Origin of the sequence: Xenorhabdus cabanillasii, from assembly GCF_003386665.1 — a bacterium.
Taxonomy (GTDB): domain Bacteria; phylum Pseudomonadota; class Gammaproteobacteria; order Enterobacterales; family Enterobacteriaceae; genus Xenorhabdus; species Xenorhabdus cabanillasii.
Window position 1 is genome coordinate 3,802,157 of sequence record NZ_QTUB01000001.1, and the last position, 230,686, is coordinate 4,032,842.

Sequence of the window (230,686 nt, forward strand, 5' to 3'; positions counted from 1 at the left end):
CAATATTAAGTCGTATAGAAAGAGATTAATATCAACTTTTATTTTTAACAAAGACAGTGGAATAAAACGGATAAAAAGTGGCAGTTTTAATCAGGTCGGAGCAGGAACCAAAAAAAATACTTTTGATTTCAGAATAATCCCCAGATTATTTAAAGAAGCGCCTGAAGAGATGGAATCAGATGATTTATTTAAGTTAATATTCTTTATAGCCGATCGCGTTTTTCAGTATGAAACAATTTCTCAATTTAAGGTTATCACCCATTATACTTTAATAGATTGCTTTACCGATGATGGGATAGAAACCTCTAATTCACCGGAGGGAATCCATCAGGATGGAGTGGATTATATCGTATCCGCTTTAGTTCTGGAGCGAGTTAATATTTCAGGTGGCGACAGTAAAATCTATATTGGTGATAAAAATAATCACATTCTGACCACTCAGCTACAGAGTGGGCAAGGAATATTTCAGCCAGATAAAGGCACTGATTTGTGGCACGAAGTCACCCCAATAAAATTGATAGATCCTAAAAAGAGAGGTTATCGCTCTACTATTGGTTTTTGACATTGATCTTAGGTATAGCACTACCAATAAGTTCTAATTCATGGCCAAAGCAGGGTTAAAGCCAGAGTAAAACTATCCCATCATATTTCGATAATCACCGAAGTGGCCACAAAACCTGCAAGATATCATGGCGTTTTCTATCCTTCAGAGGAACAATAATGTTAGCTGTCATATTTGAAGTCGAAATCGCAGAAAACCAAAGTGAACGTTACTTTGATGCCGCAGCCACACTCAGGCCACTATTAGATCCCATTCCGGGTTTTATTTCCGTAGAACGTTTCCAAAGCCTCAACAATAAGAATAAATATCTCTCATTATCATATTGGAATAATGAAGAATCCATTAAACAGTGGCGAAATACTTACCAACACCGGGAAGCACAAACGTTAGGGCACAACAGTATATTTGCAGATTATCGATTAAGCGTTACAGCCATTATTCGTCATTATGGAATGCATGAACGGGAGGAAATACTAAAAGAAGATTAAAAAATATTTTGGTTGTTATCTATTGGGAGATAAATTCCCGTCATCTCCCAATAAATAACCATTTTTAGGTAATTAGACTTATTAAAGGACATATCAGAGACTAGTCGCGAACGAACAACCCATTAATCGACCAAAGAACATCCAATACCAATATCCCATTGAAAATCCTGCAACCAGTACATAACTGATCGATTTTAATTTACACAGTGAAAATGCTTTGATGCCTTTCACTGCAAATACCAACATAAATGGCAATAGAAAAAAAAAGACATAATGGTGCTGTCAATATTCTGTCATCATTGATGACAAAAGAACTGACCACATCACAAATGGTATTGATCCCTTCTTCCCCGATCGTCCACTCAAAATCAACTGTTGACAAACATCCTATCAATATAGTACTGAACAAAATAAAGGTGATACAGGCGAGTATATTTATAATTTTCATGCTCATTTATTTTTCTCATCTGTTTATAAGGCATAAGACGAGATTTAATCCTTTCTTAAGCTCATTAAATTAAATCTGAAACGTTTATATCAAAAAACTTAATACGGCATTCTCTCGGCCTGCTAAAGATCAGATCTTGATCACAAGATAAAATAATATGATGAATAGAAAAACCAGGATTTGTCAGAGGCGAAAAATTCAATACACCCTAAGAGGTATAATAAAATTCAGACTACTAATAACAATGCGTTATAAAAACAGCAGAGGGAAGGAGTAAGCCCTTATCTATTTAATTAGCAAACAGATAAGAGCCAAGAGCCTGAAAGTCACAAGCTCACATTAGACTTAATTATCGATACATTTCAAACAGAGACATTCCTTTTAAGTCTGTAAACGCTTTAAAAGAAGCCTGCAAAGCAGCCTGTTGTTGGTAATAGCTGGAAATAGTCTCAGTCCAATCCATATCGACCAATTCCCCAGAGCGAACTTTATTGGCAATACTACGTTCACTACCCAAAGAATCCAGTTTCTCCAATTCCTGAAGCTGTAAACCAAGTACGGCTTCCACAGAAGATAAGTTATTCAGGCTGTTACGGATCCCACGGTTAGCTTTATTCATCAGCTCCATAGCTTCGTTTTTCTGTTCTTCAGTCGCCGAACTGTATGGCGTTCTCAATGCTTTGATTGCCATATCAATGGTGGCAAAAACATCAGATTCACTCGAACTGCCATCAGGTTCCTTAATCGGGCTGGATGTCCCTGATAACAAGACCTGCTGCCCGGTATGAGCAATCACCATTGTGCGGTTATCATCCACTTTCTGGGTGATTTCTTGGTGACCTCCGACGTAACTGACTTTACCATCTTTATCAGCTATAAAAGGAGGCTTATCTGTTTTAAAACCAGCAAAAATATAACGGCCATTACCATCAGTTTTATTGCCGAGGTTCAACAGCTCTTGTTTAAGACCTTCCAATTGCTGCGCATAGGATTCACGATCCTGAGCACTCTGTTCATCCGCAGCCGCAACTAAAGTCTCAAACACGTTAGTTACCACTTTAACGGCATTAGAAGTAATGCTCAGCTGGGATGACATGGCATTTTTTGGCAAAAATGCGGGCAGTCATAAACTGATGGTTTTTCGATTCAGACTGAGAAACTATGATGTTTTGTGATGCAGCCAAAGGATCATCAGATGGATTCATTACCCGGCGACCGCTGGACAGTTGTTCACCATATTTCATCCATTTGGATTGAGCGTCAAAAATCCCATTCATTTTTTGGCTGTATAATAGATTCGTACTTACACGCACAATATCATTTCCTTTTTGTTATCAGCGAATGTTCAAAATAGCATCGAACAAAGTTGTCGCCGTCTGGATCACACGGGCGTTTGCCAGATAGTACTGCTGCATACGTTGCAGTTCGCCGTATTCTTCGTCCATATTAACGCCGGAAATTGATTCACGGATCGATTTCAGTTTATCAACAATGTGGCCTTGTGTTTCGACGCTGATATTTGCGCTATTGGCTTTGCTGCCCACTGTACTTACCAGTGAGGCGTATGCTCCGGCAAGGGAAGCCTTGCCATCCACCAAACGTTTATCCTGTAATTCAAGGAATTTCTTCGCGTTGCGGTTATCACTTGGGCCAGCATCTTTGGTTCCCGCCGTTGCCAATTGAGATGAATCCTTGAGATTCACTTCCAACGTTGCCACGACGTTACTGACTGTTTTCAGCGTGTATTTATCGTGATCCTGTATGTTAGTAGCATCAATTTCTACTTTCAGCCCATCGAATTCCAGCGTATTGCCGTTTTTGGTCACAGCAACCATTTCGCGATCAGAAAAACGCTGTACTTTCCAATCTCCACCTTCATATTTAAGAGTGTAATCACTGGCTTTCACTTTAGTGGTATCGGTGTACTCCACCTTGATGTCAGCCGTACCTTTGTTATCACTGTTAGAAACAACATCTGGTTTGGTGAAGCTGAAGAAATCAATGCCCGGTTTACCTTTCAGGTCAAAGCCACCATGTTGTACCAGGTTAAATTGGTCAGCCATGACCAGTGCCAGTTGGTTCAGTTCATTGCGGGTTGAATCGACAACTTCGCTGCGCACACGCAATGCACCGCCCAACTTGCCGCCTGAAATGAAACGCTCATCAATTTCTCTCGTACCCACTGTGCCATTGTTATAACCCAGAGTAATACGGCTACTGTCAGTACTCGATGGAATAGCTTCCATCTGGTAGAATTTACTCCCCGATACCAGTGACATACCGCCACCGAATGAGACGTTATAAACCTTGCTATCCTGCTGAGTGACATCCACTTCCACCAGCTCATTTAATTTACTGACTGCCAAATCACGTTTATCCAGCAATGCCAGCGGTTCACCTGTACCAACACCACGCATCCGGGTGATTTCATTGTTCAGTTTGGCAATTTCTTCTGCGTATTTATTGATCTCTTTGACATTCTGCTCAATCTGAGAATTGATACTGCTATCAACCTGACGCAAAAATTCATCCGACTCTTTGAATCGGCTGATTAAACCTTCTGCTTTACCTAAAACAGTCGTTCTTGCTGTGCTGTCTTCTGCATTGCTTTCAACCGTCCCCAGACTTTTGAAAAAGTCTTCAATAGAGTTTGACAGACTGGTGTCTTTATCTGCCAACAAGTTGTTGATTTTGGTCATCTGCTCGTTATAAGCCTTTAAAGCAGACTGTTTGGTTTGCGCAGAACTGTATTGCTGATTGATAAACTCGCTATATTCACGGTTAATGGTAGTCACCGTCACACCGTTACCCACAAAACCAGCGGGTGACATAGTTCCATTATTTTGTGTCATTACGGTGGTCTGTCGGTTGTAGCCTTCGCTTCTGGAGTTGGCAATGTTATTACTCACTACACTCATTGCCACCTGTGCGGCATTAATACCACTCATGGCAGTATTCATAAGACTGTTGGACATGTGTAGATCCTTTTACGTTTTCGTTATGCCTCCATCACAGGAGGTCAACTGCTGTCGTTATCGGTATATACCCAATGGATTTCAAGAGGCAACTTGAAAGACGAAGGGGATAAATTATCTGTAAAAGTTATCGGCAGGATATTCTGATCCTTGAACAAAAATGATTTGGGCTGTCCGGTCAGAACAGGTTATCAAAATCATCGTGATAGGCTTTTACCATCTGATTGCCGCTACTCTTTAATTGCCGGATCAGTGATACCAGTTTCTCGGCATAACCGGGGTCTGTGGCATACCCTGCATCTTGCAAGGAGTATGCTCCCTGCTCTGCGGTCGTTGACCGGGCGACTTTGGCATAGCGCGGGTTTTCCGCCAGCAATTTGACGTAATCCGTGACGGCGTCCAGATAAGAGTCATAAACCCGGAAACTGTCACGTATTGTCTTCGGTTCACCATCAATGTATTCGGTTGTCGTGATCTGGGTGACAGGCCCTTGCCAGCTCTTGCCTGCTTTGATGCCAAACAGGTTATGACTCGGCTTACCTTCTTCGGTCAGAATTTCCCGTTGCCCCCAACCAGATTCCAGCGCTGCTTGTGCAATGATCAATAAATGGGGAATACCACTTTGCTGACTGGCTATCTGCGCAGGCACGGAAAGCATAGAAACAAAGCTGGCACTGTTGATTGGCAAAGACCTGGTCATTGGCAGAGTTTTCGACTGTGCTGCACGATTAGGCGATTTATCAGGCATTGTCCGGCGTAGAAACTGTTCCAAAGCCTGTTTTGGCAGAGTATGCAGGATTTCATTATCCAATGGCATCGGCACAGTTCCGGCCAGTTCACTGGGAACGCTAATATTGGGAACGGTATTGGGAATAGCATTGGAAAACTGTTTGACGATCATATCGGCAAATCCCAGTCCTTTTTGAGAAAGATCTTGGGCAATCTGCTGATCGTACATTGAAGTATAAAAACGCGTCTGGTCACTACTCAATATGCCATCCTGTGGCAACGAGGAACGCATACTTTTCAGCATAATCTGAACAAATACACCTTCCAGTTGTTGGGCTACCTGCCGTAGCCCCTGTTGTGGCTCCTGTGACAATTTGGCTTTCAGCGAATGGAGTGAATTCACATCGTAAGCAACATTCGGCATCGTCAGAAAATCATTCATCAGATAATCTCCAACTTCGCCCGCAAGCAACCTGCACTTTCCATCGCCTGCAAAATAGACATCAAGTCTGTCGGTGTTGCGCCTAAAACATTCAACGCACGAATAACCTGAGTCAGGTTTGCACTGGCATTAACTTTCTGTAGCACACCTCCCTGCTCCTGAATACCAACCCCGGTATTGCGGGCCACAACAGTATTTCCCCCTGCCAGTGGTGTATTCGGCTGATTGACTACCGTCTGACGTTCAACAATCACAGACAGGCTGCCATGAGCAATCGCACAGCTATCCAACGTGACATTGCGGTTCATCACCAACGATCCTGTACGGGAATTGAAAATCACTTTGGCATCGCCGGCATCGACACGAATATTCAGGTTCTGAACCTGTGACAGAAATTTCACCTGTTCGCTGTTCTCTATCGGCAAACGTAACTGTACCGTGCGGGAATCCAGCGCTGTAGCTGTGCCGACACCTTTCAGGCGGTTGACAGCATCACTGATTTGCTGAGCCAGATTAAAATCATCTTCATTCAATTGCAGATTCAGAGTTCCTTTCTGACCAAATTTCGTTGGCAACTCACGCTCAATAACAGCACCATTGGAAATTCGTCCGCCTGCAAGCTGATTGATTTTAAGGCTGTTGCCACCTGCACTGACTCCCGCGCCACCGACCAGAATATTGCCCTGTGCCAGTGCATATACCTGATTATCGACACCTTTCAGTGGCGTCATCAGCAATGTACCGCCACGCAGACTCTTGGCATTACCCAATGAGGAAACGACCACATCAATGTTTTGCCCTGAACGCGCAAATGGTGGCAGCTTGGCTGTCACCATAACGGCAGCAACATTCTTAAGCTGCATATTTGTGCCGGGCGGCACCGTGATCCCCAACTGTGACAACATATTACTTAAACTTTGGGTGGTGAAAGGCGTTTGCATGGTCTGGTCACCCGTGCCATCCAGCCCGACCACTAAACCGTAACCAATCAGTGCGTTATCCCTGACACCCTCAATGGTCGTTAAATCACGAATGCGCTCAGCAAAAGCGCTGGTCGGTGCAAACGTGTTGAACAGTACCAGCAAAAACGTAAAAAGGCTGGCGACTAATTTTTTCATCCTGACCATCCTCTTTTAAAACGGTGAGATATTCATAAAGAAACGCTGTAACCACCCCATGTGCTGCGCTTCATTGATATAACCATCGCCAACATATTCAATGCGGGCATCTGCAACCTGATTGGAGCTGACTGTATTGGTGCCGGTGATGGTGCGCGGGTTCACAACGCCGGAGAAGCGGATAAACTCCGTTCCCTGATTGATAGCAATCTGTTTTTCCCCGACAACATGCAGGTTACCGTTTGCCAACAATTGATCCACGGTCACAGTAATTGTGCCCCTGAAAGTATTGTTCGCATTTGCCCCGCCTTTACCACCAAACTCATTACTACCTTCCATGCCCAAATCAGTTTTACCACCACCGATCAATCCCTGTAAAAAACGGGGAGTCAGGGCAGCAGCGAAACTGGTTTTACCATTACGACTGGCATTCGCTGAGGAGTTTTTGCTGGCACTGACATTTTCTTGCAGGATAATCGTCAGCGTATCGCCGATATTACGTGGACGACGGTCTTCAAACAGTGGCTGATAACCGTAATAGACTGGCTGGACAGTCTGAAAAATAGAACCATTCGGCGCTGGGGCAGGTGCTTCGGCGGGTTTGGCAGTTGTCACCCCTTTCACCAGTGGTTTGTGCGGCATATAAGCACATCCCCCCAATGTCAGTACCGACATTGCGATTACCACCACAGTTCTGCTGATATGCCGCTGATCCCCCCGGTTTTTCCGTAAACCGGCAGAGCTATGAGCTACATGTTTTTCAGCCTGTCTTTCAGCGTAGCTTTCAGCAACGGGCATTGTATCCATCTTCGATGCTCTTAAGTTTATCGTAGAAATCGTGGGGAATTTATTCCCCACTGATTAATGATTCGGTTATAACTGAGTCAATTTTTGCAGCATCTGATCAGAAGTCGATACTGCTTTACTGTTAATTTCGTAGGCTCGTTGAACCTGAATCATATTGACCAGTTCTTCCGCCACATTGACGTTAGAGGTTTCAACATAACCCTGGTAGAGCAATCCGGCACCATTAATGCCCGGTGCATTTTCTACCGGAACACCGGAACTGTTGGTTTCCAGATACAGGTTCTCACCGACGCTTTCCAGACCGCTCTCATTGATAAAGGTAGTCAGCGTCAGTTGTCCAACCGGCTGTGGTGTGCTTTGCCCCTGTACGTTTACGCTGACGATTCCATCACGGGCAATACTGATTTTAGTGGCATTGTCCGGAATGATGATGGCAGGCACGACCTGAAAACCGCCGGCTGTCACCAACTGACCATTTTGATCCTTCTGGAATGAACCATCGCGGGTATAACCCGTAGTGCCATCAGGCATCTGGATCTGGAAGAAACCCTGTCCCTTGATTGCCACGTCCATACTGGTGGCCTGCGTCAGGTTACCCTGACTGTGCAGTCGTTCAGTCGCTACCGGACGAACCCCCGTACCAATCTGTAAACCGGATGGCAGGTTAGTCTGTTCAGACGACATCGCACCGGGCTGGCGTTCAGTTTGATAAAGTAAATCTTCAAACACCGCACGCTGACGTTTAAAACCATTAGTACTGACGTTTGCCAGGTTGTTGGCAATAACATCCATATTTGTTTGCTGGGCATCCAGCCCAGTCTTGGCAATCCATAAAGATCGGATCATGAATTTATCTCCCCCGATTAGCTCATAGCGAGAAGCTGGTTCGCCCGCTGAGCGTTTTCATCGGAACTGTGTATGACTTTCATCTGCATCTCAAAACGACGCGCATTGGCGATCATGTTCACCATGCTTTCCACTGGATTCACATTGCTGCCTTCCAGTACACCCGGCATGATTTTCACTTCAGTGCTCGCCGCCAGTTCATCACCTTGTTGTTCCCGCGCCTGTGGGGTTAAATGGAACAAGCCATCATCACCGCGCACTACTTGACCCGCTTCCGGTTTGACAATTTTCAGTTTGCCAATCTGCCCCAATAAAGTGGGAGGATCGCTGGCAATCAGGGCAGAAATGGCACCATCTGCTGCAATGGTCAGTTCAGCCTGTGGTGGAACATCAATTGGTCCGTTTTCGCCCATCAACATACGCCCCTGTACCATCAGTTGCCCTTCTGGTGAAATCTGGATGCTGCCGTTGCGGGTGTAGGCTTCCGTCCCGTCTTCAAGCTGTACAGCCAGATAGCCACCTTGCCCGACAGCGACATCCAATGGACGAGCGGTGTAATTCATTGGTCCCTGACGGCTATCCATACCGGGGGTAGAGGCAACAACCAAAGTACGGGTTGGCAGGGTTTCACCTTCAATTGGCACAGCACGCAATGCAGCAAGCTGGGCTTTAAAGCCCGGCGTTGAAGCGTTAGCCAGATTGTTAGCAGTAACGGCCTGATGCTCCAGTGTCTGGCGTGCGGCTCCCATAGCGGTATATATAACGTGATCCATAAAGCTATCCGCCTGAGCTTAATTAACGCATACTAACCAAAGTTTGCAGGATTTGATCCTGAGTCTTGATGGTTTGGGCGTTGGATTGATAGTTACGCTGAGCGACGATCATATTGACCAGTTCCTGGCTCATATCCACGTTAGACGCTTCCAGCGCACCGCTGATCAGCTTGCCGAAGTTACCGGAACCCGCAGTACCCACGACCGGGCTGCCGGATGCCCCCGTCTCTACCCAAACGTTATCGCCTTGTGATGCCAGCCCTTCAGGGTTAGAGAAATTAGCCAGAACAACCTGTCCCAGAACCTGAGTCTGCTGGTTAGAATAGAGACCATAAATTTTACCATCAGAATCAACACGGTAATTGGTGAAGCTGCCTGCTGCATAACCGTCTTGCTGTTGGTCGGAAACAGAGTCCTGTTGAATGCTCTGTTGCTTGCTTTTGTTAAAATCGATATTGATCGCTGTAGCATTAGAGCCGTTCAGCGCCGGCATATTAAAATCAAAGGCGTTGCCATTGCCTCTAATACGTCCGTTATTATCAAATTCCACATCACCCAGTTTTTGAGCAGGAGAACCTGCTACAGAAGTATCCTGAGCATGAATTTCCCATTTGTTATCTTGATTCTTCACGAAGAAAATATTGATGTTATGCTCATTACCCAGACTATCGTATACAGAGATACCAGAATTGTAGTTAAAGCTGTCTTTTTTAGATGGATCAAATGGGTTAGCGGTTGTATCGACCTTTTTATGCATCGAATTCAGGTTCGCCGTTATAGTAACCTCCGTTGTCGCTTTCGCATCCAGCATATCTGTTGCGATCGCAATAGGTCCCGGTTCGGCACCACGTTGAATTTCAGGCCCATTTGGACCTTGTACTGCCGGATACCCTGTTAGTTTCATACCCTGCATATTGATCAGGTTACGGTCTGAATCCATTTTGAACTGACCATTACGGGAATAAAAAATATTACCGTTAGAATCCAACATGCGGAAAAAACCGCCTTGTGTGATTGCCATATCCAACTGACGGTTGGTTGTAGTCGTTGAGCCATCTTTAAGGTTCTGAACCATGCCAGAAACCTTAACCCCCAAACCGACTTCTGAACCACTGAATACATCTGCAAACGCGGCTGAACTCGATTTAAAACCGAATGTTGCTGAGTTCGAGATATTATTACCGATTACGTCCAGGTTACTTGCTGCGGCATTCAAGCCACTGACTGCCTGTGAAAAAGCCATATGTCCTCCGTTTTGCTAAAGAATCTGACGAACTTTATCCATGGTTACCGTACCCGCCAGCCCTAAATCTAATTTAGTGCCGTCCTCACCCCGCATAACACCGTTTACCACGGCATATGTCAGCGGAAGTGTCACTAACGCTTGATCCTGATAGCTTGCAGAAACAGTGAAGTTATATGCACCGTCTGCAATATCCTTGCCATCCGCGTCTTTGCCATCCCATACGAGACTATGAACACCCGTATTTAACTTACCGATATCCAATTCCCGGACTAGCACACCATTCTTATCCTGGATGGTTACTTTGACGCTGTCGGCAGGACGGGTCAGTTCAAAGCCAAATGGCGTTGTACTGATTTTTTTCTCTTCATTGGAACCGACTAAAATTTTATCGCCGGGGATCATGACCTTACGACCTATCAACAGGGTCGTTTGCATTGCCTGATTGCCTTCCATCTGTCCGACAATAACACCCAGAGATTTATTAAGTTTTTCAATGCCTTCAACAGTACCAAGCTGTGCAAATTGTGTCGCCATTTCGTTGTTTGACATTGGGTTGGTTGGGTCTTGGTTTCTGAGCTGTGCAACCAGTAAATTCAAGAAATTATCTTTGATCTCGCCACTTTTTTGCGGCTGTTTTTTGGTGACACTGGCTAATTCATCAACGGTTGAATTAGCCAGAGAATCATTGATTGAAGCGGTAACTGCCATAATGGAATTCCTGTTACTGACCCAGAGTCAGGGTTTTCAGCATGATGGACTTAGTGGTATTGAGAACTTCAATATTTGCCTGATAACTGCGGGAAGCAGAGATGGTATTGACCATTTCCCCGACAACATCCACGTTTGGCATACGCACATAACCTTTTTCATCCGCCAGCGGGTTGCCCGGCTGATATTCAAGACGGAAAGGTGTGGGATCATCCACCACTTCACTGACGCGCACACCGCCGATCTCCTGCCCTGCTGGTGCAGCAACACGAAATACGACCTGTTTGGCACGATAAGGCTCGCCATCCGGCCCAACGATACTATCGGCATTCGCCATATTGCTGGCACTGACATTCAGCCGCTGAGACTGAGCAGAAAGCGCGGAGCCGGCAATATCAAAAATACTGAGTAGAGACATTCCCATTATCCTTGTGACTGTAGAACTGACATCATGCTTTTGATCTGAGCATCCGTCATGGTAAGTTCAGCCTGATATTTCAGACTGTTATCTGCGAAATTGCTGCGTTCCATATCCATGTCAACGGTATTTCCATCCATAGCCGTCTGGTGAGGCACCCGGTATAACAGATCCATCTCCAGACGTTTCTGAGGCTGAATGGGAATATGTCGATTGGAAGTCAGAGTCAGCCCAATTCCATTTCCCGTCACACGACCATGCTCCATCACCTTCTTCAATTGGGCGGCAAAATCGATATCGCGGGCCTGATAGCCAGGGGTATCCGCATTGGCAATGTTCGCCGACAGAATTTCCTGCCGCTGGTTGCGGAGTACCAGGGCTTCTTGTCGAAAATGAAAGGCGGTATCTAATTTATCGAGCATATTCCTCCCTCGCCTGTTTTATAGCCGGCTTTATAGGCCAGTTTAGGGTAAGTCCCGCAGGACCAAGCCCCGTAACGCATTAAGAGCGCTAACAGCATAAACTCAGAAGAAAAAGCCGATTCGAAGAATAGACACAAATTGATTTGCTATTTATCCCATTAACTAATAATCAAGCGCGTTACACTATTAACATCCAGCAGATACTGAATATTTTTGGAATCATGGTTTACCTCACTAGTGTTAGGTAATAGAGAGTAAGGTAAGAGTAAGAGAGATAAAAATGATTAAAATGCCTGCGTTAAAATTTATCGTATCCCTTGCCTTTTTTCTTAACCTGTTTTTTGGTGGTTCTTTGGCATGGGGGAACGATTTGCCCCGTTCAATCAATGATTATTTCAAGCAGATTCACCACGATACGAACTATAAAGTTTCCGTAGACATCAAAACACCGGAACAACAATGGCCAACATGTGAATCTCCTGAAATACATCCACCAATGGGCAATAAAAATTGGGGAAATATTTCGCTGCCGGTTAACTGTGGTCAGCAACGTCGTTTTATGCAAATCTACGTCAGTGTTACCGGCCCATATTTAGTTTCAAGTCGTGCAATTCAACGTAATTCAGTACTGAGAGAAAAAGATTTTCAGGTCAAAACAGGCGCTTTAGACAAACTGCCAAACGACATCATTCATAACAAAAAGGTTACACTTAATGGTATTGCCATTCGTAACATATCCGCCGGGCAATTCATCACACGTAATATGCTCCGGCGTCCGTGGGTGATTAAAACCGGACAAAATGTTGTTGTCATCCTGGATGGACAAAATTTCCGGGTACGTTATGAAGGAAAAGCAATTAACAATGCTGCAAGTTTTGATAATATCCGTGTCCGCTTGGTTTCCGGTCAAGTTATTACCGGAGAAGCTCAGGAAAATGGTAGTGTAAAAATGATGTTATGAATGGCTAAAGTTTTATGTTTCTACGCCGATATAACCATCAGACCATGATTTACAGGCATGCCAGCGGTATATCGCCTGCTACCTCTACTCAATAGAGTATAAGACAAATAAATAATGCCTGATTAAAGGATTACGATTATGAGTATTGAACGCACTCAACCTCTACTGGCTATTGCTGCTTTACAGCAACGCAATGCCAATGAAAGTGCCCAGAGCACTCGCAGGACTGTGGCTGTTGCAGAAAAAAGCGCCGATACGCAAGTTAGACTGAGTGAGGCGCAGAAAAAACTGGTTCAGCCAAGTAGTCAAGACATTAATATTCAGAAAGTGCAACAACTGAAAGAAGCTATTGCAAAGGGAACTCTGACCATGGACAGCGGTAAAATTGCTGATGCCCTGCTCAGAGAAGCCCTTGAAAACTGATTACTTAAAACTTATTACCTTAATAACAAGGAATATAAGAAATAAACCAGCAAAATCATAAAGGCCATAAATGGAAGAACTTCAACTCTTGCTTGAGCAACAAAGTGCACACTTACATTCGCTTTCGACAACGATGGCAGAAGAACAACGTATCCTGAGCGAAGGCTTTATTGAAGCGAATCATTTACATCGTGTCACAGAACAAAAAACATTTTTGCTTTCGGCACTCGATCATGCGGAAAGAAAGCGTCAGCAATTAAATGAAACGCTGAAAGTGAATGCACCTTATGCTGACCATGAAATATTGGCTGTGTTGTGGGATCAAATCAGTCAGTCGGTTGAACGTATCCGTGATTTAAATGCGCATAATGGATTTTTGCTGGATCAACATATTGAATTAAATAGTCAGGCAATTGCTTTTTTTAAAAAGCCATCACAGCCCTTCTTTTTATGGTGCTGATGGTCAGGCCCGACATAATTCTGCACTATCGGGTCATAAGATCAGTGTTTGATTTTTAGTATTACCACAAAACATATAAAATAAACAAACCTCTTAGAATATAAATTTATTTAAGAGGTTTGCTTTGTATGATTTTCTCATGCCTATGTTGGAATTGGAAAAATTAATTATAGTTTCTGAAATGATAAATATTTTTCAATGAATTGTTTATTAATACCTTATTGGTGGTTTTATATTTGCTATCAAATTCGGGTCTAAATACAGAAACAAGACTGACTCTATCCTTGCAATAAAAATTACTATACATAAGATTGATTGAAATTTGAATAGTTGAATGTTTCATTTCCGTCGAATCATAATTAAATAGTCCACCTCCAACGTTAGGATCAAAAATGAATAACTCTCCGCCACTCCAGACAATAATTACTGCATGGTTAATCGGTATATAGTTACCAGTGGCTTCTGCCTTTTGACGCTCTTCTGCGTTTCTATAATAGATATTTTTCTTATTACGATCATCTTCATCATATAAATAAACATAGGCCAGAGCAAAACCAGAATTTCCCAAATCATAAATGCTTTTTTTGGTGTTAATAATTTTGATTCACATTCGTATAAATTTGTCAAAATATATAAAGAAATACCAGCGCATCTACCAGGACCTCTGGGCATCCAATAATTCTGATCAAACTCAAAAAACTCTTTGAAAAAACCCGGCATATTTTTTCTCATTTCTTTTTTTCTGGCGCATTTAAGACCTCCTGCAATAACCTATTGACTCCATAACTATTTTTCCATTAATTTATTTATTACTATTGAAAGAATAAATATCTTTCAATGTGTTATTTAATATATCTTTATTTTGAGCTTTCTTTTTCTAATCAAAACAGGGGATTAATATAGACATACTCCTGATTTTAGCGCAAATGGGCAAAAATGAGGTAGAGAGCTCCCGATCGGGGGCCCATTGAATGACGACATCACTGTTTTGTATGTTCTCTTGCCAGTCTTCTTAAGACAACGAGGTTTGTCCGCGGATTAAGACACTTGCCAGGCAAGTGTCTTTGTTGTTATTTGGTTTTTTTAAACTTTAGTTTTATTCGCTGAATACAGTCGTAAATATTATCGCATTAACGAGAAGACTTTAATTCACTAAGCGATTTTAAATAGTAAGGCTTTCCGGGATTATACAACGGCCCCATATCAATAGTTTCACGGTTAGATTTAGCAACATATCCCATTCCTTCTCTGGCTGCATTCGCTAACAGCCCGCAATCCTGATCACCGGACCAGGAAAAGATCCCTCCTAATTGATGTTCACTGACGTATTCTCCTTTTTGTTTCACCGTACGCGGTGTATCCAATGAAATAAAATGCCCCTGCTTTTCACTGAACAGAAAATCGGCATCCGCGTTGGTATCCGTCATCAATACAAATCCATTCTTTCCGGTACTGAGTGTGTGTTCATTATCCAGGTAATTATTGACGATATCGAAAAATTCCGGTGCCCCCTTCTCCATTGTTCCTAACGCATCCGCGGGCATATCGTACTGGCGTGTTTCAAGATTGGCACCCTTCCCTGCACGTCCATAGTTGGCATAACCTAAGTTAATCATGTTCAAGGGAATGCCCAGTTCTTGATGCAGATAATTAATCGCGGCCTCGGCGGAAAGATCATATTCTCCGTTGGGATCGGGATCATTGGGGGAATAAAGATTAGTCTGGTGACCAATATAACTCGCCCATCCTGTACCAAAAAAGTCGTAACTCATCAGGAAGATATTATCCAATCCATTTTTCACTAGTTCAGCAATATTGGATTTCTCCAATTTCGCTTTTACCCCGCTACAGGCAATGGAAATTTCCTTACTGCCTATACCAAACCGATTATCCAGTGCTGCCCGTAACTCTTTAACCAAAAGGGCATAGTTTTTACCATCATCTTCACTAACGTGGTTGTGTTCATCCCCCGCAGCCCCCGGATATTCCCAGTCAATATCCACACAACTGAACATCGGGAAACGCTCAAAAAAATCGACAACGCTACCGATGAAAACACCACGCTGATTTTCATCAGCCGCCATCACAGAAAAGTAACTCGACAGACTCCAGCCACCAATACTGAATGCCAGTTCCAGTTTATGGCCAGCCGCACGTGCGCGCTTTTGAAGCTCCCGTAATCCCCCCAACAAACCAGCCGCTTTACTCTGGTTATAATAGGGCAGAAACGTTCCTGGATTAATTGCCGTGTTCTGAGTTGATTCTGGCAATCCCACGTTACGTGCTGTTCCCAAATCACCGTAAGGATCCAGTGGCACAATATGACCTTCACTGATTTTCTGGTCAGTCTGGGAATTCCAGCCAGCCCACACTTCGTTCACTTTGTCTTTCTTGACACCAACATCACCACAAAGCCCCAGGAAACTGAAAATCAATTTGTCATAAATGGTTGGATCAATGGTCGCTAAATCAAATCCCCTGCCCCATTGGTTTGGATCTTTATTCTCTTCATCATCTTTATCAAGACGAACATCATATTGGGACCAATCTGTAATATAAGCAGAAAGTTTGGGCTTTGTTAGATCACTTTCATACTGGTTATACATGGGTTTACAGACACGGGTGGCGGTATAAGATAAATATGAGCCTGAGCCATCAGGTTTGTATCCCACTTGTTGGTAACTGTCTTGCGTATATTCATCAAATTGCAGAATAGGGAATGGAATATTTTCTGTTGGCAATACCGTGCCATCCGTTGGATTGCCATGCTGTTTAATTTCATCTGCCGTTGCTGCACGTACATATTTCCAGGCATTATGCGGTGAACTTTCTTTGCCGGATTGACCGGGAACATGCCAGCGTTCAACCCAATAAGTGTTGGTATAAACGTTACCATCAAAAATGACATTATAAACTTGCCCGCCTTCCTGCTGGTTCCAGGCAGTTAATGGTTCACCAATAGCATCACTGATATCGGACATTGCTTTTGATGATGTATAAGTGTATTTGTTTGCCATTGAGAAACTCCAATCGTTTTTCCTGTTCAGCCTCCTTTTCAGAAGGCTGGTTCATCATGAAATCATCTGTAACAAGCCAAGACCATGCGGTTATGAGTCCACCGTTTTTGATTCTGCCAGTAGTTTCTGGACAGCTTTGCCAAACGCAGAAGAACCTGCTTTAGCCGTGTATCTGACGTGCAGAATGACATCGGTCAAGCTGTCAAGATTTTGTGTCCGGTTAGTGAAGGCGAATGTCCAGCTTGATTCGACGCCAGATCCTTCAAATGGTAAGAAACGTTCATCATCAAAATTCAGTGTGAACATTCCGCTGTCATTCATTCCACTGGACAAAGAGATCTGCTGGTTAGGATGGATGCTACGTACCCAATAGGGAGAATCAGCATTAAGGCCATTTTTCAGTACCTTTTCCATGACCTGAACATCGGCTTTTACCATGCGGGCATTGACGCCCAACGATAACTGCGCACAAATATCTTCATAAGGTCCCACCAGCATAGGAAGGGAAACTGAAACAGATTTAATTCGACGATGAGAAAGGTTGGGATAATCCTTTGCAAAATCGGCTTCTTGCAAGTTGAAAGTGATTGCTGAATGTTGTTTCAGCGTCTCCAGGTCCTTATCCCACATCTCTTTGCGGAGTTCTTTCAGTGAGATAGTTTTAGTAATTTCTTGCAAACGTGAATTCTGTTCAATGTAGGTACGTTCCATTCTCTGCAATGCCAATTTCAGAGTTTCACCAGACATCAGCCCCTGATAAAAATCATTCCAGCTGCTGCCTTCAATAAAGGTCTGCTCTGAATCCAGTTCATACTGCAATGAGGCTTCCGCAGAAAGACACAGTGATGAAACTGCATCATAAGCTTGCAGATATAAGTTTGACAGTTGGCTTATCATCCATGTGTACAGGCTTTCATTAGTAAAACGACTGGAGAAATAATCCAACAATTCCAATGATTTTTGTTGTTCAGCTTCAATCTGTGCCAGCCGTTTAGTCGCGGCCTCCATTTGCAGGTTTTGCACATTAATTTGTTGATCAATGGAATTCACTTCCCATTCTGCCTGTTTGTACTGTATTTCCCACTCTTGACGGCGACGGCGATATGATTCTGACACACTCAAACTGTCAGCTTTGATACTGTCAGATTGATGTTTGATCATAATGATTTCAGCTGCGGCATTTAATGCAGCCCCCCAGCGCGATCCTCCTACCGCCAACCCATAAATGTTGGGCAACATATCCAATGCCGCTGCACCGGTACGCAATGTTTGAGCGGCCAGTAAAGAAGAAGCTGATTGGGCTTGAAGTTCAATTACCTGTTGTTCTGTTGGTGAAATATTTTCGTCATGCAGAGATTTGAAATGTTCATATCTATCCTGTGCGGCTTTCTTACTGATTTGCAACGCTTCCAGGCTAGCCTGATTAATATTGATTTCCTGCTGTTGCAGATCTATTGAAAAACGGTACAGATCGCTGTTCTGGAGCATTTGGTATTTTTCAAAGCTCAGGCTTTCCTTACGTTCCAGCAGACTCAACAGGGTGCTGCCGAACTGGATCAATGTATCAACCCCACCTTTGGCACGTGCCAGCATTGGTTCAAAACGGTAATTGGGAGGATTGAAATTCATTCGGCTGGCATTACGTGCTGTCACTACACGTTGGTAACGCAGATTCATCAGGCCCCGTGGAGAGATTTTTTCATCATACAACGCCATGTTAATCTCTTTACCATCCAACGTAAGGTTATGCCGCAAGTTATAAATCCGGTTTTCAAGGCGATCCCAAAGTGCGGTCAGATCGTTGTTGATCGGTTTCATAAACAGATCATTGTCAATGGCACGGATGGTGTTATCGTGAACAACCGGAATGTGCGGCAATGGCTGACTTTGCATCTCCAATTGGCGTAGTTCACTGTTATCGTATCGGTAAAGCGCATCTTCCAATGTCAGCGGCTGCCAGTAGCTGGCTAATTGCACATCAGGGCGTCGGCCAAGCAGCGAACTGGCCGTGGCATAACTCAGACGGGCAATGGTTCTTGCCGTAGGCTGTAGTTTTCGATACTCCATATCACCCTGATCTATCAGGTTTCTGACCAGGAAACAGAAAATCGCCTTGCGATAGTGGATCGGTTCGCCAGAAGCAATGGCATCAGGATCACTGGGCTGCATCAAACTGTAAGTCTCTTTGGGATCATCAAGCAATGGACGACTGTTCCAGTAACGCGGTTTTCCCTGTTTCAATGCAGGTTCATCTTCATTTTCATAAGGATCAAACAGATATTTAATCCAACGACTGGCTTCTTCAAAACGCTGTTCGACATTAAATCGCCATGCCACCAGAAACGGCATATGGAAGAACAATTCCCAGAAATAGATACCGTTCGCTCCTTCCAGATCAATCGGTACTGAACCGCCGCCAGAGATGGATTCTTCATGCAGGTTTTGGGTTTCCCAACTCAGTACCAGTTCCAGCTTTTTGCTTGCTTTACTGATGAGTTCTCTGGCAAACAACGTATTTAAGCGGATCTGTTTACCGGAATACCAAACGGGTTTTGACTGATTATCAGGGAATTGCAGATATTGAGTCTGTTTGCTCTGTTTGATCTGGAATTTTTCCCGCAATAATTTACCGACACTTAGTGTGATCTTAATTCTGCCACCAATATCGTCACCCTCTTCTTTCGGCAGGCTGAAACCAGTAACAACAATGATATCTTTCAGGTCATCACTGCTACACCGTTTCACGCGGGTACTCAGCTTAATTTCATTCTTTTGAAAATCTTCCTCTGTCAGTACACTGTAATCAAGCCAGCATCGGGCACCATTTTTGTCTTCCAGCCAAATGCAATACAAAATATTTTTACTTTTGCTGAAATCGTATTTGTAGGTGGAAGTAGAGGTCAGATACATATCCAGTGTATCTTCCACATAATCTACACTAAGATTGAAATCTTCCTTATTACCCAGTTTGCCCTCAAATGTCGTTTTTCCCTCAATTGGCCATTTTCTATTGATATTAACGGGATAGAGGATGAGCTGATTGAACTCTTCCATTCCCCCATTATCGGGTTCACGGAAGAAAAACCAAACCAGCTTATTACCATAATCATCCTGGTCAGAGAGATGCGTTGTTGAAGGAGGAAGATCTGAAGAAGCCATCAGCATATTGTCACAGATGTAGCTGAATACTTCGTCATAATCATAGGACTTCCCATTTCCATCTTTACCCTGAAGACGGGTAAAGGCCACCAATGCCAAACGCTCTTCTTTTCCTGTCCGGTCAAGTACAGCGATCATTTTATCCATAGCATGATCCAGTACTTCTCCGCGAACTGTTGTGCCGCTGCTCCAAGTACCATCAAACCCCAGATGCGCTATATTGAGCTTGGTTCGGTAGCGAATTATTGTGCTCTCTTTATCATCTTTCTCTTCTGAAACCTCAAACCAGCCAATATAGAGGCGATTGTTCATGATCACCGGACGAACAATACCGTTGCGGGCATTTTCCAATGGCACACTGATGGGTTTCCACTCACTCCAGGCTGTGGGATACAGCTCATTGGTCGCAGTGTTGCGCTGTATCATATCCAGTGAGCGCCAGAAGTAACGATAAGGTTGGGTCCGGGTTCTGGCAATGAAATAGGTTTTATCATTAGCAACGTCTATGCCATTTTCATAACCGGAAAGGACTTCCAGATTACTCACTTCTTCAAACTGATTCAGATAACCAAGGACTGCTTTTTGTGCCGCATCATCGGTCAGTTTTCCCTGATTTAATGTACTTTCCAGTTGAAAGAAAAACTCCGTTTTTGTCAGGCGCAGAGTCGGATCAACATAAATTTCGGGATATAGCCTGAGTTGCTGGTTGGCTGACCAATAACCATAACGGTTGGCAAACTCCTGCCAATCGGCGATCTCTTCCTGAGTCATGGCAAGGCCCGGCTCCAAATTGAGCATAATGCGATTAATATACTGTTGTACCGATTGAGTAACATAAGACAAACGTGAAGTGGTCACTTTTGAAGAAACTTGTGTATCCAACAAAAGATAATCATAAAGATCATCAACGTTCTTGATTTTCTCACGATCACGCTGGAAATCCGCTCCTTTAGGAACAATTTGCCCAAGATAATAATCGACCAGAGCATCACGCAAATCTTCTTGTAATTTTGCTTCAATGGAATTAGACATTCTCAATATCTCCTTGCGCTTTTAAGGCCGCCATAACCGCTTCACCAACGCTCTGGTAGAGGTTGAAATCAGTGCTGATTGTTAATTCGCTGGTATCCCATAAGGTTTTCACTGACAGGTTTGTATTGGTTGCAAGTTGCTGCAACCTGCGTAACCAGTCGATATGGAGTAGATTTTGTGCCTGTGGAGGAGTTAATGCTCGCAAAGTACAAGCCAGATAGATTTCATTGGCATCCCATCCCAGAATATCTGCAAGGATATCTGCACATGTTTCACTGTGATCATCAATGCCATTTCTGGTTGTTTTTCTATCGGATTGTGACTGACTGGAATGATCCTCATTCGCATAAGTGAAATAATCATACAACTTGTCTTCGTTCTGATTGGCGCTGTTCACCAAATCTTGATAACGAGTCAAAGAATATATTTCATCCAATGACAATGAGTTTGAGGTTTTGTTATTTAACACACCAAGCCATGCTGGTTTTGTCAGGAGCAGTAACAACAAGTTTTTATTAATTTTTAGTGTGTTGATGATTTGAGTATAGATAAGCAGGCTGTAGGTTAAATCGGTAAATTGGCTACTGAGATCCGCTGCGGTTTCCGGTACTCCCGCCAGGATCATATTCAAAACTTGATAAACATTACTGCCTAACCAGCGAAGCTGTAAAGGAACCAGGCCCTTTTCCACGCCATATTCCGCTGCAATCGCACTGGATAGCAGATTATCCTGTGCATTTTTGGCCTGAATCAAAAGCTGGACCACGATATTAATGGCATTATCCGAAACCGCTTCCTCTTCAGCAAACAATGCCTTGACCTTCTCCCTGATTTGATTTTCCTCTGTTTTGTTCCACTCTGGTGGAATATCTAATACCAACCCTTGCTGATTAAGTAGCCCATGTTCCCCTGTCAGTAATGCCCACCAGTCGATTCCAGCCAGCTCTGGACGGATAAAAGCCGACGATGATAAAAGTACGTTTTCAGATAACCCGGCAGCAATACCTTTAAAGAAAGTGACCATGCTATCAGTAGGTACAACAGGCAATACTGTTTTACCCAGTATCAGGGAAAATTTTGCCGCCGTCATTTTGCTTTTCACCAGCCAGGCACTCATAATCTCCATTTTCATGATGAAGATAAGAAGACTGTTCTGTTCCGCACTACTGGCAGAAGTATTAGTCAGAGGGAAAACAGGCGGCTTAGCCAGATAACCGTGGTCATTCGTCAGAATATCAGCAAGAATCAATCCATCTTCTGTGGAAAGACCAAAGGTGCGAGGAATACTCACTAAACGGTAGAGGCTTGAGACAACATCAAGATTACGTTTTAATTTTCCAGGCATCGCAGACTGTATTGGCGTATGCACATTTTCAACAAGCGGGGCGATCAGTTGGAACGTCACAGAAGAAATGCCCAACCCTGCACAAAGTTGTTTGATCGTTTTGGCATCATCTCCTTGAGTTGCCATATAATTGAATTCTGTATTATCCAGTACTAACGGCTGATCAAACAGTTTTGTCTGATTAAAGAGCTGGTCAAAGAATGGCACGTTATCGTTGATTGAAAATGGTGTTACCTGATATAGCCAACTGGCAAACATTTCCGCTGTCACTTTGTATTGAACGTTCAGATGCCGGAATAGACCTAATGATTTCAATACATTATCCGTAATTCTCATATCCAGATTATTGGTTTCAGCTTTTATGCCAGAAGCCAGCAAGAGATCAAGCTGATGATAAGGCAAATCAAACCAACGCTGTAAACGGATAAAACGATTTAATCTGTCATAACGGAATTGTGATACTGCCTTGATTTCACGCCCATCATCTGTTCGGATAATTTCCAGCGCATCACGTTGCCCGGCATTAATATAAACACCACCATAATGATAAGGTGCGGGAAAAGTCACCGAAGTTTGTTCACTACTGAAAATCGTGTTAGAGAAGTGAACATTCGGGGAAACAATTGGCCGATATTTGCCACTGCTAAACAGATTTTCAAGTTCAGTAACTTTGCTATTAGTTTGATCACCAAAAACAGTCAATTGCTTGAGCTGGACACTTTGCCCTTCTGACAGGCCATAATTGTTTTCAAAAAAATTATTGGCTTGTGGTGATAATTCGGAGGATGGTGTACCAGACTTAGCAATCGCTAACTGATAGCTCATAGCCCGAAATACGACGCCATCTATTTGATCGACAACTTGTCCAATTTGTTGATTATTTTCTGCTGGAATAGCGGCGTAAATGGTCATATTGGCAAAATATGGCCCTTCATCCAGATTACCGATGTCAGGGTTATCACTTTCCAGATAGGTCAGTTTTAGCTGTCGGCTGAAAGGTGGAGAGTTATCAAACGGCACCATTCTTGCCTTGATACGGTAGTAAGTTAAAACGTTTTCTGCCCGCAGTTTAATTGTGATGGTTTTACCGGCCTGATTTTTACAGGTGATGGAAAGGGTGTCATAAGCATTGGGAGAATTTTCAACTAATTTCGTTGGCCCGTTTATACCTTCCTCTTGAGCAACAATATAAGCGTGTCGTGAAATATCTTTTTCAGGCACCAGCTCGGTAGTACTGCCACTGTAGTAAGACTTCATCAATTGGTCACGTGACAGTAAATTTTCAGAAAAATGAGCAGGTTCAGTTAATATCTCAATTTGTTCATTGCTCAATTGTGTATAGGCCAGCAAAATCTGATGGTTTTTTGCAGTTCCTGTACTCCACGGAAATTGTGTATCTGCTTGCTGGATCACGGCACCTAATTCGGTGTTATTTTCTGCCAATCCTCTATTGATTTGTTGAGTGGCTAAATTATAGGGCAACGTAAAGGGGAAGCGGGTTTCTCCCAACACCTGATTAACGGGTTTAGTGGCTTCTCCTGTCTGGTCAATATATTTTCTGGCACTTTCAGACAACACATTATTCACGATAGTCAGGGCACGCACCTCTTTATAAAGTGCCTCACTGTCCAACATCAGCTGTGAGATATCTTCCCGTCTTGTTGCCAGTACTCTTGCCTGATTAGTACCATCGACTTCGATTTGCTGAACAAATTTATAAAGATCAAGTAAGTAATTCGCTGGACTATCAAGGGATTCAATGGCATCTGGCTGACAAAAATTATCCCACGGTTCTGGGAACAGGCTGCTATAGTCAGGTAGTTTTCCAACTTGTCCGCCAGCATTCTGATACTCTGCGCCTGAAATTCGGAATGGTGCTTTTTCCCTATCATGTTGCCTGAGTGAATTTTGCCGATAATGCTGAACCAATTGGTTAGCCATACTCACAGCTCTGTCAAAGATAATCTCAGCATAACCGGTCAATGACTCATTATGACGTTTAATAAAACGCTGCTTTGACACACTGACAATATCGAAAATAGAGTGATAGCCTAAATTTTTAAGTGCATCAGCCAATGAAAATGTCGTGGATGAATATTCTTCTTGTGGAGATGTGATTTTTTTTGTTGGTGCTAAATTAGATAAAGGTATTTCTGCCGCCGCCGTTAATAATGGTGAAACTTTTTTCATATTCTGCGGCCCGTCAGAATAATCATGGTTCTTACTCATTTTTATTATCCCATTTCAGTGATTCGGTGCTAACTCAGCAAACAGTTATCAATTAAATAACCATCTGAAGATGATATTGAGAATTAAACACAATCCTTGCATTGTGGCTCCTTGGGTTTATCGTAAGAAGGGAGATTATCGTCATCAAAATAAAATGGTGACATATCAATAACCTGATCCTTAACTTTACGTCCCAAACCTTCGTGAGCTGCGTTGGTTAATAAGCCATTATCCTGATCACCAGACCAAATAAATAAGCCACCTAATCCTTTTTCTTTGACATAACGGGCTTTTTCTCTGACAGAGCGTGGCGTGTCCAATGACATAAAGACTTGCAGCTTTTCGTTATAAAGGTAATCTGCCTGTGCTATTTCATCGTGGATAATTTCATAGCCATTACGGCCTATGCCATTTTCGAAATCAACATAGTTATAAATAACGTCTGTCCACTCAATAACTGCGGATTCGAAACTGCCTACAACATTACCGCTTCCGGTATAAGTGCCTTGCAGTGGACTTTGACTGCTAATAACTGCACCTTTCGCATTACGTGTATAACCCGAATAACCGATAAAAATCTTTTCCTTATCAATGCCAAGTTTAATTAAATGCTGGACAGCATCATCAACGGAATATTTGGAATACGTATCGTCTTTATTACGATACAGGTTGGTATGGTGAGAAAGTTGACCATCACCTAAAGTGAAAAAGTCATAAGTCATCAAATTAATGCCTGTAACTCCAGCGGCCATTAATTCAGGAATATGGGCATCATCAATTTTTTCCGGATCGCCGGAAGCCGCAATACTAATTCCATTTAAATTAGAAATATTGGCAGCCTTTATTTCTTCAATCAGTTTTTTATAATAAATATAATCATCTTTATCAAACTGATTTCCCATTCCCGCAGATCCGGGATATTCCCAGTCAATATCGATATGATTGAACATCGGGAAACGATTGAATAGATCTTTCAGCCCCTCAACAAACTGTTTACGGTGAGTATCATCGCGGCAGATATCATAAAAAGCGCCACTCATTGACCACCCACCAATACTGACGGAAATTTCCAGATTGGGATCAGCTTTTTTCAGTTCACGAAAGCCACCGAGTAATCCTTTGGCTTTGTCCTGGTCATATATTGTTGGATATGGATCGAAAGCACCACTTTCAAAACCGCAGTTAAAGTACGCACTGACATCTGCCCACGGGTCAACTGGGATCGGCCAACCCATGTATTTTTCGAGGGCACTATTCTTATCTGAACCAAATCCCCAGCTTACCGCAGCCGATAAAATAGTATCCCCTTTTGGCCCCTTATCACCAATGATGCCAGCAAAGCTGAATATCAATTTCTTAAAAGGACTACCATTGGTTGCATCACCTTTAATGCGAGTTAAATCAGCACCACGACCGCCCTGATTTTTTAATACCTCCTCTGAAGGCGATGCTTCTACCGCTCTGCCATCGTATTGTGCCCAATCAGTAAAATAACACGCGATACTGAAATCATCGTTATCTTCATAAGTATTAAACACTGTCTTGGCCATACGAGTAGAAGTGTAGGTCAAGATATCCGTGCTCTCGGCGGGATCATAATTGTTAAGTTTATAAGTTTTTTGCGTTGCCTCTTTACCATAACCTTTAAGAGCACCTTCATGTTGATATCCAGGATCAACACCATACACGAGATTACTTTCTGTATTCTTTTCAGTTTTATCCATTTTATACCTCATTATTATTACATTGCTGCTAATAAACAGAAGATCCTTTATATAATTTGAATATTAAAATTTGAATATTAAAAATAGTTAACCTGAATCCAGATTAAGAATATTCTTTGCTAAAAATAGGCTTATCAACCGTACTACAAATGAAATATGCCTGTCTAGTTTTCAAATTTAATATCATTATTAACATTAAATTATTTTTATAATATTTAAGACCTATTTCATTAGATTCTCAATTTTCTTATCGGATAATAGGAAGTAAATTATATTTAATAACATATCCCCACCCAGAAGTGGCTCTATCTCAAGATGAATTATTATTTTTGTATGTACTATATAAATATTGAAGAGATATATTTAAAAAATAATCAGGCCAGACATTATTTATCAAACACTAATAACAGGATATGTCCGAATTAGCAATTTCATAAAGAGAGAATTAAAATTCTGTTTTGAGTCAGTTCCAGATGAAATGAGAAAACAACTGCAATGGCAGGAGCCAGAAGATTGATTATTTCTATAATAATAAGGTGATCACCGTAGTGATCACCTTATATTTGTTATTATGCCGAAGACTTGACGGCCAGCGCTATCTTGTGCCCCCAATCGTCGCCGTCATTCTTATCTGACGGTTATCGGTAATTTCAAGATTGGAAAGCACAACCAATCGGGGCAGTACACGACGCAGAAAACGAGACAGCAACGGACGCAGTGCGTGGTTAACCAACAACACTGGTGGTGCACCGAGCATTTCCTGACGCTCCAGTGCTTCTGCCGCCTGATGTTCCAGACTTTCAGCCAGTCCCGGCTCCAGTCCACCACCGCCCTGCAATGCCTGGAGCAGAATACGTTCAAGGTTTGCATCTAAGCCAATCACTTTAATTTCATCCGCACCGGGGAACCATTGTTGAGCAATCGCCCGCCCAAGAGCAATACGGATAACGGCAGTCAGTTCATAAGGGTCAGTTTGTACCGGTGCATGTTCAGCCAGTGTTTCAATAATGGTGCGCATGTCACGGATCGGTACTTGCTCCGCCAACAGGTTTTGCAGAACTTTATGTAACGTGGTCAAGCTGACGACATCAGGAATAAAGTCTTCTGTCAGTTTCGGCATTTCCTGACTGACGCGCTCAAACAGTTGCTGTGCTTCCTGTCTGCCAAATAGTTCACTGGAATGCTGTGACAACAAATGGTTCAGATGAGTTGCCACAACAGTACTCGCCGCTACGACAGTATAACCCTGTACCTGTGCCTGTTCCCTTAAACTGTCATCAATCCAGACAGCCGGCAGTCCAAAAGCCGGATCTTTGGTCAGGTCCCCCTGCAATTCACCTACCGCACCGCCCGGATTAATCGCCAGCCAGCGTCCCGGATGAGCTTCACCGCGGCCAATCTCTACTCCTTTCATCATGATACGGTAGCTGGCTGGTGCTAATTCAAGATTGTCACGGATATGAACAACGGGAGGTAAATAGCCCACTTCTTGCGCAAACTTTTTACGGATACCACTAATACGCCCAAGCAGTTCACCATTCTGGCGGAAATCTACCATCGGAATTAACCGATAACCGACTTCCATACCCAGTGGATCTTCCAGTTGCACATCAGACCATGAAGCTTCTGCGGTTTGCTGTTGCTCTTCTGCCACTTTCATCTCTTTGTGTTGTACCGTAAATGGATCTTTATCCCTGCGAAGCAGGAAGTACCCTACTCCCGCCAATGCCGCGGTAAACAACAGGAAAACAAAGTTAGGCATTCCCGGCACTAAACCAAGCAAACCCAATACACCGGCACTCAACATCATAACTTTGGGGTTGTTGAAAAGCTGAGTCACCATTTGCTGGCCGACATCTTCATCGGTTGCTACACGGGTCACGATAACACCCGCTGCCGTAGAGATAATCAGCGCAGGCAACTGAGCAACCAGACCATCACCGATGGTCAGCAATGTATAGGCTTCTGCCGCATCATTCAAACTCAACCCATGTTGGGCAACACCGACAATCAAACCTCCAACGATGTTGATCACCAGGATCATCAACCCGGCAATGGCATCGCCACGCACGAATTTACTCGCACCATCCATCGAGCCGTAGAAGTCGGCTTCTTGTGTGACTTCTGCGCGCCGTTTCTTGGCTTCATCTTCGCCTATCAAGCCGGCATTCAAATCGGCATCAATTGCCATCTGTTTCCCAGGCATCCCATCCAGTACAAAACGTGCACCGACTTCAGCGATACGTCCTGCACCTTTGGTGATCACCATAAAGTTAATCAGGATCAAGATAACAAAGACAACGATACCAATGGCAAAATTACCCCCGACAAGGAAGTGACCGAAAGCTTCTACGACTTGTCCTGCCGCTGCCGTTCCTGTATGCCCTTCCATCAGAATGATACGTGTGGATGCGACATTCAGTGATAAACGCAGCAATGTTGAAAACAGCAAAATCGTCGGAAAAGCCGCAAAATCCAGCGTCCGACGTGTAAACATCGCCACCAGCAAAACCATGATGGAAAGTGCGATATTAAATGTGAACAGTAAATCAAGCAGGAATGGTGGTAGCGGCAGTACCATCATCGACAAGATCATGAGGATGAGTACAGGCCCCGCAAGCATTTGCCACTGGGAGCCTTTTATATTCCCCGGTAAACGGAACAATGAGGCCAGATTAGCCATGACGATTATTCTCTCCAGCAAAATCCAGTGCTGGCGGCACTGGCAGATTTTCAGGTGTTTTTGGTTTCAGGCCACCTTCCCGTTTCCAACGTTTCAATTGGTAAACCCAGGCAAGCACTTCAGCAACGGCAGCATAGAGTGCCGCCGGAATAAAGCCACCCACTTCAGCATGACGAAACAACGCTCGCGCTAATGGAGGGGCTTCCAGTAGTGGAATGCGATTTTCCGCACCAATCTCTTTAATACGCAAAGCAATGAGTCCCGCTCCTTTCGCCAATACTTTAGGCGCACTCATTTTTTTACTGTCATACTGTAAAGCAACGGCATAATGGGTCGGGTTAGTGATAATAACATCCGCTTTTGGCACATCCGCCATCATCCGCTTACGTGCAGCCGCACGCTGTTGTTGGCGAATTCGCGCCTTTACGTGTGGGTCTCCTTCTTGTTCCTTAAATTCATCCTTGATCTCCTGACGGGTCATTTTCAATTTTTTCAGATGGCTGCGGATCTGATAAAACACATCAAACGCCACCATCGGTATTAACATAAACAAGACAACGTAGCCTGCAAAAATCAACATCAGCATGGCATCATTCAATGCTACCAAAGGTGTTTGGATAGTCAGATTCAGCATGGCAGGCCAATTCGCCCAGATAAACAGAGCGGCTCCCCCTCCTACCATTGATGCTTTCAAGATGGCCTTGAACAGTTCCGCCAATGCGTTCATGGAGAAGATTTTCTTCAGACCAGCAACCGGGTCCAGTTTGGCCAGATCAAATTTGATGGATTTTGAGCTGAATATCAGTCCTCCCATCAATGTCGGCGCACTCAAAGCAATCAGGATCAGGCCGACAAACACAGGTAACAGTGCCCAGACTGCCTGTTTTAATAAGCGACCAACCTGCTGTACCATCTGCTTATCATTACTGACCATGTTATGGTCAAAGTTGAATCCTTCGAATACCATCAATGAAAGTTCGTGAGTGATCGATTGTCCGCTCATCCAGAGCAGACTGACGCCTCCTGCTAACATCAGGATAGAAGTGAGTTCCTTTGAACGTGCTATCTGCCCCTCTTTACGCGCTTTTTCCCGTTTATGGGGCGTGGGTTCTTCGGTTTTTTCGAGATCGCTATCTTCAGCCACGGCTTTCCTTGATGAGCATTCGTTATTGCATGCAGGAAATTAGCCCCTTACAAATCTCAGCAAAGGACAAATAAAATTGTGCTAAGCATGACAAAAGTCAGGAAATTCAATGGCAAGAACACTGCAAAATTTGCAGGGGTATTTGCGGCATTATATCCGATGGGTTTCAAGATGCCGCAATTTGAAAAACAACGGGTATATAATATTTATGCCTTACTGGAAATATAACGCCGCCCCCATATCAGAATGATGGCCAATACTGTTAGTGGCAGGCCGTGGAAGATAATGATAACGCTGGATGGCGTCAACCAGACGTAAAAAGGGGCAACCAACAACATACCTATTCCAAAACCCGTCATCTGTAATAGAGTCAGCAAACTAAAAATGGGCAGTCGCAGGCTTTCCGGTTCACTTTGCGCACGGGATATCAGACTAACTTCTGCAATTCCATCACCAATTCCTGCCCATACTGCAAACAACAATAACCAAAGCTGGCTGGTTTGCTGGAAGGTAAGGATAAAGCCCGTTGACATTAATGCAACGCCGAGGAAAAACAATTTTTCCATTTTCAAGATGTCGCGATTGCGTAACAGGTAACTGGTCAGGCGTGCACCACTGAATTTTCCTATCGCCCATGTCGCCAGTAACAACCCCATTACAGCACTGGCATTATCAGGGTTCAGTAGCTTAGAAATAATGGGAAAACCGACATTATGGGCAGCGCTGCCCAGTGTATCCGCCAGACTCAGAAGCAACATCCCGGCCAGTACAGGTGCTCCGCGTAATCCGAGACGCAATTCTCGCCATTCGTTCCCCAATGCCCGCGATCCCTGCTGTTCAGGCGCAGTGAGAAAACGCAGTGGCATAATCAATATTGCGGCCAACAGATAAGTGATGATATTAACGATAAAAACCATCTCATAGCCACGACTGGCGACCAACAGACCGGATACCAAACTGCCGAGCACTGCGCCTGTAGCAGCGACCGACGTCAGCCAGGAATTTGTTGATATACGTTGTGAGGCATGTACCCAATGCGGAAGTTGACTGTTCAACCCAATCGCAAACATTGAGTTGCCCAAACCGATACCGAAAGCAATGATCGGTAAGATCAGTAACTGCTGTGAAACCGGGAATATCAATAATAAGGACAGCAGCATGACTCGCAATAAATCGAAACAGACCAAAGGCCATCGCCCTGTATATCGCCGGAAAAACGGCGTACCGATTAAGCTGGCAATAACTCCACCCGCAACACGACAAGCAAGAAAAATACTGACATGTATTACGCTATTACTGAGCAGGTAAACGTAAGTGGATAACGCTACCATATTCAGAAATGCGCCAAAATCGGATATAAATCTTGCGCTAACGATAAATAAGGCATTACGACCAGACCAACGCAAATCCAGTCTATTTTCCTGACTTGACATTATTATTAGCTCTCTTATTGTTCAGGAAGTTGCCGGAAAGTCACTAGCAATAGATCCCGAAATGCCGCAGTTGCAGGAGATACTTGTCGAACATGGCTGGCTCGATGATAAAGTTGTTTATCATTGATTGTGAGCGTTTCAAGAAATTGTTGCATTGCTGTTTGCAATAAAGGTGGGGCTTCATTCTCTGTTAAGTGAACTTCAGAAATAACAGGTGCAATATTATGGCTCTGAATAAAGTGCATAAAGATCCAATCCTGTCCATCCTGATGAATACCAGAAGTTGTCGGGCTCTCTTTGCCGGAAAAAGCTTTTACCCGGAACTGGTGGATATCAATCGAATAGCGACAACCTTTCGTTAAACGCTCACCTAAGATGGCAATATCTGTAGCAAGAATATGTTGCATGATGGGGTGAGTAATAAAAGTTTCCTCCGAATAACTCAGTTGATTGGCGCCTTTTTTATATTCAATATCATAGGTTACTGGTGATTGATATTCACTATTCCGATTAAGTTGAAGTGGGTTTTCTGTGTCTGGGTGATAACAATAGCGTAGAATACGTCTTTCCCGATGAGTGTAATTTTTGAAATTCTGATCTAATACCAAATTATCCCACTGATTTTTAAATGTATGAGCTTCTTCTTCCTGATATGAAATCAGTTCACTGAAATGTGGAATATGGCAATAATGATTATTCATTAAACGTGCCGAAATCTCTGCAATTCGCATAGAGTAACACCCTTATGAAAGTGGAATAACGATCGGTTTTACATTCTCTATCATTTCGTTGTGTAGTGTATGAGCATGGGAGGCATCATTAACTTTTGCCCAGCACCTGAACAGGTAATGTTCTTCTGTTTCCGCATTGATGTCGTAACCAGCGGGTTGAGACAAGCATTCAATAACATGTGGATTATTTTTGATGTATTCAATATTTTTTATGCCCAGAAAATGACCGCTATTTTCAGGATACATGACTATCATAGAGTAATGCTGTTTGGCAGTTGCAGCCTGCTTTTGCCCTTGTATGATCTGCGTATCAATATCTTTTTCTTGCAAAAGAATAGAGAGATAAAGCTGATAAGGATCTAACCCGGCAAGATCACGAAATGCGGAGTTCACAAACAAGCCACCAAGACGTGGATTAATCTCAATGACCACCGGGCCATCCGCAGTCATACGAAATTCAAGATGAGCAATGGCATGATTCAATCCGACTGCTTGTATACAAGCGATAGCATAATTTCTGATTTGTTCTTGTTCTGAAGCGGTAAATGAAACCGGAGGAGCAATGAGCAGATTTTCTAATACCGTATTATCTTTTTCTGTCAGAATAAGTTTTTCATTTATTAATACCGGATGGACAGTATCCTGGGTAATTGCACATTCGACAGTACCTTCAATACCCTGGATATATTCTTCCAGTAACATACTTTGCCCCGGCTGGTTAAGGTATTTTGTGCCTTCAGGAGTAGAATATGTTTGAGTATTTCCAAGAAAATCCACTGAGGCTGAGTGCTTATAGTAAGCTGTGAATGTTTGGTAATGAGCTTGCAATTCAAACCAGTTATAACACTTTTTAATAAAAGCTGAGCTTGCCCCAAAAGGCGGTTTTGCCATCACCGGATAACCAATTCTATTGGCTTGCTTATATAACTCCTTTTCACTGTTACATAGTGCATGGCGTATTGTTCTAATTCCATGCTTTTGTAGTGCCTGACGCATAAGGAATTTGTTGTTGCAGGTAGCAATGGAAGCGGGGGAAGTATAAAGTAATCCAATTTTTTGACATATTTCGGCAACAATACAACCCATTTGTCCGCTGGCAGAAGCATGCCCTGCGTGACAAAAAATAGCACACAAATTATAAGACTGCTGCAAACGGGTAACGCAGTCTTGCAAAGATTCAAACGATAATGATTCCAATAAGAAAACTTCATCACTATCAGTAAAAAGCCGTTCTGTATTCTGGCGTCTTTTATGCGCTACAGTCAGACAAAACAATCCCATCTTTTTTGCTGCAACAAAGTGAGGTTCCCGATAGGTATAACGTGCTACCTCAGCTTCATCAACATCAACAAACAAAATTGCATTAGGTTTCATTTGATATCCTTGAAATACAATAAATAGGATTAATTATCTAACCATTCACATTGCTCATTTTTCCAGTTAATAAAACGGTAATAGCGTTGACTACCACGCGTTTCGAAATATGGTATTTCATCAGGATCAATAAACAGTGGTACGGTAAATTTTCCCTGCATATGTGGCAGAACATATTCCGGCAAGGCAATATTCGAAACCCGACGTTTGAGTTTTTTCATAATAGTAATGGCGTCATTAATCGAGGCTTTATATTCTGAAGATCCCGGCGAGAAAGGCATAAAATGATAGAGATAGTAAGGTTTCACTCCCATACGATAGAGCCCGATAAACAACTTGTGGAGTGTTGCTTCATCATCATTAATTCCACGCAAGAAAGGCATATTGGAAAAAACAATCGGTACAACACGTTGGATACGACGTACAGCAGACCGGAATTCTTCACTTAACTCCAATGGGTGGCAAACATGCACACCAAAGGCATTAACACCGTATCTTTCCAAAATTTCTATCAAAGTATCGGTAATACGGTAAGGATTGAATGTAAGAACACGGGAATGAATACGGATCAACAAATCATCCCTGATTTCTCTGATTGCAGCGAGTGACTCAGCTAACTTGTTATCCGTCAGCATGAGGGGGTCACCGCCACTCAGGATAACTTCTTCGATTGAAGGTGTATTTCTAATATATTCAAGAGATTGTTGGAAAGAATTACGGCCTGCATTGGATTTATTTGAATCAACTTTTAATGTCCGCAATGCTTCAAAGCAGAATTGACAGTAGGAGTTACAGGCATTGACCATACGTAAAATGACGCGGTTATCATATTTATGCTGGCAAATGGGCGTCTTCATATCATCATTAAGTTCCCAGTTTTCTGATTCACTATCATAACCATTCAGCTCTTCTTCACTCCAGAATGGTACAACCTGCCGCCAGAGCGGATTTGCCGTGATATCCTCAGATTGGTTGGTTGCTAAGATTCGCCGCAGATAGTAAGGCGTAATCTGCATCTTTTGTCCCTGTAAATTTTGTTGGATGCGCTGAGTTATCTCTTCACTCCATCCACCACAAACAGAACGTAAAGTAGCTTCATCACGTACAGCATTTTTTTGCTGCCAACGCCAATCAGCCCAACTTTCAGTAGAATCAGCCAGAATCTGCTGTAAATGAGGTACTACATTGCTGGTATTCATTGCCGGTCCTTATAGTTATTATTTTACTAATAATATATACCTCCTCATAAATAGCATGTCCCCATATCCCAGTCCGTGCGTTCAGGCTGATAACGCTCTGCTTGAGACATGGAAACTATTCCAATTTATATTGGCTTAATAATTATTAATCTGTTTTCATTGCGGTTTTAATCTCAACACTACTTGCCTTCATCTCAATGCTAACCGCATTAACATCATGGATATGGTCTTTCGTCAGGCGGTACACAACCGGACTTAACAGCGCAATCGCAATTAAGTTAGGGATAGCCATCATGGCATTGAGTGTATCTGCCAGTAACCAGACAAAATTCAGTGATTGAGTTGCGCCAATCGGTAACGCAATGATCCAGATAATACGGAAAGGAATAATGGCTTTTGCCCCCAGTAAGTACTGAATACATTTTTCACCGAGAAGGCTTGAGTTACAGTCACCAATTGCTATAGCATAGAAAAACGCCCACGCGCAGATGGTACAATCCGTTACCGCTGTACTGTTGGGGCTAAATCTGGCGGTAAATATATTTACAGAGAGAATCGCACATTCGGGAAGCAATCTCATGCTAAAACATGGGGTGCTATGCGGGCGGCTGAACTAGAACGAAATGGGGTCTCCACGCAGAATGATACCGAGGATTTAACAGTTGGTGATCTGCTGCATAAATATCTCAATGATCCAGACCTAGGTGGAAAAGCAGGAAAAACTAAAAAATATGTGCTGAATATGCTCTTAGATAGTGACTTGTCAAAACTAACACTTTCTGAGTTATCAGTTAGCCATATTATCGAATATTGCAAGCAAAGACGTTCTACTGGTATTACCCCTTCAACCATTAATCATGATGTCAGCTACTTAACGTCAGTGTTAAAATCAGCCAAGCCAATCTACAACATAGATTATGTATCGAACCCTGCGTATGAAGCGCGCCCTTTATTAATTCAGATGGGATGATATAGACCCCAAACAAAGATCTGTCATCGTGAGAGACAGAAAGGACCCAAGGAAGAAGGCAGGTAATCATATGTCAGTTCCTTTGTTAGGTGATGCCTGGGAAATTGTTCAGCGTCAACCAAAGAAAAGTGAGTTAATATTTCCTTATAATCCTAAAAGTGTATCGGCTGAATTCCAAATAGTCCGTAATGACTTGGGTATCCAAGATCTCCGCTATCACGACCTACGCAGAGAAGGCGCGAGCCGCTTATTCGAGGCTGGCTTCTCAATTGAGGAGGTGGCACAGGTTACTGGTCATCGCTCACTAAATGTATTATGGCAGGTATACACAGAATTGTACCCACAATCACTACACGAAAAATTCAATAAGCTTATGCAGCAGAAGAAAGAGTGAATTACAAAGGGCAGATTCTACCCTTTACTTTGCGGGATAATTTTTACCTACACAAACTTTGCAGGCTCTTAGTGCAGGCCTTGGATTCGGAATGTTCCAAGATCACGCACGGCACACACCTCCACGATGTCAGCATCAACACGAAGAGCTTGTTTGATATTCATTGAGATTACCTCAATCGGCCTACCGCCAGCTTCACCAGAAGGTTTTACGAAACTTTCGTAAAACTCAGTTAGTGACCAACAAAAAATCCCCGCGATGGGCTATTTTTTTACTACTGGTTCATTACTCCTGCTTAAGGAGGGGTAGTTCTTAAGTGACTGTAATTCATCGTAAAGCACATTTGCCTTACGTTAACTTGCTGATTTACTTCATGATTCAAAAATCCGATCATCTTATGACCAGACTGCATATTTGCAGTGTGCTTATGTTCCAGCCCATGAAATAACCCATTGATTCTTCCGAGGTCCTCACTTTGGCTCGGTACTCAGCCCGATTTTCGGCTCAGTTCCAATCGGCGGAATTTTTCGCTGGAGAATCTACCTATTTAGCCGGGATCGCCAATCTGACGGTCAGCGGAGAAATCAATGAGATAACTCATTGTTTTTTTTCCGAGGCCGTCACTTTGACCATCCCGACTATATGATTTTTATTAATTATAACGAATCGCGAGAATTCCGGTTCTCTGGCGGAAATAAGGGATATCAGGGGTTGGAAAGAGGGGGAAGTAAGCCAATACTTAAGCCACATAGATAAGGGGGCTTTTCGATTTATAAGCTGTTTTGCATATTCAGGTTCAGGTTCAGAAGCAACTTCTTCAAGATAATCACTTACCTGAGCCTCAAGTTTGCTAATTGCTTCATCAAAGGAGCCATTATGACGCAACAATATGATTTCGAAAAAATTTTTGAGTTACTTGATAAAATGGAGTTGTGTGTAAATAAAGTTAGACATCTAAATCATCAATTAAATAAAGGCCTTAATACAATCCCTAAAGCTGCCTAATTTAAAATCAATGCTCTTGCAATAAAGCCCTCCCCGCGAGGGCTTTTATATCAATAACTCCCCACCCCGCTCACAATTCCCCACAAGTGTAAAAATTTATTCCCTTATTAATCAAATAATTATAATAAAAACAAGAAAAAACAAATTTGCTTGTTTGTCAAATACAACTTTTCTTGTGAAAATTAGGGATTAGACACAGGAGTACATATGTCAATTTCAGAGCGCGTCAGAAATCGCAGAAATGAGCTAAACCTAACCCAAGTGGAGTTAGCCGCTCTCGCTGGCGTTAAACAGCAATCAATTCAGCAACTGGAAAGTGGCGCAACAAAGAGGCCACGGTTTTTGCTCGAATTATCTCAGGCTTTGAAATGCTCATTAGAATGGTTGCAAAATGGAACAGGAGAACCTAACCCGGAGTCCCAGCGGCCTAAGGTTATCCAGCCGTCTAACACTGAACCTTCTGCAAGCTATAGAAAACTGACCAAAGAACAAGAGGAGCTGCTGGATCTATTTGATAGTTTACCCGCAAAGGAAGCGGCTCGATTTTTGCGCGAATTGAAAGCAAAATCAGCGCATTTTGCTGTAATTTTCGCCGAGATGCTGGCGAAACATGGCAACAAAGCAAGTTAGCAGAAGAATTTTCATCTGTAAATCATTACGTTACAAAATGTTATTCTGATCATATTTTTTAATATAGGCCGCATCTAGCGGCCTCCGGTTCTGTATCACAGATCAGACTATTTCCAATCGGAAGGTTGGTAAAAGTAATTTAGTATCATACGCGTGCAATTTAGAGCGCAAATGTTGAATTTTATGTTTGTTACTAGAATTGCGAGATTGCATGTCGCATATAATGAGGAGCAATATGTGGTGAAACAAGATGATGAGATAAAACCGGAACATAAGGAGCTAACGGAACAAGAGCCGCTTTTCAGTCTTGAAATTATTGAACTTAGGCCTGTTCTTGGCAATACAGCTCATTTAAAAAACACCGCTATTGCCTCCGATGGTTTGGAGTATGCCATCAAAGGGATTAGTGACGGCGAAAATTCGTTTGTGAAAAATGTTCCATATCCAAAACAAGTTCCAGCATCGGAGTGGTTTTGCTCAAAATTAGCGGAAATAAGTGGTATTCCAACTCCAACTTGCAGAGTGCTTTTTTACCCTGATAACAATGAATATTTTTTTGGTTCACAATATGATTTAGCCTCATTACCAACCGCAATCGATCAAGCAAACATAGTACAATCTTTAATGTCGGATGATCCGCTATTAAGACGGCAATTTTGGGCAATCTATGCATTTGATCAATTTGTCTATAATGTAGACAGACATGTTAATAACTATCTGTACTCAACGAACCGAGATGGGCATTTCATATGTAAAGCCTTTGATTTCAGTCTTTCTTCTTTGGTTATGGGTTGGCCAAATAAATATAACGACATGCTCATACCTAACGGAATGAACACCACTAATGTATGGTCCGCAATAAAAAACTTGACATCATTTGATAAATCATGTAAAGACTACGCTCTAAAAGTTTTAGGCTATATAGATAAGATAGAAGTTGAATCAGTTGATAATATTTTTAGTCAAATGCCAGAAAGCTGGATAAATCCACTGCAAAAAGAAGCGCTTATATCATGGTGGGGTGGAAGCGGAAAGAAAAAACGAGTGAATTCTGTTAGAAACGAGGTGTTAAAATGACAAAATATAGTTATAGCGTTATCCGGTTAACACCAAATCCCGTGAGATCTGAGTCAGTCAATGTTGGTTTGGTTATCATTACCCCTGACGGTCCCGATGTCCGTACTATTAACTCGTTTTCAAAAATAAAAGCCATCACTAATAATTATAAGCCCGAAGATCTATCAAATCTAAGCGAACAACTGGAAACGATTCTTTATAGTAAACTTCCCCTTGAGCAAGCCATAAGTCTTTACCAGGGCGCCATATCTTTATCCCAGCCCGGCTGGTTTGTTGCAAATGATGAAAATGAATATAACAAAAAATTAGATGAAATTAATAAGCTGTTTATAACTCCAGAAAGGGCAACTAGAACTACGCCAATAACCCAGAAACGGATTTTAACCGAACTAAAAGAGCAGTTCGATAAGGCGGGAATTTTAGGGAAAAACATAAGTGATATATCTCACCATAAAGTAGTAACTAAATACCCATTATCAGAAAATGAAGGCTTGTATGCAGAGCTTTTATTGAAAAATGGAGCTTATCATCTCACTGAAACGCTGGATTTTAGAAGCCCCAACCATAAGCAAAAGATGGGAGATTCAGCACTAAAAGCGGTAACAATGGATAAAGCCAGAACTGTATGGCCTAATGCGGTAAATACGTTTCTTGTCTATGCTGCTGATATTGAGCATGAAAAGCTTTACCATAGCCAATTATTGTTAATAGATAACTATGCTGACAAGATGTTTAATATATTGAGTAAGCAAGATATGGCTAATTATTTTGAGCATATGTTTACTGCTGCAAGTCAAAATATGAAATTAAACTAACCCTTCAGCCCTCCCTTCGAGGGCTTTTTTATGCCTGTCACACCCACTATCAGAGGCTATCGCCCCTGTCCTTACTTCGGCGTGGATATCGGGGGCGGTGGAACAGTCTACCCGGTTGAGTAACACACAGTATTTTTTCCACTCTGTCAGTGCTGCCAATTCTCCGTCCGTGGCTATTTTCAAATCGACGGCATATTGCAGCGGGGCAATAGCGTTTGCAACCTGTGACATTCGGTATTGTTTTTCCCGCTCCGCCCGCTGCTGTAACTCCGCCGGTGTAGGTGGCGGATTCGCAATCGCCAGCGCCTCAGCCTCGGAAATGGGCGTTAAACCTGATTTTACCCGATTAACATTCTCATACGCATAAATTTGTCGTGTTTTTTCATCAACGTAATATTTCATCTCAACTCCAGCCAATCTAATATTCCCCTTTCGTTTCAATCCGGTATGTTGATTCAGGTGGCACAATAAACGTGACACAACCGGGTTGATCATCCGTATTTGTTGCATTCATACGGATAATTTTATGGCTATCCACATAAACCTCACGCGAAACATAATTTTGATTGAGGAAAACAATGCTAACGCATATCGGTTTATTCGTTGCATTCGTGTATGCCACACCAATTTGTCGCGAATTTTTGACGTTTTCCCAGCTGGTTTTGTCCGAAAATCCCCAGATTATCCTGGGCATCACGGATTGTTTTCGCGCCAGTACCCCCAGAGCCTATCGGTATCATCCCGTCTATCAACGTGCCATTTTTATCAAAGCGTCACAAAAACTTATTTTTTGGCCGGTTATACGCAAACGCCTCACCAGTGTCGTACAATGATAATATACAGTCCCCTGTGCTCATCGTCGCCTCTCCGGGCACCACTTCAACTTCCAGTGAAGTCCAGCCCAGTCAAACAATTCGCATCAAATCCAGCAAAATCAACCTTCTTACCTATCTCAACGTCCAGTTTCGTCTGTTGCAATCAAGATGCAGCGAAGGGCATAATTCGGTGCACTTACCGTTCGATTAAAGGAATGCCCTTAATAATGAAACTAAACGCACGACAAATCGAAACTGCAAAACCCAAAGAAAAAACCTACAAACTCGCCGATGGCGGCGGTTTCTATTTAGAAGTCTCGTCACGCGGTTCAAAATACTGGCGCATGAAAGTATTACCGCCCGACCGATAAGAAAGAAGACCGTCTGGCGTTTATCCGGCGGTATCGCTAGCCGATGCCCGCGCTAAACGCGATGAAGCCAAAAAGCTGATGGCGCAAGGCATCGATCCCAAAGCCGGGAAAAAAGGCACTGCCTCCCCATCGAACATCACACATACCTTTGGACACATCGCCCGTGAATGGCACGCCAGTAACAAACGCTGGAGTGAGCGCCATCGCCAAACCGTACTGCGCAGCCTTGAGCAGTATATTTTTCCGCAGATTGGCAAGCTCGACATTACCACACTAAGAACCAGCCAGCTTTTAGCTCCCATCAAAGCTATTGATGATGAAGGTAAACACAACATCGCCCAGCGATTGCAACTTCAGGAACTGCTGTTTGAACTCACAGAACAACAGCATCGTTTGAAAACGCTGAATAAACGCCTTGAGCAGCTCAATGCCCAGTATGAAGATATTCGCCGTCTACTATCACTGCCCGGCATTGGACCATTGGGGGCTTCTGCATTGATGGTCGCGTTAGGTAATAGCCAAGCATTTGAGAATGGTCGTCATTTTGCCAGCTACCTAGGGTGAGTGCCAAAAGAGCACAGTAGCGGTGGTAAAGTCAGGTTGATGGGAATAACGAAGCGTGGGGCTCCGTATTTGCGCGGAATACTCATTCATGGCGCTCGCTCAGTCATATACAGTCTCAGAAAACTGCCTGATGAACGATGTAACGGGTTACAACACTGGTTAAAAGGTGTGATAGCCCGGAGTGGGCTGAATAAGGCGGCTGTCGCGTTGGCAAATAAGAATGCGAGGATCGCCTGGGCATTAATCAATCAACAATCGGAATATATTCCCCGGTAAGCAGAATATCCTGAACATAACCATACGGTAATAGATGTGCGTAACGTGATGTACTGACAGGTCGTACCGGCTCACTGTGAACCTGGTAGAATACGTAGTCAATTAAGACTGTGATCATGATGAGGGCAGTGAGTGCGGATTTTCATCAGGACTCTTTAGAAGCCGAATATATGTTTGCGACTACTTTTGTCAGAAAAAATTAGTCATCAACTTGATTTTGGTCGGTGTCCATATAGGTATTCATGGGCAAATCTGCTGCCTGCCTGTGGTATTGACGTTCCGGCAAAAGGTAAACATGGCGCTTGCCCTATTTGCGGTGGTACTGACCGTTTTCACTTTATTGATGATCACCATCACGGTAACTGGCATTGTCGCCAGTGTGACACCCCCAACTACGGTGATGGGCTGGATTTGGTAGCAAGAACCCAAAAGATTTCGATTACTGAGGCGGCGAAAATCATTGCCAATTCACTGGCATTGCCTCTGCCTGAACCCAAGCCCGCCAAAGAAAACCTGTACCCAATACAACCCATTGCCGACAGAGTGGCGGCACTGATGGCGCAAACTGTTGCCGGGCAATCACCCTATCTGACTGCAAAGGGGCTGCACTGCCCTAATCAGCGGCTGCTGTCCGATAAATCAACCGTGTTAGTACTGACAACACTGGACAATAAAGTCACAGGGGCACAGATCATCAAACTGAATGGGGAGAAAAAATTGCTCACCGGCAGTCAGAAGAAAGACGCGTTTATTGCTCTGTCAGCACCGGGAAATCATCCCGATACGGTGATCATTACCGAAGGTTACGCCACAGCACTCACGGTGAACCAACTCTGCAAAGGGACTATTCTGGCCGCTCTGGATGCGGGTAATTTATCCTCCGTTGCTCAATCAGTCAGGGAACGCTGGCCGGACACGAAAATCATTATTGCCGCAGATAATGACTGGCATCATTCCGCTGAGTTGGATGGGAACAGTAAACCGAAAGCGAATACCGGCAAAAGTTCGGCAGAAAAAGCCGCTCTTGCAGTTAATGGCTGGGTCACATTGCCACCGACAGAGCATAAAGCCGACTGGGATGATTATCGCCAGCAATACGGTATTGAAGCAGCAAAGCAGACATTCAGTAACGGGTTGTATCAGGCAGGGAAACCAATGAACCATCATGCAATAGAAAACCATTGTTATGACAATGTCGAAAGCATTTATCCAAAGCGCAAAACAAAGTTACCGCTGTCAGTGGGTTCGGCAGGATTTGATGCTCAGTTAGACTACGTGGTTAAAGGTATTATTCCGGCGCATTCCCTGTGCAGCATTTACGGCGCGAGCGGATCATATAAGAGTTTTCTGGCGGGAGCTTGGGGCTGTCATATTGCCACGGGTAAAGTGTGGGCAGGTAAACAGGTTGCTCAGGGTTCCGTGCTGTATGTTGTTGGTGAAGGTGGGATCGGCGTGCCACGGCGCATCAAAGCATGGGAAATCGTTAATGGTCAGGCTGTTGAAAATATGTATCTGATCAATACGCCAGTCTTTCCGGCCTCGCCCGCCGGAGTGCATGAACTAGTGATTGCTGCCCAACAGGTTGAATCTGAAACAGGTCAGCCGGTACGCCTGATTATTCTGGATACCCTCGCCCGCTGTTTTGGCGGAGCTGATGAGAATGACTCCAAAGATATGGGTGCGTTCGTCCGGGGCTGTGACGAGCTGAAAGCCAAAACCGGGGCAAGCATTCTGGTTGTTCACCATTCCGGCAAAGACGAAAGCAAAGGTGCAAGGGGTTCCAGTGCGTTTCGGGCTGCGCTGGATGTTGAATACCGGATCAACCGGGAGGGGAAAAAAGGCGGTGCGCTGGTTATCACCTGCACCAAAATGAAAGATGCCGAAGAACCTGAAACCCAAGCCTATGACCTGCGCGTAGTGGAACTCTTTACCGATAAAGACGGTGAGGATATTACGTCACTAGCTCTGATTGACAGGCTGCGCGATCCGGTTGAAGAGGAAGAGATCGGACTCATCGCCAATAAAACCGATAACCACACGGCATTGTGGCAGTGTATACGTTCACGCACTGCCCTGAAAGAATCCTGTTCCATTGCTCTTGTGCGTGATGATTTAAAGGCTATGGGGGTAAATGTGAAGAATTTCAGCCGCTGGTTAACCAAGTTAGAGCATGACGGGCTGATTACCCGGAAACGGGCAGGAACTGACCCTTGTTAACCAGAACAATGAAGATTAAAAAGTGAGTCAGAAAGTGAGGTGCTGTGAGGAAATGGAATTTGCACCTCACCGTATTCCTCACTTTTCTCGCCTATATACGTAAAAAGTGAGGAATACAAAAGATATTGATTTTTAAGGATAGATAAATCTCAATTCCTCACCTGTTTTTGCAGTGAGGAAAATAAAAAATGAGGAGAAAAATGAGGAACAGGTGAGGCGTTAATCTCTTTGCTGGCAGGAATTTTTTTCAGATCTCCGTGTAACCGGGTTAATGTATTAGCCCGGTTACACGGAGAAGACAAGCGCAGCGCGTCAGTGATACCCTAAAAATTAGCGTCTAACTATCAAGAGAAAAACTCAAAGTGGTCGTTTACCACTCTCCGTAAGGGTACTTTTTCCCTTTTATAAAGTTTTTGATACGTTCAGAATATTCACCATAACCATCAGGATGGTTTGTTTTGTCCCGGCAAATCGTCATGTTATCACCGTAAACCGATTCACCCGTGGCCACTAAGATATTATCACCATTGTTTTTATCATAGCCCCGTAACCAAGCCTTGGCAGTTCCGCCGGGGGCTAATCCGATAAAAATTCTATCTCGATAGAATATACGATCTTTAACTAAGTGCCCAGCAGAAGGCTCACGCATCAGTTGTCTTACATCTGGTGTGAATTTAAACAGTGTTTGATAGGATTTTTTATCAATCACTGAATCCCAACAAACTGTCAATGATAGGGGCAAGGCTTCACCATGGTTTTTAATAACATCGGATACTCCTCCAACACGTTTATTCCAGGTGTTTACACTTCTATAATCTGAATTAGCACCATCATTCATAAATTTTTGTACAATATAATTATCTTCATCCAAAAACTGGACAAAACTAATACTGGCGGGGAAATATTCTGGGGTAATAATTTGAAATCTCCATTTATCATAAGGCAGCGGTTCACTATTGCGTACAATGGGTTTGTAAGTCACTACCCGCTTTCCGGACGGATAAGAGTGAGAAGCGGTTAATCCCAATATCATGCCTGAGCAAAGTAACAACGCTAATGTTTTTTTGTTTCTCATTCTGAAATATCCTTGCCATTATTATCAAAAATAGTTCTACGCCAATTACTATTAGGACGATTCGCATAAGCAATTTCCGCCGGAAAAATATCCCCTTGCATTTTATTATCTTTTGTTTTTGTATTTTTCCAGTTTGCTGAAAAGTGAGTATATTTAGCCCCTATCAATGTCAGTTCTTCCTGAGTAAAATGCTCAGGTTTCTGCCCCTACCAGAGTACAGTTTAGATTTTTATTTTAAATAAGGAGAAAAATAAAAGTGGGCTAATTTTCCATGATAATCAAATCCGCCAACAAAATTGGCGGATTGTAATTAATTATCTGCTCATAAAAAACAAGCTCTCTTTGACGGTCAGTTCATATCAACTATTTCCAAATACAATCATCTAATTTTTCATCATACACATCTTCAATTTCTACAAAGTCAACTCGTCTACCTTTTTTATTTTTATATATTAAACCAGAGTAGAATGTTCCTTGTGAAAGAACCGTATAAGTTCCATTGGCTTCCCCTTTAATCATCTCATTCCATACCGTTGTATCAATAGATGGCCTAGTTTCGCTTAATATTATATCATCTTTAACAAAAACAATCGGTATAGCACTATCAGATTTCTCATACTTAACATAACCAAGATAGGCCTTATCTTTTTTTGAATATAGAGTGACATATTTTATATTTATCGGCCTTTTGCCTTTATCCGTATAACAAGTAACTGAAATAGATAATTCGGACGCAAAAACATTGGAAGACAATATGATAAATATCAAAAAAATAATTTTTTTAACCATTTTAATTTCCTCTTCTTTCTCTGTTTTCCCTTTCTACGTTTTCTCTTATTCTATCTTCTCTACCTTCCTCTCGCCTCAGTGCTGCGATTCGCCTGTTTATATAATTGGGAACATCACGTTTTCTTATTCCGTATATGTTTTTATCCAACTGGTTAGTTGGAAAAGGATTTGCAGTGAGTAATTCCAATGCTCTTTCATAGCCACTCAAAGCCTTATCTCTGTTTTTGACAGGTCCCCTTTGTGCTGTATCAGGATCATGCCAGAGTCCCCATGCAAAAGAATTAATTTTGTTATCATAGATAGAACTGCTAAATAGTTTGTCATAATGGTGAGACTCTTATATTTCTCATTGCTTTCCAAGCCATTAACGAAGCCCTTTTCAAAAAAATTTTCACATTACGAATAAGCTGCCACATAAATTGGCAACAATGATTGCGTGTCACCGTTTCATGAAGTGATTGCCATAACCGTTCTATTTTGTTTAACCAAGGCGAGTAGACCGGAAGAAAGAGAAGCGTCACAGTGGGATTATTCGACAGCCATTCTCTGACCTTTTTACTTTTATGGATACCGTAATTATCTAAAATCACGCTCAGCGTTTCTGCATCACGATATGCGCGTTTCAATGCTTCTAACATTTTGATAAATAAATCTGAGTTTTTCCTCGTGTAACCCGTAGATACGACCTTTCTTGTTTGGGCATCAAGGCAACCGGCAAAATAATATTTTTGATTTTGACCCGGTGTCACAATCCGTTTCTGCTGACCTTTAAAGTACCAGTCAGCGCCAATTTTAGGGTTAAAATCAATATCCACTTCATCTTCATAAACAACGGGGTGTTTCTCTGAAGCCCGTGAAAGTGCCTCAACAATACGCGCCATTTTTTCGTCATATTCGGGATCCGGTTGTTTTAATGTCGGTGCCGCCCGCCGCCAGACAATGCCTTGTTTGCAGAAGTAACGGTAAAGTGTGCTGATGGAAAGTGCAATATGCAGATATTTTCTGAGTAAAAACACAAAAAATGCAAGACTCCAACGAGAACCGATATAGCCAAACTGTTGGGGAGCGTGCTCTAAAAAATAATAGAAGAGAGGCAGATAACGGGCTAAATGCCACTGAATATGACGCCCCGCGGGTAAGCTCTGCAAGCCGGCCCATCCTTGTTCTCTAAACTTTTTCAGCCAACGCCAAACGGAAGATTCGGCGCAGCAAAGTATCCCAGCGACTTGAGGAACAGAATGTGTTTTGCACAGTAGAAGTATCCCCATGATCCGGCGTGCATAATTTTTATCAGGTGTTTTTTGAACGATTTTTTTCATCTGCCGCCGTTCATTTCGGGAAGTGGGTGGTATGATAAGCATAACTCGATCCTTTTTTCTGTGATTTTGCGTTTTGGGAACAAAAATTTCGCAAATTTAGGATCGAGTTTCTTTGAGACTCCTGCCATTTTGAAAAGCTATTTAGTAAATTCGAATATTTCATCTTCTAACAATTGATTAAGATGGTCAGCTTTCAATACCCTGATTGCTGTTCTTAGTTTATTTAACCTATCAGTATAACCTGTGAATCCCCCATTGATAATAGCAGTCACTTTGTTAAAATCGTCACGCCTAGCAGAGTTAAAAGCTCTGGCATGTATTTTATAAAACCAAAATGCTGATTTCACACTATGTGGTGAAGACAATAACTTATCCCGATCTTCAGCAGAGGAAGTTACGTCTTCATTAATGTAATTGCCGTACTCTACATAGTTAGTTCTGAATGTTAGTTGTATGAATCCTCGACCATACCAAGGGTTATATGCTTTTCTTTCTCCTCCATCTTCTTTCAAGGTTCGTAACCCTCCACTTTCATGGCATACCTGTGCAAAAAAATGAGCCTTACCTCTGCATGTAGTAATACCAAAATCCTTAAATCCATCATTAAATGCATTTAAATTGGCTTCAAGTACTGATTGTTGTGCTAGGGGTGCTATCTCTTGTAGTTCAGCTAAAGTAATGTCTCTATCACATGCACATCCATGAATCACCCTCATTTCCAGCACATGCCGTCGCTTGAGTTGGTGGGTTGACAATCCCTGTAAGGTCGAGCCACGGAAATGTTCTGAGTTCTGTAATTCCTGCTCTTGCCACCCGCTAATTGTAGGATACCCATCACTAAGCATACCCAATGTGGTGTATTGATATCCATGCCCGTCCAATATAGCCGTTGGCTTAACATGGGAATTGGCTTCGCCGGTTTGCTGACGAGGTGTCCGTTTGACAATTTCATCCGCCAGTGGTTGTGCTGGTATGGATAAGATGACTGGCATTGGTGGAAGGTCTTCTTCGCGTAATAAACCCTTTCCATCCGTTGTCCCCGTCCGCTCAATACTTGGATTCAGTCGGCTTTTCAATTTATAAGGTATCCCCGCCAGCGGTTCTCCCTGCTCATCCACAAGCTGAAATTCAACCCACTGTTTCAATATATTTGGGCAATTAATGCAATCCGTTTGTTCTAACTGACTCATTCTTTTCTTCCTAAATTAATCTTAAATTTCCTTGCTAAACGCAACCTGCGGGTTATCGGCAATAAAGCGTTCAGCGGTAAGTTTGTTCAAGTTCTGTTTTTCATCTCTCGCCTGCTTCAGCCACACCACAAGACTGTTTTGCAATTGTCCTTCTGGTTCATCCAGTTTCAGCGCCAATTCGGGGTTTTCCTCCCAAAGCTGACAACTTAAGGAGTAGGCCAGATTCTTGAGGGCGGTATCGGTTGAGTAACGGGCTTCAATCAGGTGATCACCCAGCACAAATAAATTTTCTGTTAATACCTGAGGACAGTTTTCCGGCCGGTAATAGCAATACGGTTCGGGCGTATCGATCATCAGTTCATTAACCGGAGTTAAGAGTTCACGCCAGTCACCGGGCTGTAGAGCTGGCAGCAGGGGCGTGAAAACACGGTTATCCATCAGACGCAAAACCACCACTTGCCCACGCAGTAAAACCTGCTGATGTAAACGCCAGTGTTCTAACTGAAATGACCACGGTAACGTACTGCGATAGCCCCAACCCCAACTGGCATCGCTGAATGCGTGTTGATCCAGCAGTAAAGCCAGTTCCGACAGGCAATTGGCTTTGGGTTGAATCAGCCACGGGCTTTGTTCCAGCATGGCTTTCATTGGTGTACCGCTGTAGAGCGGAAATGCCTGCTCTGTCCAGCCGTTGAGGTAAAAGAGCTGGACGGGGTTCGGTTTCGCCAGACTGTTGACCAGAAAATAACACTCTCCTTTGTCCTGATGTGACAGCCAGTTTTTCCAATTGCTCGATTCCATCATTCTTCTTCTGCTCCCGTGATAACCCAGTTTTCCTCTTGCTGGGGTCGGTTCCGGCTGGGGGCGAAATGACCCCCTAATAGGTACTGCGAGACACCTGAAACGCCTCACATAATTCCCTGACGGGCCATCGGGGGCTCAACCGTGTGATTAACGCATAGCATGCCTGCGTATCTCGCTCATCAACACGGCCGCCTGCTTTAGGATTTCTTTTTCCATTTCGAGGCGTTTGACCTGTTTGGCTAAGGTCTGTATCTGCTGCTGTTCGGGCGTGAGTGCCCGGCCGACAGGGGTGACACCCTGCTTTTCGGCCCGGTATTGGCGCACCCATTTTCCCAGGGTACTGGTATTGATCCCCAGTGAACGGGCGACATCGATAATCCGCAGTTGATGGAGAACAACCTGTTGAACGGCTTCCAGCTTAAATTCTGCGGAATAATGGTGTTTGGTGGGATTGAGTTTCATTGTCATACCTCATCGTGAGCGTCATAAACTTAACAGGATTTTGAGGTGTATGGATTTAGTATACCTCTACAATGTCCACCGGGTTGATAAAGCCAGAACATCACTTACCCCCCTATTGTGATGCTCTTCAGTTGCTAGGGAGCAGGTATACTGAAACGACGGTATACATTCTCCTATAATTTATTGGTTTTATGTTCAAGGTGTTTGTTCGTATACAGAGTACTGAAGACAGCTTTCAAGCTTGGACGCTATTGCTAATATCTGATGCTCGTTCCAATGTTTGCCGACGATTTGAATGCCAATTGGCATTCCAGTCTCTGGGCACTTGCTCACTGGGATGACGATTGCAGGTGATCCCGACAAGCTAAAAGGAAAAACAAATGAGTAATTGTCAATGTTATCCATAGATGTGCCATTTTTGAAAGCGACATCTGGGTACACTGGCGACACCAATATATCCACTTGATTAAACATAAGGTTGAGTTGATGTCTGAACGTATCCCTCATAATCATCGCGTTTTTGATTTCACTCGCCGTCATCTCAATTTGTTCACTTTGTTGCAAAATAGACGCAATCTCAGGAGTAAATTCCGTTTTACCCATTTGCTGATATAGATTTCGCCAACCTCGGCTGCTATCTCCCCCCAAAACAAATAGCTTCCATATCACCTCACAGGCTTCTCTGACGAGCGGTGGTGTAATTGTCTGAACCAAACTGACCTGTTTAGATAGAATGTCTTCGACAACTTGCACTGCATTTTCCACAGCGGGGACTAACTCTACGCTAGTGTTCTCACCGCGCCAAACACCAACCTTTAACCCTCGAATGCTACAATTACGGTAATCTTGATAGGCAACAGATACGGTATCTGGGTCTTGGCCATCAGCTCCATGTAAGTGATTTGCTAGCAGGTCCACATCATCCACATAGCGTCCCATCACCGCGAATGACGATGTTAGGTGAAATAGCCCTGAGCGTTCTTTTGGAAATTGTCCCGTGAGAGGAACACGACCTTGGGTCAACTTAAAGCCACATACGCCATTGAAGTGTGCAGGTATTCGAACACTCCCGCAGGCATCGGAAGCTATCCCACCCGGACTCATTCCGCTAGCAATAGCCACCGCTTCTCCCCCACTGCTTCCGCCACAAGAGCGAGACAGGTTATGAGGATTAAGTGTTCGTCCGTGCAACAAGTTATAAGTATCAAAAGACATACACATTTCTGACACATTGGTAAGGCCAAATGGTATAGCACCCTTAGCTTTTAAGCGCCTTAATACTGTCGCATCTTTAGTGCTCTTTTCACCATATAATTCTTTGACCCCCCGACTAGGGTGCAATCCAGCCACATGCATAGCATCTTTTACTGTGATCGGAATACCATGCAAAGCACCAAGTGATTCTCCCTGGATAATACAGCTGTCGGCACTTTCGGCTGAGTTTAAAAGATCTTGTAGTGATGACATCTCAACAATAGCGTTTAATGTCGGGTTGTATTTATCATATCGCTTAAGGTAGTGTTCTAATATGCTGGTACTCTTCAATAATCCTTTTTTCTGATAATCAACCATTTCGCGAATGGACATCGTGTCAATATTTAGCATCATTAAGACCTTTTTATCAGCGGTAGTGGGAGTTTGTACATGTTTTTAGTAAACAGGGAGACAGCTAAAACTTTCAGTTTGGAAAGTTGAGAAATTTCTTCTAAAGCCTCTGATGTAAATTGCAGAACTTCATCAATGATTTCGTCCGATACGATCAATGGTGGATAAAATCTTAGCACCGGAGAAATTGCTTTTTCATTCATTGAGTGTCCTGCATGAACCCCTTTTGAAGATAAAGCTTTTGAAAGTAATGTCTCGTATTTGGCGCCCCTTAGGCGCAACCCCGTCATAAGACCCACTCCCGGGACATCCTGAATAATATCAGGATACTTCACTGCCAGCTTCATTAACCCATAGCGCAGACGATTACCTTTAATGCATGAAGTTGCTACCAGATTCTGTTGTTCAATAACTTCTATAGCTGCCAATGCTGTGGCGCAACCAAGAGGATGACCTCCCGTACTACTAAAGAAGGAATCGCTTGGTTGATGTTTATTGAGTATTTCACTTGCATACATAACACATGCGAAAGAAGTAAAACCTCCAGTTAACCCTTTAGAAAGAATCAAGATATCCGGTGTAATGTTTCCGTACTCAACAGCAAACATTTTTCCGCACCTGCCAAATGCCGTTTGGATTTCGTCTGCTACTAGGATTGTATTGGTTTGGGTACATAACTGACGAACGTCTTCAAGGTAGCCAAGCGGGGGCATTTTTAGATGTGCACCACCCAATATTGGTTCCAAATACACAGCACAAGCACCATCCCCAATCGCATTTCTCATTGCTGCTACATCACCGTATGGAACTTTGACCACTTGATAAGACAATTTACCAAAACTCTTCTCATGTTGAGACTGCCCAAGAAGGCTCATGGCAGCAAGAGTTTTACCATGGTAAGCACCTTCTACGATCACAATGCGCTTACGATTCGTGTATGCTTTCAGTACATAACGCAATGATTGTTCAACAGCCTCTGCCCCTGAAAGCATATAGCTGACTTTTCCCCAGTTACCAGGCGCAATGTTGCACAACTTTTCGCTAAGCTTTCTTTGTGGAACGTTCGGTTGGCCCTCAACAGACCACGCAGATTTATCAATTTGTTCAATAAAAGCTTTACGAACCTTAGGGTGAGAATGGCCGACCACAAAAACACCGTAGCTACAAGCGAAGTCAATGTAGCGCCTATCGTTTGTATCAAAGACCTCACAACCCGATGCGCGATCTTCAACTTGGGTATCGGCAAGGTGATAAAGCTTGGCAGCAGAAGGTACCCAGTGACGTTCACATATCTCAATTAACTGATTTCGTTCAAATGTTTTCGTTGTCATCAAACATTCCCTTTATAATTGATAAAGCACTTTTTAGGTCAAGAGGGTCAGAGTTCAACATTGGGTACAAAGTCAAAATATTTCCATTCGGCTTTTTTACCAATACACCCTTTTGTTTTAATTTCTCCACTAGAGTTAAAGACTCTACATGGTGCGGTATACGGACATTCACAATTGAACCAGTCACGCTGGCCACATAAGGCTGGAGATATTCGGCTATTTGATTACCTAGCTTAGAAAAATGCTTATGAGCCTGTTTATCTTGTACATAATCTAATGTGCTAAGTCCCGCAATGCTAGCGAGTGGGTTACCTCCCGTCGTACTTCCATGTTTGGCTGGCGAAGACGTACCATAAATAAGATTGGCATTGTCCAATGAAGTGATATAACAACCTAGTGGAACTAGGTTGCCACCGATCGGACCACCTAACACTACAATGTCAGGTACTATAATAGACTCATCAAAACCGAATAACTGACCTGTTACTCCCATGCAAAATTCGTTAACATTACATATCAGTGGCACTTTGAGTTGACGAGATATATCTTTTAGAGCAATCAGTTGCTTTGTTGATAATGGTTTTAGCTCTCCTGTTTCATCAAGAAACAAAGGGGAATAACAGATAGCCAGACAGTCAACACCTTGGTCAAGAAAAGACAAAGGATTATTCCTATCTATCTCGAGCAAATTAAGATTAAAAAATCCTTTGGTAGAGTCGAACTCTGCACGATTGCTCAGGCATCGCCCAAAAAATAAAGAGCCGAATTGGCAACCGGATACGTATGCGATAACAGTTGAACTAGGGTTGAGAGCTTTACACAGTTTCAGAGCACCTTCAAAAGCCTCATCTCCACTACTACAAACATAAGTATTTGATAAGTTAGTCGGCAGGAGCAAAGATAAAGAGTGGCAGAATTTAAGTAATGGCTCGGACATTAACACTCTATTAGACAACCCCATTTTCATTGCTTTATCTTTAACTCTTTCAGCAATTTCTTTTATTGAATAGCCTATCCCCCCAGTGGCTAAATCAAATAGAGTCTGACCATTTTCCAAAACAACGTTGGCCCCTGAAGCAGATTGGACAGAATATTGTTCAGTTTTAATCATTTTTTTCACCTATACGTAACTTAAAGCATTAAAAATTTTTCTACGCTCATCTATGATCTTATATCGACCATGCATTACTCTTCGGTTATCAATTAAAACAAAATCATTGTCATCCCAATCAATTGGGATCGTATTTAGCTCTGTTATTTTTGAGATCTCATCTAATATTTCACTAGGTATTGGTTGTTCTGTTCCGGCTATTGTAATCCTTGGTTTTTCATAGTTGAATGAAGGTCCTAATATGCTATTTGCAAATGCCAATTTATTATTAACTAATGATGACTGTAGAGCACTAACAGTAAACTGATAAAATATTGAATTATCTTCATTTAAGGTGAGTTTAATATTCTCAGTTTCACTCACTATTTCATTTAAGTGTTCAAACGTTGCAGAGTTAATATCGTTTAGTTCGGGTATGTAGTGACAAACAAGTTTCTTCCATTTCTCTTCAGGTACATTACGTGAATAACAAATATCCTTTTCAAGGAAAAATGTTTTTGCCTTGGATGAGAGTTGTTCATAAACAGCAACTCCATCACAAATTGTTGTTTGCGAGCCGATAGGGGGAGCCTCTTGACAATAAAACCAACATAGATCAGGCCAAAATGGAGAATTCCCGTTTTCACAATGTAAGCCTACTGCATCAGTGCCAGCATCAACCAATTGTGCTGCACCGCTTTCAATCGTTCGAGCTGGATCCATACTTAGTTTTGAGCTATTATTTCGAACAAATTTAGCAAACTCCAAAACATCTTTTGCACCCTTTTCAAATAATATAACTCCATTAAGAGATAACTTTTTTAATAAAATATCTTTGTTCAGGATCGATAATTCAGAGTTGGGGATTTTTGTTACTGATGTTGATTTATTCATTTCTGTTTCCTTTAGACGTTTTTAAAAATTGTTTTTTTGATAAAACTTTTTAATTTCTTCCCTCTTGGGTCTACCTGTTACCGTAAATAAACTGTCGAGTGTTGGGTTATTTTTGTTCACAATCCAAAGTTGCTCTGGTCTTTCTACATCTGAATATTCTTTATCCATCCAATCTTCTATTTCTTCACGTTTAAATTTAGAGGGATCTACTTTTAAAAGAATTACCATTCCTTTTTTGTCATCTAAAAACAATGTGGAAGATATCACACCTTTTCTATTTTGAACTTCTGACTCAATTTTTTCAGGGTAAACGTTTCTGCCATTTGGTAGACAAATTATGTTTTTCTTTCTTCCAGAAACATATAGATAGTTCTCTTCATCTAAATAGCCAATATCACCAGTATTTAGCCACCCATCTTCGTCAACATAACATACCGAGGGATCATAGCCAGAGTATCCTGAGAATAGCGATGAGCTGCGGATTTCAATGCTATTCTCATCAGCAATTCTGACTTCGACATGAGGTAATGGCCTACCTACACTACCCAATCGATTGAACTGTGGAGTATTGACACTAACTACTGATGCATTCTCACTGAGACCATAGCCCTGATAAGCATCAATACCCAATGACCGTAATTGTTCGAGAGTACGCACGTCAACACGCGCACCACCACAAGTAATGTGAGGTACAAACTTTAAATATTGGTAGAGTGTTTCATCACCTTGTTCAACTGCATTTAATAGTGCCTCTATTACAACAGGTGGCACCGTCATTGCAGTTGGCTTAACCTCTTTAATCCAGTTCAGTATTTCTGTTATATCGCATTTATTTTCACCTATTAACGGCATGTTTTTTGGAAGAAAGTTGACAGTGCCTCCATGAATAAAAGGAAGATAAATTGCTGTCATTTGTTCTAACAATAAACTTAAAGGTACTAATGATAAGTACTCTTTTTGGCTTTCTTTTGGAATCGCCGAGGATAAATTTTTAAAAGTTTCTATTATTGCCTCTTGTTTAAGTTTCACTCCTTTAGGAGTACTAGTTGTCCCAGAAGTATGAATAACTTTACATATTTCTGCTCCTCCTTCGTTAGTTAAATCGAGCAATATTTTGTTTTCTAGGGCTGAGAAGAATGCATCGTCAAGTAAAATGCTTTTTTCTTTATTTATCTGAATCCCCCATTTTTTATCTAGCGTTTCTTCACCAGTTTTATCGAATATAAATAGATCACATTTAGATGCTAAATGATGAGCTTGAGCGTATGAAAATGCGTGAGGTAACGGCAAGCTAATTAGACCTGTAAATAAACAACTTAAATCTGCAATAATCCAATCCGTGCTATTACGACAAATAATTCCAACTGTTATATTTTTATTTCCTTTGATTTTTTCTATCTTACTCAGTAATTCACATTGTAATTTTGCTGCTCTTTTTTCTATGTCATGATATGTCAGAGACAATGGACTTGAGTGATTAAGAGATGTATATTCTCGTGCAGCAATTTTATTCTTATATTTTTTAATCGAATCCATTAAATATGTATTTAAGTTTTTCATGCTGCTTTCTCTATTTTAAAATAATCGTTGTTGTAATCAAAGTTTATATTCATTGAGAGTGCTTTAAACATATTTATGTGATCTTCTAAAAAAAATCACCCCTGTCACCGGATTAGACTCATAGTAAGTGCCCCAGTCACTGTTATTTTCATTAAGACATTCTTTATTTGCACTACAAATGGCGTCAAATTTTATTCCACATTTACTCAGTAGCTTAACAACAGTTTGTGTGATTGTACAAAGTAGTACATTCGCTCCAGCACAATAAGCTATAAATGGTATCAGTGTTGTAAACTTAACGCTGACATTTCTATTATTTGATATTAACCCACCAATCTCTGCTATTTTTTCTGGTTTATACTCTCTACCCCAAATATCATTTATAGTTTCCTCTATGCTTTTATTAAGATATTGTTCAGAGAAAAGAGGTTCTTGGCTTTTGAAACTGATACCAGCACATGAAACGACTTTGCTATTATTGTTGAGTTCCTGCGATGCTACCATGTAATAATCTGGATTAGGGTTTATATATGCATTGTAAAAACTAGCGTATTTTTCCTCCATTGCTTTTTTGCCTTACAGGCTAAATCATTATTGCTTCTTATTATTCTAATATTCATCATTCATTTCCTTTTCTAGTTGTTTAATTAGATTTTTCTTATCTGTCTTGCCAACGCTGGTTTTAGGTAATTTATCAACAATAACTATTAAGTCTGGAATTGCGAATTTTGAAATTTTTCCTTGCTCAGTTAACTCAATGAAATGTTTGTTGACTCTATTTTTTATTTCATCGTGTGGTGTGCTATCCTGAGGAACAACGAATGCAATTGGTCGTTCTCCCCATCTTTCGTTTGGCCAAGCAATAAAAGCAGCTTCACGAATTGACTCTATATCAAGTGCCCTATTCTCCAGCTCATTTGGTGATAACCACTCTCCACCAGATTTGATTAAGTCTTTCTTTCTATCTGTTATTACTAAACTTCCATTTTCATGGATATAACCAATATCGCCGGTATGAAGCCTTCCGTTTTTCCAAAGCTTTTTTGTGTTATCATTGTCTTTAAAATAATTAGGTGTCAGCCAAGGGGCTACCACTGTAATTTCTCCGACAAGTTGCTGCTCATCATTCAAATCTGTGTCAGAATCAATTTCAATATTGACAAAAGGAATAGGCTCACCTGCATGACAACGAAAATCCGGCAAGATTCCTTGCTTCATTTTATTGACAGCAATAACAGGGCCTGTTTCTGACATGCCGTACCCAGACCAAACATCAATACCATGGGATAAAGCTCTATTCAACAAAGGTGGATTTAGTGAAGCTCCGCCAACTAATACTTTTAAATTAGAAAGATCAACATGTTCTAGTTCGGCTTCATCTAGAACCATACACAACAATGTTGGTACGCTATGAGTAAATGTGACACCTTCAGCGGCAATTAATTTACAAATACTTTTAGCACAATACTTTCCAGTATAAACCTGCTTCAAACCCATCATAGTTGCTACATAAGGAAGCCCCCATGCATGAACATGGAACATTGGTGTAAGTGGTAAATAGACATCCTCATTGTGTAACCGTTGTCCACATTTATTGCTTCCTAAGCTACAGCTCAAAGCGAGAGTGTGAAGCACTAGCTGACGGTGAGTAAAAAAAAACCCTTTTGGCAGCCCTGTAGTACCACTTGTATAAAACAACGTAGCAACACTATCTTCATCGATATCAGGGAAGGAGAAATCTTTATCTTCGGAAGTAATAAGAGATTCATATTGATCATCATGCGGATTATTGTCATCACATATAATGTAATTCAATACTATTGGAAGCATTCCTTTATCATTTTTTATTTCTTCTTCAAAGTCTGAATTGACAAATAGGTGTTTCGCCTCGCAATGATTAAGTGTGTATATTTTTTGATCTTTTGACAATCGAATATTACATGTCATTAGAGTAGCGCCTATCATGGGTACAGCAAAATACATTTCTAAGTATCTATTACTATCCCAATCAGCAATAGCAACAACATCTCCTTTTTTTACGCCCATTTTCACTAATGAAGATGAAAGATTTTTTACTCTATCTCTTAACTGAGAGTAAGTATATCTGGTGATATCTTTATAAACAATAATGCTGTTTTCATGTCTTTTCACACTATTATTGAAAAGATTATTTATGCTCATTTTATATTAATCTTTCATTTGGTTTTCTCCATTATTTTATTTATCGACCTATTTTGGCAAATTAAAAAATAAAACTAGACATCGAATATTTAAATACAATGAACAACCCCGCCGCAAGCAGCGGGGTATCAAAACCAATAGTCAACTACAGGGTAGTTCGCCCCAAGGGGCGGGGAATATAACCCTCAGAGATTAAATTTTATTTCTCTGCTTTTTTTGAAATTAAAAATTAAAATAAGGTATCGAAAAATTAAATACAAAAAAATTGTGATATGATGTTTAATATTTTTGGTTTTAATAAAAAGGAAAACCTCATGTTGAAAAAAAAATCAAATAAAAGTGATGTATTGATACTTTTATCTCTTATCTTAATAGGCTTAAACCTAAGACCGTCTATGGCTGCAATTGGGCCAATACTGAGTGCAATAAGAGCAGACATACCCTTATCTTTTACTATGGTATCGTTGCTGACTATGTTACCTGTTTTCTCTATGGGCCTGGCTATGTTTGTCGGAATCCGTCTTGGAAATAAGGTGGGAGAGAATCGTTTAATTGCTTACTCGTTACTACTTATAGCAGGTGCAACAAGCTATCGTTACTACGCGCAAGATCCAGTTAATTTATTATTTACAGCGATTATTGCTGGAATGGGAATAGCATTAATTCAAGCTCTAGTACCAAAGATTATTAAAAGTAGATTCTCTCATTCCATTGAGCTCTTCATGGGTGTCTATGTGACTGCAATTATGGGAGGAGCAGCCTTGGCTGCTTCAGCATCACCATATCTGGCAGAATGCAGCAATAACTGGCGCTTTGCTCTGTCTATTTGGGGGGGGCTGGCTATTTTAGCTCTCGTCTCTTGGTTTATTGTCAAAAAATACCTTGGGAACTCCAAGAAAGGTTTTAGCAATAAATCAACTTTTACGTTTCATAAAAACCCAAGAGCTTGGTTATTGGGTGTATTCTTTGGTTTGGGTACCTCAGCTTATACTTGTGTTCTCGCTTGGTTACCACCGTATTATTTTGATCTTGGTTGGCAAAATAAAGAGTCTGGGTTTATTCTAGCCTTTTTGACCTCTGTAGAAGTAGTTTCAGGTATAGTCATTCCCGCCATTGCAAGTCGTAACAAGGACAGACGAATTATTTTAATCTTTTTATTATCATGTATTATCGTTGGTTTCAGCGGATTAATTGCACAACCAGAGCAATATGCGTTGTTGTGGGCAAGCTTCCTTGGTTTGGGAATTGGCGGCCTATTTCCTATGAGCTTAATTGTCACTATAGATCATATTGAAGATCCTGAGCAGGCAGGCAAATTGACAGCATTCGTGCAGGGCATCGGTTACATGATCGCTGCAATGTCTCCCCTAGTTGCAGGCTATATTAAAGACAGCTCCTCTAGCTTTACAACAGCATGGCTAATACTAGCTGTTATAGCAGGCTTGATGATATTTATGGTTCAAAGATTCAAGCCTACTGATTATGAAATTCATTTTCAAAAAGTCACAGCTTAAGAAGCATTCACTTCTTGACAAGCTTTGATAATTTGTTTTCTTAACCAGATATTTGCCGGGTTATTTGAGGACAATGGACTCCAAATCATATCTAATTCAAACCCCGGCAATTTTTGGTGAACTTCACGAGTATGCAGAGACATATGCTGTGACACAACCTTTTTGTATATTTTTTTTGGCAGCATCACCATCATTTCAGATGAGGTTAGCATTCTCAGAGCTGAATAGTAACCGTTTGCTTTTATAGAAATAGATCTCTGGGTGTCATGTTTCTTCAACCAGTTATCGACCATACAATTGTTAGTTAACCAAGGTGAAGGAAAAATTTGTTTTAACTTAGAAAGCTCTTCAATGGATAGAGGTTGGTGAGTTCTACTCGGACCATCAAATACAGCAACTAACTGATCGCTAAGTATGGATTGATGACAGAGATTGTGAGGGTAGTGACTTTGCTTTACGACGATACCAAAATCAATTTTTTGTTCATAGATCATACTAAATGGTACCTTGTTTTCTGGGCGAATAACTTCAAACCTAATTTTTAATTCTTCTTGGAGGATTTTTTTGAACAATATAGGTATAATCAGCATTTCAAAGTATTCAGGTGAAAATATGGTAAATACCGTCTCGGTATTTTGAGGAGAAAATTCTTTTTTTTCGATGCCACACGCCGAAATTTTTCTGAGTATATCTTCGATACTTTCAATGAGAACAATTGATTTATTAGTTGGCTGCATTCCTGATCTTAAGTTAACAAAAAGATCATCGTCAAAGGCTGTGCGCAGACGATTCAGACTATAACTAACCGTTGATTGACTAAGAGACAATATTTCTGATACTTCAGTAACACTTCGGTAGATATATAAATTATAGAAGACTTCTAAAGACTGAAAGTCCAACTTTCTTAATTTTTGTCGAAGAGCAATTTTTCTATCCATAATCCAGAGACTCCATAAAAAAAATAGAATCGAATAATACAAACCAACTGTAATCAGTTACATAAAAACTTATTGATATTGAAATTGTGAATATAAAAATTCTACTCATATCACATAACCAAGGTCATACATCCAATAGTTAGCAATTTCGCCGTAACCCTCTCTGTCAGCATAGCTGTCACCCCCATTAACAACACGGAGACCATAAAAATCTGTGGGGCACTTATGCAGCAATCTTTTCTGTCCAAGAATGCTCCGTTTCGTCACCTAATTTTATGCCCGGATACCAATGCTCAAATTGGGTTTTCAAATCATCATTAAGTACGGCTGTGCGGGTCTGGAGTAAGTAATGCGCACCTTGCTGGCTCCATTGCATCTGCTGCTTTTTCACCATCCGTTTGGCAATCACTTCATTGATCGTCGATTCAACAAATGAAGAGGAAATGGGTTCACCATAGCGGTACATTTCACCATAATTCGGGATCATCATGCTGTTATTTTCAATGTAGGTGTACATTGCATCGATATGTTTTGATAAGGATTTCTTATTATCATAATGCGAGATGTCCTCATCACACATCTCAGCACAATCCTCTGGCTGTTCTAATGCCTTAATCACATTGCCATGCCAGAGATACCATTTTGTACTGGTTAAAGCGTCCAATAATTCTGCACCGAGTTCAGGGGTGTTTTTCGATACCCCTCTGGCATATTGTTTGAGTACTGTCAGACGCATCGTGATATGAAACCAATCCTGTACGTGCTGCGATTCGGGGTACAAGTTAAATTGCAGATCCCTGAGATTATCGGCACCATCCGATAAGAAAGTAATTTGTTGATTCGCCTGCATACCTTGTGAAGATAACTGGGCGATGAGTTTTCTTCTGGGGTGATTTTCAAGACATTGCACAAAACCAAAGCGTTTGGTTGGAGCATTAGCCGCGAATGATTTTCCGACGATGATTTCAAAATGGTGTTTTCTGTCGTCCCGGTTTCTGACGTAGCCTCCATCAATACCCACCGTCATCGGTTTTCCCGGTTTGGGTAATTTTTCCCATTCTCTGGGATCGCCAGGGAGAAAATCCGGCAATCCGTCTAATTCGGCCTCTTGTCTTTGGGCGATCTGACAGAGATGATTTCTGACTGTGGAGGCATTACAGCGTTCCCCCACCGGCAGAATATCTTTGAGCAGATTGGCGGTCAATCCATAAGACATCAGTGACGCCCACCGGGTTTCTATATACCTGAGTTCCGGGTGAGTATGCGAATCACACCAGTGATTGAGCAAGCTAGCGGTTTGGGCTGAATGTTTCTCACACGCACACCGGTAAACCCGAAATCCCTCTACCGGGATAATGCCAAACAAGGTTCGGTACTGGATGGTTTGCTTGCCTTTTATCCGGCGATTTCGTTGACAGCAAGGACAAGCACGATGTTCATCCAAATATTCAGCTGCCTGTTTCTGGATCACTGATTGCTGGATAGTGTTCAAAAGTAATTTAGATTCAGACAGGGAGAGTCCAAGGTCATTGGGGGCGTCGGACTGTTTTTCTATCGTGAATAGTTTCTCCGTATGATGATGGCCTGATTTATCGACCACCGCTAGTTGGATTATGCTGTCCTCCCGGGGTTATGGCTACTGTATACCCCCGTTTTTTAGCTGGTGACGCAATTTATAATACGTAGAAACACCTAATCCCACGTTATAGCAGGCCAGCTTTAACTTGATACCTTTCTCTCTTAATGCGGCATAACCGATCGAGGGAGTGAACAACTATCGTGTCGCCGGTTCTGACCTGTTGAAGCATATCCTGAAACTGTGGCCGGTTGATGTTTTTCGCACTGGCCTGTTCGATATAGATTTTGTCAATTTTAATACCGGACGCAGACAGTGCCTCTTTCTGGCGATCAACATGCTGGTCAACCGAACTGACCCGAATGTAGGCATAATGCATATCACCCTCAAAAGTCTTTAAACCTGATAAAGATTTGTAGAATACTCTATAAAATTGACTTTCCCGAGGTTTATAGAGGATTATTTCCTCGTTTTTAGCATGGATGAAAAGGTATACCTTTATGGATACCGATCATCCTATCGGCTACAGCCCTATCACAATAGGTTCCAGTTCCGGTGAATCAAGGTTGAGCCGACTCAATTGGCGGTTAACCTTTTTGCGGTTAAATCTGACGGCATCAAGTTCATCAATTAATGGACGGATATCTCCGATCGTTGCTGTTTCATCGGCATTAACGATGGCTTCCAGTAACGCCAGTGTTTTCTCACATTCATCAGCTAACGTTGCCCCCGGCATTCTATTTCCGGCCAAACAAAAGGGAAATTTCAGGTTAGCATTGTCAAGAATGGTCTCAATACGGATATCGTGAAGCCAGTTCTCGAAAAAGTTGTATTCGTAAGTAAATCGATCTCCGGCATCAAACTCAAAGTCATCGAGCGTGATTTTGTAAGGGTTATCAGAAAAAGCAATTCCGCCAGAATAGGAAATGCCGTAATTTTTACCATAAATACGGAATTGATGCAGGTGATCATCCTGCCATCCCTGCGCGATCTGAATGATATAGTGAAAAGCCGCTAAAGAAGTCTCGCCTGATAGCCGAAATCGGCGCCAGACCATAGGGCTGACACCGCGAAGAGCCACTTTAACGATATAGGCTTTCATGGTGAGCTGCCTGCTAAAAACCTGCCAATTCGTTCATCCTATCACCAGCTTAACGGAGTGCCCCAAGGTTTTTTATGGTCTCCTTGCTGTGCGAGGATGGCACAAGGTGGTTTAGCCGAAAATTCGGTTACAGGAAGTGCTTCCGCCATCGGGAGTTGCCCTACTTGTGCGAGTGGCGCTACGCCCTCCGGCAGTTGCAGTGAAACTCCACGCCCGCTGCCCGCGGAACCCTGCCCGACATTAATCATGGAAGACAAAATACCGCCCGGCGTGACTTTCAGAAAACTGCCGCCCACTTTCAGGGTGATTTCTGCCGCCGCTTCCAGTACCACTTTGCCACCGCTTTTCAGGTGGATTTCCTGCCCGCTGTCAATCACGGTCGCATCGCCGGTCTGGATATGCTGGCTGCCTGCAATCCGATGAGACACATCGCCTTCGGTGGTGATTTTGCGCGAACCGGCCACCTGATGATGGTCATCGGCGAGTATCTCGTGATAACGGTTGTTATCGATACGTTGTTTCTGGTCGTGTTTGATATGCCAGAGGGCATCGTTTTCAATATGAGCGGTCAAATCTTTCTGGCCGTGGAGATAAATTTCCTCGCTGTCTTTAGCATCTTCAAAGCGCAGTTCGTTAAAGCCCTTACCCTTGTGGGTTTTGGTTTTAAAGGTGGTACGGGTTTTCTGCGCCGGTAAATCCAGCGGTGGGCGGTTAAGGCCGTTGTAAACACAGCCGGTGACTATCGGACGGTCAATATCCCCATTGAGGTAAGAGATAATCACTTCCTGACCGATACGCGGGATGGCCATAAAACCGAAGCCGTTGCCGTTCCAGCCCTGTGCGACACGAACCCAACAGGACGCGCCATCATCGGGCAGGTCATAACGGTTCCAGTGAAAATGAACTTTAATCGCGCCCTCTTTATTAACGAAAATCTCTTCCCCTTCCGGTCCGACCACCATCGCCGTTTCATCGCCATCAGCCAGCGGTTTGTAGTGGAAAGGCGGACGCCAGTCGGCAAGGCCATCGATAAAATTGAAATGGTTGCTGAGCGTGGTGCCTTCCCCGCTGTTATCGCCCAGTGCCTGCGGGCAGCGCCCGTGATGGCTGATACCGACCACCTGCCAGCGGGCATTCAGCGGGGCGTGCGGGTGACTTTTGATCTCGAAAATTTTGCCCGGCATCAGTTTGATGCAGTTACTGTTACCGCTACCGGTTTTTTTCTGGTTATCCAGTGCTTCATGGCGGTATTTGAGAAACGGCTTGGCGACGGCATCTTTCTGAAAACGCCCGTAACTTTCAAAGACGGTATAGGGGGTTTTGCTGCCAAAGTCGCGGAAACCTTCGCTGCTCTGCATATGGGAGAGGTGATAACGCGGGTTCTCCGGGTTAAAATCTTTATGAAAACTGCGTTGCGGACTCATTCCCACACCCAGCCGTACCTGATAAATCGTATCTGTCCCGTGTGCGGTTTCCGGCTGGGGCTGGTAAAGCAGCGGAAGCCCTGCTGTCATCCCCAGATGGCTGTCACTAAAAAACAACGTTTCATCCTCAAACCAGAAACTGATCCCTTCTTCCGCCGCCAGACGGCTGAAAAACCCATAGTCAGATTCCCGTTTCTGGGTCACATATTCCCTGTCCTGATGCGGATCGTAGAGCTTCGAATCGGCACGGACTTTATGCTTTTTCAACAGACTATTCAGGATGGCAGGCACATTTTGCTGATGGAAAATCCGGCTGTCCTGATTGAGCGTCAGACGCCAGAGCGCAGGCCGAACCGTCACGGTATAAAGGGTTTTATTGCCATCGGTACCCACCCAGTCAGCGTGGGAAACAATGCCGGTGATTTTGCGTTGCAGCGTTGCGCCATTAAACACCTGCAACACTGCTTCCTGCATCAATAGTGTGGTCAGATCGATTTCCGGCTTCGGCCGAAAAGGGTTTTCAGGCAGGGACTGAACCAGTGTCAGGTTGAGGGTAAACAGTTCAGATAACCCTTCCTGAAGGGAAAACTCACCTATGGCAAAGGTGGATTCAGGCAGTCCCGCTATCTGAAGTGTAAAGCGTAATCCGCTTTTGGCCGCCGTCAGCCCGTTCATTATACTCATCCTATTTTGCTCCTTGTCATAATTGTTGAACAGTTACATCTCCATGCGTGCCCCATAAACTTCTTTGAATTCCCACAGAATTTTCTGATTCGGGGTAGATACATCCAGCTTAACGAAGGTGGACTGGCTGACAAAACAGGCCATCGCCTCATGGATTAACCGACAGAAGCGGTACATCTCCCACGGATTAGCGTAACAATCGGGGTTCAGAGTCAGTGACAGCAGACGCCCACGGACAGGACAGCCCAGCTTCATCCGGTCGGTCAGGCTCTCTTCCACCTGCATAATGCCGTCGATTTGCTGCTGAATATGGCGGCTCAGGGGCGGTTAAATTCGGTATAATGGTTAAACAGACGAAGAAAATGCCGCATCCCTTCTGTGGTAAACAACAAAATGGGTGGGCTGGCAAGGCAGGAAAGCAACGGCCAGCCGGAGTTATCCTGTAACATCGGCGGGGAATCCGTGGTCACTGGCATAATTATTGTGCACGCTGAGATGCGAAGGTGAACCCTCCTGCATCACACTGATGCTGCCTTGCGCCAGTGTCATTGCGGGTTCATGGTAGCCGGTGAAATTGCAGGCGACCGCGAGTTCAGGCAGGTTGCGAGCCGATTTACCTGTCAGGTCAAAAAAATGCAACCGGTGTTGAATGCGATCCAGCAAATCACGCTCGGTGCGAAGCTGGTAGTAGAAATAATCCGGCTCTTCCCCGGCCAGCAGTTCCGCTGCGGGCGTAAACTGTTCTATCGGCAGATAGCGGTAAGGCATGCCCCGTTGGGCGTCATCATCGGGTTGTTGCACCACCTGAACGTCATGCAACCGGAACAATTTTACCGAATCCCCCAGCGGCAAGGGATAACAGTGATTTTCGGCACCCAGCAGGACAGGTGGGCTGAGCCGTTTTTCCAGATGAATGGCCGGCACACAGCACAGCATAAAGGCATCACCGACACCATCCAGCGGCAGTTCGCCTTCAAAACGCAAAATCAGTTCAAACGTGCCGTCCGCATTGAGCGGAATTTCCTTGCGATCACGACTGATATCCAGCGTAACAAAATTATACAGGTGCGGCAGCGCATAATATTCAACCAGTGTTTGCAGGCCGGTATAGGTGCTCTTTTTCATCGGCAGGATAGGCTTATCCAGCAGGTCATGCCAGCCATAAGGAAAACAGCTCAGCTTACGTTATTCTCCCTGTGCTCTGACGCTCATCTCACAGATATGCTGGTCAAGCCACAGGCTGAGCTGTGCTGCCTGTTCAGTATCCGTGCCGAGGAAAAAAGAGAGCGCTCCGCATTTCCAGACGGGTGAAGGACTTCCCGTCTGACAAAGGGTCAGGATAATTTCACTGTGGGTGCCGGTTTTTTTCACCGTGCGATCCCGCACCACTAAAGGTTCAATATGTAGCGGGCGGCAGGTTTTGAACGTGAGTAATTGTCCCTCCGCCTGCGCAGAAACAGCCGTGTTTCTGGGAATATCAGCAGCGCCCTGATGTTCACCATCGGTAGGGAAAAACTGCATGACCGTAGCAGGCGGGACAGAGCACAACATTAACGGCCAGATACGGGACAGAATACCGTGGGTAATTTCGGGGAAATCATCCTCCAGTTTATCCCGTAAGCGGGCAATCAGTAACGCAAACGCTTCGAAAAGACGTTGAATATCGGGATCATGGGCCGTTGCCAGAAAGTCCGTTAAATGGGGGGATTCTTTTGCCACACGCTGTGCCAGCTCCCGCAGATAGGCGCGTTCTTGCAGGTACAGCGATTCCTTGTTGTTCTTCATTGAATTTCACTTACATTTTTACCCGTCAGGTATCGGAATAGTGCTGAATTAATAGAAGATGTTAGGTCTATAATTGTACACATTCATCAGTGAAATTAATTAACCAATTAAATCCAATTTTTGTCTGGTTTTGGTGGAATATCGGCCTGTCGGCGGAATTTGCACGGGAATTCAGGAAAAAATAAGGATGGCAAAATAGCCAAGTTTGACTCCATCCGGCCTGACCGTTAATATCTTTTTCTACAACAATGATCCATCGCCTGTCAAGATCGCCTTCGGGTGGCGAAATAACACTCCCGTAGCCTGCAAGGGAGAGCAAATATTGCGGTACATCTGCGCACCTTTGGAAGCAGATATCGCTGGACAACAACCTTCCGTCCGGCGATGAAAGTTATCCGGTTTCTTGATTTACCGGCTTATCACTCACACAGAGCAGTATCCCTGTCACGTTTATCATTACAATTTAACCCTGCACGATCTTAATCCACGTTTTGATTAACACACGGATAAACGTCCCGAAAACTGCGCGGCGTCACTTGCGTTTAAGCGGAGCGATTACCAAGTGACGCCGCTAAGCGGCCAACGTCCAGAGCACAACCAGACTGGCTTTTCGACCGATTTGAACTTTGTATTACTGGGTGACAGCGCTTTCACAGACATTTTTTCATCTCGCACCGACTTATTTAGTTTATTTTTCACCCTCTGCCTTGCAACAGGCCAATGCAGTAAAAAAGGAGAAATCACACCACGTCACGATTAATGAGGCGTTCATCCTGACTAAGATCAGGCACTGAACGGGGAGTACACCATCGCCGTGCTGAGCACGTAGCGAACTCCTGCAAAAACTCAACACAACCCTCGCCCTGCTACACATTATCTGACGCACCACGGAACGGTGAACCTAACCGACACGCAGGGAATGTTTCGAAATGAGTAAAATAAGTCTGAAAAACACAGGGGAAATACGGATAGCGAAGCGATCACGAACGAGAATAAATAACAAAGATTGATTTAGCCGTCCGTATTCTCCCCTGAGTTTGTGCAATAACGGAGGACAGGACTCACTGCGCCTTTACCTACAAAAGAGTTTAACTCTCAGTTTGGTCGCGCAGGGGTTCAAATGAGTTTGAAGTACACAGGTACTGTGCTAAGCAGGTTTATAGCCGTTCAACTTAGCAGTTCGGTTATTGAGTTAGATAAAACAATCGGTTAAAGTATTCCCGCCATTAGCAAAATCTAATGGTCAAGGTTTAGCAGCCTTGTGTTCACTGACACTGGTAGGATGTTTCTGCCAGTGCGCCTGCGCTCACCTTTTCAATGGTGGTTCAGGCAGGGGAGGCTTCGGCCTCGCTGGTGTGAACCCAGTCTGCTAACCCTGCCTTGAATCACCACCATCAATGATGAATTAATGGAAGGGGTAGCAGGAATGATTGAAATAAAGAAAGACTGGCATCAGGCCGACATTATCGCCGCATTACGTAAACGTGGTACAACCTTAGCGGCTGTTTCCCGTGAAGCGGGGCTGAGTTCTTCTACACTGGCAAACGTATTAAATCGTCCGTGGCCGAAAGGTGAATGGATCATTGCAGATTATCTTGGCATCCATCCCTCAGAGATCTGGCCCAGCCGTTATTTCGATCCTTATAGCGGAGAATTATTAGAAAGGAAAATCCGCGCTAAGCCACAGGAATAACCCGCTTTAATTTGTGATCGACTTCGTAAAAATGATAAATTTTAATATAAAGCCCTGAGCGTGAAATGGTCGCCAAATTTGACCATTTTTAACTCTCACGGCTTTTTTGCTTTAAGATGATGGAAAAGCACACAATGAGCAATATAAATAAGTTAAATCAGTTAGATAGGAAAACTAAAGGAAGCAAAAAAATTTGGGGGCATTAAAAGGGGCATAAACGGAAGATAAGAAAATAGACTTTTTGTATTCAACGAGTTATAATGATTTTCGATTCCGCCTCCGGCAGTCGAGGCAAACCGCGTCCCATCGGCGTAATTACCCACAGGTTGTGCGCCGATATCCCACACATTTAAATTTACATCGTCGGCTAATGATTTGCCGTTAACTTGTCGGAACCGCATTTTGGGCCTGCTCCACGGTTTTCTCTAACCCGATATTTCTCACAAACGCCGCTTTATCCGGAATATCCGCCCCGTTCTGCGCTTTGTCGAGGCGGCGGCTGGCGTTGTCGTTGGCATTCGTGGCTAATTTCTGACTGGCGGCCAGTGAACTGGATTGGCCAAAACTGTCAGTCAGTTTAGCCTGAGAGTCAGAGAGCATTTTGCCTATTGCCTCTGACAACTGGGCGTCATTGGACTTATCCAGCTTTATGCCGGCTTTCAGTAACACGTTAATAATTTCCCGCTGCACGGTGTTAAACCACGCTGATTCTAAGATAGTCGGCGGGATACCCGCGGCGACGTTACCATTGGTGTATTCACCGCGACTGTCCGCGGTGTTCGTAATATCACCGATTTTTTGCATAATGAGTCCTCACTCAATCAAGGTGATGAAAATAAAATTGAATTGAAATTAATAAGGGCTACTGGCTGTAACCGAACTGAAGGATCGTGTGAGACGGGCTTATCCGCTGAAACTGGCACTCGAGTTTTTTATTGCCCCATGAACGCAACGGATCACCGCAATAACTGCCGCCGGCCACCGCGTAATTTATCGTGGTGGCCGGGGCACTAATGCGCCAGACAAACGGCCAGTCACCACCGTTCAGTGCATCACCACACGCTGACATACCTGCTCTGGCCTGCCGGAATTCCGTGACAGTAATGTGAAATCCCAGTTCTGCCGCCAGCCCAATAAAATAGGCTTTGGACTGACCGCCTGTGCGTAATAGCTTTGCGACCACGGATTTTTGCCGCAATGAAATACTGTCAATTTCCCCAATCGCACAGTCATCCGGCAACCCCAGCGATTTTTCCCATTCTGGTAACATGATCGTTGCGGTTGCCGGGAAGCTGCCTTCCAGTAATAAATGCGCATCCTGATCACTGCGATGATAGCTCCGGGCAAGCGCCCGAATGACCTTACTGATAGCCGACTCCGGCCGCCGTGTCCACGCCATCCCGGTGGGTAACAGGCCATTTAATGCCGTGGTATAATCCGCCACACTGTACTGTTTCATGTGTATTTCACCTCCCCCCTTACCGGCAAATGACCAACCGGTAAGGTAATATTGTCTGTCGGTGAGGTGATCACAAATCCTGCTGTGCCCGGCACATCCGCAATGGTATATTGCAGTGCTGAAATTAAGATACGCCCTGAACCATCCGGGTTACCGTTTTCAAACAGCACGTTATCAATTGCCTCATTAATACGCGCCGTCACATCAGTGCTGATATGAGAAAGGCCGTGGAGGGTAAAATCCAGCCGGTACTTTATCGGCGATAACACCCAGACTAAAGCCGTGACCGGTTGTAAGGTATACAGGGTGTTGGCCACACGCAGCTGATCCCCGGCGGCATGGACGGCATACGGTTCATGGGAAGATACGCCATCTGCACCGACAGGAAAACCGTCCTGCGCATTGTTATCACACATAATATAAACCCCCACTGTACCAGCCCCTGCTGCTCTGGGTCTGACCCAGACCCGGGTGATGCCCGGCACGGATAGCGCCCATTGCTTATAATCGTCACTGGCGCCGCCCTGGGGTGTGCCCTGATAGGCCAGCAGCATACGGGAACGAAAATCCGCTTCGTTCTCAATATCCGCCCCGCCGGTAATGGGTGCAATCGCTGTCCCTTCAACATCCACGCCCGCCAGACTCTGATCCAGTGTTAATACCGTACCCGATGGCGCATTGCCGGCTGCCCCGCCTCCCGAATCATCTTCTGTGGCTTCCGGCAAGCGAGCTGTCAGCCGGGCATCGCCCCGCCCGTCAGTATTAATGTGAGTCTCAGTCAGTGTCTGGTACTGATACCCATCTCCCCGGTTTAGTCTTGTCCCGGCAGGGATAATCGCGCCCGCCACCCCTGTAAACTGATACTGTGTACAGTGCGCGCCCGTCGCGGGTTTGCGAAAAATCTTCTTTAACGCCGCCCAGCCGGATAACCATTCATCGGTGGCAGTAAACGGGGTGGTTTGCCGGGCGATATAGTCAAGGTAACCGTAATGCAGGTGCGCCATACCGGCGTCCATATCAGCCAGTACGCCCATATTGGAAAAGCGCAATAACGGGCCGGTTTGCTGTAATTCTGACTGTAAGTAACGGCGGTTCTGCGCCCGGAGTTCAGTGAGTGTTTTTCGTTTAAAGGGCATTTTCTCGCTCCCAGACCCAAAAAAAGCGTAAATCCTCGTTATCCCGCCCCGGACGCTGATAACGGATTATCATGTTCAGCCGGTTGGGCCAGACAATTTGTGTGCGGATATCAATTGCGGCGGCCACCCCATCGTCCAGCATCCATTGCAGTGCTTCACGGGCATAATCCTCAGCCGCCAGCGCCACGGCGGTGGTTAATTTCTGCCGGTGTAACAACCACAGCCGGGAACCAATGAGATAGTCTGCACGACTGTCACCCCACCAGCCGCGACGGTCAGTACCGTCAATGTCATCGTCAGGCCGCGCCTGCCTGTCCGTAAACAAACTGATAATGATAGCGGTTTGCAGATCATGCCCGGTCACTAAATCCCCGTGCCCCACCAGCCAGTCCGCATGAATATTTTTGACATCCCACCAGGAAGTAATATCACTCATTTGACGGTTTCTCCTGTTATCTGACTGGTGACCGTTGCACCGCCCGATTTCACACCGGATACCGGATGGGTGTGACGGTTGTAGGCCTCACGCAACTGTTTCAGGGTCGTGGTATTAGCATTGCAGTTGTCAATAACATCACCGGTCACTTTCAACACCGGCGTATTCAATAGCACCTCGGTGGACGCATTGACGGTCACTTTTGACGCATTATTTACGGTGACCGGTTGCCCTTTTGCTTCGACGGTGATCCCCGATGCGGTCAGCAGAATATGCAGCCCCCACTGGTTATACACCACCACTTCCCCGGCATTCAGCCCTGTGTACCGGTACTGTTGATGGTTGCTGCCAATCACCACCGCGTTAGAGCGGTCACCGCCCAAAAACGCCAGTACAACATCGGTGTCGGCGGGTAACCCGGAAGAAAACCCAAACTCAGCCATCCGATGGGTGTTGTCCCGGACTTCCATCGCTGTTTGATACTGCACCTGCTGAATAACCCCTTTATCATGACAGGAAGTTACCCGGCCCAAACCGAGCATCATCATGGCGCGCCGGTATAAGTTTTTAACGTCCATAATCACGAAGCTCCATTATTGAGGTATAGAATTCAAAGGGCTGCACCGCGAACGCGGCCGGCGGCATTAACGTGAGTTCCGCCCGTGTGCCCTCGTCTTTATTGCGGACATAGGATACTTCTGATAACAGCCATTGCTCAGACGCCAGACCGAACACGGGTAAATGGATCGGTATCAGGGTATTGGGTGTCCATAAGGTGCCGCTGACATCCCGCCAGCTGTCAACCAACACCTTGAGCACCTTAGAGCGTCCGTAACGGCGGTTCATTTCCCAGTCAATCGCCTCTTGCTGACGCCCCCGGGTATGCAGGGTACTTTCGATAATGGTGACATAATTGCGGTAGCGCATTTTAGCGGCTTCCGGATCTCTGGCTTCCGCAATTTTGACTGCCTGATAACCCTGCCCGGCGGATAACTCACTTAAGCCACTGACATTCATTGACAGGCCAGTATATTCTGAGAAGCGCTCATTCATGGCGGACTGGTAATCTGCCTGTTCAATGTTTTTCCCCTGTGCCACCCCACTGGCGGCTACCTTGTCACTGACGCGGGTCAAAAATAAATTGCCGTCCGGGGTGTCGTAATACAGCAGAGCCGACCAGCGGGTAATACGGTCAATCACTTCCTGTGAAGATTCACCCCAGTTCAGGGTAAACTGTGGTACAGACTTCATACCGGTCACATCGGAAGTCACCTCAATGCCGTACCACTGCGCCAGTTTCCGGGCAATCTGCAACGGTGTGGCCCGGCTAATCACGTTCTGCGGCCATTTCGCTGAACAATCAACCAAATCCTGACATTTACCGCGGCCGGTGACCCGTATCTGGTGAATACTTTTGTTAATGGATGAATGCCAGATATCGATATATCCCGTCATCACCGGATCGTTTCCCAGCAGCACCTGACAGGGCTGGCCCGCTTCCACCTGTTGTTTCTCATCGCTGCCGGGGTAATAGTCCATCAGCATCAGTTCAAAATCGGACGGCAACCGTTCAATGCCACGTGTTACACGCACACTGTCCCAGCCGTAAATGGCCTTACCGCCAATCACTAATGACAATTCATCGTTTTTTTTCATTGTCTCAGCGCCTTAAATCGGAGCGGCATAAACGCCGGATGACGGGGGTTACTCGCCTGTATCAGTTCATCACTGCGTCCGGCCTCAGCCCCTTTCAGTACTGCACTGGTTATAAACTCATCCCGCAACGCCATCAGGGACTGATAAATCTCATCCATGCTTAAATCCCCCGCCATCACTAATGCCGTATCCAGTGCATGACACACCCTTTTCTGTAAATCATGGGCTTCCTGATTGTTGGCCGGGGTAAACTCACTGGCAGCCTGTGCCATTGCACCCGCCGACAACACCACCAGCAACAATACGGTCATTTCAGTCACCTTCCGGTCAACTGTGCCTTGCTGATAGCGGGTATTCTGAAAAGCAGCAAGATGTTCAAAGATAGCCACTTTCTCATCAGTACTGCCGGCGGCCTGACTAATCGCCATCACCACACTGCCGGCGGCCTCGCTGAAGACTTCCACGGTCGGGGCAAGGCTCAGGGCATCAAGGCTACGGGTAATGGCCTGACGGCTCATCACCACCTCGGCGGTGGTTTTCTTCACTATCTCAGCATCATTGCGGCTTCTGTCATCCCGTGACCGGAGCCCCGTGGCCCCTGATACGGTGCCGCCAATTTTCCCGCGCTGATAACGGCCATAACGCTCACTGCCGAAAGTGGTCTTTAACATATCACTGAGGTTGGTCACTTCATCCACCGAACGGGTCACCATACCCACCCATTGACTGGCGGTTTGTTTGATGATCCGCATCCCCTGTACTACAGAGCGGATTTCCCCCCTCACCATTGAAACATAACTTGCCAGTGCAGTGGTGTAGGTTTGCAGCCAGTTTTTCTTCACTTCAGCGGCGGATTGGGTGCTGTTGGTGACCGCAAAGACTTTCAGGCCGGATTCAATCACCGTTAACGTGAACTCAAACACCCGGCCTAAATCCTCAATCCAGGCAGTATCACGGTAAGGATACTCATGAACAGCCTGACGGCGGCCGAAGACACTTTCCCCGGATATCACGGCAAACGGCACCCCGCGAAAGGAAGCCGGGTGCAGATGCTCAGCCCATTGCCATGACGAATCACTGCCGCCCAATAATGAGGACAGGGCATCTTTAATGAATGCCATACGCACTCCTCTTACATTTGGACATAAAAAAACCGCAATTAAGCGGCTGTAGATATGAAAAACCCGCCGAAGCGGGTTAATTACATAGAAAGCGCCTTTAAGACATGAAGCGGATCTTTCTCTATCGCCTTTAACAAGGCTTTTGCTGGCCCCGTTGGTTCTCTTCTTCCCTGCTCCCAATTACGTAATGTTCCAACGTTAACAGAGATTAATTTAGCAAAACCCGCCTGACTTAAGCCGGTTGCCTGGCGAATGTTTTTTACCTTCACTGCCTCAATAGTCGTTTCACGAGAGGCAGCGCGTTCGCCATTCATGATTTCGTTCATCTGCGTCATGCTTTCAGTCAGTCTGGAAAATAATTTACTATCCATTGTTACCACCCCTCATTTAATGCTCTCAGGACTTTCTTTTCTGACTCGCTCAGATCATCTTTAATGCCTTTTTTATAAATCAGAAGCAGTCGTATATGTGAAACATCTACTTTGTGATAATAAATGACGCGTACACCGCCACGCTTACCTTTACCTCTGGATGACCACCTAACTTTACGTAAGCCTCCGGTGTGCTGGATAACATCACCCGCAGCGGGATTATCTGCAAGATATTGTTGAAACTCGCGATATTCATCATCACTTAGCAGCTCTTTACAGTCTTCGGTGAATATAGAGGTCTCAATGAATATCATGTTTAAGTACGCCATTGGTGTATGTATACAATGATAATAGCACCATTATTACATAAGTCAATGGCGTATATATGAGGGATTTGGATAGTAAAAAGCCCCGTGATGGGGCTTTTTTTAGTGATTTAATTCACATTTGGTATAATTTTTGTGTATTTCTCGATATTTTTTTCGCTAAATTTTATAGTCTTTTCATTTAGAGAGCCTTTAACATAGCCAGGAGTACCTTTCTCACTTCTTATGAAATCAATCGCCTCATAGCATCTATGCTTGTTGTTACATATTTTTTCAAACTTGCTCTCATATAATTTATACACAAATGCAATTTCTGATCCTAAATAATATGAGACTTTTACATCGTTTGTTTTAAAATCTTCACGAATTTTATTGAATAACATGTTGTATACATTATTAACGTGATCCTCCTTGAAAATACAATTGCTTGTCACAACAAAATTAGCATTACTCTTACTGCTAAAAATATTACATCTAACTGAGATCTTATCCCCTTTGCTCATTTGTAACATTTTTTATCTGGCTTATCAAAAATAGATAAAATATAGCCTTCGTTATCACCTACAAATGCTCCTAATACAAAAACAACCCCTTCATTCAAAACCTCTATAGAATTAATTTTTCCTCTCATATTTATTCTTTCTTCTTTATATTTATTTACTACTAATTTATTACTAGAAGCAAGATTATATAAAGAATCAGCTATCTTTTCATCATAATAATATGGATACCTAGAATTCCAATGTGAATGTCCATCCCCCATAACAGATTTTGCTTCTTCATGAAGATATTCTTTAGAAAAATTTAAAAATGACTCCTTATTTTTTGGTATCAAACTTTTATCCAAATACACATCTTTTGCATACAAATTAAAAGACAAAAATAGAAGTAAAAAGAATGATCAAATCATATTAATATCCTTGTAACCAACCCTATTTATCATATCAATTCTACTAACTCAAGTATACCTCATAGAAACTGCCCCAGTTTTTGACTGGAGGCTTAGAGCTGCCTCTTACAAAAAAGAAGTGTTAATATCAATGAGAGGATAGCCTTAATTAAGCGCCATAATGGGCTGTTACAGTGGAGATAAGAACAGGATAATAAACAAATTAGTGCTATCCTTTATCTTATACAGCTTAATTACTTGAGGTACAGCACAATGAATTTAATAAAAGCCGCACTCCTTATGATTGTCACTGCAATAACTTTACCTTCTGTAGTAGCAGAGAACAAAAAATATGAGTCGATGCTTAATGTTAGTGATAATTACTACATGGATATTAATAATGGGAAAATATTCGGTATCTACTATGCACCCAAACTAATCGATAAAGACGACAAACCTTGGATGGGATGCTCTAACCCTTTTACAAGAAATGTCACTGTTATCTCTACCTCACCAGATGAAAGAACTATAGATACTTTCAAAGTAAAAGATAGCGAGGGTGACTATGAAACATATGATATTTCATCAATTTACAAAGATATTCCGAACTATGCACGCGGTTATATACGATATTTAATCAAGCAAGACGCTAAAATTAAACTCACCTCTCGCGTCTGTGGTAGTGGTGCTTTCCCTACCTTTGTAGCAGCGGAGAGGTGATTATCTAACTCATGGATACTGCATCGAGGTTGTGACTTTCCCTGTGGTTTTTCTTGGAATCTTTGCCGTTCTCCGGTCTTGTTATCGACTAAGGCTATTTCGACCAGAAAAGGTTTATTACCGATAGCATCCCTGACTGCCTTCGCAATGTTCGCGGCGATAACTTCCTCATATTCGCTTTCTTTCTTCTGGCCGTAGAGTGAGGGGAATGGAAATTGCTGTTCTTGCCTGTTGCGGCTGTTTTCGGTGATGGCGGCACCATCTATCATATGCTGCTTAACGAGAGGGACATAATTACGTGTTTCTCTTGGCATATTCGCCATGCCGTTTTCCTGTAGCTTTCCGATCCCCCCGTTATAGGCTGCCAACATACCCTCCGTGCTGCCGGTTTTCCCACGCAACCAATGAATGCAGGTATCGGGCGGCTGCATCTGCCGATTTATACGGGTTGAGGACATCATTACCTACCAGCCCCCACTCTTTGGCTGTACGGGGCATAAACTGCTCCTGCAAATCCCCCTTGTGCTGCAACAGGAGTGAAAGCGGATTTGATAATCAAGGCAAACGCATCTGGAATAGCACTCACATTGAGCCCTAAAACGACCATACCTGCACCCAGATAACCTACAGTCATAACCGGCACCAGTTTACCTGCAACATCAGAAATCCGTTTGATACCTCCAATCAATACCGCACCAACCAGAAAAACCAGTGCCGCCGCAGTTATGGTTTTATCAACACCAAAGCTACTTTGCAGTACTTCAGAAACTGAGTTGGCTTGTACCGTATTACCAATGCCAAAGCCGGCGATACTTCCGAAGAAAGCAAATAATGTTCCAAGCCATACCCATTTTTTCCCCAATCCATTTTTAATATAGTACATGGGGCCACCAACATAGTTACCGTTCTTATCTGTTTCACGGTAACGTACTGCCAGCACAGCTTCGGAATATTTAGTTGCCATTCCCACTAATGCAGTCATCCACATCCAGAACAGTGCACCCGGCCCACCCATAACAATCGCCGTTGCGACCCCTGCTATATTCCCTGTACCTATTGTTGCGGACAAGGCGGTCATTAATGCATTAAAAGGGGAAATTTGCCCTTCACTATGTTGTGTATTTTTTTGAAAGAGTAACTTGAACCCTGTCCCTAACTTACGTATCGGTAAGAAAGACAGGCGGATCTGCATGAAAATACCTATACCCAGAAGACCAATCAGCATTGGTACTCCCCATACAACCCCGTTTATTGCACCTAACCATTGTGTGATCAGTTCCATATATACCCTCGGAATTATACTTAACAAGCTAGTAACAAAAATGTTTCAATTAAATAAAAGATTATTTTGAGGAAATAAGCGAGAACTAATCAGGAATTATTGGTAAGAAAACTTAATACTGTGAGTGTGATCACCGGCTCAAGTCATATCTTAATAATTTTGTTTATAGCAAATCTTCATACATCACAAAATCAAAGATAAAAAGCCATTAGGTAAATTATTATCGTGTGATCTGGCAAATTTTGGGTTTTTTATAACAAAAAAATGGGTATTATTCCCTGACAAATAGTTTCTTATGTAATTAAAGGATTATCCGTGGCAAGAATTGGTTATATCCGAGTGTCAACAAACGACCAAAATAGTGATTTACAAAGAAATGCATTGATCAGCATTAACTGCGAAATGATTTTTGAAGATAAAATCAGTGGGAAAACCGCCAATCGTCCGGGATTAAAACGTGCATTAAAGCACCTCAAATCTGGTGATACACTCGTTGTCTGGAAGCTGGATCGCCTGGGTCGCAGCGTAAAAAATCTGGTGACACTCATTTCAGAACTACACGATCGAGGCATTCATTTTCAAAGTCTGACTGACAGTATCGATACCAGCACAGCGATGGGAAGGTTTTTCTTTCATGTAATGAGTGCATTAGCGGAAATGGAACGTGAGTTGATTGTTGAAAGAACTAACGCAGGTTTAGCCGCAGCACGGGAACAGGGGAGAATTGGCGGGCGTCCTGTCAGGTTTACCGAAGAAGACCAGCAACAAGCCGCCAGATTGCTGAATAAAGGCCACACCAGAAAACAACTCTCAATTATTTATAATGTGTCGCTGTCAACTATTTATAAATATTTGCCTGCGAATTTAACGGTTAACCTTATCTCTCCAGAGTAAAACGCTGTTCCCAATTACCTATTTTTGCAAAAAATCTTTGATAACGTTTACCCATTCTGTTGGGTTTTCTATCTGTACCGCATGACCACTCTTCACTTCCGTGTACAGACTGTTTTTTATACTTCTATGAACTTCACGTGCCAGATAGGGCGGGATGAGTGTATCGTGACTTAACCCAATAATTAATGTGTCTTTATTTATCCGGGAAAGGTAATTTTTGATGTTTATCGATAATCCTAAAGCTATCCGCCTGTTCGCCCCTTTTTCTGACGGTCTGGCACAAATTTGACGGAGCGTTTCCTGCTCCAATGATGAAATAAATTCAGGACTGAGAACATGGGAAAGCCCAAAAGCAGTTGCTGAGGCTCGATCGCTGTTTTCCAATTTTAACCAGGTCGTAAATATCAACTGGAAATAGGGATCATTATTTGTAGCCCACGGTGCAGTCAATACCAGACGATTCACCAACTGAGGATAAGTCGCTGCAACCACTGCGGCAACAACTGCTCCTAAAGATACTCCCACTAAATCAACAGGGGTATCACTACTGTCATTAATGGCTGCCGCTACCTGTTCCACAAGATACTCGACAGTCAGTGTCTCTGATGACAACCTGGAATTCCCACATCCCGCATAATCAGGAATAATAACTGTCCGATCACCATTAAATGCGGTTTTTATCCCTCCAAAGCTACTATTGCCACTGCTATTTGTACCATGGAGAAACATCACCGGATTTTGGTGGCTTTCCTGATTTTCATGAAAGTCTTTACGGTAGGAAACAAATGAATCTGCCAGATGAATAACTTTTTCAATCGACTGCACTGTGTTTTCCTTTTATAGGCTCTGAATAATGATATCGATTTATACATCAAATCAACCAGTAACACTGTGCTCTAACCGAAAGTCCGGCATTTCTGCATATTGGAAACATTGAAAATAACGTTTGGGCAGCCGCCTGACTCGCCCAAACATCAAACTTATTTAAGAATAAATGTTGTTCGTTAAAGTATTATTACTCGTTATCAAAAACCTAAACTATCCAGTAAATCATCAACCTGCTCCTGGTTGGCAATGACGCCAATCCCATTCTGGTTGACCTGAGGGCCATTAAGAAGACTTTCGTTCTCTTTTTTAGTTTTGGCCGCCTGATCAGAAGGCATATTTTCCATTAATACCATGACCAGTTGTTTTTCCAGTTCCTGAATGACTTCCATCATCCGTTTAATTACCTGCCCGGTGAGATCCTGAAAGTCTTGGGCCATCATGATCTCAAGCAATTGGGTATTGGTAAATGCAGCATGTTCTGGTACGAGGTTAAGATAATTTCTCGTGTCAGTTACCAGAGTGCGCGCATCAGCCAGTTCTAAATTAGTCGGGTTCGCAAACCACTCATCCCAACGTTGAGTTAAGGATCTTGCAGAGGTTTCCAATTCATTCTGGCGAGGCTGAGCTACTTCAACGCAGTTCAGCACTCTTTCAGCCGCCTGTGCAGTCATCTGGACAACGTAATTCAATCGTTCCCTCGCATCAGGGATCGCCTCAGCCGCCTGAGCAATGGTTCGATCCAATCCCAGTTCACGCAGACTATCACGCAGCATCCTTGTTAACTGCCCGATACGACTGATTATTTCACTGGTTGTAACAGCTTCATCTCTCGGCATGACTGGATTTTCACTCATTTTGTCTCCTTAAAGCCCCAATTTTTCAAATATTTTATTGAGCTTTTCTTCCAAAATCGCCGCAGTAAATGGTTTCACAACATAACCACTGGCTCCGGCTTGTGCTGCTGCAATGATGTTTTCTTTTTTTGCTTCTGCCGTCACCATCAAAACTGGCAAAGCAGCCAATTTTTCGTCACTGCGAATTGTTTTCAACAATTCGAGACCATCAATGTTAGGCATATTCCAGTCAGAAATAACAAAATCAAATTCGGCTGCACGAAGCTTTGCCAGCGCTTCTGCTCCATCCAGTGCCTCATCAACATTGTTAAAGCCTAATTCTTTCAGCAAATTACGTACAATTCGACGCATGGTTGAAAAGTCATCAACCACCAGAAATCTTAGATCCTTATTTGCCATAAAAACTCCTTGAAATTTTATTCATCCAACAACACCGTGCTGTAAAAGTTAACTACAATATTCCCTTTATCTTTCAAGGCACGGCCTTGCTGACTGTGCTGCAACTTGAAATATATCAGGTATAACAACGACTAAATCCGAATCGATTGCCCGGTACTGATTTTAGCCAGCATAGTTTTACTCAGCTTTTGCAGATCCATCACTTCATCGACAGCACCCAACTGGATCGCGGCCCGCGGCATACCAAAGACCACACAACTCGATTCACTTTGTGCTAATGTGTAGGCACCCGCTTGTTTCATTTCCAATAAACCCGCTGCACCATCACTGCCCATACCCGTTAAAATGACGCCCACCGCGTTACGCCCTGCATATTTAGCAACAGAACGAAACAGAACATCAACAGAAGGACGGTGACGATTAACCGGTGGAGTACTGCTGGTCATAATTTGGTAGTTAGCTCCGCTACGGCACAGTTCCATATGGCGATCTCCCGGTGCGATATAGGCATGTCCCGGTAAGACACGTTCACCATCTTCTGCTTCTTTGACAGTGATCTGGCTCAATTTATTTAGCCGTTCTGCAAATGAGCGGGTAAAACCGGATGGCATGTGCTGTGTAATAAGTAACGCCGGGCTGGTAACAGGTAAAGGTTGCAGCAAATTCTTGATTGCCTCAGTTCCTCCGGTTGAAGCCCCAACCGCGATCAATTTCTCACTGGACAAAAGTGGCTTAAAATTCAGCGGAGCCACAATTTCTTGTGTTGGTCTTACTGTGCTGATTTTTGCCTGTGCCGCCGCCCGGATTTTTTCCGCAATCAGTTCACTATAGGCCAGCATGCCTTCACGAATACCTAATTGTGGCTTGGTCACAAAGTCTACAGCACCCAATTCCAGTGCTTTCAATGTAATTTCCGAACCTTTTGCCGTCAGAGACGAAACCATTACAACAGGCATAGGTCGCAAACGCATTAATTTATCAAGAAAATCAATACCATCCATCCGAGGCATCTCAACATCCAATGTCAATACCTGCGGGTTATATTTTTTGATTAAATCGCGGGCAACATACGGATCAGGCGCACAGTCCACCACTTCCATGTCTGGGTGGCTATTGATTATTTCCCGCATGATTTGACGCATCAGCGCCGAATCATCCACACAAAGAACTGTTATTTTATTCATGATCCCTCCTTGCCCGGCCTACACCGTAAACGGTCTGTCCTTGCAAGTAGAACTCTCGGCTAATTTGAGTGACGTTTTCGGAATGCCCTGCAAAGAGCAGACCATCCGGTTTTAAGAAATTAACAAAGCGGCGCAAAATTCTTTCCTGCGTTTTTTTATCAAAATAAATCATGACATTACGACAAAAAATTGCATCAAATTTACCTTCCAGTGCCCACTCAGAATCAAGTAAATTCAGGTGCTGAAAGCTAACCAGCTCAGTAAGCACCGGGCGAACTCTGGCGTACCCTTCAAAATAACCAACACCTTTGAAAAAATATTTTTTCTTTTGGCTTTCACTCAGATGCTGTAATTCATCCAATCGATAAACACCCTGGCGGGCTTTTTCCAATACCTGGGTATCAATATCGCTGCCAATGATTTTTATCCGGTTTGAGCAGTGCCCCAATACATCACACGATCTGCCACACAAGGTGTCATACAGTGTCATTGCAATGGAATACGGCTCTTCTCCCGTTGATGCTGCCGCGCTCCAGACACGGTAAATTCCCCCATTTTTTCTGCTGGCGTGTGCCGCCAGAATAGGAAAATGATGGGCTTCCCTGAAAAATGCAGTGAGATTGGTCGTTAATGCATTGATAAATAATTCCCATTCCTTGCTATAACTATCCTGTTCCAGAATCGACAGATATTGACCAAAATCATTGAGCCCCAGAACACGCAAGCGCCTGACCAGGCGGTTATAAACCATCTCACGTTTATTTTTTGCCAATACAATGCCAGCCCGTTGGTAAATAAACTGGCAGATGCGCTGAAATTGCGCATCCGACAATGTATGCCGCTGAAACATAAAGTTCAGCGGTGCAGTAGCTTCAGCATCTGAAGCTGTTAAATTGAATTTCATCTGACCTCAGCGTACTTGATTTACAACATACTCATCGGTCATTTTTGATGCAGGATATACCTGATGGTCATGATCATGCTCATGTTCCAAACCTGTCGGTAATTCAAATTGAGCAACCGTTTTCACCAATATATCTGCCTTATCTTCAAGCGCAGATGCAGCAGCAGCAGACTGTTCCACCAATGCCGCATTTTGCTGTGTGACTTGATCCATCTGACTGACAGCCTGGGCTATCTGATGAATACCCCGGCTTTGTTCATCGGAAGCCGCAGCAATTTCAGCCATCAGATCAGTAACTTGATTTACTGATTTGACCAATTCATCCATTGTTCGTCCGGCATTATTCACCAGATCAGAGCCTTGATTAACTCGATGGACGGATTCATCGATCAACATTTTGATTTCTTTTGCGGCGTCAGCGCTGCGTTGCGCCAGATCACGAACTTCTCCGGCCACCACAGAAAATCCTCGGCCCTGCTCACCAGCACGGGCGGCCTCAACCGCTGCATTCAAGGCCAGAATGTTGGTCTGGAAGGCGATACCATCAATCACGCTGATAATCGCACTGATTTTCTTCGAGCTATTGGCAATTTCGTCCATCGTCGCAACAACACTGCTGGTCTGTTCACCGCCTTTCATTGCTGTTTGAGAAGCCGCTACCGCAAGTGCGCTGGCCTGACGTGCATGTTCTGCGTTCTGCTTAACAGTAACCGTTAACTGTTCCATACTGGCCGCAGTTTCTTCCAGTGATGCTGCCTGTTCCTCTGTACGTGAGGATAAATCAGTATTACCTTGCGTGATTTCCTGAATACCTGCATACATCTGGTTGGTATTATCCCGCACCGACGAAATGGATTTGATCAGTGAATTCTGCATATCACGCAGTTTTCTGAATATGTTACCAATTTCGTCATTGGTGGTGACTGCCACTTCTTTATTTAACCGCCCTTCAGCCACATCCTGAAAACAAGCTCTCATATTTGCAAAAGGTTTGAGAAGGTTACGTTTCAGCCACCAGTGAGCTGACAGAGAAACAACAAACACCATCAGGATAGAGCCAAAGAACATGGCAATGGAGACTTTATAATAAAATGCGCCATCAGAGACCGCTTTACTGATATGAGCACCGAGATAATGCATATAGTTATTGTATGCAACCTCTAATTTACTCTGATAACTTTCTGTTGGTTGATCGAGGAATTCCTGAAAGTGCCCTTCATAAAGGAAGGTTTTTAATTCCTTCAATGCATTAATGTATTCCTGGTATGAATGCTCAACAGCCGACAATAATTCGGCTCCATTGTCACTCTGCTCTATCAGAGGTAATGCACTAAAACGTGCGAAGCTCCTTTCGGCTTCATTTAGTGAACTTTTGAGCAATGCTTCCATTTCATCTATCTGCTCTCTCGGTTGCCCGACTTTATGAGCAATCGCGATCTTATTCAAGGTGTTACGCGTTTGCAGCAACGCCGCCCAACTCAATCCAAGGGTATCTCTCCGTTGAGTTCCCAAATCAATTCTTTCTATATATGACTGGTCTGTATAAATTATCCCCAAAGATAAGCCACTGGAAATAATCTGCATAACACAAAACATCATCAGTAATAGATACAAACTGGTTGATATGCGAAACCTGCCTAACATGTAATCACCTCGTTTAACGGCTGCATGATGCAGCCGTAGTTATCGCTATTATTTTTTTAGAATGTTTCCCAATTAGATGGGTCTTCCACATCGCTGCTTTTTTTCAGCACAGGAGGATTTGTTTTATTAGCTGGAGGAGTCGACGATTTTATCGTCGGTAAAACTTCATGTTTTCTTTTCTCAGGCTGCTTCCTTTCTGCCTGCTCCGGTAACTGAAATAATGATACTGCTTTGGTCAAGATCATGGCCTGCTCTTCCAGTGCTGCTGCTGCGGCCGCAGACTGTTCAACCAATGATGCATTCTGTTGTGTGACCCTGTCCATTTCAGAGATAGCGACACCGACTTGTGTAATTCCCCGACTTTGTTCATCAGAAGCCGATGCTATTTCTCCCATGATGTCAGTCACACGGGTAACAGAATCGACAATTTGGTTCATTGTTTCACCAGCACTTTCCACCAGCACAGAGCCGGTATCAGTACGGCTGACGGAGTCTTCAATCAGTGATTTGATCTCTTTCGCTGCTTCTGCACTGCGCTGTGCCAGATTGCGGACTTCACCGGCAACCACCGCAAAACCTCGGCCGTGTTCACCAGCACGAGCAGCTTCTACCGCAGCATTAAGAGCCAGAATATTAGTCTGGAAAGCGATGGCATCAATAACACCGGTGATATCTGAAATTTTGCGTGAACTATCAGCAATTTCGTGCATAGTCTGCACTACATTTGCTACTACTTTGCCACCCTGACGGGCGATATCAGAGGCGTTATCAGCCAGATTACTGGCCTGTCGAGCGTTGTCAGCATTTTGTTTTACCGTTGCTGTCAACTGTTCCATGCTGGCCGCAGTTTCTTCCAATGAAGCCACTTGCTGCTCAGTACGGGCAGAGAGATCGTTGTTACCCGCAGCGATTTCGCTGGTGCCGGTATAGATGGTTTCAGTACTGTGATGCACACTTCTGACGGTATGGATCAGCTCGTCTTGCATATTTTTCAGACCAACCGCCAACACTCCCATTTCATTGTTGCCAGAGACATCAACAGTTTTAGTCAAATCACCTTTCGAGAAAGCTTTAATGGCATCTAACAGTTTGTTCAGTGGATCGATCAATGAGTTACGCAAACCAACCCAACTTGCTGCCATGACGGCAATCAGCAATACAAATACAAAAATCAGACTAATGACGATATTGTGGTAGGCGGTATCAGCTTCATCTGACAACTGCTGATACAGTTTTTCATTTTGATCCAGGTAAAAGGCGTATTCAGCATCAAATGCGTTCTGATACGTAGTGGTTGGCTGAGCAAAAAATTCTTTAAACTGTTTCTTTGCCAGCAACGCATCTAGTTCTTTCAGTGCATTGAGATAGTCATGGTGGGTTTGTCTTAAACTCTGCATACGCTCTGGCTCGCGTATAACTATGCTTGGCAATTGCTCAAATTGCTGGAAACGACGCTCTGCACGCGCTAAGTTGACCTTAGCTTCTGCTAAAATATCCTCAATTTTGTAATCGCCCTCTCCACCATGCTCTTTCATGATATAGAAGATACCAATACGATTCAGGTTATTACGGGCTTGTAGCAGGTTGATCCAACTCTCATCCAATAATTTCTGACGCTGCCGCATTTCATCTAATGTATCAAAGGCTTTGGTATCATTCTTTAATGCCTTAAAGAACAGTCCCCCTGAGACAAATTGCAGAGCACCAAATAATATGATGACCGAGATAAGTCCCGTCACTATTTTCATCCGGTTAAACATGACTTCCCTTGTGTAATAAATTGCTATGCCTGTGTTATCGGCATCCTTAAAGGGAACTTTACGTGTGATACAAAAAATTAAGTTTTTACTGTGTATTTTTGATCTACAACAAACCGGGCTGCTTTTTCACGCTGCTATTTTTGCCCTGCCGACTTCCTGTTTTTCACCACTTTCTTTTGCCTTTTGCATACTTCTACTTTGCACCAGCCTCTTAGCAAAAAGAGCGAGAATTACGGCAGCCCTGAAATATCAATCTCTGGCGACAGAATCCACTAATGCCATTTCCTCGCTGTTGAGCAATTTTTCAATGTCTACCAGGATCAGCATACGCTCTTCAATGGAGCCAAGCCCGGTCAGATATTCAGTTGACAAGGTGACGGCGAATTCTGGCGCAGGACAAATTTGCTCTTCTTTCAGAGACAACACATCAGATACACCATCAACCACGATCCCTACTATGCGATTAAGCAGATTCAAAATAATGACCACAGTGTTATCGTTGTAAGTGACATTTTCTTGTGAAAATTTGATCCGCAGGTCAATAATGGGAACAATCACTCCACGCAGATTAGTTATACCTTTTATAAAAGCTGGAGTGTTGGCAATCCGGGTAACTTGATCATAACCACGTATCTCTTGTACCTTCAGGATTTCAATTCCATACTCTTCGTCACCCAAGGTGAAAACCAGATATTCCTTTCCGGCTGTTTCCCCCGATAATTTACTAAATTCGTCTATGGCTGGCATGATGTTACCTTTTACTGTGACTTAAAATTGGGCCTAACTTAGATGATTATTTTTTATTCGCAAGTTCAGCCTTACGCACGGCTAACTGCTCATGATTAAGTTTCTGCAAAGCAGGAATATCAATAATTAAGGCAACACTGCCATCCCCCATAATAGTGGCAGCCGAAATGCCCGGTACTTTGCGGTAATTACTTTCAATATTTTTAACAACAACCTGATGCTGTCCTACCAGTTTATCTACCAACAGTGCGTAACGACGCCCCGCACTTTGTACGATCACAACAATACCTTTCGTTGGATCCGTTTCTGTATTTGGAATGTCAAATATCCGGTACAGTTCAAGCAATGGCAGATATTCACCACGTACCTGCAATAGTTTTTCATCTCCCGCTAATGGATAAATATCTTCTTTTTGTGGCTGTAAGGAGCTGACAACAGCACTCAACGGTAAAATGAAGACTTCATCGTTAACTTTGACAGACATACCATCTAATATTGCTAATGTCAGCGGCAGCAAAATACGAATGACTGTCCCCTTCCCTTCCTGGAAGTTGATCTGGATCTGTCCTCCCATATCCTGAATGTTACGTTTAACCACATCCATCCCCACTCCACGGCCGGAAACATCTGTGACCACTTCCGCGGTAGAAAACCCGGGAGCAAAAATCAACATAGCAACTTCTTCATTACTTATGTTTTCACTCACCGTCAGCCCCTGAGACTGAGCTTTGGCTAAGATCTTCTCTCGATTCAGCCCCGCACCATCATCAATAACTTCAATACAGATATTGCCGCCCTGATGCTCCGCTGCAAGAGTCAAATTACCTGTTTCCGGTTTACCTGCGGCAAGACGTTTTTCCGGGATTTCGATACCGTGGTCAAGACTATTGCGAACTAAGTGCGTAAGCGGATCGATAATTCGCTCAATCAAACTCTTATCCAGCTCTGTCGAACTGCCGATTAATGTCAGTTCTACTTTTTTATTCAATTTTCCTGCCAAATCCCGCACTAAACGGGGATAACGGCTGAAAACATATTCCATCGGCATCATGCGGATCGACATGACAGACTCTTGTAAATCACGAGAGTTTCGCTGCAATTGAGCCATACAACTTAACAGTTCACTGTGTTTTGTCGGCTCTAAAGCATCACAGTGCTGCGCCAGCATAGATTGAGTGATCACCAGCTCACCTACCAGATTGATGAGTTGATCCACTTTCTCAACAGCCACACGAATGCTGGAAGATTCCACACGTTGACGTGGTGATCCTGCTACCGGACGAGGTGCCGGACGGCCAACTTCATGTAGATCTGCTTTTTTCTTCGCGTTATTTGCATTATTCGCATTAGCATTCGCATTAGCAGACTGTGGTATATCTACAGTGTCAGATACCACATTATTTATGACGGTATTTGTCGTTGTAGCATCAGATGATGTCGTATTTTCTTCAGTTTTTGCTTCTGTCGGTTGGGGATCCGATACAGGCAAAAAAGTTATCTGCTCAGGTTCAACCACAAAACACAATACCGCAGTAATATCATCTTCTGTTGCAGATGTAATTAATGAAGCCTCAAGGCTATCTGTGGTTTGTTCAACGTCATAAACTTCTCCAAGATGCCCTAGTTCATCTTTCATCAAGGCAACTTCACGCTCTTTCAGCCCAGATAAATGAACACGGATCCTGCCCTGATCTATTGCCACAGCCGGAGAGATTTTTTCTTCCAATTGCTCAGGTTGATCTGTTGTTACTGCGTGTGCTTCCTCCTCTTCCTGACTTTCTGTCTCATGTTGGATAATCTCTTCCATTACAGGCTCAGCTTCAGATATTGCAGTAAAAACTTCCATATTTCGCTGTTCTTCCCGCGGCTGATCTTCCTGTAGCTCTAATGCAAGCTGACGCAATGTCTCGCAGATATAATTGAATGTATCTTCATCTGGCTCCTGAGAACTTTTATAGGCATCCAATTGTTGCTGCATAATATCTTTCGCTTCTAAAAACAGGTTGATAATGTCAGTTGTCAGGCGTATTTCATCACGTCTGGCACTATCCAGCAGATTCTCCAATACATGCGTGGTTTGTTGTAGCTTGGTAAAACCAAATGTCGCAGCGCCCCCCTTAATGGAATGGGCGCTGCGAAAGATGGCATTTAGCTGTTCATGATCAGGTTCATCGGCATTAAGCAACAATAAATGCTGCTCCATATCCGCCAATAGTTCATCTGCTTCATCAAAAAAAGTCTGATAAAACGCGGTAATATCCATCGTTACTTACTCTGTCACCTTATTAGTATCACTTGCCGATTCCACTTTTGGCTGTCCGGGCTGGTTTTCCGGTATCGTGATTTCATTGGATTGTCCGGTGGGTTGCTGAGAAGATGTTCCCTCATCCGAATCCATTCTGATGACTTCTTGTATATCCATACTACTGCTAGCAGTCATGGCATTACCGCCACTGTTTTCCTGCTCAATCCGTTTTTCTGCTTCCTTATTCAAAACAATAATGCTGATACGGCGATTAACAGGAGCATCGGGAGCAATACCTTTCTGCATATTGACGGTAGATGCCATGCCAACAACCCGCAGGACTTTGGATTCATCCAAACCACCAATTAGCAACTCTCGTCTTGATGCATTTGCACGGTCTGAAGAGAGTTCCCAGTTACTGTAACCACGTTGGCCATTGATATATTGCAAATTATCAGTGTGCCCAGACAGGCTGATCTTATTTGGAATACTATTCAGGATCGGCGCAATTGCCCGCAAAATATCGCTCATATAGTTTTCAACTTTCGCACTACCAATCATGAACATCGGGCGATTTTCCCTGTCGATGATCTGAATGCGCAAACCTTCATCCATCATGTCAATCAATAAGTGCGGACGCAGTTCTTTGAGACGAGGATCAGTGATAATCAGTTGATCAAGTTGTTGACGCAACCGACCCAAACGACGGGTTTCCTCACTAGTTTCAGCCTGCTTGTTCTGACGGAAAACTTCTCCATCCTGCTGAAAAACGTCATCCCCTCCCCCAGGGATCGGGTTTGTATTATCACTACTCTGTTTCCCCTTATTGATTGCAACCTGCAAAGGGGTACGGAAATACTCTGCAATGCTGGTCAATTCCTGTGGGCTGGCGATAGATACCAGCCACATAACCAGAAAGAAAGCCATCATTGCAGTCATGAAGTCGGCATACGCAATTTTCCATGAGCCGCCATTATGACTATGACCATGCTTTTTGCGCTTTTTTATTCTGATAACAGAAACATTATTCGCTCTCATAATTAGTCTTCAGCTTCTTGTTGTACAGGAGCCTTAACCCTACGAACATGCTCTTCAAGTTCTGTAAATGAAGGACGATCTGTGAGAAATAATGTTTTACGACCAAATTCAACCGCAATTTGTGGAGCATAACCATTCATGCTGGAAAGCAGGGTAACTTTAATACATTGCATCATTTTTACCTGCTCACTACTGCGCTGACGCAACAAAGTCGCCAGAGGCGAAACAAAACCGTAAGCCAGTAAGATCCCGAGAAATGTTCCTACCATTGCGTGAGCAATCAATACTCCGAGTTCTCCTGCTGGCCGATCTGCCGAACCTAACGCATGAACTACCCCCATCACGGCCGCAACAATCCCGAATGCCGGCAATGAATCTCCCACCATTGTCAGACTGGTTGCAGGAACTTCACTTTCCTGTTCATAAGTTTCAATTTCTTCATCCATCAGGGCTTCGATTTCATGTGGATTCATATTACCGCTGATGATCAAGCGCATATAATCCGTAATGAAGTTCATCAGATAAGGATCTTTTAGTAAGCGGGGATACTGTGTGAAGATATCACTCTGTTGCGGATTCTCAATATCACGCTCCAGAGCCAAAAGCCCATGCTGGCGGGATTTGGATAGCAAACGAAACTGTAAGGCCATCAGATCCATGTACATCGCTTTATTGTATTTTGATCTACGCAATACTTTTGGTAAAACACGCAATGTAGCCTTTATCGCCTTGCCATTGTTGCCCACGATAAAAGCACCAATACCCGCACCTGTAATAATCAAAAATTCCGCTGGCTGATAAAGTGCACCCATGTGACCACCGACAAGCAGATAGCCACCAATTACCGCACCAAAAACGATGATATATCCTAAAAGTACTAACACGCGATATCCTTTAGCTAAGTTGGTGAGCAGATGGGATTTGAACAGGGCAAATTAGTAAATGAGGAAGAGGACGGCTGTAGATTACAGGCCAGAGTAACCAAAACCTGTAATCTAGTTTTCACTTTCCCATTTAAATTCACATAGCTTGCTGAGCAAATCCATCCAGCAGTTGTGAATTAGTATCGGCAGGTTGCGTGGAAAGTTTACGTTTTTTTACTGCTCTTGAAGGCGGCTGGCAAAGACTACAAACAAAACTATTTACCGGTTGGTGAGCATGTGTGATAAAAGTCCCACCACAACAGCGACACTCGGTTGGCTGCAACATCCCACTATCGACAAAACGAATGAGAGTCCAGGCTCTGGTTAGAGCCAAAACTGGCCCATCTTCACTCGTCGGAGGGCATTGCTCAAGATATAATCTATAAGCCTTTACTACAGCTTCAACACCAGCACAATGTCCACTTTTCAACAGGAAGCGGTAAGCATTGTAGAACATGGAAGAATGAATATTCTGTTCCCAAGTCATAAACCAATCCGTCGAAAAGGGGAGCATCCCTTTAGGCGGAGGGCTTCCCCGCAATTCTTTATACAGCCTGATCAACCTTCCCCGGCTTAATTGCGTTTCACTTTCAAGCATCTGCAACCGTGCGCCTAAAGTGATGAGCTCCATTGCCAACTGAATATCTTTAGCTTCCTGGACAATACTTTTCTCAACCATCTTTATGCTCTTTTCTTGATTGAAGTGTCATCCTGAGTGGATAACTGTTGAAAAAGATGGGTAGATAGCAAGATACCTGTATGAATTTGTTGCAAATCATCCACCCGTGATTCCTTCGTCAACTGCTGTACAGTTTCGTGATCTTCAAACCGAAAATGGCAAATCAGTTGGTTTGTTTCAGCTAATTTTACTAACTGAGGCAATGTCAGCTCGGCCAACGTATCAGCCATAGATTCACTAATACCTAAACGGAACATCGCAGACGCTTTCTCATGGTTAATTAGCCGTTGTGCTAAAAGCAAATACGATAAATTTATGTCATAAATATGTTTGAGCAATTCAACCGTACTCATTTCTATATATCCCGTCCGATTACATGAAAAAATCAATTAAGTGATCAAAGAATCACTCACGACAAAATTACCAGTAGCATGAGATTCAATAATCTCCGACATAACTGAAATATACATCTTTAGCCAGAGCAGTAACTGTCCTTTGTATTACTCTTGGGATCGCCCAATTTCTAAAATATTTCGGTAATGGATTGTAAAAGTATTATTGCGTCATCTGGATAATGAACTTGCCACAATTGATTAAGAATATTCTTAATACTAATTAACTTTACTCCTGAATCAGCAATTTATTCAACGGAGAATATATGTCATTTTAAATACTATGTGACATACATCACAAAACTACTTTTTTTATTATGATTCTAGCTCATTAACTATTCAAGCAAAAGAAAACAAAAAATAGCCCATAATTAATAAGTTAAATTATTTAAATAAAAATATTAGAGACCATTTTTTGTTTTATACGATCTATTAAACTTATAAATTCAAAATAACGATAAAAAATCCTTTCTTTAGCTAAATTATCAAAATATTATTAAAAATTGTTTCCTGATAATGTGGGTAAGTACTCATCTTCTACTATTAGTTGCTTTGGATCATAGTTATGCCAAATTTATTAATCATATGTGAATACTAGTTATTGAAAAGATACCACTCTGATCATTTTTAATTTACGATTGTACTATTTTTACACAGCGACCGAGGTGACATCGACATTACTTAGAATACAAGTATCACACAGATCACAAAAATAAGATAAAATACAGTATGATGTTGAAATAAAAAAACATCTGCATCTTTACCCCAGAGCCATCGTAATCGTCAAGTCTCCGATACCCCAACAAATCCTACCACAGGACAATACCAGCACCACTTTACCAAGTTATCACAATCAATAAATTTTATTTATCAAAAATAATGCGCAGAATGATAGCCTCTGACATTATTTCAACAAAAACCTCATTGGCGGTTATTTACAGCCACTGAGCACTTCACAAGCCAAAAACATAAGAAAAAATTATAATACACATCCTCCATGACCTTGCAAATGTTAAGAATAATCGATGTTTATGATACTCATCTGACTAGTTTACAAACTGACATATAAAGTACAAAATAACCTATTATCCTAAAATTAATTTCCTTAAATAGGATAAATTTAGAAACAAAATCATTCCAAAATGCAAATTAACCAATAAATTATTATACAACGCAAAACTAAATTTAAAAAGTAATTTACAGTTTAAATAGAATGCGGAAAAATAATGGATGGAATAAAAACAAATAGTGCCTTTTTATTCTTAATTTGAAATATAAATAATAACAAATCATGTAATAAAATAATTCAAATAAAAAAAATAGCATACAAAAATAATTCTATTACTCCGTTAATTTTATCATTATTATGATAGCAGGTTCGCAGTTAAAGAATAACATCAATACCTATTCAAAATATCTGACAAAAATCATTAATGGCCAGAGTTATTGATATAAAATTTGCGATGGCTATTTTCTTAATCAAGATAGAATAAGATATTAATTAATGAAAATTTTTCACAATTATTCATCAATACTATAAATATAAAATCGTTTTGTCACATGAATGACAATACAGTAGCTTATCGGCCTCCTCAATTAACCAAGGAAAATATTCCCAAAGTAACAATTTTAATCCTTATGAAAGTAGTAAATGATGATCATGATATGTAACCACCTGATACCATTTTATAATGTCATCAATAATACAGGTAAAACGACGGTACTTTATACAATCAGTTTTTTTTACATAACATATGTACACCTGATTTTTGTGATAACATCTCTTCCACTACTTTCCAGATTCGAATACGGCTTAATGTTATATACTATTAGTTCAGATAAATGCCACATAAAATATGTTGTAATATAGAAAATAAAAAATAGAAAATGTCAGAGCATAAAATGCCCGATATTTTTCACATCCTATTTACGAGGTTTTCTCAAAAACGTTTTCCATTTTACCCCACTACAAAGACTTACTGTGAAATATCGTACATTAGGTTTTGTACAAGTTAATAAATGGTTAACACAGATAAAAATAGAATAAATGCACAGATAACCAGTACAGAAAATACATTTCAAAATTCGATCTGACTGTCATATTTAAATACCACATAATATTTCCAAACGTTTTCCTTATCTTTTTACGCCTTCTTCTAATGCCATCTGATTTTTATCAAGCAAAATGATATCTGCAAATTCTTTGCGATACCCATCCAAATATCCACACAAATACTCCAACATACTGCAATATAGGTACATCATTTATTCCATCATCAGGAAGATCTATTGCATGCTTATTATTTTGTAGTGCCTTTAAAGTGCATGATTTTTGCCGAAGGATTAAGTTACAAAAACAGATCTTAATTCCACTTATTTTGAAAGGTTTTCATCACCCATACATTCAATATCAAGGCAACTAAGAATATTCTCAGTATCTAACTCCATATCATGACAAACTTTAGCTATAATGACAGAATTATCTCCGGCAAACACCTTAACCAAAATACTAACTCTTTTTAGTTAGTAACAGAAAATAGATGTTTCACTTCATCAAGATTTAATTCACGTATTGCTAAGATTAACTCCCTGAAACCTTGTTCGTTATGGTAGCTAACCAATTACATAATGATTGTTACAACTTTCTTCAGTGACAGGAATAAGCGACTCCTTTTTCTACACATGGCAGCAAACAGATCACATCCTTTCTGCTGCACCTTTGAGAATCAATCGGTAGTTTTTCTGTGGTTCCTACACAAAAATTGACAACCTCCAACTAACATAACTAAAAGATAACTCATCAATTTTTCTATAGCCGTGAAGAAAACAGAGCTCTACTTTCTTTGACTTCTATATCCCATAATTACCTGATCCTTCAGTTTATTATCCCACCTTGATAAAAACTATTTATCCCGCTCCAATGAACTGTTGAACTGTTGAACTGTTGAACTGTTGAACTGTTGAACTGTTGAACTGTTGAACTGTTGAACTATGATAAATTCTTTTCTGAAATGATTAATTAGTTTTTGTGACGGTGCTCTCAATCATATACGCTATGTTCAATTTCCCATCATAGTGGTTACCTCTTCTTTGTTAATAGAGAAGAATTTATGAAGTTTTTGGTGTTGCCTAACTGAGAATAATGTTCATTATCACTAATGAAAGTATTAATAATTAATACCATTCTATATTATTAATATAATGACGTTATTTCATAGGCAACACCTTATTCATACTAAGAAAAGAAAGGGAATCGTCCACATAAGCTCCTTATAAAATAAGGATATTACTTATATAAAATTATTCTAAGCAGGTAACTCGGCAGCAATTTTCCAGTTAACTGAGCTAACGCTTTTTTCTAAACTCACTCGGCAAACAATCGATTCGATCTCTTTTTGCTTCGCGGGTGTTGCCAATATTTCTGCACACACTTCAAGTCTATTTGGTTGGAGGGTATCAGTACTACTTAATGATTGTAGCCGAATGTTTAATCCATTAATTGCTTGCAGGATCAGCGTCCTGATTAAGATTTCATCACTAACATCACAGATAATTTGGATTTTATAACGCTGCTCTAAATCTAAGGCTAGCTGTTGAGGCTGAGCATTAATTCTCTGAGCCGCTTCTCTCAACAAAATATTTGCGGATAGAATTATTGCAGTTGCAATACTCGCTGACCAATATTGCCCTAACCCACACAAAACCCCAATACCTGCCGAGCACCATAAAGTTGCCGCTGTATTTAAGCCACGGATATTCATTCCTTCTCTCATGATCACACCAGCACCAAGAAAACCAATACCGGATACAATCTGTGCAGCAATACGTCCGGGGCTATCAGTCGAAGTTGATATTGAACAAAGAATAAAAACCGCAGCGCCAGTAGCAACTAAGGCATTGGTTCTCAATCCTGCCATGCGTTGACGCCACTGACGTTCTGCACCAATTAATGCCCCGAAACACATAGCGGATAGTAAATGAATAGCAATAGATGTTAAAAGCATGACACTCTCCCATGATATGAAAATGGGTAAATATATTCCTTTTACCTGCCAGGTTACTTATTCATTGACTTAGCTCATTTACCAACCGCTCATTTACAGCCTCTGCTATGCAACCCAAAATCTATTAGGTATAGGATCCAGCTTGATTCAAGATTTTTATAGCTGAGTACTTATTGGCTTCGAGATTTCAGATAATTTCAAGCCTGCAATTAAAATGATCTTACGCTGTGCAGGTACGATCTCTAATCGCTATCCATTTTTTTGTATTGAGCTAAAGTTCAACGGGTAGCCTAAAGAAATAATTTCTTTATTTTGTACAATAGGAACAGGACCGAATATAAAAATTCGATCTGGTTATTGATATGTTCCCGGAGGGAATAAGGAATGAGTATAAAGTTGCATTATAGATACCCCGACATATCTATTGATACTATATTTAAGGATTAAAAATAGCAGCTCTACAGCATTGCGTGATTTTTCGGGAGAGTACAACTCGTGGAATTTAAGTAGTACCGCACACCATTTCAGGTAAGCAGTAAATTGAATGTAAATGAACAGCTTACCGGATTATTTTTTATTAAACCTAAAACTTTGACTATTCAATTATCAGCCCTCCGATAGAATTTGGCCGGGAGTATAAACAGGTAAAATTGATAAGTAAAGACTTCAATTAATAAATGAACTTAAAAAAATGTTCTCTTTACCGCCTGTTCAATAAAAAAATTACCTTATTTTATAATATATCGATGTTATTTTTTTATTAAAAATCATTCTATAAACAAAAAGCCCGCCAAGGCATTTTAGCATGGCGAGCTTAATAAGGCATGAAGGCTAAATTAGATAGCAGTTACGTTTGCTGCTGCTGGGCCTTTGGCACCATCTTCAATGGTGAATTCTACGTTCTGGCCTTCAGCCAGAGTTTTGAAACCGTTACCTTGAATGGCAGAGAAGTGAACGAATACGTCTTTGCTACCATCGGTTGGAGTAATGAAACCAAAACCTTTGGACTCGTTGAACCACTTCACTTGACCTGTCATTTTCATGTGACTTTCCTATATATCAAAAAAAACTCGCCACCTCGGGCATGTGTTGGCCAGTATCAGCTATTACTTATGGAGGCACTAAGAAGGAAACGGTCTACAAAGGCTACTTAGGATAGCACTTTTACACATAACGCATTAACTCAAGATGTCGTACATAAAGTAGGTCTGTTTATCAGGCCAGACGCATTAACGCATGACCGCACAGGAATAGCAACCTTTTTATGTATTATTGATCTAAAAAAATTTTTTACGCTCAATATTAGAACAGAATAACCGAATAAATAGATGAACTTATGATTTTATTTGATTTATTCAACTTTTATCTTAAGAAGAAATTCTCATGTTCTTTTCGGACAATAACAATTTTGCAAATAAAAAAAAGTAATTGCTATACAGATGGATGCTCTGAGCATGATAACCTTAAAAAGGTTAACACTTTTAATTCGATAACAGATTTCTACAATAATCGGACTAGTATTATGGATATCATCAAACAGATATTGATTCAGGATCTTGAGCGGATCAATCTCGCAGAGCATCGAGATGGTAAGGTACACTTTAATAGCATCTTTATTCACCAGCATCCATACCTGTTTTTGGCGATGATCGTTGCTTATGCTTTCCTCGCTGTATTGATGTGGTATGCCCCCTATTTTGGCGTTTGGTCACTTATCCTATTTACCATGCTTTTTTTCGCCATGGCGGCTGTTCTGCTGTTCGATATCAAACCAGTTTATCATTTTGAAGACATTGACGTATTAGATTTACGCGTCTGCTACAACGGTGAGTGGTTCGTTGATGAAAAAGTATCTCAGGATGCTGTCAACACAATACTTGCTCATCCAAATGTATCCCACGAAATAAAGAATGAAATCAAACGAATCATCAGGCGAAAAGACGGAATTTGTTTTTATGATGTATTTATGATTGCGTGTTCAGAACAATCGCCCTATTTTCAACCTCCTAAGGTTGAACAAAAATATGTAATTTCAGCAAAGTAGCATATTCATAGCACAATACGCTCATATGATGAGCAAACAATGAAAAAATAGAATTTTTGCGTTGACACTCCCTGAGTTCATCGTTAATATTCGCCCCGTTCTCAGGAACACAGCAATTCCTCCATAGTTCAGTCGGTAGAACGGCGGACTGTTAATCCGTATGTCACTGGTTCGAGTCCAGTTGGAGGAGCCAAATTCTAAGAAGCCCGATTTTAGCTCTGCTAGTCGGGCTTTTTGCTATTTATCCCCTTTGTGGGTTATCTCTAACTCTAACGAATAGTTTTCTATCTTGCTCAGATACGTTTTCTATCGCCACCCTGAGCACTACTTAACCACTTGAATTTATTTTCTATTTTTTCGCTTTACAACACCTCTGTATTCCCCTATTATTCGCTTCGTTCTCAGGAACACAGCAATTCCTCCATAGTTCAGTCGGTAGAACGGCGGACTGTTAATCCGTATGTCACTGGTTCGAGTCCAGTTGGAGGAGCCAGGTTCTAAAAAGCCCGATTTTAGCTCTGCTAGTCGGGCTTTTTACCATTTATCACTTGTACTAATGCTAATAACCACATCTACCTTACCCAGACACATTTTTCACCAACTATCCAATCATCACTTATATTCCTATTGTACGGATAAAGGGTTGACGATGTTTTTTGCTAAAATCTTTCCTGTTGGTTTTATCTATCATTTTCTCTGCGATCTCATTTCAGAGAATACAACGAGATCTTTAATCTCATGTACAAGGTATAAAAAATTATAGTATTGGTGATATTTCATCACAAAAAATGATAAAACATCATCACATTGAATAACCATCAACCATTTAAACTTATTTTTCATTATTTCTGCTTTACAACCCTTCTCCATTCACCTATTATTCGCCTCGTTCTCAGGAACACAGCAATTCCTCCATAGTTCAGTCGGTAGAACGGCGGACTGTTAATCCGTATGTCACTGGTTCGAGTCCAGTTGGAGGAGCCAGATTCTAAAAAGCCCGATTTTAGCTCTGCTAGTTGGGCTTTTTGCTTTCCAATTATCATGTTCACCACTTATACCCTATTTATCAATTTTATTTTTAAAAAATTCCGGTTATTTTCCTGAAAACAACACGAAAAAGCTGAAAAAAAGCGCATAAAGTACATATTAACAACAGATAATCCGTTATTATGATTTTCTTCTTTGACAAATAGAAAGAGAGCCGTTAATATTCGCCCCGTCTTGAAGGAGTTCCTCCATAGTTCAGTCGGTAGAACGGCGGACTGTTAATCCGTATGTCACTGGTTCGAGTCCAGTTGGAGGAGCCAACTTCAATTCATCCTCGTTTTATTACTCCTATTTTTCCTTTTTTGATACGACTAATTTCCTCTGAATACCCTGACTTATATGAAATTAAGGATTTAATTCTGCAAAAAATGTAGAGTTTTATCATTTAATAATAGCTATTTAACTATTTTCTCTTTATCATCTTCCTCCGGCTTAAGGAATGCTGAATCAGCATCCGTCATTTTTCATCTATATTCTGGAGCCGGTTCCATGACTACTGAATCTTATACTATTAAAATCCGCCGCCCTGACGACTGGCATGTTCATTTTCGCGATGGTGATTTATTGAAAACCATTGTCCCTCATACCAGCCGCTTTTTTGGCCGAGCTATTGTCATGCCCAACCTTGTTCCTCCTATAATAGATATTGCCAGAGCCAGAGCCTATAAAAAGCGGATCATGGCAGCCATTCCGTCAGAGCATCCATTCGAACCACTGATGACATGCTATCTCACGGATTCAACAGATAGCTCACAAATTGAAATCGGTTATAAAGAGGGCATTTTCACAGCCTGTAAGCTTTACCCCGCAAATGCAACAACCAATTCCAGCCATGGTGTTTCTGACGTACAAAAAATCTATCCTTTATTGGAAACTATGGAAAAGTTGGGCATGCCTCTATTAATTCATGGTGAAGTTACCGCAGCCCATATTGATATTTTTGATCGGGAAGCCCGCTTCATTGAACAAGTGATGGAACCTTTACGTAAACAATTTCCTGATCTGAAAGTTGTTTTTGAGCATATTACGACTAAAGAAGCTGCCGAATACGTTCTTGAAAGCAACGATAAATTAGGAGCGACACTCACACCACAACACTTGATGTTTAACCGTAATCATATGTTGGTCGGTGGTATCCGCCCTCACCTCTATTGCCTGCCTGTATTAAAACGCAATATTCATCAAGAAGCGTTACGTTCAGCCGTCGCCAGTGGTTGTGACCGTTTCTTCTTAGGAACAGACTCTGCCCCTCATTTGTTGCATCGTAAAGAATCTTCCTGTGGTTGTGCAGGTGTCTTCAATGCGCCTACTGCCTTGGCTGCCTACGCCACTGTTTTTGAAGAAATGGATGCAATGAATCACTTTGAAGCATTCTGCTCTCTGAATGGCCCGAAATTTTATGGTTTACCCGTTAATGAAGGATTTATTGAGCTTATACGCAAGCCTGCACCAGTTACCGAATATATCGAACATGCTGGTGAAAAACTGATTCCATTCCTGGCTGGAGAAGATGCAGGATGGGAAGTAACAGTAATTCATTCTTAAGCACGTTTAAGTCATAGAAGTTTTAGTTTCTTATTATCAGATAAAATGACCAACATCTGGTTTCTGCAACTGGTTGTAGTATTAGACTGATAAAAAGGTTTATACTGCAACTGCTCATCCTTAGATGAGTTCCGCGGCTCTTAGTCAATTATATCAATCAAGATGCTGTAGTCTGATTAGGAGGTTATATGGGACAAAAAAATGAAATAATCCAAACCCATCCAGTTGTAGGTTGGGACATCAGTATCGTAGATACCTACGACGCCATGATGATTCGTCTTCATTACTTATCCTCCCAAGATCAAGCCACAGATAATGTTAGTATTGACAAAACATTGTGGTTGACGACAGGGGTTGCAAAACAACTGATCCTAATCTTGCAGGCTGGAATCGAGAAGATTGAATCATCGGAATACACTCAACTTGACTATACGAAACATTAACAACCAACTCGAAAATGCAAACACATCTGGACACTCAATACACTGAGTGTCCAATCTGAGTATCAAAACAAATATCAGCCGACAAAATCATTCATATAGTTTATTATTCTGTACAATACTGTATCATTCAACTATGCTCGTTCGCTTGATTTTAAAGTATCAAGCGACCTAATTCATTTAATGATAACCGCTATAGAACAAGGATGTTCAGTTAATGAAATTATTAATCATTGATGAGTGTCATTATACACGCCTTGGGATCATTGAATTTCTAAAAGAAAATACAGATATCCTTTCAACAGAGGCTCATTCAATTCAGGGGGCGATAAATATTCTGTCGATATTTTCTCCTGATATTGTCCTGATGAATCTGACACATTATGGTCATCACAGTTCATATTGTGAACAAATGAAGCTATTTATTTCATTGGTTCGTGATACCCGTATATATATCTATCTTGATAAACCATATCCATGGATAGGAAATCATATCCAGTTGACTAATAAAGATTTTATCTTACCCAAAAGGAATCTGTGCTTGTTGTTAGCACGGCTGAAAGAGTTGGCATCCCATGATATTCAACGTTATTTTGCCAATTTTAATATAAAAAGTTCTATTTTTAGTCAACAAGAAAACAGGATCATCTATTATTGGATGCTGGAAACAGATACCTATAAAATTGCCAAAATACTCAATATAAGTAGCAGTACAGTTTATTCACATAAACGGCATATCATAGAAAAAATAGGAGTAACCAACAAAATAAGTACTCAAGATAAATTAATTGCAAATCGGTTACCATAACCGCCCAATAACGTATTTAATTCATTCTCCATTGTCTCCTGAGTCCAAGTGATGAAACGTCGCCAGTGGTACTTGGCCTGCTTCCAGACGATTTCAATCAGATTCAGCTCTGGGCTGTAGGCGGGAAGGTAAAATAAAAACAGGTTGTGTTCGTATAACCAGCGCTTTTGAATTTCTGCCTCTATCCCATGGTGAATAGGCGCATTATCTAACACGACAAATGTCAGGCGATCGTCCCCCTGTTGGGCGACCTGCTCTAAAAAATCAATCACGTTAGCCCGCGTTGTACTGCCTGACACCGTCTGGTAAAACAGACTGTTGTCCGTGTAATTTAAGGCGCCCAGAACTGACCGGCTGACATGCTCTTTCGGTTCAGTTTCATGGGGTTTACCTCGTGGACTCCAACCGTATTGCACCGGCGGAGACGCAGCAAAACCGGCTTCATCAAAATAGACCAGACGGTAGTGGCCTGACCGGGCTCCAGCCCTAATTTTACTCAGCAAGGCGAATTTGTGAGCAAATTCCGTTTCGTCGCGTTTTTTTAAGCGACAGGCGGGTGCGTTTATAGGTGAGTCCCTGCTTTTTCAGGGTATTCGCCAGCGTTTCAAGCGTACAGGGCAAGAGACCATGCCTGGCCTCAACGCACCGGACTATCCGGGCCAACGTCAGGGACTCTGCGCTGGCGGCTTCGACCGCCGTGGCAATCATTTCAGGCGTCATGGCCGGATACCGTCCTCCGACATGGCCGCCTAATAATCCCGCGATACCGAAATCATGCCATGCGTGAACCCAATTATAGATAACCCGGACACTGCATCCTATTTCAGCAGCAATCTGGGGCGGTTTTATTCCTCTGTCCAGCATGAGCAAACCCGTCCCTCGCGTACGGATGTCCCGATGCTGATGATTCAAGGCAAGTTGTTGTAACGTGATCCGTTCAGGCTCAGAAAGGACTATATTTGATTTCATGAGTGGAAGCTATCAGTCAGGTTATCGTATTGCCTATTATAATAAAATGCAGATAGTTTATCTGATCAACTTAGAGCTACTTTTCGTTTATAATATTTTTAAATATATCTGCTAACACCGCAAAAATAACTAAGTTGGCGTAATAATACTTAAATTATTACGCCAATTTTTGTATCTGTTTGCGAGGCAGATACTTAAGATAAATTTATTACTTATTGGATTGCAATGAGGTGATATTTAGACCGTCATTCAACCGATATCGGGATTTATTAAAAATCTTAGCCCCATTTTCTCTTCCTGCCCTGCGAGCACGTTGCTCATCTTCAGGGAGTGACATCTCTTCCTGACAAACATCGCTACAACATCCCTCAAACCGCTCTGCACAAGATGGACATTGAATGAACAGCAAATGGCATCCATCATTTTTACAGTTAGTGTGGCTATCACAAATTGCACCACACTGATGACAATGAGCGATAACGTCTTCAGAAATACGCTCTCCCATACGTTCATCAAAAACAAAATTTTTACCAATAAAGCGAACAGGTAAGCCTTGCTCTTTCGCTTTGCGGGCATACTCAATAACACCACCTTCTACATGGTAAACGTGGTTAAAACCATTGTGGAGCATGTAGGCACTCGCTTTTTCACAACGGATCCCGCCAGTACAATACATAACGATATTTTTATCTTTATCATCTTTCAACATCTCTACTGCCATCGGCAATTGCTCACGAAATGTATCTGATGGGATCTCAATTGCATTTTCAAAATGCCCAACTTCATATTCATAATGGTTACGCATATCGACAAACACAGTATCAGGATCATCCAGCATTTGATTGACCTGAGCGGCTTTCAGATATTCACCCGTTTTTGATGGATTAAAAGTTTCATCATCAATACCATCAGCAACAATGCGTTCACGCACTTTCATACGTAATACCCAAAATGATTTGCCATCATCTTCCAGCGCAATATTGAGTCGCAGGTTATACAAAGCAGGATCAGTGACATCCAATAATGCTTTCAGGGCATCGACATTTTTGGAAGGTATGCTGATTTGCGCATTAATACCCTCTCTGGCGATATAAACCCGCCCGAAGACTGATAACTCAGTAAATTTTTGATATAAGTTATCGCGAAAAACCTGTGGTTCAGAAATAGTAAAATACTTATAAAAAGAGATAGTTGTGCGTGGCTCTATTTCAGCCAACATGCGCTCTTTCAGCTCTTTATTAGAAATACGGTTATGTAACACTGGCATGGTGTTCAAAATACCCTTATAGTTTGTTGATATTTATACATTTATGTCTGTCTGTGTCCACAAAGTGTCTACACTAGATCATTATCGACAATTTTAACCAGAAACCCCACGCATTACACTTGGGGTTTTTATTCCCTGCAATATTACTTTTTTCTGTGACCCAGATCTATCAATCCCTGTTCTGAATCGGCTTAATCCCCGAACCAGCTTACTTATCACAGTATTACCTTGAGCAATTTCTACCGGAATAAAACAATCATTTGAATATGATGCTGAAGAACATCATAATCATACCCTAACACAGCATAGTCAGGGCATGGGGCAGCTTCTACTTGTTACCAGTTGATTAATCATTTAGTGCCCCGGTATTTCGATATTCCACTAAAAAGTGTCACAATACCCCCGTATTATTCTTAAGACCTTATAAAATAGTTTTTTTATAGTTAGATTATTATCTTTAATACACTGAAAACACATGATACAAGCACCCTCTTTTCGTCGTTCACTTTTACATCCCCGATACTGGCTGACTTGGCTAGGTATCGGCATACTCTATCTACTGGTCTTACTTCCTTACCCCGTGATTTACTGGATAGGAACCCGGCTTGGTCGGTTATCACAGCGTTTTTTAAAAAAACGGGCCAAAATTGCTGAACGCAATCTGGCTCTCTGTTTCCCTAATATGCCACCGGAGGAACGGAATAAATGGCTGGTCAAAAACTTTGAATCTGTTGGTATGGGGTTATTTGAAACCGGTATGGCTTGGTTCTGGCCTGACTGGAGGATTAAACGCTGGTTCAAAATTACAGGACGAGAGAACATCCAAAAAATACAAGCCACAGGTCAGGGGATCATCGTGATTGGGATCCATTTTCTGACACTGGAGTTGGGAGCCCGTATTTTTGGTATGCTCAATCCGGGCATCGGGGTTTATCGCCCGAATGATAATCCGGTTATAGATTGGCTACAAACATGGGGACGTTTACGTTCCAACAAATACATGTTGGACAGAAAAGATGTCAAGGGAATGATCCGTTGCCTGAAAAATGGTGAAATCGTTTGGTACGCACCAGATCATGATTATGGCCCACGTAAAAGTGTATTCGCCCCGTTATTTGCTGTTGAACATGCCGCAACAACAACCGGAACTTCAATTCTGGTTAGATTATCCAATCCAGCTTTATTACCCTTTACCCCACGCAGATTACCTGATGGAAAAGGTTATGAACTGATTATTCAACCCGCTGTAGAAAATTTCCCTGAAAAAGATGAAGTCGAAGCGGCAACCTTCATGAATAAGGTGATAGAACGGGAAATTATGCAAGCTCCAGAGCAATACATGTGGTTACACCGCCGTTTTAAAACACGCCCTAAAGATATGCCGTCTTTATATAGCGATAATATTCATTAGTTAGTCATCATTAGCAAGCTCTCAGGCAGCCATTTTTATGTGGCTGCCTGATTTTTGGCAGATGAAAGTTATCTATTAAATCATAAAATAACCATCACTATCCCCCACAAGAGTCGGCGATCTCCATCTCGGAATAGAGATTCCCTCGTTCTTTCTCCAATTTCTGTCTGGTTTCACGATAACATTTACGTCGGTGTGAACGGGTCATTTCGTTCATAAAATGCCTTCCATCGACCTGGTAAGGAAACCCCAGTTTTTTGTTATTCCAGTCATAAGAAAGCCCGATAGGGCTGTTGTATTGGGGGGGCAATCCGTTCAGAATCTGCCTTTCTTTGCCATAATTCCAACCAGACGAAAACTCGGTATATGTTTTCGAATCACGCTTTTGGCTGTACTCCCTCAACTCTTCTTCTCGTTTCTCAGCCAGAGCATTATCTTGAGCTAACTTATTAACGTCCCAATAATTGGCGCCCAGTTCTTCCCTTTTTTTCAGATATTCTCCTGAAGGTTTGCTATCAGCGGGTATATCACTTTTGTAGCTGAAGTCGTACGCCAATGCCTGAGAACAGCCAATTACCGTAAGAAAAAACAGGCTATAGCTCCCTTTTATTTTCATAAATCCCCTAATGTAACTATTGCAAGAAATTATTATTTAATAACCATTATCTCCTTAGATCAACTACCAGTGATAGGTAGTTCCTGAGCCAAAAAAAATACCCCTTTACAAACAATAGTAATTTCAACATGCTAGGTCACATTTTTTAAAAGTAAGGTGAGTTTTTGATGCGTTCATACCCTATTTATCATGTCGATGCTTTTACAGAAAAAAACTTCTCCGGTAATCCCGCTGCTGTTGTCTTACTGGACGAATGGTTATCAGATGAAACATTAATTGCGATCGCTGCTGAGATCAACCTCCCAGAAACTGCTTTTTTAGTTGGCGATCACCTACGCTGGTTTACTCCCAGAGTGGAAGTAAATTTATGTGGGCATGCAACACTGGCAACAGCTTTTGTTCTCGTTGAACAGTATTCTTATCAAAATAATCCAATTACATTCAAAACCCGTTCTGGAGAACTTCGTGTCATCCATCAGGATGGTGTTTTTACGTTAGATTTTCCTGCCGCTGATTACCAAGAAGAGAAAACACTTCTTCCCATCATACAAGAAGCTTTAGGACAAGATATCAGTGAGGTATTTGTTTCCCATGACCGTTATATCTGTGTACTGGATTCTGCCGATCAAGTTCTTCATGCTCAACCACATTTTGATAAAATAGCCGCTCTTCCGCTACCGGGGCTTGCCATTACTGCCCCCGGCGATTTATCTGCGGACTTTGTTTCGCGCTATTTTTCTCCTGCAAAAGGCATTAATGAAGATCCTGTCACGGGTTCAACCCATTGTGTTCTGGCTCCTTTCTGGGGAACAAGGCTCAATAAGTCGGTACTTCGTGCCCATCAGTTATCAGACAGGGGCGGAGATATATTATGCGAAATACAAGGAAAACGTGTTTATCTGACAGGAAAAGCAAAATTATTTTCTTATGGAAAAATAGTTTATTAAATCAATCAGTTTCTTATTTTCTTCTCAGCGAGAGCGAATACCACGGAGAGATGAAACTCTATTTCGTAAACATGGGAGGTTATCAAAAAGATTCTCTGGCAGAAGCACATGAGTTCGGATTTTTCATTGCCCGTACTGTAGAAGATGCGAAAGAAAAAGCTAAAAATATTTGCTTACTGGTTATGGTCAACTACATAAAGATAACCTAAAAGATGTTGATGACTGCCTGCTTTTGGGACAAGTCAGCGGCTACCATGTTCATCTGACTGGAAACCCTTACGGTCAGCCAGATAAACCAGAATGGCAAGGATATCGCCCTATCGGGATCTGATGAAAAATAGTCAGCAGAACAATTCAGTTTCTGCTGACTATCAATCAGAACATACAACTCCCCAAACTCACTAATTTTACTTTCAATTATCGACCAGCAAATCTGAATTAATTTCTGCAATAGACTTTGCTCCCGTCAATGTCATTGCAACCCGCATTTCTTTATCAATCAGATCCAATAAATCAGAAACTCCTGCTTCTCCGGCTGCTGCCAATGCATAAGCAAAAGCGCGCCCCAATAAAACACTGTCAGCACCCAATGCGATCATTCGTACTACATCCAATCCGGTACGAATACCGGAGTCAGTCAGAATAGTGATGTCATTTTTGACAGCATCCGCAATAGCCGGTAAAGCTCTGGCGGTTGAAAGAACGCCATCAAGCTGACGCCCTCCGTGATTAGAAACCACAATACCATCCGCGCCAAAACGAACAGCATCCTTAGCATCATCAGGATCGAGGATACCTTTAATAATCATTGGCCCTTTCCAGAAATCGCGGATCCACTCTAAATCTTTCCACGATATGGATGGATCAAAATTGCTTCCCAGCCAACCAATATAATCCCCCAATTTGGTAGGTATACCGCGATATTTAGATATGTTACCGAGATCATGGGGTTTACCCATCAAGCCAACATCCCATGCCCACTGTGGGTGGGTTATCACCTGCAAAAAACGCCGTATAGAAGCATTCGGGCCACTCATACCTGAATGTGCATCACGATAACGAGCACCGGGTACAGGCATATCAACAGTAAATACCAGATTTTTAACGCCGGCTGCCTCTGCTCTTTCCAGGACATTACGCATAAAGCCACGATCTTTCAGTACATAAAGCTGGAACCATATTGGACGCTCGGTTGCAGAAGCAACTTCTTCAATCGGGCATACTGACAACGTCGATAACGTAAATGGAATACCCTTTTTAGCAGCAGCCCGTGCAGCCTTTACTTCCCCACGACGAGCGTACATCCCACTTAATCCAACGGGAGCCAATGCCACAGGCATTGTCATTTTTTCCCCAAATAAACTGGTTTCCAGATTCAGTTCAGACATATCTTTTAGTACACGCTGACGCAGTTCAATGTGAGATAAGTCTTCAGTATTGCGTTTAAGGGTATGCTCTGCATAAGCTCCACCGTCAATATAGTGGAACAGGAAAGGGGGTAACTTAGCCTGTGCAGCAGCCCGATAATCAGTTGAAGCGGAAATAATCATGATCTATACCTCTATCCAAAATGGAGTGGGCGGCAATAGTATTGTTCTGGTTAATCATATTGCCCATGACTAATACATCAAACAACGCAATAAGGAGCTTAAAAATACATAAACTTGTTTCACAAAACATTTTTTTATCTGATGATAATTCAGGTGAAACAACAAAAGGCTAGTGATCTAAAGAGAGATATAGTGAGCAAATATCACCCACTATATTAAAAACCTATGCTAAAAACATGACCAAGAGCTGAGTTCTTGATATTTATCTTGATACGATAGTTTTCAGTGCATCATAAACAGGGAGCAAACGGGTAAAACCTTCTCTATCAAGAAAATGGCCTGCATTTTCAATATTAATGATTTCAGTTTGCAACGAATTGGCAAGGGCATGGGATGATTGAGGAGAAACAATTTCATCATTGGAAGAGATAATGGAAATACGGTGTTTTGTCACTTCACGCAAGAGGACATAATTCAATGTATGGAGAGTGAAACTTGCTAACTCTGGCAAGGTGCACTGCGTGGAATCAAATCCTGAAACCAAAATATATCCACCAATTTGGTCAGTTGTGGAGCATATTGCCTCTAAATACCGAAGTAAGGTCACACAACCAAGACTGTGGCCGATAAAAATTGTGTTACCGTCCGCTCTGGGGACAACTTCGGTCAATTTTTTGGCCCATGCTTCAGGTTTAGGTGATAACGAATCCGGCAGTTCTGGCACAATCACGTCTGCTCCTTGTTCAGTCAGCACTTCTTTTAACCAGGGAAACCAGTGTGATAAAGGTGAAGCAGTATAACCATGAACAATGATAACTTTCTTACCAGAAAACCGATCAGAATTCCTTGCTGTTAACTGTGTCATTTATCTTATCCTAGTGAGTAACAATTTCAGTTTATAGAAAGAAACTAATAGCAGAGAATTTTCTCACATAGTCATATGTTGTTTCCAACATATATCCTATTTTTTTAATTTTTCACGCACAGTCATCAGAGAAAAACCTAACAAATTAAATTATTTACATGTTAATGGTTATGAATACTGGAGTTATCCTCTGCCATTCCAATTCCCCAAATCCGATCAACAGGACTAGCTTCTACTAATACTTTATCACCTGTCTGCAATAAAAATCTTTCCATTGCCAGGTTTTGAGGAAAAATATAAATTACGCAATATCTTAATATACAATAATGAAAATAAGGAATAATAGAATCACCTCGTGAAAAAATTCATATTAAAATTATTATTGGTATTACGAGATCACTTAGCACCTAATTTTCTTCCTATAACAAATACTGCTGCCAATCCAATTAAATCAATTGTAATTAGTGTTCCTGCAAACACCATTTCACCTCTGAGTGCAAAAAGCGTAGCGATAATCAGAATAAACATTGCAATAGAAAACCCCATCCATTGCCCTCTTCTGTCCTTTTTTATCATGCCATCCAGTGCCAGCTTTTGATTATCATACTGAAATTTTTGCTCTTTTTCTCTGAATAATAATATTCTTTCTGTGCTGCCAGAAAGAATGGACTCATAGTCTTTCAAGACATCAGGAGGAGGAAGAGGCCCCAAACAATCAGAACCAATTTTATTTTTTAAACCTTGTTCATTGTCCAAAATTCTTTGGTAATCGTTTGCGGGCATAATATCTAAAATACTCCCCATTGCACTAATATAATGACGAAAGTGGTACTCCATATTTTCTCCGAGACAATATACACAAAATACATAAGAATAAAATCAACGAAATAATTAAAACTAATCAGTAATTGATACTGCCTAATTCCGCTTAATATTCTTTTTCTTCGCTATACAATCTGTTTTTGGCTGGGAAATGGCCGACACTCTTCCGCTTTATAGCTGCCATCCTCCTGACGAATCAAAAATATTTTACGGCCAGCCCGTAATGCTTTACTGATAGCAGTTTGATGAACACCAACCAGACTTGCTGTTTTGGCCTGACCATTCTGTTTCACATATTCTGATAATGGTATTTTTTCCATACTTTCCTCCTGTATTTCTCAAATAATATCCAAAGTATTAAATATTTCAATATTTTTAGTATTTATCATTTTAATAGCATTGGTATTAAAATGCATGCATGAAAAAGAAACTTACAACAGAACAACTCGCAGATGCCAAACGTTTGAAAGACATATTTGAGTCAAAGAAAAAACAGTTAGGCATCTCTCAGGAAAAATTCGCGGACGAGCTTGGCAAGAGTCAGGGGGCTATTTCACACTATCTTAACGGCACAAATGCCCTTAATTTGGAGATAGCAGCCGATTTCGCCAACAAATTAGGAGTTACAATTAATGATTTCAGTCCATCACTAAACAAACAAGCAAGGAAACTGCTCACCGCAGTCTATGGCGATAATATGACTTTGGTTGAAGATGTAACTTCTTACAGGCAATACCCATTACTCAACTGGGCTGATGCTGGAAATTGGTGTGAAGAACCTATATCGCTATACCATAAAAATAATATTAAACAGTACGACACTTCTGTTGAATGTTCATACCGTGCTTTTTGGCTGGAAGTAAAAGACGATTCAATGAATTCACCAAATGGCTTGAGCATACCGCAAGGAATGATTATTTTGGTTGATCCGGAAGTAAAACCTATCACCAACAATTTGGTCGTCGCAAAGCTTGAAGGGGAAAAGAAACTGACTTTCAAACAATTGATTACGGAAGGGTATGATACTTATCTTAAGCCACTGAATCCCCAATATAATATGATACCGCTCAGTGATAAAATTCATATTCTGGGTGTGGTAGTGGAGGCCAAAGTAGCTCGGTTGCCATAAAAAAACTACCAGCCAGCAAATCTACTATACCTTTTATGATATTTCTTAGGAGCTGGCTGGATATTTGTAATAAGTTACAAATATCCAATAGAATAATAAATAGACTTTTAATAGAGACTATGTGACCGGGGTGAGTGAACGCAGCCAGCAAAGAAGCAACTTGAAATACGAAGAATAAAGGTAGATATGAACAAAATCATTGCTATTACAGGCATATGCGGATCTTATCGTTGATGGGAAAAAACTGTAGAAAATCAGGTCATAGAGGTTTTAGTCCACTTAAAAACAAACCCGTTTAAAAGCTGACAATTAATATGATTTGCTTTATGATTTTTTAAGTGACCGCCTAAACGGTCACATTTAATAAAATGGCAATTACGCAAAACTGCAAGATACGCTGTCAAAAATGTTTTTCAACGATCTGTAGATTTTTTATCCTTTTTTATCCGTTTTTTTAACTCCTGAGCGTACTCATCTAAATTCCGCAAATCGCATTTTGTTTTTTTTATATACATTTCAGCTTCACCCTTGCTATACCCCTGCAATTCACTAATCGTTCTGAAAGGAATATTTTTTATCTTTTGCATTATCTCTTCCATTCCCTTTTCCGAATACTTAGGGCACCCATAATACCAATATTCTCCATTAGTCATAACTGGTAAAGATGGAAACAGCAACACTACAAAAACGAATAAATGACGATATTTCATATTACTACCTTATTTTAAATTAACCAGACTTAACCCCTATCTCTTCAGATTATTCTATTTGCTATCCTGAGCCTGAATGAACTCAATCAAAACACAAAATGAACACATATTTTGGATAGGACATTAATAAATATAACTGACTTATCAAAAAATGCAGGAAAACCCAGGAAAGAAAACCTGGAGTATTTCAACAGCACTCGTGGCACCATCCGCAGAATCATTCCCCAGACCATCCCTAAAGAGTGCATTATGCCGGAAGTCAGTTAAACAGATGCTTTAAAAGATTTATTATGAGGCACTTTTACTTAATCATCACAGGAATAGTAATCTCCACAAAATATATCATAGACGTTTTATATTTGTTTACTCTCTCATATTGATCCGAAAGTTAACCAATATAAAAAATCATATCTGATTCATCTCTGATGTATTAATATATAACAGTAAAAATACTTTCAGTAATTATTAAATTTATACTAAATAATATATCTCTCTGATAAATAAAATATTTTGGCCTTTAGCTAAGGATAAAAAACATGAAAGGTGATACTTTATATGACCCTATTGCACATCTTTACGAGAGCTTTTCAGATACAGCAGCCCATATCAAAGTAAAAATCAGAACCATCTTCAATCTGGCAGGGGATATACAAGGGAAATCTGTGTTAGATTTAGCCTGTGGATATGGTCTCTTTAGTCGAGAATACAGGAATCGGGGCGCTTCAAAAGTCATCGGAATCGATATATCAAATAACATGATAGCAATTGCGAAAAGTAAATCACAACAATACGGTGACGATATCGAATTTCACGTAAGAGATGTCTGCAAGATGGAGTCATTTGGCAAATTTGATATAGTCAATGCGGCCTGGTTATTTTGCCATGCAGAATCTATTGAAGACCTTGAAACTATGTTCCGTGTTATTGCCGCTCATCTCAAGCCTTCCGGTAAATTGATTGCTTATACCGTTGAACCTGATTATCGATTAGAAAAAGGGAATTATGAAAATTATTGTATAAAAATTCTGAGTGAAGATCCTGTGAAAGATACAACTCTCCTGAGATGTGAATTTCTTACCACACCACCCAGCCCTTGTACTGCGTATCGTTGGAGTCGTGAACAATATCAAGCAGCGATCCAAAAGGCGGGATTCAAACAATTTATATGGCAAAAGCCAATGCTGTCAAAAAGCGATATTGAGAATTGTCCCCCGGGTTTTTGGGATGATTATCAACGAAACTGCCTTGATACAGCTCTTGTTTGTCAGTTTTGACAAGATAATCCCCCGTGATCCGGGGGATTATCCTTAAACCTATTATAGGCATCTGCTATCTCCCGCAGCCCACCATTTCCCTGCTGGTGCTTTGACAAGACGCTGGTAATCTAATCTTTCTCATCAATTTCATACCTTCATCGACCGAATCCGCATTAATATAATGCTGTCTCAATTCGAGCGGATGGAATATATCTCTGTAGGATTAATATCCGATAGCTATATATTGCACTTGTGAATATGACCAGCGTCCAGCTGAGTCGTGAACAACAATTAAAAACTCTTCTTTTGATCTAATTTCAACAGATATGCCTTGACCCCACGCATCTCCTTTAACATAACTACCAGTTACAATAAAGCACTTATTTTTAAATGGAATTGGAAATCTTCGCAAGTCCGCTGAGTTTATTCCACCGTTTACAACCCCCCATTGAATAATTAGTCCACTGGGGAGCTTCTGATAGCCAGATTCATCAAGTTTTGATTCAAAACTATTCATATCCGGTATCTGGTTTGCTCCATTTCCTACAGCTCTATAAACCAATTCTGATAAACCAAGATTCCTCACAAATTCTGCTTTATCAGGAACATCTGCCCCATTCCGCTTTTTTTTCCAAATAGAGATTAGAATTATTGTTGAGGGCGTTTTGATTGGCGATACTGGCTAGATCATATGCCGCTTTCACTGCCTTTGATGTTGCCGCGGTCACTTCACTATCACTATCGACCTCATTACTTAGAGTAACAAACCCTCTGTCTGTCAATGTTGCATAAGGGTGATTACGGCTCCGGGCGTGCTCTTCGATTGCGTCTTGCACATATTCGCGAGTTGCAACAATTACGCCGTTATTTTCTAATGCTTTGGTTTCAGGCTTTTTATCTGGAGTGCTCATATTTATTTCCTCATGTATTAACAACATAGATTGCTAATTAAACCAAAGGAGTTTATTGAAAATACCTTTGGCAATATGAGGCGGTGGAATACTTCTCCGCCTGTGAACATCAATAAAATAGATTCATCAATACTGGAAAGTACAACTTGACTAAATTATGTTGATTAATATTTTGTAAGTTGCATGTTTTGACGGCAGGATGGCATAAAATAATAAATTGGGAATCAATAGAATTTATATGATGACTGATAAAGCCTGGTGTGATAAAAATGATTTTTTCATCTTTGATTGATATTTTTTATTTAAGCCAGATAATTGAATAAAATAAGAGGATATTGAGTTTATTTCATTATTAGTTGTATTATAACAGTGCCTTATCTCCGATTTTCCACCGATGAATTCATTGAACCATCACAAATCATTATTCATAAACTGAACCCACAAAAAGTTGTGGGTCAAATATCAAGCCATCTCAATCAACTGTTGATTTTTGAGTGTCACTTATCAGTGTAGTTTACTTATACTAAAACAGACAGGTAAATAACCCATATGATATAGAAATTATCATTTCAATACTCTATTCACGGTAAAAAATTAACTAACTAAAAATATTTAAACGATATTTTTGGTGGTTTCATCAAAAGGATAAATGATATGAAAATTATATCTTGCATAATTCTAGCACTATTATCTTTTTTATTAATACCTTCACTCTTTGCTGTTGAAAAGAATGATAATATAGAGAAAAAGCCCGTTTTCTCTGCTGAATATAATATGGAATTAAAGAATTCCTCTTTTTCTGAAAACAGCCTGATGATGGTTAAAAGAAGCACTGAATGCATGTATGATAGTGGCGAGGATCAAATAAATATTGCGCCCGGCAACCAGCAAAGTGCTTATTTAAAGGACAATGATAACTTATTTAGTGGTTGCACTCGTGAAACCAAGTCAGTTGAATGGAGCGTTTATGGTGGTTCTATAAGTTGCACTTTGAGTTTTGAGCATGGATACGATTCAGGTTGGTATACGGTGATTAAAGGGTGCCCGAATATTGTTAAGAGCGCCATTTGTAATGGAGATTCCAACTGTAATCAAATTAGAGTTTACGGAGGAGAACCGAATATAGATATAAATATAGAATTCCTTGTTCGGTGAATCTGGTAACTTCCGCGTCCTATACAAAAAGGTGAGATTTATCACCTTTTAATTCTTTAATATTTCTTATTTCCGTAAGAAAACCAGAATAACAATAAGTAACATCATCCTATCTCAACAATAGAACCGGAACTTATCTCTCCTGTGGCGAGATGATTACTGATAAAAGGGCCATTGAATTCACCTAAATTATTATTGTCAATCTATACAAAACACATCATGTTTAGAAACCTTGCTAATCTCATTATGCTATTAATATGATTTCAATCCGTGACCTTATAACTCTACAACCAATAAAGCGAGGTCAGTACGCTAAACGTTCCGACCTTGTGAAAAGGTTGCGACACATTTCGTCGGGAGTTATTGAGATAATGCTTAGTCTCTCTATGAGGATACATAGATTGATAAGCTCAATCTGCGCTTCCATTATTTCGAGGTAATAACGTGAAAGCAACATTACTTAGTTCGTAAAGCATCTATAGCAGATACAGGCATTTCGATAACCGTTTTAACGCTTTTATCTATTTTCTCAATAATTCCTGTTCTAGGGCCATTGATCCATTCATCGCTTTTATAAAATCTATCCTGTACAGCCGATAGTTCGTTCATATCTTTAAACGCACGGACAAGGTAGTAAAAGTCTTCGTTATGCAATGAATTGCCAAAGCTAACAACATCAATTCCCTGAACATGGTGTAGTGGAACGCTGACAGTAGTCATAATTTCATGAAATCGTTTGCCAGTTCCTTTTTTTAATTCGTACTGGAGTATTTCTATAATCTTGTTATCCATGCGTTCACCTTACTGGTTATTATTCTTAAATAATAGCAGGTTACTATTCTTAGCATAATAAAAAATACAGAAAAAATGGCAACAATAGAGAGTTATTGGGTCATGCTTCCAATGATTAGATATTGTGATAAACTCCCTGCTTTTTATTGTGGGTGAGATATGGCTAAAGTTAATGTGGTTTGTCGTTACTGTCATAAAACAGAAGCGGTTAAAGGGCATGGAAAAGGGCGTACTGGTCACCTCCGCTATCACTGTTATGCCTGCCGTAAAACCTTCCAACTGAACTATACCTATCAAGCCTGTCAGCCCGGTATGAAAGAGCGAATTATTGATATGGCAATGAATAACTCCGGTGTCAGGGACACGGCGCGGGTTCTGAAAGTCGGCATTAACACGGTCATTCGCACATTAAAAAGCTCACGCCAAGAAATGTAACCACACTGTCGCTGACGGGCAGTGAGATTCAGATTGTCTGTGAAATAGACGAACAATGGTCATTTGTCGGTAATAAGAAAAATCAGCGCTGGTTCTGGTATGCCTGGTAACCGAATAGAAAGCAGAGAGTGGCGCATGTGTTTGGGGAGCGCAGCAGGAAGACGTTGAAAAAACTGCGGGCACTTCTGTCCCCTTTCAGCATCCGGTTCTACTGTACAGATGATTATGCCGTTTACGATTGTCTTCCTGAGGAAAAACATCTCACGGGAAAGAAATTTACCCAACGTATCGAGAGAACTCATCTCACTCTTCGTATCCGGATAAAACGGCTGAATCGAAAAACGATAGGTTATTCCAAATCTGAAGAAATACACGATAAAGTGATAGGAACTTTTTTTCAAAAGCACTCATCATATCAACTCGATATCCTGCCGACTACCTGTCTTTGCGCTTTTCATACCATTCACGAGTAATTTTCTCGAAAGTATTCTCTGACATAATAATACTTTCTCGTTTCTGTCTTTTTCTATCCTCAGAAGGGTTGATGCCATCGGCAACCATTGAACGATATTCAGCAGTTCGCCTTCTCGCCTCAGCCAAAGACACCTCTGGGTAAGTACCTAAAGAAATCATCTTTTGCTTACCCTCAAAACGGTAACGGAATCGCCAGCCCCTAGAACCGTTCGGCTCCACCAATAACCAAAGCCCATTTTCATCAAACAACGTATAAGACTTTGCTTCTGGCTTGGACTTCTTAATTACCACGTCTGTTGGCTTCATCATTTCACCCATGTGTATAGGAAGATGTGTATAGGAAAAACTATACACAATTTCATGTCACTTTCAGGAGATGTTAGGAGACTTAGGATTATAGCTATTTATTGATTTTACTGGTAAAAGTAGACTTTAAGAGGGAGGAGAGATTCGAGCAAGAAATATAATTAATTGATTTATTTAAAATAAATTAATAATAAAAATAAACCTATACACACCACTATACACAGAAAAATTTAGTGAATGAAAATGAACAGTTGAGTAAAAAACATCAGTTTTGTTCGACTCCTTCTTTTTCCGCTAACTCAGGAGTCGAACACAGATACACTGATCAAATATACAGCCACAACCACTATAGGAAAACTACTCGCATTTTACACACGGAACCACCCCGTATCTAGCAACCTTCAGCTTCCACTGATATGAATGGTTGGGATTTCAACCATCAAAAGGGATTGAGGAAATCCCAATACCCACTTTACAAACGAACCAAATTTGGATCTCAATAATTTTAAAGGTTTTCACTATGACAGCTTAAACCCAAGCCCTCCCACTGTGGTGATTTTCACCATAGTTGGCTAACCCTTTGATTTTTCCGAGGCCGTCACTTTGACCACCCTCTCATGATTTCCGTGATGGTTGATTTACATGCTGGACAAAAGGAATAAACTTATTGATTTTATTATTTTTATTGGTCGACAACCCCTTGTCATTACCTGTGAGCTTTTCCTCGACAACAGGACTCCTTAAACTCAAGGAGTCTCTATAGTTAATCGCCTTCAACGTCTCATCCATATTATTTTGTATGTATTGTATGTACGTATCATGCATACAATACATACATGAAGTTCTTCTGCTGTTTTTAATCTGGTGAGCGGTAAACGGAGAAGGTCACACCACAAGTGGCGGATAGACAGCTCTACAGAGGCTAAAAGGGCTTTCAAATCCCAATTAGTGCGATCAACCAAAAATTCATCAAAATTAGTGTTGCAAAAACTGGGTGACCATAGATTTCCTTTGGTGAGAAAGATGCCTACTATAGCAACTGACCGCCTTTCTCAGAAATTGCACTTATTATGCGAATCCAAGAAATAATGAAATTTCTATTTTCCTTTCATGCATTATATAAAATGGAATTGAGTATTTATCTTCACCTTCTACTATGTAAGTAGTATAAATATATTCTCAGATATTCCATATTCTACAAATTTCCAATATTTACATCACCCTATTTATCTCTTATTTACTAAAACGAAAGGATAATAAGCATTAAAATTAACACTGTTTACATATAAAAAACACATAATCGAGGTGTAAAATGAGTATATCAATTACGACAATTCAATATCATAATGCAAATAATTTTTATCATACAAATGCAATGGCAACATACGAGATAAATAACAAGAAATTTATTTTTGGACAATCCAAAACCCAAAATAATTGGCATTTCATTCAAGAAATATTACCAGACGGTAGATTGGGTAACGAAACTGAACACAGTAGCTGGCCAATTTATTACGATTATGTAACCGTTCTAGAGGATGGTAATAAAAAATATCTCTGTTGTATCAATACTAGCAGTGCAGATATCCAGCTCCTGGAATTAATTCCGGATGGCAAAACAAAACTAGTATTAGCCGATAAATATTCTCAAGATAGTTTTGAAACCTTTGTTCCCTATATGATTAATGGAGTTCTCTTTGCTTACCGTCAGAATGAATCTTCGAAACGTTGGGAAATTGTAAAACTTGAGCAAAAAAAATGAATTATAATGGATTAGTTAATAAATGAATCCGATACTATCTAAGCCGTAACACCTATTATTGTAGGTGTTACCATCCCCCCAATCCACCCCACTACCCGCTAATCTCCTCTATTGGATATTTATTGAATGAAGATAGGGGCTATCGCCCCTGTCCTTACTTCGGCGGTTCCGGCCAGTGGATATCGGGGGCGGTGGAACAGTCTACGCGGTTGAGTAGGACCCGGTATTTGCGCCATGCCGTTAAGGTGGATTTCTCGGCCTCGGTGGCCATCCCTAAATCAACGGCATCCTGACAGATATCAATTTTCTCGGTGGCCGCCCGCAATAACTGCCGTTTTTCATATTCCGCCTGTTGGATTTCATACTCCTGTTGTGCCGCAATATCTGTGACCCATTGTTTCCCATCCCAGTTATCAAACACCGTTCCAGGCACTAAATCCGTATACCCTTCCGGCATAATAACCTCCTCACACCGGAGGGATTGTCGTGTGGTGATGCTGTAAACGATTTTTCCCCGATGATCCGGCAGCAACTGCCATTGACCGTCTATCAGGCAAGGCCAGTAACCTTCACGGGTTGGAGGTTCGATTCGGATAGCATTATCCGGCGCGTAAGAGCCGGGTGAGGCCTCCGTGATGAAGGTGAACGGACGATAGGATTTGGTTTCATCAAAATAATAATTTTTCATCTTTATACTCCCAGAAAGATAGCTGGCGTCATGCCAATATGGATGGGGGCGGTTTCGGCTCCGCCTGTCGTGCCCTCAAGCTGGATTTTCCCCGGAGAACGTTTACTTACAGAGCGGAACCATGCCACAGCCACATCACCTTCATAGTTAACAATCCGTTTACCATCGACATTGCTCACCACATCAGGATGAGCATGAGCACAAAATGTATCCGGGACAATTTGACCCGGTGAAGTTGACGGGCGCAGGAATAGCCCCCGGCCTTCCGAATAAAAATTGGGCAGGTTTATGTGTCCACTGCTGATGGTGATCCTGAAATCCGATTTATAATTGCCAGATAATTGTATTAATGCTTTGCCGATGGCAGAGGTGATGAGATGCTTATCCCCATTACAATGATACCAGCCAGCAGGCAATTCATTTGGGCGGAACGGGAATAACCGGATTTCACCCTGAATATGATAACGCTGGTCAAAGTTACTGTAGTCACTAGGGATGATTTGACGGTTAAAATGAAAAACATCCGTGACACGTAATGTCGCATCCGACGTGTCATTTTTAAAATACAGTGGCCCATCACCCGCCCGCCCACAGAAAAACTGGCGAGTACCATTTGTATCAAACGCGGTCAGATAGGGGGTGTCTGCTTCAATGGTTACCCGTTGACAAATTACCTCACCCGAAATTACCCCGCCCGTTTTGGGATAAGCGCCCACATTGCTCACAAACGCCGCTTTATCCGGGATATCCGCCCCGTTCTGCGCTTTGTCGAGGCGGTGGCTGGCGTTGTCGTTGGCATTCGTGGCATGTTGGTTTGCAGCGTTGGCTAATCTTCTCACCTCATTTAATGCAGGATTTGTAGCATAGTCACCTTTAATCCTGTTTGGTGTTCAGGGCGTCAGTGACTGCATTCTGGCTCATCACCTGTAATTTACCGCTACCGACCGACTGGACCACATCTGACCGATTGAGTTTTTTATTTAGCTCATCCCAAAGCTGAGTAGTACTCACCAGTTTCCATACTGAGTTAAATTTATCTGCTGACTCAGTGTTAAAGTTGATTTTGTTGTTATCAGCTAAGCTCTGAAATTCTTTTGTTTCATCATCCGATTGTAAGATTGCACCTTTAGGATATCCGCCAATCGAATCAGCATATTCCTGAGAATATTTAAATTTCCCGCCTTTGGACAAATGCACAATATTATCTGAAATCTGGTTCAGAATACCGTTAAAGTCTCTGCCGCTGGGTGGTAGTCCTCCGGCCGCAACGGGCATCATGGTAACCAGTGGAAATCCAGTATTCCATGTCGCTTTTTGGCTCGGTAAATCTGATTTATAGTCAGCGGGTATTTCGTCTCGTTGTCCGTTTTTGGCAAACGGTGTTGGTATTAAATTTGGGTTTTTCATTATTCACCTGTTATGCAAGTGCAGCCTGATCGAATGGTTGAAATCCTGTGCCGTAGAATCCGAAAAACTCTCCTAGTGGCAACTCTGTAATAGATATTTTAACCCCTGATGGGCGAGGTAATATTTGACGATTATAAATTAAATTTTTTTCAAATTCAGATAATCTATATTCAAACACATATCTGGCGGTCATATGTCCGGTTATTAAATAATATGCCCTCCCTCTTATAAAACAGGATGACAAAAACCTATTAATATGATGGGCTGTTGCGTGTAGGATATTTGAAAACGCCTTCATCAATATCACTTCTCTGAATGTAGAATCATCCATCATATACGATGATTCTGAGTTATTACCTCCATAAAATGGCGATTGGTCAAATGGGGTATATTTTTTTGTTTCTTTAAATCCGAAATAATCAATATTCGGATCGGGTATCGATAAATCTCGGCTAATGCCAACTATCCGCCCCCAGATATCTAATCCAAATCCTCTCGCTGTGAGTATATTGACCGCCATCTGATAAAATTCATTAATATTCTCTCGCGGGTCTATGGATTCGTTAACGGAGTTGAGAATGGTACAAATAGCGGGACTGTTGGCATATTGACTAAGTAGCGTTTCTTGAATATTTTCCATTATTCTATCCTTATATCATCTATGGAAAGAACCGAAAATTCGTCAATGCCAAAATCCAGATAATTAGCTGCAACGCCGTTTTTTCTTGCTAACTGAATCGAAATCAACCGCTCTTTAGTTGATTGAGCTGTCACGTAAATATAATCACTGGCGATTAACTTTTTAGCTATTCGCCCTTTTCCTCGTCCTGTCCCGAACTCATCCAGAATGGATTTTTTAATAGCCTCTTTATCCTGATGAGTTAGCCGCAACTTATCCCCAAATGTGATAACAAACTCAATCGGAATATGAGTCGGCCTGATGAATTTAATGTCATAGGTTGGCGGCAGATAGGGGAAATTAACTGTGTCCTGATATTTGACGGCAGTATTCCCGACAAATGAGCACCCTGTCCCGGCCTTAATGAATATCTGTTGGGCTATCTCGTTGTCATCACCACCCACCACTGAAACCGCGATAGAATTCCTGGTAATTTGATAGTTTGTCGTACCAACGCTAACCGTTTTGTCGGACGGATTATCAACCACATAGCAATCAACGACATTTTTGATATTGGAGATTGCGCCATAGGTAGCAGCATTGGTGTTTTTGGCATTAACCGCGACCGACTCCTGTCGCCTCAGTTCGAACTCCTGCCGTGATTCCTCGCCCCGGCCAACGATAGCTGCTGTTTTATTGACAGCCGAATCAATACCATTGACGTTTTTAATTACGCGATTAATCGTCCCCGCCGAGGCTGTTACTCGACCAACAACATCACAGTGAACGTTGACTGTAGCCAGTCCATCATCGCCAATCCTCGCCTCTATTTGGGTACTCCATGTTTTACCCGAATCATCAGCCACCTGAAACCCAACCGGAATAACAGTATTCGCCAGTCCGTTAATCATGACCTCGGCGACTGATTTTGTCGCCCGTTTACGTTGCAGGAAATAAATGTAGGCGAGCGCATCTTGCATCATGCCATCAGCATAACGAGGGTCGAAACTGTTCAATAGATTGATAAAAACATGACGCTCATCGGTAATAATCGCTGTCAGTGTCGTGACGAGCTGCCCTTGCGGTGTGTTCATATCCGTATTGAGATTATCACCAAAGCAGCCACGCATAACCTGCCACAGACCATCAATAACCTCCTGAGTCGATGGCGTTAATATCCCCTGTGGCGTGATTTGTATTTTGGGTATCATAGTTCTATTGCCCCCTCCCGTCCGTCAATGTCGGTGAATTTAATCCGACCTCTCACAATCCGGTCATTTGCCGTACTCAGTTCCACTGTGGCCGAAACAACGCCATCAACCGATAGCGCAGCATCCTCCAGGTATTTACGATACATCGCCAGTGAGTATCTGTTTTTCCCTAAAATCTCCTCCAGATACGGAATACCGTCACCCTGCGAATAGTACAGGTCGTTCACAAATACCCGACAGGCATTCGCGACCGATTGCGCTCTGGCGTGATCTGAGGCAATAGCGAGATTGCCCGCCGCATCGAGAGTTAAATCCCATGTGGCAGGCATTAAAAATAATGTCCGCATTGTTTATGCCTTTTGGTTAGGTGTGCTGGTATTAGCGCCCTGTCCGTTCTCGTGATGAGTGTGGCGGTTATATAGCTCGCGCATTCCTGCCATTGATTGGGAGTTGGTAGTTGCGTTGTCAGTAATGTTGCTCTTGGCCTGAATGGTGCTGGTCGTTTCTACCGGTGCATCGAGAATGATTTTCGTCCCCCTCATGTTAATTTCACCCGTAGAGACAACGTTAATGCCACTCTCCAAAAAATGGACAAATTGACTAGGTGCACCATTGAGCAGACCACCAATATAGAGGCTGTCTGCTATGTCATATTTGCGTTTACTCCCCGGAGGCGCGGAACCTCTCATTCGTTTCACCTTCGAGATATCCCGACTGGCAGTGAAACAGAAACCGAGGTCGCCCGCTTTCGGGTCTAGAATGACTGCATTCGCACCGCCCTGATAACGGAAATACGGCACGTTGTAGACCGTGGCAGTCTGGTAGATATTGCCTGCTCCATCGACTTGTTGTACCAGCGGCAGGATATCGACATAACCGACAGGTGCGACACCACCACCGTGGACTTTCAACACCTTGCAAATGGTCACTGTGCCCATTTTGCCAATGAGTGACCAGATAATTGCCTCTTGAGTCATCGCTCCACCAATAGTTACCTGTGGATCATATAAATAAATTTGTTCATCATTTCTTGATTGCGGCATAACTATCACCTCTTGGGCTGGTGTTAACATCCATAAGCCATTGTGCTGAATCCTGTTCTGTTTCTAGTACTATCCTGACACCGTAAGTCAGCCAGTCACCATTACAGATAGATATCTGGCTGCCAGTAACTCTGACAATGCCACCAAATCTTACCAATGGGTCATAGAAGCATTTAAAATCAATACCTCTCGTTAAAGGAACTGGATAGCCAATCAATCCAGTCTCTGGCGAAATAACAGGGATTTTTAAATTTCTGGGTTGTCCTTTTCTAGTTACAATAATGGTATTGCTTTCAATATATAAATTTAGATTTGCAGCCTCCGCGAGCCATCTAATTTTTTCCATATTTGTGTTACCCAGATATACATCTGACAAGATCGCGCTGACTCCATTAGATTCAAATGAATACCCCATACGCTGACAAATGTTGCTCATAATATCAACAACATCGTGTTCTCCCTCGTAACTCTCAGCATCAACACCTGTCATTTTCTCCAAAATAGCCGTTTGCGCCTCAATTATCAGTGCAACATTAGGAGCATCGCCCATTTCTGGATAGGCAAAAATAATGCCTCCTTTAAATACTTGAGATAATTCCTCTCATTGCTCACCTGCTTCAATGGTTACGGTATTGCGCAATGCTGTTAATGTATTCCGTCTGATACGCAATAGTTTCTCCATTGTCTCTACTGGCAACCCGTGAGCCTTAATGCGAGCATGAGGAGCAATAGCGCCATTGCCGTAATTAACTTCGGCACTAATCCGTAATCCGGTTGCAGAAAGCTTATTTTGCCCGCTTGAAGTGAATGATTCGTTTTCGCTGGAAAGAGCGAGGGTAATTCTAATTTCTTTTCTATTAAATGCCATTTATCCACGCCAACCTATATCGAGAGCCTAATTGTGAATATTCTGGATCGGCATTCCCTTCGATGTCTGAAAATACCAGCCATTCGCAAATGTACGTTATATTGCGGCAGATGCGATTGTATACCAGATATTCCCCGTTTTTTTTGACCGTAGCAAATAAATTGCCAAGTCTTGTTTCCAGTATTAAATCGTAATTATCACTTTCCAAAGAAAAAGAAACAGCCTGATTTGGAGTTTTGTCTAAAGGAATTTCGGTTATCATTGAAAATTCCCTCCGCTTATTTGCTTAACCATATTTTCTGCTTGAGCTTGCATATTTGATAAGTCATTTCCTATACCATCAAGACCTTTTAATATTATTTTGCCGGCCTCTGCGAGTACTTTTATCGTTGACATCTTTCCGTCTTTATTTAGCTCACCAATTTCTTTAGCTATAGCTCCTAAAGAACCCAGAGATGAATTGGATTCAACTTTCTGCGTTTTATCCCCGCCGTTCTTTTTCTTTGCATCATCAGGATTTTTAACTTCTTCCTTGTCATATTTGACTTTTACCTCCCTGATTTCCTCCAGATGGACATTAATCTTGATGAGTGTTGCACCATCTTTAGCTTCGCGAGCCAAATCGTAGCCGACGATAGCCGCATTGGTGTAGACGAATTCAGGCGTGACCACATGGAATTTGAGGGTGCTTTTTGCCAAAATTTCAATCTGAGACAGAAACGCACCGCGCTCTAACGTTCCACCAGTACTTTTGGTCATCTGAACCGTGACTTTATATGGCTCGCTAACTTTGTTATAAGAGGCGAATGAGCCGTTCTCTATCGGCGCACTCGCTACACGATATTGGTTTTGGTATTGCAGTGATATCACGCTATCAGCGAGCAATAGAGGAATTCCGTACTGGTTGAATATTCCCCAATAATTGCCAAATAATGTGTTTATTAATGCAGCGCCGCCAAGACTAATTCCCGCGTCCATTGCGGCATTAGGAATCCCCTTCCAGTTCGGTATATCTGGCATTCCAAACATAAGAGCCTCGTTTTTAGATGCAAAAAAGCCGCAATTAAGCGGCATATGTGAAAAACCCGCCGAAGCGGGTTGTGTTTAAATTGTTTCTACCCTGCTATAAACCTAGCTCAGAGTGAGAACCAAGACGGACAAGGCGCAATATGTCAGCGCCTGGCTTTTGATAAATCAATATCAAGTCAGGCTTGATGTGACAATCTCGAAAATCCTTCCAATCACCCGAAAGGGCGTGATCACAATATTTCGGTTCTAGCAAACTATCAGATACCAATAATTCAATTACTGTCATAAGCGCATCATCCAGAATTTCACGATAGCGGCCTTTCTTTTCCCTCTTGTAATCTCGCTTAAACTGGCTTGTATAATCAGTCGTCCGCATTGAGATCAGCCATTAAATCTTTAACTGAGGAAAATGATTTACCGCCACCTTTGCGCGCTTCTTTCATAGCGGCTATCGTTGTCTCATTTGGTATCAGCGGCTCAAAAGGTAATACCTTATCTCTTGCCACTCGCGTTAACATCATACGAACAGCATCTGATACCGTCAGCCCCATTGCCGCCAAAACAGCGGCCGCTTCTGCTTTAATCTCACCGTCGATACGGGTTTGTACTAGCTGGTTTGCAGCCATAATAAGCCTCCAACTGAATGACATTGTAATTCAATTGTAATTCAATGAATGCCTATTATCAACTTCAATGGATAAAAAACAACCTTTATCGAGCTTCAGGCCATTCGTGACTTGGGGATGTTTAAAACAGCTTCGCCAAATTCACACCGTGAACTGCTTTCCATGCAGCTGCCGGATATGAGTTTGCCTTGCCGTAACGTTCATCTGGCACGGAGCGAACCTCTGCACCATTTTCCGTGCACCATTTTTTGAGTGGATGCCATTTGAATTTCTTCTCAAGGCGTTTCTCCACAGAAAGAACCGTGGCGTGCTCTTTACATTCACCAAGCTTTGCAGCGAGGGCATTCTTTTCTCTGACAGCCTTTGATGCTGTTGCCATCGCTGTTGCTTCGCGCCGACGACTAATCCACGCTTTTGTTTCTATTGCATAATCACGCTGTGCGTATGCGATCTCTTTTTCCTCTTCAGCCTGGATCACCATCAAGGCTAAATCTTTTTTACTTATCAACTCAGCATTTTGTTTGCTGGAATTGAAGTATGCTTCCTCCAGTAGTTCATAGAAATCCCACGCTTGGTCTGTTTCCAGAACTTTGGCATGTCTTGCCGCTCCACGCTCCGTCCAGAGGTAAACATGCCTGGCTCGTTTATCGACTACCCCAATATTATTGGGGTAGTTCTTAAAGGCCTTTAATTCTTCCCCTTCAATTTTAAAGAAGTGTTTTCCTTCCTCAAACCGAGATTTGTTATTAGCAAAGTTCATTTGGATACTTTTCACATCAGCACCATACCCAATAGCCAGTAATTCAGTCGTAATAACCCTCTGACCACGGCAAATGACGACTGGCAAGTTGCTTCCCTGAAGCGTGACAACTGTTGATTGATTTGCTACATTCATATCAAACATGTTTGTTTTCTCCTGTCATGGGATGACGAAAGCCAGTATCGCGAAAATACTGGCTTTTTTATTTGGTTTAAAAAATCCATACGAAAACGCCCGATGTAAAAAATTACATAGGTTTATTTCGTAGATTTAGATTTTAGGATGAGTAAAGATTAGCGTTTCGCTTAGGCCATTAAATTATTAATTCACGTCATAATTTAATTGTGAAAATACAATAGGCATACTAACGCTAGAATATTTTGTGCTTTTTCAGCACGGTGATATTAAAGAGTGAAGACTCCCCACACGGGCAGGGCATTAATTGTAATGAGCCAGTCCTATTCTAGAGGATTGGTTGCTCCAAGAGTGCCTAGAGCGTTCCGGTAGCGTGTACTTTATCAGCACACCTAATTTGTTCAAAGAGCAGGTCAAGAAGAATAACCTCCCGTTTAGGAGGGTGCCCTAACGCGTATTCAGGGCTGATACTCACCAGATTTTTTAAAGTACTACACATATATTATGTACTTAATTCGATATAAGCTAGCTCACTCGAAAATAATATTCCACTAACGACAAAAAAGCCCCGTGATGGGGCTGTTTTCTAACGCTCAATGACGTATAAATCGGATTTATTTATTTCCATTCTAATATGAGCTATCCCATTAACTATCAATGAGTTTGGAGGACGAGGCGTATCGCTTATATCAATCATAGCTTCGACTTTACCGCAAAATACTTTATCTCGCCCCTCTGATAGGATATTCGAGGGATTTGCATTGGCATCAATATCAAATGTAACCAAACATGTTTTCTCAATCCCTTTATCCTGATCCATTATGATAATGTTAGACAAAGATTTTATAACCAAATCCGAATATGTTTGCTCAGGTGTCTTTTGTTCTTTTTCGCCACACCCTGCCAATGCCATTAATGACAACAATAAACAAACTGACTTTTTCATCACATTCTCATTGTTAAATATTTCCCACATTTAACCACTGAACCAATGATAAGTGTTACTGATTATTTGATCAGCAAAATCGGAAATTGTGAAGAGAGTTACAAAGGCTCAAGGTAAAAACCCACAGATGCTATTAATAACTATTCATCTTTTCGCATTTTCCTAGCACGGCATTTACAGGGCTAAATACGTTATCAGTGCTTAAAATAGCAATTATTCCTATTTTTTCACTACCGATAAGAAACGCATAGTTACTATCGTCCACATATTCTTTATATTTCACATGGTTATTGTTACTAGACTCCATTTTGACGGTCGTGGCAAAACTCCCCCAAGATGGCGATGGCCTAGCATCCATCGGCATATCTGGATGGAGGTCTGATGTTATATACTTTCCGTCTTTCTCAGACTCTATGTTTAACATCGCCTTTGGAAAGTAACCAGATGGAAATCCTTTAAAATCTCTTAGTATGTCACTCGGATATACACCGCAAAAATAAATGCCATTGCGAATATCGAGCTTGCCATCATCGCCGGTATAAACTCCTCTATCAGCAATGGCCCCCATTGAGGAAAGCAGGGCTACTATACAAGTAATCTTCCTCAGCATTTACCACCTCTTACATTGATCAACTTGTCTTAAGTATAAAAGAAGATACGTCCCCAAGAGCTTAAAGCCGTCCGTGGCTTGGGGTTATGCGTTGAATGGTTTATCCCCGCGTGCGCGGGGAACTTAGTTAAGCTCTAAACTTGTATCCTTCCAATGCTCGCATCATGGGCTGAATTATTAAATGACTTGAAATTACATCGACAATAATTCCTGCCTGAGATTATTCAGAACCCTGGAGTTGTTAAAGTTACTTGGCTCAAGATGAGCAGTTAATTTTTGAAGTATTGATTGCACCATTCCAGAGTTATACGAACTTTCTTTAGGTAATGTGTGAAACTTAGCAGCCAATCTATGTTCTGCCACATTTAAAAGTGGGTAAACATCCTCCATAACAGAACAGCACATTATTAAGTAATTCCATGACCAGCACAGCGTGATCAACTCTTCATCGGTTATTTGCTGCTTGGGTTTTGGTAAATCTTTGCCAAGATATTCACCCTCCATCGCCATTTTATGAACATACTCTATAGCCTGTGGTAACTGATCGGTAGTCAGCTCATCTATATGTTCTACATTGAACCGTTGGTGAACTAAAGAATATGCCTCTGGATATAAAATTCCTTTTTTTCTCACCAATAGGTTAACGGCGTTCTTTAATGGGTTCCGTTGTTGGACTGTGGTTTTGGAGGAATGGTAACTTCCAGTTTTCCTAATTGATGGCAAAACCTCAGAGGTTACCCATTTACGAACTCGATAAGGTACAGTTCCTTGCTTGATGGCATCACGACAACGAAGTATTAAGGTATACATCCCCGATTCTGAAATGATATTAGCATCACCTTGACGCCCTAACTTAAAGTTAGACCGTTCATTTTCATCTAATACTTTCAGAGCCTTAGACGGATTTTGCAAGTTTAGAACATTACAAAGGTCTACAGCTACAAACCAAGGTTCATGGTCTTTTTTAACAACCCGAACGTCTTTGCCATCAAATTTGAATATTGTGAATTCATCACTCATTTTTTTTGCTATACTTGTCATGTCTACATTCCTTACTCGGTTTTGGACGATTTATAAGCCTCGTTGGTTGCCGCCTTCGAGGTTTTGCTTTTATTGCGCGAGTCTCTTTTTCTCATCGTTGATACTCCATACCAGCCGTTGAATAATTGTTGAATTGATAGATAAACCTTCTTCCCTAGCCTTCGACTCAACATGTTCCTTCACTCTTTTCGGTAAACGTAAACTGAATGTTTCCGTTGCCCTTTCTGTATACAAATCATCTTTCATTTTCTCATTCCTCTTTTAATTGATGATGTCATAATGACATGATGTCAATATGCCATTACTATCTATTTAGAAATAAATTAGAAGGCGATGGAAATGACGAAAAAGCTCGTGGCGGCTCAAGATAAATTTATGCTCAGATTGCCCGATGGCATGAGAGAACATATTGCCAAAAGAGCAGAAGAGAACGGACGATCAATGAATTCCGAAATTGTGCAAATTCTTCATGATGCTATACATGGAGGAATGTCCTTGTCTATGGATGAAGATTTCTCTCGCGTCTATCAAGAAATGCTTGAAGCTGATGACTGGGACAATGATGAAGCTTATTATAAAATTGATTATCTGACATATTTGCTTATGGAAAAAATGGAAGCAGATAGTCGTAAACTCAAAGAATTACTTAATGTAAAGAAAGAGCTTATCAACAAAAAAGCCCCATGATGGGGCTATTTTTTATCGTATTTTTTCTCTAATGGTTGCTTATATTGTTTTATGAACGCTTGAAATCTTTCATGTGCCTGTTCTAAGTCTTGCATGAATGAGTCTGCATTTAAGCCCATGTCTACAAGCATCTCCCTTAATATTTTTATATCATTATCCGTCTTTTTTTCCTTCATTAGTCCATAGAACAATGTTTTTAGCTTACTGCAATTTGTAGCGCTAACACACATCTTCTCTAAGATATCTTCGGAGAACATATAGGCAATATAAGCAATTGCATCTGCGACTCCAGTAATCATAGTGTTATGATTACCATCTGATTGTTTATCAGAATAACTTTCTGTTGATACACATTTACGAAGGACTGGACTATCCATGATAAATCCGCCCCCCACGCACACCATGTCCACTTTTGATCCTGGGACTAAATCTAGAATGTAAGGATCATTTTTATCAACATTAAACATTGCTCCGCCCAAAACAAAACTAGGACTCTCAGTTTTTACTATAGCGTTGCCAATAAAATCTTCGGTCACACTTTCAGTAGTGCCAGTTACTCTAATTTTCTTACCTTTATATTTCTTATTAGCAACGAGTTCGTTTTGCTTATACTCGCTATATAACTGTAATGCCGAATATGGGCCTTCTACATCAGAAAACGAATAATTTTCCGCTTTTGATCGTTTAGACCGCCTATTGATATCAGATAATATATCTGCAACAACCTTGCTAAAATTATTGAATGCAACCTTATTGTTGGGTATAGGTAAGCCATATTCATCAAACTTTTGATTGCGCTTTGATGGGCTAGATTTAGCGTCTTTCTTAGTTCCTTTTTCAGCAATCTGTCTATACAGTTCCGTAGATCGCTTATACCAATTCAATAAACATTCTTCTGTATCACAATTCTTTTCGCGCAGTTTCCAGTTCTGCTTAACCAATGCCTTGAAATCATTATTATTGCCAGTAACCACTTTAGCTTGCAGATAGTCAACATATAGTGCGTCGTCAGCCTAAGACAACGCCGGAGTGGAGCAAATCAATTTTTCTGCTTTACTGGTGGCTTTAGTGCAATCAAAGCTAGCAGTATTAGCAGTGGCGGACACCAAAAATAGAGCAGCAGCAAACCCCGTAAACGAGAAGCATGAATCAATGGTGAATGTTGGCAATGATTGCTATATGGATTTGCGAAACGGTAAAATATACGGCATTTATGACGATCCAAAACCAATTGATGGAGTTAGCCCTTGGTTAGGGTGCTCTGACCCTGTTGCAGAAAGGGTTACAGTTATCTCTACCTCGCCAGATGAAAGAACTGTAAGAACGTTTAAAGTAAAATATAGTGATGGTGATTATGCGACATTTGATATCTCCCCAATTTATAAAAATATCCCAAATTATGCTCGTGGATATATCAATTCACTAATAAAACAAGATGCCAAAATAAAACTAACCTCTCGCTTATGTGGTAGCGGCGGCTTCCCTACCTTTGTAGCCGCTGAGAGGTAAACGATAAAATCAATCAGGGCTTTTACCCCATTGACGGTATAATTTGAGAAAGGCTTAATCTCGCTGCTTCTCCTGCATCGGTTACAGTGCCTTTTACTGTATTGGCTGTCGTAGTTACATTAATGTCTCCGTTGAGATCCACTTTGACATTATTAGTTGCGCCAGTCATAGGCATATTTTGTATCTTGTGAGTCTGAGAGAGGAATTCACGGGGTGCGTTCATATCCATATTAGGCACTATTGGATTTGATATCGCATCCGAAAACGCACTAATATTGTTCGCAAGATTAACCATTGGATCGCCTTGCCCTTTGATTGCAGCCATAACAAGTTGTTTAGAGTAAGGCAGTGGCTTTCCTATTTCCTCTGGACTCATGGCATTCATCAGGGCGTACATAACATCGTGGTTATTTAAATCTAGGCGGTCGTTTCGGCCAACACCCAACCTCTGAGCAACTCGGTCTATGTAATCCTCGGTGCGGTTTTTATCTTTTCCTCCTAGTGGTGCCCACGCAGATATGATATCCGCAACTGTCTGTAATTTTTTGGGTTTACCTTGACCATTAAAGAACCGCCGCAATTGCCAAGCGGTTCGCTCCAGACCAATATACTCCGAATTAAATTTAGCAAAACGTTGCTCAGGATGATTTTCTACTGTTGCACCTCGTTGTTTGGCATACTCTATATTCAGTGGGTTGTTATTGCGCTCCCCGCGAGTATTCCCTTTTTGTGGTATTGGTGTGGTGTTGGGCTTGCTTCCCAAAATAATGTTATTCAGTTCATCCAGTGTCATTTCACCACGACGGACTTTAGCCTTGAGCCTATCAATTTCAGGATCACCAGTAGGAATGTCTAAGGTTGTCTCAGTAACTGGACTCCCTAATACCTTTGGCTTGGTGGGTATATATGGGTTTATCCCTAACAGCCCATTCAGCCAGTTATTGGCACTGATATACCAGTCAGGCATTGCGTTTCCAAATGCTGCGCGGTGGCGTTCTCCAGCCTTACTCCCTATCGTGTTTGTCTCTTGTTTATTTTGCTCGCTACCATTCCACGCCTGCTTGAGTTCCTCCCACGCCAAATCAAAATTCCCATCGTTTAGGTGGTTCAGTGCGGCGAATAAATGAGAAATCGTTTCGCTCAGCCCGTTAAAGCTTTTTTGAAGACTTTCCAGTTCAAAACTGAGTGACCAATTATCGAGATTGATACCCAATAATTCCAACAAATCCCGCCCTAGTTTTTTGATGTCTTTACCGAGATTTTCTATTTCTGTTTTGGCTTTTTTGATGACCGGCTCCCATTTATCCCAGGGGAGCAGAGAGTCACCGCCTTTTTTCCATGTTTGATAATCGTCATAGAGTCCCAGTAACCCCAGAGACAAAAGAGCAATTAATCCAACGCCAGTGAATAAAGGTGCGAACATAGCCAGAAATGCCGAGCCGCACGCAATAATCATGGGGATCAGGGTAATTCCGATAATTGTCGCAACACCTTTAAATACTGAGATTGCTGTTTCACGGTTCCTATTTAGATAATCAAGAAAACCGGAAACTCTCTCTGAGAATTTAATAAGATGAGGCGTCAGGTAATTCGCCACCAGCGTTTTCAGCCCCTCCCATTGCTGACCGAGTACCGAATTTTGCTCTTTGAGTTTACGGTTTAGCTCCAGCTCTTCTTTGGTGGAGATGACTAGATTTTTTTGAGCATCAAGCCGTTTCTGAATAGCATCGCGACCCTCCAATAGGGTGTTGATAGTCCCCTCATCCAGTCCCATATTTTTGGCAATGTTATATGCCTGTGGGCGCTCCATCTTGGACATACTGTCAGCCATATCTAACAGTATGTCGTCCAGATTGCGTATTTTCCCGTAGGAGTCCACCACGCCAACACCCAACGCATTGAAAAATGGCAGGATAGACGCATCACCCATCGTGACCAAATCCCACAGTGATTTATTCAGGCTGGTCATTGTAGCCGCCATACCATCAGCGCTTCCACCGGACATTTCCGCGACGTTCTGCCATTTTTTGATGGTCTCCGCGTTCATGCCGAGGTTTTTACTCAGGAAATACAGTTGGTCATTACTACGTGACACGTCATTGACCAGTTTTGCTAATCCGCTAGAGACCAAAATAGTGGTGAATAGTCCTGTCAGCGCTTTGACCGCAACGTTGACCGACTTACTCCAGTCCTGCGTCTTCTCTTTGTACTTTTTGGTCTTATCGCCGTATTCAGACAATTCACCCAGTATCGCTTCCAGATTAGTATTGAGCTTATCCATCGATTTAGCCAAGTCTTGGTTCGACTGGTCAAAATCTCTGGTGCTGTCTGCGGCTTTATCCGCATCATCAGACAGTTTGACAACCGCAGTGGATGCGCCGCCTGCTTTCTTATCCAGATCATCAAGCGCCTGAATTGCCTTGTGTGCATCACCGGCAAAACCGGACATATCCAACTTCAGTGCAACAAGTAATGTCTCGACAAGAGTAGCCATTAGCTCTCCTTTGGACGTAAAAAAAGGCCGCATTGCGACCCTGTTACAGGTAATGACACAACCTACTTTTTAATCAAGCCTTGAATCCGTAAAACTCATCATGAGTAATTGCTTAATCGCGGAGCATGCTTCAATAAAAGCATTGTCTTCTGCCGGGGAGGATATAATGCATTCTTTCTGTCCATTCCCTACGTCGACATGAATATTCCCATCTTCAACCCACATTGAAATGCTGACAGCATGCAGATCACCACCAGTCAGAGGTGTGTCATCCACTGTAGTAGCTATTTTGAACTTTAATTCATAATTTTCATTTAGGGTAAATGACTCTAAGGGTTTTTTATGGAACTTACCTTTTTCATCCACGATCCCAATTGAAATATAACTATATTCATCACCTTTGCTATCTCGCCAAACCATATTTGGTAGTGATAATGAATCCCTATATTCATGAACTAACTTGTGCCCATATTTCTGTAACTCAGCTTTGCGAAGTCGATACTTGCTCTCAAGATTAGTTCTTTGTTTCTTAATGTCTTCATAAGTAATTGACATGCCTTTCTCCATAAGTGCGTTATTGCGGATTAGCATGATTACCACCTTTAAAAAAGTTTTACTGTGACTTAATCGAGAAGTAATGAATCAATGAGATTCACGATTGTTTAGCTCTTCCATTAGCCGTTTGTTGTATTCGCTGACCTGATGCACCTCAATCAGGTTCAGCGCATCTTCAAGACTGTATATTGTGGAAAGTTCGGAATAGGTTGCGTACCCTGAGGTAATGACCTGATACGCAACACTGGAGACATTCAATGTTTCAGCGATAATCCCGGATTTCAGCGGCAGACCGGCTCTTAATTTTTCGAGTCTGACCCACCGCCGTGAGTTAAAAAATCAATATGCAGAGCGAACGCCTCTTTTCGCAGCAGAAACATTGTTTTAATGTCACTGATATCGGAATTAAATTCGATGCTACGAGCATTACCGCCAGACGGGACGATTTGAGCGCATTCCAGTAGCTCATCCAGTAGCGGAATACCGACATCGGGATCAATGCGAGACAGTGCCTTAACGGCCACCTGCGCCATACCCATCATCCCCATCTCAGGGCGAATATCACCGATATCAATACCGCCATTGGCGACAGCGAATATCGCCCTCATCGCCCAGTTATCAGCCTTAATAATCGGCATTTCAGTGATAACGAATGTTTTACCTGCGTCACGGCCGGATTCGATAGTAAGTGTGGTAGATTTCAGTGCCATTATGCGATTTCCTCTGCGCCATTCATGATCATGTTGAATTTGTAACTCGTTCCGTCCAGCATCTTCTTACCACTAGCGCCCCCCGTCATACTGACTAGTCCACCTGTGCCGGAGTAGCGTTTTTTGATAGAGGGAATTTCAACAACAATATCGACATAGCGTGATTCCATATTGGAATTAAAATCTCGACGGATATTTTCCATAACCTGCGTGGATACGCTGTTGGCTTCCAGGTACAATGTCCACGGTGTTTCATGAGGGAGATAGCCTATACTCTGTTTGCCATCCACCCCGATACAAGTTTCCCCTAGAGTGACCTCGCCGAACTCCCATGCGTTATCCGCCTGAAAGCCCTGAATCTGGACGTAATCATCATAGATACCTTTGCATCGCAGCATTAACACCGCATTGGCTGATGTGATCGTGAGCGGATTGTGTCCCATTGGCATAATATTTCCCCTTATTGAACGTTAATAGATGGGAGTTCGACCTGCTGGACGCTGCCACCGTCTGCATACCAGAGTTTCAGCGGCATAGATTTACGCAATCCGCGAGTTTGCGCAGGTGTTTCGCCGATGCGTACACACCAGCCCTCGGCGTTTATTTGTGCAGCTGCGTCAAACCCCGCCTCCGTATTGATTTGTTTTTTCTGCTGTTCAGATAACGCTATACCGCGTTGAATGCCGCCGAAGTTCCGCATTTGGTTAATCGGGTCTTGGATAGCTGCGCGATGGGTAGCTCGACCTACCTCGTTATACGCAATGGATTTAAACGAGGTCAGCATGGTCATTAGGGCGAGTTGCAATTGACTGTTCAGATAAACCTGATTCACGTAACTGTCCAGCCATTTGAACTTACCGGAAATTGTCCCTTTGTTAACAAACACGAACCGATCATTCGCAGTGCCATATGCGCCGTAGAAGTTCCAGCCAAAGCGCAATAATTCATCGGCCAGCGTTTTATCGGTCACGGTGGGTTTTAGCCCCTCCTGACGACGAAACGCGAATGTTGCTCGACCGTTTAACTCGTTGAAATTGAGTGATGCTGCATAGGTACAGGCAAATGCGCCGTGGGTATGGTCGCCGTACATCAGGCATGTGCCACCTATATCTGACTCACGGATAGTGTTAGAGATCGCCTCTAATGCCGCCATCTCTTGACTGAACGAGTACAGCACATGCACATAGCAGTCATTTTGCAACGTCACCCATTTGGAAATGGACAGTTTTTCATCAGAACTAAAATCACCAATTGCCATGACCGAGACGAAATTGTTAACGGATTTCGTAATGCGCGGCATTAGCTCATCAATGGTATCGGCATTGAGTCCGTCATTTTGCTGTGCGCCTGCTGCCTCTGTCAGCCCCATATACTCGGCTAATTCACCTGAGCCAAAACTAATCGTACCCGCCACGCCTTTTGTTGCCCCTTCAATGGAGAATGTGCGGCTGGTTACGTCATATTTGCACGTCCCGGTTTTTGCCAGTGAAGCGGATACCGCGTCAGCCAGTGCTGAGTAGGACTTGATATCAGCAGGGGTAATGGTGACAGCGTGCCTTTTGCCATCAATATCCAATGCTAATCCCTGAGGAATGTGATTAAAATCACGCAACGGAACTTTACTGCCAACCAGTTTTGCTCCCTGTGCGCTGGTCACCATTGACGCGATATAGAGCGTTTCTGGTCGGGTTGTTGAGCCGACGAAGCCAGCAAAATAGACCTGAGCCGATTCGTGCTCTTTGGATTTCGTGCCGAAAATTTCAGCTACCTGCTCAGCGGAACCGAATGCCTTCACACCTAACATAGCCTGTGGTGTATTTTTGGTGATAAACAGGGCGTTCAATGCCAGCGAATTTCCGCCAGTGCCGACAACGCCCGGCAAAATACTAACGATATCGCTCGCCGGAATAGTATTCATGGATGGTCCTCAAATAGAATTGATATCAATAGAAACGGAGTCAGTACTCTCGATTGAGTAGGTTATTTCAGGGTTGTATTGCAGTTTTATTTCGAGCATCACACGGTTTTCGTACTGGTTCGCCTCATTCACCAGTACATTTTTTCGGGGCTGATTACTGTAGAGGGGCTGACAGTGCTTTAGTCGTGCCGTGGTGTAGCTGGACTGCCACAGATTTGCCACCACGCGCGCCCGCGAATCAGTCTCATCACCGTAAAAATCCAGCTGCATAGTCAGCTCAACAGAACGTTGTGCCGTGATGGTTGATGATCCATGATGGTAATAATTGGTGATGTAATCGATATCCCGCTCAAACAGGACGTGCATCACAATACCGTTTTCGGGATTAGGCACATTATTTTGATATCCCTGAACAACATCACAGTGGAACAGTCCAGTCAGATACTCCCTGACATCGCCGAACAGATCATCATGACTGACTGTTATTGTCGCCATAGCAACACCTTCACCCATGTTGGGTAGGATTCAATGACCTGCGTAACATTCCATTCGGACTCTTCATCTTCACCATAAGCCATGAATCGCATCCGGTCTGAACCTTTCCCTTTCGACCGCCTGATTGCCGATATCTGACCTCGTGCATAGGCATAGATGAACTGGCCCTGCTGATTAATTACGCCTAAATGCTCTAAATCTTGCGTGCTGAGGCTCTGTAGTTGCACTGAGATTTCATGCACGGAATATTTCGGCACCTGTTTACCTGAACGGGCAATATCATAGCCGTCATTCACCCGTAGAACGGCGGTGATATTCGGGTTAACGGTGGTGATTAGGCTATTGGCGATAGCTCTTACATTAATCATTCCTCACCTTTCATGTACAAAAAAGCCGCACAAGGCGGCTTTAGACGCTAAATTGTAAAAATAAACTTATTGGTTATCTCTTGCCTGCTTTTTTCGTAACATAATTACTGTGGCAGCCATTTCCCCTAACATGATATTTTTACTTTTAAAAATATTGCCTTCCTTCATAGCTTCTAACCACGCAACGACATCATCATAATCAGGCTCTGAATATGTAGCCCTGAATACATCAAGGTTTACATCTTCTACCGATTTAAAGTAATCAGAACAAAGCTCAACCGCTTCCGAGGCGATTTTTGTTGGCGCTTTCTGGGTATTTATAACCTCTTGCTGGACATGCTTCACCAAACAAGCACTTAGCTTTTTCCTCTCGGCAAGAATTTTTGAGCGTAACGCTTCATTGTCTAATACAGATCCTGCAAAAGCATTGTTAGCACCCATAATGAGGGACATAAATAATATAAACTTTAATTTCATTGTCGTTTCCTTTCGTTAGGTCACGCAATGATAACAATGAGATAACTCGATTACCGCGATTTATTTACCGCTTTTGATAACTTCATAATCAATTGCTCGTTGCAGACTGCCGGAATCCACCAGCGTTTGTCCGGGTGATGCGCGTCCTTTCTTGATTTTACTGGCAACGGTTGCCGGGGCATTAGGGGGTGGCAGTGTCTGCTCAATACTGTCCTTAATGTCCGATGCCATAACCATCCCTAATGTATTGAATGCCGCTTCTATACCGTTTGCATCCTGTAATTTGCCTCGAATCTGTGACGCTATTAACTGCACCCATTCGTCCGACTTATCTGCGATGGTACTGCGCATAAATGGCCGAGGCGGAATATTTCGCGTACCAAATTCATTCGCAGCAGCATAGGGCGCTATAGGCTCTCCTGTGTCCTCATTGGTTGCACCAGCTAATACACCCGCCTGAACTTGAATCGTAGGTGTTCTGGCGATACGCTCTAGGGCTGCTTTCAGCTTATCGCCACCTTTGATAGCCATAACTCACCCCCACGGATGGTAATGTTTCACTGCGGAATATCGGCCACCCCACCACATATTTACGGGTCGCCTGCCAATACATTTGCCCGCATGGTGTGACTTTAAACCATGAAGCATTGGTTACATCTGGAACAGAAAACGAGACACTCACTGACCCCTCTGAGGCGCTGGATGCTGGCCCTGCCTGATCATTGTTTCCCCACAATGTCACCGTAGCGATATGGCAGGTCAGCAAATACAGCAGAGTCTTGCGCTCCTGCGTGCCATCAGGCTCATAGGGGATAATCGAGTTATCAGAGTTATCGAGCAGCAAACAGGCCACATCAAAAGCTTGCTGCAATTGTCCCTCTGTCAGTACACCAGCAAACCGGGGGTACAATTTCAGGAACTCGTCACTTTTAAAGGCGACGACGGCCATCAGGAACTCTCCTTCGCGGGTTCTGTAGTCGTTTTGCTGGTATCGACAGGCTCACGACCGTGACGCAGCTCTTTTTTTTTCGCTGGCTTTATCGTTGGCGCTGGCCGCTTTTTCATCCCAGACGCACAGATTGTTTCTGAAAATTTCCATTTCGCCATAGGTTTTCAGGATATAATCCCATTTATCCGCGTCCACCATCGTTTCCCCGTATAGACCCACAGGCAGCTCGCCTTTTTCCATCCCAAACAGATGAAAAGCATTCCCCTTCAAAACAACACAACTACCATCTGGCATTGGAAACTCAATGCCGTGTGGGTGATTCAGGCGAACGCTGACAGTTTTTCCTTTTGACATACTTTTCTCCGGCATAAAAAATGACCTCCAGAGAGGTCATTGAGTGTTAGTTGTGATGTATCGGTTACATGCCCGTCATTTGGGCAATCGCAGCAGGAATTCGTATCACTGCGCCATACGTGGTTGCTGTAAATTTCTGCGAGAACGAAGATAATTCAGGCACAATACGACCTGCTCGCATTTTCTCACCGAAGCCCAACAATCCTGTTTCCGTGCCTGCCACTTTCGGCGCGATTAATTGGATAGTTTCACCACTTGGACCACCCAATTGCGGTAGGCTGACCAGCTTGAGATTACTAAAGTAGGTCGTCAGCATTTTCATCACCGATACGTTGAAGTCCGTCGCATCACCCAGTTGTACGCGTAACGTGGGTGTGAAGTGGTCAACTAAAATTGGTCACGACCTTAGCGTTTTTCCAAAATAATCGCTCTGATTCATTGGGTGTTAAGCCATTATTATACCAATGAGGACGAAGCTGGCTGTAATAGCCTGTTATATAATGGGTGATTGCGCGAAAAGCCTCTCCAAAATTGGGATACCCTTCTTCAGGCACCCATTCACGCTTTAAACTCCTGAAAAAGCGCTCCATAGGGCTATTATCCCAGCAGTTTCCCCGGCGGCTCAGACTTTGTTTAATACCATAACGCCCCAATGACTGCCGGAACGCTTTACTGGTATAGTGACTGCCCTGATCGCTGTGAAACATCACACCCCGTGGTCTCCCCCTTGATTCAAATGCCATTTCTAATGCTTTCTTTGTCAATTCAGCGTCCGGAGAGAACGACATGGCCCAGCCAATAGGCTTACGGGCAAACAGGTCGAGGACCACCGCCAAATAAGCCCAACGTTTGCCTGTCCAGATGTAGGTCACATCGCCACACCAAACCTGATTGGGCTCGATGACCGCGAACTGACGATCAAGAGAGTTCGGAATATCAACCGGTTCTTGCTCCCGATGCGAATAACGGTGTTTTTTCTGCTGACGACTGACCAGTCCCATCTCAGCCATTAACTTTCCGGCCCGCCATCGGCCTAATGGGATGCCTTTTGCGGTTACTATGGCCGCGATGGTTCGTGCACCGGCTGAACCCTTGCTCTCGTTAAAAGCTTCCCGAACCAGACTTTTTAATTTGACGTGTTCAGCATCCGGTGTTTTCTTCCGATGACGCCAGGCCTGATAGCTACTGCGATATACGTCGAACAGTTGACAAAGGAAAGCCACTGGATAAAGCACTCTGAATTGCTCGATTAACGAGAACTGTTCAGGTAGTCGGACATCAAGAGTGCTGAAGCCTTTTTTAATACTTCATTTTCCATTTCAATCCGTTGCAGTTTCTTTTTTAATTCACGAATTTCAATTTACTCCGGCGGGATGGGCAGGGCTGTGGGGGCCTTGCCTTGCCGTTCCAGACTCAACTGACGAACCCAGCTCCCCAGGGCTGATTTACTGACATTCATCGCTCTGGCAGCTTCTGCAATACTGTAGTTTTGGTCAAGCACTAATTGAGCTGACTCTAATTTGAATTCGGGGCTGAAACTTCTTTTCATTATGTCACCTGTTGAATTGTCGAAGTGAGAGTATCACCTCTATTACAGTGACCAAAATTAGTGTGCCACTTCACATGAACCCGATTGATATTCTGACCAGTACGGAATTACCGCCCGCAGTGCCGACTTCCGGGAAGAATTCAACGTCAAGCGTGAATACAGCTGGCATGATGTCACGGTCGCCGATGTGATGAGCGCCATTGCCGGGCGTTATCAGCTGCAACCGGCGGTCAGTCGTCCGTTGATGGACATTGAAATTGACCATGCTGACCAGACCAATGAAAGTGATATCAGTTTCCTGAGCCGGATGGCGGACATGCTCGGTGCGATTGCGACCGTCAAAAATGGCCGTTTGCTGTTTATTCTACCGGGGCGCGGTCTGTCACAGAGTGGAAAGCCGTTACCGGTGATCACCCTGACCCGAGACAGTGGCGACCGGCACAGTTTCCGGGTGGCGGATCGGGCTGCGTACACGGGGGTCAAAGCGTACTGGCTGGATCTGAACGTCGGCAAACAGCCCGCCACCACGATGAAACGCCAGCGCAAATCCCCGAAACCTAAAAAAATCGCCTCCCGTCAGCGTGAAGGGAAATATCTGGAAGGGGCGGACGGGAACGTCTACGTGATGCGTCAGACCTTTAAAACCGAGCAGATGGCCCGGCGGGCAGCGGCGGCGAAATGGTCAAGGCTGCAACAGGGCGCGGCGGAATTCAGTATCACACTGGCACGGGGCCGGGCCGAACTTTACCCTGACCTGACCGCGGCTGTGGTGGGGTTTAAAGCCGCTATCGACAGTCACCAGTGGACGCTCTCGCGGGTGATCCACACAATAGGGGATAACGGCTTTGTCACCCAGCTGGAACTGGAGTTAAAAATTAACGAGACAACGATGGCAGAAAGTGAACAATAAGCCGGAGCAATGCGGTATAATCGCGGCAGGCACACCCCCAATGATGGAGGGTTTTTTCATGGCGTTTACCTGTCCCCAATGCGGCGCTGTGGCAAAGACGCGAACCAGCGAAATGATGAGCGAAGAAACACGGCGCAGTTACCACCAATGCCAGAATATTCTGTGTGGCTGCACGTTTACCATGATCACCAGTATTGAACGCTATTTGACACTTCCTACCCCCCCAGCCACTTCCGACGGATTTTCATATCCCGAAACTGGCCTTTCCGGCCAGCCATTACGGTGATGAGCAAATTGGTTTCGGATTCTGAATAAAAAACAGCCCCAAATCGGGGCTTGTTCGATGTTTATTGTGCCAATAACGGATTATTCAAGCCGTGTTTCCGCGACAACCACTCCGATATCTGTCACGGTCGCTTTCGGTATTGTCGCTATGATCTCCCCTGTTTTTATATCAACCTTCACGGCATAAGTATCTTCAACGAGACTTTCGAATATGCTTTTACCTTTGAATACGGTTTGTACTATTGCGTAAGGCTGTTGCTGATTGAGGGCTAACCGGTAGGTTGTTTCAATGTGTTGATAGCTTGAAACATCGAACATATTGCCTTTAATAGCTGTTTCTAACGGTCGGTAAGCGTTATTCTCGCGGCTAAAGTTTGATACAAAGTTATCCAGATTGATTAATCTGTGAGACGTATTTGAGTCTTTTCTGAAATCATCGTCACACGCAAGAATTTCATCCAGCTTTAGCTGCCCCAGTTTTCCCGAGTATTTTTCAGTTAAGCAGTTGTAGAAAGGGCTTGTCACCATGTCATGCATTTTCTTGAAAGAAAGTTGACTTTCACCGGTGTAAAATGTTTGCTCGCTATCGTTAAACAAGCCAGCACTACTGACAATATGGAAAGCCGCGGCACAAGCCAGAACGCCGACAGTGGTTACTATTATGGTTTCCGGTTTTAATCCACGTGATCTTTTTGCTCCACAGTGTGGGCAGGTTTGGTCGTTCTGTGCCATTTCCCCCTGACACTTTTTGCAATTTGCTGACTTCATCAAAATCAATCCTTATCCAATGTCGTTTGGTTATCCATTTCAATCCAATTAAATTTTTTGCATCAATATGACAAAAGAGGATCGTTGGTCAAGGTTGGTAGTGTATAGGTGTGAGATTTATCAGATAGCTTGAGAGGTAAGGGGAAAAGTTTTTCTGAAATAGCAGGGTGTTTTTGTGTTCGTATGTCGGATTTTTTAATTTTGGATTCGTGAGCGAAGTCACTGAGAAAAGGAGGTTAGTTGAAGGGGATTTGACGGTAAGAGAAAAACTGTGTCGCCACTCTGTCGCCACTTTGTGTTTTTTGTGCAGTTTGAAACCAAGAAAAAAGCCACCCGAAGGTGGCTCTTTTTATTCCCTAACTCACTGTTTTATCAGTCAGTTTTAACTTGGTGCCAGGGCGGGACTAGTAAATGAATGTAATTAACTGAATATATTTTATTTATTTTTACTTATTGATTTAATGCCCCTTTTGTGCCCCTAAAATATTCTGCTACTACATACTTATATCTATTTGATTTAATGGTTATTTTAGATGTTAGTGTTTTTTTGTATTTCAAAATATTATTAATTTTAATTTGCGATTGTTCATTGAAAATTGCTGTTACAGATATTTCCTATCTTTCATAATGGAATATTTAGCCGTATAATGATGAGGTTATCACCTCGGGCATTCCCCTCTGGATCATTACCAGCCTGTAATAGGTACAGGGACTTCCGGCAGTAGCCGGTTCGTAAAAGGAAAGCCACATGAAACAGAAAATAGTTCCGGTTCGCCGGTATACTCGTTTTCGTTTCGGGCGCGTAGAACATGTGCGTAAACACATGCGCTCGCTCCCGAACCGTTGAGTGAATGGTGCCTGCAGGTGGTAACGTTTATAAATCAGTTTATTGAGGTTTAGGAACTCTAATTCCCATCATTGTATCATGATGCTCAATATCTTCAGTAGCCTCAAATATCTTCCGGAACAATCGGAAATAATTGCTTACATCAATAATTCCAGTACCCTGAATATTTCTCCCGCCAGAGTGTGAATGTCGGTTAATCGCTCGATAGAAAGAGTCGTATTCTCCTGCTGAATGCTCTTGTGCCAATTTTTCTAGTGCGTGCCCCAGTTTTTCCTGTTTGCAAGCAAAACTGAAATAATATTCCAATATATTCCGCATCGTATTGAGCAATACTACTGGTAGGCACCTGCCATCTTTTACGTCCTTGAGTGTTTGCCACAATGCTTGATATTCATTCAACATTTCGTGCATTGACAACGTAACGCAATCGCTGTGATGGCCTTTAACTATACGAAGAAGTGACCAATTCTTTGGTGTGGTGGCGTTCTGATCTAGCCTTCTGACTGATGAGAGAAGTATCTCCTGAAAGAAGAATATGTTATGTGTCAGTATGACAAGGTGACTGGCCAGTCCAGCTGTAATGAACTTTCTCTTTATTAGAGAAGCCACTTCATAAATAAAATTATGAGAAAGACTTGATATCGGATCATCAATCACAACAAGCTTTGAGTTTGTAACACCTTGTTCCATGGTATGTCCGGAACAGAATTCAATGAAGTAAAGAAAAGCGATAATTGTTTTTTCTCCTTCACTCAGCGATTTAAAAACGTCATTATCTTTAGGCCGACTTCTACGCTGTAGTCGATACAACTTAAATTCTTCATCATGACAAATAATATTGAAATCATTTATACCCAACAGAATCAGGTTATTATTTATAGTGTCAATAGTGGGCTGAATAACGGACATTTGACCTGTAAGGCGATGGTTTTCTTCCTCAAGTTTCTGTTTTTCTGTCATGAGAGAAGATACTTCAATATTCTTATTTTTTATCTGTTTTTTTGCTTCAGTAACCTGAAGTTCACAATTTGAAAAATAGGGTTCACAGTTATTTCTGAGGTAAGAGAGAACTTCATCATTAAGCAGCTCCATTTCGATATCAAAATTCGATGCCAGACGGTTACTTTCTTGTATTTGATCATTAAGTGTATTCAGATTGTCTACTAGTTTCTGCGATAATTCATTAGTACTGTCAGGCTTTATGGACTTTGAGGGATGTTCAATTTTGTAGGTTATTGCCTGAATATTCGCATGGAACAATTGTTGAAGCGATTTCACTATTCCAAATGCCGCACTGTCATTCACGACAACCGGATGGTTTTTTAGCTGTTCACGAAAAGCATCTAGTTTTTCAATATCTCTGGCAATAGCAGTTTTTGCATCGTGGATTGCGGCGATAGATTGCTCGTAAGATTGATCAAACATTCTGGCAACCTCTTCCAAAATATGCTGAGAATTAAATTCTTGATGACAGAATGGGCACACATCACCACGGACATATTCTGTACCCCTGCGAAGCCAGTCAGCATTCCCTAAATCTTGAATAAAGGCCGAGAACTGCGTATTTGAAGCTGGCATCAGCGGTGTAGCCATAAGATCGATGATATCCTCTGATAAACCCTGAAACGCTGGCTCATTTAATTCGTTATATCGCGTTCCCTTACTGTTCAGTAATTGTTGGAGTTTGCTTGTCAGCGCTTCTGTTGTATAGGTTGTTTGTCTGGGAGAAGTATTCTTCATACGATTATAAAAAGTGTTTCGTTGCTTCGCTCCGTCTAAAAAATATTCTAGGCTTTTTCTCTCGTTGACGGTTTTATCAAATATGTTATCTATACATGTTTTGACAAAAGACTCTCTAGCTGTTTCTCTGTCTTGAATGAACGTATTCAAGACATCGAGTTCTTCTTCAATTTGTGTTATTCGTTTGTTGTTATCATTTATTGTTGTGTTGAAGTCGTCATTTTTTTCATTCAGAGTGAATATCCCTGGCTGATATTTTTCATTGCGAAATTTTTTCTCCACATATTCCTGATTGAAAACGAGAAAATCAAAGGTTTTATCACTCTGAAAGTAGCAATTTTTGTACTCTTCCGGGTGGTATCCGGTGAAGTAACCTGATATTGTTGATTTTCCAGAACCATTCTGGCCATATATCAGCGTAATTGGATTACTGAAATCAATAGTAACCTCTTTATCAGCGGAATAACTTTTAACACCTTTGAGGGTGAGTATGGCCATTTTTTCTTATCCCTGTCAGTTGTATCGCATTCATGTTATATGGTCAAAATGTTATTAGTAATGATGGATTGGTCAATAGTTAAATTAGATAACACCATGAGTTGTGTTTAATAACGTTAATTGACTATAAATAATTGAAATTATTTAATTGTAACTTGCATGTACCTGTTTCAGATTGTAACGCTCTAATCCTATATCAGGTTGTTCATTTTTAGGTAAATCAATCATTTCTTTAAATAAGACGCAACTAGCAAAACAATCCCTCTCATAATTTAATGGCTTGACATCATCTGTTTCGATTTCGCCATATTTTGATTTTCCATTATAATATTATTCTCTGCTAAGATTACTTTGTCATAAAATATTGTAATTTTTCATGTCATAATTAATAGCGTTTAAGATATGCACAATCTGATTTTCAGTGAATTTAAATATTTCATTATTTAAATTAAGTTTATTTATTTTTCATCGATATATCTTTCTATGATTTCCAGAACATCGTTTACATTTTTATTATGGCATTCTTGTTTAATTGATTTTGCTATGTGGTTATTTGTATAATTAATATAGCTAACGTTCCCATTTATGGTTTCTCTCCATAAATTTATGGACTCTTTATATTCATTGTGTAAGTTTGATTCTTTTTTCCCCCAAAGATCTGATTTGTTAAATAAAAATAAAGATTGTGGTTTTTTAATATTTATGTCAGAAATAGAACCATTGTATCCTTGTATAAAATTACATAATCCTTTAATGAAACTATTATTTTTATTTATTCTTCTTTTTTGTATTACGGAGCTGTTATCTCTATCTGAATGATCCAGCATGATTATTATAACGTCAGCTATTTGTAATGCTTGATATATTTGAGGTATAGAGTCACCACTCACATCTACAAAAACTACATGTTGATTTATTTTAAGTTTCTTTAACCTTCCTTGTATGTTTTGCGTCCTCTGCTTAGCAGGGTAATCATTGAATAGTGAGTTTATAAATGCTGTCTTTCCGACTCTAGATAATCCTAAAACAACAACTGTTTTAACATGTTTTTTCTTCAATTTTTTTATTTCATTGAAGCTATATATTTTTTCTAATTCACTCTGCTTAAACCATATCTTTTTTAATTTTATTACTTTATAAATAAAAATAAAAGCAAGAATAAGCCATACGAATCGTGATACATAAGGCTCGAAATCAGATATAAATTTAGGCTTAAAACTTCCGAGAACTGTGACAATGGCAAGAAAGCACCATAATGAAGGTGATTTCATTGCACCTTTTATATCCAATACAAACATCTTTTAATTACTCCCTAGAAAAAATTATGCTTTCAGATGTTCATCCAAAAATAATATTAGAGTTCTATGTTGTTTATATGATAAGCGAGGCCAGATCTGCTCGAAGCGCTCTTTTAATTCTGTATCTTCCTTAGATATGTGTGAATAAACCTTAATCTCATTTTTTTCTTCAAAGCAATCTATAAAAAACCAACTAATTGGAGTGTTTAATTCATCACAAATTGCCACAAGATGAGTTATACTAATTCTATTAGTTCCTCTTTCATATCTGGATAGTTGTTGTTGAGTAGTACCAATCCGTTTAGCTAAATCAGTTGCTGTTATCCCCAGTTCTTTTCGCCTACATTGAATACGTTGACCGACCAGTAGATTAGCATCATAAAATTTATAACTATTTGTGTCTGATGATAATTCACTCATGTATGCCTCAGTAAGATAAACAATAAATATTGTTTGGATGTTTCTTCTATCAAAATACAGCCTAAGTGAGTATTTATAAATACTAGGCACAAATATGCAATAAAGCCAATGTTTATTCTTAATTTTTTTAGAGGGGAAGTGTACAACATGAAAATATTAAGTCATTAAATAGTTTCATGCTGCATATTTACACCCTAATTTTCAAGATCAAATCAGAAGCTTTTACTCCATTAAACTCCAGCACTGGCGTATTTTTAACTATCTTTATAGATGTATCAAAAGTACTGCAATGAACAACCCCGCCGCAAGCAGCGGGGTATCTTAAAATAGTGCCAGTTGATGATCTGAATGCAGTTTGTCATATTCTTTACCTTGATTTTTGACGCACCGTCCAATCATCTGTTCATCGCCGTGCTTGCCGACCGTACTGGCAAAATAGCCGTCAGTCCAAAACTCGCCTCCCCACAGAGCTTTCTTCACTTGTGGGCAGCGTTTGAATATTTCACGCGCTGTCAGGCTTTTGATGAGTGTAACAATTTTAGTCACACTGTACGTAGGCACTGATTGCACGAGAAAATGCACGTGATCTTTGTCCATACCTATTTCTAGAAACTTCACCTGATAGCGAAGTTCTATATCCAGACACACCGTTTTCAGAATCTCATCAACACTATCATCAAACACTGCTCGCCGATATTTTGCTGGCAAAACGATATGGTACATTAGCACCGTAACATTATGGCTTTTATGAGTGTATTCGCTCATCCATTTAGTTTACGCCGCAAGCGGCGGGGAATATAACCCTTAGAGATTTAATGGGCAAGATGTAGCGGTATTTACTGGGTGTACCAGGCACAAGAAAATAAGAATGATTAAAAAAAATAACGAAAAAAAAGAAACCTCTATTGATATTCTTAGTTTGATTTAAAATGACAGACATGTGATTTTATTGTGATAGTAGATTTAAAACGGATATATTGTGATAATATTTCCCTAATTGTTAGTATTGATAACAGGGTGATGTTTGAGTCAATACAGTTTTTTGATCTGGGCATTGAATTTGTCGGATTTGTGGTTAGTTTTCTCCTCTCTTAGTATGTGCATTTCAAATTGATGAGCGCTGGGTATGTTAGCTGTGAAGGAAAAGGAACTTTGTCACTAAGTCTATAAAACATACTTAGTGACTAATTTTGATGCCCCCGTCACTACTTGCTTCTTTAAATTGAGAAAATGATAGTTAACACTCTCATTTCTTTTAAACGAACAGTACTAGGGGTGTTCTTGTGGTTTATTACGAACTTTACGCTCAATAGGCTGACCATCATATGAATCAAAATAACGGCTAGGCCAGATTTCTGAAGGATGTATGCCAAGATAATTTGCAATAATCCATTCACCTTTCGGCCAAGGCCTGCTGAGAGTATTGGCTAATGTAGAAGAACTTAATCCGGCTTCACGGGAGACTGCTGCTAAGGTAGTACCACGCTTACGTAATGCAGCAATTATATCGGCCTGATGCCAGTCTTTTTTAATATCAGTCATTCCTGCTTGAAGTGGCATACTAATTTTGGTCACTGTAATAGAGGTGATACTCTCACTTCGACAATTCAACAGGTGACATAATGAAAAGAAGTTTCAGCCCCGAATTCAAATTAGAGTCAGCTCAATTAGTGCTTGACCAAAACTACAGTATTGCAGAAGCTGCCAGAGCGATGAATGTCAGTAAATCAGCTCTGGGGAGCTGGGTTCGTCAGTTGAGTCTGGAACGGCAAGGCAAGGCCCCCACAGCCCTGCCCATCCCGCCGGAGCAAATTGAAATTCGCGAATTAAAAAAGAAACTGCAACGGATTGAAATGGAAAATGAAGTCTTAAAAAAGGCTTCAGCACTCTTGATGTCCGACTACCTGAACAGTTCTCGTTAATCGAGCAATTCAGAGTGCTTTATCCAGTGGCTTTCCTTTGTCAACTGTTCGGCGTATATCGCAGTAGCTATCAGGCCTGGCGTCATCGGAAGAAAACACCGGATGCTGAACACGTCAAATTAAAAAGTCTGGTTCGGGAAGCTTTTAACGAGAGCAAGGGTTCAGCCGGTGCACGAACCATCGCGGCCATAGTAACCGCAAAAGGCATCCCATTAGGCCGATGGCGGGCCGGAAAGTTAATGGCTGAGATGGGACTGGTCAGTCGCCAGCAGAAAAAACACCGTTATTCGCATCGGGAGCAAGAACCGGTTGATATTTCGAACTCTCTTGATCGTCAGTTCGCGGTCATCGAGCCCAATCAGGTTTGGTGTGGCGATGTGACCTACATCTGGACAGGCAAACGTTGGGCTTATTTGGCGGTGGTCCTCGACCTGTTTGCCCGTAAGCCTATTGGCTGGGCCATGTCGTTCTCTCCGGACGCTGAATTGACAAAGAAAGCATTAGAAATGGCATTTGAATCAAGGGGGAGACCACGGGGTGTGATGTTTCACAGCGATCAGGGCAGTCACTATACCAGTAAAGCGTTCCGGCAGTCATTGGCGTTATGGTATTAAACAAAGTCTGAGCCGCCGGGGAAACTGCTGGGATAATAGCCCTATGGAGCGCTTTTTCAGGAGTTTAAAGCGTGAATGGGTGCCTGAAGAAGGGTATCCCAATTTTGGAGAGGCTTTTCGCGCAATCACCCATTATATAACAGGCTATTACAGCCAGCTTCGTCCTCATTGGTATAATAATGGCTTAACACCCAATGAATCAGAGCGATTATTTTGGAAAAACGCTAAGGTCGTGACCAATTTTAGTTGACCACTTCAATTTCGCATCGGGGATGACCGCCATAATGCTAAAAGCTGTGCCCCTCGTGTTCGCTCCGTGAAAGGTTATGCTGTTCGCTGTGGTCACATCAGCACGATAACGCAGCCAGATACGCACGGTGGCTTCTGAGAACACTGCGCCGGATGCCACCAGCTCCCGCCCGCTAATGGCTTTAACTTCTCCCAGACGGTGGCAACATCCACCCAGTTATTAATGACACCGCCAAACGAATCACGCGTACTTTCATTTTTACGAAGGGTTATCCGATGCCGTAATCTGCCTGCTCTCATGCCTTGTTCTCCATTCGTTTTTTCACTTCGACCGTTTGCTTCCATGCCTGGCTAAATTCATCACCGCCCTCACGGGGCGATAATCCCTCGCGCTCGCGGGCTTCATTCGGTGACATAACACCGGATTTAATGGCAGTTTCATAGCTCTGGAAACGTTCTTTCGGATTGGTACGCAGCAAGTCGGCAGTATCAAACTCCACCTGATAGCGAATTCCCCGTTTCGGTGAGGTCATCAGCAAAGCCGATTTGATTTGCTGTTCAAAGTTGGCAAGCCACGGGCGCATAGTGATAGTCAGAAAGGCGCGTGATGCCTCGCTAAAGTTGCTGTAGGTACTGTTCGAATACTCTTGCAGAAAGATCGGGCTGACATTGAACATACGGGCAATATCATCAATGGTGAAGCGACGGGAGGCCAGCCACTCGGCATCTTGGTTACTCATGCCTAACTGCTGGTATTCCATCCCACCTTCAAGGATCGGCGTTTTTCCGGCATTACGCGCACCTTTATAACGTTCGAGGGCTTCCAGTGCCTTACTTCCCTTGATTCCATCCAACCAGTCAGCGGCTTTAATCACTCCCGCCGCCATCATGCCGTCTTTCATAATGCTTGCGCCGTGGCGTTGTTGTGCCAGTCCCAAGCCCAGAGTTTCACGGCAAACGGTGACGGGTGAGCACCCAAGAAAACCATCTTCGGTGGCATAGCGCAAATGCAGAATTTCTTCCTGTAGATAAGTTTTGACCTTGCCGCTATAAGGCTCAGTGAGAGTGTAGGCGAACCGGTGATCGGATAGCCGCTGCGGGACAATTGCCGATGGCGGGTAAGGGTGCAAGGATTGGGGCTGACCATCCCGTCCCCAGACAATCACCGCATACGCATTGCCATTCAGCAAGCAATGACGCATCAGCGTTCGCTTGAATTGATACGGCGTCTGACAATCATTCGGGCATTCATTCAGCAAGTAATCCACGGGGTGATCGCTCAACCATTCGCGGGATTCTTTGCCGTTCTGGTGCGCAACCCGATAGAGATAGCAAGGCATGGAGGCCACCGCTTCACTAATCACCGTCACGGCATTCATCACCGCCGGTAAACCCTCTGCTGTAGACGGGGAAACATGTTCACCTGATTTGGTGTTAGAGATGCCTGCCAGAGAAAGAAACTCATCCAGCGTCATACTGCGGGTTTCAGGGGCTTTACGCTTAAACGGCCACATAGTTACACCTCGGACAGTTGCAGCCAGTAATGACGCAAATCGGCATCACGGGGTTTAGCGGCATTCAGTGAACGCCTGGCAATCTCTACCCCACTTTCAGGGTAGGCGGGTAAGCTGGTGATGGTGATTTTCCGTAATTCGGCCTCTAAGACGGTTCTGACGTAAGGTTCCTGACCCACATCCCACTGATCCTTCAATGCTCTGAACCCGAAGGACATTCCAGAGATATCACCCCGTTCAACCAGCGTTAACACATCGCGCCCTAATTGGGTATCCGGCGGGGTTAGTTCGAAGCGTAGTCCGATAGTATCTTCGCTAAGTTGCAATGTACCGGAGGTGGTACGGCCTAACAGGTTCATATGATCATGTTCATACAATGCCCGAACATCAGTATTTGCCGTCAAGCTGGCACGAAAGGCATTCGGGGCGAATTGTTCAACAAATTCATCCCATAGGATTTGGGATCGGCTGTTCCACTTAATCACATAGCCGGTCAGTTTTTTATCACTGGCAGACAGTGAGGCCGTTCTTAATTCAATCTCATTCATTCGAAAGACTCCAGGACTACGAAGGGGGCGCAGTGCCCCTTGTCGTTAACCCGCTTTAGTGCCTTTGATTTCCAGCACTTTGATGGCGTTGGAATCCACCAGCCCGCCGCCCAAGTACTTATCAGTGTGAACCTTATAAAACCCCGGTTCGGTGATATTGTCAGGACGGGTACGGGTGCCTGTTTCGTGATCAACGATGAAATAACCGCGTTTGAAGTCCCCCAGACCGATCACACCTTCCGGCATAAATTCAAGATAGTGGACAGGCAAGCCCAGCAGCATATCCGGATCACCCGCCTGTAAACGTTCCCGACAGATATAATCACCATTGCCGTTTTTCAGTTTTTGCACCTGAGCGGCTGTGCCGGAGTTCATCACCCAGACTGCATTTTTGCGGTATTTGTTCATGAGTAAGAATTTCAGGTCAATCAGGCTATCGGCGGAAAGCGTATCGGCTTCCAGCTTCTGTAGTGTGCCAAATGCGCGAATTTTGTCGGCTTGAGTATCACGGGGATAAGACAGAAAGCCTTTTGCTTTTTTACTGCCGTCACCGCTCACGAGATCCGTTTCTTCGGTATCAACGAATGTGTCGGCAATTTCGGAAGTCAGCCAACCTAAGATATCTACATCGCTAAAATCGATAATCTCTTGGGTAGTTCTGGGATAAGCATAGATAGGGAACAGCTTGATGCTGACTTCTTCCATCTTCGGCATTGTGGTTTCATTGCGGGCCTTGCCTTCTTCCCCGTGGGCGACGGCTGCACCACCGACCGAAACCAACTGCTTATATTCGTTGCTGCGTGTGGTTTTCACCGTACAAATCCGACGCATGACTGACTCATCAGTCAGTTGTTGCATGATTTGTTTGTTCAGTTCGGGAATAACGGTATAGCCACCCTCTGACGGAACACTCGTGGATAAAGCGCGGGTTTCGCCAGTCAGAACATAGTGGCGCAATTCGTCATTACTGAGTTTTTTACTGGTGGGATGGTTTTTTGCCTGACTACGTTCTTCATCAGCCAAAGCTTCATAACGGGCAATTTCAGTATTCAGTATGTCGGACTGGCTGCGTAGTTCGTCGAACTGTTTAGCTTCATCGGTATTCAGTGAGCGTTTTTCGTCTTCCGCTTTGGTGAGCAGTGAACGCATTTGCTGGGTTAAATCGGATTTTTGTTGACATAATTCGAGAAGTTTTTTCATAGTGTTTCATATAAAATATGTTGGGTTAAATTAGTTCTAATTTTTAACACCATGAAAAATAATATGAAGTTATCTATTTATGATGAGTGATTACACAAAATCAGAAACAGCTCTAAACAAAGGCCTATTATTTTGTGTAATCTGACAGCCTGCTTTGTGCTGTTAATTTACGGTGAACAGGTCACCTTTTATCATCCTTAACTTAAAGGTTAGATTAGCAGCACCAATCAAAAAACGTACATTTTGCGCAACAAATAATTGATTAAATAGTGTAATGTGTATTTACTTTTGATGTCGAAGTTTACCATTCGGTTTGTATGAATAGTTAAGGAGTCCCCTTGTTAATGGTAAAAGATGAACTTGACGAGTTCAGTAAGCTTGCGGATCAATACATCATCACAGGTGATCACGCTTCTTTAGCTACATTAGTCGAGAGTTTTACAGAACAGGATTTCACTTTTTCTCACCCCTTGTATGAGGCGCATTATCTTTACTGCTTAGGAAATTGCTATTCTGAACTCTATGAAACTCGTAAAACAGAGTGGTATTCAGATGATTTGATGAAATCTGTCATCTTCTACAGAAAAGCTTTACATGCGCTCCCTAAAGCAGATTGGAGAGAACACGAAAATAATATTCATGCGCATAATAATCTTAGATCTATGATTGAGACAAATTTAGCTAATCGCCTTTCATCACAAGGTAGAGTACTATGTTGCATTCTGCACTATGATAACGCTATTTCTATAGATAATAATCCTGTAGCCATTATATCCAAAGCTAATAATGAATTATTCCTTGGCCATTCGCTTTATGACAACGGGCATTCAGAATATCATTACTTTATTGCTTATGAACTTGTAAGAAAAGGAATTGAAAATATCAAGAGACTATATCCTGAGCAAAGAACGTCACTTGAGGAAGGAGGTCGATTATTCAACTTTAAAAAATGGTTCGAGGAGCTTTTTGAAACATCAGCTTTCGATTATTTCAAAGAGTATACTGGAAAGTTTACATCAAAAAAACAGAAAAACTATTTAGAATGGTGCGCTAAAAACAGACTCTTTCTTAATGATTTGAATGATGTTTGTGAGTACCAGAACACTTATGAGGATGTTTTTGCATTACCATCATTTATTCAATCAATTAATAATTCTCTTACCATGCATGAAGAACTATCCTATCACGGTAATTATGATGAATTAAAAAATGATTATTGCTATGCTCGGTACTTAATATATTCTTCAAAAAATATACCGGATGATGCCACTCATATATTCAACTCAACATATCAACACGTTGAAGATATGACTTACTCAATTAATAATTTGAAGATTGCTCAGTATAAATCAGCATTTAGAACAGTATATTCACTTTTTGATAAAATAGCATATTTAATTAATCGTTTTTTTGATTTAAATGATCTAAAACATGACAAAAAAATCAGTATAGATAATTTATTCCGTGATTTCACAGGTAAGAATAACGAATGGAAGCCCCATAAAAAACTGAAGGATAGCGATAATCATTTTATTCACGCATTATTCTATATATTAAAAGATATCCGCAAAGTTGGTAACTCCGATTCAGTAACAAAATGGTTAGATCCAAATGCAGTGGCATTTGCAGAAATTAGAAATGCTATGGAACATCGTTCATTAAAAATAGTTGATGATTTTGGCTATGAACTCGCAACATCACATTATACTTACAATGATGAACAGTTTAGAAAATTGCAAGAAGAAGTTAATACGATACCTTATGAAATTAGAGAGATTGAATTAAAGCTTAAAAAAGCCAAGGAAGATAATAATTCTCATTTACCCCAGCAACTTAAAGAACAAATTAATAAGCTAAGCTCAAGACTTACAGACCTAAAATCAAAGATCTATGAAAAAGAAAAACTATCCTCTCACTCTCTTTTAATACCAATAAGCCAATTTGAATCAAGAATTATGCAACTCATTGGCTTAGCTCGAAACTCAATAATTTATTTATCATTAGCTATCCATTTTGAAGAGCGCAAGCGTCCAAAAGATGGTATCTACATGCCAAGAAAAGTACCACTAAAGCAAAGTTTGTGATTGTTCCAAGAGCATTTATAATGCCAAGGTGAAACTGATTATAAATGGGGCATTAATGCCCCTAACTTGCTTCCTGCAAATTAGCATACCACAAAGTTATGTCCGCTCTTCGCTCATAATCGCCCAAGTACCTTCCTGTAGAGGGTACAAAACCAGAAGCGAACGTTCTCTACTATATATTTACTTTATTTACATCCTTTTCTGTCTGGGCGTACTGCCAGATCAAGTGATAACTAATACAACGAAGATTCTTAGATAAATGCTTCTGTTTCCTACCCCCCTGAAAATCTTTTTCACCCTCTCAGTTATACACCCTCTACACAATCCCCTGAAAGCCTTGCTACATCTCGGTTTGATGCAATTAATATGATATTCACTGACTGTATCATCTGTTCACCCATTTTTTAGATTAATGAAGAAAATGTAGAGTTGATGTATAGCTAAAAAATAACTATACATCGATTATTTTCTTTTAAATACAGTTAGATATTTGAATTGGTGTATGGAGTGCAGACTTAAAGCCAAAAGTTTTATACAGGCGATTTAAAATCTCGACACTCAGGCACTGATGGTAGCCATTCTTCGGCCTCTTCCGATAATTCCACGTTATAGGAATAGCCTTTCTTGGTACGCACTTTTCGATACTCTTTTCGGTACTCCAGCATAATCTTGGGAATGGATTCACCAAACTTCGTCAGTGTCAGCGGACGTTCAAAGCCATGCGCTTCCATAAAAGAGAGATAGGCGTGATACAAGTACAATCTTGGTGCGCGTGGGCTGATATTCTTATTCCCCATCTTCATTCCGCTCACATCATTGACTGACACCAGATAACCACAAAAACGATACAACGGATCGGAATGACTCTTTACCGTTAATGCTTCGTTCGAGTCGCGTTGCGCCTGTAGCAGTTTTTTAGCCTTATTCTGGTCGGCAAATTCTGTTAATAAATGACGGATAATCACCGGCAGTTCACGACTGATTTTCTCCGGTAACTGTGGGTCTTTCTCGGATTCTTTGACCGGAATATTAAACGGAAATATCACCCGCCGCCGTGCTATACCGCCATTGCGCTCTGTAAAACTCATGGGTTCGTTATTGGTGGCTAATACCACGGCTTTGATGATGGTAGAAAACTGCTTCTCATATTTTCCGTCAACTTCAATCAGGTCGCCGCCGGTAATGGCCTTAATGCCTGCGCCTTCACCGACATATTTAACCTGATCGGGCAGCGTAATTAAGCTCTTGCCGACAAACTGATAACGGCCTCTGGCTTCATCCAGCGCTCTCATATTGCCACTGGCGGTATTGTGCTCTCCCGCCAGTAGGGTAGCGATATACGTAAACACACTTTTCCCGCTGCCGCCTTCGCCGGTGACTTCAATAAATAGCTGCCAGTCATAACGGTTTGCCAGAATCATAAACAGGGCAGCTTTGATACGATTCATCTTATTTTCATTCTGCCCCGCCGCATGGGATAACCAGCGATAAAAATCTGGGGCATGATCTGGCAAATTTTCACCAACAGCAGGCTGGGTAAATTCAATGCCGTTATGATTCATTAACCAGTGTTCCGGTTGGTGCGGGGTAAATTGTTGTGTCGATAAATTATACACACCATTACGAAACCCAATTAAATCCTGTCGCTGTTCGCCAATGACCGGAATTTGTAATTTCATGGCACAGATAGCGTTATTGATCCCGTTTGGGCTGTAAGGAGTGTCGTGCTGGTCAAAGATTGCCACCATTGCGCGGCGCAGCACGTTATCTGACAGGGTTTCCCATGTCGTACCGTTATAGTGATAAACGGCTTCACTTTCAGCATGTACCGCGATTTTTTGGTAATGCTCAACCAATAATGCCCCGCGTTGACTGGCTGCCATCTGTGCCAGATTGTTATTAGCCTTTTTGGACTTCGTTTCGTGGATAACTACCGCTTCTGCTTCCATGAGTTTTTTCTCCCCAACCTGATATAATCCGTTGCTGAATGCCTGCTTTGCTACCTCCATGCCGTGATGTTGACGATAATCGTCCCAGTCGGCTTTATATTCCGTTGGTGGTAACGTTACCCATCCATTGATAGCTTTAGCGGCTTTCTCTGCGGCAATTTTGCCCACGTTCTTTTTGAGTTTGCCATTTTTGTCCCGTTCGCCTTGTGTGTGCCAATCATTATCGGCGGCAAGGATAATTTTCGATTCAGGCCACCGCGTTCTGACCAATTCGGCAACATTCAGTAAATTGCTTTCATCAATAGCAGCCAGTATCGCGCCATCATCATGTAACTGGCTGACAGTCAGCGCTGTCGTGTAACCTTCGGTAATGATGATCGTGTCAGGTATTCCGGTTATTTCAGATACCGGAATAACACTTCCTTTCTTCTGTGTACCGGAAACAAGGCGTTTTTCGCCGTTTGGCTTGATAGTCTGAGCACCCGTGATAGTGCCGTCCAGTGTCTGCGTCACCAGCAATAGAGAATTCTGTAATAACCGCTGATTGGGGCATTGCAGCCCCTTTTTCGCCAGATACTGAGATTCTCCCCTTATCGATTTTGCCACCAGCACCACGATCCGTTCCGCAATGGGTTTTACTGTTCTGGGCTGTTCTTTTGCTGGCTTGGGTTCAGATAGCGGCATTGCCAGCACATCAGCAATCTGCTTAGCTGCGACCAGAACAGTGATACCTTTAACTCTTGCCACTAAATCCAATCCATCGCCGTGATTGGGCTGGTCGCACTGGCGACAATGCCAGTCGCCGTGATGGTTATCGTCTATAAAGTGAAAACGGTCTGTGCCGCCGCATATCGGGCAAGCGCCATGCTTCCCCTTTACCGGAACATCAACGCCACAGGCTGGCAACAGGCTTTGCCAGTGATTCATGGCGGATTGTTTCACGGTTCGGATAACGTCTCCCGTAGGGTTTTTGGCTGTGAGAAGTGTTGACTCATAATTTATTCTTCCCCATAGACAGCCGCACACAGTGCGTGATAGACGTCTTGATTAAAGTCACAAACCAGAGCCAGCAGATCACGCGGTTCTTCTGAACAATTCCTGCCGATTTGGTCAAGAATCACCTCAAATAACGATATGGCTAATCCTGCCCGATACATGGACTGATCTAACGTTATCGCTTTCTGAGGCTTGTTCACCACATAACCCAATAATGTCATTAACAAAGGCTGTGGCGTATGTTTCAACAGTGCTTACTGTATTTCCTGATTGATATCACGCGCCAGCAAGATCAGGTTATTGAGTTCAACGGTGCATTCTTTCGGCGACTTTTCGAGAATGAACGTGAAAACAGAAGCCGCTAACTGCGTGCGATACTCCGCCTGTTTTAATGAAAGAGTTTTTTTACCCACGGCGCACCTCCTGACGGGAAACGAATCTCAGGAAGGAGATACCCGCCAGAATGATGATAAGGCGCTGAGGATGAATTAGGCATGTAAATTTAGGGCGAGTTTGGGTATGCTGTATGCCAGCCATCGCGTAAGTCTCCTTTACGTTGTGGTTAGACGCCTCGATAGTGTTGGTAGCACTTCGGGGCGTTGTTGTTTTCTGCCTTGAAAGCATCAAGGTGTATTTCACTTTATCCTTGGGTGAAATAAACGTCAATACTTTTTCCGGTTTACTTTTTATGTATAATGAAATACACCAAATCACAGAGGATTCAGTAATGGCAACTGGTGCGAAGAATGCAAAATCACAAATGACTACTGTTCGCATACCACATGAAGTCATGGAAGATATGGAACAGGTTAAAATAAATGGTGAAAGCAATGCTGGTTTTATTGTTGCTGCAATGAAGGGTGAGATCAAACGCCGCCAGCGCAAGGCAAAAGCATCATCTGAACAATAATCAGCTAATCTACAATAAAACCAATGATTAACTATCCCTCTTAAAGAGGATAGGTTAAGGGTAGCATCTGTTATGTTATCCTTTTCTTTTTCAGCCCAACTAATTTCTGTATCGATAATTAAAATATCGTTTGCCTGATTTTTGACGTAAGAGTATCCGTAACGGTTATTATCCGTATTTTTATTGTTCATGATTTTTTTATTTTTGTGATTTTTGGTTATGCTGAAAATATATTTTCTATTACATTTCACCGCGAGATTCAGAAATGCGTTGGGCTATCCAGCCATCAACTTCTGATTCAAGAAAAGCAACTGAGCGAGTGCCAATTTTGATTTGTTTCGGGAATTTATCTTCTCCGATAAGCCTATAGATCCACGCTTTACTGTAACCTGTTCTACGTTGGACTTCTGATAAACGAATAAGACTTTCTTTAGGTGTGGTAATTATTGACATGTGGTTTTCCCTGTTAACTTATCTATATTTGATGTTTCTAGACGTTATTAGAACAGGGATAATTAAACCGAAGTTACAGTTTGAGATCATCACATAGGAATAGTAATCCATTTCATACAAAGAGGATATTACGCCTTACAGTTTACAAAGATAACTATTTATGATTAATATGAAGCCATAAATAGTTATGTATTAATAGTAAATGATTATTTTCAGATAATTCAATCAAGCACGTTTCATAAATTTGCCATGCACCACATTTTCACCTAATTCAAGTGTATCCATATAGTCAGAATACCATTGAAGCATTTCCCTGCGACCATCCAGATATTGGGCGTGATTGTAAGTCCCTCGAATGCTGTTCTTATCAACATGAGCAAGCTGTATTTCAATCCAAGCAGTATTATAGCCTTGCTCGTGTAATATAGTGCTCATCGTGTGGCGAAATCCATGCCCTGTAGCCCTACCTCCGTATCCCATTCGCTTCATCATGACATTCATAGCCATTTCACTAATAGGCTTTTTATAGTTTGTTCGGCTGGGGAATACATATTGATAATCACCGCTAATTGGAATGAGCTGTTGAAATAAAGTCACTACCTGATCAGATAAAGGCACACAATGCGGTCTGCGCATTTTCATTCTTTCGGCTGAAATCTCTATCGTTCTTTTTTCCAAATTGACTTCATCCCATTCAAGATTTCTTAATTCTCCCGGACGCAATCCAGTTAGAATCAGAATCCGCAACGCATGCCTGACTACTTGGCTGCCCATATGCTTATCAATAGACTTTAGAAATTCAGGTAATTCATTAACATTGAGATGGGGGTAATGCTCTCTTTTGTGGGGAATGAATGCACTGGCAAGATCGGGGGCAGGATTATATTCAGCTCGACCAGTGATAATTGCGTATCGCCAAACTTCACCACAGCGTTGACGAACTTTCTTTAATTTCTCCGTAGCGCCCCGTTTTTCCATTCTGGATAGAACTTCCATCAGTTCCAGTGGTTTGATTTCGGTTATTGGCCGATGACCAATATAAGGAAAGACGTCATTTTCAAAAGCACTCATCATATCCGTACGATAACCGACTGACCATCTGTCCTTTCGCTGTTCATACCATTCACGTGCGATGCTCTCAAAGGTGTTATTGATTTCTCCCTGAGCCGCAAGTTTCTTTTGTTTTTTATCTTGATTGGGATCAATGCCCTCAGCTATCAGTTTTTTGGCTCCATCACGTTTCTTTCTGGCTTCGGCCAAAGTAACAAGCGGAAAAGTGCCAATAGCAAGCAGTTTTTCTTTCCCTGCAATGCGGTATTTCAATCTCCAATATTTGGAGCCATTCTCCTTTACCAACAGATACAAACCGCCGCCATCCGATAGCTTAAAATCTTTCTCTTGGGGTTTTACTGTTTCAACTTGCCGAGCTGTTAGTTTCATGTTTCTAGCATCCTCGTCCCCTCACAGTAATGGGGGTATTTTTTTAGGGGGTACATTGCAATAGATGCTAGTAGACGTCAGCAGAGTGTAATTTAGGATTTTTCTTTGATTTTACTGGAAAAAGTAGACTTTAGGAGATGCTAGTAGAAGTGTAGATGGCGGAGGAGGAGAGATTCGAACTCTCGGATGGTTTCCCATCGGCGGTTTTCAAGACCGCTGCCTTCAGCCGCTCGGCCACCCCTCCGCGATGTCGAGCACTATAAACATCACTGTTCCCAATGTAAAGTATTTATATATTCAACTGACGTTAATTTGTTCATATTACTGTTTATTGGATCATTTATTCAGCATTTATGGTGATCTTTTCTTGGGAACAAAGGGGATTTTTGCTAAATTGCCGCCATCATTATAGATTGGTTAAAAAGTTATGTTGGTATTTGAAGATCGTGAGATTGAAACTGATGCACAAGGTTATCTAAAAAACAGCAGTGACTGGAAAGAAGCTATGGCACCATTACTCGCTGAACAGGAAGATATCACTTTGACCGAACAACATTGGGAAGTGGTTCGTTTTGTGCGCGAATTTTATGAGGAGTTCAACACTTCTCCTGCTATCAGAATGTTAGTCAAAGCAATTTCTCAGAAATATGGCGAAGAAAAAGGAAATAGTCGCTATCTTTATCGCCTATTTCCCAAAGGGCCAGCAAAACAAGCAACTAAAATTGCAGGTCTTCCAAAACCAGTAAAATGTATCTGAATCAGTCATCCGTCTTCAATGACGGATGCTGAAATCGTCCATCACTTCCACTTCACAAAAATGCGATTGAAAATGCTCAACCTTTGAACCCGGAGGCCCTCCCTGCTCTAACCAATGGATTAATTTTTTGATTTGCTCCTCATTACCACAAGCAACTATTTTGACACTACCGTCATTCATATTGCGAACATATCCCAATAAGTTATTTTTCTTTGCCCAGTGATATGTTTGATAGCGAAAGCCAACTCCCTGTACTCGTCCATATATATAAATAGTGATACTTTGAATAGTCATCTTTTTTCTCCCCCCGCAAGCAAAATCGAAGAAATATCCCCAGCCACCTAATAGGGTATGTTGCCAAAAGTGCGTTTATTTTTCCATGTGTAACAGTTCAAAATCTATTGGGTATAATAGCTTTGGCATACTAAGACCACTTTTAGTATTGTATTTTATATGCACAACAGCTAACCTGAATTATGAGATGGTGATCACATACCATCCTGCATGCAAGATTCCGGTTACCGGGTGTGCGCTTGAAATTTACCTTACTGCCCTTATATAAGAGTGATTGCAAGGTTTCTTTGGAGGTGACTATGATGATCGCCAGCAAATTCGGTATCGGCCAGCAAGTAAGGCATAAGTTGCTAGGTTATTTGGGTGTTGTTGTAGATATTGATGCTGAATATTCTTTAGAACAACCGCAGGAAAATGATATTGCATCTAATGCTACTTTACGTTCAGCTCCGTGGTATCACGTCGTGATGGAAGGTGATGATGGGCAACCCGTTCACACCTATTTGGCAGAGGCACAATTGACTTACGAGATATCAGATGACCACCCAGAGCATCCTTCTCTGGATGAGTTAGCTGAGTCTATCCGCAGCCAGTTGTTAGCCCCAAGGTTAAGAAATTAAACAAATCTCTTCTCTTTACTGAAAACAATTTTAACAATTCTGGTAAGGAAAGGCGGTGAAACAGAAGTGAACATCGCCTTCTTTATTTTTCCAATCCTAAACGGGGAATTTCAATTTTTGGGCAGCGATCCATGACAACGTCTAATCCCTTACTTTCTGCCAGTAATTTTGCTTCATCATTAATTATCCCTTTTTGTAGCCAAAGCACTTTTGCCCCGGTGGCAATGGCTTCCTCAGCAACACCATAAGCAGCAGTCGCGTTGCGGAACACATCAACCATATCAACTGATTGTCCGATATCAGATAATTGCCCCACTACCATCTGTCCCAATAATGTTTTTCCCACTAATTTAGGGCTGACCGGAATAACGCAATATCCCTGATTGAGCAGATATTCCATGACCTTATAACTCGGCCGTTCTGGTTTCTCACTCGCCCCAACTAACGCAATGGTTTTGACCTTTTTCAAAATATTTTCTATGTATTGATCACCCATTTAATCTTCCTTTATACCTTTCATCTTGTAGATTGCTTCTTTGTTGGTTGCAATCTTTATCTGTTTATCTTGTACCGGACTATCAAAGTTATCTTCATGACAGATTAGAATAGTTTCAGCCATTAATAAGGAGAGAGACGGCCCCTCTCCCGAAGATTTAAGGTTTACGCTGGCTCGAAACACCCAATTGAGAGAGTTGATGAATAAAGACCGATGGTTTTTTCGGCTCCTGCATCAACCATACCTGTTTTTTTGCCCTTGTCAGTGCAACATACAAAAGGTGACTCTCTTCTGCATCAGAAAATTTTTCAGGTTGCGGCAATAACACCTGTTCTAATACGGAACCTTTTTCTGATGCAGGAAAGCCATCTTTACCTTGCTGTAATCCCAAGATAATTACGTAATCTGCCTGTTGCCCTTGGGAGCTATGGATAGTCATGAATTTAATATGCAAATTCGGCCAACGGGTAGACGCTTTTTTCAGTAACTCAGGCTTAAGGTAATGGTAACGAGCCAATAACAAAATGGTCTCTTCGTTGGTGACATAACCACTCATTTTGTTCAGTAATGCTTCCAGTTGTTCTTCCGGCAAGATTACAACTGATTTTTTATTTCCTTTTATTAAACTACGAGGGGTAAATTGTCTGAATGAACGGCTCACTTGACAGGGATGTTGCCGGATAAATCCATTGGCAATTTCACCAATGCGATCATTAAAACGATAAGTGGTATCCAAAATACATTCCGTAATTTCGTCAAAAATACCTTCATCAGAAATGCTTTTACCGAAAACATCTTCGGCAAAATAAAAAGTCGGTTTTGTATCATTAATTTGATAAATTCCCTGCCAATCATCTGCAACAGCAAATATATGACTTTGTTTATTCTGCACTCTCAGGGCTGCCAATAGCCTGATGCTTAATGGAGAAATATTCTGAAAGTCATCCAGCAAAATATGTTTCCACGGGCTAATGAAACGCCCTTTTCCCAGAACATTCACTGCCTGACGGATCAAACCAGAGAAATCCATCGTTCCTTCTGTTTTTAATGCTGATTTCCAGGCTTTCAATAAAGGTGCCATAAGGCGCATACGTTTTTGAAACAGGCCAGCATATTCAGGTGAAGCTTGCTCAATCATCTCTTTCTGGCTGCCACCGTGCATTCTTATTAGCCCCAGCCAGTGCTCCAGACGACTGGATAAACGAACCTGCACTTGCTTATCATGCCAGTACTCACCATACGGTAGTTGCCAGTCCAGCTCCTCTTCCAGCCATTCCCGCCAACCTTTTGCCTGTGCTTTCTTTTCAGTACACTGTTTTTGCCATTCCCGAATGAGGAAATCACGGCGCTTTTGAGCATCAGTTTCTAATTCGCTGATTTTGACAACATGATTACCAGCTTGCTGAATAATATTGAGTGCCAGCTCATGGAATGTTTGCGCTTTTATCTCTTTTGTTTCCAAACGTAACTGAATACGTTTATTTATCTCATCAGCCGATTGATGCCCACAAGAGAGTAATAAAATCTGTTCAGGAAGTGCCTGTTGACGTAACAATAACCATCCGGCACGCCCAACTAAAACAGAGGTTTTCCCACTCCCCGCACTTCCCAAAACTAATATGGATTTTTCACCGTTAACTATGGCCTGGCACTGAGAACAATCAAATGGCGAATTTTCTACGGGCTGGAAAAACTCACCATATTGTTCCAACATACGCTCAACCCACTGCTGGTTTATGAGCTTTAATTTTTTTTCTCCTTCATTCAACCAGTCCAGACAAATCTGATAGTTATCACAGCAATTCTCAAATTGTTTAACTCTTTGTAAAGGTAAAGGGAGGGATTGAAATGTTTCCTGGATTTGTTGCTGCAATAAAGGTAAGTCTGTTGTTTTAATCCAACGGTTCTGTTGCCTGATTTTGTCAATTTTATTTACCTGAGCAGCCAGTACATCAGCACTGATATCACTCATCTCAAGGCTCCATGCCTGCCAATTTTTCAGTAAATAATGGTAAAAATGCTGTGTTTGCTGCCATTCAGTCCCATGTAAACGGACAACTTTTCCTTCAGGTAATTCAAATTCCAGTTCCCCCCAGACAATCCCTCGCTTACACTGAACATCAATTAATTGATTAAACGGAATTAGGTACTGGTGCTTGTCACCACTGACTTCAATGCCAGCATTAAGCAAACGCACCCGATTATATGGATGCCGGGCAAGCCGTTGACCAATTTGTGTTGATTTTAGTTCCATTGTAGTAGCACCGTACCTGAAAATTGTTGAGCGCCCCGCTCATGTAAATGTTGTTAGGAGTATTTTGTGCTAACGATTTTTTCCTGCTCCCGCCATTTTCTGTATAACAATCACGTTCTCTATTATATTCGTATATTCATTGCTCTAACAGGAACGACTCTCGTCCCCTGGTTATTGCAGGAAGAGTCCAAAATCACGATCCCTTTGACTTTAGGCGTTGTTGCCGCAGCATTAACAGATTTGGATGATCGCTTAGTCGGCCGTTTACGCAACCTTATTATCACTTTAATCTCCTTCTTTGCTGCCTCCATATCCATCACTCTGCTTTTCCCTTATCCCTGGCTTTTCTTTTTTGGCCTAGCAATCTCTACCTGTAGTTTTATCCTGCTAGGCGCTTTGGGGCAACGCTATGCCACTATCGCCTTCGGTGCTTTATTGATTGCTATTTATACCATGCTCGGTGCATCCATATTTCCTGTCTGGTATCAGCAACCTTTATTATTACTCACTGGTGCAATTTGGTATAACTTGCTGACATTGGCGGGACATTTACTGTTTCCTATCCGCCCATTACAAGAAAATCTGGCCCGTTGTTACCGCCAGCTTTCTGCATACCTTTACGCCAAAACGAATCTGTTTGACCCCGATTCTGAAGCAGAAGAATATAAACAAGCTGTATTTGATGTTGTTATGGCTAACAGCACATTAGTCACAACACTCAATCAGACCAAAATAGCTTTATTAAGCCGTCTGAAAGGGGATCGAGGACAACAGGGAACCCGTAAGACTCTCCACTATTATTTTATTGTTCAGGATATTCACGAACGGGCCAGCTCATCCCACATTCAATATCAAAAACTACGGGAAACGTTGCGTCACAGCGATATTCTGTTTCGTTTCCAACGATTATTGTCTATGCAGGCACACGCTTGTGAGCAAGTTTCACAATCTATTATCCTGCGTAAACAATATCAGCATAGTTCACGTTTCGAGAATGCTTTCAATTATCTTGAAAGCTCTCTGGAGAGATTAAAAAATCAGCAAATAACTGACACTAAGATAAATGCATTCAATAACTTACTGAAAAACTTACGGGCAATTGATGCCCAGTTAGCAGGACTCAGTTCTGATCAATATTTCATTTCCCACGGCTGCTCTCATATTGATAAATCAGGCAATGAGAATCAAGACCATGATAAACAAGAAGATACGCAATTATCTGATGAAGCTTTAACGGGATGGCGTGATATTTGGTCTCGGCTCCACAGCAATCTGACACCAAAATCAGCCCTGTTCCGCCATGCTATTCGTATGTCTGCTCTGCTATGTACTGGTTATGCGGTTATTCAATTGTTTGATTTACAACGGGGCTATTGGATCTTGCTGACCAGCCTATTTGTTTGCCAACCTAACTATAGTGCAACCCGCCGTCGTTTGGCTTTCCGTATTATTGGCACCCTGGCAGGCATTTTGATTGGATTACCCATTCTCTACCTCGTACCTTCTATTGAAGGGCAGCTATTGTTGATCGTGATTTCAGGTGTGCTATTTTTTGCTTTCCGTAATATTCAATATGCACATGCAACCCTGTTTATTACGTTGCTGGTTCTGTTAAGCTTTAATTTACTGGGAGAAGGTTTTGAAATCGCTTTACCCAGAATCATAGACACCCTGATCGGTTGTGGCATTGCTTTGCTGGCAGTGAGTTTTATCTGGCCTGACTGGAAGTTCCACCAATTACCGCATGTTATTACCCGCACTATGAGTGCAAATTGTCATTATCTCAATGCAATTGTGCTGCAATATCATCAAGGAAAAAGTAATTGTCTGGATTATCGGGTCGCACGTCGCAACGCACACAATTGCGACGCTGAACTGGCATCAGTGATCTCAAACATGTTATCAGAGCCCAAAAATCATCGCATATCTCAGGAGGCGGCATTTCGTCTGCTTTGTCTTAACCATACTATGCTGAGTTATATTTCTGCTTTAGGAGCACATCGCGATAAACTTAACGATCCTGTCATCCTGAAAATACTTAATGATGCAATCTGCCATGTTGAATTTGCATTACAGCAAGACAGAGTCGATGAGAAGCCTCTTCAGTATATTTCAGAGCTTTTGATCAAAAGAAGCAATCAACTGACTTCTGATAACAATAAAATCCAGCTTGTATTACAGCAGGTAGTGTTACTGATTGAATTATTGCCGGAGATTGTTACATTAAAAAAACAAATAAAGAACCAGAAAAAGATTAAGATCAGGAACTAAAATCATTTTATTAGGCACTCTTACCTCCACACAATTTATTTTGGATGTGGGATTCATTACCTGTTGATCTACGCCATATAGAGAAAACATTTATTCAAAATTTCCATGGAGTAGAGTCTAAAATCGAAAACTTTCATAGCAAGCTGGGAAATTATCAGATAGTTCCTCCCATTGTTCATAGCTCTGTGTATCAATATATGATGGATTCCTCCGAATCTGATGGCATTCAGATCACACCAGGCGGTATTGATACTGTTTATGCTGACACCTCTGACTTTTATTTCCATTTTCTTCAAGATTTACTGACTATTTCCAATCTAAATCAGGAACCCAATATTACTATTTCCGGCAGTGGGAATACTATTAACAAACTAGCAAACTTATTTTCCCAAACACATCCGCATATTAAAACTGGCTGCCTTGAACGGCAGGATTTTCTGCAAAACTACATCATGCCCGTAAAGTTTTGGCAAACCCTTGGAATACAAAAGTGTCATAATTTATTCATCAATAACTCAAAGGAACGACAACGAGTCATAAATATGATTAATATTTTAAAACTTAAATTCACTATCTATTTTCTCAACAGACTATCAATAATTTCAACAAGTTCAATAATTTTTTATATCCTATTGCGGAATATTGATACCAAAAGCACTGATGCCAAAGATAGGGACTGTGCCCCTATCTTTCATTTTTATCGTGAAGGGTAATTTTAATTACTTCATTCTAATTCTTTATGCCAGAGCAACAAATCATGTCGTAATTTTTCTGGTAAAACAGCGACATGACAACCTTCTATTGCACCAGCCAACGCAAGCAATACATTAACACTCGTCTTTTTCCTATTTCGTTGCAATTTAAGATAAGTCGCTTTTGCTCCCAGCATGCGCAATTCTTCTATTTTAGATATGCCTACTTTCCACAATTGACGCTCCAAAACTATCCCCAGATTGGGAAGATCCTTTAACCTGAGAGGTATTTTCTGCCTGCCGATGATATCTGCTAATGTACATTGATAGGACAAGTTGATATATTCAAATAACTGCTTTTGATCCTGCCAAAGTGACTCACCGACTCGGTAATACCGCAAAGCCACTGGAATGCCTCTTTTTGAATAGATAAACTTCTCCATGCCTCTGACTTTAAATAATAGCTCTGCATGACTATTTCCTCGTAAATAAAGCTCTCCCTCAGAACTCAGGGCGAACAAGACTCCATCAATTGATAATCCAACTCCACCAAATTGAGACTTCTTTTTAAGTTTTCCCAGTGAAGATACACTATGTTCCAATTGATCAAAACGAGCCCCAGATAAAAACATTTTTATCACTCCATGAATTATATCCTGCTTAAATATTTTATATGCTATATCCATGTTTGCTATTAATTAAATAGATAACAAGAACAAGTAATTAAAACCATACTCAATCTGTTCCAACCTGCCAATCATTAAGTTAGAAAAAAACTGTTTTATGTGAATTTTTGCGAAGCGCTTTGAAAAAAATACCCTTGCTTTTAGACAAACAACAGAGTACTGTATAAATATACACGTATCATGGTGGAGTGAATTATGAATATTCAATTAATTTTGGAATATCTTATTGAGAATAAAATTGGCCGTAATAGAGCTCAAAAAATAGATAATGTGACAAATATCACATCCTCAAAATTACTATCTTCTATTGAATCTGGTCAGTCCACTTTACAAGCGACAAATGCTGTAGTTAGAGAATTGCTCTACAATGAGCAACAATCTATGATCAATCAAATCCTTCTTCCTTTATTGCATCAATCCGGGAATGAAAATAGATGGTTACTCTGGATTACACCTAATAGGAAACTAAGCCGTCAATGGCTAATAAATTCAGGCTTACCTTTAAGTAAAATTGTTCAGTTAAACCAAATCCTTCCCATTGCCTCTCCTAACGCCATGGAGAAAGCACTATCAAGTGGCAATTACAGTGTAGTTTTAGGATGGCTGCCAGAATTATCTGAACATGAGGTACAAAAGCTACAATTGGCAGCTCATAAAGGTACAGCATTAGGTTTGATTATGCGTCCACAGAATTTATCCGGCCAACTCAAGATATTACCAAGCACAATAAAAGTTCATTCTATTTACTATCATTGAATTAAATTAGGATTTATCTCAATATTTTTTATAGTAAACAGTCCTCCACTGATATCTGCTCTTCTTTATAAGAAAATTCAACGTATTATAACAGTAAATATCGTAAATTACCGTCAGTAACATTTAGCATTTGTAATTGTACATTTAAAAAATTTGCGTCACGAATCATAGTGTACTTGTAAGTTTCAAAGTTCGTTGTAGACTTTACAAAGTCGGGTTGTATTGTACTTTCTAATCCTATATTTCAGGAGCCATCTATTGATAGAAGTGCATATATCCAACTAAATATCTCAACTAATGGCCAATAATAAGACTTTTAAGGCTAACTGCTTATTTGGATGATAACGAGGCGTACAATGAAGAAGACAGCTATCGCAGTGGCAGTAGCAACTTTCGCAACTATTGCTCAAGCAGCTCCAAAAGAGAATACCTGGTATGCTGGTGCTAAGTTAGGTTGGTCCCAGTTTAATAAGACAAAATTTACTGACTTCGGTTCTAATGCAGCAATATCGTATCCAACAAGAAAGCCGGGCCTTTCCCCGAGCGGAAAACCTTTTAAAGGAGATTATCGCCCCACCCAGCCGTTTGCCGCAACAGGTGATGCGATAAACAGAAATCAACTGGGTACTGGAGCTTATATAGGTTATCAGGCAACTCCATATTTGGGCTTCGAATTGGGTTATGACTGGTTAGGGCGCATAAAATATAAAAGCTCCGCCAATAATGGGGATTTTCGTGCTCAGGGTGTCCAGTTAACAGCAAAATTAAGCGTTCCGGTTACGAATGATTTAGATGTTTATACTCGCCTGGGAGGGATGGTATGGCATTCAAAGGCTGCAGCCCATTATAATTCTAAAGACATATCTTATACAGGTGAATTTTTTTATGATCCGAAAGATATCAATTCATATTTATACAAATATCCGTCAAACGCCTGGTCGCCAACTACAGACAAAGTAAATGTGAAAACCAGTAGCACAGGTATTTCTCCATTAATAGCGATTGGTGCTGAGTATGCACTAACCAAAAATCTGGCAACTCGTTTGGATTACCAGTGGACCCCAAAAGTAGGCCGAGGGGGGGATGGTAACTCACGTCTGGATGGTCGTGAGGCTGCTATCGGTGCCCGTCCGAATATTGGCCTGCTAACTGTTGGTATTTCTTACCGTTTTGGTCAGGATGAAGCAATCCCGGTTGCTACACCTGTTACTCCGGCTCCAACTCCTGCTACCGAGAAAAAGAGCTTTACCCTACGCTCTGATGTTCTGTTCAACTTCAATAAATCAACATTGAAACTTGAAGGCAAGCATGAGTTGGATAATCTCTATAACCAACTAACGAAAATTGACCCAACTCAGGGACATGTTTTAGTAATCGGTTATACTGACCGTATTGGTAGTCAACGCTATAATTTGCCTCTGTCTCAAAAACGTGCTCAATCCGTTGTAGACTATCTGGTAGCAAAAGGTATCCCCGCAAACAGTATTCAAGCTGAAGGTCGCGGTAAAGAAGATCCTGTTACTGGGTCAGCATGTAATAACATCAAAATTCGCGCTAAATTGATTGATTGCCTGGCACCAGACCGCCGTGTGATTATCAATATTCAAGGTACTCAGGAAATTAATCAGACTCAACCAAAAGTATCTCTGTAATATGCTCATTAGTAATAGAAGTGCAAACCCCATGTTCACACATGGGGTTTTATTTTGCAGTAAGCTTCATCTGTCATCGGCTATAATTTGTTGGATTCTTTCCCTAAAATAGCAGCTAAATCCTGTTTCAAGCTTAACATTTGGTGAGTGTATTTTTCTTTATATTCGGCATCTTCCAATAGTTGCACTATTGTTTCTGATAACGTCTTACCCTGGCGCTGGGAGAGATTTGAAAGACGCTGCCAGACATGAAAATCCAAATCGATAGACTTTTTACGCGAATGCTGATGTTCAGCATTAAAATGGCGTTTACGTCGTGCCCGAATAGTTTGTTTCATGCGATTGGATAAATCCTGATTCATGTGCTGTGACATCCATTGCATTACCTTGACAGGTTCTCGTTCCAGTTTCAGTAATTCATTAACCGCATCCTGAGCAGCACTTTTTTCGATATATTTAGTAATTGGCTCACCTTCACGATACTTTTTCACCAAATAAGTCCATTTCCAGCCACATTCCAGATTTTCCAATTGTTGATATTTCATTTCATCTCTCAGTGACAGCGTAACCTAAATTAAGCATAGCAATTATTTATCTAAATTGCTCATAACAACACAAGATACTGAAATATTTTATGGATAGTTAATGAGTTAACACGAATATTATCTTTTTCAAAGATTATAACATGTTGGTTCACTGCCTAATCTTGTATAATAAATGTTTCTTTTTTTCACTACATGTAGCTATCACTTTGACGAATCTAAAATTAGACTGGCAGTCATTACAGCCAGACAGTGCACCTTATCAAGCACTTTTCAATTCTGTTGCTGAATTGCCTACTATTACCATAGAAGCAATTCAACCTAGATTGCATAATGGGCTAACACTTTTTTGTCAGGCCAACTTACGTCAATCTTTTATGTTGTTAAAAGCAGAGGAGAGTGATGCCTATCTGGCGCTTTTGTCTGATACAGTTTCTGCATTATTACCAGGAAATCATTCCAATGTTGGAGGCTACTATCAGATTGAACACCAAACCATCACGTGGCACCCGTCTGATGAAGGCCCTTTCGCACCAAATCAGCGTGTTGCTTATCGTGAGTGGATTGAACCGGAACAATTGTTTGGTAATATCTATACACATCAAGGCGTGCTTCAGTTACAACCGGGGCTTATTCATCACGTTAATGGTGGCGTCCTAATTTTACCTCTGCGCACTCTGTTATCCCAACCTTTAATGTGGGTTCGCCTCAAGCAGATGATCATTCAGCGCCGTTTTGATTGGTTATCACATGATGAGAATCGTTCCTTACCTCTGCCAATTCCCTCAATTCCGTTAGATTTACATCTGATTCTTGTAGGAGATCGATTGAGCCTTGAAGAGTTACACGCTATCGAACCAGAGCTGGCAATTAACGCTTTATACAGTGAATTTGAGCTGGATATGCCATTCCATGAAGAAGCGGATCTGGCAATATGGTGTCGCTATGTCAACGGACTCATTCAGCAACAAAAACTCCCATCTTTGAGTACCGATGCATGGCCAGAATTACTCAGACAGGCTATTCGCTATACTGAAGATCAATTCAGCTTGCCTTTAGATATTCAGTGGTTGAACCAAAAACTGACAACGGCAGCCAATTATCAGCAGGAAAATCAGATTACACTTCATTCTCTGCAACAGGCAGAAGAGAATCGACGTTGGCGCCATGCGTATTTGGCTGAGCGTAGTATAGATGAAATTCTGAAAGGTCAAATACTGATCCGCACCCAGGGTGCTGTTATTGGTCAAATTAACGGATTATCCGTACTTGAATATCCCGGCTATCCAGACCCCATCGGTGAACCCTCTCGTATCAGTTGTGTTGCCCATTTAGGTGATGGAGAATTTATTGATGTAGAACGTAAGGTTGAACTGGGTGGCAATATTCATGCAAAAGGCATGATGATCATGCAGGCTTATCTGATCTCTGAATTGAAACTGGATCAACCGCAGCCATTCTCTGCTTCGATTGTATTTGAGCAATCCTACGGTGAAGTTGATGGTGACAGCGCTTCATTGGCAGAATTATGTGCATTAATCAGTGCGCTATCACAACAACCTATTGACCAGCAAATCGCTGTCACAGGCGCAGTAGACCAATTCGGTTTTGTTCAACCGATTGGGGGCGTTAATGAAAAAATTGAAGGTTTCTTCCATGTGTGCAACTGCCGTGAATTGACCGGTTCACAAGGTGTAATTATTCCAATGGCCAATATACAACACCTATGTCTGCATCAGGATATTGTTAGCGCTGTGAAAAGTGGCAAATTCCACATTTGGGCTGTTGAACACGTATCCGAAGCCGCTTCATTATTGACCGGCATTCCTTACTATGATGCACAAAAAGAACACTTGTTAGCTATGATATACGAACGTATTACACAAGTGAATAATCAAGAACGTCCTAAGTTACCTTGGTTCTTACGCTGGTTGGGTTAGTGCACCTATATCTGATCGGAGTTGTTCAGCGTACAACTGTACGCTATTCTCTAGCCTTACCCAATGATAAGGCTATTTCAAAATATGTTTAAAAGACAAGAGTCCTACACGAAAGAAGAACTTCTAACCTCTGGAAAAGGCCAGTTATTTGGTGAGAATGGGCCACCACTCCCTTCTGGTAATATGTTAATGATGGATCGCATCATTAAGATGACAGAAGATGGTGGCATCTATAATAAGGGGTATATCGAAGCTGAACTCGATATTCATCCTGACCTCTGGTTTTTTGGTTGCCATTTTGTCAATGACCCCGTTATGCCCGGTTGCCTTGGCCTTGATGCAATGTGGCAACTTGTTGGTTTCTTCATGGGCTGGCTTGGTGGTGAAGGTAAAGGCCGCGCGCTTGGTGTTGGAGAAGTTAAGTTTACAGGACAAGTGTTACCAACAGCTAAAAAGATTACCTACCGTATTAACTTGAAGCGTGTCATTAACCGTAAACTTATTATGGCTTTGGCTGATGGTGAAGTATTAGTAGATGGTAAACTCATCTATACTGCAACAAATCTGAAAGTAGGCTTATTTAAAGACACCAACAACTTTTGATTTTCCTGTATTACTTACCAATTCCCTCACTTATGCTAATCACCTCCGCTACTATACAGAGGTGATTTCCATTAAATGAAGTTATTTACTGCCATCAAACACGATCCTCCATTGCTTGACGCCAGCCCCCCAACCAATGTGAACGAGCATCCAATGAATGATAAGGACAATTTTCCCGTGGTCGCCCCAAAATACCAGCTTGATAACCTTTAGAAAGTGCGCGTGCCAAGCGGTCTCTTTTTTGTCTTTTCATGCCTTACTTCCTCAATAATTACCATGAGAGAAAAATTACCATAAAAAACAATGAGTGCTTTTATTCAGAATACGCCTAGTCATACCTCGATACAGGGTGAAAATCAAGCAAAGAAATTCATAAAAATGTCATAACGTTGCTATAAAAATACAAGCTAACTACAGAATAAAAAACAGTAAAACAAACTCAATTAATTGATAATCAAATAACCTTATTACTCTGAATAATTGATTAACCCTGTGAAGCTATCTGACTGGCAATGGACTGAGTCAACTGATTATAGCCCGTGGCCAAAGTGCGCACTAATTCCGCATAACCATCTTTCGTTTGTTTCAATTCTAAGTTAAATGTTCGCTTAATCGCTTCTTTCTGTTTAGATAAGACCCAATATCCCTGAATAGTAACCCGCCCATCATAACGCCCATGAAAAGCCGTTATTGTGAGATCCAGTGCATCAGCATTCTTTTCTATTGGTTGATCAGAAACCAACCTCTGTGGGAATGCAGAACTCAACTGATTAACTAAAATTTGTTGTAATTGTTGCTCCAGTGGACTGGCCCATAAGTGATTTGAAGCATCGTTATAAGTGACATCTCCCGTTTGATAAACAATGCCGGATGATGCCAGATAATCAACGAGGTGTACCTTTTTTACCCATAACTGACGCTCTTGATTGGTATCTATTCTGCTTACCTCTGAAGTTATTGTTGAAGCAGGTAACTGGTAATAAATTTTTTTCGGTTGGCTACTACTGCACCCCGAAATTAACAGGTTTCCCATAATCAAGAAGCTGACAGGAATTAAAAGAGCCAATCTTAACATCAACTTTTCCATTAATTACGCGCCTTTTTCGGTTCCGGATCTGGAGTTGCTTCTGCTTCAAATACCAATGCGTTGCTCTTATTGTTCAGCGTCTTCAATACTGGCTGCAATTCGCGCAAGACCTGATCCAGGCGCTGCATACTATCAACCAGTTTGTTGTAAACCGGCGATCCTGGCTGAATACCCTGCATACTGCGATTTAATTCATTCAACGTATTATGTATATCTTTGGGAAGATTTTGAACTTCTTTGCCTGCAAGAATGCTATTTAACTCATTCATGGTCTTATGTGCGGCCTTGATTGTTTTCTGGCTTTCCTCTAACGTTCGCGTTGCCTGAATAAAGACTGGCTCAATTGGCATTTGATTAATTTTGTTCAAAGCCATGATGACTTTTTGCTGAATTTGAGCTAATCCACCACTTATAGTTGGTAAAATTTCATAACTGGCAAGTTTTCGCGGACCTTTCCATGGCTTCTCATCAGAATAAAAATCCAGATCAATGTACAGTGCCCCTGTCAGTAAGTTTCCTGTTTTCAGAGAGGCTCTTAAACCACGGGAAATAATTTCTTCCAACTCTTTATCTGTATAGAAACCATCACCAATTTCTTTCTCAAACCGTTCAGGCTCCATATGAATTAAGACAGGAATGCGAAAATCGCTATCAAGGCGCTGCCTTATCCCATCAGTATAAAAAGGAACTTTTGCTACCGTTCCTACCCGTATACCACGAAATTCGACAGGTGCTCCTGGTTGCAATCCTCTGACCGAATCAGAGAAAAATAGTAAGAAATCTCTGTGTTCTGTATAAAGTGAGTTTTCGATATTTTTTTTCATTATCGTAAAGTCTAAAAATTTCTTTTTCTTTAACCGGACTACCTAAATCCCAACCTTTCGGCACGTCAAAACTCACCCCCCCGGCAAACAAAGTTGATAATGCAGCTACTTCAACTCTCAGCCCCTGCGAAGAAACATCAAAAGCAATACCGCTGTCTTTCCAAAATCGGACATTAGTTGTCAGTAGTCCATCATAAGGAGCATTAACAAAAATCTGATATTTGGCTAAACGAGATTTAGGATCAAAAGTACTCGTTTCTACTGAGCCAACACGATATCCACGAAATAAAACCGGATCACCGGGAGATAGTCGTCCTGCTTTTTCGCTGGTTAAAACTAACCGAATACCTTTGGCATCAGGCGATGCCAAAGGGGGTGCATCTAACAATGAAAATTTTCTTTCTTCACTACCTTCATTTCCGGGTTGTAATTCAATAAATACCCCAGATAACAATGTACTCAGGCCAGAAACGCCTTCTCGACCAATTTGGGGTTTTACGACCCAGAATGCAGTATCTTTATGTAATAACCTCTCCATACCATCATTTAAGCGCGCTTTGATAATCACTTCACCTAAGTTATCGCTTAACGATACTCTTTCAACCACACCAACATTAACACTGCGGCTTTTTATTTTCGTTTTTCCTGCTTCAATACCTTCAGCATTAGACGTTATCAGAGTGACTTCGGGTCCCTGATGGCTAAAGTGATAAAATAATATCCAGGCACCAATAAGCACAGTAACAATCGGTACGATCCATATAGGTGACCAACTCTTAAGTTTACTGATCCTGGCCTGAGTCAGCTTCTCTTCTTTATCCGTCACCTTACGATTCCTCATTCTTCTGTAACTCAAATTTCTTATTAGCTTTATCCCAGGTTAAACGCGGATCAAATGTCATTGACGCAAACATTGTCAAAATCACCACCAAAGCAAACAATATTGCTCCTGTTGCGGGATAGACACTCATAAACTGCCCCATACGTACTAATGTTGATAAAACAGCAATAACAAAAACATCAATCATTGACCAGCGCCCAACAAATTCCACCACTTCGTAAATCAAATGCATAGTTTCCGAGTTATATCTGCCGTGACTTTTAGCGTCCCAGCATAACCAACCGATAGAGAACATTTTCAGCAAAGGCACCATAATACTGGCGATAAAAATAACCAGAGCAACCGGATAGGAGCCAGTACTCCAGAGCAAAATAATGCCTTCCAAAATGGTTGAGTTAATGTGACGGCCTAATGTCTGGGTCACCATGATCGGCAACGCATTCGCTGGAATATAAAGTATGGCTGATGTAATTAATAGCGCCATAGTCCATTGAAGGCTATAGTGACGGCGAGCATGCCCTTTTGAGTGACAACGGGAGCATTGATGTTGTTGAACAGGCAAAATAGCAGTACAACATTGGCACAATCTGATGCCCTGAACTAAACCGGGTTTACCCGCTTGCAGAGGTATACACACTTTAGGTTCAGGTTCTATATCATTCCAAATCCAATATCTGTCAAGACATTGGAACGCTCTGACCTGAAATAGGCAAAAAAGACAGTAAGGCAAAAAACTCAGGCCAACCGCAATATCGCCATAAGCCATAAGCTTTACAAAACTAACCAGCACCCCGGCTAAAAAGATCTCTGCCATACACCAGGTTTTCATCTGAAACAAAATACGTGCCAACTCAATTTTTAGCCGTCGCGCTATTTTAATGTTCTGACATAAAAGGATAATGGAAACCATGCAGAATGCAGGCACAAACTGCACAAAGACCAAGAAGAATACAGCTATGCTCGAATAATCTTCACTGAACATGACCTCTGGGATCTCTGTCAGAGTAATTTCACTGACAATACCTGCAACATTCATGCTGACGAAAGGAAACAGGCAGGCAAGAAATAACATTAATAATGAACTTACTGCATAGCCTGTCGGTTGATTACGTGGTTCTTTCCACTTTGCAGTCAGTAAAGTATCACATCGTGGGCAAACAGCCTTATTTCCTTCCTCCAAATCGGGTAAGGTCACCAGCATATCGCATTGGGAGCATAAAACCAGCTTGTCATGCTGATGGTTGTCAGAACACAAAGTGCCTCTCCTGTAACAAATCAATGCCGCTTTTTATCTTATTTAGCCCTGTAAATTGCCGCTGTATTAGCGGCAATTTGTACACTATCTGATATATATGCAGCAAATATCATCCATTTTTAATCATTTCCAGCTCCTGCCAGCGATCAAAAGCTTTTTCTAATTCTTGCTCTTTATCTGCCAGTTCCTGCAACACGTTTTGTATGATTTCGTGTGATTGATTAAAAAATTCTGGATCACTGACCTGAGTTTGTAGCTGTTCTATTTCTTGTTCCAACGTTTCCAATAATGATGGTAGTTGTTCTAACTCTCTGAGTAAATGGTAACTTATCTTATTATTTGAACGTTTCGTAGCTTCCTTAGTTTTAACTGGTTTGGCTTCCACTTTCTCTTTTTTCACGGAAGACTGACGTAAAGAGACTGTTTGTGCCCGTTGCTGCTGAGCATCAAAGTATCCCCCAACATAGTTATTGATCTCTCCATTACCTTCAAAAACCCAACATTCTGTTACTGAATTGTCAACAAACTGACGATCATGGCTTACCAAAATCACTGTACCGCTATAACCGTCCACGAGTTCTTCCAGTAACTCCAGCGTTTCAACGTCGAGATCATTGGTAGGTTCATCAAGAATAAGCAAATTACTGGGTTTCAGGAATAAACGTGCTAACAGCAGACGGTTACGTTCACCACCCGAAAGTGCCCGGACTGGTGTCATCGCCCGTTTAGGATGGAAAAGGAAATCTTGCAGATAACCCAAAACATGACGTGGACGCCCGTTTACTACCACTTCCTGTTTACCTTCGGCAAGGTTGTCCATCACCGTTTTGTCTGGATCAAGCGCTGCACGATGCTGATCAAAATAAGCAACTTCAAGTTTTGTTCCACAATGGATCCGACCACTATCTGCCGACAAATCTCCCAACATCAGCTTCAATAGTGTTGTTTTGCCACAACCATTCGGCCCGACTAAAGCAATTTTGTCACCACGTTGAATTTGAGCCGAAAAATTCTTGACTAATGACTTATCACCAATCTGGTAATTAACATTTTCCAGTTCAAACACAATCTTACCGGAGCGTGTCGCTTCCTCGACCTGCATTTTTGCCGTGCCCATAACGTTACGACGTTCAGAGCGCTCCACACGCAATGCTTTCAGTGCCCTTACCCGCCCTTCATTACGGGTACGACGTGCTTTAATTCCCTGACGGATCCAAACTTCTTCCTGAGCCAGCTTTTTATCAAATTCAGCATTCTGTAGTTCTTCAACCCGTAAAGCTTCTTCTTTGCCTTCAAGGTACTTATCATAATTTCCCGGCCATGAAATCAGTTTTCCACGATCCAAATCGACAATTCGGGTCGCCATACTGTGAATAAATGAACGGTCATGAGAAATAAAAACTAAACTGCCATTAAAATCTTTCAGGAAATTTTCCAACCATTCAATCGTATCAATATCAAGATGGTTAGTTGGTTCATCAAGGAAAAGAACTTTTGGTGAGCTGACCAAAGCCCTTCCTAAAGCGGCTTTACGTAACCAACCTCCCGACAAAGAAGATAACTTCGCTTCGGCAGGTAAAGAAAGCTGTTTTAATACATCATTAATGCGGCTGTCTAGTAACCAAAGACCGCGAATATCTAACACTTCCTGTAATTCCGCCAGCTGGTTGAGGTTTTTGTCGCTAGGATCTGTTTCTACCAGACGTGATACCTGATGAAACGCCTTAATATATTCCGCTTGCTCTTTCACTCCTTCAGCAACAAAATCAAATACTGTTCCTTCCACATCACGGGGAGGATCCTGTTGCAAACGGGCGACAATCAGATCCTGTTCATAGGTAACTTGCCCGTCATCCAGCATCTGTTCTTTCGCCAGTACACGCAATAAGGTAGATTTCCCTGCCCCATTGCAGCCAACCAGACACACTCTTTCATTTTCTTCGATATGCAGCTCAACATTATCCAATAACGGCGCATCACTGAATGATAACCAGGCACCAGATAAACTAATTAATGACATAATATTATTTTTCCTCGCCAACGTGACGCAGCAGCCAGCAGTTGTGGATCTGGCGGTTACGGGCAAAATCTTGAGATAAAGTTTTCTCTGTAATTTCTTCTGCCACCAGACCTAATTTTTCAAGTTCAGCAAAATCCATTTTAAAACCACGTTTATTGTTGGAGAACATTAAAATTCCGCCACGACGAAGCAAACGTTTCAGTCGTTCCATTAAAGTAATGTGATCACGCTGAACATCAAATGTATCTTCCATGCGTTTGGAATTGGAAAATGTCGGAGGGTCAATAAAAATCAGATCAAATTGCTCACTTGTCTGCTCAAGCCAACCCAAACAATCAGCCTGAATCAGGCGATGCTGACGACCAGTCAGGCCATTCACCTGTAAGTTTTTCTCAGCCCATTCAAGGTAAGTACGGGACATATCCACTGTAGTCGTCGAGCGCGCTCCTCCCAATCCAGCATGAACTGTTGCTGAACCGGTATAGGCAAATAAATTAAGAAAATCTTTCCCTTGACTCATTTCTCCCAATTTCCGTCGGGCAATACGGTGATCGAGAAATAGTCCTGTATCCAGATAATCTGTCAGGTTAACCCAGAATTTCGCCCCATACTCATTTACCAAAAAGAATTCTTTCTTCTCAGCGAGTTTTTCATATTGATTTTTGCCTTTCTGACGCTGACGGGTTTTCAGGATCAACTGATTAGATTGCAATCCGAGCACATTCATTGTTGCACTGATCACATCAAATAGGCGCTGACGAGCTTTATTAGCATCAACAGATTTAGGTGGTGAATATTCCTGAACAATAACTTTATCAGCATAGCGATCAACTGCTACGTTATATTCCGGCAAATCTGCATCATATAATCGATAGCAATCAATACCCTGCTGCTTAGCCCATTTACTCAGCTTCTTCTCATTTTTACGCAGGCGGTTCGCATAATCTTCGGCAATACCGCTATCCAATGATTGAGGTTTGTCTGATAATTGCTCGCTTTTCTGGATGGAAGAGTTTGTCTGGATAAAATAATTTTTCTGAACACAATCCAAAGGGCCATTTTTCGCTTTAAACTCACGTTCAGCCCGCAATTGCAGGCAACTCAACAATTCTGGTGAAGCACTGAATAGAGATAAGCGCCAGCCCGGAAACCGGTTTTTTATGATCCGGCCAAATACACTGTGTAAAGCAATCAGTGCAGGCTCACTTTCAAGACGTTCGCCGTAAGGCGGGTTACTCAATACTGTCCCCATTCCCCCTTCTGGCAATGGATTTTCCAGCTTACTCGCATCTCCCTGCTGGAACTGGATCAATTGGGAAACGCCAGCCCTTCTGGCATTTGAGCGCGCCATATCCATAACCCGACGGTCAATATCTATACCAAAAAAACGGGAAGTTGTTTCTTGCAGTCCCTTTCGGAAACGTACCTGTGCTTCAGTGATAACTTCACGCCAGATTGTTTCATTAAATTTCAGCCATGAAGTGAATCCCCAATGTTGACGGCGTAAACCAGGGGCACAATCTGCCGCTATCATTGCCGCTTCAATCAACAACGTTCCTGAACCACACATCGGATCAACCATCGGAGTGCCCGCATTCCAACCAGAACGCAAGACAATCGCTGCGGCCAAATTCTCTTTTAAAGGAGCTTGTCCGGCCAAATCACGATAACCACGGATATGTAATCCGTCTCCACTTAAATCCAGGGAGACAGTTGCCTTTTCTTGATTCAGGAAGACATTAATGCGGACATCCGGCTGTTGCTTAGCAACATCAGGACGCTGTTTTATCTTACGAACAAAACAATCAACAATGGCGTCTTTTACTTTCAGAGCACCATATTGTGTATTTCTGATTTCTTCATTTGTACCACTAAAATGGACTGAAAATGTACTATCTACTGAAAAAATCTCAGTCCAGTCAATAGATTGAACTCCAAGATACAGGTCCAGATCACTGTATACCTTGAATTCATTAAGTGGCAGCAGGATACGGGATGCCAGCCTGCTCCAGAGCAGGCTTTTATACATTACCCGTTCATCGCCTTTAAAATGAACCCCGCCTTGGGCAATCTTACAGGATTGCGCACCCAATATTTCCAGTTCGTTCTTTAACAGTTCTTCCAGTCCACGTGCCGTGCTGGCAAAGAGAGAGTTCATGCTATTATTCACCAAAAAATTTACCACCAAAAAATTGCTGCCATTATAGCTAATACCGGCAACATGTCATAAGGTTGCTCACTCTGAACAAAAATCAACCTGCTTTTTTATTGTGTTACTGAGGAGCTGTACGAAAAAATACCGGAGACTCTCGATGATCAGGTATTAGTTAAGACAGTGAAAGAGAGGGAAAATCAGTCCTTGGTTGATGCAGATCAATATTTATAAGCTATAAAGTTAATTTGTGGTCTTCCTATAATACAATAACGTTAGATTACCTTAAATCACCTTGTCATATATAGGTGCCTGGGCGGGTTCAATATAAGGCATTAAACGATCATTCATTATTTTGATCGGATCGCAAAAATTCATCACGCGATCACCGAGATCTAATTTTTGCTGCACTAATAAGCATACGCTGGCACTATCTCCAGCTTCAGCAACCATAAACAAAATTTCTGTTCCATCGTTTTGTAAACGCACCTGAACAATTTCTCCTTGTTCCGGTTTAGTAATTAAAGAAAAAACAGAAAAATACCAGCTTCTTGGCATTTGCGGTTTCATAAAGCGAAATGCAACTAATCCATTTAGCGCTAATTCAGCCCTGAGTTCTGGTGCAATATTAATGCGGCGGGAATATTCTTCGAAAGTATAATAAAGTGCTGCATCATCGACAGAAAAACAGCTTTCTTTCATCGTGGTTGCATAAGTAGTTAACATTTTGGCAGGAAAGCGGGAACGAAAAACCATACCATTAGCAAGATCGAGCATGACACGATTATGCTCGGCATCAAAATACCAGTGCCACTGATCATCAGGTCTAATTCTCATTGGTTACCTTTTTATGCTCAAAATAGTTTACTTGTTTAAAAATAAACACCACCATCATGGAAATTCAAAAGAATTGATAAAAGATTAGTCTGTCAGACAAAATATAGACGAATTGGGGGCAGAAATAAACCCCCAACATAAAACCTTCAACACAAGATTACAGCGAATACTCAGATATAATTGACAATATCTTTGATTAATTTTGGCCCTTTATAAATAAAACCAGAGAATATCTGAATCAATGAAGCTCCTGCTTCCATTTTTTCTCTGGCAGAAACCAGGGAGTCAATTCCACCAACACCAATAATTGGTATTTCACCTTTTAATTCCTGAGAAAGACGTCGAATAATCTCTGTGCTACGCAGTTGTACAGGGCGGCCACTCAAACCACCCGCCTGCTGATAGTGACTCAATCCTGCAATAATCTTTCTATCTAATGTGGTATTAGTCGCAATAACACCATCGATGTCATGGCGCATTAAACTATCTGCGATTTTTACTAATTCTTCTTCTGTCAGGTCTGGCGAAATTTTCACAGCAACAGGAACGTACTTTTGATATTTTTGTTGTAGTTCACTTTGTTTATTTTTAATCGCAGATAAGAGATCATCCAGTGCTTCACCATACTGTAATGTTCTCAGACCCGGTGTATTAGGTGAAGAGATATTAATCGTAATATAACCTGCATGAGGATAAACTTTATCCATACAAATTAAATAATCATCTTTACCATTTTCTACTGGTGTATCTTTATTTTTACCAATATTAATTCCGATAATTCCGTCATATTTTGCTCTTTTGACATTCTCGACCAGATTATCAACGCCAAGATTATTAAAACCCATCCGATTAATAATGCCTTCCGCTTCAACAACGCGGAATAACCTCGGCTTATCATTCCCGGCTTGTGGGCGTGGCGTTACTGTACCAATTTCAACAAAACCAAATCCCATTGCACCAAATGCATCAATGCAATCACCATTCTTATCAAGACCAGCGGCTAAACCAAGAGGATTTTTAAATGACAATCCCATACAAGTGACGGGTTTAGTAGCAACTGATTGGCGGATGAGGAATTCGAAAGGAGTATCGGTAACAAGTTTAAGCTGGCGGAAAGTAAGTTCATGTGCTTGTTCCGGATCAAGCTGGAACAATGCCTTTTTTAGAAGAGAATAATACATGTAATCTCCTGCAAGCATAATGACAGGTCATGGTGACAGTGAAATAAGCGCGGAGCATCTTAAAGAGATCCTGCCAAAATGTAAACGTAGCGAAGAAGATATTTTTCAGTGTATTTCTGTAATAACAAATTGCTATGTTAGCAAGTTATCGACAGAAGAAGATCTGAACAGCAAAATATCCTCCGGCTATTGCCGGAGGCAAATATGATAACTCAGCTTTCAAGAGCCCTGGTGATTTTTTCAAACAGATCACCAGATAAGTTTTCCAGTTCTTTCAGCTCTTCTAAAGTAGCACGCATCAGCGCCTGACGTTTTTCATCGTAACGTTTCAGACGAATCAATGGTTCAATCAAACGTGATGCCACTTGTGGATTCCGGCTGTTCAGGTCAGTCAATACTTCTTTCAGGAACTGATAACCACGCCCATCTTCAGCATGGAATGCTACTGCGTTATTGGCAAAGAAAGTTCTCAGCAACGAATAAACCCGGTTTGGATTACTCAGACTGAAAGAACGATGCTTCATCAGGCTACGAACTTTATCAAGTACATCAAACGCCGGGCTAGTGGCCTGAAGAATAAACCATTTATCCATAACCAAACCATCTTGATGCCAACGTTGATCAAATTCATCCATCAGCTGATAACTACAAGGCAATTCTGCCGCCATCGCCGCAGATAACGCAGCAATAGTATCCGTCATATTATCAGCCTGATAATATTGGGCTGCAATTAATTTATCTGCCAGTCCCTTATCTTCAATAAAGGCTAAATAATGCAGACAAATATTGCGTAATGCACGTTTCGCAATATTCTGATGATCCACACGATATGTTCCTGTGTGAATATTATGATAAACAGCAGCGAACTCATCCGCCATTTCATTAGCCAGACTACGCGTGATAGCATAAAGCACTTCATGGATAACCTGTGGATCAATCACCGTGAACAACTCTGCCATTTCATTTTCAGACGGCAGTGTCAGGATCAGGGCGGCCAAAGCAGGATCGATATCCTTATCCCACAATACCGCACGAAATGCATCAATCACATGTATTGGCAGCTCTATTAACTGAGATTGCTGATAGCGGGCAACATTCAGTTTTACGTAATTAGCCAACAGCGCTTGTGCGGCATCCCAACGGGAAAACTCATTACGAGCATGCTTCATTAAGAACGCCAATTGGGTATCACTATATGGATAATCCAGTTTCACTGGTGCCGAGAATTCACGTAATAAAGAAGGAATCGGCTGTGACGGAACATCATCAAATACAAATGATTGTTCTGCATTGATAACATTCAGGACATGGTGAACCAACTGACCATCACGACACAGTGGGATTACCCGGCCATTCTCATCATACAACTCAATATCCAGTGGAATATGTAGTGGCAGTTTCTCTTTCTGATCGGCAGTTGGTGGTGTCATCTGACTGACATGCAGAGTATATTGCTGTTTTTCTGCATTGTATTCATCGCGGACAGTCACTACCGGAGTACCGGATTGGCTGTACCAACGACGGAATAATGTCAAATCAACGTTTGAAGCATCTTCCATCGCCTGAACAAAATCATCACAGGTTGCTGCGCTACCATCATGACGATGAATATAAAGCTGCATTCCCGCCTGAAATTGTTCCTCACCCAACAATGTATGGATCATTCGGATTACTTCCGAACCTTTCTCATAGACTGTCAGCGTATAGAAATTATTCATCTCCATCACTTGATCAGGGCGGATAGGATGCGCCATTGGGCTGGCATCTTCAGCAAACTGCGCTGCGCGCATAACACGCACATTATTAATACGGTTAACAGAGCGTGAACCTAAATCAGAACTGAATTCCTGATCACGGAATACCGTCAACCCTTCTTTCAGACTCAACTGGAACCAGTCACGGCAAGTGATCTTATTTCCCGTCCAGTTATGGAAATATTCATGACCAATCACGGCTTCAATGCCGAGATAATCTTTGTCTGTTGCCGTTTCAGTTTTAGCTAATACATATTTGGAGTTAAAGATATTCAGCCCTTTATTCTCCATCGCCCCCATATTGAAGAAATCAACAGCGACGATCATGTAAATATCAAGGTCATACTCCAACCCAAAGCGAGTCTCATCCCACTTCATGGAGTTTTTCAGTGATGTCATTGCCCAATCGGCACGATCCAAATTACCCCGGTCTACAAACAGCTCCAGAGCAACTTCACGACCACTACGGGTAATAAAAGTATCATGCAAGACATCAAAATCCCCCGCCACCAACGCGAACAGATAAGAAGGTTTCGGGAATGGGTCCTGCCATTTCACCCAATGGCGCCCATCATCAAGCTCTCCCCGCTCAACACGGTTACCATTAGACAATAAGAAAGGATATTTAGACTTATCTGCGGTAATACGGGTCGTAAAACGAGCCAGTACATCCGGTCTGTCCAGATAATAAGTAATGTTACGAAAACCTTCCGATTCACACTGCGTACACAGAGCATCCCCTGACACATACAGCCCTTCAAGTGCAGTGTTAGCAGATGGATGGTTTTCATTAACAATCTTCAGAATAAACTGCGCGGGTAATTGTTCTATGATTAATTTATCATCCTGCTCCTGATAATGTTCCCACGCTGTATTATTAATATGAATACTCTTCAGTGTGAGATTTTCCCCATCCAAAATGAGTGGTGTAATGTCATTAATCAGACGTTTTACCTGGCTGGTTGCCGTTACAGTTGTTTTATCTGCATCCAGAACAAAATCGAGATCAATATCTGTAATAGTGTAATCTGGCGCTTTATAATCCAGACGATGTTTAACAAGCCGCTGTTGTGTCATAAGAAACCTTTTTCATTACTTGATTGAGAAGCTAACGCTGCCACAGAGATCCCACCCTTTCAATCTTGAAATCTCTTTTTTTCGAATGTTAATCATTTATTAAATAAAGGTATAAATGATGTAACCAGAATATTGGTGCTTTTGTGCTAATTATCATCTCATATTGTATTTAACATGATATCATCTATAAATTGATCAACCTTAATCTCTATTGTCCGGAAAAATATATGTGATTATGTGGCTTTAATAACAAAATAATCGCGGTATACTCTTCCGACTTTATCGATTTAGCAGACACAAATGCTCCGCGAGGATGCTTGACGCGCCATGACTTTAGACGCTACCCCGATTATCAAATCACTGCTTGACACTGATGCTTATAAATTTCATATGCAGCAAGCAGTGTACCACCATTACAACGATATTCCTGTTGTTGCAGAATTTCGTTGTCGTGGTGATGAGCTACTCGGTGAATATGCCGAGGAATTACGTCATCAAATTAATATGATGGCTGATTTAGCCCTGACAGAACGCGAAGCTGAATATCTTTCCAGTTTACCGTTCTTTAAACAAGATTATCTGGACTGGTTCAAAACTTTTCGTTTTAACTCAGAACAGGTCGACGTTTCTGTTACTGATAAGGGACAGTTAGCTATCAGAATTTCAGGTTTATGGCGTGACGTTATTCTATGGGAAGTCCCACTGCTTGCCTTAATTAGTGAACTGGTTCACCGTCACCGTTCTCCTGAAATAAAACCAGAAGTGGCTGTCAGTCAGCTCAGAAAATTAATCGAGCTGTTCCATCAAGACGCTACAGCAGAAAATATCGATTTGTCCGGTTTCAAATTGATGGATTTCGGCACTCGTCGCCGTTTTTCATATGAAGTGCAGTATGCCATCGTCAAGGAGCTGAAAGAGAGCTTCCCTTATCTGATTGGCACCAGTAACTACCAACTGGCACAACAGCTGGATCTGGCACCTCTCGGCACACAAGCTCATGAGTGGTTTCAAGCACATCAACAAATCAGCCCTGAACTTGCCAACAGCCAGCGGGCAGCATTACAGACTTGGTTGAATGAATATCCAGAGCAGTTAGGCATTGCCCTGACCGATTGCATTACGATGGATGCATTCCTGCGGGATTTTGATAAATCCCTCGCTACTGCTTATATCGGCCTGCGCCATGACTCCGGTGACCCAATCGAATGGGGTGAAAAAGCGATTGCACACTATCAATCTCTGGGTATCGATCCACTGACCAAAACGTTGGTCTTTTCGGACAGTCTGGATCTGCAAAAATCACTGGCTCTCTATCAACATTTTTACAAGCGAATCAATGTCATGTTTGGCATTGGCACACGGTTGACCTGTAATATTCCGGGCATAAAACCGCTGAATATTGTGATTAAACTTGTTGAATGCAATGGTAAACCAGTGGCTAAGCTATCTGACAGCCCCGGCAAAACCATTTGTGAAGATGTTGAATTTGTCAACAGATTACGCAGAGCGTTTGATATACCGGAAATGAAAAAAGCCGTGTAGTTTCCGGTATGGTTTCTACTGATTGTTTCCGGTATAACCTGACACATTCCGGTTATGCCGGGAAGAAAAATAACTTTTCTCTTTATTTCCCCGTTAATCCCCTTAATTTCTGCTTGTTTCCTGTGAGATGACAAGTAAGATAAGGAGCCATAGTGTCGTTTGACACTATTTACAATAAATCTAATTAACTATTTCACTATTATATATAAAGAAGAGAGAAATTTATGAGCGTAGCGCCTGTAGTCGATGTACTGCAAGGCCGTGTTCCGGTTGGCAACGAAGTCACCGTCCGCGGCTGGGTACGTACAAGGAGAGATTCTAAAGCTGGTATCTCATTCCTGGCCGTCCATGACGGTTCCTGCTTTAATCCATTACAGGCCGTCGTTAATAATAATTTACCTAATTACCAGGATGAAGTTCTGAATCTGACTACTGGCTGCTCTGTGGAAGTGACTGGCACAGTAGTAGAATCACAAGGTAAAGGCCAGAGTTTCGAACTGCAAGCAACCAAAATAGTTGTTGTTGGTATGGTGGAAGATCCTGATACATATCCAATGGCGGCGAAACGCCACAGCATTGAATATCTGCGTGAAGTGGCCCACCTCCGCCCACGTACCAACCTGATTGGCGCAGTTGCTCGTGTTCGTCACACTCTGGCACAAGCTCTGCATCGTTTCTATCATGAGAAAGGTTTCTTTTGGGTATCTTCTCCCTTGATCACTGCTTCAGATACCGAAGGTGCGGGTGAAATGTTCCGCGTTTCCACTTTGGATCTGCAAAACCTGCCACTGACGGATAAAGGTGACGTTGATTTCAGTAAAGATTTCTTTGGACGTGAAGCCTTCCTGACAGTATCTGGTCAGCTGAACGGTGAAGCCTATGCCTGTGCATTGAGTAAAGTCTACACCTTCGGGCCGACTTTCCGTGCTGAAAACTCCAATACCAGCCGCCATCTGGCTGAGTTCTGGATGCTTGAGCCAGAAGTCGCTTTTGCCGATCTGAACGATATCGCCAAACTTGCTGAAGAAATGCTGAAATATGTCTTCAAGGCAGCGTTGGCAGAACGTGCTGATGATCTGGCGTTCTTTGCAGAACGTGTTGACAGCGAAGTCATTACCCGACTGGAAAAATTTGTTGACTCAGACTTTGTTCAGTTGGATTACACTGATGCCATTGAAATTCTGGAAAACTGTGGTCATCAATTCGAAAACCCTGTTTACTGGGGTGTTGATTTGGCATCTGAACATGAACGCTATCTGGCAGAGAAGCACTTTGGTGCGCCAGTTATCATGAAAAACTATCCGAAAGACATCAAAGCCTTTTACATGCGCATGAATGAAGATGGCAAAACTGTTGCTGCAATGGATGTTCTGGCGCCGGGCATTGGTGAAATTATTGGTGGTTCCCAACGTGAAGAGCGTCTGGACATGCTGGATAAACGCATGGAAGAAATGGAACTGAATAAAGAAGATTACTGGTGGTATCGTGATCTGCGCCGTTATGGCACCGTTCCTCATTCTGGTTTCGGTCTGGGATTTGAACGTCTGGTGGCTTATGTTACTGGTGTATCAAATGTACGCGATGTTATCCCATTCCCACGGACACCAAGAAACGCAAGTTTCTAATGAATCAGATTAATAAATGAGCAAAATTTAATCCTAAGAAAAGCCAGCATTTGCTGGCTTTTTTCACTCTATGGCGTAAACAGCGCAAAAAAAGTTCCTTGACATTTACAATTTGAAATATCTATTTTCATTTTGTTACTAATTTTGTGCTTTTGTAGCATTTTGAAGGTGGATAAAACCTATAACCAATGGAACACTGAGCGCAGATTAATAAGACACTTGATACCCATAAATAGTTCCAAAAACTTTATTGTTCTGTTTCTGGCAGTAACAGATGTCTGAATAACACCAATGAGGGTAATAATAATGAAGCGCAATATTCTTGCAGTGGTAATTCCAACTTTGCTGGTTGCTGGTACAGCAAACGCAGCCGAAATTTTCAACAAAGACGGTAACAAACTGGATCTGTACGGTAAAGTAGATGTGCGTCATCAGTTATCTGATAAAAGAAGCGGTGAAGATGGTGATGCTTCTTACGCTCGTATCGGCATCAAAGGCGAAACTCAGATCACTGATCAACTGACTGGTTTCGGTCGTTGGGAATACAACCTGAAAGCTCACACTGAAGAAGGTAATCAAGAAACTGCTACTCGTCTGGCTTTCGCTGGTTTGAAATTCGCTAACTACGGTTCACTGGATTACGGTCGTAACTATGGCGTAAACTACGACATTAACGCATGGACTGACGTACTGCCAGTTTTTGGTGGTGACTCCATGGCTAAGACTGATAACTATATGACTGGCCGTGCTACTAGCCTGCTGACCTACCGTAACACTGACTTCTTTGGTCTGGTTGATGGTCTGAACTTTGCTCTGCAATATCAGGGTCAAAACAGCACTCGTACTAAAAACAAACGCAATGATGATAAAGCAAACGGTGATGGTTACGGTCTAGCTGTTACTTATAACATAGTTGACGGTCTCACTGTTGGTAGTTCTTACGCTAACTCTACTCGCGCAAATAACCAATGGAATACTGGCTATGCTCACGGCAAACGTGCTGAAGCATGGAACATTGGTGCTAAATACGATGCTAACAATGTATATCTGGCAGCAATGTACGGCGAAACCCGTAATATGACCTCTGGTTCAGCAAAAATTGGTGGCGTAGCATACAAAGGTACTGCTAATAAGACTCAAAATGTCGAATTGGTTGCACAATATCTGTTCAGCGACTTCGGTTTGAAACCATCTCTGGCTTATGTCCAATCTAAAGGTAAAGAGCTGGGTGAAGACAAAAAACATTACAACGCAGACTTGATTAAATACGTTTCTGTAGGTACTTACTACTACTTTAACAAAAACCTGTCTACTTATGTTGATTACAAAATCAACCTGCTGGACAAAAACAAAGGTGGCAATGCAAACGCTCGCAACGTATTCGGTGTTGGCCTGACTTATCAGTTCTAATCACTTGCTGATAAACTGTTTAGCGAAAAGTCAAACATATTTATCTCAGAAAAGCAGCGCTCCGGCGCTGCTTTTTGTATTTTATTCCACTGTTTTTATTAACGATTTTCTTCACTCCGTAAACTACTTCACAAGATTTTATTCTTTTTACTACAAGTGGTTGGCAAATGAGTTCCTTAAGGTTACCCTGAGCAACGTATAAGTTATTTTGGGCTTAACTCTCCAAATTTTGGAATTGAAAAAATGTTTGAGAAAATCACAGCAGCGCCTGCCGACCCCATTCTTGGTTTAGCGGATAGTTTTAAAGCAGATCCCCGCGAAAATAAAATCAACCTGGGTATTGGTGTCTACAAAGATGAAACCGGTAAAACCCCTGTTCTGACCACCGTTAAAAAAGCAGAAAAATTCCTGCTGGAAAATGAAACCACTAAAAATTATCTGGCAATTAGCGGATTACCGGAATTTGGTCGTGTAACTCAAGAACTGCTCTTCGGCAACACCAGCGCCATCGTTACTGAAAATCGCGCCCGTACTGTACAAAGCCCAGGCGGAACAGGTGCACTGCGTATTGCCGCTGATTTTATTGCTAAACAAACCAATGCCAAACGTGTTTGGATCAGCAACCCGACCTGGCCAAACCATAAAGGTGTTTTCGCCAGCGCAGGTTTAGAGATCCGCGAATACAACTATTACGATGCAAAAAAACACACACTGGATTTCGAAGGTATGCTGGCAAGTCTGTCTGAAGCACAGGCAGGTGATGTTGTTCTGTTGCATGGCTGCTGCCATAACCCAACCGGTATTGATCCAACTGCTGAACAGTGGCAGAAACTGGCAGATTTATCTGCGGCAAATGGCTGGTTGCCTGTATTCGATTTCGCTTATCAGGGCTTTGCCAAAGGTCTGGATGAAGACGCTGAAGGTCTGCGCATTTTTGCCAAAAATCACCATGAACTGCTCGTTGCCAGCTCTTACTCCAAAAACTTCGGCCTGTACAATGAGCGTGTAGGTGCTTGCACCATCGTTGCAGCAGATAGTGACACCGCAGAAAAAGCATTCAGTCAGGCGAAATCTATTGTTCGTACCAACTACTCTAACCCACCAGCGCATGGTGCATCTGTAGTAACAACCATTCTATCCAACGAAGAACTGAAAGCAGAATGGGTTCAGGAATTGGCAACAATGCGCGAACGTATTCAGCGTATGCGCCAGTTGTTTGTAAACACTTTGCAGGAAAAAGGGGCAAAACAAGATTTCAGTTTCATCATTGCTCAAAATGGTATGTTCTCATTTAGTGGTCTGACTAAAGAACAAGTTGAGCGCCTGCGTGAAGAATACGCCGTTTATGCGGTCAGCTCTGGTCGTATTAACGTAGCAGGCTTAACACTGGAGAACATGGTTCCTCTGTGTGAAGCTATCGTTGCTGTACTTTAACTTTCATGGTATATAAAGCATCCTGATAATAAAGCCGCTTGTTTAGCGGCTTTATTATTTTTTACCTCAAGATCCTCTGAGTCTGAAAGGTTATCGCTCAGCTTTACAAAAAAGGGTTGTTTTTTCGCTCATGGCCCAATGTTGACATTGGCCCATGTCCGGGAATGAATTGATAATCATCTCCCAAAGGTAACACTTTTTCTTTGATAGATTGGATCAACTCATCATAATTTCCGCCCGGAAAATCCGTGCGCCCGATACTGCCTTTAAACAGTACATCCCCCATTGAGATTAATTTCTCAGTATGGTTGGCAAAGATGATATGTCCTGGTGTGTGCCCCGGACAATGCAAAACAGAGAGCTGGATATTGCCAATTTGTAATGTATCTCCTTCATCCAGCCAACGTTCAGGGGTAAAGGATGGGCATTCTTTGACACCAAACATCTGACACTGAACCTCTAATGCTTCTATCCAATAAGCGTCGTCTTTATGCGGCCCATGAACCGGCACATTAAAATGAGTGGCAATATCAACAGTTGCACCAACATGATCAAAGTGACCATGTGTCAGTAAAATTTGGGTTAACTTTAACCCCCGACGTTCTATTTCAGATATCAGTTTTTCAGCTTCACCACCGGGATCAACAATTGCAGCCTCCAGAGTTTCCTCGCACCAGATCAACGTACAATTCTGCATCGCAGCGGTGACAGGCATAATGTGGTATTTCATTGTATTGCTTAACTCCACAATCAGGACAAATTATTAATATACCTAATAAATTTTCAAGCTGTAGCATAACGGACAGTAAAGCAACTTGAAAAATGAAAGAATATAATAAGATTACCACGTCCTGACCGGGCCTGTATCAATATGAATAAAATTACTTTTTGGATAGAACCCTACACCACCTGCTCTCATCTTCAATGCCGCCTTACAAATATGTGTCAGCTCCACCCCATTGATATGAAAATCCATTGCCTGACCACGGGTATGATAACTATGTTTTGCCACGCCAGAGCTTTTATGGCGCAACATATTATTAGTTTTTAATGAACGATAGCCCGATATCAACTGAACAGATTTATTTATTCCCATCATCATTTGTAATAAGTAAATCTGGTCAAATAACTTCGGATCAATTGTTTTGATTTCATTTTGGCGATAATCACGGAATAAATAATTAAGGCGGGTAAGTTCGGACTTATTATAATGACGACCGTCAAAAAATTCGGCTTTAATGGTTTCTCCGGTATGGAGATTATCTATACGCAGGTTTCTGGGGCGTGGAGTTGTCAATGTAGCTAATGCATGTTGAGGTAAAAAACCTAACCCCAATGCAACCATACTTACGCCGAGCCACTTACGGCGGTTATGATCAATATTATTCATGTATTATGCCCTGCTATTCTATGATTTATCCCCTATTGTGTCTTTCAAGATATAACTTTATTCTTTACTGACTGTACCTTGAAATCTATAGAGGTATATGGATAATTTCAAAAATATATTAACAATTATATTTAATAAATTAACAATACAGCAACAGACAAAAAGTAGTTTCTATTATTTTTGTATATTACTGTAAGTTTACCAGTTAATATTTGTGATCTGCTTTACATATCACGATTTATATTAAACGAAATTTAAATATTTATGTTGAATTAATGAAAAATATCATTTGATCGGATCAAGATAATTACGTTATAAATAAAAGAAAAACAATCGGAAAGGATATAAAATGAGTGGCAGAAAAAATAGCAGTGAGGATATAAATTCCTTGCCCTCACTGCTTAGATGCGATTATTAATTTTTTCATTCATGATTTAATAAAAACTATGGTGACAAAGTATCGCTTTTGATTGCCAAAATTTGGGACACCAGTTCAGATTTTTTTCTGGCATTATTATCATATTTATAAATATCTGCCCGATATTGAGGCTTTCCTTTTTCATCGACCCACGCTGTCTGATAATAAAGGAATACTGGGATTTTTTTCGGTATATTCACATACCTTGTTGTCCACGTTTTTAAAGAATTACTCACACGACTTTTATCCCAACCCGCATCTCCCAATAGCATATTGGCCAATTCAGGTGCTTTGTTAACACGCACACAACCTGAACTAACCGCTCTCATTTCTCGATTGAATAGAGCCTGATTTGGCGTATCATGCAAATATATCGCTTCTGAATTTGGCATATTAAATTTAAACCGCCCTAATGAGTTAGTTGGGCCTGGAGCTTGCCGTATCCGATAAGGGAAATTGCCGGGTGTTATCACTCGCCAATTAATTGATGATGGATTGATAACTGTAGCATCACTATGCCAACTGGAAAAAACAGTATAACCACGGCTACGAAAATAATTAGGATCACGCATAGCTCTTGGCGCTATATCTTTGCGGGTCATACTGACAGGAACAGTCCAGGGAGGGTTGATTACCACATTATTCATCTCACTGCTCATAATCGGTGTCTTTCGGCTTGGACGTCCAACAACGACTTTAGAAGTTAAGACTTTCTCACCATCCAGATAATAAAATAACGAGTAATTCGGAATATTCACCAAAATCGCGGTGGGAAGATTGTCAGGAATGATACGTAACCGCTGCATATTCAAGGCCATAATTCTGGCACGGGTTTGTGGCGTAGTATTTAACCATACTCTTGTAGATTGCCCAATAACACCATCAGCGGATAATCCATGTAAAGATTGAAAACGTTTTACAGCAGCAACTAACTCTTTATTGTAGACCTTATTTTCGGGCCTGACTGCCGATGATTCCAAAGTACCAGCTCGAATCAATATATTTCTTAATGCGATAATACTTTTACTACTTTGTCCCGGTCTTAACGTTTCTTTCATCGAAAATTCAGACCATGGCTGTTTATCCGATAATTGTTTTAGCATCTCACTGCGCATATTTTCATACATAGAATGATTAGGAGACAATCCCGAAATATAATCACTAAGGCTATTACTAGAAATATGCTTTTGCCACTTCTCAATTGAATCAGAAGAAGGTAAATCAATTTTATAAGGTGTTTTGCCATATAACCATAAATCTCCTTTATTATGAATATTATTAATGAAATGAAGATAACCTAGCATAGCATCAGATAGAATAATATCTCGTCCCATATCACTTAATTCAGGAGAATTAAGTTGCACAAGCCATTGCCCAAATTGGGGCTGAAATCCAGCTAACGATAAATCAAATAATTGCCGTTCAAAATACTGTATAGCATTTTTATCCCTCCATAACGGCTTCATGTTATTTACCGAATATAATCTGGCTAATTGTTCAGAGAAAACAAAAGTTATTTTTCTCGGCAATAAGTTCTGTAATTGTTTCTTACTTTCTTCAAGAGAACTTGTTGAAAATACAGAAGCTATCTGAGTAGAGGTTATGTTGATATCTGCTTTTTTTTGTTTCCCTGAAAATTGCTGGACATCATTTGCTATCAATCCATTTTGTTGACTTGCAAAGGTTCCTTCTGATACCACTAATATGCTATAAATAAAATAAAATTTCAGTAATCTTACCGTGTTGTTTGCCATAAGAGTTCACCTCGATTTTTATGTATACCCCTCTTTTTCATAGAGACAACTTTGTCGGCTGCATTCATCAGCCTTAGCACTGTACATGAGATTTACTGGGTATATCTGGCTATCCAATGACTTATTCTAATTATCGGCAGAGCTATTTTATCAAAAGAAAATAATAGTAATTATATACATAATTACTTATTAAGACAGGAAGCTTTTCAATTATATCCAATTACATGAGTCAAAAGAAAATTTTTACTATAATAAGTCAGATTATGTTAATCCTAAAAAAGAAAAGGCACTTGAAATGCCTTTAATAAGAAATAAATATAATAAACTTTCATATTAATATTCTGAGTTAATCACCACCTCTTCTCCAAATTTTCCTGCTTTAGGTAAAGGCTGATAAGAAGAATTGGATGCTCTCAGAATACGAATACCACGAATATTCAATTCACGGACAGCAGCAATATCGGCATCTGCATCCCCATAATAAATTTTCAGTTTATGATCTCTCATCCAGCTAATTTTATTATTCTTACCAGGATCATCAATATCAAACCCGACGGCCATTAGCGGCTGATTTTGCAAACTTTTTTCAATTTGCTCTACGGAGACCCAATGCACTGCCTGACGTTGAGAAAGTTCTACCGCCGTGCCCCCTGAACTGATTTGTTCTGGCATTTGTATTTTTGCCTGAGCTGTACCGTTTAAACCAACAGCAAGCGCAATTACACTAAATGCCAACATCACCTTGCGCATCATTTTTCCTTCTTATTACCTTGGATGCCTGATAGCATGGAATGATAAGCACTCTTATTTCAATAAAATGAAACTTCATGCACATATTTCAAAACGTTATTATTATCTTTATAAATTAAAAAGCCGTCATTTAATTGAATGACGGCTTTAACTTATTAATTTAGAATAAATTATCTTCAGAATATCGCTTGAGCTTGCTCTTGCCGCTGTTCAATAGCAGGTACTTCCTGCCCAAAACCTCGTAATCCAACAACATGCACATGTTCCTGGTTATTGAAAATTTTACGCACCAGTTTATAAGTTGTTCCTTTCTCTGGGCTGATATTTTCTGGCGCTGCGATAATTAACTGCATGTGCAGGCGTTCACATAATTCAAACAGTGTCGCAATTGATTTCGCATCCAAACGGGCCGCTTCATCAAGGAACAGCAAACGACATGGAGAGATATCTTTACCACGCAGACGACGGGATTCTTCTTCCCAACTCTGTACAACCATAACCAGAATTGACATCCCCGTACCAATCGCTTCACCTGTGGAAAGTGCCCCACTTTCCGCTTTCAGCCAACCATCCGAGCCACGGTTTACCTCGACTTCTAATTCAAGGTAATTACGATAATCCAGTAGTTCTTCACCAATCGTTTGTGGTAAACGTTGCCCCATATCGATTTGCGGATTCAAGCGCTGATAAAGTTTGGCCATTGCTTCCGAAAAAGTCAGACGCTGGCTGTTAAACAGATCCTGGTGCTGCTCCTGCTGCTCAGAAAGCACGTCCAGTAAAACAGAGTGGCTTTCACGTACATTCACATTCAGGCGCACACCACCCACCTGACCAAATGCAACAGTTTGCAACCCCTGGTTCAACATACGAATACGGTTCTGCTCACGCTGAATAGTTTTACGGATGATATTGGCTACACTTTTAGAGCTAATTGCTAATTTTTGCTCACGTGCTGTCAATTCTTCTGTTAAGCGAGCCAGTTCAATTTCCATCTGTTCAATGGCATCAACTGGATCATCGGTACGAATAATATCCTGACGAATTCTCTCACGCAGATGTTGATACACAGCGACAAAGAACTGAATCTTACGTTCAGGACGTTTCGGATCTTCAGACAATCGCAATGCATCACGCAAATGCTCATTATCCGCTACCGCAAGACGCAGCGCTCCCAACGCCTTATCTGACATTGAACGTAACGCATCGCCATCCATATAAGCCAGTTCACGACGATGGAGACGACGTTCAACTCCATTGTCTTTCACCATCCGCATCACAGCACACCAGCCAGCTTTAGAAGCAACCACCTGCTCACGCTTCAGATAATAATCACGTTCAGATTTACGCAGCTTTTTCTGGAGGTTTTCTATTTCGGCCTCACAGAATGCAATTTGTTTCTCAAGCTGGTTAATTCGGGAACGATTAGTTTGTACGGCAGTATGGAGCTGATCACGACGTTCACGGGCGCGACTTTCTGCATTGGCATCAGCCTGAACACCGATCTCTTTCATCTCTTGCTCAAGTTCCTGCAACATATCCCGTTTAGTGTCATAAGAACTTTTCAGTGAGGCCAATACCTGACTAAACTGGACACATTGCGATTGCTGCTGACGCAATTGTTCACGGGCACGGCGGCGATCAGATTCCGCATGTTCAAGACGCTGACGCAATTTGTCATTCAGGTCACTATTTTCACTGAGCATTCCCGCCGAGTCGCTGTAACTGAAATGTGCACGACGTTGCACCACTTCAGTCAGAGCAAAAGCCTGTTGTTTAGCTTTGATTTGACTGTGCTTAGCCGTCTCATAATCCTGCTGTAACTGTTCATGTTGTTGGGGATCACTTTGTAAAACGGAAACCAATGGCTCAAGTTTACTCAGCGCACTACCATGCTGTTGTAAGAAACGTGCCGCATCTTGTGCTTCACTCATTTCTTCACGCACGGTTTCTACACGGTCAATCAGTGTTTCATCCAACAAAATTGTGACTTGTGGAATCAACCGATTCAGTGCAGACAAACTCTCTTTTACCTGAGACTGTCTTTGTTGATGTTGTTGAGTCTGGATCTCAAACTGTGACCATTCTCGTTCCAGCTCTGTACGGCGCTGGTTCAGGCTACGGATTTCAACTTCCGGATCGTTATCAAACGCTACGGATAAGTGTTTACCAACAAAACGGCTGAAAGCCTGATGTGCGCGTTGGATTTTCTGTACATCAAATGAAAGCGTCGCGTAACGCTCTGCCAGACTATCACGCTCCAGGCTGAGAGCTTCCAGACGGTTTTCTCTTGCCGCCCGCCCGAAAAGTGGCATTTCAGGATAACGGGAATAGCGCCACTGGCGATCGGAAGATTTCACCAGAACTGCATTTTCCTGCTCTTCAAAATGGAATACGCTGTCATCGAATGATTGTGGATCACCCTCGATCAGATAGAGATCTTCCGGGCAATCTTCCAACGCTTCCAGATGTGGGCGTACCAGCGAGAGATCTGGTACAACAATCGCATGACGTGCAGGGCCATACAACGCAGAGAAATAAGGTGCATCGTCAATGGTAATGTCATCGTAAATCTCTGAGAGCAGAACTCCGCCAAAACGCTCCGCCAGTGCCAGCAATCGGCTATCTTCTGCACCACTCGGCTGGCTCAGGCGCTCGATCTGTTTTTCAAGTTCACGTTTCTGTGTCGCCACATCGTCACGTTCAACAGTGATTTCACGCTCTTGTTCCAGCAACTGCTGCATATATTCCGTAACATCATTGCCACTTTCGAACGTTTCACCACTCTGCTCACTAAGTTGGTTCAGCATTTCCTGCGCAGCCAGCCAAACAGGGGCACGTGATGTCAATTCTTGAATTTTCTGCCTGAGCTGCTCAAGTTCTTGGCGCATCTGCATACGGTGCTCACCGCTTTCATGCGTACTCTGGCTTAATTCTTCCAGCTGAGCTTCTAATTCATCCTGCAATGCTTGCAGATCTTCCGCCTGATATTGCTGATGATGGCGTTTACAAAATTCTTCCAGCAAGCGCTCTGCGTTTTGCTGGCTGTTCAACCGTTGTTCCAGTTCAGCCAGTTGAATACGCAATGGTTGAATACGATCAGCCAAATGACGCTGAGATGACCATTCACGCAGTACTTCGCGAGCACTTTGCCATGCTTCGCTTCGGCTGACTTCACCAACAATACTTTTCACCAGCTGGTAAGCTTGCTCGAACTGGCTATGGGCGGCATCGGCCACACTCAGCTTTTGTTCCAATGACAACAGAGCTTCTGTTGCCTGCTGTTCTTTAGCCTGATAGGTTTCTTGCCATTTTTCTGCATTTTCTATCGACAATTCAGGAAGCTGGCAAAACTCACGGGCACGTTCCAACGCTTGCAATGCCTGCTGGTATTGAATTGCGCGGGTTTGTTGTACATCTAATGCCTGCTGATAATCAGCAAGCTGGCTTTTCAATTCGTCAACTTCCTGTTCAGCCGCCTCAGACACCGCCTCATATTCCGCCTGCAATTCTTTCGCTTCTTCAACGACTTCAGTTTGCTCTTCCAGTCGATAAGTCAGCTCTTCAACATCCGACTGGTAACGGTCAATTTTCTCCTGCTGACGCATGGCTGTTTGAACCAGATTCAGATGATCACTGGCCGCCTGATAATCCATCTCCAAATCAGAAGATGCGTCACTCTGTTCAGCAAGTTCCCGCGCCATCTCAACATGACGATACTGTTCCGTCACTAGTTGACGACGGCCCCCAAACAATTCACTACGTAAAGCCAGTGCTTCATCTAAATGGATGCGGCGCTCGTTAGCATGACGCATGTAATCAGCGGAAACATACGCCGTCGCTTCAGTGATAAGATGCTTAAATAAGTCGCGGTCATATTGAGTGACACGAATTGCTTCCAGCGTAATACGGTTTTCACGCAAAGCGGCTTCCATATCCTGAAATGCTTTTCTGACACCACTATTTTCTGGCAATAAATAATCACGCAATGAACGGGTAATGGCACTGGAAATCCCGCCATACAGCGATGCTTCAATCAGACGGTAAAACTTGCTGCGATCACTGGCAGAGCGTAAACGCTTCGGGATCACGCCTAAATCAAACATCAAGGCATGGTAGTCAGCGATGGAGTTGAACTGTTTGAATTGGACGCCATCCATCTCATCAAGGCGCTCTTTCAGTTCATTTAATGGCAGAACCCGTGCCTGACGTTCGCTGATGTTTTCGGTTAATAACTGTGTCGGCTGTATTGATGCAGGGACGCCCTGGATCATAAAGGGCTTGATATCAACTTTTCGGTCTCGTCCGGCAACCTGCTGCAAACGTACACCGGCAATAATCCGCTGATGACGGGAATTAACAACATCCAGTGTAGAATAACAAACTCCTGCACGCAGTTTTCCGTGCAAGCCCTTATCACGGGAACCACTGGTTGCGCCTGCCTCCGTGGTATTACGGAAATGCAGTAGCGTCAGGTCAGGGATCAGAGCCGTGACAAATGCTGCCATCGTCGTGGATTTACCCGCACCATTACCACCCGATAACGTGGTTACCAGTTCGTCAAGATCAAACGTTCTGGCAAAAAAGCCGTTCCAGTTAACAAGTGTCAGTGAGCGAAATTTACCGCGTTCAATCATGACTGCTTATCCTCCGCACCTTCTGCTGAATGCACCGATGCTTCTTCGTGTTCATTACCTTCTCGCGATAAACTACTTTCCACCGACATCGCCTCTCCATCGCGGATCATCCGTAACTGGGCTTCACGTGGATCATCACCGCTACGTACATCTGCACCGAAACGAAATACAGCTTCGGTGATCGTAAATTTATTACTGTCATTTTGCAGGAAATAGACCATTCCCAAACGACGCAAACGGTTTAAGGAAGTACGTACTTTTTCCTGTAGTTTTTGTTTATCCAAATCAGAGCCAGTTGAACGTTGGTTAACCAATTTCATCAGTTTGTTTTCATCTGCCAGTGACAACAGCTCTTCATAAAGCTCCTGGTAAGTAAATATGCCCTGATTGGACAAGCGCTCCGGGCTGAGATAGAGATAGCACAGGATCTTACCCACCATCATGTCCAACTCAGACAAAACAGAGCGGGAAATCAGCGTATTTGAACGCGGACGTAAGTAGAAAAAACCTTCTGGTGCACGAATTAACTCGACGTTATAACGTGAGTAAAATGTTTCCAACTCTTCCTGAAAATCCATCAAAAAAGCATGATTATCAAGATTATCCATTCCAATATGCCGACCCGAACGAAGCTGGCTGTCTAATTCTGGAAAAAGTGTGTTGGATAATGCCTGAGCCAGTTTAACTGGCATAAATTGTTCAATATGTGTCGATGACATGTGCCTGCACCTTGGCTCCGTAATCATTAATCGCTAACCATTCCGCTGGCAACCCAGAGAAATCCGCTTCTGCAACGCCCAACCGTACCGCCTGATCCACCAGAATACGTGCCACATCAAAATGACGCTTGCGGGGATGTTGAGCAAGGTAGTCACGCAATACCGCACCTAAATCCAATGGAAGTTTGGCCTGTTGGTAAATTGCCAGTGCCTGTTCCACCATTTCCGCCAGTTGCTCATTGATTTCACTAAACTCTTCGTATTCCATCTCTGGTGGCAATTCACCCATGACTTCTTCATTATGCAATGTCAGCTCGTCATCACGCATATCCAGCAAACGCTCTGCATTCGCGACAGTCAGTACCCATGGGTTATCAAAATAGTGTTGGATAGATTGGCGAAGACGCTGGGCAAAAATGCGGTTTTTATCCATATCAATAGCAGTTCGAATAAATTTGTGAACATGGCGGTCGTAACCGATCCAAAGGTCAATAGCCTGCTGCCCCCAGCTAATAATACGGTCGAGTTTGTTTTGCAGATCAAAAGTAAGTTTATCCACCTGTTCAGAGCCACCATGTACCATATTGGCATCCTGGATCCGCAGTAGATTAGCCTGTAGTTTATCACCGGCCGCCTCCAGTGTGTCCTGAAGTTCTCTCAGGGTTCCAGAGGTTTCAGACAGTAGCTGCTCACAGTTGGCGATAGCTACCTGCCAATCCTGATTAAGCAACGCCGCAATATCTGCTTTTACGCTGTCTTGTTGCTCATCCATGATGCGCTGAGACATATCAATACTGTCAAATATTTCAGCTACTGAATATTTAAGTGGCGCAAACACATTGCGATGCCAATGAAATTCATCACCACCTTCTTCAGCAGCCTCAGCTGCACGATGCAGTTCATTGGCAACGATGGAAAGCTGCATGGAAAGACGCAACGTAGAGAATTCACGCTGACGAATATAATAATCACTAATGCCAATCCCTAATGGGGTCAGGCGATAGATAGCACTACCCTCAGCTAATTCACTGGTAAAACGGCTAAGCAGCTTTTGGCGTACCATATCGTTAATGGCATTGTTCGCCCTAACCGCAACAGCTTCCGCAGTTTGTTCAAAACCTTTACAAACCTCCCGGAAAGCATCAACCAGCTCTCCTTCACTCATTTCGCCATCAAGACGTTCACTATTCAATACAGCAATTGCCATCAAAAAAAGCCAACCGCTCTGGTGGCAACGAAATGGAAAAATCATTCTTTCTGGCCCAGGACACAAGTTCAGGAACAGTCTGGGAATATTCACTCATAATTCGCTCTTTAAGGTAGGCTTGCGTGCCATCACATGAATATAGCGCCCAAGGCTGATATAGGGCTCTTGTCTGCAATAACGTTGTTCAAGTTCTAGCAGCGCTGGAAAATCTGTATTTTGCAATTGGCGACTTTGCAGATAGTCGTGAAAAACCCTGACTCCTGTTTTTCCGGTTATTTCCATATTGAGTTCAACGAGCCATTGATATACCTGTTCGGGCACTAATGGATTATGTGGCGATAAAGAACGCTTACGGCGACGCTGAATATTTGGCGTTGCCAAATGAAAATTACCCAAAATGGCATTACGCATAACTAACCCATTAGCATTATAAAACATTAATGAGAGTGCACCACCGGGCGTTATTATATCTCCCAATATTTCTATCGCATCTTTTTGATCGGTGATCCATTCCAATACCGCATGGAACAGAATTAAATCAACGAACTGTTCAATATGTCGGTGAATTTCCTGTACCGGGCTTTGGATAAATTGCATCTGATGAAGAACGCCACGTTCTTCTGCATTACTTTTTGCCCGTTGGATCATTTCTTCAGAGAGGTCACATAATATTACCTGATGGCCTAATTCAGCTAATTGGCAAGCCATATTCCCTTCACCGCCCCCTGCATCCAAAATACGCAGTGGTTGTTGAGGTAAATGGTTCAGCAATTCTTTGATATCCTGCCAGACAACGGCCTGTCTGATTTTACCTTTGGTTGTGCCGTAAATATTACGCGAAAATTTGTCTGCAATATCATCGAAATTGCGATCCCGCATGAAAAACTGCCTCACTTATCAACTAAGTTTGATATATCTATTGAATATTTATGCTGTCTATTGCTATTTTTTTACTATTGTTATTTTGGCACAGTAATCAGTAAATTCACTACTTTTAGCCCTGAATCTACCTCTGTGCGGTGATAATTCAACCAAACCATAGGTCAATTGATGTTATTCCTGCTTAAAAAATACGTTGGTGCGCTATTAATGCCGCTACCTTTAATCATTCTTATCTCTTTGGCTGCTTTGCTCTTATTGTGGTTTACCCGCTGGCAAAAAACGGGGAAAGTTATTCTGTCACTGAGCTGGCTTGCGCTACTTTTATTGAGCTTACAACCCGTTGCTGACAGGTTGTTACTTCCTGTTGAAGGGAAATATATCCAACGCTACGAACCTGATACCAAACATATACCATCGGTAAAATATATTGTTGTTCTTGGTGGTGGCTTCACTTATAACCCGGAATGGGCACCCAGTGCCAATCTTATTAGTAATAGCCTGCCCAGAGTGACCGAAGGTATTCGGTTATATCGGCTTAATCCTGGCGCAAAAATGATTTTTACCGGAGGTAAAGGTGTTAACTCAATCAGCAGTGCAGAAATCTCTGCTATGGTAGCACAATCTTTGGGAGTTCCTGTAGAAGACACGATAGCATTAAAAAAACCACTGGATACAGAGGAAGAAGCGACCGAGGTTGAAAAGGTCGTTAAGCAGCAACCTTTTATCCTCGTCACTTCCGCAAATCATATGAAACGTTCTCTGAAATTTTTCGAACAACATGGTATGCACCCTATTCCCGGTCCGGCAAATCAACTGGCAGTCACAACTCCATTATATGGCTGGGAAAAATACATTCCATCGTCCTATTATTTTTCCCATACGGAGCGAGCCTGGTATGAAACACTGGGGAAAATTTGGCAGGCAATCAAGCCTTCCAGTACAGACAGAGAGAGCGAAAAATTAGAAAACTCGCGGTAGAAAACCACTAGCAATATCACTATGCTGCTGAATTTATCAATGGCGATGCGTATATCGTGAATTATGAAGATTATCACTGATGAAAATGTTTAATCCACCGCATCCGGGCGAAATTATTGCTGATTCTTTGGAAGAGTCAGGCTTAGGGCTCCGTGATTTTGCTCACGCATTGGATGTTGCTCATTCTGTTTAATAACACCCAATCCAATTAGGCGGTTCAAAGTCGCCTAATTGTGTTTCTTGTGCTCCGAATTCCGCTGGTTTTCAAAAGATCTACTATTCAAAAACCATCGCATTCAAAACTCTTTATACTCAAAGTACTGCAAAAGCTTTTCTGGCTGCATCCAGATCTTCCGGTGTATCTACACCCGCGCCCGGTGCTTGCAGTGCTTTCGCCACATGAATTTTTTCCCCGTACCAAAGTACTCGTAATTGTTCGAGCATTTCGATATTTTCCAGTGGACTCGGCACCCATTGTACGTAGCGACGAATAAATCCGGCTCTGTAGGCATAGATCCCGATATGGCGCAGGAAATTATCCCCGATAGTCTCTTTGGAGTGCACAAAACGATCACGTTCCCACGGGATCGTGGCACGTGAAAAATAGAGCGCATAACCTTGCGCATCCATGACGACTTTTACCACATTGGGATTGAATGCTTCTTCTGTATCCTGGATTTGTACAGCAAGTGTTGCCATACCAGCATCACTCCCTGCCAGATTATCAGCAACCTGTTTGATGATTTGTTCGGGAATAAGTGGTTCATCACCCTGAACATTCACGATAATTTCATCATCGGCAAATTGGTATTTGTCGATGACCTCCGCCAAACGTTCTGTACCTGAATGATGATTTTCACTTGTCATGCAGACTTCACCACCTTCAGCGGCAACTGCATCAAAAACAGCCTGATTATCTGTGGCTACAATTACGCGATGGGCACCAGAACGGATGACTCGTTCCATGACCCGCACAATCATCGGTTTTCCATGGATATCGGCCAATGGCTTTCCGGGTAAGCGAGATGAAGCAAAACGCGCGGGAATAATGACAGTAAACATTAATTATCTTTTTTCCTCTGTTGGCAGAACACGTGCTTCATGTTCCAGCAGCACAGGAATACCATCACGGAAAGGAAAAGCGAGGCGGTCAATTTTGCAAATCAGTTCAAAATTTTCTTTATCGTAACTGAGCTTACCGTGACATACTGGGCAAGCAATGATTTCGAGTAAACGGTGATCCATACATCCCCCAAATGACGGGCTTGAAGTTTAATGCGGCTCAGAATACCACAAGCGATGCCTCACCGTTAACTCTGTTGTTCTATTCAGGGATCAAGGCACAAATATCGCCTAACATTTTTTGCCCTTGCTCCTCCGGCAAATAGGCAGAAACCGGTAAATACCACCAATTAGGCTGTGCAAACTGAGAACATTTGACGGCATCTTTTTCTGTCATTAACAGATTCTGTTCATTATTGGCTAAAGCCAATAATTGTGCTTTCTCATAGAATTGATGATCAGCAAACGCATGAGTTGCTTGCAGATTTACACCCAGTTGCTGCAATGTAGCAAAAAAACGCGGTGGATGACCAATTCCTGCCATCGCCACACCATTGGGAATATCACTGACTTTTCGGGATTCTCCCGTCAGCAGATTGACTACAACTTCACCTTTTAATGTCATGGGCAGCTCACCTGTTTCTGGTGTTCCTCCATTAACAATAATGGTATTGACGGTATTTAAGCGGCCTGAAAGTTCCCGCATCGGCCCTGCCGGCAGCCAGCAACCATTACCAAAACGGCGAATTCCATCAATAACAACGAGTTCATAATCACGCTGCAAAGCATAATGCTGGAGGCCATCGTCAGTGATAACAATATCAACGGGGAAATGCGCCAATAATTCTTTGACAGCATCGGCGCGTTTTGGAGCAACGGCCACTGGCACACCAGTACGACGCTGAATTAAAACCGGCTCATCCCCCGCTTGTGCGGTAGTCACTTCATCCGTTACCAGTAATGGGTAATGCCCAGATTTTCCGCCATAACCACGAGAGACAACACCAACCCGGTAACCTTTCTGTTGTAACTGCTCAACTAACCAAATAACCACAGGTGTCTTACCATTGCCTCCGGCGGTTAAGTTACCTACCACAACAACAGGAACAGAGGCTTTCCAGGAACGAAACAATCCAGTTTTGTAGCCTAACTTGCGCAAACCGCTTATCAGCCCATAAAGGGCTGATAGTGGCAATAATAGGATGTAAAGCCATGAACGGCTGGACCAGATGCGTTCAATCATTGACCAAATTGCATCCGATGTAATTGAGCATATGCACTTTCTTTCTCCAACAGAGTTGTATGGCTGCCTCTTTCGATAATGTTACCATCTTCAATGACAATAATTTCATCAGCATTTTCAATAGTAGAAAGACGGTGAGCAATTACCAGGGACGTTCTGTTTTTCTGCAATTCATCCAATGCTGCCTGAATGGCACGCTCAGATTCCGTATCCAGTGCTGAAGTGGCTTCGTCCAGAATCAAAATCGGAGAATCACGCAGTAAAGCACGGGCGATAGCAATACGTTGACGCTGCCCACCAGAAAGTAAGACTCCATTTTCACCAATCATGGTATCAAGACCATTATCCAATTTTTTGATAAAGTCCATTGCGTAAGCCATCTCTGCCGCACGTTCAATTTCTGCACGGCTGAACTGACCTTCACTGGCATAAGCAATGTTGTTAGCTACGGTATCATTGAACAAATGAACATTTTGTGATACTAACGCTATCTGGTTACGTAAAGAAGACAGTGTGTACTCACGCAGATCATGACCATCAAGCAAGATACTGCCTTCACTGACGTCATAAAAACGGGTAAGAAGATTAGCAATCGTTGATTTTCCTGAGCCAGAGCGCCCAACCAAAGCAATGGTTTTACCTGCCGGGATTGTCATGGAAATATTTTTCAGAGCAGGATGATCTTTGGTTGGATAGCAGAAAGTAACATCACGGAATTCGATATCGCCTTTCGCTTTTTTAATTTCCAGCTTACCTTCATCTTTTTCCTGCTCCATATCCAGAATCGCAAACAAAGTCTGACAAGCAGCCATACCACGCTGGAATTGTGCGTTAACATTGGTCAGAGATTTCAGTGGACGCATTAGAGCGATCATAGATGAGAATACTACTGTAATCTTACCTGCTGTCAGTGCGCCCATAATTTCAGGGAAGCTGGCAGCATACAGGATAAATGCCAATGCAAATGAAGCGATAAGCTGGATAATTGGGTCTGAGATGGAATCAGCGGAAACCATTTTCATTCCCTGCTGACGCATATGGTTACTAACTTTATTAAAACGTTCTGTTTCAACTTTCTGGCCACCGAAGATCAAAACTTCTTTGTGCCCTTTCAGCATTTGCTCTGCACTTGTTGTCACCATTCCCATACTATTTTGCATGTTTTTACTGATACGGCGAAAACGTACAGACACAAGGCGGATAACACCCGCAACAATTGGAGCAATAACAATCAGGATTAAGGACAGTTCCCAACTGTAATAGAACATCAGGACAAACAGCCCGATGATTGATGCTCCTTCCCTGACAACTGTAACTAAAGCGCCGGAAGAAGAAGAAGCAACTTGTTCTGAATCATAGGTAATACGAGAAAGTAATGTCCCCGTAGATTGTTGGTCAAAAAAGGAGACTGGCATGCCCATCATATGATTGAACAAACGACGGCGCATTTGCATGACGACTTTGCCGGATACCCAAGATATACAATAACTTGATACAAACCCAGATATACCACGCAAAAGCATCAACCCAATGACCACCAGTGGCATCCACTTCAATACACTCATGTCTGCCTTGCCAAACCCCTCATCCAGCAAAGGCTTTAACAAGGAAAGCATCAATGTATCGCCGGCAGCATTTATAACTAGCGCAACAGCCGCAACCAACAGCCCAACCTTAAATGGTGTGATGATCGGCCACAGGCGGCGAAAGGTCTGCCAGGTAGAAAGGTCTTTATCATTCATTATTGAGTTACCAAAACCAAAAGAAATAGCGGCTTATTCTACTCATGATCACCGCGAATACCAAACCACTGATGATACCACCGTGATATTAACTGTTGTCTATATCCCTCAAGTTTAATGTGATCGTGATAAATATAACCGGTAATCTGGCCTGAAAAAGCGGTACTATACCATTGAATTTTAGCATTTTTATAACGCTGCCTGACTTTCATTGAAGGGAGCTTCCAGGGGCTATAACGTGCAACCGAAACCAAAGCATATTCTGACCTGACTCTGTGTATAAATGCAGTGGTAGATGAGGTATTACTCCCATGATGAGGGACTTGCAAGAATGTTGCATTAAGGTTTTCCCTTTCGAGACCCAGTAAACGATATTCTCCCTGTTTTTCCAAGTCCCCCGTTAACAATAAGCTATGTTTACCATCATCAATACGGATGACACAAGATTGATTATTCCCCACATTTTCTGCTTTTTCCAAAGGCCAGATAACCTGAAAAGTTAATTCCTGCCATATCCATTTTTCACCACGAATACAGGGTAAATGTGCATGACCACCAATAGAAGAACTTCGAATTTGAATGTTTGGATATTTTTCACGCAAATACTCGACTCCTCCAGTGTGATCCAGATGATCATGGCTCAGAATAATCTGTTCAGGAGTTAACCGATGCCAACGTAAATAAGGCTGGATCACTTTTTCTGCCATACTTCCTGTTTCCCAACGGTTTCCTGTATCGAATAGAATAGCCTTTCCACCTTTATCAATGACAACAGACAAGCCATGCCCAACATCCAGCATTGAAAAACGCCACTGGAATTCATCATCACGTTTAAAATAACAGAGAGTGGCTCCAACAGAAGCACATAACAGCACTGCATAGGATTTCCACCAGCCAAGTCTCCAGGCAATAACGAAAAACCAACTGGCAAAAGTAATGAAAAAAGGAATATGCCCCGTTTCAGTCCATGAGTGGGTAAGAACAGGCAGAGGTATTAACGCAAATGAGATAGTGTAATCAACTAATTGCCATAAAAATGGTTGGATAAGTTGGTCCAAAGGTAATAAGGCGCTCAACAATGTCAACATGATCAATGGAACTGTCAGAAAAGAGATTATCGGGACAGCCCATAAATTCGCAATCAATGAAGCAATATTAATTCCTTGAAATAGTAAAAGCTGCAACGGTAATAACATTAACATCATTCCCGATTGCATATGCAATCCACGTAGCCAACCCCACCGCCAGCCATAACGAATTTTTTCAGGCAAAGGCATCCAGTGAAACCAAAACAGCAACGCCATTACTGCAAAAAACGAAAGCCAAAAACTATCAGAAAGTATCGCCAGTGGATCAAAAAGTAAAATCAGCGCAGCGCTCCATAAAGCCCACTGCCACGAAAAACAAAAATAATTTCTGCATCGTAAATATATCCAAAGTGTCAATCCTAGCATTGCCCGAATTGCCGGGATCCCCCATCCAGAAAGCCAGCCATACAACATTGCAGTCAACCATCCCATAAGGAGCGGAAAACGGAATCCAATCCATTTTGCAGGGAAACAAAGCTGGAACCCTCTGGCAAAACCCCAGCCAAATAAACTGGCTATTGTAATATGTAGCCCTGAAATCGCCATTAAATGCGCAATTCCTGTTTGTTGTAGCAATAACCGGGTTTGTTTATCTAACCATGCTCTTTCACCAAACAATAATGCCAAAGTAATACCAGCCTGTTTCAGAGATTGTATTTCAGGTGCTAGTTCATTGATTAGTTTTTGTCTGAAACTACAATTATCATTCAATAAATTCGCCTTGATGATTTTGCCATTAAGAGGCTGACGGATTGACAAGGCATATCGTTGGATATCATAACCCCCCTGATTCAATTGGGCATGAACAGGCCTGAGTTTCATTGTGACCTGCCATTTTTGGCCTGCACATAATGGTATTGAAGAATTCCATAATACTGATGCATAAAGGCCGGGAACAATATATTTCCCGTCACTTTCAATCAATTTGATTCTATAACGTGTTTTCTCTTCTCTATCTGCTTCATTCAACGATGCACTATCAACTATAACGGTTGCTGATCGAGTTGTTTCACTGAAATATATCATTTGAGTCAAGATATTATGACCATGCCAGCTCCCCCAAATCAATACCCATAATATCAGTGAAATAAGACGACTTATTTTATAGGGAATAAACCATAAAACTATTGCCACACCCGCTAAAGCGAGGAGTTCTGCATATTGAGGTAATTCACCAAATATTAAAAGGGGAACTGTTCCCAGAATAATAACCGCAGCAGCCTGGTTTAAGTTGATAATCGGTAAAGGTTTTTTCCAAAAAGATTCCCGACAAAGTAGCTTTCGAAATATTTTCAAAAATAATTTTCGTAAAATAGATAAAAAAGCAGTGGAGAGAAACAAAATAGTCTGCTGCATCCATTTATGCCTCTGTATTGAAATTCCATTCACGCAGAGAAGACTATTTGATGATATGTAATACCGCCAGTCAGTTGAAATTTATTCTGAAAGTGTTTCGCAAATTAATTTCAGAAGAAGAGATAGTTAGCAGAAAAATGTGAAATTCATCGCAATAATAAATTTAATCAAAAAATGGTAAATAAAAAGAACGGCACCCAAAGGTGCCGTAGCAATTAAGTAATAACTTCTATCTTAGCTGTTGCTATAGATATTCACGCGGTCACGTAATTCTTTACCGGGTTTAAAGTGAGGAACGTATTTACCATCCAGTTCGACTTTATCACCCGTTTTTGGATTACGACCCACACGCGGAGCTCGGTAGTGAAGAGAAAAGCTGCCGAACCCGCGAACTTCAATACGTTCACCGGAGGCCAGTGTTTCTGCCATATGATCAAGCATTTCTTTCACTGCATCTTCAACGGCTTTAGCCGGCATATGAGATTGTTGCTCAGCAAGTCTTTCAATTAACTCAGACTTGGTCATGGTACCTCCCTAAACTACCGTATTCGGGTAATATTATCGTATAGAAAATATTACCCGCCGTTATTGACTTAGATTATTCGCCCTTAGCTGCTTTGAAAGCTTCAGCCATTGCGTTGTTAGCAAAGTTCACATCTTCTTGCTTGTTCACAGAAGCGATAGCATCTTTTTCATCAGCTTCGTCTTTCGCACGAACAGACAGGTTGATTACGCGGTTTTTGCGGTCAACACCAACATATTTGGCTTCGATTTCATCGCCAACGTTCAGAACTTGAGTTGCATCTTCAACGCGGTCACGAGAAGCTTCTGATGCACGCAGGTAACCTTCAACGCCGTTAGCTAATTCAACTGTAGCACCTTTTGCGTCAACTGCAGTTACTTTACCATTAACAATAGCACCTTTCTTATTTACAGACAGGTAGTTATTGAATGGATCTTCTGCCAGTTGCTTGATACCCAGAGAGATACGCTCACGCTCTGCATCTACTTGCAGAACTACAGCAGCAATTTCGTCGCCTTTTTTGTATTCACGAACTGCTTCTTCACCTGCAACGTTCCAGGAGATGTCAGACAAGTGAACCAGGCCGTCAATACCGCCATCCAGACCAATGAAGATACCAAAATCAGTGATTGACTTGATTTTACCTTCAACACGGTCGTTTTTGTTGTGAGTTTCAGCAAATTGCTGCCAAGGGTTAGCTTTACACTGTTTCAGACCCAGGGAGATACGACGACGTTCTTCATCGATATCCAGAACCATAACTTCCACAACATCACCAACGTTAACAACTTTAGATGGGTGGATATTTTTATTAGTCCAGTCCATTTCTGAAACGTGTACCAGACCTTCAACGCCTTCTTCGATTTCAACGAAACAGCCGTAGTCAGTCAGGTTAGTTACGCGACCAGTCAGTTTAGTACTTTCTGGATAACGTTTAGCGATTGCTACCCATGGATCTTCACCCAATTGTTTCAGACCCAGAGATACGCGAGTACGCTCACGATCGAACTTCAGTACCTTAACTGTGATTTCATCGCCCACATTGACGATTTCGCTTGGGTGTTTAACACGTTTCCAAGCCATATCAGTAATGTGCAGCAGGCCATCAACACCGCCCAGATCAACGAATGCACCGTAGTCAGTCAGGTTCTTAACGATACCTTTAACTTCCATGCCTTCTTGCAGGTTTTCCAGCAGCTGATCACGCTCTGCGCTGTTTTCAGATTCGATAACCGCACGACGGGAAACAACTACGTTGTTGCGTTTTTGATCCAGCTTGATGACTTTGAACTCAAGCTCTTTGCCTTCAAGGTGAGCAGTATCACGAACTGGACGAACGTCAACCAGTGAACCTGGCAGGAATGCACGGATACCGTTCAGTTCTACAGTGAAGCCGCCTTTTACTTTACCGTTGATAATACCGGTAACAGTTTCAGCTTCTTCGTATGCTTTTTCCAGCATCAGCCATGCTTCGTGACGTTTCGCTTTTTCACGAGACAGGATAGTTTCACCGAAACCATCTTCTACCGCATCCAGAGCTACGTCAATTTCATCGCCAACTTGGATTTCCAGCTCGCCCTGAGCATTTTTGAATTGCTCTACAGGAATAGCAGATTCTGATTTCAGACCTGCATCAACCAATACAACGTCTTTATCGATAGCAACGACAACGCCACGTACGATTGCACCTGGACGAGTTTCGATAGCCTGTAGGGATTCTTCAAAGAGTTGAGCAAAAGATTCTGTCATTTTAATGATCTTCAAGGTTTTAAATTAACGTCCATCTAGCTTCCAGCCGAATGGGGTTGTTTTACATACCCCGCAACATTCCTTGTTACAAGGTGTTTTGGTATGCCAGTATATTTCACTACCCGCATACCAGAATTCTATATACATCGTCTTGATGTGCCGTTGCAATAGTATAATATGCAAAAAGAGGCAATCTAAACAGATAATGTTAACGTATTTTTCGCATAACTCAGTGCCTTACCGATCACCTCTTCGATAGATATATTGGTCGAATCTAGGATCAATGCATCCTGTGCAGGCACTAGTGGCGCAACTGCCCGATTGCGATCGCGGAAATCGCGCTCTTGTATCTCGGACAAAAGGCTTTCAAAGTTAACACTAAAACCTTTTTCCTGCAACTGCAACATACGCCTGCGAGCACGCTCTTCCGCACTGGCATCAAGAAAAATCTTTACTGGCGCATCAGGGAAGACAACAGTTCCCATATCACGACCATCAGCAATCAAGCCCGGAGCAACACGAAAAGCCCGTTGCCGACGTAGCAATGCTTCACGGACACGCGGGAATGTTGCCGCCTGAGAAGCGGTATTACCTACAGTTTCTGTACGGATTTCATTACTGACATCTTCACCTTCAAGAATCACTCTGAGTTTGCCGTTTGCAGGAACAAAACGAACATCCAGATTTGCAGCCAGAGGAACCAGTGAATCTTCAGACTGGATATTCACTTGATGGTGGATGGCAGCCAGTGCCAGCACACGATAAATGGCGCCTGAATCAAGCAATTGCCAATCCAATGCTTCAGCCAGTGCCTGACATAATGTTCCCTTGCCTGCACCACTTGGCCCATCAACGGTAATTACTGGGGCTATTGCTGTCATTCATTTTCCTCCTTTTTGGCTTTGCATAGCGCTTTCCACATCGTTTTCCAACATGACAAACGGATCAACCACGGATGCAAAAAATTGCTCAATTAGCAAGCAGTAAAAACATGCCTTATTATACCTACTCGGAAGATGAGTGGAATAAATACATCATAATTAATCAACAAATTTAGCCATGAATATATACTCTTTATTTCGGCCGCCACGATACAGCCCGAAATTTATTGGGTATAGCTGATGGATTCAAGTTGTTTGAAATAATCAGGGAATGTTTTCGCTGTACAGCCGGGATCAAGGATAGTCACTGGGGTATCCGAAAAAGCAACTAATGAAAAACACATCGCAATGCGATGATCGTTGTAGGTTTCAATCTCAGCAAACCTTAGTTTTTCCGGTGGAACAATGCGTATGTAATCATGCCCTTCTTCTATTTCAGCACCAACTTTACGCAGCTCAGTCGCCATAGCATTAAGGCGATCAGTTTCTTTTACCCGCCAGTTATAAATATTACGAATAGTGGTTTCACCTTTGGCAAACAGTGCAGTTATCGCGATGGTCATAGCAGCATCAGGAATCGCATTCATGTCCATATCGATACCAATCAATGAGCCACGCTCGCATTCTACAAAATCATTGCCCCAACGTATGGTCGCGCCCATTTTCTCCAACACATTTGCGAATTTCGTATCACCCTGCAAGCTGTTTTTGCCAATACCTGTAACGCGAACTGTGCCACCTTTAATCGCAGCAGCAGCAAGAAAATAAGATGCAGATGAAGCATCACCTTCAACCAGATAATGCCCCGGTGATTGATATTGCTGTTGTCCCTTAACACGAAAAACCTGATATTGATCGTTTTCCACTACCACACCAAAACTGCCCATCAATGCCAGTGTAATATCAATGTAAGGTTTAGAAACCAGAGCTCCTTGAATATGAATTTCGGTGTCACTCAATGCCAAAGGTGCTGCCATTAATAAAGCAGTCAGAAATTGACTGGAAACACTGCCATCTACAACAACTTTTCCACCAAGAAAACCGCCTTTGATACGCAACGGAGGGTAATTTTCTTGTTCAAGATAATCTATTTGAGCCCCGCCTTGACGTAAAGCATCCACTAAATGACCGATGGGACGTTCTTTCATTCGCGGTTCACCAGTCAGAATGACATCGTTATGCCCCAGACATAATGCAGCAGCCAATGGGCGCATTGCTGTTCCCGCATTTCCCAAGAATAGTTCCAGTCCATTTTTACCGGTTATAATTCCGCCAATGCCATCCACTTCACAGGCAGTTCTATCATCTGACAAACGATAGGAAATACCCAATTCTGTCAACGCATTAAGCATATGGCAAATATCATCACTATCTAATAAATTGGTCAGATAAGTTGTCCCTTTAGCAAACGCAGCAAGTAATAATGCGCGGTTGGACACACTTTTGGAACCGGGTAAATTAATAGTTCCATTAATGCAGGATATAGGTTGTAACGTCAGGGATTGCATAAACAGCGGGCTCTCCGGTTGGTAACACGTTGTATTTTTAATTGATGAGATGGATTCATATCGGGAGGTTTTATTCCTCCCGACCCGATAATAAAATTATTACGCGTTGCGGCGCTCAAAATCAGCCATAAATTCGACCAATGCCTGAACACCTTCATACGGCATCGCGTTATAGATTGAAGCTCTGGCCCCTCCCGCGACTTTATGCCCTTTCAAAGCATGTAATCCTTGTGCATAGGCTTCTTCCAGAAATTTGCCATCCAGAGCCGGATTTGCCAACTGGAATGGCACATTCATGATAGAGCGGTTTTGCGATGCAACACGGTTGATATACAGGTTACTGTTATCAATAGCCTGATACAGGCTTTCAGCTTTTGCATAATTACGTTTTTTGATCTCCTGCAAACCACCTTGTTCTTTCAACCACTTGAACACCATACCAGAGAGATACCATGCAAATGTTGGTGGCGTGTTATACATAGAGTCATAATTAGCCTGTACGGTATAGTCCAGAATGGATGGGGTGTGCTGATGTGCTCTACCCAACAAATCTTCACGGATAATCACGGACGTAATCCCTGCCGGCCCGATGTTTTTCTGAGCACCCGCATAAATAACACCATAGCGGCTTACATCAATTGGTGCAGAAAGAATGGTTGAAGAATAATCGGCAACTACAATCTTATCATCGCCAAAATCCGGCTCTTCAAAAATCGCAATGCCATCAATGGTTTCATTAGGGCAATAATGAACATAAGCAGCATCCCTACTTAAAGCCCATTCACTCATTGGCTTTACACTTTTAATACCATCTGCTTCAGTCAGAATATTAATGACATTAGGTGTACAATATTTTTCTGCGTCTTTAGCCGCACTTTCAGCCCAATAACCACCAACGATATAATCTGCTGACGTTTTATTACCAAGTAAATTCAATGGTAATGCTGAAAACTGACCTCGGGCACCACCATGGCAAAATAGCACCTTATAATTATCAGGTATCGATAATAAATCCCGGAGATCTTTTTCTGCTTCAGCTGCAACAGCAATAAATTCTTTGCTGCGATGACTGATCTCCATAACCGACGTTCCCAGTCCATGCCAGTTGCAAAGTTCTTGTTCCGCACGACGTAATACTTCTGCTGGCAACATAGCTGGGCCAGCACTGAAATTATATACCTGACTCATTAACTCACCCTATCATTGATGGATACAATAAAAATCGGACGCATTGGTTTTATCACTCCCGCTCTGCCTCTGCAATGGTTATTACCAGATTCTTGTTAACTTGTGATTAGGTCATGCTGCTTGTAGTCAAAATATTAATCTGCCCAATAAAAAACTAATTACTTCCGATTAATAATTCTATTTTCATTATTTGAATTCATATTAATTAATAAAAACATGAATATCAAATTATGTGTAATATCTTTCAAAGCCATTCGACTTAAATTATTTTTTTTTCAACTATTGATACAGTAAAAAATAATAATCCCACTGTTATATAACCATATAAATAAAGACAATCATTAATTATTTGCGAAAGGAATAATCATGATTCATACAATGATAAATACTACTCTCCATAATTTCGAAAGTAAATCAACACATCCTACTGACTGTGATTTAATTAATATTCTTATACAAAAAACTTCAGAAAATCCTGACCACCATGCAATAATTACAGAAGAACGTACAATCAGTTACCGAGAATTAGTCCATCAAGCACGATCATTGGCATTTCACTTATATAATCTGGGTGTGAAATATGAAACTCCCGTCGCTATTTTACTGGAACCCGGAATCGAACAAGTCATTAGTCAAGTTGCTATTCTAATGGCAGGTGGAAGTTGTGTTCCTCTCGATCCTGCCGTGCCTGATAACAGGCTATGTTTTATGTTACAAGATTTGCAAATAAATCTGACATTAACAACTCACCAATATCAAGATCGCACCTTACCAACAGATTTCGTTATTATTAATCAAAATATATTGGAAATCTCAAAAACTGAAGATCTTCCTAATATTTATAGAGGAAAAAACCATCGTTCCCATATTTTATTCACTTCTGGAACTACTGGAACCCCCAAAGCAGTTGAAATTGAAGCTCGCGGTATTCTTCGCTTCGTTGTTAATCCAACTGATATCAATTTAACTGCTACTGATATAATGGCCTCTATTTGTAACCCTACATTTGATGTTTATCTGTTCGAAATCTGGATAACTTTATTAAATGGAGCTTCAATAGTTGTTATTCCAAAAAAAATAATTATTGATCCATATCTATTTAAAGTCACTTTAGAAAAGTTCTCTGTGAGTTGCCTAATTATGACGGCCACTTTATTCCACTTAACTGCTCAAACATGTCCTAATGCATTTCGTCACTTACGTTACCTTCTCGTAGGTGGTGAAACTCTAAATCCACATGTTTTACGCCAAGTTTTACAATTCACTCCCCCCCAACATTTCATAAACTGCTATGGCCCCACTGAAAGTACCATCATGGCCCTAACCTATGAAGCCACGTTAGACGAATTAACAGAAGACAATGTACCAATAGGAAAGCCAATTGCTAATGCTGATATCTATATTTTAGATGACCAACAACAACCTGTTGCGCCAAATCAAATAGGTGAGATATATCTTGCAGGCGAGGGTTTAGCCCGTGGTTATTGGAATCGTCCAGAAATTAACGCTCAACGTTTCATGATGATTGACGTTGAGAAAAATAACCAATTAAAAAGAACATACAGAACCGGTGATTTAGGCTGGCAACGTTCTGATGGTATTTATATGTATGCAGGACGGATAGATAATCAGATAAAAATACGCGGACATCGTATCGAAATTGAAGAGGTAGAAACTCAGCTATTGAAAAGCCAACTACTACAATCAGCGGCTGTATGCGTAGTAAAAAAAGAGAATACAGAACCCTACTTAATTGCTTTTATCATTCCTAAAGAATCGGAAACTTTCTCCAGACAAACACTCACTCAATGTGTGAGTCATCATTTACCTGATTATATGCACCCCCGGCTTGTCGTTGTTGAAAATATTCCTCTTACCCTAAATGGTAAAATGGATAGAGCCCGTTTGCTAGAGGAATATTTGAAGAACCAAAAACAACAATTTCTGTCTCAATTAAATACTGAAATGAGCGAAGAGGAATTGATCATTTTGAATATTTGGAGTCAAATCTTAGATAATTACGATATTACGTTAGATAGCGATTTCTTCCAGTTAGGCGGTAATTCATTACAAGCAGCCAGACTTATTATTGAAATCGGGGATAAGATGCAGCGAGCTTTACCCGTTCAACTCTTATATGAATCATCCACACCAAGAAAATTAGTAACAAGCTTACAACAAAACAAGAACGACCTCGCTGATTTATGCACTATTATGCTTAAAGATGGCATACTCCCTTCAGATATTCAGCCATTATCTCAATCACCCCAACCGTGGCTCAATTTAGACACAGGACGGGTATTATTAACCGGAGCAACCGGGTTTTTAGGCGCGTTTTTCCTGCGTGACCTGTTGTTACAAACAGAAATTAATAAGGTTATTTGTCTGGTACGTGCAGACAATAATGAAACTGCCCTACTGCGAGTTAAGAAAAATCTGAATCAATATGGCCTATGGAAAGAAGAATTTCTCTCACGATTGCAAGTTGTTGCCAGTGATCTTATCAAACCTCAATTAGCCCTGAGCCAACAAATTTATGACCAACTCTCTACGGAATGTGATGTTATTTTTCATTTGGCTGCACATGTAAATTATATTCAGCCTTACTCTACGCATTATTCTGACAATATTTTGGGAACATTGAATGTATTACGCTTTGCTGTCAGCAAAAAAACAAAGCCCTTACATTATGTATCTACTCTTTCTGTTTTTGGCCCCGTCGGCCTTTTCTCTCCTGTATCCAGAATATATGAAGATGACGATATAACCCCTTACTTGACACACTTAAAATATGATTCAGGATATTCACAAAGTCAGTGGGTTGTTGAACAGATAATATGGCAGGCCAGAAACAGAGGAATACCTCTTGCGGTATATCGTTCTGGCTTTATCATGGGAGATAGCCTGACCGGAGTAAGTAACCCCAACGATTTTGTTTCCAGGATGATCAAAGGCTGTATAATGATCAAAGCTTATCCACTATTAGCCAATCAACGAAAAGAATTCGTTCCCGTTAATTATGTCAGCCAACTCTTACTTGATATCTCTCGTAATAACCGCAACCTGGGAAAAGCTTATCATCTAATTTCACCTGACAATAAACAATCTGTCGATTTAAATCCATTTTTTGAATTAATTAATCAGTGTGGTTATCACCTCAAAGACATGCATTATTCTGAGTGGCTAAAAAAATTAGAAACAGATCAAAAATTGACAGATAACCCGCTGCTACCATTACTGCCGATGTTATCTGAAAAAGTTTATGGTGAGTTTACACGCTGGGAAGTGTACGAAAATATGCCAACATATGATGCAAAAAATACAGAATCAGCATTAGAAACACCTGTTATATACACACCAATGGATAGAGATCTTCTAAAACGTTATCTTACTTACTGGAAACAAATAGGTTTTTTGTCATAGCGTAGAGTTTATATTTTACACAATACAGAAAGACGTTTTTAAACGTCTTTCTGCCTGGAGCAGGAATTAATATTTAGAAAACATTTCCTGAATTTTTACTGGATCAGAAGTTTCAGTCAGAGCCAGTTGCAGAAGAACACGTGCTTTCTGCGGGTTCAAACGTTCTGATGCTACAAAACCATATTTGCTGTCATTAACTTCAGCATTCTGAGTAGTGTAACCGAAAGGAATACGGCTGGAGCGAACAACTACAACGCCATCTTTAGCTGCTTGAGCCAGTGTGTCCAAAATGGATTTATAGATATTACCGTTACCTACACCCGCACTGATAATCCCTTTATAACCATTTTCCACAAATGCTTTTGCTGGCAAATCAGAAGCATTCGAGTAGTTGTAAACGATACCTACTTTTGGCAATTCGTCCAGTTTGCTGACATCAAAAACAGCTTTATCAGCTCTTACTGGTGCAACAGAGTAGTAGTTAACTTTACCGTTATGAATAAAACCCTGGGAACCCGCATTTACTGCCTGGAATGCCTGAACTTCAGTGGTGCTCAATTTGCTGATATCACGACCATGAATAACAGAGTCATTCATAGCTAGCAAGACACCACGGTTTGCGGAATTTTTATCTGCTGCTACAGCTACTGCATTATAGAGGTTCAATGGACCGTCAGCCCCCAGAGCAGTTGATGGACGCATTGCTCCAACCATTACTATTGGTTTATGGCACTGAGTAGTCAGGTCAAGGAAGTAAGCAGTTTCTTCCATAGTGTCAGTACCGTGAGTGATTACAAAACCGTCGGTTTTATCACAATCAGCATTGATCTTTTTCGCCAGAGTCAGCCAGACTTGATCGTTCATGTCCTGTGAACCAATGCTAACAACCTGCTCCCCTTTCAGATCAGCAATATTTTTGATGGCGGGAACAGCATTCAGCAATGAATCAATACCGACTTTACCCGCAGTATAACTAGACTGAGTTGCAGATTCACCACCCCCAGCAATTGTGCCACCTGTTGCTAACACAGTAATGTTTGGCAAAGCAAACGCAGAACCACTGACTAAAGCCAGAAAACTGGCCACTGTTGTTTTTTTGATCTTTTTCATTATTCAACCTCTTGTAAAAAAAGCTATTTTAGTATGTATAAGAGAAATAAATAAACTCTAATTAACAATAATTTTTGGAATTAAATAGAGGAGACAAAAAAAACTCCGTATGATATGCAATTCTTAACAGAAATCGAAGTGAATAAACGATGACGCAAACCTATATTCCAGGCAAAGATGCCGCACTGGAAGATTCAATTAATAAATTCCAGCATAAACTGGACTCTCTTGGCTTTAATATTGAAGAAGCCTCATGGCTAAATCCTGTTCCGAATGTCTGGTCAGTGCATATCCGCGATCGTGATTGTCCATTGTGTTTTACTAACGGCAAGGGAGCCAGTAAAAAAGCAGCATTAGCCTCTGCATTAGGTGAATACTTTGAGCGTCTATCGACAAATTATTTTTTCGCTGATTTTTATCTTGGAAATACGATTGCCAAAAGCGAATTTGTTCATTATCCAAACGAAAAGTGGTTCCCTCTGCCGGAAGATGATTCCTTGCCAGAAGGTATTCTGGACGAACATTTGCACCGTTTTTACAATCCTGACAACGAACTTTGTGGCAGTCAGTTGATTGATTTACAATCCGGTAATGAAGAACGTGGGATCTGCGCATTGCCATTCACTCGTCAGTCCGATAATGAAACCGTTTATATTCCGATGAATATCGTTGGGAATCTGTATGTTTCAAACGGTATGTCGGCGGGTAATAGCGTAAACGAAGCTCGTGTTCAGGGGCTATCCGAAGTATTCGAGCGCTATGTGAAAAACCGCATTATCGCAGAATGCATTAGTTTGCCTGAAATTCCACAAATTGTGATGGATCGCTATCCCGGTGTTGTTGCATCAGTCAATAAATTGCAGGAAGAAGGTTTCCCACTTTATTGCTATGATGCTTCTTTGGGCGGTCAATTCCCGGTGATCTGCGTTGTACTGTTCAACCCCAACAACGGCACATGTTTTGCCTCTTTTGGTGCTCACCCTGATTTCGGTGTTGCATTAGAACGTACCGTGACAGAACTTTTACAAGGCCGCAGTCTGAAAGATCTTGATGTCTTTACACCACCAAGTTTCGATGATGAAGAAGTTTCTGAACACACAAATCTGGAAACTCACTTTATTGATTCAAGCGGCGCAATTAGCTGGGATCTGTTCAAACAAGATGCTGATTATGAATTTGCTGATTGGGATTTCAGCGGTACAACAGAAGAAGAATTCGCAACCTTGATGGGCATTTTCAATTCACTGGATGCAGAAGTTTATATTGCTGATTATGGACATCTTGGTGTTTATGCCTGTCGTATTCTGATACCGGGTATGTCAGATATTTACCCGGTTGAAGATCTGTACATTGCCAATAATACAATGGGAACTCACCTGCGTGACACTATTCTGTCCTTGCCTGATAGCCAGTGGCAACCGGAAGAATACCTTGCCTTCCTTGAACAAATAGACGAAGAAGGTCTGGATGATTTTACCCGCGTTCGTGAATTATTAGGAATTGCAGCAGGTAAAGATAACGGCTGGAGCAACTTGCGTCTTGGTGAGCTGAAATCCATGCTGGCACTGGCAGGTAATGATCTGGAGCAGGCTCTGATATGGGTGGACTGGACACAAGATTTCAATTCTTCTGTCTTCACAGCAGAAAGGGCAAATTATTATCGCTGCCTGCATACCCTACTATTGCTTACCCAAGAAAAAGATCGTGATCCAGGGCAATATCATCAGGCTTTTGTCAAAATGTATGGTCAGAAAGCGGTAGATGCTGCATCTTCAGCCATTGATGGTAAAAACTGTTTCTACGGCTTGTGGTCTGTTGATTCAGAATTAAAAGCATTACCAGCCCATCAGGCGTTATTAAATGCTTATGAAAAATTACAAAAAGCCAAACGGAATTTTTGGATAAATAAACAGGGATAAATAATCTGTTAAATTAAAGTAATTTTTTGGCAAAAGTAAGACTCAGGTTAAATTACATTTATTTTCAAATAACAAATAAATGACAATTTAACCTGTTATTTTACTTTTTCTGTATTTTCCTCAGAATTCTTCATGTAAAATATTTTTATAAATTTTAAAAAATTTTTTTATTTAAAAATCAATAAATTATATTCAAAAAGGCTATTTCAACAGCTATAACTCACCAGACTTTCGATTTAACATGATCCATGTCAAATTCAGGTCAATACCCGTTTGTTACTATCATCACGTGCTATAATTAATTAAGGATAAAGAGAGTGTTAGTATGAAAACTGACAACCCTTTTAATTTATATCCGCCTGCTGTAATGGCACAAATTGCTGATGATAGTGGTGTATATAAAGTCAATAAACAGCTCGTAATAACTTATTTATCAGCAATCATGGCTGGTGTATTTATTTCCATTGCTTTTGTCTTTTATATTACGGCTACAACAGGAACTTTTTCCATTCCTTACGGTTTGGCTAAATTGACCGGTGGTATCTGTTTCTCCCTGGGCTTAATGTTAGTAATAATATTTGGTGTCGATCTCTTCACCTCCACAGTATTGACTATTGTTTCAAAAGCAACGGGTCGTATTACCTGGTCACAAATGTTCAAAAACTGGATTAACGTCTATATCGGTAATCTGATTGGAACTTTATTTTTTGTCACTTTAATGTGGCATTCGGGCCAATATGCCGTCGCCAATGGTTTCTGGGGCCTGAACGTATTACAGGTAGCCGATCATAAAATGCACCATACCTTTATTGAAGCACTGTGCTTAGGCATTTTAGCTAATTTGATGGTATGTCTTGCTGTCTGGATGAGTTATGCAGGCCGCAGCCTTATTGATAAATTATTTGCATTAATTCTGCCGATTAGTATGTTCGTCGCAAGTGGCTTTGAACACAGCATTGCTAACATGTTTCTGATCCCTTTTGGAATTGTTATTAAAGAGTTCGCTCCCGCTGAATTCTGGGAAAAAGTAGGAACAACACCGGAGCAATTTCCCCAACTGACAGTCTCAAATTTTATTACTGATAACCTGCTCCCAGTTACGATCGGTAACATCATTGGTGGTTCGATATTGGTTGGGTTGACTTATTGGTTCATTTATTTACGTGGTCGACGCTGACATTAACATTAATTTGCTTCCACACCCAATTTCCAAGTTCTACTGTTAAAAGGTAAAAGTATCATGTCCGAGTTAAATCAAAAATTCTCTGTAGCGTGGCAAGGCTTTAACGAAGGTAGCTGGCAGAATGAAGTCAATGTTCGTGACTTCATTCAGAAAAACTACACTCCGTATGAAGGTGATGAATCATTTCTTGCAGGCGCCACAAAAGCGACAGATATTTTGTGGGAAAAAGTCATGGAAGGTATCAAAATCGAAAACCGCACCCATGCTCCGGTTGATTTTGATACTAACGTTGCGTCTACAATTATCTCTCATGATGCTGGTTATATTGAAAAAGATCTGGAACAAATCGTTGGTCTGCAAACGGAAGCGCCTCTGAAACGTGCCATTATTCCATTTGGTGGGATTAAAATGGTTGAAGGCTCTTGCAAAGCATACAACCGAGAGCTGGATCCGCAACTGAAACAAATTTTTAGTGAGTATTGTAAAACCCACAATCAGGGGGTATTCGATGTTTATACTCCTGATATTCTGAAATGTCGTAAATCCGGTGTACTAACTGGTTTGCCTGATGCTTATGGTCGTGGCCGTATTATCGGTGATTATCGTCGTGTTACACTGTACGGTATTGATTTCCTGCGTGATGAAAAGTATGCACAATTCACCTCATTGCAGGAAAAACTGGAAAATGGTGAAGACCTGGAAGCAACTATTCGCCTGCGTGAAGAGATTTCAGAACAGCACCGTGCTCTTGGTCAAATCAAAGAAATGGCTGCTAAATATGGCTACGATATTTCCGGCCCTGCGACCACAGCCAAGGAAGCTGTACAGTGGACTTATTTTGCCTATCTGGCTGCTGTGAAATCTCAAAATGGAGCTGCAATGTCTTTTGGCCGTGTATCCAGCTTTCTGGATATCTACATTGAACGTGACCTGCAAGCGGGCAAATTGACTGAACAAGAAGCACAAGAGCTGATCGACCATCTGGTGATGAAACTGCGTATGGTTCGTTTCCTGCGTACTCCGGAATACGATGAATTGTTCTCCGGTGACCCGATTTGGGCTACTGAATCAATAGCCGGCATGGGGCTGGATGGCCGTACCCTGGTTACTAAAAACAGTTTCCGTTTCCTGAACACTCTGTACACAATGGGGCCATCTCCGGAACCTAACATGACCATTCTGTGGTCTGAAAAACTACCAATCAACTTTAAAAAATACGCAGCAAAAGTGTCTATCGATACTTCATCCTTGCAGTATGAAAATGATGATCTGATGCGCCCTGATTTCAACAGCGATGATTACGCCATTGCATGTTGCGTCAGCCCAATGGTTGTTGGTAAACAAATGCAGTTCTTTGGTGCCCGTGCAAATCTGGCGAAAACCATGTTGTATGCGATCAATGGTGGTGTAGATGAAAAACTGAAAATGCAGGTTGGCCCGAAAGAAGAACCCATTAAAGATGACATTTTGGATTATAACAAAGTCA

At 42.0% G+C, this 230,686-nt stretch carries 213 protein-coding genes, 5 tRNA genes and 18 pseudogenes (1 of these 236 only partly in view); 61 read left to right on the top strand and 175 right to left on the bottom strand.

The window, feature by feature from the left end:
• Nucleotides 1-4: 4 nt before the first annotated feature.
• Complete coding sequence (locus tag BDD26_RS17000; protein ID WP_280524544.1) at nt 5-562, top strand: 2OG-Fe dioxygenase family protein; 558 nt, start codon at nt 5-7, stop codon at nt 560-562.
• 158 nt (nt 563-720) lie between these two features.
• Nucleotides 721-1,050: an antibiotic biosynthesis monooxygenase family protein gene (locus BDD26_RS17005; RefSeq protein ID WP_038259965.1), complete on the top strand. Its 330-nt coding sequence runs from the start codon at nt 721-723 to the stop codon at nt 1,048-1,050.
• A 199-nt stretch (nt 1,051-1,249) separates the two neighbouring features.
• On the opposite strand, the gene BDD26_RS17010 is transcribed toward BDD26_RS17005, so the two are convergent.
• The 12 genes and pseudogenes from BDD26_RS17010 to flgB all read right to left on the bottom strand — a co-directional run bounded on the left by BDD26_RS17010 (nt 1,250) and on the right by flgB (nt 11,982).
• A complete protein-coding gene (locus BDD26_RS17010) occupies nt 1,250-1,504 on the bottom strand; it encodes a DUF2645 family protein (RefSeq protein WP_115827212.1) in 255 nt (84 codons plus the stop codon).
• Between the two features lie 343 nt (nt 1,505-1,847).
• Nucleotides 1,848-2,811: pseudogene (flgL, locus tag BDD26_RS17015) on the bottom strand (flagellar hook-associated protein FlgL).
• A 21-nt stretch (nt 2,812-2,832) separates the two neighbouring features.
• Nucleotides 2,833-4,473, bottom strand: a complete 1,641-nt coding sequence (flgK, locus tag BDD26_RS17020; protein ID WP_115827213.1) for a flagellar hook-associated protein FlgK — start codon at nt 4,471-4,473, stop codon at nt 2,833-2,835.
• A 178-nt stretch (nt 4,474-4,651) separates the two neighbouring features.
• Nucleotides 4,652-5,644 carry a flagellar assembly peptidoglycan hydrolase FlgJ gene (gene flgJ, locus BDD26_RS17025; RefSeq protein ID WP_115827214.1) on the bottom strand — a complete coding sequence of 331 codons (993 nt, stop codon included), beginning with the start codon at nt 5,642-5,644 and terminating at the stop codon, nt 4,652-4,654.
• Nucleotides 5,644-6,762 (bottom strand): flagellar basal body P-ring protein FlgI, encoded by a 1,119-nt coding sequence (locus tag BDD26_RS17030; RefSeq protein ID WP_038259972.1) that lies wholly within the window; start codon nt 6,760-6,762, stop codon nt 5,644-5,646. Before BDD26_RS17030 ends, flgJ begins: the two co-directional genes overlap by 1 nt.
• 15 nt (nt 6,763-6,777) lie before the next feature.
• Nucleotides 6,778-7,437, bottom strand: a complete 660-nt coding sequence (locus tag BDD26_RS17035) for a flagellar basal body L-ring protein FlgH (protein ID WP_232217377.1) — start codon at nt 7,435-7,437, stop codon at nt 6,778-6,780.
• A 198-nt stretch (nt 7,438-7,635) separates the two neighbouring features.
• Nucleotides 7,636-8,415 carry a flagellar basal-body rod protein FlgG gene (gene flgG, locus BDD26_RS17040; RefSeq protein WP_038259976.1) on the bottom strand — a complete coding sequence of 260 codons (780 nt, stop codon included), beginning with the start codon at nt 8,413-8,415 and terminating at the stop codon, nt 7,636-7,638.
• Between the two features lie 17 nt (nt 8,416-8,432).
• On the bottom strand, nt 8,433-9,188 hold the full coding sequence (locus BDD26_RS17045) for a flagellar basal body rod protein FlgF (RefSeq protein WP_038259979.1): 756 nt from the start codon (nt 9,186-9,188) through the stop codon (nt 8,433-8,435).
• A 22-nt stretch (nt 9,189-9,210) separates the two neighbouring features.
• Nucleotides 9,211-10,431: a flagellar hook protein FlgE gene (flgE, locus tag BDD26_RS17050; protein WP_115827216.1), complete on the bottom strand. Its 1,221-nt coding sequence runs from the start codon at nt 10,429-10,431 to the stop codon at nt 9,211-9,213.
• Between the two features lie 15 nt (nt 10,432-10,446).
• The gene (gene flgD / locus BDD26_RS17055; RefSeq protein ID WP_115827217.1) at nt 10,447-11,142 is read right to left on the bottom strand and encodes a flagellar hook assembly protein FlgD; all 696 of its coding nucleotides are present in this window, start codon (nt 11,140-11,142) and stop codon (nt 10,447-10,449) included.
• Nucleotides 11,143-11,155: 13 nt separating this feature from the next.
• Nucleotides 11,156-11,560: a flagellar basal body rod protein FlgC gene (gene flgC, locus BDD26_RS17060; protein ID WP_038259984.1), complete on the bottom strand. Its 405-nt coding sequence runs from the start codon at nt 11,558-11,560 to the stop codon at nt 11,156-11,158.
• Nucleotides 11,561-11,565: 5 nt separating this feature from the next.
• Nucleotides 11,566-11,982, bottom strand: coding sequence for a flagellar basal body rod protein FlgB (flgB, locus tag BDD26_RS17065; RefSeq protein WP_115827218.1), 417 nt, complete (start codon nt 11,980-11,982; stop codon nt 11,566-11,568).
• A gap of 289 nt (nt 11,983-12,271) precedes the next feature.
• On the opposite strand from flgB, the gene flgA reads away from it, so the two are divergent.
• The 3 genes from flgA to BDD26_RS17080 all read left to right on the top strand — a co-directional run bounded on the left by flgA (nt 12,272) and on the right by BDD26_RS17080 (nt 13,826).
• Nucleotides 12,272-12,943: a flagellar basal body P-ring formation chaperone FlgA gene (flgA, locus tag BDD26_RS17070; protein WP_038259996.1), complete on the top strand. Its 672-nt coding sequence runs from the start codon at nt 12,272-12,274 to the stop codon at nt 12,941-12,943.
• 138 nt (nt 12,944-13,081) lie between these two features.
• Nucleotides 13,082-13,366: a flagellar biosynthesis anti-sigma factor FlgM gene (gene flgM / locus BDD26_RS17075; protein ID WP_038259987.1), complete on the top strand. Its 285-nt coding sequence runs from the start codon at nt 13,082-13,084 to the stop codon at nt 13,364-13,366.
• 70 nt (nt 13,367-13,436) lie between these two features.
• The gene (locus tag BDD26_RS17080; protein ID WP_244922765.1) at nt 13,437-13,826 is read left to right on the top strand and encodes a flagella synthesis protein FlgN; all 390 of its coding nucleotides are present in this window, start codon (nt 13,437-13,439) and stop codon (nt 13,824-13,826) included.
• A gap of 163 nt (nt 13,827-13,989) precedes the next feature.
• On the opposite strand, the gene BDD26_RS17085 is transcribed toward BDD26_RS17080, so the two are convergent.
• The 12 genes and pseudogenes from BDD26_RS17085 to BDD26_RS17140 form a co-directional block, all read right to left on the bottom strand.
• Entirely contained in the window at nt 13,990-14,394 is a 405-nt protein-coding gene (locus tag BDD26_RS17085; protein WP_115827219.1) for a hypothetical protein, read from the bottom strand.
• Between the two features lie 562 nt (nt 14,395-14,956).
• Nucleotides 14,957-16,843 carry a glycosyl hydrolase family 18 protein gene (locus BDD26_RS17090; RefSeq protein WP_115827220.1) on the bottom strand — a complete coding sequence of 629 codons (1,887 nt, stop codon included), beginning with the start codon at nt 16,841-16,843 and terminating at the stop codon, nt 14,957-14,959.
• 90 nt (nt 16,844-16,933) lie between these two features.
• Complete coding sequence (locus tag BDD26_RS17095; RefSeq protein ID WP_115827221.1) at nt 16,934-21,034, bottom strand: Tc toxin subunit A-related protein; 4,101 nt, start codon at nt 21,032-21,034, stop codon at nt 16,934-16,936.
• Nucleotides 21,027-24,608: a Tc toxin subunit A gene (locus BDD26_RS17100; RefSeq protein ID WP_115827222.1), complete on the bottom strand. Its 3,582-nt coding sequence runs from the start codon at nt 24,606-24,608 to the stop codon at nt 21,027-21,029. The genes BDD26_RS17095 and BDD26_RS17100 overlap by 8 nt, the downstream gene beginning before the upstream one ends.
• Nucleotides 24,609-24,691: 83 nt before the next feature.
• Nucleotides 24,692-26,332 (bottom strand): glycosyl hydrolase family 18 protein, encoded by a 1,641-nt coding sequence (locus BDD26_RS17105; RefSeq protein WP_115827223.1) that lies wholly within the window; start codon nt 26,330-26,332, stop codon nt 24,692-24,694.
• Between the two features lie 595 nt (nt 26,333-26,927).
• Entirely contained in the window at nt 26,928-29,015 is a 2,088-nt protein-coding gene (gene flhA, locus BDD26_RS17110) for a flagellar biosynthesis protein FlhA (RefSeq protein WP_115827224.1), read from the bottom strand.
• Complete coding sequence (flhB, locus tag BDD26_RS17115; RefSeq protein WP_115827225.1) at nt 29,008-30,159, bottom strand: flagellar biosynthesis protein FlhB; 1,152 nt, start codon at nt 30,157-30,159, stop codon at nt 29,008-29,010. The genes flhA and flhB overlap by 8 nt, the downstream gene beginning before the upstream one ends.
• A 206-nt stretch (nt 30,160-30,365) precedes the next feature.
• Entirely contained in the window at nt 30,366-31,592 is a 1,227-nt protein-coding gene (locus BDD26_RS17120; protein ID WP_115827226.1) for an MFS transporter, read from the bottom strand.
• A 14-nt stretch (nt 31,593-31,606) separates the two neighbouring features.
• Nucleotides 31,607-32,323 (bottom strand): 2OG-Fe dioxygenase family protein, encoded by a 717-nt coding sequence (locus tag BDD26_RS17125; RefSeq protein ID WP_115827227.1) that lies wholly within the window; start codon nt 32,321-32,323, stop codon nt 31,607-31,609.
• A gap of 12 nt (nt 32,324-32,335) precedes the next feature.
• Nucleotides 32,336-33,697 carry an ATP-grasp domain-containing protein gene (locus BDD26_RS17130; RefSeq protein ID WP_115827228.1) on the bottom strand — a complete coding sequence of 454 codons (1,362 nt, stop codon included), beginning with the start codon at nt 33,695-33,697 and terminating at the stop codon, nt 32,336-32,338.
• A gap of 29 nt (nt 33,698-33,726) precedes the next feature.
• Nucleotides 33,727-34,896, bottom strand: a complete 1,170-nt coding sequence (locus BDD26_RS17135; RefSeq protein ID WP_038260406.1) for a KamA family radical SAM protein — start codon at nt 34,894-34,896, stop codon at nt 33,727-33,729.
• Nucleotides 34,897-35,041: 145 nt separating this feature from the next.
• Nucleotides 35,042-35,389: pseudogene (locus BDD26_RS17140) on the bottom strand (alanine:cation symporter family protein); the annotation flags it as partial.
• Nucleotides 35,390-35,494: 105 nt separating this feature from the next.
• Between BDD26_RS17140 and BDD26_RS17145 the strand changes: the two are divergent.
• The 5 genes and pseudogenes from BDD26_RS17145 (at nt 35,495) to BDD26_RS17165 (ending at nt 39,787) form a co-directional block, all read left to right on the top strand.
• Nucleotides 35,495-36,260, top strand: a pseudogene (locus BDD26_RS17145) (tyrosine-type recombinase/integrase).
• A gap of 876 nt (nt 36,261-37,136) precedes the next feature.
• The gene (locus BDD26_RS20580) at nt 37,137-37,265 is read left to right on the top strand and encodes a hypothetical protein (protein ID WP_280524531.1); all 129 of its coding nucleotides are present in this window, start codon (nt 37,137-37,139) and stop codon (nt 37,263-37,265) included.
• 207 nt (nt 37,266-37,472) lie between these two features.
• Nucleotides 37,473-37,895, top strand: a complete 423-nt coding sequence (locus BDD26_RS17155) for a helix-turn-helix domain-containing protein (RefSeq protein ID WP_069202359.1) — start codon at nt 37,473-37,475, stop codon at nt 37,893-37,895.
• Between the two features lie 237 nt (nt 37,896-38,132).
• On the top strand, nt 38,133-38,972 hold the full coding sequence (locus BDD26_RS17160) for a HipA family kinase (RefSeq protein WP_051502583.1): 840 nt from the start codon (nt 38,133-38,135) through the stop codon (nt 38,970-38,972).
• Nucleotides 38,969-39,787 carry a DUF3037 domain-containing protein gene (locus BDD26_RS17165; RefSeq protein WP_038267090.1) on the top strand — a complete coding sequence of 273 codons (819 nt, stop codon included), beginning with the start codon at nt 38,969-38,971 and terminating at the stop codon, nt 39,785-39,787. The genes BDD26_RS17160 and BDD26_RS17165 overlap by 4 nt, the downstream gene beginning before the upstream one ends.
• Here BDD26_RS17165 and BDD26_RS17170 read toward each other — a convergent pair.
• Entirely contained in the window at nt 39,779-40,189 is a 411-nt protein-coding gene (locus BDD26_RS17170; protein WP_115827583.1) for a tail fiber assembly protein, read from the bottom strand. The genes BDD26_RS17165 and BDD26_RS17170 overlap by 9 nt on opposite strands.
• A 176-nt stretch (nt 40,190-40,365) precedes the next feature.
• On the opposite strand from BDD26_RS17170, the gene BDD26_RS17175 reads away from it, so the two are divergent.
• The 4 genes and pseudogenes from BDD26_RS17175 to BDD26_RS17190 all read left to right on the top strand — a co-directional run bounded on the left by BDD26_RS17175 (nt 40,366) and on the right by BDD26_RS17190 (nt 44,030).
• Complete coding sequence (locus BDD26_RS17175; RefSeq protein WP_115827230.1) at nt 40,366-40,620, top strand: hypothetical protein; 255 nt, start codon at nt 40,366-40,368, stop codon at nt 40,618-40,620.
• 209 nt (nt 40,621-40,829) lie between these two features.
• Nucleotides 40,830-41,075 (top strand): annotated as a pseudogene (locus BDD26_RS20900) (Arm DNA-binding domain-containing protein); the annotation flags it as partial.
• Nucleotides 41,052-41,813: pseudogene (locus BDD26_RS20905) on the top strand (IS110 family RNA-guided transposase). The pseudogenes BDD26_RS20900 and BDD26_RS20905, both read left to right, overlap by 24 nt.
• Nucleotides 41,814-41,999: 186 nt before the next feature.
• Nucleotides 42,000-44,030 (top strand): AAA family ATPase, encoded by a 2,031-nt coding sequence (locus BDD26_RS17190; protein ID WP_425330432.1) that lies wholly within the window; start codon nt 42,000-42,002, stop codon nt 44,028-44,030.
• Nucleotides 44,031-44,400: 370 nt separating this feature from the next.
• Here the strand turns inward: BDD26_RS17190 and BDD26_RS17195 are convergent, their stop codons facing one another.
• From BDD26_RS17195 to BDD26_RS17260, 15 genes are all read right to left on the bottom strand, one after another.
• Nucleotides 44,401-45,105 (bottom strand): DUF2931 family protein, encoded by a 705-nt coding sequence (locus tag BDD26_RS17195; protein ID WP_244922767.1) that lies wholly within the window; start codon nt 45,103-45,105, stop codon nt 44,401-44,403.
• The gene (locus tag BDD26_RS19645) at nt 45,102-45,272 is read right to left on the bottom strand and encodes a hypothetical protein (RefSeq protein ID WP_170140424.1); all 171 of its coding nucleotides are present in this window, start codon (nt 45,270-45,272) and stop codon (nt 45,102-45,104) included. The genes BDD26_RS17195 and BDD26_RS19645 overlap by 4 nt, the downstream gene beginning before the upstream one ends.
• A 196-nt stretch (nt 45,273-45,468) precedes the next feature.
• Entirely contained in the window at nt 45,469-45,894 is a 426-nt protein-coding gene (locus BDD26_RS17200; RefSeq protein ID WP_115827231.1) for a hypothetical protein, read from the bottom strand.
• Between the two features lies 1 nt (nt 45,895).
• Complete coding sequence (locus BDD26_RS17205; protein ID WP_115827232.1) at nt 45,896-46,102, bottom strand: hypothetical protein; 207 nt, start codon at nt 46,100-46,102, stop codon at nt 45,896-45,898.
• 112 nt (nt 46,103-46,214) lie between these two features.
• Entirely contained in the window at nt 46,215-47,255 is a 1,041-nt protein-coding gene (locus BDD26_RS17210; protein WP_115827233.1) for an IS630 family transposase, read from the bottom strand.
• A 95-nt stretch (nt 47,256-47,350) separates the two neighbouring features.
• Nucleotides 47,351-48,403 (bottom strand): glycoside hydrolase family 19 protein, encoded by a 1,053-nt coding sequence (locus BDD26_RS17215; protein WP_115827234.1) that lies wholly within the window; start codon nt 48,401-48,403, stop codon nt 47,351-47,353.
• A 21-nt stretch (nt 48,404-48,424) separates the two neighbouring features.
• Nucleotides 48,425-49,204: a DUF4123 domain-containing protein gene (locus BDD26_RS17220; protein ID WP_244922768.1), complete on the bottom strand. Its 780-nt coding sequence runs from the start codon at nt 49,202-49,204 to the stop codon at nt 48,425-48,427.
• A 150-nt stretch (nt 49,205-49,354) separates the two neighbouring features.
• Entirely contained in the window at nt 49,355-49,669 is a 315-nt protein-coding gene (locus BDD26_RS17225; RefSeq protein ID WP_170140425.1) for a transposase, read from the bottom strand.
• Nucleotides 49,670-49,864: 195 nt separating this feature from the next.
• Nucleotides 49,865-51,274, bottom strand: a complete 1,410-nt coding sequence (locus BDD26_RS17230) for an amidase (protein ID WP_115827237.1) — start codon at nt 51,272-51,274, stop codon at nt 49,865-49,867.
• A gap of 2 nt (nt 51,275-51,276) precedes the next feature.
• Nucleotides 51,277-52,605, bottom strand: coding sequence for an aspartate aminotransferase family protein (locus BDD26_RS17235; RefSeq protein WP_115827238.1), 1,329 nt, complete (start codon nt 52,603-52,605; stop codon nt 51,277-51,279).
• Nucleotides 52,586-53,716, bottom strand: coding sequence for an aminotransferase class III-fold pyridoxal phosphate-dependent enzyme (locus BDD26_RS17240; protein WP_115827239.1), 1,131 nt, complete (start codon nt 53,714-53,716; stop codon nt 52,586-52,588). The genes BDD26_RS17235 and BDD26_RS17240 overlap by 20 nt, the downstream gene beginning before the upstream one ends.
• A gap of 9 nt (nt 53,717-53,725) precedes the next feature.
• Nucleotides 53,726-54,589 (bottom strand): TauD/TfdA family dioxygenase, encoded by an 864-nt coding sequence (locus BDD26_RS17245; RefSeq protein ID WP_115827240.1) that lies wholly within the window; start codon nt 54,587-54,589, stop codon nt 53,726-53,728.
• A 21-nt stretch (nt 54,590-54,610) separates the two neighbouring features.
• On the bottom strand, nt 54,611-56,149 hold the full coding sequence (locus tag BDD26_RS17250; RefSeq protein WP_115827241.1) for an AMP-binding protein: 1,539 nt from the start codon (nt 56,147-56,149) through the stop codon (nt 54,611-54,613).
• Nucleotides 56,150-56,212: 63 nt separating this feature from the next.
• On the bottom strand, nt 56,213-56,713 hold the full coding sequence (locus BDD26_RS17255) for a thermostable hemolysin (protein WP_115827242.1): 501 nt from the start codon (nt 56,711-56,713) through the stop codon (nt 56,213-56,215).
• Between the two features lie 45 nt (nt 56,714-56,758).
• Nucleotides 56,759-58,330, bottom strand: a complete 1,572-nt coding sequence (locus BDD26_RS17260; protein ID WP_115827243.1) for a long-chain-fatty-acid--CoA ligase — start codon at nt 58,328-58,330, stop codon at nt 56,759-56,761.
• A 314-nt stretch (nt 58,331-58,644) separates the two neighbouring features.
• Between BDD26_RS17260 and BDD26_RS17265 the strand changes: the two genes are divergently transcribed.
• Nucleotides 58,645-59,844, top strand: coding sequence for a cyanate transporter (locus BDD26_RS17265; protein ID WP_211305492.1), 1,200 nt, complete (start codon nt 58,645-58,647; stop codon nt 59,842-59,844).
• Here the strand turns inward: BDD26_RS17265 and BDD26_RS17270 are convergent.
• From BDD26_RS17270 to BDD26_RS20395, 8 genes and pseudogenes are all read right to left on the bottom strand, one after another.
• Complete coding sequence (locus tag BDD26_RS17270; protein ID WP_115827245.1) at nt 59,841-60,782, bottom strand: LysR family transcriptional regulator; 942 nt, start codon at nt 60,780-60,782, stop codon at nt 59,841-59,843. The two genes, BDD26_RS17265 and BDD26_RS17270, sit on opposite strands and share 4 nt — an antisense overlap.
• A 223-nt stretch (nt 60,783-61,005) precedes the next feature.
• Nucleotides 61,006-62,397 (bottom strand): ISKra4 family transposase, encoded by a 1,392-nt coding sequence (locus BDD26_RS17275; protein WP_115827246.1) that lies wholly within the window; start codon nt 62,395-62,397, stop codon nt 61,006-61,008.
• An 88-nt stretch (nt 62,398-62,485) separates the two neighbouring features.
• The gene (locus BDD26_RS17280; protein WP_244922769.1) at nt 62,486-62,737 is read right to left on the bottom strand and encodes a recombinase family protein; all 252 of its coding nucleotides are present in this window, start codon (nt 62,735-62,737) and stop codon (nt 62,486-62,488) included.
• A 144-nt stretch (nt 62,738-62,881) separates the two neighbouring features.
• The gene (locus BDD26_RS17285; protein WP_115827247.1) at nt 62,882-63,460 is read right to left on the bottom strand and encodes a plasmid pRiA4b ORF-3 family protein; all 579 of its coding nucleotides are present in this window, start codon (nt 63,458-63,460) and stop codon (nt 62,882-62,884) included.
• Nucleotides 63,461-63,501: 41 nt separating this feature from the next.
• Nucleotides 63,502-65,568, bottom strand: a complete 2,067-nt coding sequence (gene tssI / locus BDD26_RS17290) for a type VI secretion system tip protein TssI/VgrG (RefSeq protein WP_115827248.1) — start codon at nt 65,566-65,568, stop codon at nt 63,502-63,504.
• A 33-nt stretch (nt 65,569-65,601) separates the two neighbouring features.
• Nucleotides 65,602-65,853: a hypothetical protein gene (locus tag BDD26_RS20390; RefSeq protein ID WP_244922770.1), complete on the bottom strand. Its 252-nt coding sequence runs from the start codon at nt 65,851-65,853 to the stop codon at nt 65,602-65,604.
• Nucleotides 65,854-65,885: 32 nt separating this feature from the next.
• The gene (locus tag BDD26_RS20585; RefSeq protein WP_280524532.1) at nt 65,886-66,017 is read right to left on the bottom strand and encodes a hypothetical protein; all 132 of its coding nucleotides are present in this window, start codon (nt 66,015-66,017) and stop codon (nt 65,886-65,888) included.
• Nucleotides 66,004-67,353: pseudogene (locus BDD26_RS20395) on the bottom strand (type VI secretion system baseplate subunit TssF). Before BDD26_RS20395 ends, BDD26_RS20585 begins: the two are co-directional and overlap by 14 nt.
• Nucleotides 67,354-67,915: 562 nt before the next feature.
• On the opposite strand from BDD26_RS20395, the gene BDD26_RS19405 reads away from it, so the two are divergent.
• Both BDD26_RS19405 and BDD26_RS17300 read left to right on the top strand, forming a co-directional pair.
• Nucleotides 67,916-68,113, top strand: a complete 198-nt coding sequence (locus BDD26_RS19405) for a hypothetical protein (RefSeq protein WP_147299029.1) — start codon at nt 67,916-67,918, stop codon at nt 68,111-68,113.
• Between the two features lie 666 nt (nt 68,114-68,779).
• The gene (locus tag BDD26_RS17300; protein WP_115827249.1) at nt 68,780-69,046 is read left to right on the top strand and encodes a helix-turn-helix domain-containing protein; all 267 of its coding nucleotides are present in this window, start codon (nt 68,780-68,782) and stop codon (nt 69,044-69,046) included.
• 381 nt (nt 69,047-69,427) lie between these two features.
• Here BDD26_RS17300 and BDD26_RS17310 read toward each other — a convergent pair whose 3' ends face one another.
• The 11 genes from BDD26_RS17310 to BDD26_RS17360 all read right to left on the bottom strand — a co-directional run bounded on the left by BDD26_RS17310 (nt 69,428) and on the right by BDD26_RS17360 (nt 76,398).
• The gene (locus BDD26_RS17310) at nt 69,428-69,850 is read right to left on the bottom strand and encodes a hypothetical protein (protein ID WP_115827251.1); all 423 of its coding nucleotides are present in this window, start codon (nt 69,848-69,850) and stop codon (nt 69,428-69,430) included.
• 58 nt (nt 69,851-69,908) lie between these two features.
• The gene (locus BDD26_RS17315) at nt 69,909-70,505 is read right to left on the bottom strand and encodes a YmfQ family protein (protein ID WP_115827252.1); all 597 of its coding nucleotides are present in this window, start codon (nt 70,503-70,505) and stop codon (nt 69,909-69,911) included.
• Complete coding sequence (locus BDD26_RS17320; protein ID WP_115827253.1) at nt 70,502-71,641, bottom strand: baseplate J/gp47 family protein; 1,140 nt, start codon at nt 71,639-71,641, stop codon at nt 70,502-70,504. The genes BDD26_RS17315 and BDD26_RS17320 overlap by 4 nt, the downstream gene beginning before the upstream one ends.
• The gene (locus BDD26_RS17325; protein WP_115827254.1) at nt 71,631-72,077 is read right to left on the bottom strand and encodes a phage GP46 family protein; all 447 of its coding nucleotides are present in this window, start codon (nt 72,075-72,077) and stop codon (nt 71,631-71,633) included. The genes BDD26_RS17320 and BDD26_RS17325 overlap by 11 nt, the downstream gene beginning before the upstream one ends.
• Entirely contained in the window at nt 72,074-72,655 is a 582-nt protein-coding gene (locus BDD26_RS17330; RefSeq protein WP_244922771.1) for a phage baseplate assembly protein domain-containing protein, read from the bottom strand. Before BDD26_RS17330 ends, BDD26_RS17325 begins: the two co-directional genes overlap by 4 nt.
• Nucleotides 72,645-73,733, bottom strand: coding sequence for a phage baseplate assembly protein (locus BDD26_RS17335; RefSeq protein ID WP_115827255.1), 1,089 nt, complete (start codon nt 73,731-73,733; stop codon nt 72,645-72,647). The genes BDD26_RS17330 and BDD26_RS17335 overlap by 11 nt, the downstream gene beginning before the upstream one ends.
• A complete protein-coding gene (locus BDD26_RS17340; protein ID WP_115827256.1) occupies nt 73,730-74,854 on the bottom strand; it encodes a DNA circularization N-terminal domain-containing protein in 1,125 nt (374 codons plus the stop codon). The genes BDD26_RS17335 and BDD26_RS17340 overlap by 4 nt, the downstream gene beginning before the upstream one ends.
• Before the next feature lie 80 nt (nt 74,855-74,934).
• On the bottom strand, nt 74,935-75,225 hold the full coding sequence (gene nadS / locus BDD26_RS17345) for a NadS family protein (protein WP_038269028.1): 291 nt from the start codon (nt 75,223-75,225) through the stop codon (nt 74,935-74,937).
• Nucleotides 75,226-75,227: 2 nt separating this feature from the next.
• Nucleotides 75,228-75,539 carry a toxin HigB-2 gene (locus tag BDD26_RS17350; RefSeq protein WP_038269026.1) on the bottom strand — a complete coding sequence of 104 codons (312 nt, stop codon included), beginning with the start codon at nt 75,537-75,539 and terminating at the stop codon, nt 75,228-75,230.
• 122 nt (nt 75,540-75,661) lie between these two features.
• Nucleotides 75,662-76,054 carry a hypothetical protein gene (locus BDD26_RS17355; RefSeq protein WP_147299030.1) on the bottom strand — a complete coding sequence of 131 codons (393 nt, stop codon included), beginning with the start codon at nt 76,052-76,054 and terminating at the stop codon, nt 75,662-75,664.
• On the bottom strand, nt 76,051-76,398 hold the full coding sequence (locus BDD26_RS17360) for a hypothetical protein (RefSeq protein ID WP_115827258.1): 348 nt from the start codon (nt 76,396-76,398) through the stop codon (nt 76,051-76,053). The genes BDD26_RS17355 and BDD26_RS17360 overlap by 4 nt, the downstream gene beginning before the upstream one ends.
• A 315-nt stretch (nt 76,399-76,713) precedes the next feature.
• Between BDD26_RS17360 and BDD26_RS19410 the strand changes: the two genes are divergently transcribed.
• Nucleotides 76,714-77,160, top strand: coding sequence for a hypothetical protein (locus BDD26_RS19410; protein WP_147299031.1), 447 nt, complete (start codon nt 76,714-76,716; stop codon nt 77,158-77,160).
• Here BDD26_RS19410 and BDD26_RS17365 read toward each other — a convergent pair.
• The 3 genes and pseudogenes from BDD26_RS17365 to BDD26_RS17370 form a co-directional block, all read right to left on the bottom strand.
• Nucleotides 77,061-77,528: a lysozyme family protein gene (locus BDD26_RS17365; RefSeq protein WP_244922772.1), complete on the bottom strand. Its 468-nt coding sequence runs from the start codon at nt 77,526-77,528 to the stop codon at nt 77,061-77,063. The genes BDD26_RS19410 and BDD26_RS17365 overlap by 100 nt on opposite strands.
• Nucleotides 77,515-77,658: a hypothetical protein gene (locus tag BDD26_RS20400; protein ID WP_244922773.1), complete on the bottom strand. Its 144-nt coding sequence runs from the start codon at nt 77,656-77,658 to the stop codon at nt 77,515-77,517. Before BDD26_RS20400 ends, BDD26_RS17365 begins: the two co-directional genes overlap by 14 nt.
• A gap of 4 nt (nt 77,659-77,662) precedes the next feature.
• Nucleotides 77,663-78,442: pseudogene (locus BDD26_RS17370) on the bottom strand (alanine/glycine:cation symporter family protein); the annotation flags it as partial.
• A 315-nt stretch (nt 78,443-78,757) separates the two neighbouring features.
• Between BDD26_RS17370 and BDD26_RS17375 the strand changes: the two are divergent.
• Nucleotides 78,758-79,336, top strand: a complete 579-nt coding sequence (locus BDD26_RS17375; RefSeq protein ID WP_115827259.1) for a recombinase family protein — start codon at nt 78,758-78,760, stop codon at nt 79,334-79,336.
• An 18-nt stretch (nt 79,337-79,354) separates the two neighbouring features.
• On the opposite strand, the gene BDD26_RS17380 is transcribed toward BDD26_RS17375, so the two are convergent.
• From BDD26_RS17380 to cspE, 15 genes are all read right to left on the bottom strand, one after another.
• On the bottom strand, nt 79,355-80,161 hold the full coding sequence (locus BDD26_RS17380) for an alpha/beta fold hydrolase (protein WP_170140427.1): 807 nt from the start codon (nt 80,159-80,161) through the stop codon (nt 79,355-79,357).
• Between the two features lie 200 nt (nt 80,162-80,361).
• Nucleotides 80,362-81,018: a protein phosphatase CheZ gene (cheZ, locus tag BDD26_RS17385; protein ID WP_038269010.1), complete on the bottom strand. Its 657-nt coding sequence runs from the start codon at nt 81,016-81,018 to the stop codon at nt 80,362-80,364.
• A gap of 9 nt (nt 81,019-81,027) precedes the next feature.
• Nucleotides 81,028-81,417, bottom strand: a complete 390-nt coding sequence (cheY, locus tag BDD26_RS17390) for a chemotaxis response regulator CheY (protein WP_038269007.1) — start codon at nt 81,415-81,417, stop codon at nt 81,028-81,030.
• 131 nt (nt 81,418-81,548) lie between these two features.
• Nucleotides 81,549-82,601 carry a protein-glutamate methylesterase/protein-glutamine glutaminase gene (locus BDD26_RS17395; RefSeq protein ID WP_038269004.1) on the bottom strand — a complete coding sequence of 351 codons (1,053 nt, stop codon included), beginning with the start codon at nt 82,599-82,601 and terminating at the stop codon, nt 81,549-81,551.
• Nucleotides 82,594-83,505 (bottom strand): protein-glutamate O-methyltransferase CheR, encoded by a 912-nt coding sequence (gene cheR / locus BDD26_RS17400; RefSeq protein ID WP_115827260.1) that lies wholly within the window; start codon nt 83,503-83,505, stop codon nt 82,594-82,596. Before cheR ends, BDD26_RS17395 begins: the two co-directional genes overlap by 8 nt.
• 6 nt (nt 83,506-83,511) lie before the next feature.
• Nucleotides 83,512-85,149 carry a methyl-accepting chemotaxis protein gene (locus BDD26_RS17405; RefSeq protein ID WP_115827261.1) on the bottom strand — a complete coding sequence of 546 codons (1,638 nt, stop codon included), beginning with the start codon at nt 85,147-85,149 and terminating at the stop codon, nt 83,512-83,514.
• A 56-nt stretch (nt 85,150-85,205) separates the two neighbouring features.
• A complete protein-coding gene (locus tag BDD26_RS17410) occupies nt 85,206-86,909 on the bottom strand; it encodes a methyl-accepting chemotaxis protein (protein WP_115827262.1) in 1,704 nt (567 codons plus the stop codon).
• Nucleotides 86,910-87,158: 249 nt separating this feature from the next.
• Nucleotides 87,159-87,656 (bottom strand): chemotaxis protein CheW, encoded by a 498-nt coding sequence (gene cheW, locus BDD26_RS17415; RefSeq protein ID WP_038268995.1) that lies wholly within the window; start codon nt 87,654-87,656, stop codon nt 87,159-87,161.
• A gap of 46 nt (nt 87,657-87,702) precedes the next feature.
• Nucleotides 87,703-89,919, bottom strand: coding sequence for a chemotaxis protein CheA (gene cheA / locus BDD26_RS17420; RefSeq protein ID WP_115827263.1), 2,217 nt, complete (start codon nt 89,917-89,919; stop codon nt 87,703-87,705).
• A gap of 6 nt (nt 89,920-89,925) precedes the next feature.
• Nucleotides 89,926-90,939 carry a flagellar motor protein MotB gene (gene motB, locus BDD26_RS17425; protein WP_038268990.1) on the bottom strand — a complete coding sequence of 338 codons (1,014 nt, stop codon included), beginning with the start codon at nt 90,937-90,939 and terminating at the stop codon, nt 89,926-89,928.
• Between the two features lie 2 nt (nt 90,940-90,941).
• On the bottom strand, nt 90,942-91,823 hold the full coding sequence (gene motA / locus BDD26_RS17430) for a flagellar motor stator protein MotA (protein ID WP_115827264.1): 882 nt from the start codon (nt 91,821-91,823) through the stop codon (nt 90,942-90,944).
• Nucleotides 91,824-91,959: 136 nt separating this feature from the next.
• Nucleotides 91,960-92,541, bottom strand: a complete 582-nt coding sequence (flhC, locus tag BDD26_RS17435; RefSeq protein WP_115827265.1) for a flagellar transcriptional regulator FlhC — start codon at nt 92,539-92,541, stop codon at nt 91,960-91,962.
• Nucleotides 92,542-92,543: 2 nt separating this feature from the next.
• Nucleotides 92,544-92,894, bottom strand: coding sequence for a flagellar transcriptional regulator FlhD (gene flhD, locus BDD26_RS17440; protein WP_038268983.1), 351 nt, complete (start codon nt 92,892-92,894; stop codon nt 92,544-92,546).
• Nucleotides 92,895-96,238: 3,344 nt separating this feature from the next.
• On the bottom strand, nt 96,239-96,937 hold the full coding sequence (locus BDD26_RS17445) for an MgtC family protein (protein WP_115827266.1): 699 nt from the start codon (nt 96,935-96,937) through the stop codon (nt 96,239-96,241).
• A gap of 836 nt (nt 96,938-97,773) precedes the next feature.
• Nucleotides 97,774-97,980 carry a transcription antiterminator/RNA stability regulator CspE gene (cspE, locus tag BDD26_RS17450; RefSeq protein ID WP_038265922.1) on the bottom strand — a complete coding sequence of 69 codons (207 nt, stop codon included), beginning with the start codon at nt 97,978-97,980 and terminating at the stop codon, nt 97,774-97,776.
• 479 nt (nt 97,981-98,459) lie between these two features.
• Here cspE and BDD26_RS17455 point away from each other — a divergent pair, with 479 nt between their 5' ends.
• The 8 genes from BDD26_RS17455 (at nt 98,460) to BDD26_RS17495 (ending at nt 102,821) form a co-directional block, all read left to right on the top strand.
• Nucleotides 98,460-98,981: a YlaC family protein gene (locus BDD26_RS17455; protein ID WP_038265929.1), complete on the top strand. Its 522-nt coding sequence runs from the start codon at nt 98,460-98,462 to the stop codon at nt 98,979-98,981.
• Between the two features lie 117 nt (nt 98,982-99,098).
• A tRNA-Asn gene (locus tag BDD26_RS17460) sits at nt 99,099-99,174 on the top strand.
• 224 nt (nt 99,175-99,398) lie between these two features.
• Nucleotides 99,399-99,474: transfer RNA gene (locus tag BDD26_RS17465), tRNA-Asn, on the top strand.
• Nucleotides 99,475-99,889: 415 nt separating this feature from the next.
• Nucleotides 99,890-99,965: transfer RNA gene (locus tag BDD26_RS17475), tRNA-Asn, on the top strand.
• Nucleotides 99,966-100,212: 247 nt separating this feature from the next.
• A tRNA-Asn gene (locus BDD26_RS17480) sits at nt 100,213-100,288 on the top strand.
• Between the two features lie 229 nt (nt 100,289-100,517).
• Nucleotides 100,518-101,573 (top strand): dihydroorotase, encoded by a 1,056-nt coding sequence (gene pyrC, locus BDD26_RS17485; protein ID WP_115827268.1) that lies wholly within the window; start codon nt 100,518-100,520, stop codon nt 101,571-101,573.
• Nucleotides 101,574-101,761: 188 nt separating this feature from the next.
• The gene (gene bssS, locus BDD26_RS17490; protein WP_038267038.1) at nt 101,762-102,016 is read left to right on the top strand and encodes a biofilm formation regulator BssS; all 255 of its coding nucleotides are present in this window, start codon (nt 101,762-101,764) and stop codon (nt 102,014-102,016) included.
• A 214-nt stretch (nt 102,017-102,230) separates the two neighbouring features.
• Entirely contained in the window at nt 102,231-102,821 is a 591-nt protein-coding gene (locus BDD26_RS17495; RefSeq protein WP_115827269.1) for a LuxR C-terminal-related transcriptional regulator, read from the top strand.
• Here BDD26_RS17495 and BDD26_RS17500 read toward each other — a convergent pair.
• From BDD26_RS17500 to trhO, 3 genes are all read right to left on the bottom strand, one after another.
• A complete protein-coding gene (locus BDD26_RS17500) occupies nt 102,788-103,324 on the bottom strand; it encodes an IS630 family transposase (protein WP_244922774.1) in 537 nt (178 codons plus the stop codon). The two genes, BDD26_RS17495 and BDD26_RS17500, sit on opposite strands and share 34 nt — an antisense overlap.
• Complete coding sequence (locus BDD26_RS17505) at nt 103,314-103,790, bottom strand: helix-turn-helix domain-containing protein (RefSeq protein ID WP_115827271.1); 477 nt, start codon at nt 103,788-103,790, stop codon at nt 103,314-103,316. The genes BDD26_RS17500 and BDD26_RS17505 overlap by 11 nt, the downstream gene beginning before the upstream one ends.
• A 208-nt stretch (nt 103,791-103,998) precedes the next feature.
• Nucleotides 103,999-105,057 carry an oxygen-dependent tRNA uridine(34) hydroxylase TrhO gene (gene trhO, locus BDD26_RS17510; RefSeq protein ID WP_115827272.1) on the bottom strand — a complete coding sequence of 353 codons (1,059 nt, stop codon included), beginning with the start codon at nt 105,055-105,057 and terminating at the stop codon, nt 103,999-104,001.
• Between the two features lie 475 nt (nt 105,058-105,532).
• Between trhO and BDD26_RS17515 the strand changes: the two genes are divergently transcribed.
• Nucleotides 105,533-106,468 (top strand): Kdo(2)-lipid IV(A) acyltransferase, encoded by a 936-nt coding sequence (locus BDD26_RS17515; protein WP_115827273.1) that lies wholly within the window; start codon nt 105,533-105,535, stop codon nt 106,466-106,468.
• A 97-nt stretch (nt 106,469-106,565) separates the two neighbouring features.
• On the opposite strand, the gene BDD26_RS17520 is transcribed toward BDD26_RS17515, so the two are convergent.
• Nucleotides 106,566-107,084 carry a hypothetical protein gene (locus BDD26_RS17520; RefSeq protein ID WP_115827274.1) on the bottom strand — a complete coding sequence of 173 codons (519 nt, stop codon included), beginning with the start codon at nt 107,082-107,084 and terminating at the stop codon, nt 106,566-106,568.
• 167 nt (nt 107,085-107,251) lie between these two features.
• Here BDD26_RS17520 and BDD26_RS17525 point away from each other — a divergent pair, with 167 nt between their 5' ends.
• Both BDD26_RS17525 and BDD26_RS20405 read left to right on the top strand, forming a co-directional pair.
• Nucleotides 107,252-108,031 carry a PhzF family phenazine biosynthesis protein gene (locus tag BDD26_RS17525; RefSeq protein ID WP_115827275.1) on the top strand — a complete coding sequence of 260 codons (780 nt, stop codon included), beginning with the start codon at nt 107,252-107,254 and terminating at the stop codon, nt 108,029-108,031.
• A gap of 50 nt (nt 108,032-108,081) precedes the next feature.
• A complete protein-coding gene (locus tag BDD26_RS20405) occupies nt 108,082-108,240 on the top strand; it encodes a DUF1543 domain-containing protein (protein ID WP_232217514.1) in 159 nt (52 codons plus the stop codon).
• Here BDD26_RS20405 and BDD26_RS20410 read toward each other — a convergent pair.
• From BDD26_RS20410 to BDD26_RS17555, 6 genes are all read right to left on the bottom strand, one after another.
• Nucleotides 108,237-108,482, bottom strand: coding sequence for a hypothetical protein (locus BDD26_RS20410; protein ID WP_232217515.1), 246 nt, complete (start codon nt 108,480-108,482; stop codon nt 108,237-108,239). The genes BDD26_RS20405 and BDD26_RS20410 overlap by 4 nt on opposite strands.
• Entirely contained in the window at nt 108,445-109,581 is a 1,137-nt protein-coding gene (lldD, locus tag BDD26_RS17535; protein ID WP_038267056.1) for an FMN-dependent L-lactate dehydrogenase LldD, read from the bottom strand. The genes BDD26_RS20410 and lldD overlap by 38 nt, the downstream gene beginning before the upstream one ends.
• 262 nt (nt 109,582-109,843) lie before the next feature.
• On the bottom strand, nt 109,844-110,446 hold the full coding sequence (locus tag BDD26_RS17540) for an RBBP9/YdeN family alpha/beta hydrolase (protein WP_115827276.1): 603 nt from the start codon (nt 110,444-110,446) through the stop codon (nt 109,844-109,846).
• 161 nt (nt 110,447-110,607) lie between these two features.
• A complete protein-coding gene (locus BDD26_RS17545; protein ID WP_084766506.1) occupies nt 110,608-110,721 on the bottom strand; it encodes an NADAR domain-containing protein in 114 nt (37 codons plus the stop codon).
• A gap of 121 nt (nt 110,722-110,842) precedes the next feature.
• Nucleotides 110,843-111,283, bottom strand: a complete 441-nt coding sequence (locus tag BDD26_RS17550) for a DUF2335 domain-containing protein (protein WP_115827277.1) — start codon at nt 111,281-111,283, stop codon at nt 110,843-110,845.
• Between the two features lie 110 nt (nt 111,284-111,393).
• Entirely contained in the window at nt 111,394-111,588 is a 195-nt protein-coding gene (locus BDD26_RS17555) for a Cro/CI family transcriptional regulator (RefSeq protein ID WP_038267062.1), read from the bottom strand.
• Nucleotides 111,589-111,686: 98 nt separating this feature from the next.
• Here BDD26_RS17555 and BDD26_RS17560 point away from each other — a divergent pair, with 98 nt between their 5' ends.
• The gene (locus BDD26_RS17560) at nt 111,687-112,397 is read left to right on the top strand and encodes a LexA family protein (RefSeq protein ID WP_115827278.1); all 711 of its coding nucleotides are present in this window, start codon (nt 111,687-111,689) and stop codon (nt 112,395-112,397) included.
• A gap of 413 nt (nt 112,398-112,810) precedes the next feature.
• On the opposite strand, the gene BDD26_RS17570 is transcribed toward BDD26_RS17560, so the two are convergent.
• On the bottom strand, nt 112,811-113,107 hold the full coding sequence (locus tag BDD26_RS17570; RefSeq protein ID WP_038266662.1) for a hypothetical protein: 297 nt from the start codon (nt 113,105-113,107) through the stop codon (nt 112,811-112,813).
• Nucleotides 113,108-113,643: 536 nt separating this feature from the next.
• Between BDD26_RS17570 and BDD26_RS17575 the strand changes: the two genes are divergently transcribed.
• A complete protein-coding gene (locus BDD26_RS17575) occupies nt 113,644-114,381 on the top strand; it encodes a class I SAM-dependent DNA methyltransferase (protein WP_115827279.1) in 738 nt (245 codons plus the stop codon).
• Nucleotides 114,382-114,586: 205 nt separating this feature from the next.
• Here BDD26_RS17575 and BDD26_RS19815 read toward each other — a convergent pair whose 3' ends face one another.
• The gene (locus tag BDD26_RS19815) at nt 114,587-114,949 is read right to left on the bottom strand and encodes a gp53-like domain-containing protein (protein WP_211305493.1); all 363 of its coding nucleotides are present in this window, start codon (nt 114,947-114,949) and stop codon (nt 114,587-114,589) included.
• A 13-nt stretch (nt 114,950-114,962) separates the two neighbouring features.
• The gene (locus BDD26_RS19820) at nt 114,963-115,274 is read right to left on the bottom strand and encodes a tail fiber protein (RefSeq protein ID WP_211305494.1); all 312 of its coding nucleotides are present in this window, start codon (nt 115,272-115,274) and stop codon (nt 114,963-114,965) included.
• Nucleotides 115,275-115,928: 654 nt separating this feature from the next.
• Here BDD26_RS19820 and BDD26_RS17585 point away from each other — a divergent pair.
• The gene (locus BDD26_RS17585; RefSeq protein WP_115827280.1) at nt 115,929-116,429 is read left to right on the top strand and encodes a hypothetical protein; all 501 of its coding nucleotides are present in this window, start codon (nt 115,929-115,931) and stop codon (nt 116,427-116,429) included.
• Between the two features lie 456 nt (nt 116,430-116,885).
• Here BDD26_RS17585 and BDD26_RS17590 read toward each other — a convergent pair whose 3' ends face one another.
• Nucleotides 116,886-117,221, bottom strand: coding sequence for an NIPSNAP family containing protein (locus tag BDD26_RS17590; RefSeq protein WP_038266657.1), 336 nt, complete (start codon nt 117,219-117,221; stop codon nt 116,886-116,888).
• Between the two features lie 159 nt (nt 117,222-117,380).
• Here BDD26_RS17590 and BDD26_RS17595 point away from each other — a divergent pair.
• Nucleotides 117,381-118,129, top strand: a pseudogene (locus BDD26_RS17595) (IS1 family transposase).
• Here BDD26_RS17595 and BDD26_RS17600 read toward each other — a convergent pair.
• Nucleotides 118,092-118,436: an Arm DNA-binding domain-containing protein gene (locus tag BDD26_RS17600; RefSeq protein ID WP_038263757.1), complete on the bottom strand. Its 345-nt coding sequence runs from the start codon at nt 118,434-118,436 to the stop codon at nt 118,092-118,094. The pseudogene BDD26_RS17595 and the gene BDD26_RS17600 overlap by 38 nt on opposite strands.
• Nucleotides 118,437-119,748: 1,312 nt before the next feature.
• Between BDD26_RS17600 and BDD26_RS17610 the strand changes: the two genes are divergently transcribed.
• Entirely contained in the window at nt 119,749-120,198 is a 450-nt protein-coding gene (locus tag BDD26_RS17610) for a hypothetical protein (RefSeq protein WP_115827281.1), read from the top strand.
• Nucleotides 120,199-120,352: 154 nt separating this feature from the next.
• Here the strand turns inward: BDD26_RS17610 and BDD26_RS17615 are convergent, their stop codons facing one another.
• The 18 genes and pseudogenes from BDD26_RS17615 to BDD26_RS17700 all read right to left on the bottom strand — a co-directional run bounded on the left by BDD26_RS17615 (nt 120,353) and on the right by BDD26_RS17700 (nt 131,427).
• Entirely contained in the window at nt 120,353-120,886 is a 534-nt protein-coding gene (locus BDD26_RS17615) for a tail fiber assembly protein (RefSeq protein ID WP_115827282.1), read from the bottom strand.
• Between the two features lie 2 nt (nt 120,887-120,888).
• On the bottom strand, nt 120,889-121,725 hold the full coding sequence (locus BDD26_RS17620) for a hypothetical protein (RefSeq protein WP_115827283.1): 837 nt from the start codon (nt 121,723-121,725) through the stop codon (nt 120,889-120,891).
• Between the two features lie 34 nt (nt 121,726-121,759).
• Entirely contained in the window at nt 121,760-122,293 is a 534-nt protein-coding gene (locus BDD26_RS17625) for a hypothetical protein (protein ID WP_115827284.1), read from the bottom strand.
• A 10-nt stretch (nt 122,294-122,303) separates the two neighbouring features.
• Entirely contained in the window at nt 122,304-122,933 is a 630-nt protein-coding gene (locus tag BDD26_RS17630; RefSeq protein ID WP_038268374.1) for a baseplate wedge 1 family protein, read from the bottom strand.
• Entirely contained in the window at nt 122,933-124,123 is a 1,191-nt protein-coding gene (locus BDD26_RS17635; RefSeq protein WP_115827285.1) for a baseplate J/gp47 family protein, read from the bottom strand. The genes BDD26_RS17630 and BDD26_RS17635 overlap by 1 nt, the downstream gene beginning before the upstream one ends.
• Nucleotides 124,120-124,470, bottom strand: coding sequence for a hypothetical protein (locus BDD26_RS17640; protein WP_115827286.1), 351 nt, complete (start codon nt 124,468-124,470; stop codon nt 124,120-124,122). The genes BDD26_RS17635 and BDD26_RS17640 overlap by 4 nt, the downstream gene beginning before the upstream one ends.
• Nucleotides 124,471-124,473: 3 nt before the next feature.
• Complete coding sequence (locus BDD26_RS17645; RefSeq protein WP_211305495.1) at nt 124,474-125,166, bottom strand: phage baseplate protein; 693 nt, start codon at nt 125,164-125,166, stop codon at nt 124,474-124,476.
• Nucleotides 125,147-125,752, bottom strand: a pseudogene (locus tag BDD26_RS17650) (baseplate hub protein); the annotation flags it as partial. The pseudogene BDD26_RS17650 and the gene BDD26_RS17645, both read right to left, overlap by 20 nt.
• Before the next feature lie 15 nt (nt 125,753-125,767).
• On the bottom strand, nt 125,768-126,034 hold the full coding sequence (locus BDD26_RS17655; protein ID WP_115827288.1) for a hypothetical protein: 267 nt from the start codon (nt 126,032-126,034) through the stop codon (nt 125,768-125,770).
• Nucleotides 126,024-126,296, bottom strand: a complete 273-nt coding sequence (locus BDD26_RS17660; protein ID WP_115827289.1) for a phage baseplate plug family protein — start codon at nt 126,294-126,296, stop codon at nt 126,024-126,026. Before BDD26_RS17660 ends, BDD26_RS17655 begins: the two co-directional genes overlap by 11 nt.
• Entirely contained in the window at nt 126,293-127,108 is an 816-nt protein-coding gene (locus BDD26_RS17665; RefSeq protein ID WP_211305496.1) for a phage baseplate protein, read from the bottom strand. Before BDD26_RS17665 ends, BDD26_RS17660 begins: the two co-directional genes overlap by 4 nt.
• Before the next feature lie 49 nt (nt 127,109-127,157).
• Nucleotides 127,158-127,439 carry a type II toxin-antitoxin system YafQ family toxin gene (locus BDD26_RS17670; RefSeq protein ID WP_115827290.1) on the bottom strand — a complete coding sequence of 94 codons (282 nt, stop codon included), beginning with the start codon at nt 127,437-127,439 and terminating at the stop codon, nt 127,158-127,160.
• Nucleotides 127,426-127,689, bottom strand: coding sequence for a type II toxin-antitoxin system RelB/DinJ family antitoxin (locus BDD26_RS17675; protein ID WP_038268352.1), 264 nt, complete (start codon nt 127,687-127,689; stop codon nt 127,426-127,428). Before BDD26_RS17675 ends, BDD26_RS17670 begins: the two co-directional genes overlap by 14 nt.
• 121 nt (nt 127,690-127,810) lie before the next feature.
• Complete coding sequence (locus BDD26_RS17680; RefSeq protein ID WP_244922775.1) at nt 127,811-128,593, bottom strand: ORF6N domain-containing protein; 783 nt, start codon at nt 128,591-128,593, stop codon at nt 127,811-127,813.
• A gap of 577 nt (nt 128,594-129,170) precedes the next feature.
• A complete protein-coding gene (locus BDD26_RS17685; protein WP_012989566.1) occupies nt 129,171-129,530 on the bottom strand; it encodes a hypothetical protein in 360 nt (119 codons plus the stop codon).
• A gap of 133 nt (nt 129,531-129,663) precedes the next feature.
• On the bottom strand, nt 129,664-130,140 hold the full coding sequence (locus BDD26_RS17690; RefSeq protein WP_115827292.1) for a hypothetical protein: 477 nt from the start codon (nt 130,138-130,140) through the stop codon (nt 129,664-129,666).
• A gap of 192 nt (nt 130,141-130,332) precedes the next feature.
• On the bottom strand, nt 130,333-131,181 hold the full coding sequence (locus BDD26_RS17695; RefSeq protein WP_211305497.1) for a BRO family protein: 849 nt from the start codon (nt 131,179-131,181) through the stop codon (nt 130,333-130,335).
• A gap of 69 nt (nt 131,182-131,250) precedes the next feature.
• Entirely contained in the window at nt 131,251-131,427 is a 177-nt protein-coding gene (locus BDD26_RS17700) for an Arc family DNA-binding protein (RefSeq protein ID WP_115827293.1), read from the bottom strand.
• Nucleotides 131,428-131,520: 93 nt separating this feature from the next.
• Between BDD26_RS17700 and BDD26_RS17705 the strand changes: the two genes are divergently transcribed.
• Nucleotides 131,521-131,868 (top strand): Arc family DNA-binding protein, encoded by a 348-nt coding sequence (locus tag BDD26_RS17705; protein ID WP_115827294.1) that lies wholly within the window; start codon nt 131,521-131,523, stop codon nt 131,866-131,868.
• A gap of 5 nt (nt 131,869-131,873) precedes the next feature.
• Here the strand turns inward: BDD26_RS17705 and BDD26_RS20415 are convergent, their stop codons facing one another.
• Nucleotides 131,874-132,842, bottom strand: a complete 969-nt coding sequence (locus BDD26_RS20415; RefSeq protein ID WP_244922776.1) for an OB-fold putative lipoprotein — start codon at nt 132,840-132,842, stop codon at nt 131,874-131,876.
• A gap of 55 nt (nt 132,843-132,897) precedes the next feature.
• Here BDD26_RS20415 and BDD26_RS17715 point away from each other — a divergent pair, with 55 nt between their 5' ends.
• Nucleotides 132,898-133,377, top strand: a complete 480-nt coding sequence (locus BDD26_RS17715) for a hypothetical protein (RefSeq protein ID WP_170140352.1) — start codon at nt 132,898-132,900, stop codon at nt 133,375-133,377.
• A 22-nt stretch (nt 133,378-133,399) separates the two neighbouring features.
• Here BDD26_RS17715 and BDD26_RS17720 read toward each other — a convergent pair whose 3' ends face one another.
• The 14 genes and pseudogenes from BDD26_RS17720 to BDD26_RS17780 form a co-directional block, all read right to left on the bottom strand.
• Nucleotides 133,400-135,871, bottom strand: a complete 2,472-nt coding sequence (locus BDD26_RS17720) for a hypothetical protein (protein WP_115827296.1) — start codon at nt 135,869-135,871, stop codon at nt 133,400-133,402.
• A gap of 69 nt (nt 135,872-135,940) precedes the next feature.
• Nucleotides 135,941-136,426 carry a hypothetical protein gene (locus tag BDD26_RS17725; protein WP_147299034.1) on the bottom strand — a complete coding sequence of 162 codons (486 nt, stop codon included), beginning with the start codon at nt 136,424-136,426 and terminating at the stop codon, nt 135,941-135,943.
• Between the two features lie 87 nt (nt 136,427-136,513).
• The gene (locus BDD26_RS19665) at nt 136,514-136,684 is read right to left on the bottom strand and encodes a hypothetical protein (protein WP_170140353.1); all 171 of its coding nucleotides are present in this window, start codon (nt 136,682-136,684) and stop codon (nt 136,514-136,516) included.
• A gap of 41 nt (nt 136,685-136,725) precedes the next feature.
• Entirely contained in the window at nt 136,726-137,136 is a 411-nt protein-coding gene (locus BDD26_RS17730) for a hypothetical protein (RefSeq protein WP_115827298.1), read from the bottom strand.
• Nucleotides 137,136-137,585, bottom strand: a complete 450-nt coding sequence (locus BDD26_RS17735) for a phage tail fiber protein (RefSeq protein ID WP_115827299.1) — start codon at nt 137,583-137,585, stop codon at nt 137,136-137,138. The genes BDD26_RS17730 and BDD26_RS17735 overlap by 1 nt, the downstream gene beginning before the upstream one ends.
• An 11-nt stretch (nt 137,586-137,596) precedes the next feature.
• A complete protein-coding gene (locus tag BDD26_RS17740; protein WP_115827300.1) occupies nt 137,597-139,054 on the bottom strand; it encodes a DUF3383 domain-containing protein in 1,458 nt (485 codons plus the stop codon).
• A 9-nt stretch (nt 139,055-139,063) separates the two neighbouring features.
• Nucleotides 139,064-139,549 carry a phage neck terminator protein gene (locus BDD26_RS17745; RefSeq protein ID WP_115827301.1) on the bottom strand — a complete coding sequence of 162 codons (486 nt, stop codon included), beginning with the start codon at nt 139,547-139,549 and terminating at the stop codon, nt 139,064-139,066.
• Nucleotides 139,537-139,917 (bottom strand): hypothetical protein, encoded by a 381-nt coding sequence (locus BDD26_RS17750; RefSeq protein WP_211305498.1) that lies wholly within the window; start codon nt 139,915-139,917, stop codon nt 139,537-139,539. The genes BDD26_RS17745 and BDD26_RS17750 overlap by 13 nt, the downstream gene beginning before the upstream one ends.
• A 66-nt stretch (nt 139,918-139,983) precedes the next feature.
• On the bottom strand, nt 139,984-140,394 hold the full coding sequence (locus BDD26_RS17755; RefSeq protein ID WP_115827302.1) for a hypothetical protein: 411 nt from the start codon (nt 140,392-140,394) through the stop codon (nt 139,984-139,986).
• A 60-nt stretch (nt 140,395-140,454) separates the two neighbouring features.
• Nucleotides 140,455-140,925, bottom strand: a complete 471-nt coding sequence (locus tag BDD26_RS17760; RefSeq protein WP_211305499.1) for an HK97-gp10 family putative phage morphogenesis protein — start codon at nt 140,923-140,925, stop codon at nt 140,455-140,457.
• Nucleotides 140,903-141,343 carry a DUF4054 domain-containing protein gene (locus tag BDD26_RS17765; protein ID WP_115827303.1) on the bottom strand — a complete coding sequence of 147 codons (441 nt, stop codon included), beginning with the start codon at nt 141,341-141,343 and terminating at the stop codon, nt 140,903-140,905. Before BDD26_RS17765 ends, BDD26_RS17760 begins: the two co-directional genes overlap by 23 nt.
• Nucleotides 141,344-141,394: 51 nt before the next feature.
• Entirely contained in the window at nt 141,395-141,697 is a 303-nt protein-coding gene (locus BDD26_RS17770) for a hypothetical protein (protein ID WP_147299035.1), read from the bottom strand.
• Between the two features lie 64 nt (nt 141,698-141,761).
• Entirely contained in the window at nt 141,762-142,013 is a 252-nt protein-coding gene (locus BDD26_RS17775) for a hypothetical protein (protein ID WP_115827305.1), read from the bottom strand.
• Between the two features lie 67 nt (nt 142,014-142,080).
• Nucleotides 142,081-143,246, bottom strand: a pseudogene (locus BDD26_RS17780) (IS3 family transposase).
• A 94-nt stretch (nt 143,247-143,340) separates the two neighbouring features.
• On the opposite strand from BDD26_RS17780, the pseudogene BDD26_RS17790 reads away from it, so the two are divergent.
• Both BDD26_RS17790 and BDD26_RS17795 read left to right on the top strand, forming a co-directional pair.
• A pseudogene (locus BDD26_RS17790) lies at nt 143,341-144,156 on the top strand (contractile injection system protein, VgrG/Pvc8 family); the annotation flags it as partial.
• A gap of 58 nt (nt 144,157-144,214) precedes the next feature.
• Nucleotides 144,215-144,442, top strand: a complete 228-nt coding sequence (locus BDD26_RS17795) for an Ogr/Delta-like zinc finger protein (RefSeq protein WP_342353475.1) — start codon at nt 144,215-144,217, stop codon at nt 144,440-144,442.
• Nucleotides 144,443-144,522: 80 nt separating this feature from the next.
• Here BDD26_RS17795 and BDD26_RS17800 read toward each other — a convergent pair whose 3' ends face one another.
• The 6 genes from BDD26_RS17800 to BDD26_RS17825 all read right to left on the bottom strand — a co-directional run bounded on the left by BDD26_RS17800 (nt 144,523) and on the right by BDD26_RS17825 (nt 151,554).
• Nucleotides 144,523-145,209, bottom strand: a complete 687-nt coding sequence (locus BDD26_RS17800; RefSeq protein ID WP_147299036.1) for a hypothetical protein — start codon at nt 145,207-145,209, stop codon at nt 144,523-144,525.
• A gap of 886 nt (nt 145,210-146,095) precedes the next feature.
• Complete coding sequence (locus tag BDD26_RS17805; RefSeq protein ID WP_115827308.1) at nt 146,096-148,294, bottom strand: AAA family ATPase; 2,199 nt, start codon at nt 148,292-148,294, stop codon at nt 146,096-146,098.
• Nucleotides 148,295-148,752: 458 nt separating this feature from the next.
• Nucleotides 148,753-149,592: a GTPase domain-containing protein gene (locus BDD26_RS17810; RefSeq protein WP_115827309.1), complete on the bottom strand. Its 840-nt coding sequence runs from the start codon at nt 149,590-149,592 to the stop codon at nt 148,753-148,755.
• Between the two features lie 24 nt (nt 149,593-149,616).
• The gene (locus BDD26_RS17815) at nt 149,617-150,012 is read right to left on the bottom strand and encodes a helix-turn-helix domain-containing protein (RefSeq protein WP_115827310.1); all 396 of its coding nucleotides are present in this window, start codon (nt 150,010-150,012) and stop codon (nt 149,617-149,619) included.
• A 321-nt stretch (nt 150,013-150,333) separates the two neighbouring features.
• The gene (gene tnpA / locus BDD26_RS17820) at nt 150,334-150,777 is read right to left on the bottom strand and encodes an IS200/IS605 family transposase (RefSeq protein WP_115827311.1); all 444 of its coding nucleotides are present in this window, start codon (nt 150,775-150,777) and stop codon (nt 150,334-150,336) included.
• A gap of 504 nt (nt 150,778-151,281) precedes the next feature.
• Entirely contained in the window at nt 151,282-151,554 is a 273-nt protein-coding gene (locus BDD26_RS17825; RefSeq protein ID WP_115827593.1) for a helix-turn-helix domain-containing protein, read from the bottom strand.
• An 80-nt stretch (nt 151,555-151,634) separates the two neighbouring features.
• Between BDD26_RS17825 and BDD26_RS17830 the strand changes: the two are divergent.
• A pseudogene (locus BDD26_RS17830) lies at nt 151,635-152,798 on the top strand (IS3 family transposase).
• On the opposite strand, the pseudogene BDD26_RS17835 reads toward BDD26_RS17830, so the two are convergent.
• The 4 genes and pseudogenes from BDD26_RS17835 to BDD26_RS17850 form a co-directional block, all read right to left on the bottom strand.
• Nucleotides 152,757-153,142 (bottom strand): annotated as a pseudogene (locus tag BDD26_RS17835) (phage head closure protein). The pseudogenes BDD26_RS17830 and BDD26_RS17835 sit on opposite strands and share 42 nt — an antisense overlap.
• On the bottom strand, nt 153,094-154,311 hold the full coding sequence (locus tag BDD26_RS17840; protein WP_115827312.1) for a phage portal protein: 1,218 nt from the start codon (nt 154,309-154,311) through the stop codon (nt 153,094-153,096). The pseudogene BDD26_RS17835 and the gene BDD26_RS17840 overlap by 49 nt, the downstream one beginning before the upstream one ends.
• A gap of 2 nt (nt 154,312-154,313) precedes the next feature.
• Nucleotides 154,314-154,859: an HK97 family phage prohead protease gene (locus BDD26_RS17845; protein ID WP_115827313.1), complete on the bottom strand. Its 546-nt coding sequence runs from the start codon at nt 154,857-154,859 to the stop codon at nt 154,314-154,316.
• A 45-nt stretch (nt 154,860-154,904) separates the two neighbouring features.
• A complete protein-coding gene (locus BDD26_RS17850; RefSeq protein WP_115827314.1) occupies nt 154,905-156,059 on the bottom strand; it encodes a phage major capsid protein in 1,155 nt (384 codons plus the stop codon).
• A 344-nt stretch (nt 156,060-156,403) separates the two neighbouring features.
• Between BDD26_RS17850 and BDD26_RS17855 the strand changes: the two genes are divergently transcribed.
• Nucleotides 156,404-158,143: an LA2681 family HEPN domain-containing protein gene (locus tag BDD26_RS17855; RefSeq protein ID WP_115827315.1), complete on the top strand. Its 1,740-nt coding sequence runs from the start codon at nt 156,404-156,406 to the stop codon at nt 158,141-158,143.
• 530 nt (nt 158,144-158,673) lie between these two features.
• Here BDD26_RS17855 and BDD26_RS17860 read toward each other — a convergent pair.
• The 4 genes from BDD26_RS17860 to BDD26_RS20590 all read right to left on the bottom strand — a co-directional run bounded on the left by BDD26_RS17860 (nt 158,674) and on the right by BDD26_RS20590 (nt 161,625).
• The gene (locus BDD26_RS17860) at nt 158,674-161,019 is read right to left on the bottom strand and encodes a primase-like DNA-binding domain-containing protein (RefSeq protein ID WP_244922825.1); all 2,346 of its coding nucleotides are present in this window, start codon (nt 161,017-161,019) and stop codon (nt 158,674-158,676) included.
• Between the two features lie 71 nt (nt 161,020-161,090).
• Nucleotides 161,091-161,336: a hypothetical protein gene (locus tag BDD26_RS20420; RefSeq protein WP_244922777.1), complete on the bottom strand. Its 246-nt coding sequence runs from the start codon at nt 161,334-161,336 to the stop codon at nt 161,091-161,093.
• A 6-nt stretch (nt 161,337-161,342) separates the two neighbouring features.
• Nucleotides 161,343-161,501, bottom strand: coding sequence for a hypothetical protein (locus BDD26_RS20425; protein WP_244922778.1), 159 nt, complete (start codon nt 161,499-161,501; stop codon nt 161,343-161,345).
• A complete protein-coding gene (locus BDD26_RS20590; RefSeq protein WP_280524533.1) occupies nt 161,494-161,625 on the bottom strand; it encodes a hypothetical protein in 132 nt (43 codons plus the stop codon). The genes BDD26_RS20425 and BDD26_RS20590 overlap by 8 nt, the downstream gene beginning before the upstream one ends.
• Nucleotides 161,626-161,815: 190 nt before the next feature.
• On the opposite strand from BDD26_RS20590, the pseudogene BDD26_RS20595 reads away from it, so the two are divergent.
• Nucleotides 161,816-161,989, top strand: a pseudogene (locus BDD26_RS20595) (YlcI/YnfO family protein); the annotation flags it as partial.
• Between the two features lie 249 nt (nt 161,990-162,238).
• Here the strand turns inward: BDD26_RS20595 and BDD26_RS17875 are convergent.
• The 3 genes from BDD26_RS17875 to BDD26_RS17885 all read right to left on the bottom strand — a co-directional run bounded on the left by BDD26_RS17875 (nt 162,239) and on the right by BDD26_RS17885 (nt 164,135).
• Nucleotides 162,239-162,451 (bottom strand): helix-turn-helix transcriptional regulator, encoded by a 213-nt coding sequence (locus BDD26_RS17875; protein ID WP_038188287.1) that lies wholly within the window; start codon nt 162,449-162,451, stop codon nt 162,239-162,241.
• 225 nt (nt 162,452-162,676) lie between these two features.
• The gene (locus BDD26_RS17880; protein ID WP_115827317.1) at nt 162,677-163,891 is read right to left on the bottom strand and encodes a tyrosine-type recombinase/integrase; all 1,215 of its coding nucleotides are present in this window, start codon (nt 163,889-163,891) and stop codon (nt 162,677-162,679) included.
• Between the two features lie 156 nt (nt 163,892-164,047).
• A tRNA-Ser gene (locus BDD26_RS17885) sits at nt 164,048-164,135 on the bottom strand.
• A gap of 183 nt (nt 164,136-164,318) precedes the next feature.
• Between BDD26_RS17885 and tusE the strand changes: the two genes are divergently transcribed.
• A complete protein-coding gene (gene tusE, locus BDD26_RS17890) occupies nt 164,319-164,648 on the top strand; it encodes a sulfurtransferase TusE (RefSeq protein WP_038269327.1) in 330 nt (109 codons plus the stop codon).
• Nucleotides 164,649-164,663: 15 nt separating this feature from the next.
• On the opposite strand, the gene yccX is transcribed toward tusE, so the two are convergent.
• A complete protein-coding gene (yccX, locus tag BDD26_RS17895) occupies nt 164,664-164,942 on the bottom strand; it encodes an acylphosphatase (RefSeq protein WP_038269326.1) in 279 nt (92 codons plus the stop codon).
• 299 nt (nt 164,943-165,241) lie between these two features.
• On the opposite strand from yccX, the gene hspQ reads away from it, so the two are divergent.
• Nucleotides 165,242-165,562 carry a heat shock protein HspQ gene (hspQ, locus tag BDD26_RS17900; protein ID WP_176551317.1) on the top strand — a complete coding sequence of 107 codons (321 nt, stop codon included), beginning with the start codon at nt 165,242-165,244 and terminating at the stop codon, nt 165,560-165,562.
• Between the two features lie 82 nt (nt 165,563-165,644).
• Here the strand turns inward: hspQ and BDD26_RS17905 are convergent, their stop codons facing one another.
• Nucleotides 165,645-166,058: a CoA-binding protein gene (locus tag BDD26_RS17905; RefSeq protein ID WP_038269325.1), complete on the bottom strand. Its 414-nt coding sequence runs from the start codon at nt 166,056-166,058 to the stop codon at nt 165,645-165,647.
• A gap of 157 nt (nt 166,059-166,215) precedes the next feature.
• On the bottom strand, nt 166,216-168,312 hold the full coding sequence (helD, locus tag BDD26_RS17910) for a DNA helicase IV (protein WP_115827318.1): 2,097 nt from the start codon (nt 168,310-168,312) through the stop codon (nt 166,216-166,218).
• 66 nt (nt 168,313-168,378) lie between these two features.
• Here helD and yccS point away from each other — a divergent pair, with 66 nt between their 5' ends.
• Together yccS and BDD26_RS17920 are read left to right on the top strand one after the other, a co-directional pair.
• A complete protein-coding gene (gene yccS / locus BDD26_RS17915) occupies nt 168,379-170,583 on the top strand; it encodes a YccS family putative transporter (RefSeq protein WP_115827319.1) in 2,205 nt (734 codons plus the stop codon).
• A 44-nt stretch (nt 170,584-170,627) separates the two neighbouring features.
• Complete coding sequence (locus BDD26_RS17920; protein ID WP_115827320.1) at nt 170,628-171,296, top strand: hypothetical protein; 669 nt, start codon at nt 170,628-170,630, stop codon at nt 171,294-171,296.
• 11 nt (nt 171,297-171,307) lie between these two features.
• On the opposite strand, the gene BDD26_RS17925 is transcribed toward BDD26_RS17920, so the two are convergent.
• On the bottom strand, nt 171,308-171,907 hold the full coding sequence (locus tag BDD26_RS17925) for a TfoX/Sxy family DNA transformation protein (RefSeq protein ID WP_115827321.1): 600 nt from the start codon (nt 171,905-171,907) through the stop codon (nt 171,308-171,310).
• Between the two features lie 249 nt (nt 171,908-172,156).
• Here BDD26_RS17925 and sulA point away from each other — a divergent pair, with 249 nt between their 5' ends.
• Nucleotides 172,157-172,717, top strand: coding sequence for an SOS-induced cell division inhibitor SulA (gene sulA / locus BDD26_RS17930; protein ID WP_072022062.1), 561 nt, complete (start codon nt 172,157-172,159; stop codon nt 172,715-172,717).
• A 356-nt stretch (nt 172,718-173,073) separates the two neighbouring features.
• The gene (ompA, locus tag BDD26_RS17935; RefSeq protein WP_115827322.1) at nt 173,074-174,369 is read left to right on the top strand and encodes a porin OmpA; all 1,296 of its coding nucleotides are present in this window, start codon (nt 173,074-173,076) and stop codon (nt 174,367-174,369) included.
• Between the two features lie 80 nt (nt 174,370-174,449).
• Here ompA and matP read toward each other — a convergent pair whose 3' ends face one another.
• The gene (gene matP / locus BDD26_RS17940; RefSeq protein WP_115827323.1) at nt 174,450-174,914 is read right to left on the bottom strand and encodes a macrodomain Ter protein MatP; all 465 of its coding nucleotides are present in this window, start codon (nt 174,912-174,914) and stop codon (nt 174,450-174,452) included.
• A 206-nt stretch (nt 174,915-175,120) separates the two neighbouring features.
• Between matP and BDD26_RS17945 the strand changes: the two genes are divergently transcribed.
• Complete coding sequence (locus BDD26_RS17945; RefSeq protein WP_115827596.1) at nt 175,121-176,851, top strand: AAA family ATPase; 1,731 nt, start codon at nt 175,121-175,123, stop codon at nt 176,849-176,851.
• An 84-nt stretch (nt 176,852-176,935) separates the two neighbouring features.
• Complete coding sequence (fabA, locus tag BDD26_RS17950) at nt 176,936-177,454, top strand: bifunctional 3-hydroxydecanoyl-ACP dehydratase/trans-2-decenoyl-ACP isomerase (RefSeq protein ID WP_038269313.1); 519 nt, start codon at nt 176,936-176,938, stop codon at nt 177,452-177,454.
• Between the two features lie 94 nt (nt 177,455-177,548).
• On the opposite strand, the gene rmf is transcribed toward fabA, so the two are convergent.
• From rmf to rlmKL, 6 genes and pseudogenes are all read right to left on the bottom strand, one after another.
• Nucleotides 177,549-177,707, bottom strand: coding sequence for a ribosome modulation factor (rmf, locus tag BDD26_RS17955; RefSeq protein WP_038269312.1), 159 nt, complete (start codon nt 177,705-177,707; stop codon nt 177,549-177,551).
• A 231-nt stretch (nt 177,708-177,938) separates the two neighbouring features.
• A complete protein-coding gene (gene pqiC / locus BDD26_RS17960; RefSeq protein ID WP_115827324.1) occupies nt 177,939-178,541 on the bottom strand; it encodes a membrane integrity-associated transporter subunit PqiC in 603 nt (200 codons plus the stop codon).
• Nucleotides 178,541-180,191 (bottom strand): annotated as a pseudogene (gene pqiB / locus BDD26_RS17965) (intermembrane transport protein PqiB). The gene pqiC and the pseudogene pqiB overlap by 1 nt, the downstream one beginning before the upstream one ends.
• A gap of 1 nt (nt 180,192) precedes the next feature.
• Entirely contained in the window at nt 180,193-181,461 is a 1,269-nt protein-coding gene (pqiA, locus tag BDD26_RS17970; protein WP_115827325.1) for a membrane integrity-associated transporter subunit PqiA, read from the bottom strand.
• 109 nt (nt 181,462-181,570) lie between these two features.
• Nucleotides 181,571-183,481 carry an ABC transporter ATP-binding protein gene (locus BDD26_RS17975; protein ID WP_115827326.1) on the bottom strand — a complete coding sequence of 637 codons (1,911 nt, stop codon included), beginning with the start codon at nt 183,479-183,481 and terminating at the stop codon, nt 181,571-181,573.
• A gap of 4 nt (nt 183,482-183,485) precedes the next feature.
• Entirely contained in the window at nt 183,486-185,639 is a 2,154-nt protein-coding gene (rlmKL, locus tag BDD26_RS17980; RefSeq protein WP_115827327.1) for a bifunctional 23S rRNA (guanine(2069)-N(7))-methyltransferase RlmK/23S rRNA (guanine(2445)-N(2))-methyltransferase RlmL, read from the bottom strand.
• An 83-nt stretch (nt 185,640-185,722) separates the two neighbouring features.
• Here rlmKL and BDD26_RS20430 point away from each other — a divergent pair.
• Nucleotides 185,723-185,867: pseudogene (locus tag BDD26_RS20430) on the top strand (type II toxin-antitoxin system Phd/YefM family antitoxin); the annotation flags it as partial.
• Nucleotides 185,868-185,918: 51 nt separating this feature from the next.
• Here BDD26_RS20430 and BDD26_RS17985 read toward each other — a convergent pair.
• The 3 genes from BDD26_RS17985 to pepN all read right to left on the bottom strand — a co-directional run bounded on the left by BDD26_RS17985 (nt 185,919) and on the right by pepN (nt 190,482).
• The gene (locus BDD26_RS17985) at nt 185,919-186,470 is read right to left on the bottom strand and encodes a cell division protein ZapC (protein ID WP_115827328.1); all 552 of its coding nucleotides are present in this window, start codon (nt 186,468-186,470) and stop codon (nt 185,919-185,921) included.
• 170 nt (nt 186,471-186,640) lie between these two features.
• Nucleotides 186,641-187,651 carry a quinone-dependent dihydroorotate dehydrogenase gene (pyrD, locus tag BDD26_RS17990; protein WP_115827329.1) on the bottom strand — a complete coding sequence of 337 codons (1,011 nt, stop codon included), beginning with the start codon at nt 187,649-187,651 and terminating at the stop codon, nt 186,641-186,643.
• 212 nt (nt 187,652-187,863) lie between these two features.
• Nucleotides 187,864-190,482: an aminopeptidase N gene (gene pepN / locus BDD26_RS17995; protein ID WP_115827330.1), complete on the bottom strand. Its 2,619-nt coding sequence runs from the start codon at nt 190,480-190,482 to the stop codon at nt 187,864-187,866.
• 327 nt (nt 190,483-190,809) lie between these two features.
• Here pepN and pncB point away from each other — a divergent pair, with 327 nt between their 5' ends.
• The 4 genes from pncB to BDD26_RS18015 all read left to right on the top strand — a co-directional run bounded on the left by pncB (nt 190,810) and on the right by BDD26_RS18015 (nt 196,493).
• The gene (gene pncB, locus BDD26_RS18000) at nt 190,810-192,024 is read left to right on the top strand and encodes a nicotinate phosphoribosyltransferase (RefSeq protein WP_115827331.1); all 1,215 of its coding nucleotides are present in this window, start codon (nt 190,810-190,812) and stop codon (nt 192,022-192,024) included.
• 224 nt (nt 192,025-192,248) lie between these two features.
• Nucleotides 192,249-193,649: an asparagine--tRNA ligase gene (asnS, locus tag BDD26_RS18005; RefSeq protein WP_115827332.1), complete on the top strand. Its 1,401-nt coding sequence runs from the start codon at nt 192,249-192,251 to the stop codon at nt 193,647-193,649.
• Nucleotides 193,650-193,955: 306 nt separating this feature from the next.
• Complete coding sequence (locus BDD26_RS18010) at nt 193,956-195,059, top strand: porin (protein WP_038269298.1); 1,104 nt, start codon at nt 193,956-193,958, stop codon at nt 195,057-195,059.
• A gap of 243 nt (nt 195,060-195,302) precedes the next feature.
• Nucleotides 195,303-196,493 (top strand): amino acid aminotransferase, encoded by a 1,191-nt coding sequence (locus BDD26_RS18015; RefSeq protein WP_038269296.1) that lies wholly within the window; start codon nt 195,303-195,305, stop codon nt 196,491-196,493.
• A 103-nt stretch (nt 196,494-196,596) separates the two neighbouring features.
• Here BDD26_RS18015 and BDD26_RS18020 read toward each other — a convergent pair whose 3' ends face one another.
• The 8 genes and pseudogenes from BDD26_RS18020 to cmoM form a co-directional block, all read right to left on the bottom strand.
• Nucleotides 196,597-197,223 (bottom strand): MBL fold metallo-hydrolase, encoded by a 627-nt coding sequence (locus BDD26_RS18020; protein ID WP_115827333.1) that lies wholly within the window; start codon nt 197,221-197,223, stop codon nt 196,597-196,599.
• Between the two features lie 111 nt (nt 197,224-197,334).
• Nucleotides 197,335-197,883 (bottom strand): peptidoglycan L,D-endopeptidase MepK, encoded by a 549-nt coding sequence (mepK, locus tag BDD26_RS18025; protein ID WP_038269294.1) that lies wholly within the window; start codon nt 197,881-197,883, stop codon nt 197,335-197,337.
• Between the two features lie 444 nt (nt 197,884-198,327).
• Nucleotides 198,328-200,055 (bottom strand): L,D-transpeptidase, encoded by a 1,728-nt coding sequence (gene ldtD, locus BDD26_RS18030; protein ID WP_115827334.1) that lies wholly within the window; start codon nt 200,053-200,055, stop codon nt 198,328-198,330.
• Nucleotides 200,056-200,388: 333 nt separating this feature from the next.
• Nucleotides 200,389-200,805 (bottom strand): hypothetical protein, encoded by a 417-nt coding sequence (locus BDD26_RS18035; RefSeq protein ID WP_115827335.1) that lies wholly within the window; start codon nt 200,803-200,805, stop codon nt 200,389-200,391.
• A gap of 176 nt (nt 200,806-200,981) precedes the next feature.
• Nucleotides 200,982-205,439 (bottom strand): chromosome partition protein MukB, encoded by a 4,458-nt coding sequence (gene mukB, locus BDD26_RS18040; protein WP_115827336.1) that lies wholly within the window; start codon nt 205,437-205,439, stop codon nt 200,982-200,984.
• Complete coding sequence (mukE, locus tag BDD26_RS18045) at nt 205,436-206,158, bottom strand: chromosome partition protein MukE (RefSeq protein WP_038269289.1); 723 nt, start codon at nt 206,156-206,158, stop codon at nt 205,436-205,438. Before mukE ends, mukB begins: the two co-directional genes overlap by 4 nt.
• A pseudogene (gene mukF / locus BDD26_RS18050) lies at nt 206,139-207,462 on the bottom strand (chromosome partition protein MukF). The gene mukE and the pseudogene mukF overlap by 20 nt, the downstream one beginning before the upstream one ends.
• Entirely contained in the window at nt 207,459-208,244 is a 786-nt protein-coding gene (gene cmoM / locus BDD26_RS18060) for a tRNA uridine 5-oxyacetic acid(34) methyltransferase CmoM (protein ID WP_115827339.1), read from the bottom strand. The pseudogene mukF and the gene cmoM overlap by 4 nt, the downstream one beginning before the upstream one ends.
• 171 nt (nt 208,245-208,415) lie before the next feature.
• On the opposite strand from cmoM, the gene elyC reads away from it, so the two are divergent.
• Both elyC and BDD26_RS18070 read left to right on the top strand, forming a co-directional pair.
• Entirely contained in the window at nt 208,416-209,225 is an 810-nt protein-coding gene (elyC, locus tag BDD26_RS18065; protein ID WP_038269286.1) for an envelope biogenesis factor ElyC, read from the top strand.
• 79 nt (nt 209,226-209,304) lie between these two features.
• Nucleotides 209,305-209,412, top strand: a pseudogene (locus tag BDD26_RS18070) (HigA family addiction module antitoxin); the annotation flags it as partial.
• 125 nt (nt 209,413-209,537) lie between these two features.
• On the opposite strand, the gene kdsB reads toward BDD26_RS18070, so the two are convergent.
• From kdsB to serC, 10 genes are all read right to left on the bottom strand, one after another.
• On the bottom strand, nt 209,538-210,287 hold the full coding sequence (gene kdsB / locus BDD26_RS18075) for a 3-deoxy-manno-octulosonate cytidylyltransferase (RefSeq protein WP_115827340.1): 750 nt from the start codon (nt 210,285-210,287) through the stop codon (nt 209,538-209,540).
• A gap of 3 nt (nt 210,288-210,290) precedes the next feature.
• The gene (locus BDD26_RS18080; RefSeq protein WP_038269284.1) at nt 210,291-210,470 is read right to left on the bottom strand and encodes a Trm112 family protein; all 180 of its coding nucleotides are present in this window, start codon (nt 210,468-210,470) and stop codon (nt 210,291-210,293) included.
• Between the two features lie 79 nt (nt 210,471-210,549).
• Complete coding sequence (lpxK, locus tag BDD26_RS18085; RefSeq protein ID WP_115827341.1) at nt 210,550-211,530, bottom strand: tetraacyldisaccharide 4'-kinase; 981 nt, start codon at nt 211,528-211,530, stop codon at nt 210,550-210,552.
• Nucleotides 211,527-213,275 carry a lipid A ABC transporter ATP-binding protein/permease MsbA gene (gene msbA, locus BDD26_RS18090; protein WP_115827342.1) on the bottom strand — a complete coding sequence of 583 codons (1,749 nt, stop codon included), beginning with the start codon at nt 213,273-213,275 and terminating at the stop codon, nt 211,527-211,529. Before msbA ends, lpxK begins: the two co-directional genes overlap by 4 nt.
• Nucleotides 213,276-213,310: 35 nt before the next feature.
• Nucleotides 213,311-215,716, bottom strand: a complete 2,406-nt coding sequence (locus BDD26_RS18095; protein WP_115827343.1) for a ComEC family protein — start codon at nt 215,714-215,716, stop codon at nt 213,311-213,313.
• A 234-nt stretch (nt 215,717-215,950) separates the two neighbouring features.
• Nucleotides 215,951-216,241, bottom strand: coding sequence for an integration host factor subunit beta (ihfB, locus tag BDD26_RS18100; RefSeq protein ID WP_038269281.1), 291 nt, complete (start codon nt 216,239-216,241; stop codon nt 215,951-215,953).
• 73 nt (nt 216,242-216,314) lie between these two features.
• Nucleotides 216,315-217,988, bottom strand: coding sequence for a 30S ribosomal protein S1 (rpsA, locus tag BDD26_RS18105; RefSeq protein WP_038269280.1), 1,674 nt, complete (start codon nt 217,986-217,988; stop codon nt 216,315-216,317).
• 194 nt (nt 217,989-218,182) lie between these two features.
• A complete protein-coding gene (gene cmk / locus BDD26_RS18110; RefSeq protein WP_038269279.1) occupies nt 218,183-218,869 on the bottom strand; it encodes a (d)CMP kinase in 687 nt (228 codons plus the stop codon).
• A gap of 224 nt (nt 218,870-219,093) precedes the next feature.
• Nucleotides 219,094-220,377 (bottom strand): 3-phosphoshikimate 1-carboxyvinyltransferase, encoded by a 1,284-nt coding sequence (gene aroA, locus BDD26_RS18115; RefSeq protein ID WP_115827344.1) that lies wholly within the window; start codon nt 220,375-220,377, stop codon nt 219,094-219,096.
• Between the two features lie 99 nt (nt 220,378-220,476).
• Nucleotides 220,477-221,565 carry a 3-phosphoserine/phosphohydroxythreonine transaminase gene (gene serC, locus BDD26_RS18120; protein ID WP_038269277.1) on the bottom strand — a complete coding sequence of 363 codons (1,089 nt, stop codon included), beginning with the start codon at nt 221,563-221,565 and terminating at the stop codon, nt 220,477-220,479.
• Nucleotides 221,566-221,931: 366 nt separating this feature from the next.
• On the opposite strand from serC, the gene BDD26_RS18125 reads away from it, so the two are divergent.
• Nucleotides 221,932-224,988, top strand: a complete 3,057-nt coding sequence (locus BDD26_RS18125; RefSeq protein ID WP_115827345.1) for a non-ribosomal peptide synthetase — start codon at nt 221,932-221,934, stop codon at nt 224,986-224,988.
• A gap of 66 nt (nt 224,989-225,054) precedes the next feature.
• On the opposite strand, the gene ansB is transcribed toward BDD26_RS18125, so the two are convergent.
• A complete protein-coding gene (ansB, locus tag BDD26_RS18130; protein ID WP_115827346.1) occupies nt 225,055-226,098 on the bottom strand; it encodes an L-asparaginase 2 in 1,044 nt (347 codons plus the stop codon).
• Nucleotides 226,099-226,247: 149 nt separating this feature from the next.
• Between ansB and ycaO the strand changes: the two genes are divergently transcribed.
• The 3 genes from ycaO to pflB form a co-directional block, all read left to right on the top strand.
• Nucleotides 226,248-228,017, top strand: a complete 1,770-nt coding sequence (gene ycaO, locus BDD26_RS18135; protein ID WP_038269274.1) for a 30S ribosomal protein S12 methylthiotransferase accessory factor YcaO — start codon at nt 226,248-226,250, stop codon at nt 228,015-228,017.
• A 325-nt stretch (nt 228,018-228,342) separates the two neighbouring features.
• Nucleotides 228,343-229,194, top strand: a complete 852-nt coding sequence (gene focA / locus BDD26_RS18140; protein ID WP_115827347.1) for a formate transporter FocA — start codon at nt 228,343-228,345, stop codon at nt 229,192-229,194.
• A gap of 63 nt (nt 229,195-229,257) precedes the next feature.
• Nucleotides 229,258-230,686: the 5' portion of a formate C-acetyltransferase gene (pflB, locus tag BDD26_RS18145; protein WP_115827348.1), read on the top strand. Its footprint extends 854 nt past the window's final position; 1,429 of the gene's 2,283 nt are visible here — the first part of the coding sequence; its start codon is at nt 229,258-229,260; its stop codon lies off the right edge, out of view.

Bases quoted from the DNA above. Each gene is read 5' to 3' on its own strand.
- pyrC (WP_115827268.1), top strand. From the start codon at position 100,518: ATGACTACTGAATCTTATACTATTAAAATCCGCCGCCCTGACGACTGG.
- BDD26_RS17525 (WP_115827275.1), top strand. From the start codon at position 107,252: ATGCGTTCATACCCTATTTATCATGTCGATGCTTTTACAGAAAAAAAC.
- BDD26_RS17610 (WP_115827281.1), top strand. From the start codon at position 119,749: ATGAGTATATCAATTACGACAATTCAATATCATAATGCAAATAATTTT.
- BDD26_RS17600 (WP_038263757.1), bottom strand. From the start codon at position 118,436: ATGAAGCCAACAGACGTGGTAATTAAGAAGTCCAAGCCAGAAGCAAAG.
- BDD26_RS17615 (WP_115827282.1), bottom strand. From the start codon at position 120,886: ATGAAAAATTATTATTTTGATGAAACCAAATCCTATCGTCCGTTCACC.
- BDD26_RS17540 (WP_115827276.1), bottom strand. From the start codon at position 110,446: ATGACACAGTTAACAGCAAGGAATTCTGATCGGTTTTCTGGTAAGAAA.
- BDD26_RS17860 (WP_244922825.1), bottom strand. From the start codon at position 161,019: ATGAATCACTGGCAAAGCCTGTTGCCAGCCTGTGGCGTTGATGTTCCG.
- BDD26_RS20585 (WP_280524532.1), bottom strand. From the start codon at position 66,017: ATGTTACAGGATAACTCCGGCTGGCCGTTGCTTTCCTGCCTTGCCAGC.
- trhO (WP_115827272.1), bottom strand. From the start codon at position 105,057: ATGCCAGTGTTACATAACCGTATTTCTAATAAAGAGCTGAAAGAGCGC.
- BDD26_RS17655 (WP_115827288.1), bottom strand. From the start codon at position 126,034: ATGGCATTTAATAGAAAAGAAATTAGAATTACCCTCGCTCTTTCCAGC.
- cheZ (WP_038269010.1), bottom strand. From the start codon at position 81,018: ATGAGTGAAAATCCAGTCATGCCGAGAGATGAAGCTGTTACAACCAGT.
- BDD26_RS17705 (WP_115827294.1), top strand. From the start codon at position 131,521: ATGACGAAAAAGCTCGTGGCGGCTCAAGATAAATTTATGCTCAGATTG.
- BDD26_RS17170 (WP_115827583.1), bottom strand. From the start codon at position 40,189: ATGAAATATTACGTTGATGAAAAAACACGACAAATTTATGCGTATGAG.
- BDD26_RS17175 (WP_115827230.1), top strand. From the start codon at position 40,366: ATGCTAACGCATATCGGTTTATTCGTTGCATTCGTGTATGCCACACCA.
- elyC (WP_038269286.1), top strand. From the start codon at position 208,416: ATGTTATTCCTGCTTAAAAAATACGTTGGTGCGCTATTAATGCCGCTA.
- BDD26_RS17740 (WP_115827300.1), bottom strand. From the start codon at position 139,054: ATGAATACTATTCCGGCGAGCGATATCGTTAGTATTTTGCCGGGCGTT.
- BDD26_RS17410 (WP_115827262.1), bottom strand. From the start codon at position 86,909: ATGTTTAACCGGATGAAAATAGTGACGGGACTTATCTCGGTCATCATA.
- BDD26_RS17455 (WP_038265929.1), top strand. From the start codon at position 98,460: ATGGATATCATCAAACAGATATTGATTCAGGATCTTGAGCGGATCAAT.
- BDD26_RS17880 (WP_115827317.1), bottom strand. From the start codon at position 163,891: ATGAAACTAACAGCTCGGCAAGTTGAAACAGTAAAACCCCAAGAGAAA.
- BDD26_RS17745 (WP_115827301.1), bottom strand. From the start codon at position 139,549: ATGGCGACAATAACAGTCAGTCATGATGATCTGTTCGGCGATGTCAGG.
- BDD26_RS20405 (WP_232217514.1), top strand. From the start codon at position 108,082: ATGAAACTCTATTTCGTAAACATGGGAGGTTATCAAAAAGATTCTCTG.
- nadS (WP_038269028.1), bottom strand. From the start codon at position 75,225: ATGGATAGTAAATTATTTTCCAGACTGACTGAAAGCATGACGCAGATG.
- BDD26_RS17700 (WP_115827293.1), bottom strand. From the start codon at position 131,427: ATGAAAGATGATTTGTATACAGAAAGGGCAACGGAAACATTCAGTTTA.
- BDD26_RS17810 (WP_115827309.1), bottom strand. From the start codon at position 149,592: ATGTTTGTATTGGATATAAAAGGTGCAATGAAATCACCTTCATTATGG.
- BDD26_RS17195 (WP_244922767.1), bottom strand. From the start codon at position 45,105: ATGAGAAACAAAAAAACATTAGCGTTGTTACTTTGCTCAGGCATGATA.
- bssS (WP_038267038.1), top strand. From the start codon at position 101,762: ATGGGACAAAAAAATGAAATAATCCAAACCCATCCAGTTGTAGGTTGG.
- flgA (WP_038259996.1), top strand. From the start codon at position 12,272: ATGCCTGCGTTAAAATTTATCGTATCCCTTGCCTTTTTTCTTAACCTG.
- cheA (WP_115827263.1), bottom strand. From the start codon at position 89,919: ATGGATATTACCGCGTTTTATCAGACTTTTTTTGATGAAGCAGATGAA.
- BDD26_RS17330 (WP_244922771.1), bottom strand. From the start codon at position 72,655: ATGGACGTTAAAAACTTATACCGGCGCGCCATGATGATGCTCGGTTTG.
- BDD26_RS19820 (WP_211305494.1), bottom strand. From the start codon at position 115,274: ATGAGCACTCCAGATAAAAAGCCTGAAACCAAAGCATTAGAAAATAAC.
- cheR (WP_115827260.1), bottom strand. From the start codon at position 83,505: ATGAAATTCAATTTAACAGCTTCAGATGCTGAAGCTACTGCACCGCTG.
- BDD26_RS17405 (WP_115827261.1), bottom strand. From the start codon at position 85,149: ATGTTAGGCAGGTTTCGCATATCAACCAGTTTGTATCTATTACTGATG.
- BDD26_RS17770 (WP_147299035.1), bottom strand. From the start codon at position 141,697: ATGTCAAAAGGAAAAACTGTCAGCGTTCGCCTGAATCACCCACACGGC.
- flgG (WP_038259976.1), bottom strand. From the start codon at position 8,415: ATGATCCGATCTTTATGGATTGCCAAGACTGGGCTGGATGCCCAGCAA.
- BDD26_RS17685 (WP_012989566.1), bottom strand. From the start codon at position 129,530: ATGAAAAAGTCAGTTTGTTTATTGTTGTCATTAATGGCATTGGCAGGG.
- flgJ (WP_115827214.1), bottom strand. From the start codon at position 5,644: ATGAATGATTTTCTGACGATGCCGAATGTTGCTTACGATGTGAATTCA.
- BDD26_RS17135 (WP_038260406.1), bottom strand. From the start codon at position 34,896: ATGAATACCAGCAATGTAGTACCTCATTTACAGCAGATTCTGGCTGAT.
- BDD26_RS17850 (WP_115827314.1), bottom strand. From the start codon at position 156,059: ATGAAAAAACTTCTCGAATTATGTCAACAAAAATCCGATTTAACCCAG.
- fabA (WP_038269313.1), top strand. From the start codon at position 176,936: ATGTTTAAAAGACAAGAGTCCTACACGAAAGAAGAACTTCTAACCTCT.
- BDD26_RS17690 (WP_115827292.1), bottom strand. From the start codon at position 130,140: ATGCTGAGGAAGATTACTTGTATAGTAGCCCTGCTTTCCTCAATGGGG.
- BDD26_RS17680 (WP_244922775.1), bottom strand. From the start codon at position 128,593: ATGTTTGATATGAATGTAGCAAATCAATCAACAGTTGTCACGCTTCAG.
- BDD26_RS17905 (WP_038269325.1), bottom strand. From the start codon at position 166,058: ATGGGTGATCAATACATAGAAAATATTTTGAAAAAGGTCAAAACCATT.
- BDD26_RS17795 (WP_342353475.1), top strand. From the start codon at position 144,215: ATGGCGTTTACCTGTCCCCAATGCGGCGCTGTGGCAAAGACGCGAACC.
- BDD26_RS17660 (WP_115827289.1), bottom strand. From the start codon at position 126,296: ATGATAACCGAAATTCCTTTAGACAAAACTCCAAATCAGGCTGTTTCT.
- pyrD (WP_115827329.1), bottom strand. From the start codon at position 187,651: ATGTATTATTCTCTTCTAAAAAAGGCATTGTTCCAGCTTGATCCGGAA.
- BDD26_RS17755 (WP_115827302.1), bottom strand. From the start codon at position 140,394: ATGAAATTAAAGTTTATATTATTTATGTCCCTCATTATGGGTGCTAAC.
- BDD26_RS17315 (WP_115827252.1), bottom strand. From the start codon at position 70,505: ATGAAACAGTACAGTGTGGCGGATTATACCACGGCATTAAATGGCCTG.
- BDD26_RS17005 (WP_038259965.1), top strand. From the start codon at position 721: ATGTTAGCTGTCATATTTGAAGTCGAAATCGCAGAAAACCAAAGTGAA.
- motB (WP_038268990.1), bottom strand. From the start codon at position 90,939: ATGAGAGCGAATAATGTTTCTGTTATCAGAATAAAAAAGCGCAAAAAG.
- BDD26_RS20590 (WP_280524533.1), bottom strand. From the start codon at position 161,625: ATGGCTGGCATACAGCATACCCAAACTCGCCCTAAATTTACATGCCTA.
- flgM (WP_038259987.1), top strand. From the start codon at position 13,082: ATGAGTATTGAACGCACTCAACCTCTACTGGCTATTGCTGCTTTACAG.
- ldtD (WP_115827334.1), bottom strand. From the start codon at position 200,055: ATGGCAAACAACACGGTAAGATTACTGAAATTTTATTTTATTTATAGC.
- BDD26_RS17640 (WP_115827286.1), bottom strand. From the start codon at position 124,470: ATGCGGACATTATTTTTAATGCCTGCCACATGGGATTTAACTCTCGAT.
- BDD26_RS17670 (WP_115827290.1), bottom strand. From the start codon at position 127,439: ATGCGGACGACTGATTATACAAGCCAGTTTAAGCGAGATTACAAGAGG.
- matP (WP_115827323.1), bottom strand. From the start codon at position 174,914: ATGAAATATCAACAATTGGAAAATCTGGAATGTGGCTGGAAATGGACT.
- lldD (WP_038267056.1), bottom strand. From the start codon at position 109,581: ATGATTATTTCCGCTTCAACTGATTATCGGGCTGCTGCACAGGCTAAG.
- tnpA (WP_115827311.1), bottom strand. From the start codon at position 150,777: ATGAGCGAATACACTCATAAAAGCCATAATGTTACGGTGCTAATGTAC.
- BDD26_RS17985 (WP_115827328.1), bottom strand. From the start codon at position 186,470: ATGAGAATTAGACCTGATGATCAGTGGCACTGGTATTTTGATGCCGAG.
- BDD26_RS17665 (WP_211305496.1), bottom strand. From the start codon at position 127,108: ATGCCGCTTAATTGCGGCTTTTTTGCATCTAAAAACGAGGCTCTTATG.
- BDD26_RS17235 (WP_115827238.1), bottom strand. From the start codon at position 52,605: ATGACAACGAAAACATTTGAACGAAATCAGTTAATTGAGATATGTGAA.
- BDD26_RS17095 (WP_115827221.1), bottom strand. From the start codon at position 21,034: ATGTCTAATTCCATTGAAGCAAAATTACAAGAAGATTTGCGTGATGCT.
- cmoM (WP_115827339.1), bottom strand. From the start codon at position 208,244: ATGCGGGATCGCAATTTCGATGATATTGCAGACAAATTTTCGCGTAAT.
- BDD26_RS17245 (WP_115827240.1), bottom strand. From the start codon at position 54,589: ATGAATAAATCAACATCAGTAACAAAAATCCCCAACTCTGAATTATCG.
- BDD26_RS20390 (WP_244922770.1), bottom strand. From the start codon at position 65,853: ATGCAGGTGGAAGAGAGCCTGACCGACCGGATGAAGCTGGGCTGTCCT.
- BDD26_RS17575 (WP_115827279.1), top strand. From the start codon at position 113,644: ATGAAAGGTGATACTTTATATGACCCTATTGCACATCTTTACGAGAGC.
- BDD26_RS17035 (WP_232217377.1), bottom strand. From the start codon at position 7,437: ATGTCGGTACTGACATTGGGGGGATGTGCTTATATGCCGCACAAACCA.
- rmf (WP_038269312.1), bottom strand. From the start codon at position 177,707: ATGAAAAGACAAAAAAGAGACCGCTTGGCACGCGCACTTTCTAAAGGT.
- sulA (WP_072022062.1), top strand. From the start codon at position 172,157: ATGAATATTCAATTAATTTTGGAATATCTTATTGAGAATAAAATTGGC.
- BDD26_RS17840 (WP_115827312.1), bottom strand. From the start codon at position 154,311: ATGTGGCCGTTTAAGCGTAAAGCCCCTGAAACCCGCAGTATGACGCTG.
- BDD26_RS17220 (WP_244922768.1), bottom strand. From the start codon at position 49,204: ATGGAATCGAGCAATTGGAAAAACTGGCTGTCACATCAGGACAAAGGA.
- BDD26_RS17570 (WP_038266662.1), bottom strand. From the start codon at position 113,107: ATGAAATATCGTCATTTATTCGTTTTTGTAGTGTTGCTGTTTCCATCT.
- BDD26_RS17645 (WP_211305495.1), bottom strand. From the start codon at position 125,166: ATGCCGCAATCAAGAAATGATGAACAAATTTATTTATATGATCCACAG.
- BDD26_RS17735 (WP_115827299.1), bottom strand. From the start codon at position 137,585: ATGCCAATGGGACACAATCCGCTCACGATCACATCAGCCAATGCGGTG.
- BDD26_RS18080 (WP_038269284.1), bottom strand. From the start codon at position 210,470: ATGGATCACCGTTTACTCGAAATCATTGCTTGCCCAGTATGTCACGGT.
- BDD26_RS17030 (WP_038259972.1), bottom strand. From the start codon at position 6,762: ATGAAAAAATTAGTCGCCAGCCTTTTTACGTTTTTGCTGGTACTGTTC.
- ihfB (WP_038269281.1), bottom strand. From the start codon at position 216,241: ATGACCAAGTCTGAGTTAATTGAAAGACTTGCTGAGCAACAATCTCAT.
- flhA (WP_115827224.1), bottom strand. From the start codon at position 29,015: ATGGCTAATCTGGCCTCATTGTTCCGTTTACCGGGGAATATAAAAGGC.
- BDD26_RS18015 (WP_038269296.1), top strand. From the start codon at position 195,303: ATGTTTGAGAAAATCACAGCAGCGCCTGCCGACCCCATTCTTGGTTTA.
- cheY (WP_038269007.1), bottom strand. From the start codon at position 81,417: ATGGCAAATAAGGATCTAAGATTTCTGGTGGTTGATGACTTTTCAACC.
- BDD26_RS17445 (WP_115827266.1), bottom strand. From the start codon at position 96,937: ATGCTTTTAACATCTATTGCTATTCATTTACTATCCGCTATGTGTTTC.
- serC (WP_038269277.1), bottom strand. From the start codon at position 221,565: ATGAGTCAGGTATATAATTTCAGTGCTGGCCCAGCTATGTTGCCAGCA.
- BDD26_RS17875 (WP_038188287.1), bottom strand. From the start codon at position 162,451: ATGTCAATAATTACCACACCTAAAGAAAGTCTTATTCGTTTATCAGAA.
- pncB (WP_115827331.1), top strand. From the start codon at position 190,810: ATGACTTTAGACGCTACCCCGATTATCAAATCACTGCTTGACACTGAT.
- BDD26_RS17520 (WP_115827274.1), bottom strand. From the start codon at position 107,084: ATGAAAATAAAAGGGAGCTATAGCCTGTTTTTTCTTACGGTAATTGGC.
- BDD26_RS17815 (WP_115827310.1), bottom strand. From the start codon at position 150,012: ATGAGTGAATTATCATCAGACACAAATAGTTATAAATTTTATGATGCT.
- BDD26_RS17155 (WP_069202359.1), top strand. From the start codon at position 37,473: ATGTCAATTTCAGAGCGCGTCAGAAATCGCAGAAATGAGCTAAACCTA.
- cheW (WP_038268995.1), bottom strand. From the start codon at position 87,656: ATGCCAGCCATAGACGAATTTAGTAAATTATCGGGGGAAACAGCCGGA.
- BDD26_RS17080 (WP_244922765.1), top strand. From the start codon at position 13,437: ATGGAAGAACTTCAACTCTTGCTTGAGCAACAAAGTGCACACTTACAT.
- BDD26_RS17975 (WP_115827326.1), bottom strand. From the start codon at position 183,481: ATGTCATTAATTAGTTTATCTGGTGCCTGGTTATCATTCAGTGATGCG.
- BDD26_RS17010 (WP_115827212.1), bottom strand. From the start codon at position 1,504: ATGAGCATGAAAATTATAAATATACTCGCCTGTATCACCTTTATTTTG.
- BDD26_RS17355 (WP_147299030.1), bottom strand. From the start codon at position 76,054: ATGAGCAAAGGGGATAAGATCTCAGTTAGATGTAATATTTTTAGCAGT.
- BDD26_RS17300 (WP_115827249.1), top strand. From the start codon at position 68,780: ATGATTGAAATAAAGAAAGACTGGCATCAGGCCGACATTATCGCCGCA.
- BDD26_RS18095 (WP_115827343.1), bottom strand. From the start codon at position 215,716: ATGCAGCAGACTATTTTGTTTCTCTCCACTGCTTTTTTATCTATTTTA.
- tusE (WP_038269327.1), top strand. From the start codon at position 164,319: ATGTTGGTATTTGAAGATCGTGAGATTGAAACTGATGCACAAGGTTAT.
- cmk (WP_038269279.1), bottom strand. From the start codon at position 218,869: ATGACAGCAATAGCCCCAGTAATTACCGTTGATGGGCCAAGTGGTGCA.
- flhC (WP_115827265.1), bottom strand. From the start codon at position 92,541: ATGGTTGAGAAAAGTATTGTCCAGGAAGCTAAAGATATTCAGTTGGCA.
- tssI (WP_115827248.1), bottom strand. From the start codon at position 65,568: ATGAGTATAATGAACGGGCTGACGGCGGCCAAAAGCGGATTACGCTTT.
- BDD26_RS17335 (WP_115827255.1), bottom strand. From the start codon at position 73,733: ATGAAAAAAAACGATGAATTGTCATTAGTGATTGGCGGTAAGGCCATT.
- BDD26_RS17675 (WP_038268352.1), bottom strand. From the start codon at position 127,689: ATGGCTGCAAACCAGCTAGTACAAACCCGTATCGACGGTGAGATTAAA.
- BDD26_RS17230 (WP_115827237.1), bottom strand. From the start codon at position 51,274: ATGCTAAATATTGACACGATGTCCATTCGCGAAATGGTTGATTATCAG.
- BDD26_RS17730 (WP_115827298.1), bottom strand. From the start codon at position 137,136: ATGGCACTGAAATCTACCACACTTACTATCGAATCCGGCCGTGACGCA.
- flhD (WP_038268983.1), bottom strand. From the start codon at position 92,894: ATGAGTACGGTTGAATTGCTCAAACATATTTATGACATAAATTTATCG.
- kdsB (WP_115827340.1), bottom strand. From the start codon at position 210,287: ATGTTTACTGTCATTATTCCCGCGCGTTTTGCTTCATCTCGCTTACCC.
- BDD26_RS17625 (WP_115827284.1), bottom strand. From the start codon at position 122,293: ATGAAAAACCCAAATTTAATACCAACACCGTTTGCCAAAAACGGACAA.
- BDD26_RS20580 (WP_280524531.1), top strand. From the start codon at position 37,137: ATGACGCAACAATATGATTTCGAAAAAATTTTTGAGTTACTTGATAAA.
- BDD26_RS17250 (WP_115827241.1), bottom strand. From the start codon at position 56,149: ATGAAAAACTTAAATACATATTTAATGGATTCGATTAAAAAATATAAG.
- BDD26_RS17720 (WP_115827296.1), bottom strand. From the start codon at position 135,871: ATGGCTACTCTTGTCGAGACATTACTTGTTGCACTGAAGTTGGATATG.
- helD (WP_115827318.1), bottom strand. From the start codon at position 168,312: ATGGAACTAAAATCAACACAAATTGGTCAACGGCTTGCCCGGCATCCA.
- focA (WP_115827347.1), top strand. From the start codon at position 228,343: ATGAAAACTGACAACCCTTTTAATTTATATCCGCCTGCTGTAATGGCA.
- BDD26_RS17340 (WP_115827256.1), bottom strand. From the start codon at position 74,854: ATGGCATTCATTAAAGATGCCCTGTCCTCATTATTGGGCGGCAGTGAT.
- BDD26_RS17125 (WP_115827227.1), bottom strand. From the start codon at position 32,323: ATGCGAATTGCAGAGATTTCGGCACGTTTAATGAATAATCATTATTGC.
- BDD26_RS17765 (WP_115827303.1), bottom strand. From the start codon at position 141,343: ATGGCCGTCGTCGCCTTTAAAAGTGACGAGTTCCTGAAATTGTACCCC.
- BDD26_RS17090 (WP_115827220.1), bottom strand. From the start codon at position 16,843: ATGGCAAACAAATACACTTATACATCATCAAAAGCAATGTCCGATATC.
- BDD26_RS17760 (WP_211305499.1), bottom strand. From the start codon at position 140,925: ATGGCTATCAAAGGTGGCGATAAGCTGAAAGCAGCCCTAGAGCGTATC.
- BDD26_RS17560 (WP_115827278.1), top strand. From the start codon at position 111,687: ATGAAAAAGAAACTTACAACAGAACAACTCGCAGATGCCAAACGTTTG.
- flgE (WP_115827216.1), bottom strand. From the start codon at position 10,431: ATGGCTTTTTCACAGGCAGTCAGTGGCTTGAATGCCGCAGCAAGTAAC.
- ansB (WP_115827346.1), bottom strand. From the start codon at position 226,098: ATGAAAAAGATCAAAAAAACAACAGTGGCCAGTTTTCTGGCTTTAGTC.
- BDD26_RS18035 (WP_115827335.1), bottom strand. From the start codon at position 200,805: ATGCGCAAGGTGATGTTGGCATTTAGTGTAATTGCGCTTGCTGTTGGT.
- BDD26_RS17105 (WP_115827223.1), bottom strand. From the start codon at position 26,332: ATGGATAAAACTGAAAAGAATACAGAAAGTAATCTCGTGTATGGTGTT.
- rpsA (WP_038269280.1), bottom strand. From the start codon at position 217,988: ATGACAGAATCTTTTGCTCAACTCTTTGAAGAATCCCTACAGGCTATC.
- BDD26_RS17630 (WP_038268374.1), bottom strand. From the start codon at position 122,933: ATGGAAAATATTCAAGAAACGCTACTTAGTCAATATGCCAACAGTCCC.
- BDD26_RS20400 (WP_244922773.1), bottom strand. From the start codon at position 77,658: ATGCCCCGTACAGCCAAAGAGTGGGGGCTGGTAGGTAATGATGTCCTC.
- pqiC (WP_115827324.1), bottom strand. From the start codon at position 178,541: ATGGAAAAGTTGATGTTAAGATTGGCTCTTTTAATTCCTGTCAGCTTC.
- BDD26_RS17165 (WP_038267090.1), top strand. From the start codon at position 38,969: ATGACAAAATATAGTTATAGCGTTATCCGGTTAACACCAAATCCCGTG.
- BDD26_RS17130 (WP_115827228.1), bottom strand. From the start codon at position 33,697: ATGAAACCTAATGCAATTTTGTTTGTTGATGTTGATGAAGCTGAGGTA.
- cspE (WP_038265922.1), bottom strand. From the start codon at position 97,980: ATGAAAATGACAGGTCAAGTGAAGTGGTTCAACGAGTCCAAAGGTTTT.
- BDD26_RS17200 (WP_115827231.1), bottom strand. From the start codon at position 45,894: ATGGTTAAAAAAATTATTTTTTTGATATTTATCATATTGTCTTCCAAT.
- BDD26_RS17310 (WP_115827251.1), bottom strand. From the start codon at position 69,850: ATGCAAAAAATCGGTGATATTACGAACACCGCGGACAGTCGCGGTGAA.
- aroA (WP_115827344.1), bottom strand. From the start codon at position 220,377: ATGCAATCCCTGACGTTACAACCTATATCCTGCATTAATGGAACTATT.
- BDD26_RS17925 (WP_115827321.1), bottom strand. From the start codon at position 171,907: ATGTTTTTATCTGGGGCTCGTTTTGATCAATTGGAACATAGTGTATCT.
- mukE (WP_038269289.1), bottom strand. From the start codon at position 206,158: ATGTCATCGACACATATTGAACAATTTATGCCAGTTAAACTGGCTCAG.
- BDD26_RS17100 (WP_115827222.1), bottom strand. From the start codon at position 24,608: ATGAGTAAGAACCATGATTATTCTGACGGGCCGCAGAATATGAAAAAA.
- BDD26_RS17585 (WP_115827280.1), top strand. From the start codon at position 115,929: ATGAAAATTATATCTTGCATAATTCTAGCACTATTATCTTTTTTATTA.
- flgB (WP_115827218.1), bottom strand. From the start codon at position 11,982: ATGCTCGATAAATTAGATACCGCCTTTCATTTTCGACAAGAAGCCCTG.
- flgC (WP_038259984.1), bottom strand. From the start codon at position 11,560: ATGTCTCTACTCAGTATTTTTGATATTGCCGGCTCCGCGCTTTCTGCT.
- BDD26_RS17635 (WP_115827285.1), bottom strand. From the start codon at position 124,123: ATGATACCCAAAATACAAATCACGCCACAGGGGATATTAACGCCATCG.
- BDD26_RS17120 (WP_115827226.1), bottom strand. From the start codon at position 31,592: ATGTCAAGTCAGGAAAATAGACTGGATTTGCGTTGGTCTGGTCGTAAT.
- pepN (WP_115827330.1), bottom strand. From the start codon at position 190,482: ATGACACAACAGCGGCTTGTTAAACATCGTCTGGATTATAAAGCGCCA.
- ycaO (WP_038269274.1), top strand. From the start codon at position 226,248: ATGACGCAAACCTATATTCCAGGCAAAGATGCCGCACTGGAAGATTCA.
- BDD26_RS17550 (WP_115827277.1), bottom strand. From the start codon at position 111,283: ATGGAGTACCACTTTCGTCATTATATTAGTGCAATGGGGAGTATTTTA.
- BDD26_RS17555 (WP_038267062.1), bottom strand. From the start codon at position 111,588: ATGGAAAAAATACCATTATCAGAATATGTGAAACAGAATGGTCAGGCC.
- BDD26_RS17210 (WP_115827233.1), bottom strand. From the start codon at position 47,255: ATGCTTATCATACCACCCACTTCCCGAAATGAACGGCGGCAGATGAAA.
- BDD26_RS17845 (WP_115827313.1), bottom strand. From the start codon at position 154,859: ATGAATGAGATTGAATTAAGAACGGCCTCACTGTCTGCCAGTGATAAA.
- BDD26_RS17350 (WP_038269026.1), bottom strand. From the start codon at position 75,539: ATGATATTCATTGAGACCTCTATATTCACCGAAGACTGTAAAGAGCTG.
- BDD26_RS17695 (WP_211305497.1), bottom strand. From the start codon at position 131,181: ATGACAAGTATAGCAAAAAAAATGAGTGATGAATTCACAATATTCAAA.
- BDD26_RS17800 (WP_147299036.1), bottom strand. From the start codon at position 145,209: ATGAAGTCAGCAAATTGCAAAAAGTGTCAGGGGGAAATGGCACAGAAC.
- BDD26_RS17325 (WP_115827254.1), bottom strand. From the start codon at position 72,077: ATGAGTGATATTACTTCCTGGTGGGATGTCAAAAATATTCATGCGGAC.
- BDD26_RS17225 (WP_170140425.1), bottom strand. From the start codon at position 49,669: ATGAAACTCAATCCCACCAAACACCATTATTCCGCAGAATTTAAGCTG.
- BDD26_RS17045 (WP_038259979.1), bottom strand. From the start codon at position 9,188: ATGGATCACGTTATATATACCGCTATGGGAGCCGCACGCCAGACACTG.
- flgD (WP_115827217.1), bottom strand. From the start codon at position 11,142: ATGGCAGTTACCGCTTCAATCAATGATTCTCTGGCTAATTCAACCGTT.
- flgK (WP_115827213.1), bottom strand. From the start codon at position 4,473: ATGTCCAACAGTCTTATGAATACTGCCATGAGTGGTATTAATGCCGCA.
- asnS (WP_115827332.1), top strand. From the start codon at position 192,249: ATGAGCGTAGCGCCTGTAGTCGATGTACTGCAAGGCCGTGTTCCGGTT.
- mukB (WP_115827336.1), bottom strand. From the start codon at position 205,439: ATGATTGAACGCGGTAAATTTCGCTCACTGACACTTGTTAACTGGAAC.
- BDD26_RS19410 (WP_147299031.1), top strand. From the start codon at position 76,714: ATGAATTTAATAAAAGCCGCACTCCTTATGATTGTCACTGCAATAACT.
- mepK (WP_038269294.1), bottom strand. From the start codon at position 197,883: ATGAATAATATTGATCATAACCGCCGTAAGTGGCTCGGCGTAAGTATG.
- BDD26_RS18020 (WP_115827333.1), bottom strand. From the start codon at position 197,223: ATGAAATACCACATTATGCCTGTCACCGCTGCGATGCAGAATTGTACG.
- BDD26_RS18010 (WP_038269298.1), top strand. From the start codon at position 193,956: ATGAAGCGCAATATTCTTGCAGTGGTAATTCCAACTTTGCTGGTTGCT.
- BDD26_RS17920 (WP_115827320.1), top strand. From the start codon at position 170,628: ATGTGGGATTCATTACCTGTTGATCTACGCCATATAGAGAAAACATTT.
- BDD26_RS17260 (WP_115827243.1), bottom strand. From the start codon at position 58,330: ATGAGCATAAATAATCTTTTCAATAATAGTGTGAAAAGACATGAAAAC.
- BDD26_RS17255 (WP_115827242.1), bottom strand. From the start codon at position 56,713: ATGGAGGAAAAATACGCTAGTTTTTACAATGCATATATAAACCCTAAT.
- BDD26_RS17515 (WP_115827273.1), top strand. From the start codon at position 105,533: ATGATACAAGCACCCTCTTTTCGTCGTTCACTTTTACATCCCCGATAC.
- BDD26_RS18125 (WP_115827345.1), top strand. From the start codon at position 221,932: ATGATTCATACAATGATAAATACTACTCTCCATAATTTCGAAAGTAAA.
- hspQ (WP_176551317.1), top strand. From the start codon at position 165,242: ATGATGATCGCCAGCAAATTCGGTATCGGCCAGCAAGTAAGGCATAAG.
- rlmKL (WP_115827327.1), bottom strand. From the start codon at position 185,639: ATGAACTCTCTCTTTGCCAGCACGGCACGTGGACTGGAAGAACTGTTA.
- BDD26_RS17775 (WP_115827305.1), bottom strand. From the start codon at position 142,013: ATGCTGACGACCTACTTTAGTAATCTCAAGCTGGTCAGCCTACCGCAA.
- BDD26_RS17805 (WP_115827308.1), bottom strand. From the start codon at position 148,294: ATGGCCATACTCACCCTCAAAGGTGTTAAAAGTTATTCCGCTGATAAA.
- lpxK (WP_115827341.1), bottom strand. From the start codon at position 211,530: ATGATTGAACGCATCTGGTCCAGCCGTTCATGGCTTTACATCCTATTA.
- BDD26_RS17545 (WP_084766506.1), bottom strand. From the start codon at position 110,721: ATGGAAAGATTTTTATTGCAGACAGGTGATAAAGTATTAGTAGAAGCT.
- BDD26_RS17285 (WP_115827247.1), bottom strand. From the start codon at position 63,460: ATGAAAGCCTATATCGTTAAAGTGGCTCTTCGCGGTGTCAGCCCTATG.
- BDD26_RS17725 (WP_147299034.1), bottom strand. From the start codon at position 136,426: ATGTCAATTACTTATGAAGACATTAAGAAACAAAGAACTAATCTTGAG.
- BDD26_RS17590 (WP_038266657.1), bottom strand. From the start codon at position 117,221: ATGGATAACAAGATTATAGAAATACTCCAGTACGAATTAAAAAAAGGA.
- BDD26_RS17240 (WP_115827239.1), bottom strand. From the start codon at position 53,716: ATGATTAAAACTGAACAATATTCTGTCCAATCTGCTTCAGGGGCCAAC.
- BDD26_RS17395 (WP_038269004.1), bottom strand. From the start codon at position 82,601: ATGAATAAAATAACAGTTCTTTGTGTGGATGATTCGGCGCTGATGCGT.
- BDD26_RS17265 (WP_211305492.1), top strand. From the start codon at position 58,645: ATGTTGAAAAAAAAATCAAATAAAAGTGATGTATTGATACTTTTATCT.
- BDD26_RS17505 (WP_115827271.1), bottom strand. From the start codon at position 103,790: ATGAAATCAAATATAGTCCTTTCTGAGCCTGAACGGATCACGTTACAA.
- BDD26_RS17855 (WP_115827315.1), top strand. From the start codon at position 156,404: ATGGTAAAAGATGAACTTGACGAGTTCAGTAAGCTTGCGGATCAATAC.
- yccX (WP_038269326.1), bottom strand. From the start codon at position 164,942: ATGACTATTCAAAGTATCACTATTTATATATATGGACGAGTACAGGGA.
- BDD26_RS17215 (WP_115827234.1), bottom strand. From the start codon at position 48,403: ATGAGTCAGTTAGAACAAACGGATTGCATTAATTGCCCAAATATATTG.
- BDD26_RS17495 (WP_115827269.1), top strand. From the start codon at position 102,231: ATGAAATTATTAATCATTGATGAGTGTCATTATACACGCCTTGGGATC.
- BDD26_RS17280 (WP_244922769.1), bottom strand. From the start codon at position 62,737: ATGCATTATGCCTACATTCGGGTCAGTTCGGTTGACCAGCATGTTGAT.
- ompA (WP_115827322.1), top strand. From the start codon at position 173,074: ATGAAGAAGACAGCTATCGCAGTGGCAGTAGCAACTTTCGCAACTATT.
- BDD26_RS17270 (WP_115827245.1), bottom strand. From the start codon at position 60,782: ATGGATAGAAAAATTGCTCTTCGACAAAAATTAAGAAAGTTGGACTTT.
- BDD26_RS17750 (WP_211305498.1), bottom strand. From the start codon at position 139,917: ATGATTAATGTAAGAGCTATCGCCAATAGCCTAATCACCACCGTTAAC.
- BDD26_RS17320 (WP_115827253.1), bottom strand. From the start codon at position 71,641: ATGCCCTTTAAACGAAAAACACTCACTGAACTCCGGGCGCAGAACCGC.
- BDD26_RS17825 (WP_115827593.1), bottom strand. From the start codon at position 151,554: ATGACTGATATTAAAAAAGACTGGCATCAGGCCGATATAATTGCTGCA.